At 61.8% G+C, this 184,299-nt stretch carries 202 protein-coding genes (1 of these 202 cut by a window edge); 77 read left to right on the plus strand and 125 right to left on the minus strand.

Going from position 1 to position 184,299, the window contains the following annotated elements:
* The 4 genes from V8192_RS05725 to V8192_RS05740 all read right to left on the minus strand — a co-directional run.
* Window positions 1–331 carry the 5' portion of a hypothetical protein gene (locus V8192_RS05725; protein ID WP_341632082.1) on the minus strand. It extends 101 nt beyond the left edge of the window, so 331 of the gene's 432 nt are visible here — the first part of the coding sequence; its start codon is at window positions 329–331; its stop codon lies off the left edge, out of view.
* Between the two features lie 139 nt (window positions 332–470).
* Window positions 471–698 carry a hypothetical protein gene (locus V8192_RS05730; RefSeq protein WP_341632083.1) on the minus strand — a complete coding sequence of 76 codons (228 nt, stop codon included), beginning with the start codon at window positions 696–698 and terminating at the stop codon, window positions 471–473.
* On the minus strand, window positions 688–1,593 hold the full coding sequence (locus tag V8192_RS05735) for a hypothetical protein (RefSeq protein WP_341632084.1): 906 nt from the start codon (window positions 1,591–1,593) through the stop codon (window positions 688–690). The genes V8192_RS05730 and V8192_RS05735 overlap by 11 nt, the downstream gene beginning before the upstream one ends.
* Window positions 1,594–1,626: 33 nt before the next feature.
* The gene (locus tag V8192_RS05740) at window positions 1,627–2,055 is read right to left on the minus strand and encodes a hypothetical protein (RefSeq protein ID WP_341632085.1); all 429 of its coding nucleotides are present in this window, start codon (window positions 2,053–2,055) and stop codon (window positions 1,627–1,629) included.
* A 159-nt stretch (window positions 2,056–2,214) separates the two neighbouring features.
* Between V8192_RS05740 and V8192_RS05745 the strand changes: the two genes are divergently transcribed.
* Window positions 2,215–2,571: a Rap1a/Tai family immunity protein gene (locus tag V8192_RS05745; RefSeq protein WP_341632086.1), complete on the plus strand. Its 357-nt coding sequence runs from the start codon at window positions 2,215–2,217 to the stop codon at window positions 2,569–2,571.
* Window positions 2,572–2,943: 372 nt separating this feature from the next.
* Here the strand turns inward: V8192_RS05745 and V8192_RS05750 are convergent, their stop codons facing one another.
* From V8192_RS05750 to V8192_RS05770, 5 genes are all read right to left on the minus strand, one after another.
* Complete coding sequence (locus V8192_RS05750) at window positions 2,944–4,137, minus strand: AAA family ATPase (protein ID WP_341632087.1); 1,194 nt, start codon at window positions 4,135–4,137, stop codon at window positions 2,944–2,946.
* On the minus strand, window positions 4,130–4,411 hold the full coding sequence (locus tag V8192_RS05755) for a hypothetical protein (protein WP_341632088.1): 282 nt from the start codon (window positions 4,409–4,411) through the stop codon (window positions 4,130–4,132). Before V8192_RS05755 ends, V8192_RS05750 begins: the two co-directional genes overlap by 8 nt.
* Window positions 4,408–4,602 carry a hypothetical protein gene (locus tag V8192_RS05760; protein ID WP_341632089.1) on the minus strand — a complete coding sequence of 65 codons (195 nt, stop codon included), beginning with the start codon at window positions 4,600–4,602 and terminating at the stop codon, window positions 4,408–4,410. The genes V8192_RS05755 and V8192_RS05760 overlap by 4 nt, the downstream gene beginning before the upstream one ends.
* Window positions 4,599–4,808, minus strand: coding sequence for a hypothetical protein (locus tag V8192_RS05765; protein ID WP_341632090.1), 210 nt, complete (start codon window positions 4,806–4,808; stop codon window positions 4,599–4,601). Before V8192_RS05765 ends, V8192_RS05760 begins: the two co-directional genes overlap by 4 nt.
* 414 nt (window positions 4,809–5,222) lie before the next feature.
* Window positions 5,223–5,411 carry a helix-turn-helix transcriptional regulator gene (locus tag V8192_RS05770; protein WP_341632091.1) on the minus strand — a complete coding sequence of 63 codons (189 nt, stop codon included), beginning with the start codon at window positions 5,409–5,411 and terminating at the stop codon, window positions 5,223–5,225.
* 79 nt (window positions 5,412–5,490) lie between these two features.
* Between V8192_RS05770 and V8192_RS05775 the strand changes: the two genes are divergently transcribed.
* Window positions 5,491–5,829 (plus strand): hypothetical protein, encoded by a 339-nt coding sequence (locus tag V8192_RS05775; protein ID WP_341632092.1) that lies wholly within the window; start codon window positions 5,491–5,493, stop codon window positions 5,827–5,829.
* On the opposite strand, the gene V8192_RS05780 is transcribed toward V8192_RS05775, so the two are convergent.
* The 14 genes from V8192_RS05780 to V8192_RS05845 form a co-directional block, all read right to left on the minus strand.
* Window positions 5,818–6,975, minus strand: a complete 1,158-nt coding sequence (locus V8192_RS05780; RefSeq protein WP_341632093.1) for a tyrosine-type recombinase/integrase — start codon at window positions 6,973–6,975, stop codon at window positions 5,818–5,820. The two genes, V8192_RS05775 and V8192_RS05780, sit on opposite strands and share 12 nt — an antisense overlap.
* Before the next feature lie 488 nt (window positions 6,976–7,463).
* Entirely contained in the window at window positions 7,464–8,246 is a 783-nt protein-coding gene (locus V8192_RS05785; protein WP_341632309.1) for a cytochrome c oxidase assembly protein, read from the minus strand.
* A gap of 89 nt (window positions 8,247–8,335) precedes the next feature.
* Window positions 8,336–8,596 (minus strand): hypothetical protein, encoded by a 261-nt coding sequence (locus V8192_RS05790; RefSeq protein WP_341632094.1) that lies wholly within the window; start codon window positions 8,594–8,596, stop codon window positions 8,336–8,338.
* A 170-nt stretch (window positions 8,597–8,766) separates the two neighbouring features.
* On the minus strand, window positions 8,767–9,366 hold the full coding sequence (locus V8192_RS05795; protein ID WP_341632095.1) for a cytochrome c oxidase subunit 3: 600 nt from the start codon (window positions 9,364–9,366) through the stop codon (window positions 8,767–8,769).
* Window positions 9,359–11,236, minus strand: coding sequence for a cytochrome c oxidase subunit I (gene ctaD, locus V8192_RS05800; RefSeq protein ID WP_341632096.1), 1,878 nt, complete (start codon window positions 11,234–11,236; stop codon window positions 9,359–9,361). Before ctaD ends, V8192_RS05795 begins: the two co-directional genes overlap by 8 nt.
* Before the next feature lie 113 nt (window positions 11,237–11,349).
* Window positions 11,350–12,339 (minus strand): cytochrome c oxidase subunit II, encoded by a 990-nt coding sequence (coxB, locus tag V8192_RS05805; protein WP_341632097.1) that lies wholly within the window; start codon window positions 12,337–12,339, stop codon window positions 11,350–11,352.
* Window positions 12,336–12,899 (minus strand): c-type cytochrome, encoded by a 564-nt coding sequence (locus V8192_RS05810; RefSeq protein WP_341632098.1) that lies wholly within the window; start codon window positions 12,897–12,899, stop codon window positions 12,336–12,338. The genes coxB and V8192_RS05810 overlap by 4 nt, the downstream gene beginning before the upstream one ends.
* Window positions 12,896–14,758: a PQQ-dependent dehydrogenase, methanol/ethanol family gene (locus V8192_RS05815; RefSeq protein WP_341632099.1), complete on the minus strand. Its 1,863-nt coding sequence runs from the start codon at window positions 14,756–14,758 to the stop codon at window positions 12,896–12,898. Before V8192_RS05815 ends, V8192_RS05810 begins: the two co-directional genes overlap by 4 nt.
* An 82-nt stretch (window positions 14,759–14,840) precedes the next feature.
* On the minus strand, window positions 14,841–15,581 hold the full coding sequence (locus V8192_RS05820) for a Crp/Fnr family transcriptional regulator (protein WP_341632100.1): 741 nt from the start codon (window positions 15,579–15,581) through the stop codon (window positions 14,841–14,843).
* A gap of 128 nt (window positions 15,582–15,709) precedes the next feature.
* Window positions 15,710–15,874, minus strand: a complete 165-nt coding sequence (locus V8192_RS05825) for a hypothetical protein (RefSeq protein ID WP_341632101.1) — start codon at window positions 15,872–15,874, stop codon at window positions 15,710–15,712.
* Entirely contained in the window at window positions 15,875–16,102 is a 228-nt protein-coding gene (locus V8192_RS05830) for a hypothetical protein (RefSeq protein WP_341632102.1), read from the minus strand.
* A gap of 22 nt (window positions 16,103–16,124) precedes the next feature.
* Window positions 16,125–17,147, minus strand: coding sequence for a sensor histidine kinase (locus V8192_RS05835; RefSeq protein WP_341632310.1), 1,023 nt, complete (start codon window positions 17,145–17,147; stop codon window positions 16,125–16,127).
* A 204-nt stretch (window positions 17,148–17,351) separates the two neighbouring features.
* Window positions 17,352–17,741 (minus strand): response regulator, encoded by a 390-nt coding sequence (locus V8192_RS05840; protein WP_341632103.1) that lies wholly within the window; start codon window positions 17,739–17,741, stop codon window positions 17,352–17,354.
* Window positions 17,742–18,044: 303 nt separating this feature from the next.
* Entirely contained in the window at window positions 18,045–18,560 is a 516-nt protein-coding gene (locus V8192_RS05845) for a hypothetical protein (protein ID WP_341632104.1), read from the minus strand.
* Window positions 18,561–18,733: 173 nt separating this feature from the next.
* Between V8192_RS05845 and V8192_RS05850 the strand changes: the two genes are divergently transcribed.
* From V8192_RS05850 to V8192_RS05865, 4 genes are all read left to right on the plus strand, one after another.
* Window positions 18,734–19,480 carry a hypothetical protein gene (locus V8192_RS05850; protein ID WP_341632105.1) on the plus strand — a complete coding sequence of 249 codons (747 nt, stop codon included), beginning with the start codon at window positions 18,734–18,736 and terminating at the stop codon, window positions 19,478–19,480.
* Between the two features lie 82 nt (window positions 19,481–19,562).
* On the plus strand, window positions 19,563–20,315 hold the full coding sequence (locus V8192_RS05855) for a hypothetical protein (RefSeq protein ID WP_341632106.1): 753 nt from the start codon (window positions 19,563–19,565) through the stop codon (window positions 20,313–20,315).
* Between the two features lie 130 nt (window positions 20,316–20,445).
* On the plus strand, window positions 20,446–21,093 hold the full coding sequence (locus V8192_RS05860; protein WP_341632107.1) for a hypothetical protein: 648 nt from the start codon (window positions 20,446–20,448) through the stop codon (window positions 21,091–21,093).
* Between the two features lie 63 nt (window positions 21,094–21,156).
* Complete coding sequence (locus V8192_RS05865) at window positions 21,157–21,837, plus strand: hypothetical protein (protein WP_341632108.1); 681 nt, start codon at window positions 21,157–21,159, stop codon at window positions 21,835–21,837.
* Window positions 21,838–22,147: 310 nt separating this feature from the next.
* Here the strand turns inward: V8192_RS05865 and V8192_RS05870 are convergent, their stop codons facing one another.
* Window positions 22,148–22,810 carry a hypothetical protein gene (locus tag V8192_RS05870; RefSeq protein WP_341632109.1) on the minus strand — a complete coding sequence of 221 codons (663 nt, stop codon included), beginning with the start codon at window positions 22,808–22,810 and terminating at the stop codon, window positions 22,148–22,150.
* A 136-nt stretch (window positions 22,811–22,946) separates the two neighbouring features.
* Complete coding sequence (locus V8192_RS05875) at window positions 22,947–23,336, minus strand: response regulator (RefSeq protein WP_341632110.1); 390 nt, start codon at window positions 23,334–23,336, stop codon at window positions 22,947–22,949.
* A gap of 331 nt (window positions 23,337–23,667) precedes the next feature.
* On the opposite strand from V8192_RS05875, the gene V8192_RS05880 reads away from it, so the two are divergent.
* The gene (locus V8192_RS05880; protein ID WP_373276316.1) at window positions 23,668–25,323 is read left to right on the plus strand and encodes a chloride channel protein; all 1,656 of its coding nucleotides are present in this window, start codon (window positions 23,668–23,670) and stop codon (window positions 25,321–25,323) included.
* A gap of 90 nt (window positions 25,324–25,413) precedes the next feature.
* On the opposite strand, the gene V8192_RS05885 is transcribed toward V8192_RS05880, so the two are convergent.
* The 6 genes from V8192_RS05885 to V8192_RS05910 all read right to left on the minus strand — a co-directional run bounded on the left by V8192_RS05885 (window position 25,414) and on the right by V8192_RS05910 (window position 27,739).
* Window positions 25,414–25,710 (minus strand): tyrosine-type recombinase/integrase, encoded by a 297-nt coding sequence (locus tag V8192_RS05885; RefSeq protein ID WP_341632112.1) that lies wholly within the window; start codon window positions 25,708–25,710, stop codon window positions 25,414–25,416.
* The gene (locus tag V8192_RS05890) at window positions 25,700–25,945 is read right to left on the minus strand and encodes a toxin-antitoxin system HicB family antitoxin (protein WP_341632113.1); all 246 of its coding nucleotides are present in this window, start codon (window positions 25,943–25,945) and stop codon (window positions 25,700–25,702) included. The genes V8192_RS05885 and V8192_RS05890 overlap by 11 nt, the downstream gene beginning before the upstream one ends.
* A gap of 409 nt (window positions 25,946–26,354) precedes the next feature.
* Window positions 26,355–26,741 (minus strand): type II toxin-antitoxin system VapC family toxin, encoded by a 387-nt coding sequence (locus V8192_RS05895; protein WP_341632114.1) that lies wholly within the window; start codon window positions 26,739–26,741, stop codon window positions 26,355–26,357.
* 5 nt (window positions 26,742–26,746) lie between these two features.
* Window positions 26,747–26,983, minus strand: a complete 237-nt coding sequence (locus V8192_RS05900) for a type II toxin-antitoxin system Phd/YefM family antitoxin (RefSeq protein ID WP_341632115.1) — start codon at window positions 26,981–26,983, stop codon at window positions 26,747–26,749.
* Window positions 26,984–27,047: 64 nt separating this feature from the next.
* The gene (locus V8192_RS05905) at window positions 27,048–27,512 is read right to left on the minus strand and encodes a PIN domain-containing protein (protein WP_373276317.1); all 465 of its coding nucleotides are present in this window, start codon (window positions 27,510–27,512) and stop codon (window positions 27,048–27,050) included.
* On the minus strand, window positions 27,509–27,739 hold the full coding sequence (locus V8192_RS05910) for a type II toxin-antitoxin system Phd/YefM family antitoxin (protein ID WP_341632117.1): 231 nt from the start codon (window positions 27,737–27,739) through the stop codon (window positions 27,509–27,511). Before V8192_RS05910 ends, V8192_RS05905 begins: the two co-directional genes overlap by 4 nt.
* 517 nt (window positions 27,740–28,256) lie before the next feature.
* On the opposite strand from V8192_RS05910, the gene V8192_RS05915 reads away from it, so the two are divergent.
* Both V8192_RS05915 and V8192_RS05920 read left to right on the plus strand, forming a co-directional pair.
* Window positions 28,257–30,914, plus strand: a complete 2,658-nt coding sequence (locus V8192_RS05915; RefSeq protein WP_341632118.1) for a TonB-dependent receptor — start codon at window positions 28,257–28,259, stop codon at window positions 30,912–30,914.
* A gap of 181 nt (window positions 30,915–31,095) precedes the next feature.
* A complete protein-coding gene (locus tag V8192_RS05920) occupies window positions 31,096–32,022 on the plus strand; it encodes an ROK family protein (RefSeq protein ID WP_341632119.1) in 927 nt (308 codons plus the stop codon).
* Here V8192_RS05920 and V8192_RS05925 read toward each other — a convergent pair.
* Window positions 32,019–33,287 (minus strand): ROK family transcriptional regulator, encoded by a 1,269-nt coding sequence (locus V8192_RS05925; RefSeq protein ID WP_341632120.1) that lies wholly within the window; start codon window positions 33,285–33,287, stop codon window positions 32,019–32,021. The two genes, V8192_RS05920 and V8192_RS05925, sit on opposite strands and share 4 nt — an antisense overlap.
* A 3-nt stretch (window positions 33,288–33,290) precedes the next feature.
* Entirely contained in the window at window positions 33,291–34,415 is a 1,125-nt protein-coding gene (locus V8192_RS05930; RefSeq protein WP_341632121.1) for a hypothetical protein, read from the minus strand.
* A gap of 198 nt (window positions 34,416–34,613) precedes the next feature.
* Between V8192_RS05930 and V8192_RS05935 the strand changes: the two genes are divergently transcribed.
* From V8192_RS05935 to V8192_RS05955, 5 genes are read left to right on the plus strand one after another with little or no spacing between them, the layout of a single operon-like run.
* Window positions 34,614–35,924 (plus strand): sugar porter family MFS transporter, encoded by a 1,311-nt coding sequence (locus V8192_RS05935; RefSeq protein WP_341632122.1) that lies wholly within the window; start codon window positions 34,614–34,616, stop codon window positions 35,922–35,924.
* Window positions 35,921–37,078: a glycoside hydrolase family 130 protein gene (locus V8192_RS05940; protein WP_341632123.1), complete on the plus strand. Its 1,158-nt coding sequence runs from the start codon at window positions 35,921–35,923 to the stop codon at window positions 37,076–37,078. The genes V8192_RS05935 and V8192_RS05940 overlap by 4 nt, the downstream gene beginning before the upstream one ends.
* A 19-nt stretch (window positions 37,079–37,097) precedes the next feature.
* Window positions 37,098–37,919 carry a type I phosphomannose isomerase catalytic subunit gene (locus V8192_RS05945; protein ID WP_341632124.1) on the plus strand — a complete coding sequence of 274 codons (822 nt, stop codon included), beginning with the start codon at window positions 37,098–37,100 and terminating at the stop codon, window positions 37,917–37,919.
* Window positions 37,920–37,957: 38 nt separating this feature from the next.
* Window positions 37,958–39,025: a glycoside hydrolase family 130 protein gene (locus V8192_RS05950; protein ID WP_341632125.1), complete on the plus strand. Its 1,068-nt coding sequence runs from the start codon at window positions 37,958–37,960 to the stop codon at window positions 39,023–39,025.
* Complete coding sequence (locus V8192_RS05955) at window positions 39,018–40,316, plus strand: MFS transporter (protein WP_341632126.1); 1,299 nt, start codon at window positions 39,018–39,020, stop codon at window positions 40,314–40,316. The genes V8192_RS05950 and V8192_RS05955 overlap by 8 nt, the downstream gene beginning before the upstream one ends.
* Here V8192_RS05955 and V8192_RS05960 read toward each other — a convergent pair whose 3' ends face one another.
* Window positions 40,317–41,447, minus strand: a complete 1,131-nt coding sequence (locus V8192_RS05960; RefSeq protein ID WP_341632127.1) for a Gfo/Idh/MocA family protein — start codon at window positions 41,445–41,447, stop codon at window positions 40,317–40,319. It abuts the gene before it with no gap.
* A 138-nt stretch (window positions 41,448–41,585) separates the two neighbouring features.
* On the opposite strand from V8192_RS05960, the gene V8192_RS05965 reads away from it, so the two are divergent.
* A complete protein-coding gene (locus V8192_RS05965; protein ID WP_341632128.1) occupies window positions 41,586–43,160 on the plus strand; it encodes a hypothetical protein in 1,575 nt (524 codons plus the stop codon).
* A 30-nt stretch (window positions 43,161–43,190) separates the two neighbouring features.
* Here the strand turns inward: V8192_RS05965 and V8192_RS05970 are convergent, their stop codons facing one another.
* Complete coding sequence (locus V8192_RS05970) at window positions 43,191–43,475, minus strand: SDR family oxidoreductase (protein ID WP_341632129.1); 285 nt, start codon at window positions 43,473–43,475, stop codon at window positions 43,191–43,193.
* Between the two features lie 148 nt (window positions 43,476–43,623).
* Here V8192_RS05970 and V8192_RS05975 point away from each other — a divergent pair, with 148 nt between their 5' ends.
* From V8192_RS05975 to V8192_RS05990, 4 genes are all read left to right on the plus strand, one after another.
* Window positions 43,624–43,848, plus strand: coding sequence for a hypothetical protein (locus V8192_RS05975; RefSeq protein ID WP_341632130.1), 225 nt, complete (start codon window positions 43,624–43,626; stop codon window positions 43,846–43,848).
* Window positions 43,845–44,270 carry a type II toxin-antitoxin system VapC family toxin gene (locus tag V8192_RS05980; RefSeq protein WP_341632131.1) on the plus strand — a complete coding sequence of 142 codons (426 nt, stop codon included), beginning with the start codon at window positions 43,845–43,847 and terminating at the stop codon, window positions 44,268–44,270. Before V8192_RS05975 ends, V8192_RS05980 begins: the two co-directional genes overlap by 4 nt.
* A gap of 195 nt (window positions 44,271–44,465) precedes the next feature.
* On the plus strand, window positions 44,466–44,858 hold the full coding sequence (locus tag V8192_RS05985; protein ID WP_341632132.1) for an MbcA/ParS/Xre antitoxin family protein: 393 nt from the start codon (window positions 44,466–44,468) through the stop codon (window positions 44,856–44,858).
* 1 nt (window position 44,859) lies between these two features.
* On the plus strand, window positions 44,860–45,561 hold the full coding sequence (locus tag V8192_RS05990; RefSeq protein ID WP_341632133.1) for an RES family NAD+ phosphorylase: 702 nt from the start codon (window positions 44,860–44,862) through the stop codon (window positions 45,559–45,561).
* A 769-nt stretch (window positions 45,562–46,330) separates the two neighbouring features.
* Here the strand turns inward: V8192_RS05990 and V8192_RS05995 are convergent.
* From V8192_RS05995 to V8192_RS06025, 7 genes are all read right to left on the minus strand, one after another.
* On the minus strand, window positions 46,331–48,040 hold the full coding sequence (locus tag V8192_RS05995) for a hypothetical protein (RefSeq protein WP_341632134.1): 1,710 nt from the start codon (window positions 48,038–48,040) through the stop codon (window positions 46,331–46,333).
* A gap of 71 nt (window positions 48,041–48,111) precedes the next feature.
* Complete coding sequence (locus V8192_RS06000; protein ID WP_341632135.1) at window positions 48,112–49,074, minus strand: patatin-like phospholipase family protein; 963 nt, start codon at window positions 49,072–49,074, stop codon at window positions 48,112–48,114.
* Window positions 49,075–49,103: 29 nt separating this feature from the next.
* Window positions 49,104–49,400, minus strand: coding sequence for a hypothetical protein (locus tag V8192_RS06005; protein ID WP_341632136.1), 297 nt, complete (start codon window positions 49,398–49,400; stop codon window positions 49,104–49,106).
* Window positions 49,401–49,414: 14 nt separating this feature from the next.
* Window positions 49,415–50,434 carry a hypothetical protein gene (locus V8192_RS06010; RefSeq protein WP_341632137.1) on the minus strand — a complete coding sequence of 340 codons (1,020 nt, stop codon included), beginning with the start codon at window positions 50,432–50,434 and terminating at the stop codon, window positions 49,415–49,417.
* A 209-nt stretch (window positions 50,435–50,643) separates the two neighbouring features.
* Window positions 50,644–51,318 carry an HD domain-containing protein gene (locus V8192_RS06015; protein ID WP_341632138.1) on the minus strand — a complete coding sequence of 225 codons (675 nt, stop codon included), beginning with the start codon at window positions 51,316–51,318 and terminating at the stop codon, window positions 50,644–50,646.
* Window positions 51,319–51,349: 31 nt separating this feature from the next.
* Window positions 51,350–52,153, minus strand: coding sequence for an SDR family oxidoreductase (locus V8192_RS06020; RefSeq protein WP_341632139.1), 804 nt, complete (start codon window positions 52,151–52,153; stop codon window positions 51,350–51,352).
* Between the two features lie 80 nt (window positions 52,154–52,233).
* Entirely contained in the window at window positions 52,234–53,124 is an 891-nt protein-coding gene (locus V8192_RS06025; protein WP_341632140.1) for an alpha/beta fold hydrolase, read from the minus strand.
* On the opposite strand from V8192_RS06025, the gene V8192_RS06030 reads away from it, so the two are divergent.
* Complete coding sequence (locus V8192_RS06030) at window positions 53,118–53,291, plus strand: hypothetical protein (RefSeq protein WP_341632141.1); 174 nt, start codon at window positions 53,118–53,120, stop codon at window positions 53,289–53,291. The genes V8192_RS06025 and V8192_RS06030 overlap by 7 nt on opposite strands.
* Before the next feature lie 95 nt (window positions 53,292–53,386).
* On the opposite strand, the gene V8192_RS06035 is transcribed toward V8192_RS06030, so the two are convergent.
* Both V8192_RS06035 and V8192_RS06040 read right to left on the minus strand, forming a co-directional pair.
* Window positions 53,387–53,869 (minus strand): hypothetical protein, encoded by a 483-nt coding sequence (locus V8192_RS06035; protein WP_341632142.1) that lies wholly within the window; start codon window positions 53,867–53,869, stop codon window positions 53,387–53,389.
* Between the two features lie 184 nt (window positions 53,870–54,053).
* A complete protein-coding gene (locus tag V8192_RS06040) occupies window positions 54,054–55,322 on the minus strand; it encodes a glycoside hydrolase family 1 protein (protein ID WP_341632143.1) in 1,269 nt (422 codons plus the stop codon).
* Window positions 55,323–55,457: 135 nt separating this feature from the next.
* Between V8192_RS06040 and V8192_RS06045 the strand changes: the two genes are divergently transcribed.
* Window positions 55,458–55,718 (plus strand): hypothetical protein, encoded by a 261-nt coding sequence (locus tag V8192_RS06045; protein WP_341632144.1) that lies wholly within the window; start codon window positions 55,458–55,460, stop codon window positions 55,716–55,718.
* A 139-nt stretch (window positions 55,719–55,857) separates the two neighbouring features.
* On the plus strand, window positions 55,858–56,133 hold the full coding sequence (locus V8192_RS06050) for a hypothetical protein (protein WP_341632145.1): 276 nt from the start codon (window positions 55,858–55,860) through the stop codon (window positions 56,131–56,133).
* An 86-nt stretch (window positions 56,134–56,219) separates the two neighbouring features.
* Here V8192_RS06050 and V8192_RS06055 read toward each other — a convergent pair whose 3' ends face one another.
* The 4 genes from V8192_RS06055 to V8192_RS06070 all read right to left on the minus strand — a co-directional run bounded on the left by V8192_RS06055 (window position 56,220) and on the right by V8192_RS06070 (window position 59,286).
* Window positions 56,220–56,783 carry a dihydrofolate reductase family protein gene (locus V8192_RS06055; RefSeq protein ID WP_341632146.1) on the minus strand — a complete coding sequence of 188 codons (564 nt, stop codon included), beginning with the start codon at window positions 56,781–56,783 and terminating at the stop codon, window positions 56,220–56,222.
* 185 nt (window positions 56,784–56,968) lie between these two features.
* Window positions 56,969–57,163, minus strand: a complete 195-nt coding sequence (locus V8192_RS06060) for a hypothetical protein (protein ID WP_341632147.1) — start codon at window positions 57,161–57,163, stop codon at window positions 56,969–56,971.
* Window positions 57,164–57,279: 116 nt separating this feature from the next.
* Window positions 57,280–57,867: a hypothetical protein gene (locus tag V8192_RS06065; protein ID WP_341632148.1), complete on the minus strand. Its 588-nt coding sequence runs from the start codon at window positions 57,865–57,867 to the stop codon at window positions 57,280–57,282.
* A gap of 81 nt (window positions 57,868–57,948) precedes the next feature.
* Window positions 57,949–59,286 carry a S8 family serine peptidase gene (locus V8192_RS06070; RefSeq protein WP_341632149.1) on the minus strand — a complete coding sequence of 446 codons (1,338 nt, stop codon included), beginning with the start codon at window positions 59,284–59,286 and terminating at the stop codon, window positions 57,949–57,951.
* Window positions 59,287–59,358: 72 nt separating this feature from the next.
* On the opposite strand from V8192_RS06070, the gene V8192_RS06075 reads away from it, so the two are divergent.
* Together V8192_RS06075 and V8192_RS06080 are read left to right on the plus strand one after the other, a co-directional pair.
* On the plus strand, window positions 59,359–59,853 hold the full coding sequence (locus tag V8192_RS06075; protein WP_341632150.1) for an RNA polymerase sigma factor: 495 nt from the start codon (window positions 59,359–59,361) through the stop codon (window positions 59,851–59,853).
* Between the two features lies 1 nt (window position 59,854).
* Entirely contained in the window at window positions 59,855–60,568 is a 714-nt protein-coding gene (locus tag V8192_RS06080; RefSeq protein ID WP_341632151.1) for an anti-sigma factor family protein, read from the plus strand.
* A 71-nt stretch (window positions 60,569–60,639) separates the two neighbouring features.
* Here the strand turns inward: V8192_RS06080 and nagA are convergent, their stop codons facing one another.
* Genes nagA through V8192_RS06095 form a run of 3 tightly spaced genes read right to left on the minus strand, consistent with a single transcriptional unit; the run spans window position 60,640 to window position 63,569 of the window.
* Entirely contained in the window at window positions 60,640–61,770 is a 1,131-nt protein-coding gene (gene nagA / locus V8192_RS06085; RefSeq protein ID WP_341632152.1) for an N-acetylglucosamine-6-phosphate deacetylase, read from the minus strand.
* Window positions 61,770–62,828 (minus strand): SIS domain-containing protein, encoded by a 1,059-nt coding sequence (locus V8192_RS06090; protein WP_341632153.1) that lies wholly within the window; start codon window positions 62,826–62,828, stop codon window positions 61,770–61,772. Before V8192_RS06090 ends, nagA begins: the two co-directional genes overlap by 1 nt.
* Before the next feature lie 6 nt (window positions 62,829–62,834).
* The gene (locus V8192_RS06095; protein WP_341632154.1) at window positions 62,835–63,569 is read right to left on the minus strand and encodes a GntR family transcriptional regulator; all 735 of its coding nucleotides are present in this window, start codon (window positions 63,567–63,569) and stop codon (window positions 62,835–62,837) included.
* Between the two features lie 227 nt (window positions 63,570–63,796).
* Here V8192_RS06095 and V8192_RS06100 point away from each other — a divergent pair, with 227 nt between their 5' ends.
* Genes V8192_RS06100 through nagE form a run of 4 tightly spaced genes read left to right on the plus strand, consistent with a single transcriptional unit; the run spans window position 63,797 to window position 73,014 of the window.
* Window positions 63,797–66,559 carry a TonB-dependent receptor gene (locus V8192_RS06100; RefSeq protein ID WP_341632155.1) on the plus strand — a complete coding sequence of 921 codons (2,763 nt, stop codon included), beginning with the start codon at window positions 63,797–63,799 and terminating at the stop codon, window positions 66,557–66,559.
* Between the two features lie 34 nt (window positions 66,560–66,593).
* On the plus strand, window positions 66,594–68,828 hold the full coding sequence (locus tag V8192_RS06105; RefSeq protein ID WP_341632156.1) for a beta-N-acetylhexosaminidase: 2,235 nt from the start codon (window positions 66,594–66,596) through the stop codon (window positions 68,826–68,828).
* Complete coding sequence (gene ptsP, locus V8192_RS06110; protein ID WP_341632157.1) at window positions 68,825–71,299, plus strand: phosphoenolpyruvate--protein phosphotransferase; 2,475 nt, start codon at window positions 68,825–68,827, stop codon at window positions 71,297–71,299. Before V8192_RS06105 ends, ptsP begins: the two co-directional genes overlap by 4 nt.
* Entirely contained in the window at window positions 71,296–73,014 is a 1,719-nt protein-coding gene (gene nagE / locus V8192_RS06115; RefSeq protein WP_341632158.1) for an N-acetylglucosamine-specific PTS transporter subunit IIBC, read from the plus strand. Before ptsP ends, nagE begins: the two co-directional genes overlap by 4 nt.
* Here nagE and V8192_RS06120 read toward each other — a convergent pair.
* Window positions 73,002–74,708: a tetratricopeptide repeat-containing sulfotransferase family protein gene (locus tag V8192_RS06120; RefSeq protein WP_341632159.1), complete on the minus strand. Its 1,707-nt coding sequence runs from the start codon at window positions 74,706–74,708 to the stop codon at window positions 73,002–73,004. The genes nagE and V8192_RS06120 overlap by 13 nt on opposite strands.
* Window positions 74,709–74,768: 60 nt before the next feature.
* Window positions 74,769–75,104 (minus strand): GFA family protein, encoded by a 336-nt coding sequence (locus tag V8192_RS06125; RefSeq protein WP_341632160.1) that lies wholly within the window; start codon window positions 75,102–75,104, stop codon window positions 74,769–74,771.
* A gap of 97 nt (window positions 75,105–75,201) precedes the next feature.
* Here V8192_RS06125 and V8192_RS06130 point away from each other — a divergent pair, with 97 nt between their 5' ends.
* On the plus strand, window positions 75,202–75,705 hold the full coding sequence (locus V8192_RS06130; RefSeq protein WP_341632161.1) for a methyltransferase domain-containing protein: 504 nt from the start codon (window positions 75,202–75,204) through the stop codon (window positions 75,703–75,705).
* Between the two features lie 406 nt (window positions 75,706–76,111).
* Window positions 76,112–76,273 carry a Flp family type IVb pilin gene (locus V8192_RS06135; RefSeq protein ID WP_373276318.1) on the plus strand — a complete coding sequence of 54 codons (162 nt, stop codon included), beginning with the start codon at window positions 76,112–76,114 and terminating at the stop codon, window positions 76,271–76,273.
* Window positions 76,274–76,657: 384 nt separating this feature from the next.
* Here the strand turns inward: V8192_RS06135 and V8192_RS06140 are convergent, their stop codons facing one another.
* The 4 genes from V8192_RS06140 to V8192_RS06155 form a co-directional block, all read right to left on the minus strand.
* Complete coding sequence (locus V8192_RS06140) at window positions 76,658–76,900, minus strand: hypothetical protein (protein WP_341632162.1); 243 nt, start codon at window positions 76,898–76,900, stop codon at window positions 76,658–76,660.
* Window positions 76,901–76,992: 92 nt separating this feature from the next.
* The gene (locus tag V8192_RS06145) at window positions 76,993–77,121 is read right to left on the minus strand and encodes a hypothetical protein (protein ID WP_341632163.1); all 129 of its coding nucleotides are present in this window, start codon (window positions 77,119–77,121) and stop codon (window positions 76,993–76,995) included.
* 391 nt (window positions 77,122–77,512) lie between these two features.
* The gene (locus V8192_RS06150) at window positions 77,513–77,809 is read right to left on the minus strand and encodes a hypothetical protein (protein WP_341632164.1); all 297 of its coding nucleotides are present in this window, start codon (window positions 77,807–77,809) and stop codon (window positions 77,513–77,515) included.
* 192 nt (window positions 77,810–78,001) lie between these two features.
* Window positions 78,002–78,169, minus strand: a complete 168-nt coding sequence (locus tag V8192_RS06155; RefSeq protein WP_341632165.1) for a hypothetical protein — start codon at window positions 78,167–78,169, stop codon at window positions 78,002–78,004.
* 452 nt (window positions 78,170–78,621) lie between these two features.
* Here V8192_RS06155 and V8192_RS06160 point away from each other — a divergent pair, with 452 nt between their 5' ends.
* From V8192_RS06160 to V8192_RS06175, 4 genes are all read left to right on the plus strand, one after another.
* On the plus strand, window positions 78,622–79,203 hold the full coding sequence (locus V8192_RS06160) for an RNA polymerase sigma factor (RefSeq protein ID WP_341632166.1): 582 nt from the start codon (window positions 78,622–78,624) through the stop codon (window positions 79,201–79,203).
* The gene (locus tag V8192_RS06165; RefSeq protein ID WP_341632167.1) at window positions 79,200–80,087 is read left to right on the plus strand and encodes a FecR family protein; all 888 of its coding nucleotides are present in this window, start codon (window positions 79,200–79,202) and stop codon (window positions 80,085–80,087) included. The genes V8192_RS06160 and V8192_RS06165 overlap by 4 nt, the downstream gene beginning before the upstream one ends.
* A gap of 84 nt (window positions 80,088–80,171) precedes the next feature.
* On the plus strand, window positions 80,172–82,748 hold the full coding sequence (locus V8192_RS06170; RefSeq protein WP_341632168.1) for a TonB-dependent receptor domain-containing protein: 2,577 nt from the start codon (window positions 80,172–80,174) through the stop codon (window positions 82,746–82,748).
* Between the two features lie 26 nt (window positions 82,749–82,774).
* Window positions 82,775–84,766 carry an Atxe2 family lasso peptide isopeptidase gene (locus V8192_RS06175; RefSeq protein ID WP_341632169.1) on the plus strand — a complete coding sequence of 664 codons (1,992 nt, stop codon included), beginning with the start codon at window positions 82,775–82,777 and terminating at the stop codon, window positions 84,764–84,766.
* 24 nt (window positions 84,767–84,790) lie between these two features.
* Here V8192_RS06175 and V8192_RS06180 read toward each other — a convergent pair whose 3' ends face one another.
* Window positions 84,791–85,546 carry a hypothetical protein gene (locus V8192_RS06180; RefSeq protein ID WP_341632170.1) on the minus strand — a complete coding sequence of 252 codons (756 nt, stop codon included), beginning with the start codon at window positions 85,544–85,546 and terminating at the stop codon, window positions 84,791–84,793.
* 119 nt (window positions 85,547–85,665) lie between these two features.
* On the opposite strand from V8192_RS06180, the gene V8192_RS06185 reads away from it, so the two are divergent.
* On the plus strand, window positions 85,666–86,613 hold the full coding sequence (locus V8192_RS06185; protein ID WP_341632171.1) for a cation diffusion facilitator family transporter: 948 nt from the start codon (window positions 85,666–85,668) through the stop codon (window positions 86,611–86,613).
* Between the two features lie 58 nt (window positions 86,614–86,671).
* Here the strand turns inward: V8192_RS06185 and V8192_RS06190 are convergent, their stop codons facing one another.
* The gene (locus tag V8192_RS06190) at window positions 86,672–87,934 is read right to left on the minus strand and encodes an aspartyl/asparaginyl beta-hydroxylase domain-containing protein (RefSeq protein WP_341632172.1); all 1,263 of its coding nucleotides are present in this window, start codon (window positions 87,932–87,934) and stop codon (window positions 86,672–86,674) included.
* 82 nt (window positions 87,935–88,016) lie between these two features.
* On the minus strand, window positions 88,017–89,969 hold the full coding sequence (locus V8192_RS06195) for a TIR domain-containing protein (RefSeq protein ID WP_341632173.1): 1,953 nt from the start codon (window positions 89,967–89,969) through the stop codon (window positions 88,017–88,019).
* 231 nt (window positions 89,970–90,200) lie between these two features.
* On the opposite strand from V8192_RS06195, the gene V8192_RS06200 reads away from it, so the two are divergent.
* The 6 genes from V8192_RS06200 to V8192_RS06225 all read left to right on the plus strand — a co-directional run bounded on the left by V8192_RS06200 (window position 90,201) and on the right by V8192_RS06225 (window position 94,567).
* Window positions 90,201–90,983: a hypothetical protein gene (locus V8192_RS06200; protein WP_341632174.1), complete on the plus strand. Its 783-nt coding sequence runs from the start codon at window positions 90,201–90,203 to the stop codon at window positions 90,981–90,983.
* 124 nt (window positions 90,984–91,107) lie between these two features.
* On the plus strand, window positions 91,108–91,359 hold the full coding sequence (locus V8192_RS06205; RefSeq protein WP_341632175.1) for a CsbD family protein: 252 nt from the start codon (window positions 91,108–91,110) through the stop codon (window positions 91,357–91,359).
* A gap of 297 nt (window positions 91,360–91,656) precedes the next feature.
* On the plus strand, window positions 91,657–91,782 hold the full coding sequence (locus tag V8192_RS06210; RefSeq protein ID WP_341632176.1) for a hypothetical protein: 126 nt from the start codon (window positions 91,657–91,659) through the stop codon (window positions 91,780–91,782).
* Between the two features lie 122 nt (window positions 91,783–91,904).
* The gene (locus V8192_RS06215) at window positions 91,905–92,612 is read left to right on the plus strand and encodes a hypothetical protein (RefSeq protein ID WP_341632177.1); all 708 of its coding nucleotides are present in this window, start codon (window positions 91,905–91,907) and stop codon (window positions 92,610–92,612) included.
* Window positions 92,613–92,782: 170 nt separating this feature from the next.
* Window positions 92,783–93,277 carry a YybH family protein gene (locus tag V8192_RS06220; protein ID WP_341632178.1) on the plus strand — a complete coding sequence of 165 codons (495 nt, stop codon included), beginning with the start codon at window positions 92,783–92,785 and terminating at the stop codon, window positions 93,275–93,277.
* Window positions 93,278–93,331: 54 nt separating this feature from the next.
* Window positions 93,332–94,567, plus strand: a complete 1,236-nt coding sequence (locus tag V8192_RS06225) for a carbohydrate porin (protein WP_341632179.1) — start codon at window positions 93,332–93,334, stop codon at window positions 94,565–94,567.
* A 132-nt stretch (window positions 94,568–94,699) separates the two neighbouring features.
* On the opposite strand, the gene V8192_RS06230 is transcribed toward V8192_RS06225, so the two are convergent.
* The 3 genes from V8192_RS06230 to V8192_RS06240 all read right to left on the minus strand — a co-directional run bounded on the left by V8192_RS06230 (window position 94,700) and on the right by V8192_RS06240 (window position 97,167).
* Window positions 94,700–96,013, minus strand: coding sequence for a PQQ-dependent sugar dehydrogenase (locus V8192_RS06230; protein WP_341632180.1), 1,314 nt, complete (start codon window positions 96,011–96,013; stop codon window positions 94,700–94,702).
* Window positions 96,010–96,459: a DUF2231 domain-containing protein gene (locus V8192_RS06235; protein WP_341632181.1), complete on the minus strand. Its 450-nt coding sequence runs from the start codon at window positions 96,457–96,459 to the stop codon at window positions 96,010–96,012. Before V8192_RS06235 ends, V8192_RS06230 begins: the two co-directional genes overlap by 4 nt.
* Before the next feature lie 150 nt (window positions 96,460–96,609).
* Window positions 96,610–97,167 (minus strand): nuclear transport factor 2 family protein, encoded by a 558-nt coding sequence (locus V8192_RS06240; RefSeq protein WP_341632182.1) that lies wholly within the window; start codon window positions 97,165–97,167, stop codon window positions 96,610–96,612.
* 65 nt (window positions 97,168–97,232) lie between these two features.
* Between V8192_RS06240 and V8192_RS06245 the strand changes: the two genes are divergently transcribed.
* Window positions 97,233–97,556 (plus strand): EthD family reductase, encoded by a 324-nt coding sequence (locus V8192_RS06245; RefSeq protein ID WP_341632183.1) that lies wholly within the window; start codon window positions 97,233–97,235, stop codon window positions 97,554–97,556.
* Window positions 97,557–97,647: 91 nt separating this feature from the next.
* Here the strand turns inward: V8192_RS06245 and V8192_RS06250 are convergent, their stop codons facing one another.
* Window positions 97,648–98,217: a VOC family protein gene (locus tag V8192_RS06250; RefSeq protein ID WP_341632184.1), complete on the minus strand. Its 570-nt coding sequence runs from the start codon at window positions 98,215–98,217 to the stop codon at window positions 97,648–97,650.
* Between the two features lie 262 nt (window positions 98,218–98,479).
* On the opposite strand from V8192_RS06250, the gene V8192_RS06255 reads away from it, so the two are divergent.
* Window positions 98,480–100,540: a M13 family metallopeptidase gene (locus tag V8192_RS06255; RefSeq protein WP_341632185.1), complete on the plus strand. Its 2,061-nt coding sequence runs from the start codon at window positions 98,480–98,482 to the stop codon at window positions 100,538–100,540.
* A gap of 122 nt (window positions 100,541–100,662) precedes the next feature.
* On the opposite strand, the gene V8192_RS06260 is transcribed toward V8192_RS06255, so the two are convergent.
* A complete protein-coding gene (locus V8192_RS06260; protein WP_341632186.1) occupies window positions 100,663–101,646 on the minus strand; it encodes a sensor histidine kinase in 984 nt (327 codons plus the stop codon).
* Window positions 101,647–101,949: 303 nt separating this feature from the next.
* Window positions 101,950–103,098: a formylglycine-generating enzyme family protein gene (locus V8192_RS14640; RefSeq protein WP_373276319.1), complete on the minus strand. Its 1,149-nt coding sequence runs from the start codon at window positions 103,096–103,098 to the stop codon at window positions 101,950–101,952.
* A 52-nt stretch (window positions 103,099–103,150) separates the two neighbouring features.
* Between V8192_RS14640 and V8192_RS06265 the strand changes: the two genes are divergently transcribed.
* Window positions 103,151–103,516 (plus strand): response regulator, encoded by a 366-nt coding sequence (locus V8192_RS06265; RefSeq protein ID WP_341632187.1) that lies wholly within the window; start codon window positions 103,151–103,153, stop codon window positions 103,514–103,516.
* Window positions 103,517–103,818: 302 nt separating this feature from the next.
* Here the strand turns inward: V8192_RS06265 and V8192_RS06270 are convergent, their stop codons facing one another.
* Window positions 103,819–103,971, minus strand: coding sequence for a hypothetical protein (locus V8192_RS06270; RefSeq protein WP_341632188.1), 153 nt, complete (start codon window positions 103,969–103,971; stop codon window positions 103,819–103,821).
* 246 nt (window positions 103,972–104,217) lie between these two features.
* Between V8192_RS06270 and V8192_RS06275 the strand changes: the two genes are divergently transcribed.
* The 9 genes from V8192_RS06275 (at window position 104,218) to V8192_RS06310 (ending at window position 113,279) form a co-directional block, all read left to right on the plus strand.
* Entirely contained in the window at window positions 104,218–104,664 is a 447-nt protein-coding gene (locus V8192_RS06275) for an EF-hand domain-containing protein (protein ID WP_341632189.1), read from the plus strand.
* Between the two features lie 1,044 nt (window positions 104,665–105,708).
* On the plus strand, window positions 105,709–106,122 hold the full coding sequence (locus tag V8192_RS06280; protein WP_341632190.1) for a DUF2147 domain-containing protein: 414 nt from the start codon (window positions 105,709–105,711) through the stop codon (window positions 106,120–106,122).
* Between the two features lie 92 nt (window positions 106,123–106,214).
* On the plus strand, window positions 106,215–106,772 hold the full coding sequence (locus tag V8192_RS06285) for a hypothetical protein (RefSeq protein WP_341632191.1): 558 nt from the start codon (window positions 106,215–106,217) through the stop codon (window positions 106,770–106,772).
* Window positions 106,773–106,888: 116 nt separating this feature from the next.
* Window positions 106,889–109,018 carry a S9 family peptidase gene (locus V8192_RS06290; RefSeq protein ID WP_341632192.1) on the plus strand — a complete coding sequence of 710 codons (2,130 nt, stop codon included), beginning with the start codon at window positions 106,889–106,891 and terminating at the stop codon, window positions 109,016–109,018.
* Window positions 109,019–109,279: 261 nt separating this feature from the next.
* Entirely contained in the window at window positions 109,280–109,897 is a 618-nt protein-coding gene (locus tag V8192_RS06295; protein ID WP_341632193.1) for an acyl-homoserine-lactone synthase, read from the plus strand.
* A 15-nt stretch (window positions 109,898–109,912) separates the two neighbouring features.
* The gene (locus V8192_RS06300) at window positions 109,913–110,818 is read left to right on the plus strand and encodes a phytanoyl-CoA dioxygenase family protein (protein WP_341632194.1); all 906 of its coding nucleotides are present in this window, start codon (window positions 109,913–109,915) and stop codon (window positions 110,816–110,818) included.
* Window positions 110,815–111,270 (plus strand): GntR family transcriptional regulator, encoded by a 456-nt coding sequence (locus tag V8192_RS14645; protein WP_373276320.1) that lies wholly within the window; start codon window positions 110,815–110,817, stop codon window positions 111,268–111,270. The genes V8192_RS06300 and V8192_RS14645 overlap by 4 nt, the downstream gene beginning before the upstream one ends.
* Window positions 111,200–111,547 (plus strand): lasso peptide biosynthesis B2 protein, encoded by a 348-nt coding sequence (locus V8192_RS06305; protein WP_373276330.1) that lies wholly within the window; start codon window positions 111,200–111,202, stop codon window positions 111,545–111,547. Before V8192_RS14645 ends, V8192_RS06305 begins: the two co-directional genes overlap by 71 nt.
* 1 nt (window position 111,548) lies before the next feature.
* Window positions 111,549–113,279, plus strand: coding sequence for an asparagine synthase-related protein (locus V8192_RS06310; RefSeq protein ID WP_341632196.1), 1,731 nt, complete (start codon window positions 111,549–111,551; stop codon window positions 113,277–113,279).
* Here V8192_RS06310 and V8192_RS06315 read toward each other — a convergent pair.
* Both V8192_RS06315 and V8192_RS06320 read right to left on the minus strand, forming a co-directional pair.
* Window positions 113,266–115,095, minus strand: a complete 1,830-nt coding sequence (locus tag V8192_RS06315) for a metallophosphoesterase (protein ID WP_341632197.1) — start codon at window positions 115,093–115,095, stop codon at window positions 113,266–113,268. The genes V8192_RS06310 and V8192_RS06315 overlap by 14 nt on opposite strands.
* A complete protein-coding gene (locus V8192_RS06320) occupies window positions 115,092–116,135 on the minus strand; it encodes a hypothetical protein (RefSeq protein ID WP_341632198.1) in 1,044 nt (347 codons plus the stop codon). Before V8192_RS06320 ends, V8192_RS06315 begins: the two co-directional genes overlap by 4 nt.
* A gap of 441 nt (window positions 116,136–116,576) precedes the next feature.
* Here V8192_RS06320 and V8192_RS06325 point away from each other — a divergent pair, with 441 nt between their 5' ends.
* Genes V8192_RS06325 through V8192_RS06335 form a run of 3 tightly spaced genes read left to right on the plus strand, consistent with a single transcriptional unit; the run spans window position 116,577 to window position 117,914 of the window.
* Window positions 116,577–116,807 carry a helix-turn-helix domain-containing protein gene (locus V8192_RS06325; RefSeq protein WP_341632199.1) on the plus strand — a complete coding sequence of 77 codons (231 nt, stop codon included), beginning with the start codon at window positions 116,577–116,579 and terminating at the stop codon, window positions 116,805–116,807.
* The gene (locus V8192_RS06330; RefSeq protein WP_341632200.1) at window positions 116,797–117,306 is read left to right on the plus strand and encodes a S26 family signal peptidase; all 510 of its coding nucleotides are present in this window, start codon (window positions 116,797–116,799) and stop codon (window positions 117,304–117,306) included. The genes V8192_RS06325 and V8192_RS06330 overlap by 11 nt, the downstream gene beginning before the upstream one ends.
* Window positions 117,294–117,914, plus strand: a complete 621-nt coding sequence (locus tag V8192_RS06335; protein ID WP_373276321.1) for a lytic transglycosylase domain-containing protein — start codon at window positions 117,294–117,296, stop codon at window positions 117,912–117,914. The genes V8192_RS06330 and V8192_RS06335 overlap by 13 nt, the downstream gene beginning before the upstream one ends.
* Window positions 117,915–118,411: 497 nt before the next feature.
* Here V8192_RS06335 and V8192_RS06340 read toward each other — a convergent pair whose 3' ends face one another.
* The 3 genes from V8192_RS06340 to V8192_RS06350 form a co-directional block, all read right to left on the minus strand.
* Window positions 118,412–119,212 carry a quinoprotein dehydrogenase-associated putative ABC transporter substrate-binding protein gene (locus tag V8192_RS06340; protein WP_341632201.1) on the minus strand — a complete coding sequence of 267 codons (801 nt, stop codon included), beginning with the start codon at window positions 119,210–119,212 and terminating at the stop codon, window positions 118,412–118,414.
* The gene (locus V8192_RS06345) at window positions 119,209–120,183 is read right to left on the minus strand and encodes a PQQ-dependent catabolism-associated beta-propeller protein (protein ID WP_341632202.1); all 975 of its coding nucleotides are present in this window, start codon (window positions 120,181–120,183) and stop codon (window positions 119,209–119,211) included. Before V8192_RS06345 ends, V8192_RS06340 begins: the two co-directional genes overlap by 4 nt.
* Before the next feature lie 64 nt (window positions 120,184–120,247).
* Window positions 120,248–121,252 (minus strand): L,D-transpeptidase family protein, encoded by a 1,005-nt coding sequence (locus V8192_RS06350; RefSeq protein ID WP_341632203.1) that lies wholly within the window; start codon window positions 121,250–121,252, stop codon window positions 120,248–120,250.
* Between the two features lie 188 nt (window positions 121,253–121,440).
* Here V8192_RS06350 and V8192_RS06355 point away from each other — a divergent pair, with 188 nt between their 5' ends.
* On the plus strand, window positions 121,441–121,959 hold the full coding sequence (locus V8192_RS06355) for a CPBP family intramembrane glutamic endopeptidase (protein WP_341632204.1): 519 nt from the start codon (window positions 121,441–121,443) through the stop codon (window positions 121,957–121,959).
* Between the two features lie 140 nt (window positions 121,960–122,099).
* Here V8192_RS06355 and pnp read toward each other — a convergent pair whose 3' ends face one another.
* The 7 genes from pnp to V8192_RS06390 form a co-directional block, all read right to left on the minus strand.
* Entirely contained in the window at window positions 122,100–124,439 is a 2,340-nt protein-coding gene (gene pnp, locus V8192_RS06360) for a polyribonucleotide nucleotidyltransferase (RefSeq protein ID WP_341632205.1), read from the minus strand.
* A gap of 161 nt (window positions 124,440–124,600) precedes the next feature.
* Window positions 124,601–124,870, minus strand: a complete 270-nt coding sequence (gene rpsO, locus V8192_RS06365; RefSeq protein ID WP_341632206.1) for a 30S ribosomal protein S15 — start codon at window positions 124,868–124,870, stop codon at window positions 124,601–124,603.
* A gap of 19 nt (window positions 124,871–124,889) precedes the next feature.
* Entirely contained in the window at window positions 124,890–125,774 is an 885-nt protein-coding gene (gene truB / locus V8192_RS06370) for a tRNA pseudouridine(55) synthase TruB (protein WP_341632207.1), read from the minus strand.
* A 1-nt stretch (window position 125,775) separates the two neighbouring features.
* The gene (locus V8192_RS06375) at window positions 125,776–126,459 is read right to left on the minus strand and encodes a site-2 protease family protein (RefSeq protein ID WP_341632208.1); all 684 of its coding nucleotides are present in this window, start codon (window positions 126,457–126,459) and stop codon (window positions 125,776–125,778) included.
* Window positions 126,460–126,505: 46 nt separating this feature from the next.
* Complete coding sequence (locus V8192_RS06380) at window positions 126,506–126,832, minus strand: hypothetical protein (protein WP_341632209.1); 327 nt, start codon at window positions 126,830–126,832, stop codon at window positions 126,506–126,508.
* Between the two features lie 62 nt (window positions 126,833–126,894).
* The gene (locus V8192_RS06385) at window positions 126,895–127,512 is read right to left on the minus strand and encodes a thymidine kinase (protein ID WP_341632210.1); all 618 of its coding nucleotides are present in this window, start codon (window positions 127,510–127,512) and stop codon (window positions 126,895–126,897) included.
* A 112-nt stretch (window positions 127,513–127,624) separates the two neighbouring features.
* A complete protein-coding gene (locus V8192_RS06390) occupies window positions 127,625–128,032 on the minus strand; it encodes a hypothetical protein (protein WP_341632211.1) in 408 nt (135 codons plus the stop codon).
* Window positions 128,033–128,280: 248 nt separating this feature from the next.
* Between V8192_RS06390 and V8192_RS06395 the strand changes: the two genes are divergently transcribed.
* Together V8192_RS06395 and V8192_RS06400 are read left to right on the plus strand one after the other, a co-directional pair.
* Complete coding sequence (locus V8192_RS06395; protein ID WP_341632212.1) at window positions 128,281–128,736, plus strand: DUF6130 family protein; 456 nt, start codon at window positions 128,281–128,283, stop codon at window positions 128,734–128,736.
* 243 nt (window positions 128,737–128,979) lie between these two features.
* Window positions 128,980–129,519, plus strand: a complete 540-nt coding sequence (locus V8192_RS06400; RefSeq protein ID WP_341632213.1) for a hypothetical protein — start codon at window positions 128,980–128,982, stop codon at window positions 129,517–129,519.
* Window positions 129,520–129,743: 224 nt separating this feature from the next.
* Here V8192_RS06400 and V8192_RS06405 read toward each other — a convergent pair whose 3' ends face one another.
* Together V8192_RS06405 and V8192_RS06410 are read right to left on the minus strand one after the other, a co-directional pair.
* Window positions 129,744–130,175 (minus strand): hypothetical protein, encoded by a 432-nt coding sequence (locus V8192_RS06405; RefSeq protein ID WP_341632214.1) that lies wholly within the window; start codon window positions 130,173–130,175, stop codon window positions 129,744–129,746.
* Between the two features lie 255 nt (window positions 130,176–130,430).
* The gene (locus tag V8192_RS06410; RefSeq protein WP_341632215.1) at window positions 130,431–130,877 is read right to left on the minus strand and encodes a cupin domain-containing protein; all 447 of its coding nucleotides are present in this window, start codon (window positions 130,875–130,877) and stop codon (window positions 130,431–130,433) included.
* 247 nt (window positions 130,878–131,124) lie between these two features.
* Here V8192_RS06410 and V8192_RS06415 point away from each other — a divergent pair, with 247 nt between their 5' ends.
* Window positions 131,125–132,447, plus strand: coding sequence for an APC family permease (locus V8192_RS06415; RefSeq protein ID WP_341632216.1), 1,323 nt, complete (start codon window positions 131,125–131,127; stop codon window positions 132,445–132,447).
* Between the two features lie 203 nt (window positions 132,448–132,650).
* Here V8192_RS06415 and V8192_RS06420 read toward each other — a convergent pair whose 3' ends face one another.
* Entirely contained in the window at window positions 132,651–133,091 is a 441-nt protein-coding gene (locus tag V8192_RS06420) for a hypothetical protein (protein WP_341632217.1), read from the minus strand.
* Window positions 133,092–133,430: 339 nt separating this feature from the next.
* Between V8192_RS06420 and V8192_RS14650 the strand changes: the two genes are divergently transcribed.
* Window positions 133,431–133,883: a PEPxxWA-CTERM sorting domain-containing protein gene (locus tag V8192_RS14650; RefSeq protein WP_373276322.1), complete on the plus strand. Its 453-nt coding sequence runs from the start codon at window positions 133,431–133,433 to the stop codon at window positions 133,881–133,883.
* 87 nt (window positions 133,884–133,970) lie between these two features.
* Here the strand turns inward: V8192_RS14650 and V8192_RS06425 are convergent, their stop codons facing one another.
* On the minus strand, window positions 133,971–134,429 hold the full coding sequence (locus V8192_RS06425) for a DsrE family protein (protein WP_341632218.1): 459 nt from the start codon (window positions 134,427–134,429) through the stop codon (window positions 133,971–133,973).
* A 207-nt stretch (window positions 134,430–134,636) separates the two neighbouring features.
* Here V8192_RS06425 and V8192_RS06430 point away from each other — a divergent pair, with 207 nt between their 5' ends.
* The 6 genes from V8192_RS06430 (at window position 134,637) to V8192_RS06455 (ending at window position 139,096) form a co-directional block, all read left to right on the plus strand.
* Window positions 134,637–135,212: a hypothetical protein gene (locus V8192_RS06430; RefSeq protein ID WP_341632219.1), complete on the plus strand. Its 576-nt coding sequence runs from the start codon at window positions 134,637–134,639 to the stop codon at window positions 135,210–135,212.
* Between the two features lie 173 nt (window positions 135,213–135,385).
* Window positions 135,386–135,778 carry a GNAT family N-acetyltransferase gene (locus V8192_RS06435; protein WP_341632313.1) on the plus strand — a complete coding sequence of 131 codons (393 nt, stop codon included), beginning with the start codon at window positions 135,386–135,388 and terminating at the stop codon, window positions 135,776–135,778.
* A 160-nt stretch (window positions 135,779–135,938) separates the two neighbouring features.
* Window positions 135,939–136,412 (plus strand): methyltransferase family protein, encoded by a 474-nt coding sequence (locus tag V8192_RS06440; protein ID WP_341632220.1) that lies wholly within the window; start codon window positions 135,939–135,941, stop codon window positions 136,410–136,412.
* Window positions 136,413–136,512: 100 nt separating this feature from the next.
* The gene (locus V8192_RS06445; protein ID WP_341632221.1) at window positions 136,513–136,842 is read left to right on the plus strand and encodes a hypothetical protein; all 330 of its coding nucleotides are present in this window, start codon (window positions 136,513–136,515) and stop codon (window positions 136,840–136,842) included.
* A gap of 146 nt (window positions 136,843–136,988) precedes the next feature.
* Complete coding sequence (locus tag V8192_RS06450; protein WP_341632222.1) at window positions 136,989–138,908, plus strand: DUF6345 domain-containing protein; 1,920 nt, start codon at window positions 136,989–136,991, stop codon at window positions 138,906–138,908.
* Window positions 138,909–138,973: 65 nt separating this feature from the next.
* Window positions 138,974–139,096 (plus strand): hypothetical protein, encoded by a 123-nt coding sequence (locus V8192_RS06455; RefSeq protein ID WP_341632223.1) that lies wholly within the window; start codon window positions 138,974–138,976, stop codon window positions 139,094–139,096.
* Here V8192_RS06455 and V8192_RS06460 read toward each other — a convergent pair.
* The 4 genes from V8192_RS06460 to V8192_RS06475 all read right to left on the minus strand — a co-directional run bounded on the left by V8192_RS06460 (window position 139,093) and on the right by V8192_RS06475 (window position 142,143).
* Window positions 139,093–139,440, minus strand: a complete 348-nt coding sequence (locus V8192_RS06460; protein WP_341632224.1) for a hypothetical protein — start codon at window positions 139,438–139,440, stop codon at window positions 139,093–139,095. The two genes, V8192_RS06455 and V8192_RS06460, sit on opposite strands and share 4 nt — an antisense overlap.
* 266 nt (window positions 139,441–139,706) lie before the next feature.
* A complete protein-coding gene (locus tag V8192_RS06465; protein ID WP_341632225.1) occupies window positions 139,707–140,429 on the minus strand; it encodes an alpha/beta hydrolase in 723 nt (240 codons plus the stop codon).
* A 344-nt stretch (window positions 140,430–140,773) separates the two neighbouring features.
* Entirely contained in the window at window positions 140,774–141,388 is a 615-nt protein-coding gene (locus V8192_RS06470; RefSeq protein WP_341632226.1) for a hypothetical protein, read from the minus strand.
* 146 nt (window positions 141,389–141,534) lie between these two features.
* Window positions 141,535–142,143 carry a hypothetical protein gene (locus tag V8192_RS06475; protein ID WP_341632227.1) on the minus strand — a complete coding sequence of 203 codons (609 nt, stop codon included), beginning with the start codon at window positions 142,141–142,143 and terminating at the stop codon, window positions 141,535–141,537.
* A gap of 395 nt (window positions 142,144–142,538) precedes the next feature.
* On the opposite strand from V8192_RS06475, the gene V8192_RS06480 reads away from it, so the two are divergent.
* Entirely contained in the window at window positions 142,539–143,093 is a 555-nt protein-coding gene (locus V8192_RS06480) for a hypothetical protein (RefSeq protein ID WP_341632228.1), read from the plus strand.
* 590 nt (window positions 143,094–143,683) lie between these two features.
* On the opposite strand, the gene V8192_RS06485 is transcribed toward V8192_RS06480, so the two are convergent.
* Together V8192_RS06485 and V8192_RS06490 are read right to left on the minus strand one after the other, a co-directional pair.
* On the minus strand, window positions 143,684–144,163 hold the full coding sequence (locus V8192_RS06485) for an SRPBCC family protein (protein ID WP_341632229.1): 480 nt from the start codon (window positions 144,161–144,163) through the stop codon (window positions 143,684–143,686).
* Window positions 144,163–144,495, minus strand: a complete 333-nt coding sequence (locus V8192_RS06490; RefSeq protein WP_341632230.1) for an ArsR/SmtB family transcription factor — start codon at window positions 144,493–144,495, stop codon at window positions 144,163–144,165. The genes V8192_RS06485 and V8192_RS06490 overlap by 1 nt, the downstream gene beginning before the upstream one ends.
* Before the next feature lie 71 nt (window positions 144,496–144,566).
* On the opposite strand from V8192_RS06490, the gene V8192_RS06495 reads away from it, so the two are divergent.
* Complete coding sequence (locus V8192_RS06495; protein ID WP_341632231.1) at window positions 144,567–145,283, plus strand: dihydrofolate reductase family protein; 717 nt, start codon at window positions 144,567–144,569, stop codon at window positions 145,281–145,283.
* A 235-nt stretch (window positions 145,284–145,518) separates the two neighbouring features.
* Here the strand turns inward: V8192_RS06495 and V8192_RS06500 are convergent, their stop codons facing one another.
* Together V8192_RS06500 and V8192_RS06505 are read right to left on the minus strand one after the other, a co-directional pair.
* On the minus strand, window positions 145,519–146,271 hold the full coding sequence (locus V8192_RS06500) for a hypothetical protein (protein WP_341632232.1): 753 nt from the start codon (window positions 146,269–146,271) through the stop codon (window positions 145,519–145,521).
* Window positions 146,272–146,423: 152 nt separating this feature from the next.
* The gene (locus V8192_RS06505) at window positions 146,424–147,647 is read right to left on the minus strand and encodes an MFS transporter (protein ID WP_341632233.1); all 1,224 of its coding nucleotides are present in this window, start codon (window positions 147,645–147,647) and stop codon (window positions 146,424–146,426) included.
* Between the two features lie 262 nt (window positions 147,648–147,909).
* Here V8192_RS06505 and V8192_RS06510 point away from each other — a divergent pair, with 262 nt between their 5' ends.
* From V8192_RS06510 to V8192_RS06520, 3 genes are all read left to right on the plus strand, one after another.
* Entirely contained in the window at window positions 147,910–149,538 is a 1,629-nt protein-coding gene (locus V8192_RS06510) for a TIR domain-containing protein (RefSeq protein WP_341632234.1), read from the plus strand.
* Between the two features lie 379 nt (window positions 149,539–149,917).
* Complete coding sequence (locus V8192_RS06515) at window positions 149,918–150,412, plus strand: hypothetical protein (protein WP_341632235.1); 495 nt, start codon at window positions 149,918–149,920, stop codon at window positions 150,410–150,412.
* 183 nt (window positions 150,413–150,595) lie between these two features.
* A complete protein-coding gene (locus V8192_RS06520) occupies window positions 150,596–151,168 on the plus strand; it encodes a hypothetical protein (RefSeq protein WP_341632236.1) in 573 nt (190 codons plus the stop codon).
* A gap of 46 nt (window positions 151,169–151,214) precedes the next feature.
* Here V8192_RS06520 and V8192_RS06525 read toward each other — a convergent pair whose 3' ends face one another.
* On the minus strand, window positions 151,215–151,745 hold the full coding sequence (locus V8192_RS06525) for a lipocalin family protein (protein WP_341632237.1): 531 nt from the start codon (window positions 151,743–151,745) through the stop codon (window positions 151,215–151,217).
* A 279-nt stretch (window positions 151,746–152,024) separates the two neighbouring features.
* Entirely contained in the window at window positions 152,025–153,095 is a 1,071-nt protein-coding gene (locus tag V8192_RS06530) for an outer membrane protein (protein ID WP_341632238.1), read from the minus strand.
* 255 nt (window positions 153,096–153,350) lie between these two features.
* Here V8192_RS06530 and V8192_RS06535 point away from each other — a divergent pair, with 255 nt between their 5' ends.
* Together V8192_RS06535 and V8192_RS06540 are read left to right on the plus strand one after the other, a co-directional pair.
* Window positions 153,351–154,073: a hypothetical protein gene (locus tag V8192_RS06535; RefSeq protein WP_341632239.1), complete on the plus strand. Its 723-nt coding sequence runs from the start codon at window positions 153,351–153,353 to the stop codon at window positions 154,071–154,073.
* A 203-nt stretch (window positions 154,074–154,276) separates the two neighbouring features.
* Complete coding sequence (locus tag V8192_RS06540) at window positions 154,277–155,200, plus strand: alpha/beta fold hydrolase (protein WP_341632240.1); 924 nt, start codon at window positions 154,277–154,279, stop codon at window positions 155,198–155,200.
* A gap of 127 nt (window positions 155,201–155,327) precedes the next feature.
* On the opposite strand, the gene V8192_RS06545 is transcribed toward V8192_RS06540, so the two are convergent.
* The 8 genes from V8192_RS06545 to rimP all read right to left on the minus strand — a co-directional run bounded on the left by V8192_RS06545 (window position 155,328) and on the right by rimP (window position 162,993).
* The gene (locus tag V8192_RS06545) at window positions 155,328–156,068 is read right to left on the minus strand and encodes a DUF6090 family protein (RefSeq protein WP_341632241.1); all 741 of its coding nucleotides are present in this window, start codon (window positions 156,066–156,068) and stop codon (window positions 155,328–155,330) included.
* Between the two features lie 115 nt (window positions 156,069–156,183).
* Window positions 156,184–156,507, minus strand: coding sequence for a hypothetical protein (locus V8192_RS06550; RefSeq protein WP_341632242.1), 324 nt, complete (start codon window positions 156,505–156,507; stop codon window positions 156,184–156,186).
* Between the two features lie 151 nt (window positions 156,508–156,658).
* On the minus strand, window positions 156,659–157,213 hold the full coding sequence (locus tag V8192_RS06555) for a GNAT family N-acetyltransferase (RefSeq protein WP_341632243.1): 555 nt from the start codon (window positions 157,211–157,213) through the stop codon (window positions 156,659–156,661).
* Window positions 157,210–157,602 (minus strand): 30S ribosome-binding factor RbfA, encoded by a 393-nt coding sequence (rbfA, locus tag V8192_RS06560; protein ID WP_341632244.1) that lies wholly within the window; start codon window positions 157,600–157,602, stop codon window positions 157,210–157,212. The genes V8192_RS06555 and rbfA overlap by 4 nt, the downstream gene beginning before the upstream one ends.
* Window positions 157,602–160,130: a translation initiation factor IF-2 gene (gene infB, locus V8192_RS06565; RefSeq protein ID WP_341632245.1), complete on the minus strand. Its 2,529-nt coding sequence runs from the start codon at window positions 160,128–160,130 to the stop codon at window positions 157,602–157,604. Before infB ends, rbfA begins: the two co-directional genes overlap by 1 nt.
* A gap of 13 nt (window positions 160,131–160,143) precedes the next feature.
* On the minus strand, window positions 160,144–160,842 hold the full coding sequence (locus V8192_RS06570) for a DUF448 domain-containing protein (RefSeq protein ID WP_341632246.1): 699 nt from the start codon (window positions 160,840–160,842) through the stop codon (window positions 160,144–160,146).
* Complete coding sequence (gene nusA, locus V8192_RS06575) at window positions 160,823–162,460, minus strand: transcription termination factor NusA (RefSeq protein ID WP_341632247.1); 1,638 nt, start codon at window positions 162,458–162,460, stop codon at window positions 160,823–160,825. The genes V8192_RS06570 and nusA overlap by 20 nt, the downstream gene beginning before the upstream one ends.
* Window positions 162,461–162,465: 5 nt before the next feature.
* Window positions 162,466–162,993 (minus strand): ribosome maturation protein RimP, encoded by a 528-nt coding sequence (rimP, locus tag V8192_RS06580; RefSeq protein ID WP_341632248.1) that lies wholly within the window; start codon window positions 162,991–162,993, stop codon window positions 162,466–162,468.
* A 105-nt stretch (window positions 162,994–163,098) separates the two neighbouring features.
* Between rimP and V8192_RS06585 the strand changes: the two genes are divergently transcribed.
* The gene (locus tag V8192_RS06585; protein ID WP_341632249.1) at window positions 163,099–163,509 is read left to right on the plus strand and encodes a hypothetical protein; all 411 of its coding nucleotides are present in this window, start codon (window positions 163,099–163,101) and stop codon (window positions 163,507–163,509) included.
* A gap of 57 nt (window positions 163,510–163,566) precedes the next feature.
* Here V8192_RS06585 and V8192_RS06590 read toward each other — a convergent pair whose 3' ends face one another.
* Window positions 163,567–164,064 carry an isoprenylcysteine carboxyl methyltransferase family protein gene (locus V8192_RS06590; protein ID WP_341632250.1) on the minus strand — a complete coding sequence of 166 codons (498 nt, stop codon included), beginning with the start codon at window positions 164,062–164,064 and terminating at the stop codon, window positions 163,567–163,569.
* Window positions 164,061–165,113 (minus strand): type III polyketide synthase, encoded by a 1,053-nt coding sequence (locus tag V8192_RS06595; protein WP_341632251.1) that lies wholly within the window; start codon window positions 165,111–165,113, stop codon window positions 164,061–164,063. Before V8192_RS06595 ends, V8192_RS06590 begins: the two co-directional genes overlap by 4 nt.
* A 65-nt stretch (window positions 165,114–165,178) precedes the next feature.
* Here V8192_RS06595 and V8192_RS06600 point away from each other — a divergent pair, with 65 nt between their 5' ends.
* A complete protein-coding gene (locus V8192_RS06600; protein WP_341632314.1) occupies window positions 165,179–166,426 on the plus strand; it encodes a PQQ-dependent sugar dehydrogenase in 1,248 nt (415 codons plus the stop codon).
* Here V8192_RS06600 and trmB read toward each other — a convergent pair.
* From trmB to lnt, 3 genes are all read right to left on the minus strand, one after another.
* Window positions 166,411–167,109, minus strand: coding sequence for a tRNA (guanine(46)-N(7))-methyltransferase TrmB (trmB, locus tag V8192_RS06605; RefSeq protein WP_341632252.1), 699 nt, complete (start codon window positions 167,107–167,109; stop codon window positions 166,411–166,413). The genes V8192_RS06600 and trmB overlap by 16 nt on opposite strands.
* Before the next feature lie 189 nt (window positions 167,110–167,298).
* Complete coding sequence (gene metK, locus V8192_RS06610; RefSeq protein ID WP_341632253.1) at window positions 167,299–168,513, minus strand: methionine adenosyltransferase; 1,215 nt, start codon at window positions 168,511–168,513, stop codon at window positions 167,299–167,301.
* Between the two features lie 54 nt (window positions 168,514–168,567).
* Window positions 168,568–170,082, minus strand: coding sequence for an apolipoprotein N-acyltransferase (gene lnt / locus V8192_RS06615; protein WP_341632254.1), 1,515 nt, complete (start codon window positions 170,080–170,082; stop codon window positions 168,568–168,570).
* Window positions 170,083–170,159: 77 nt separating this feature from the next.
* Between lnt and V8192_RS06620 the strand changes: the two genes are divergently transcribed.
* The gene (locus V8192_RS06620; RefSeq protein WP_341632255.1) at window positions 170,160–170,582 is read left to right on the plus strand and encodes a VOC family protein; all 423 of its coding nucleotides are present in this window, start codon (window positions 170,160–170,162) and stop codon (window positions 170,580–170,582) included.
* On the opposite strand, the gene V8192_RS06625 is transcribed toward V8192_RS06620, so the two are convergent.
* From V8192_RS06625 to V8192_RS06715, 19 genes are all read right to left on the minus strand, one after another.
* Entirely contained in the window at window positions 170,579–171,466 is an 888-nt protein-coding gene (locus V8192_RS06625; RefSeq protein ID WP_341632256.1) for a hemolysin family protein, read from the minus strand. The two genes, V8192_RS06620 and V8192_RS06625, sit on opposite strands and share 4 nt — an antisense overlap.
* Window positions 171,466–171,969: an rRNA maturation RNase YbeY gene (ybeY, locus tag V8192_RS06630; protein WP_373276331.1), complete on the minus strand. Its 504-nt coding sequence runs from the start codon at window positions 171,967–171,969 to the stop codon at window positions 171,466–171,468. The genes V8192_RS06625 and ybeY overlap by 1 nt, the downstream gene beginning before the upstream one ends.
* On the minus strand, window positions 171,969–172,979 hold the full coding sequence (locus tag V8192_RS06635; RefSeq protein ID WP_341632258.1) for a PhoH family protein: 1,011 nt from the start codon (window positions 172,977–172,979) through the stop codon (window positions 171,969–171,971). Before V8192_RS06635 ends, ybeY begins: the two co-directional genes overlap by 1 nt.
* The gene (gene miaB / locus V8192_RS06640; RefSeq protein ID WP_341632259.1) at window positions 172,979–174,286 is read right to left on the minus strand and encodes a tRNA (N6-isopentenyl adenosine(37)-C2)-methylthiotransferase MiaB; all 1,308 of its coding nucleotides are present in this window, start codon (window positions 174,284–174,286) and stop codon (window positions 172,979–172,981) included. The genes V8192_RS06635 and miaB overlap by 1 nt, the downstream gene beginning before the upstream one ends.
* Window positions 174,286–175,026 carry a lysophospholipid acyltransferase family protein gene (locus tag V8192_RS06645; protein ID WP_341632260.1) on the minus strand — a complete coding sequence of 247 codons (741 nt, stop codon included), beginning with the start codon at window positions 175,024–175,026 and terminating at the stop codon, window positions 174,286–174,288. The genes miaB and V8192_RS06645 overlap by 1 nt, the downstream gene beginning before the upstream one ends.
* A 16-nt stretch (window positions 175,027–175,042) precedes the next feature.
* A complete protein-coding gene (locus V8192_RS06650; protein ID WP_341632261.1) occupies window positions 175,043–175,465 on the minus strand; it encodes a Fur family transcriptional regulator in 423 nt (140 codons plus the stop codon).
* Window positions 175,466–175,508: 43 nt separating this feature from the next.
* Window positions 175,509–175,934, minus strand: coding sequence for a Ros/MucR family transcriptional regulator (locus V8192_RS06655; protein ID WP_341632262.1), 426 nt, complete (start codon window positions 175,932–175,934; stop codon window positions 175,509–175,511).
* 121 nt (window positions 175,935–176,055) lie between these two features.
* Window positions 176,056–176,535, minus strand: a complete 480-nt coding sequence (locus V8192_RS06660; protein ID WP_341632263.1) for a GNAT family N-acetyltransferase — start codon at window positions 176,533–176,535, stop codon at window positions 176,056–176,058.
* Window positions 176,535–177,146, minus strand: coding sequence for a tRNA (adenosine(37)-N6)-threonylcarbamoyltransferase complex dimerization subunit type 1 TsaB (tsaB, locus tag V8192_RS06665; protein WP_341632264.1), 612 nt, complete (start codon window positions 177,144–177,146; stop codon window positions 176,535–176,537). Before tsaB ends, V8192_RS06660 begins: the two co-directional genes overlap by 1 nt.
* Window positions 177,147–177,194: 48 nt before the next feature.
* Window positions 177,195–177,767 (minus strand): NifU family protein, encoded by a 573-nt coding sequence (locus V8192_RS06670; protein WP_341632265.1) that lies wholly within the window; start codon window positions 177,765–177,767, stop codon window positions 177,195–177,197.
* 51 nt (window positions 177,768–177,818) lie between these two features.
* Complete coding sequence (locus V8192_RS06675; protein WP_341632266.1) at window positions 177,819–178,391, minus strand: c-type cytochrome; 573 nt, start codon at window positions 178,389–178,391, stop codon at window positions 177,819–177,821.
* An 8-nt stretch (window positions 178,392–178,399) separates the two neighbouring features.
* A complete protein-coding gene (gene mmsB, locus V8192_RS06680; protein WP_341632267.1) occupies window positions 178,400–179,302 on the minus strand; it encodes a 3-hydroxyisobutyrate dehydrogenase in 903 nt (300 codons plus the stop codon).
* 2 nt (window positions 179,303–179,304) lie between these two features.
* On the minus strand, window positions 179,305–180,081 hold the full coding sequence (locus tag V8192_RS06685; RefSeq protein ID WP_341632268.1) for an enoyl-CoA hydratase: 777 nt from the start codon (window positions 180,079–180,081) through the stop codon (window positions 179,305–179,307).
* Complete coding sequence (locus V8192_RS06690; protein WP_341632269.1) at window positions 180,078–181,136, minus strand: enoyl-CoA hydratase/isomerase family protein; 1,059 nt, start codon at window positions 181,134–181,136, stop codon at window positions 180,078–180,080. The genes V8192_RS06685 and V8192_RS06690 overlap by 4 nt, the downstream gene beginning before the upstream one ends.
* Window positions 181,133–182,275 (minus strand): acyl-CoA dehydrogenase family protein, encoded by a 1,143-nt coding sequence (locus V8192_RS06695; protein ID WP_341632270.1) that lies wholly within the window; start codon window positions 182,273–182,275, stop codon window positions 181,133–181,135. Before V8192_RS06695 ends, V8192_RS06690 begins: the two co-directional genes overlap by 4 nt.
* A 12-nt stretch (window positions 182,276–182,287) precedes the next feature.
* Entirely contained in the window at window positions 182,288–182,908 is a 621-nt protein-coding gene (gene gstA / locus V8192_RS06700) for a glutathione transferase GstA (RefSeq protein ID WP_341632271.1), read from the minus strand.
* A gap of 7 nt (window positions 182,909–182,915) precedes the next feature.
* Window positions 182,916–183,140, minus strand: coding sequence for a hypothetical protein (locus V8192_RS06705; protein WP_341632272.1), 225 nt, complete (start codon window positions 183,138–183,140; stop codon window positions 182,916–182,918).
* 7 nt (window positions 183,141–183,147) lie between these two features.
* On the minus strand, window positions 183,148–183,627 hold the full coding sequence (locus tag V8192_RS06710; protein WP_341632273.1) for a hypothetical protein: 480 nt from the start codon (window positions 183,625–183,627) through the stop codon (window positions 183,148–183,150).
* Between the two features lie 88 nt (window positions 183,628–183,715).
* Window positions 183,716–184,159: a hypothetical protein gene (locus V8192_RS06715; protein WP_341632274.1), complete on the minus strand. Its 444-nt coding sequence runs from the start codon at window positions 184,157–184,159 to the stop codon at window positions 183,716–183,718.
* Window positions 184,160–184,299: the final 140 nt, after the last annotated feature.

Raw genomic sequence — 184,299 nt, forward strand, 5'->3', positions numbered from 1 at the left:
TATACGTGACCTCACGTCGATCGCTGAAGTCCTCTGCACCGAAGTTCTTGAGCATGAATTGAACCATGGCAGCTGCGCCAGGACCGCCATCGCCGTCGCCCACCGTCGCAGCGCGATCCTCCCAACAAGCCAAAGCGCACGCTTTGGCGATCTCGATCGCCTCCGCGAAATCCGCATGTTGCTCGGCCCAGTTGCGCAAAGTTCGACGCGCCACTCGAATGCTGGCGGCGAAGTAAGCCAACGACTTTCCTTCGGCGCAAAGCCCGATCATTTGCTCGCAGTAGGCGGGATCGTACTTGGATGGCCGTCCGCCGCCATCGCGGACTGCCATAGGCTCGACGGTCATCTGCGGGATCCGTGTGAGCAGATGCGCCGACGGCAGAGAATGCCACTTCGATGCCGCCGGCGCGCGGGGCGTTGCGTCCCCGCTCCCCTGCCTGCAGGCTTCAGGATACCTGCGGCAAAGCTCATCATTCTACGGCCTTAGCGGCGCCGTCTGTTAAAGGTCCACGTGCGCCCATTTGCTGGCACCACCAGTCGAACCAGTCAGCTTCGTTATCGACGATCATGGGTGCGGCCACATCGAACATGGCGTTCGCATCAAGGCGAGAAGAGCGCAGCTCTTCGACCGCGAGGATGATTTCTCGTGTCGCCATCACTGCCTCGATGCGTTCGAAAGGTTTGCGGTCATGCCGCATCTGCCTTGGCGGACGACGCCAGTGGAGATGGTTCGACCGTGAGGCCAAGCTCTTCCGCGGCCTTCCGGTGCCCGTTGTGCATCCAAAGGAAAATGGGATGCTGCGCCACGCCGGAGGTTCCTTCGCGGTGCTTGATTCCACTAATCATGTACCCCCGGTAAGGCTTCTGGCTCACCTCGTATCGCGTCCAGCGCGCCTCCTCCCGTCGTCGAGCCTCCTCAAGGGCTTCGGGCGAGCTCCGCTCTTTTGCCGCAATGATTCGCGCGTGCTGAAGGGCATTCATTTCGGCCACCATCGCCGCCTGATGATCGATCGGCCACGCGTCGCGCGGCTGGGTGAGTCCTGGGATCCGCATGGTGAAAAGCCTCTCGACCCAGCCTCCCAGGTTCGGCCAGGAGGCTCCCGTAACACCCCGTGCCTGGAACTCGGCGCAGACAATCCGGGCATGCTGGGGTTGCCCGCGGTTGTAAGCGTCGACCGCGTGCGAGTTTGCTTCCAAGTCGCCGAGGAGTTCGATCAATTCTCCGGTGAGTACCGGCCACCGGTCGGCGAGCTTGGCGGCGAGTGTGGCGGTTTCGTCGGCAAGGCGCTGCCGAGCTTCGTCCGCGGCGCGCTGCCGGTCGCACTCCTCGATCTGCTCTAGCCGCTCGTGCAGGCGTGGCTTGATCGCCTCAAGACGGTCGATTTCAAACGTTGTGTCGTCGGCGCTGGCTCGCGCAATGCGCGCCTCGTCTCCATTGACGTTGAGATCAAGCGACCGCTGGCGAAATTCGCTCGCCTTCGCGTTCAGCTCGGAGAGCAGGTTTTCCATATCCTCGAGCACAGCGCGCACGTCGGGCGCTCGAGAGCTGGGCTTCATTGCTGCCTGACAGCGCTCTTCGAAACTCTTGGCCATTTTGTTCGCCTCCAGTGAGGGGATGAAGGGTTGCTATCGACGGTAGGCGGTGCGCAGAGCTTCCTTCGACGCCTGATACGCAGCTTCGCACTTTGCCTTGAGCCCAGGCATGCTAGCTTCCGCGGCGACAATGCTCGCTCGATAGGCCGCCTTCTGCCGCGCTGCCGCATTCAGAGCAGTCGCGGCATCTTGATCGGTGAACGCGGGCGGTGATGCCATGTAAGCGTGGCTAAGGCGGTGGTTTTCCCGGGACCTTGCGACAATCATGTCCTGCTCGGCGTCAGTCAGCAGAAGGCGGGCAGCATCAGTTGCGTAAGCGGAAGCGCCGCCTTGTGCGAAAAGCGCGCTGTCCATGAGGGCTAATTCGAAGCCCATGTGGCCACCGTTACGCAGGCTCACCTTGCCGTCGATGATCTCGTATTGCCCGTTTGGGTCGGGCCGCCCGCGCACATCGCAATACATTGGCGCTCTCTCCTCTTCAGTCCCGGGCTGAGCCAGGACGGCTGTCAGTAGGGAGAGATTACGTCGAGCGATTCGTACGTTGTAGGTTCACTAGGATATGGCCTTCATCGCCACGCAAGGGCGCTTGCCGACGACTGGTGGCCCGTGCATTCTTGGCCGATGAAATCGAGAGATATGGCGGCTGCGACTCTCGCCGCGGTGCTTGGTGCTTCGTCGGCGGCGGCCCAAAGGCATGGCATGGTGTACAGCGGCACGACGGCCGGCACCCTGGCGAACGAGTGCAGCGCACATCAGTCGCTGAAGTTCGACCCGTGTGAGGCTTACATCATGGGGGTCTCCGACGAGATCGCGCTGATCGGCCACACATGCCGTCCGATGGACACCCAGTCCGGCAATCTCCAAGTCGAGGCCGTCGTCACCAAATACCTTCGAGAAAATCCAGAGCGCTGGGATCGCCCTGCGATGGCCGAGGTCGATCGCGCGCTAAAGCTCGCGTTCCCGTGCAACCGTAAGTGATCTGACCTCGTCTCGAGTGCCGAAAACCACCCCTCGTTTTCCGTATGCTTTCCGTATTTCTGACTTGCGCAGCTTTGTAGGCAGGCGAAAACCTCTGCAGTACGGATGCAGTGATACCGTCAATCTACAGCCATGCTGAATACCGAGCGCGGATAAAATCTATCACACTATAGAGACTGGCGTGAGTTTCGGAGGCGCCGCTTTCGACACGCGAAACACCGCCGTTTCCGCTCTTCGCGAGAGCCGCTGGCAATAACCTTTCGCCGCACCTTTGCCCGGTGCGGACAGTGGACGGGGTATTATATACCCCTGTCCTGTCCTGTCCGGTGTCCGGCCCCTGTCCGGATCGGTGTCCGATGGGTGTCCGGCGTCTCATGCGGCGAGCCATGCGAATTGATCGAAAACACCAATGAGGCCAATGGCTTGAAGCTTCGAACGTGCGCGATTGAACGTTTTCCTCGCGCTGTCCGGTTGAGTGTCCGCAGCTGTCCGAAGCGCCGAGATCGCCCTGTCTGAGAAGACGCTCAGATGGACGACTTTTCCAACAAACCGTCCGAGCAAGTCCGCGGGAATGCCCGCAGGAGGTGCTACGCCCGCCGCTTCGATGGCCTTGCCGAGCTGGTCGTACACAACGCGATAGTTCGGACTGAGCTTGCCGAGTTTACGGGCGACCGGGCTCTCTTCGACGAACCGATCCAGAGTTGGCGTAATGACGCAGGAACTGACTGCGTCGCCGTCATCATCACTGCCGAGTTCGATCGGCTGCAGGTTGAACAGAAGCAGCTCTCGCTCCTCGTCGTCTTTCTGCTTCGTGATGCGCGCCCGCTTGGGCTTTCCACCCTCGACTAAAATAACGGTGTCCATGCCGCCTTTGAGGCTGCCGTGTCCTCGCGGCTCCGTACTTTCAGCGTCCTTTGGCCTATGATGAACCGGAATGACGCAGCATTCGAAGGCGCTGGCCAGTGCGCCACAATTGGCGACGTACACGGCGAGATCGTCGGTGTTCTCCTTGCCCGCACCTATGGTCTTCGAGATTGTGTCGACGACAATGAGCGCCGGCGGTTCTTCATAGCGAGCAGCCGCTGCGCGGACCGCGTCGCACAACGCTGCCTGATCCGCGGCCGAATTATAAAGGTCGATCGGCGTTGGGATCAGCGCGAGTGGAATCGGGCCCGCGAGTCCGTAATGCCGTTTGAACGCGACGATGCGATTGCGCAGACCCTTCTGTCCCTCTGCAGCCACATAGACAACGACGCCGCGGCGGGTGCGCAGGCCGTTCCAGTTCCAACCAAGTGCGACGTGCATCGCAAAATCGATCGCGAGGAAGCTCTTGCCGCTGCCAGGATGGCCGTAGATGAGCGCCAGGCCTTGCTGAGGCAGCGTTTTCTTGATCAGCCAGAGGGAATTGAGATGTGGCTCGATTTCTTCGGCCCATTCAACCTGCAATACCCCAGTTGCCCGCGCGGATGGCGCCGCGTTCCGCAGCGCCCGCTCTCCGCTGGCCTTTTCCTCGATCGGACCGAATGGCTGCGGTCCGGCCGGTTCGTCATCGTCCAAGTCACGCATCGGAGGCGTCCAATCGCTCGGCCGCTCCGGCAGCGACGTTCAACGCGGTGAGTAGGACAATGACGTCCTCGAGCTGGGCCTCCGTTGCTGCCGCCCAGGTCCAGACCGAGGCAATTTGCGCCGCGCGGAGCATCAAGACGCCGGCGTCCCAGCTGCGGGTGCGTTCGGCCCTGCCGAGGCAGCGCTTGCCGGCATTCCCGACGCGCTGCCGAAGGGCGGGCACCTCGTCGGCTTCTGTCGCGCGCCGAAGATAGACCGGATCGACCGCGTTCATGCCATGCCGTCCCAACCGGGGGCGCTTACCCGGCGGTCAATTTCGAGCAGCCATTCGGACTGACCCCAGTTTGGTTGATGCCTGCGCAAGCTCATGGAGCGCACGAACTCCAGCTCGTCAGCGCTCAGTTCACGATGGTGCTGTTCGAGGATCCGGACCGCGACCGCGCGCCAATCTGGTTGCGCGCTCATCCGATCCTCCCGGGCTTCGGCGGTGGTTTGAGGGCATCGATCGTGCCGCCGGCTTCGACGAGCGCTGCGACTGCCTCCTGTTCGGTGCGGAAAGGAGCGAGGTAAGCGCCGAACCTTCGCTCGTGCACTTTGGGCTCATTGCATCGCGTGTCGGGCTCGATCGCAGCCCAAAGCCGCTCCTCGTTTGCGGTGATGAAGCGCGTCATGCTGCCAACCTCAGCTCTTCGGGCCTGAACCAGTGAAGAGCCAAGATGCGGGGTGGCGTTAGGTTCGCTTGAACGCTCGCGCAGTCGCCTGTATTTAAGAGCCGTTCGTTAGCTTGGTCGCAGATGAACGGGAGCGGCGCCTGGCAGGGCGCCGTTCGACTATGTGGCGAATCCATAATTTCCTCCATCTTGGGATCTCGACGCCGTCCGGCGTTGGCTTCGTGCTTGGGCTCGACGGAATCTTACGAAGGCGGCGCGGCGAGCGATGAGCTGCTCCTTTCCGGACTGCTCAAGCCAGAAAGTTACCGTCGTGCGTCGCGCTTGGTAGTGCGCCTCGCATTCCAGCCGGCCGAACTCCGTGAAAATCACCGGAAAGTCGGGTGGGCAGGGGCGCTTGAATGGCGCAGCCATGATTCAGGCCACTTCGCGCTCAGCAATTCTTTGCTCGAGCCACGCCCGAAGTTCGGTTTCGCGCCAAGCGACTGCACGCGCGCCAATTCGCACCGGCTTAGGGAAGGTTCCGGCTGCCATATCGGCATAGATCCGGGTGGTCGACCGGCAGGTGAGGTCGCGGACCTCCGGAAGTCTCAATAGCTTTTCCATCGTCATTCTCCGCATTGGCGGGGGCAGACGGCAATTTGCGCATTGTTACGGGAAGAGCGTAGGCTTAAACAATACACTTATGAGCAAGGGGCCCGGCCATGTCATGCGGACCATCATCGCAGCGATCGAATCTGAACCGGGCCGAGCGTTCGACGTCGATGACCTTTGTCATCGCGTGTATCCTGACCTTGCGCGCCCTGAGTTGAAGCATCGCCAGGCAGTCATTCGAGCCATGCGAAAGTTGGTGCTGGATCGTACAGACCTCGCGATCGCTGCAGACGGATGGAAAGCCGGTGCACCTGGCGTGGGTCGGATCATCCTCTATAGATTGAGCGACCAGCAGTCGGTTGCCGACTATGAACGAAGATCAGTCAGAAGCTGGTATGAAGCTCACCGCCTTAAATCGTCAGAGAGCTAGCCCAGCCAAGGCCTCCGTCGCGGCATCGCGCACTAAATGCCCGTAATGTCGCTCGATCATTTCGGCGCTCGTGCCGCTTATCTGAGCTATGGTCAGCAAGGGCAGGCCCGCCGTCACAAGATCAGTGATCGTAGAGTGCCGCAGAGTGTAGGCTGTTACGTTCGGTGGGAGTTTCGCGGCCGTCGCGGCTTTCCCGATCGCATCGTTCCAAGTCTCCTTGTCCCAGGCCTTGCCGTTCGCTCGTGTGAACAGAGTCGCCGCGGGGAGCTTGTTCTTGCCGGTGGCAATGAACAAACTTGCAGCAACTGTGGGAATGATGATGCGCCGACCGTCGCCGGCTTTGTCCTTTCCGATTGTTAGCTCGGACGTCCGCTTGTCGAAGTCGCCTGCAGTTAGCGCTGCAACAGCACCAGGCCGCAGCGGCAGCAGGCACAGTGCACGCACGAACGGCTCAGCCTCGCTATCGACCGCCCCCACCAGCTTCCGGCGCTGGTCGCGATTCAGATACAACGTGCGCCGCTTCACTGCATTCTTTACGGGCTTCAACGGTTCCTGCCAGGCAGACTCCGTGTTCGGCGCACCAAGCGGCAAAACCGCGCCGAGAGCGGTGCGCAAGACCGCCATGTCCCTATTGAGTGTAGCCGGAGATCGAGGGCGCGTGATCGGCTCACCCTTCTTGCGACGAGAGACGAGGGCAGGGGTCGCTTCAAGGCGAGCTCGCCAAGCCGCTACGTGCGAGCGACGCAGTTTGGCTAGCTTCACTTTAGCGATCGGGTCGGAATAGACATAGCGACTGAATCGCCCGGCGGCTTCATCGCGAGATTTCGCGAAGCGCCTGCAGGCATCTTCTACCGTCTCGACCTTTTCTTCCGATATGCTCCCGCGTTCGACCTCAGTCGCGAAGCTTTCAGCTTCTTTCTTCGCAGCAGCGAAGCGCTCGTTGGCCGGCTTCTCACCGAAACTGCCAAGCGCCTTGAGCCGATAGCAACGTTTTGTCTCATCATATGCGCGCGCGATCCAAGTGCCGGCGCCTCCACGCGTGGCCGCGCGGAACCCGACGAAGCAACCCGGGCGCAGTCGTTGCCAATAGGGCTCGCGCCGCGGCTTGAGTGTCTCTCGATCCTTAACCCTGCTGAGATCCGCCACGGCAAAGCCTCCCTCTCTGCAGTCACACTGCAGACGTCTTTATACGGAACGAAATACGGAAAAGCTAGCGGGAACTTCCGGGAAGTTTTGGTGGCTAAAATCTGCCATTTACGAGAGACATGGGGCTTCGCGGGAAGCAATTTCTCGGCAATCGCACTGCAGAGGTCAGGGGTTCGATTCCCCTCAGCTCCACCAGCCGCCGGCGTTGAAAACAAACGGTTTTTTCGATCCTGCCGTCCCCGGCAGGTCCCGCCGTGTATCGCAAGTGTATCGCAAAGCCTTTTTCGGGAATCCCATTGGTAGTGCCGCGCCGTCCGCCTTGCGCCCATCGCTGCCGTTCACTGATTGCTCGGGCGGAGCAGTAAGCGGACGTTCGTTCAGCTCCGAGGCTAAGGTTTGTTTTCACCTATCGAAAATATATTCGTTCGGCTGGCATTGCGATCGGCTTCCTTGCCGGTGCTTTTTCCATTCCACGTCGGCTGCCCTGGCTACGTGTCTCGTAAAGTTTTCCTGAAGCCCTCGGGGGCACGATTCGCTGTTGGCCCCGCCTGGACAAATCTGAAGATCGCGCGGACCGACGCCCCAAGGAAGATCAGCGATGCGGGCCCGAGCATCAGGAGGCCCCCAATTTGCTGGTCGTGCAAATCGTTCGCGGCATAAGCTGAATAAATTGGCGACGGCGCAAGAACCAACAACAGGGCCAGCAAGTTCGCCTGCAATCCGACTAGCACTGTCAAAAGGATGGCGCTGCCAAGATCTAGTCGTCGATCTCCCGCGTTCGAGACCATCCGCCAGAACACCGCGGATGTCACAAGAAACGTTAGGTGTTCAAACGTGTGGATCCCGGGGTTCGCGAGTGCCCCGTCGTACATTCGCGGCGCGTGCCATAGCCAAAGCCCGGCGGCGAAGATGACCGCGGCAATCAGCGGCGAAAAGCGGTGCGTTCCCGCCTGGCGCATACCGGGAGCGCCACTCACGTAGCGTCCGACCACTCGCCGCAGTGACAGCGGCAGGGCAAACAGCGAAACGAGATGGGTATTGGCCAGCGCGAGCAGCGGGGCTGCCAGGAGCATGAGCAGCAAATGCTGCGCCATGTGCCAGGCAAACTTCTCGTCCGCCAATGCGTCCAGTGGCGAAAAAAGCGCAAGGACCAATATGCCGACGGCTCCGCAGTAACAGGCCACTCGCCAGGCCGGCGCGACGGCCCGGCGCTGGACGTTGCTCATGCGGGATCGCCCGAGGGAATAGAGAATGATGGAAAGGCCCAGCATGGTGCCGGCAAGGGGCTCGAAGCTCCAACCGGCGTCGGGGTTGCTATCCGCGGCGTGCGCGAGAGCGCTCGACGCAATCGCCGCCGTGATCAAACCGAGGGCGCGAAGCCGACGCACGTGCCCAGCAGCGCTATGGCTGTCAGTTGGATGAGCGATACGCAAACGAACAAGATGCTCGTGCTCAGTCCGAACTGAACGAGGAAGGCGGTTCGTCCGTGGCCACGATCATGAAGGTCCTTCAAGTCCTCGCTGCTTTCATTTCCGACGACGCGCCGATTGGCGAGGGACAGGATCATGACCAGGATGAGCAATGCCAAAGCGGCCAGATTGAACACAACCAAAGCCGGCATTGGAGCCAACGACCGGGTGCATGCGCTGTCCGCCGTCGTGAAGCTTACAACTACCTGTGTGGCGAAAATGACTGGCGACAGGACCAGCGGCACGAAAACGCGCCATCGTCCGAGCTTTAATCTCCCCGGGGATGGGTGGCCGACCTTCTGCTCGAGAACTGCGGGTTCGCTCATACGAGCCTCGGCGATAGATAGACGGTGGCGAAAACAAACACCCAGACCACGTCGACAAAATGCCAGTAAAGCGTGACCAAAGTTCGATGCTGGTCATGGCCTCCGTGAACGCGTCCCATGAGCGACCAGATCAGTAGCACGAGCAGGGCGATGAGACCCGCAATGACGTGGGTAAGATGGGTCCCGGTCAGCAGGAAATAGATCGAACTGTAAGCCGAATCCTGAAACGCGAAGGGTTTCTTACTCCACTCGATGCCACTCAAGACCACGAAGCCGCTACCGAGCAGCAGCGTCAATCCGAGAGCGAGCCTCGACAGGCCCAGATTTCCGCGGCGGGCGATCCGCTTGGACCATTCTGCGGTCCCGCTCGAGGCCAGCAGCAAGATCGTTGCAGGAAGAGCGAGATCGAGGGAGGGCGGGCCTCCCGGGACGAACGGACCGCGGGACTGGCTGGCGAGATAGCCATACGAGAAGATGAGATAGACGAAGAGAATCCCCTCGGTGGCGATCAGGCACAGCATTCCCCACCAGGGTGTCCCAACGAGCCCCTGGCCATGGACAGGAAGCGCCGTCGAAGCGGTTGATGCCCTAGCCATAAACGCGGGCCCTCTCCTCAGATCGCGTCGCAATGTGGGGCCGGAACCACAGGATCAGGATGATGAGCACCGCGAACGCGCCGACGCCCGCAAGCCACGCGAGTTCAAGCAAGAGACCGCCGAACAAGGGCAAGAGTGCCACCGAGAGCGCCACGGGCAGGAGGCTGTCGCCCGGCATCTTGAGTATGACGTCGGGCTCTCCATCGAGCGGCGTCACTCCGAGAGTCTCCTTACCCTCGTCGAGGAGATAGCCTTCCGCCAGCCGACTGTGCGGTTCACCATGCTCCAGCAACCGATTCTCCCAGAGCGGGTGCCGGGACGCAATCAGCGGAATGATGGCGAAATTGTACGGCGGCGGTGGCGAGGAAATAGACCATTCAAGGCTCGGCCCGTCCCATGGATTCGGTCCCGCCGGGCGGCCAACAAGGCGCGCTACGAGCATGGAAACGAAGAATAGCCCAATTCCAACGGCGAACAGGAAGGCGCCGATCGTTACGATGAGATTGGTGGCTCCGAATCCCATGTCGGGGCCATACGTGTAGACCCGGCGCGGCATTCCGAGCAGGCCGAGCCAATGCATTGGCAGGAACGCCAGGTTGAAACCGCCGAACATCAGGACGAAGACCCAGCGACCGACACGCTCGCTCATCATCCTGCCCGTCATCTTTGGGAACCAGTGATAGATTGCACCAACCACCGCAAAGAGGTTGATCCCGATCAGCACGTAATGGAGGTGAGCAACGATGAAATAGGTGTCGGTCAGCTCCCAATCGAGCGCAAGGCTCGCGGTCATCACGCCCGACACGCCGCCGATGACGAACAGCAAAATCACTGACGCGAAGAACAGGAAAGGTACCGTGATCCGCACGCGCCCGGTCCAGATCGTCGCAATCCAGGAGAAGACCGAAATTGCAGACGGAATAGCAATCGCAAAGCTTGCGGCGGAGAAGAAGCTCAGTGCGAGCGCGGGCAACCCGGTGGCAAACATATGGTGAAGCCAGACCCCGAAGCCGATCACCATGGTCGTCACCGTAGCCATGGCCACGAGCGTGTAGCCGACGAGGGGTCTACGGCAGTGAACTGGCAGCGCGTCGCTCACGATGCCCATTGCCGGAAGGACGACAGCGTACACCCAGGGGTGGCCGAAACTCCAGAACAGATGCTGCCACAAAAGCGGCTGCCCGCCGCCACTGATCTCAAAGAAGTGGGTTCCCACGTTCCGGTCGAGCCACAGCATCAGGCAAGCCAGACTCACCGCCGGAATTGCGAGCAGATTGGCGACGGATGCGGTGAGCGTACCCCAGACGATGATCGGCAACCGGTTGAGCGACATGCCCGGAGCCCGCATCCGGAGCAACGTAACGACGAAATTCGCGGCTCCCACGACGGTTGAGATCCCGAGGAAGATCATGCCGAGGCAATAGACATCGATGTTCGGTCCGGGGTCGAACTCGGCCGACCCATTTGGCACATAATTGAACCAGCCGTCGTTGGGCGCCGCACCGAGTGGAAAGCTGACATAAAGGAAAAGGCCGGCGGCGACGTAGAGCCAGAAGCTGAGCGCGTTGAGCCTTGGGAAGGCCATGTCGCGGCTGCCGAGCATCAGCGGCCAGAGGTAGTTCGAAAAGCCTGAGAGAACCGGCATGGCGTAAAGGAAGATCATCGTCACGCCGTGCATCGAAAACAGCTGGTCATACTGTTCGGGTGACAGAAGATGGTTGTCGGCTTGAGCGAGCTGGACGCGCATCGCCAGCGCTTCGATGCCGCCGATCGCGAGGAAAATGAACGCCGTGATCAGGTAGCGGATTCCGATGCGCTTGTGGTCGACCGTGCCGAACCAGCCGCGCAATCCAGGCGAATCCTCCCACATTTCCTGCAACTTTCGGTCGAAAGCTGCGGGTACAGGGGACGCTGGAGGGGCTTCATCGACCGGGTCTTGAGTACTGCTAGGGGAAAGTGCCGCCGCGCGGTCGAAGGTCGTGCTCATTTGAGCGACTCCAGCCAGCTGACGAGTTGGGCACGCTCGACGGGGTCGAGCTTGGTTTGGGGCATCTCGGCGCCCGGCTTCACCCCTTGGGTGTCGCCCAACCAAAGAGCCAGATTATGGGGCGTATTTCGCATCATCGCGGCGGCAAGCGTGGTGCGGCTCCCGACGTGGGTCAGGTCCGGACCGAAGATACCAGCAGCGCCGGTGCCGCGAACCTCATGGCATGCGCCGCACTTGGCTTCGAAAATCTCTTGGGCCGGCCCGCCAGTGCTGACCGCTTGCCGCTGGTGGTTAAGCCAGCGCTCGAACTCGACCCGCGGAACAGCGTGCACCACGAAACTCATCCGACCATGCTCCGCTCCGCAGAATTCGGCACACTGGCCGCGGTAGGTTCCCGGCCGGTCGGCTTCGATCCATGTGTGGTTGGTACGCCCGGGAATCATGTCCATCTTTGGCCCGAGCTTCGGGACCCAGAAATCGTGGATCACGTCGGCGCTCTGGAGGTCGAGCCGAACGGGTACGCCCGTGGGGATGACCAGCTCGTTCGCCGTTCGCAATGTTCCGAATGGCTGAGCCGATTGATAGTCCAACTCCCACCACCAGCGGTGGCTGGTTATTGAGACTGCAAGGCCGGGCTGGCGCGGCGGCGTGGCGACCGCCTCGACCAGGACGAAGTTCCAGACTGCCATCGCGATGAGAACGGGGATCGACAGTCCTGCTCCCCAATAGATTGCGGAAACGCCCCCGCCTTCCCGTCCAACTTCGTCGGGGGCGCTGCGGGCTCCGCGGCCGCGCGCTCGCTGCGTGGCCGCAACAATGAGCGCAGCGATGATGAGTACAACGGCGACGGAGATTGCAAGAAATCCCCAGGCCAGCGACTGGAGTAAATCGCCAGAGCGGCTTCCGCTTCCTTGGAGATAACTGAGTGGGGTGGAGGCGCACCCGGCAAGCGCCGTCGTCGTGAAAAGGGCAATCCGGCGCTTCACTGGCCTTCAATGCCCGCGGCGCTCTTCTTGGGCTCGTTTCCGGCTGATCCCTGCGAATTGCTGCCTCGCGAAGGATCGACATTCGAGGCTTCCTTGCCTCCGCCCAGTGAGCTCACATAAGCCGTCAAGGCCCAGATCTCTTTCGGCGGAAGGGCAACCCCCCACGCGGGCATTCCTTTTGGGCGGCCCTCGTAAATGGATTTGTAAATCTCCACCGGCGAACCGCCGTACCGCCAGTAAGAATCGTTAAGTGGCGGGCCCATGCCGCCGGCGCCCGTATAGCCGTGGCAGCCCGCACAATTCATCGCGCCGAACAATCTTTTGCCGTGGGCGATCGCTGAAGGCGAATTACCGTAGGGATTGGCGAGCGCGATACCCGGCCAAGGCAGATTACCGGGGGGCGCTCCGACCGGGACGCCGGCCGGGCCGGTATAACCGATGTTGGTGGCCATCACTCCGGCCGGTGTCCGCGATTTTCCACTGCTGATCGCCCAGCCGGTCATGGCCGCACCGCCGACGGCTGATGCGAGCGCGATCGCAATGACGGATGCCGCTTTCACGACCCGCTGACCCGCCCGTCCTGGACGCCCTTTCCGTCCAGCGAGAAAATGTAGAGGGTCGATCCGCGCGCCGGATATCCATCTCTTGCTGCTTGGACCGACGCAGCTCCACCAACTCCCGATGGAATAGCGACATACTGACGGCCATCGGGACCCAAGTAGGTGATCGGCTGACCTATGATGCCGCTCGATAATTTCTGCTGGAACAGGACTTTGCCGTTCGTTGCGTCGACGGCTCGGAACCAGCCGTCACTGGTCCCGTAGAAGACAATGTCGCCGGCGGTTGCCACCGCGCCGGACATGACCATGAACTTTTCGGGAATTCGCCATGCAACGCGGCCACGAACCGGATCCCATGCAATGAAGGCGCCCCAGCCCCCGTTCGGCCCATCGACCGACATGCGCTTCATTTCCATGCCGTCATAGGGAGTTCCCGCGATGTAGCTGACCTTGTGATCAGTCAGGTCCATGCAGATGTTGAAGATGCCGACGTAGAGGAGACCGGTGCGCGGGCTGTATGACGGCGGCTCCCAGTCTTTCTGGCCAATATCCGGTGGGCAGACGCGCAGCTTTTGCTCGGGCCTTGGCTGCATCGCTGGATTCACGATTGGCCGACCCGTCTTATAATCGAACCCGAGACTCCACGTCTGGGGAGCGAATGTGTCGGCACGGAGGACTTGGCCGTTGGTCCGGTCCAGCACGTAAGCATAAGTATTGCGATCGAAGTGGACGAGTGTCTTGCGCATCTTCCCATCGATGGGGAGATCCAGAAGCATCATCTCGTTGACGCCGTCATAATCCCATTGGTCGTGCGGGGTGAATTGATAAGCCCACACCGCCTCACCAGTGTCTGCGTCGCGCGCGAAGACTGTGCTGGTCCAAAGATTGTCGCCCGGCCGCTGTGCCGGAACCCGCGGTCCGGGGTTCGAAGTGCCATAAAAGATGAGGTTGGTTTCGGGATCGTAGCTGATGAAGCCCCAGGCCGCGCCCGCTCCGTGTGGCGCCATGCCTGCCGGCCAGGAGGTGAGCCCAAGATCCTTACCCTTGTATTGAGGGTAGAAAGGCTTGAACCTCGATCCGATTTTGACGTCTTTGTCGGAACCCGTCGAATAGGCCTTCCACAGGACTTTTCCGGTGTTAAGGTCGAGCGCCGCAAGCCAGCCGCCAACTCCCATTTCGCCACCGGAATTTCCAACGAACACCTTGTTGCCGACGATGAACGCCGAGGACGTCATCGTGACGCCGTTTGCGACGTTTGCGAGCTCTGTGCGCCACAATTCCTTGCCCGTCTTGAGATCCAGCGCGATCGTGTGATCGTCGAGCAGGTTATAGACGAGCTTACCGCCCCCGATCGCCCAGCCACGCAAAACGGCGTCACAGCAAGCCTTGCCGAGTGCGGCGGGAAGCGGCTTGGGATCGTACATCCACTTCAATGCCGGGCCGGGCTTAGTCAGGTCGAGCGCAAACGCCCGGTCGGGAAACGGCGACACCGTGTACATCGTATCGCCAACCACAAGCGGCGCGCCTTCATGGCCGTACAGGGCGCCGTCAGAGAAAGTCCATGCAATCTTCAGTCGACCGACATTGGACCGGTTGATCTGATTCAAGGGACTGAATCGGCTATTCGCGTAATCGCGAGCCTGGCTGGTCCACTCGCCAGGCGACCCGCCCGGTGCCTGATTGAACGACCCACGGACCGAAGACGCCGAAGCGACTGACCGTCCCTGCACAGCTGAGGATTGGCGATTGTCGCATCCGGCGAGAATGCTCGAAACGCTGACGATCACTACGGCGGCGCGGGCGAGCGTCGTGACGACCTCCTGTTTCGGCCCCCGCCTCAGCCAGATGCGTTTCGCCACGCTGCAATGTCAATTGACTTAAATCAAAAATTAACCGCACTGCCCGCGAAGCCGCGGCCGGGATGCACGAAGTTCGCGAAGCTTAGTAAGCGTGCACCTTCAGTCCTCTTTCATCCTCGCCTGGATAAAGGACCGGTTCGCAGAACCTTGTTACCAGCGATCTGTCCCGCAGGATGATCTTTCGTCCCCGAAGTAGCAGTCCGATTGTCGCAATCGATTGAATGGCACGGGAAAGGGTCTCTGGGGTGGTGCCAATGCGCGCGGCCAAGGCGCCCTTCGAGAAAGGAAGCTCCGCTTCGTCTGGGTGCGAACTCTCGTCGACCAGTCGCAATAGGAACTTGGCAAGGCGTTGTGGGACGCTGCGGCATCGAAGGTCCAAGATATGGCGAACGGCCATTCTCCATTGGCCAGCCACGGCACGGCTTAACTCCATCGCAACAGCTGGGTTGTGCTGAGCTTCCGCCTTTACGGCCTCAATTTCGAGCGCGGCGGTTCGAACGGGCGTTATCGCGCGAGCCGAGGTTAGACATGGTTCGTTGAACAATCCGGCCGCGGGAAACAATAAGTCGCCTGCTGACAGCAGGAGCACGCTGCATTCCGCGGCGTCGTGGAGTTGGCAGAGCTCAACGATGCCTCGTTCCAAAATGTGCAGCTTGTCTATCCGGTCGCCAGACGAGCAGATCAGTTCACCCTGGGCAAACCTATGATTGGATAAGCAGCCAAGGCCTTTTCCACGCCCAGCAAATTCCCACAGCGCGGGCATTTCCGCGGCAACAGCCGCATCGTGACCTGTAATCAGCTCAAGAGATTCCGATTTTGCCACTCGTCAACAACTCCGTGTGGTCAATATGCACGAATTGCCCGAGGAGAAATGACCCTGCAGCAATTTGGTGTCCGCTTTAAGGGGAAAGCTGCCAGTCGCCCTTGCGGCTGTTTAGTCGCTGCTAATTCCTAAGATCCTGATCCAAGGCGCTTCTTCAGCTCCCGGCGAAGCGAATCTTTCAGATGCGCGTCGACGTTGGTGTAACCTTCCCTGGCGAGCTTGGAGCGAAGCTCCTCTAGCGTCTTGCACTGTGGCGCGAGTTGGAAGGCGCGCTCGACCGTACCGACGGTCATTTATGCGTCTAGCTCCCTCGCTTCCTCGGCGTCGATCTTACGCGTTTCCGCACCGATGGTGGAAGAAATCCACTGCGACAGGAGTTCAGCGACCTTGCCAGTCGGACCCAGGTTCCGGGCCCATGGGTCCTTGGAACTGGCACCGTGCATCCAAACGCAGCCGTGCTCGTCGGGGCCTTCGATGTAGAAGAGCGCCGCCTCTTGCTCGGGTTCGTGATGATCACTCACAGGGGGCCTCGCACTTAACCTTCTAAGGATGCTCGACCGACACTTTCGTGCCCGGTTCGTTGTCGCTGGTCGTCACGGTTGCGCCGAGTTGTTTGGCAAGCGCATCCACGATGCCAGTGCCAAGGCCCGGCGTTCCCGCGCCATCACCCACGCCGATGCCAACTCCGTCATCCTCAACGCTAAGCGTCCATCCTTGTCCCTTCGCAGCATAGTCGACCGTGACCGAGCCGTTCTGGCTCGGATCCGGGAAGGCATGCTTGAGCGCGTTGATGACCAGTTCCGTCACGATGAGCCCGAGACTGACCGACACGTTGGCAGTCGCCTTGCTTTCGTCGGCAGTCGAGGACAGCGAGATTCGCTCCGCGTCGTCGATCATCGAAGCCCCGATGCTGTCGCACAGCTCCCTAAGGTAGGGGCGAAGCTCAACATCGTCGTTGGACGTTATGGCCAGCTGCTTTTGCAGCGTGGCAATCGACATGACCCGATTGTGCGCGCTGTAGAGGTGGGTGCGGGTTTCTTCGGACTGAACCCGGCGGGCGCTCTGCATGAGCACGCTGGCAATAATCTGAAGACTATTGGCAACGCGATGCTGAAGTTCCCGGAGCAGTACCTGCTTCTCCTGAACCAGCTCGTCCTTCAATTTCGCCGCCAGCCGAGCCGACGTGATATCCGTGACCGTCATTGCAATCATGGGCTGTTGGCCGCCACCAAGGTCGAGGCGTTGCGCATTTATCGACACGCAGGCCGTCTCATGCCCGTCGCGAACCAGGTTCATTTCATAGGAGTCGACCGCGGCATTGCTCGCAAGGGTCGCCCGAAGCAGCGAATGGAGCTGGGGCACGCCCCACTCACCGTTACCGATGTTCGCCAGCGCGATGCCTTCGATGGTATTTGGATCAATCCCGAAGGCGCTACAGAATGATGCGCTGCCGCTAATGACCACGCACCGGTCGTCAAGCACCAGCAATGGCGCTTGGGATGATTCTATCAAGGCCAACGCGAGGCTGGCGGCGGCGTCGGGGCGCAGGGGCGTAATAAATTCCATGGCCAAGGCCTTCGGAGACCGAGATCGTCGCGGGACTGCGATTGGCTCGGCAGAAACGCCGGGCGTTGAGCCGGCCCGAAATGGCCGGTCAAAAACGCGGAGAGGGCACTATACGCTTTATTTCCAAGAACCTCGCATTAATTCGAAGGATCGAAGATTTGGCCGTTATGAATTTCGAGCCCCGCGCTAGGGGGAACGCCGCAGCTAGCTCGTACTGTTAGTGCCGGCCGCGGTTATCAGGGTAGAAATAGCGGTGAGCAGCTGCGCCCCTGCGTAAGGCTTCTGCACCACGACGCTGTTTGGGACTCCCTGAACGGGCCATTCTCCCGCGCTGTCGGCGGTAGTGTAGACGATCGGCAAGTCGGTTCGGAGTTCGCGCGCGTGGCGAGCAATTTCCCACCCATCAGGGCCACCGGGTAGGCGAATGTCGGTCACAAAGCCCGCTAACTCAGCGCATCTCGTGTCGAGTATCCTTATCGCTTCCGATGCGATTTGAACCGGGATGACCGTAAAGCCTCCAGCCTCCAGTGCGTCTTGAGCAACCAACAAAACGAGCGGCTCGTCCTCCACGAGCAGAATGGTCGGCTCTGGCATTTCTCATTTCCGGTAGCCAACCGCGGCAATCATCGCGGGGCCATTTGGCGTTAGCAACTCAGGTCATGCATCTCCAGCAGCAAATGTCGGCACACGACGAGACGAGGCCGTCTAATGTCGGATATGGGTCGAAAGCTACCAAATACAGCCGGGAGGCTAACCGCCAAAACTAGCCACGGGTAGGAGAGGGGCGGCTAAGCGCCCTTAGCCGCCGTTCGCCGTCACAGCCGCTGGTGCCAGAAGCGGTCGCTCGTTCGGACGGTCGTCAACGTCTGCTTTCGACCCAAAGTTGCCGTCCTCAGCCTAGCGCTCCAACAGAGTTGAAACCGGATCGATCAAGTTCAGAAAAAGAAGGAGCGCCAGGATAGCGATGATCGGCCTCCGCGCATTCACGAAGATGCCGGCCGCGCAACCAGCCAAGAACAGTGAAAGCTCAACCCAATCCGCCCAGCTGAAATAAGCGAAGCTTTGCCAGCCCATGAGGCCGTAACGTGATCCGTAGGCCAGAACGTTCGCCAGGAGCAAGCACCCGAGCACCTTCCCTTTTTCGGCGAAGAAATGCTCATCCAGGTCGCCACGCTGAGCTGTATCGCTGGGCAGGACCAGGACCGTCGCGAAGTAGAGCAGGCTGCAAATGATCAGAGACGCGAACAATGCCGCCGAATTGTCCGGGACAGCGTCGCGTGCGCGCCATGCGATCTCCCAGAAGATCGTCAGACTGGACATCATGACGAACGCCAGCAGCGCAGTTGGCCAGCCGAGGCGAACCTTCCCCCGCGCCTCTACAACCTTCGCAAGCCCGCTCAGGAGGCGCGCCAAGGCTAGCCCAAGAAGCAAGGAGTAGAGCGAGAATACATATTCGAAAACGCTCATCGATCCCCCAAACCAGATGAATGCGGCGCCTGACGTGCACGCACAAGTCTCAGCTTTCCTTCGGCGTTGCAGAGATAGCAGGGTCTGTTACGTCGGCGTAACTGCTCAGGAGCGGCCGCATGCATTTTCATTTACCGAAGCCGTTGCATGGCTGGCGCGAGTTCGCGGGCGAAGTGGGAATTATCGTCCTTGGCGTGTTGATCGCGCTCGGATTGGAGCAGGTCGTTTCGGCAGTGCACGATCGAGTGAGCGAGCGTCAGGCGCGAGAGGCCATCCATGCCGAAATCAAGTTAAACCTCTCGTACATGAAGGCTCGTATGATGACTCAAGCCTGCATCGAGCGCAGGCTAGACGAAATCGGGTCGGTCCTCAGCAAGGCAGGCGATGGCCCGATGTCGCCTCAACCCAAGTGGATCGGACAACCTGCCATCTGGTTCAGCTCGGACGAACGTTGGCAGGCCGCCACTGCAAGCGGCCGCGCGAGCCTATTCACCTCCGACGAGCAAAGTCGCCTCGGCGCCGTGTACGTTGCAACCAAGCAGTTTCTGAGCGCCGAGGAGCGAGAGCAGGACGCGTGGGCGCAGTTGAGGGGACTGGAGAGCTGGAGCGGACCGCTCGGTTCGGCGGGGCGGGTGCATTTCACGTCGGCCTTGCAAACCGGCCGACTGGAGCTGTGGGAAACGAGTGTCGGAGCGAAGATCGCGTTTCAGCGAGCAAAAGCGCTGGGCCTCGGAGACTTCACCCCCAAAGCAATGCTCGAGGGTTATGCCCTGCCGCACGCGGTGTGCCTGCCGATCGACACGCCGCGGGATCGCGCGCTGCAAATTCTCAACGGCAATAGTGGGATCGGTGGGCAGCCAAAGTAGGTCTGAGCGGCCAGCAACGGACGCCTCGACCCATTGCGGCCGCTGTTAGCGTTTTTCAGTCAATGCTGGGGGGACCGGCCGCATGCACGTCCATCTACCGAAGCCGCTGCACGGCTGGCGCGAGTTTGCCGGCGAAGTCGGAATTATCGTCCTTGGCGTCTTGATCGCGCTCGCCTTGGAGCAGGTCGTCGACGGGTGGCAGTGGCACGAGAAGGTCGAGGGCGCCGAGCGCGCTATGCGGATCGAACTCGCCGATGACGATGGCCCGCAAGCCTATGCGCGCGAACTGATCGGCGAGTGTCTCGACAAAGAGATCACGAGGATTCGCGACGGTTCGAATGCCGCGCCCCCCGATCAGCTCAGGAAATGGGCAGCTGCTTACGACCCTCCATTTCGCACTTGGGACAGCGAAGCCTGGAAGATCGTCGTGGCATCTGATGTCGGGAGCCACATGGGTGCGGATCGGCTCATTGCCTGGTCGGCCCCCTATCGATTCCTTCCCCAGCTGACGGAGGAGGATCAGCGCGAGGCGCGGCTGGTGACCCAGCTGCGCGCCGATCTTGCTGCGTCGGGAAGCGCGTCGCCGGCGGACCGGAAGTCGCTTCGCGTCGATGCCGCACAGCTGCGGCTTGCAAACCGGCGCTTCGTCAACACTTCGCAGCTGATGCTGACGCGAATGGAAGCGCTGCGTGCGCAGGTGCCCGAGTCGATCCAGCGCGAGCTGACGGCCGAAGCGCGCGCGATGTACGGAGACTGCGTGGTCGTCCCCGATCTTAAAGCGAAGGCGAGCGCCGGGCTTCTGAGCGCGAATCTTCGAAGCCCGTCAGTGCAATAGGAGAGGGGCATGAACGACCGGAGCACTTCCGTGGTCGATAGTTGTGCCGACCGGGTGAGCGGTCGCGTGGCCAACGTCCCTTCCTATTCACAAAGGCTCGGTCATGCTCGGCCGATCGCGGGGAGCCGCCATGGACAGCTTTAGTTACTTCATCACCTTCTACAGCCTCATCCTTGGGCTTGGTCTGACCGAACTGCTCGGCGGCTTCGCGCACATGGCCCGCGCCAAGGCACTCAGGAAGCTTGAGCCGCAAACGGCGCTCCTAGCTTTCTTCATCCTCGTCGACATCTGTTCGACGTGGGTCGACAGCTGGCTGTCGCTGAAGGACGTAACGGTGGATTTCGCCGGCCTGTGGGCACCGGTGCTGATCGCGATCTGCTTCTATCTCGCCGCTGCCACGGTCTTCCCGCACGACGAGGCCGATCATGAACGGCTCGCTGATTATTACCAGGAGCGGAAGCGCTTCATTGTGGGACTGCTGCTCGCCGGCGAAATGCTGATCCACGTCACTTATCTGCCCATCTTTGAGGAGAGGGTTGCGCACCAGCCGGAAGTGTTCTGGCTGTGGACCGTGCCCTACAATCTCGCCATTGAGGCGACGATGGTCGCGATCCTGATCCTTCGCTCGCGCCGTGCGAACATCGTCCTGCTCGTCCTTCTGCTGCTTCTGATCATGGTGCCCTATTGGGACCAGGGGTCGATGCAGAACGCCATCGCCCACCGCTACGGTTACGGATCATTCGCAGGACCATTTGCCGTTCCCGCTGACTTCCACTGACCCAACCGTTGCCGACAAGAAGGCTTCTGCTAGGCTTGCGCTCGTTGTTGAGGGGACGGCCGCATGCATTTCCACGTTCCCAAGCCACTGCACGGGTGGCGCGAATTCGCAGGCGAGGTTGGCATTATTGTGCTCGGCGTGCTCATCGCGCTTGGGGCGGAGCAGGCCGTCGAAATGCTGCACTGGCGAAGCGAAGTTGCCGACGCGCGTCGAGCGCTGAACCGCGAGGTCGCCTACAATCTCGGGGCCGTCGTCAAGCGGCAGCAGGAGGCACCATGTATCGATCGCCGTCTTCAGGAAATCCGCGCCTTGCTCGCCGCTCCCAACGCCCGCAATGGCTCCAAACCGCGGCCGCCGCTCGGCCAGCCGCAACTATGGCGGCCGCGCACGAACGCCTGGCAGACCGCAACGACAGGACAGGTCGCCGAGCATATGCCGCTAAACATCCGCGTCGGCTATGCGGAGCTGTACGACGAGTTCAATTGGTACGCCCAAAGGGCTGCCGATGAGACGGATGCCTGGAGCGTGCTCGGTGAGCTCGACGACCCCGGCGGCCTCGGCCCGGAGGATCTCGCCATGGTCAGGCAGGCGCGCTCACGCGCTCAGGTCGCCGCCGACAAGCTGGATGCGTACCTGCCGCAGATCGTGGCTGTGGGCGCGCAACTAGGGGTCAAGCCCTCCCTCGTGGTCGAAACCCCGCTCACCGCAAAGGCAGTCAAGGCGCTCTGCCGACCAACGAGCTAGCGCGACGTGGCGGCGTGCAATGTCCGCTTTCCACCCATTCCTCGCATTCGGGCGCGTCACTAGTGCGCGTGCGCTAAAGGGCGGTGATGGCAGCGGAAGCAGCGATAGGTCGGGCATTTGATCTGGCAAGATCGGGCGAGTGCCGCAGCGTGTCGGGAATTATCCGGCGTTTGCCGAGTGAGGATCGTGAAGCAGTCGAAGAATATCTGACGAAGCCCGACGCCAGGCGACAGCTTATCCTAGTTTGCAGCGAAGCCTGGCTCGCGGCCCGCTAGCGGCAGGTGGAAAGTTGCCATAACCGGCAAGTCGCTCACGGCTCCCCAAAGGGCAATTTACTTAGCCGATTTGCCGCATCCCGGGTCGTGTTCATCGGGTAGCAGACCGAGCGCGTAGCAGGGGACGAATTGGGAATTGCTGCGAGCTTCAGCTCCTTGGCTCCCGTCGAAATCTCACTGCTGATCAGGGCAACGCGCCAGGCTCGATAGCGGGCGTCCTGGACTGCTGAATTCAGTTCGGCGAGCGTGGGCTCATTCAACCGATGAAGACGTTCCAGCATCCGCAACTTCGCCCAGTCCGTTTGCTCCAACAGCATTTCGCTTTCGGTGTCGCGCATGAGTGCATAGATGAATCCATAGCGAGCCAGTTCAGCGCGATTGATGAGCGCTGCATGCCCAGCTTGTGACTCGGCGTCCCAACGGGAACTTTGCAATGTCCAATATTGTGGCCTGCCGATCCAGATAGGGTGCGGAAGGATGGGTTGACTGTCCGCCGCATCGAGCAGCCGTTCGATCTGCGAAATTCGCGCATCGACGCACGATCTGATTTGCGATCGAGATTGGAGGCGCCCGAGGTTAAAGGCCAGCTCACCGCGAATGATGTCATCCGCCTGCGCAGCTTCTTGCCTCTGATGAACCTGCCCGACGAGTTGCTCGGCTCCCAAGGCAATCAATACACCGAGCACGATGATGCCCACTTCTCCAACGAAGGCCCGCCAGCCGTGAAGCGGTTTCGGAAGATGAACATGCATTGGCGCGGTCCCGGAGCGATACGGAAACGTAACAGAAGGTCAGGCGCTCGGCTAATGGCAGGAATGGGTGGAAAGCGGTCGTTCAGGTAGTCCTGTTTGTGTCAGCGGCCGTCATCAACGTCGAGATTGCCGTGAGCAGCTGGGCTCCCGCATAAGGCTTCTGAACCACGACGCTGTTCGGAACGCCTTGAACTGGCCACTCGCCGGCGCTGTCCGCGGTCGTATAGACGACCGGCAGGTCTGCCCGCAGCTCGCGTGCATGGCGGGCGATATCCCAACCGTCAGGGCCGCCGGGCAGGCGTATGTCTGTCACGAGCCCCGATAATTCAGGGCTCCTCTTTTCGAGCAAGCTTATCGCTTCTGACGCAAGCTGAACGGGAATAACGGTGAAGCCTCCTGCTTCCAGGGCGTCTTGGGCAACTAACAAGACGAGCGGCTCGTCCTCCACGAGCAGAATGATCGGCTCTGGCATCTGTCTTTTCCGGGTAGTCCCAACGGCATCGTCGTCAGGGCCACTCACCGCTAGCAACTCACGGCATACTTCTCCAGCAGTAATGTCGGTTATGCGACGAAAGGGAGTAAGTGCCGCGCAAATGTCCGCTTTGGGTCGAAACCTGCCATTATCCGACGGTCCGCTAACGGCCACTTGAAGTCGTCGGCTGATCCTTAGCTTTCGTTAAGTTGATCCTTGCTTTCGTTCAGCCGATCGCGTGAAGCGCTCGGTCATGGCCACGATCCCATCACCCAGCCGCCCACGTCTCGCCGACTATAGTGCGGATCACAGAATGTTGATTTTGGCTGCAATGGCGACGGTTGCTGGGACCGGCGGGGCCATCGCCGCCTGGCTGCTGCTGAAGCTGATTGGGCTCGCCACCAACATCTTCTGGTTCGGCAGCTTCTCGTTCGCCCCGGCGGCGATCGTCACGCGGAATCCGCTGCTCCTGGTGATCATCCCTGTGGTCGGCGGGGTGATCATCGGCCTGATGGCCCGCTTCGGCTCCGACAAGATCCGCGGCCACGGCATTCCTGAAGCGATTGAAACGATCCTGTTCGGTGAGAGCCGACTGTCGTTGAAGGTTGCGCTGCTCAAACCTTTATCGTCCGCGGTTTCCATCGGCTGCGGCGGGCCGTTCGGGGCGGAGGGCCCCATCATCATGACCGGCGGCGCGATCGGATCACTGTTCGCGCAGCTGTTCCATCTGAGCGCAGCCGAACGGAAGACACTTCTCGTCGCCGGTGCGGTGGCGGGGATGACGGGAATCTTCGGAACCCCGTTTGCTTCGATCATGCTCGCCGTTGAACTTCTGCTGTTCGAGCTCAAGCCGCGCAGCTTCGTTCCGGTTGTGACCGCGGTGCTGGTGGCGCTCGCTTGGAGACCGCTGCTGATCGGCTCCGGCCCATTGTTCCCCTTCGCCGCGCCGACGCCAGCTGGGATGGAGCCGGTTGCGATCGCAGCCGGCATCGGCCTGCTGACGGGCTTTCTCGCTGCGACCTTATCGTTCCTGCTTTACCGGATCGAGGACGGGTTCCACGCCCTTCCCATCCACTGGATGTGGTGGCCCGCCATCGGCGCGGTCCTGGTTGGCGTGGGGGCGATTTTCGACGTCCGGGTGCTCGGCGCCGGCTACGGAAGCATCCAGGACCTTCTGAACGGCAGCCTGCTCGTCCAGGCGGTGGTGACGCTGCTCTTCGTCAAGGCTGCGGTGTGGCTGATTGCGCTCGGCTCCGGCACTTCGGGTGGCGTCGTCGCTCCGCTGCTAATCCTAGGTGGTTGTCTCGGCTTCCTGCTTGGCCAGTATCTGCCGGGTGATCCCGGCTTTTGGGCCATGATCGGGATGGCAGGCATCATGAGCGGCGTCATGCGGGCACCGATGACCGGCGCGTTATTTGCAGCCGAGCTCACCAATCACCTGCCAGCGCTTCCCGAAACGATCGCAGCCGCCGCATCAGCTTATGCCGTCAGCGTCCTGATCATGAAGCGGTCGATCCTGACCGAGAAGATTGCTCGGCGTGGCCGGCACATTCTGCGCGAATATTCGGTCGATGCCCTCGAGTTCCTGCAAGCAGGGCAGCTCATGACTTCGCCGCCCCAAACACTTGCGGGCGGAATGCCGCTCGATCAGGTGGTGCAGTTCTTCGCAGATGAAGCGGAGCACCGCTCTTATCCGGTCATCGACACGAAGGGGCACCTGCTCGGCCTCGTGTCGCGGAGCGATGCCCTGCAGTGGACGGTGGGCCGCTCCGGCGAAGGCAAACTCGCGGATGCCTTGTCGGACTTCTCCACCGCCTTCGCCTTTCCCGAGACGCCATGCGGCGAGATCGCGGACATGATGGTTAAAACCGGGGTCGGACGAGTGCCGATCGTGGATCACCGGGACCGGCGGGTCATCGGGATCATCTCTCGCCAGGACCTCCTTAAAGTGCGCGCTCGTCAGAAGAGTGGAGAGGCCCGGCCTTGAAAGGAAACGCTGCTCCGAGCCTGATGTCCCCGTTGGACAGTTAATTACCCGTAATCAGACGGTCCGCTTCCGGCCAAGGTCGGCCGTTCGCTATCGGGTCTGAGAGGGTCCTTTGCGGACGAGATCTGAATGTTTTGCCAGCTCGCGAAAGAAGGCGTCGATCTGTTTGACTGCGTCCTTGAGGTAGCTGGGCGACAGGTGTTCATAATTGCGCGCCGTTGTGCCCGTGCGCGCGTGGCCAGCCAGCATCTGCCGCTGCTCGTAGGGAACGCCTCGTTCGGCTAACCACGTCAACATCGTGTGTCTCAGCGTCTTGGGCGTCGCGCCGGCAACACTCGCTTCAGCGCAGACTCCACCAGCCGCTCCCACAAAAGCGCTAAATCTCATCTCCGATGGGAGGAGGTTCCTTCTTCGCCTTGTCGAGGAACTGCAGCATATCCTCGGGCCGCGACTTCCCCGCACGTCGCTTAAGAAAGTCGGAGGCAGTTTCAACGGCTCCGATCTTCTGTGCGATTGCAACGGCGATCCACTGATTCAAGGACACGCCATCTTCCTTGGCGAGCCGCGCCGCTGCTGCCTTGACCGATGCCGGTAGCTTAAGCGGATACGAAGCCTTGCTCATGATCTTAACTCCTTCAACAGCTCTCCAGGCCGCAAGACCCGTAATCCAACTCTCATGCGATATTTCAATTTGCCAGCCAGTCCGGATCGCAGTGTATCGCCAATTGGGCTCTCATTTTCCTGCGGGAAACGATCATTTTGACGCGCCAGACGCACAAAAGAAGCTTCTAATCTGCCCCAATCCGCGCAATCACTTTCAAACGCACCTTCATTATTTGCACCAAAAATGATGCACTAAAGCTGATTATGCGCCGTTTTTGGTGCAATCACACTGCAGAGGTTAGGGGTTCGTGATGTCCCGCTGTTCATTGTCGCACAGCTCATTGGAGCAGGTTTGGCCGCTCTCGTTGCACGGTTGCTTTTCGACCAGCCGTGAGTCTTGCGCCGGTTCTGCTCACAAGACGCCTAGTTCAGACTTTCCGGACGGGGCCGGGATAAGCGGCAACTTGCGCATCTGAAGTCAGGAGGATGAAGCCCTCGACCGTTGCCTGCGCGACGAGCATCCGGTCAAAGGGATCTTTGTGCAACGGCGGAAGTGCAAGCAGTGCCAAAGCATGCTCGACGTTGATTGGTAATTCGAGATACCCATTGTCGATAAGTCCCCGCCGAAGTAGGTGGGCATCCACGGCAAAATCGGTCCGTCCAAGTTGGGACTTGATCGCGATCTCCCAAATACTGGCAGCGCTGAAAAACAGGTCGTTATCGCTGTCGAGAAGTAGTGAGCGAACTTTCTTCGGGAGTTTTGATGGCTCGGCAGCCATCCATAAAAGCAGGTGCGTGTCGAGAAGCAACTTCACGCGCGTCAGCCGAACAAGCTTTCGATTTCTTCCTCGCCCATCCTGTCAAAATCGGCAGGAACTTTGAATACTCCCTGGAGGAAGCCGAGCCGCTTCGGCGTCGCCACCTCCGCCGCGCCAATCGGAACAAGCTTGACCATTGGGCGCCCGGCTTTGGCGATCACGAATATCTCCCCTCGTGCAGCCCGCTCTACCAGGCGAGACAGATGAGTTTTCGCCTCATGAATGTTGACCGTCGGCATGTGCTAAACTCCAGAACTTAGTCCACAAGCCTTAGTCTATATCGTTCATCCTATCAAGCCTCGTTCAATCCGTGCGCTGAAGAGCGGCCAACTTCGGATGGATAGGCTTGGAGAAAGGGTCAACGATCGTGACGCCGCGTGTGACGAATCCGCTCTGCATGTCTTCCGACAAGAGTAGAGTGCAGCCCGCATTTGCCGCGGCTGTCAGGATCAGCGAATCCCAAAATTGCAGCTTATGATCGACCACCAGATCCGCGGCCGCGAGAACGGAGCTCGTTTCGGAAGCCGAGGTCCCAAACGCTTCAGCGAATTCAATGAGGATCGCGCGGGCCTCGTCCGCGGGAGCGCCACTGCGGCGAAGGACCACGAACAATTCGCCCATGGCCTGAGCCGGTGCAACAAGGCTGACTTGTTCTGCGAGCCCTTCTATCAACGAGCGAGCCTCGCTTATTTTCGCGTCATCTTCGCCAGATCGACTGACCCCCGCTAGATATGCCAGGACATTGCTGTCGAGGGCGACCCGAATCATTCGTAAAGATCGTCGCGCGACCAATTGCCAGAATGACGTACGGGCAAATCCGCCAAGAATTTCAACAACCGTCGAACTGAACGGCGTTCTTCGTCGCGATCGACGGGCAGCACACGCGCTACAGGACGTCCGCGTGACGTTACAGTAAAGCTCTGTCCGTTGACGACATCGCGAAGCAGTTCGGAAAAGTGCTGGTTGGCCTCGCTTGCTGTTATCGCTCGTTCCATGGCCTTAAATTAGTGGATAACACTAACTTTTGCAAGCCAATCTCTTTTACCGCGAAGCTGCGCTATGTTGGAGGCAGGTTTTTTCCCCGTGTTGCCGAGCGCAGTTGAACTCCGGGGCTGGGTCGTTTGCACGCCCCCTGACCAACCGCACAAATTAGCGATTGACCCGCTATTTTCGCAATTATAGAAAAACAACATGCTAAACTAAAATTTGGGCTGTCGAGGGGATTCGGGCAGCTTGGATCGCGGTTTAGCTCTGGGGGAGAGCGGACCTTGATGCGCTCTCGACTGGAGGGGGAGGCTGCCGAAGCACGGCGATCAGAATGACAATTTGCTTTAATCGGCGAACCGGCAGTGCCTGCGCCTCCAGAGGAGCTCGGCCGGCATCTCGTTGAATTTTCGAGACCTGAAACGCGAACAAGCAATGACGAGAAGAATCGTTGCGACGTGCTCGGGGCTCTCAGAGGGAGAGGATTTTTAAATCATGAGGAAGCCGAGTACACTGTCATTCGCCGCGATGCTGGCGGCAACGTCGAGCCTGTCATTCGTCGCGACCGCGGCCCACGCTCAGGACGCAACCAACGCGCCTGGCGCTGCCACGGCGCCGGACCAATCGCAGAACATCGTCATCACCGGTCTTCGCGCCAGCTTGAAGAAGGCGCTCGATATCAAATTGACCGCCGATCACATTCAAGACACGCTCGTGGCCGAAGACATCGGCAAGCTGCCTGACCAGAATATCGCCGAAGCGATCGAGCGAATCCCGGGCATCGTCGTGTCCACCAACACCGTGAACGGCAGCGGACAGTCGGCCGGCGAGCCGACCGAGATCTCGGTGCGGGGCTTCTCTCCGGAATTCGCCTCGGCGCTCTACAACGGGAGAGTGCTCGCAACCGATTCCGGAGGCCGCGAATTCGATTTTGACGTTCTCCCGGCCGAGCTAATCGCGCGCGTCGACGTTTCAAAGTCAGCGACCGCCGATCAGCCCGAAGGCGGAATTGCCGCAACGGTCAATATGATGACTTTCCGGCCGTTGGATTTGAAGCGGAATACCTTCACGGCTTCAGTGCAGGGCAATTACGATCAGCAGCGCCGTAACGTCACACCGCAGGCATCCGCCCTGTTCAGTACAAAGACGGCGGACGGCCGCTTCGGCTTTCTGGCTGCGGCTTCCTACATCAACCGCAAGGTCGAAAATAAGCGCATTTTTTCGGCGTGCCTCAACAGTCCATCGAACGTGACCGTAGGTGGGCGAACCGTTTCCGGATTTGTTCCTTGCTACACCGAATGGGAAGTCAATCCGACAAGCCGTGAGCGCAAGTCTGCTGTTCTGGTTGCGCAGTTCAGACCCTCAGATCAGTTGCTGTTCACCATCGACGGGCTGTATTCGAAATTCAATATTAACGACAACACGCAGGGCTTCTTCACCGGAAACAACAATCCGTCGGGTACGGTCACGGTCGCTTCGGACAGCACTGTCACCAGCTATACGGGCGGGACCGGCTATTCGGGTATCGTCAACTATGTGCGCCCTGAATTGTCGGAAACAAAAGAGCTGGGGTTCAACGCCAGGTTTAATCCGACACCGCGCCTGTCGATGGTCTTCGACGCGTCCTGGTCCAAGGCGACCAATGATAACGGCGGCAACCAGTCATGGTCTGAGTCGGATTACGGCGCCCTGCCGAATGCCACGTTCAATCTTGGACCGAATAATCTGCCCGTAATGAGCAATCTTGGCAATTTGCAGCCATCGCCGTCGCTGCTTACTGGCTTTCATACTTACGAAGGTCAGGACTTCATCGACAAGATCTACCAGTTCGATGGCCGCCTGAGGTATGAAGTCGGTTCCGGCATTCTAAAGGATATCCAGGCCGGACTGAACTATTCGCACCGGTCGAAAACGCAGCTGACGGTCAAGACGCCGGTCATCAACGGGGTCGACCTCACCTCTGTGGGCGATGGAATAGTACTCCCCGCCAGCCTGTATACTCCTGTGAGGGGGATCAATAACCTTTTTGGCACCGGGATGTTCACGTCCGGGCTGCCTGGCTTTAGCGATGCGGCATTTGACGCTTATCTACTCTCGCCGGCGGTTGTCGCGACCTACACTCCCGCGCAACAAGCGGCGCTGGCAGCCAACGGCGGCGGTTTCGCAGCGCGACTAATTCCGAGCAGCAGCGGTGAAGTGAAGGAGAAAACAACGGGCGGCTTCATCGAAGCGGCCTTTGGCGGCGATCACGGCTGGTCAGGCAACATCGGACTGCGTGCGACGAAGACCAGCACGATATCAACCGGCTCGTTCGCACAGCCGATTTTGGTGCCGGGCAATGCCAACCAGCTGGCTTTTGGCCCGCCGTCTCCGATTGAGCAGCGGGGCCACTATTTCAGGTTGCTCCCCAACGCCAATCTCAAAGTCGACTTGACTCCCAATCTCATGGCGCAATTGGCGGTCGCAGAAACGCTGACGCGGCCAACCTTGTCGGCGCTGCTGATCGAGGCGAGCTACAGCATTCAACGCCCGCCGTTTTCGATCAGCCAGGGCAACCCCAATCTTAAGCCAATGTCGGCCTGGAACTACGATGCTGCGCTAACTTGGCATCGAGGTTCCGACTTCTTGAGCCTTGCGCTCTACAAGAAGTTCGTCACCAACCTCCTTGGCAACGGCATCTCCAGTATAACTTTTCTGGGACAGCCGTTTACGGTCTTTCAGCCGATTAACATCAATTCCGAACACTACACCGGATTTGAAGTTTCCGGCCAGTATACATTCGGCATGTTGCCCGCCCCCTTCGATGGGCTCGGGGTCCAGGCCAATTATTCTTATACTCACCCGTCGAGGGCTTTTAAGAACGCGATCACTTACAATTTGATCGGCTTCTACGAAAAGGGTCCCCTTCAGCTGAGGGCCGCCTACAATTGGCGGAATGCTCAGGTTCTGAGCGGCAACGTCGTAACGGTGAACGGCCAGTCGGTTCATAATGATGAATTCCAGGCGTCGTACGGCCAGCTGGATGCAAGTATTCAATATACGGTGACGAAAAACCTCGCTGTGTTCGCGCAGGCGCTCAACCTGACCGATCGAAAATCGATCAAATATTGGGGCGTGCCCGACCGCATCGAAGATTACGAAGGCTACGGTCGCCGTTTCGGCGTCGGCGCCCGGGTAAAGTTCTAGGGTCAGGAGAAGACAGGCCACCTGCAAAAATTGCCAGCAATGCGGGTGGCCTGATTTTCTCAAAAGGGCGCGCCGGAATGTAATCTGGGCGCCTCGCTCGCAAGGCCTCCTGTCTCCCTTCAAAAGGGGGCTTCGAGCTGTCCAATCAAGCTGGATCGCCTGGATAACGACATTGACCCTTATGGATTCACCGTTCCACCCCAGCCATTCGCTTCCCTCGGCGCGTTTTGCATCGATTGAGGCGGGCGGCACCAAGTTCAACGTTGGAATTGGCGGGTCAGACGGGGTCCTTCAAACGCAGGCCCAGTTCGCAACCCGCTCGCCGAGTGAAACCATTCGTGACTTGATCGAATGGCTTGATGCAGAGGTTGCGAAGGATGGTCCGGTCTCGGCTATCGGAATGGCGACATTCGGCCCGATCGATACCGACCCGGGGTCCGTCACCTGGGGTCGGCTGGGGCCGACACCAAAGCTTTCCTGGCAAGGCACGGATCTGATCACACCGTTTCGATCTTACGGTGTCCCGGTCGCGCTCGATACCGACGTCAACGGCGCCGCGTTGGCCGAATGGCGCTGGGGCGCCGGCCAAGGATGCGCGCGGCTCTGTTATCTGACGATCGGCACCGGCATTGGTGGCGGAGCAGTCCTGGATGGGAAGATGCTGTCCGGCCGAAGCCATCCGGAGATGGGCCACATGTTCATCCGCCGCCACCCCCAGGATGAATTCGAGGGTGCCTGCGCAGCTCATGGCGACTGTCTCGAGGGACTCGCAAGCGGAACGGCTATCCACGCCCGCTGGGATAGCTCGCTGTCGAAACTGGGTCCTGACCATCCGGGCCACGAAATCATCGCCAGCTATCTGGCGCAGGCCTGCGTCAATGTTCGTGCAACGCTTGCACCCGAGAAGATCGTCCTCGGCGGTGGGGTGATTGGAACCGAAGGACTGCTGGCGAGGGTGCACACTCAGTTCGACGTTCTGGCTCAAGACTATTTCTCGGGCTTTGCGGCCGACGACATCGTTCTCGCCAAATTGTACCCCGTTTCCGGATTGATGGGCGGCCTTGCGATTGCAGACCTCGCGCGTCAGCAAAAACGGAGCGGGGACTAGAACCGCTCGAGCATCTCCAGCGAAGGAAGCAGCAAGTTCTGAAACGGCAGGATAGCTGCCCCAATCGCCGGCGCGTCGGATGACAGCTTGGCGCGGCGGACGTCGATCCACTGGGCCGAGCGGGCGTCTTCTTGTCGCTGCTGGCACAGCGTCGCCAGGCGGTCGAGCAAATGTTCGGGCAGACGCCCGCCGAGCATGATCGCGTCGGGATCGATGAACTGCCTAATCTGCGCGAAGATGCTGGTCAGATACCCGCACGCTTCCTCAAGCCATTCATCGACTAGGATTGCGCCCGCCCCGTCGAGATGCGTCAGGTCATCGGGACGCGCGATCTTTATTCCATGGCTCTTCAGACGTTCCGACAAGGCACCAAGAGAAACCACATCCTGCAGCGAGCAAGTGACACCGGCCGGAGTTTTCACCTGCATGTATCCGATTTCGCCGCTGCGTCCGTTCTCCCCTCTGAAGTAGTTCCGGTTGATGACAATGCCGCCTCCAAGCAGGACGCTGATGAGAATGTAGACGAAGCTCGGGGCATCCAGTCCGTGACCGAACTGTGATTCGCCGATTGCCGCAGCGACGGCGTCATTCTCAACGAAGGTCGGACCCTGGTAGGTCGAACGAAACAGCCCGGCGACATCGACGTCCGCCCAGGCAGAATAAGCCGGCGGCTTCCCCGGAAAGGCGAGTGTTCCGAGGTCGTCCGGCAGTGCGATCCCGAGGCCCGCCACACGACTGACGGGAATTTTCGATCTTGTTGCCAACGTTTGCCACGCATCGGCAAAAAAACTCCGCGCTTCATCGGGCAGCGCAAAATTGATTTCAGCGGAAATGCGTCCCCGGAGCCGGCCGCTCAGGTCCAGTGCCACAAGCGTGAGATGGTCCCGGTCGATGTTTAGGCCGACCGAATAGGCGCCATCGGGATTGAGCTCGAGTACCCATGCTGGCTGGCCGCGGCCAATTGTCGCGCGCTCGGCCTCGACGATCAGGCCCGCCTGCAAAAGCTGCCGCGACACGTTGACGATGGTCGGCTTGGTGAGCCCGGTGATGGTCGCCAATTCGCTTCGCGTGACTCGCTTGTGCGTGCGGATTTCCTGGAAGACCACCCGTTGGTTGTGATTGGCGTCAATGTCGAGCTTCAGGTACGGTGGAGCCTTCCCTGAGCTCTCCTCATCCGTCGCTCCGCCGCGCTGGGAGCGGAACGGAAACATGTTGCGCGACGGGCTCACCTGGATGACCCGGCGAGGATCCGGACAGCGAACCAAGTGTCAGTTGCCATGGTCGTAGCCCTTCAACAACGCTTCGCCGATCGGCGACAGACGCGCGCGCATTGGAAGGCTCGCTGCACCGATCAGCGTGACGGCGGCGCCGAGGCGTGCGGCCTGAATTCCCGCATGGCTGGGAATTTGCGGTGCACTTTTGAGCAACAGAGCGTTGCAGCGTTCCGCCAGGCGTTTCAACCACTCTTGGGGGAACCGGCCGCCGAGCAGCAATCCGCCCGGGTTCAGCAGGCAGTTGATCGAAATCAGGAGCGGCAGGAGGTCATTGCACGCCGCCTTCAGCCAGGATTCGGAAACATCGGGCGGAGCCTGATGCGATAGCCGTGATTCACGCTCTACCGCCACCGCTTCGCGGCACCAGGCGACCTCGCCGTCGGGGAACAGAAATCGCTTCTGGCTGGGATGAGCCCCCCTGAACAAGGCCTGGTGCATGACCAGACCCCCGACCGGGTTTAGGTCCATCAGGATGAAGTAATAGGTTTGGAGCGTTGCGCCGATGCCGAACAGCAGTTCGCCAGCCGTTGCAGCGGCTAGATCGGAATCAATATAGATCGGCATGTCTCGCGCTATTTCGGAAAGTGCCATCAAATCGATGCCAACTGCCTCGCTCCCGGTCCCGCCATGGGAGCTTCGGCTCGATGTGATGCTGTCCGACGTCGCCACTCCCAGTCCAATAATCCGTTCCCGGCTGATCCCTTTGGTCAGGTCGACAAACTGGTGCTGAAAGAATTCGTTGACGCGGGTTCGTGACGAGGACGGCAAGCTCGTTGTTGATTGCCGGACGAAATGTCCCAGGGCGTCAATCACGATCAATGACAATTGGTCATCATCGACGTGCAGGCCTATGGAATAGCAGCCCTCAGGGTTGGCCTCGAGATGAACCGCGGGCTGTCCGCGCCCGCCGTAGATCCGTCCAGTCTCCGAAACGAGTTCGCTTCTCACCAGGCTCTTCACAATGCCCGCGATCGTGGGCTTGGCGAGACCGGTCAGTTCCGTCAGCGCGTTGCGGGTAATAGGTCCCTTGGTACGAATGGCCTGATAGACCAGCCGCTGATTATAATCGCCGGTGAGCTCGAGGTTCGTGCCTGACAGACTGGCCTTGATCCGTCGCACAACTTGCGGCTGACTATCTGTCATGTTGGAGCGGCTAGACCGATTTTCCCCCGCCGGATGGACCAATACACCTCGGCTTATACCAATATCACCGACTAATTCTTTTTCTCGCTTTGAGAAGCCCCAAAGCGATTGACAAAACCCAGCATAAATTAAAAAAACAAAAACCCATACTTATCGTCGGGGAGGGGGAGAGGTATGAGCCGGGTCAACATCTTCACGGTCGTGGTCGCCTCGCTCGCGGGGTTGCTGTTTGGTTTCGATACCGCCGTGATTTCCGGCGTCACGACGGCGCTTCGGACCGTTTTCCATCTCGGCGCGGCTGGCCTTGGTCTTACGGTTTCAATCGCCCTCATCGGGACCTGCGCGGGGGCGCTCGTCGCCGGATTCGTCGGAAACCGGCTGGGGGGCCGAGATACGCTGAAGCTCGTTGGCCTGCTGTTTGCCGTGGCCTCGGTTGGCTGCGCTTTCGCTCCCACCGTTTATGTTTTCGGCCTGTCCCGGTTGGCTCTGGGACTCGCCGTCGGCGGCGCGTCGGTTCTTGCGCCCGTTTATATATCAGAGATCGTCCCGGCGCGGCGGCGCGGCTTCATGGTCGGTCTCTTCCAGTTCAATATCGTGTTCGGCATTTTGCTCGCGTATCTCAGCAACTACGTTGTCGGCCAGCTTGCAGCGGGTGACACCGAGTGGCGTTGGAAAGTGGGCGTCGCGGCAGTCCCGTCGCTGTTTTTCCTGGTCATGCTGTTCTTCATTCCGCAGAGCGCCCGGTGGCTCGCGGCGAACGGCCGCGCCGCCGAAGCCGAGAAAAGTCTGAGACAGATCGGGTCGACCGAAACGCTTGCCGACATCACTGCGCCCGAAGAAGGACACGGGCACCTCAGCTGGCGCCTGCACAGGAAGCCGATCATCTTTGCAATGCTGCTTGCATTCTTCAACCAATTCACCGGCATCAACGCCATTCTTTACTATCTCAACGACATTTTCGCTGCGGCAGGCTTCGGGAAAGTATCGGGTGATCTGCAGGCGGTGGCAGTAGGCCTCGCCAATCTCGTAGCAACGATGGCCGGGATGACGTTCATCGATCGGCTGGGGCGCAAGAAGCTGCTGGTTTCGGGCGCTCTCGTCATGTCGGTCGCGCTCGCTGGCGTCGCCCTCATCATGGGCACTGGCCATGGGTCCAGCTATCTGCTGATCCTCCTCGTGCTCTTCATCCTCGCATTCGCCTTCTCTCAGGGGGCTGTCATCTGGGTCTATTTGTCCGAGATCTTCCCAACGTCGGTTCGCGCAACCGGCCAGAGCGTGGGCAGCGCTACCCACTGGATCATCAACTTCATCATCACGCTGCTGTTTCCCATCATCGCAACCCATTCGCGGGCCCTGCCATTCGTTGCCTTTGCGGTGGTGACGCTGGGGCAAGTTTTCATCGTCGGGCGCTTCTTCCCCGAAACGAAGGGCGAGACCCTTGAGCAGCTAGCGGGTTCACTGACACGTCACGAGGAGTTTGCGTGAAGAGATTCGGCGTTACGCGTGCAGAATTCATCGCAGGACTTGGCGCGAGCGCGGCGCTCGCACTGAGCAAGGGAGTCGCAGCCGCCGGGAAGCCGCCATTTCCGCGCCACCCGCTATCGTCCGACTGGCAGCTCGGCCCGTTTACCCGCACCGCGACCGGCCCCCTTATCAGGCCGGACCCGAACGCGGTGTTCGACTGCCCGATGCGCAAGCGTCCCGTCCACTGGATGGCTGCGCACACCTTCAACCCCGCTTCCGTCGTCAAAGACGGAAAGATGGTCGTCCTTTTTCGCGCCGAGGATAACCCCGACGAAAAGGTCATCGGCTTTCACACCTCGCGCCTCGGCTATGCCTCGTCCGGCGATGGCAAGCATTTCAAAGTCCGCGCGGCGCCGGTTCTCTACCCTGATGAAGACAGCCAGAAACAGGCGGAATGGGAGGGCGGCTGCGAGGATCCACGCCTCTGCGAGGGCCCGGACGGGACTTATTACGTCACCTATACACAATGGAACCGTCAGCGCGTGAGGCTCGGTCTCGCGTCGTCCCGCGATCTCATTCACTGGCACAAGCACGGCTCCGCATTCGCAGGTTCCCGGTACGAGCAACTGGCGACGAAATCGGCGGCGATCATTCAGAAGATCGACGGCGGCCGAATGAAAGCGGCCAGGATCAACGGCAAATACTGGATGGTATTCGGCGAGAACCAGATCCACATTGCCACGTCGACCAACCTCATCAACTGGTCGCCGGTTGAGCAATCCAACGGCGAACTGCTTGCGTTGATGTCGCGCCGGCCGTTCCACTTCGACAGCGACCTTCCCGAAGTCGGTCCCCCGCCGCTTGTGACGGGCAAAGGCATCGTCATGCTGTACAACGGCAAGAATTCGGAATCCGACGCCAGCCGCGACCCGACGATCGGCGCCGGAGCCTATTCCGGCGGCCAGGCGCTGCTCGACCTGAATGACCCGACGAAATTGCTCGAGCGAACCGACAAGCCATTCATTCGCCCTGAGCTGCCCTTTGAGAAGAGCGGACAATACAAGGCCGGAACCACGTTCCTCGAAGGCCTGAGCTATTTCGATCGCAAGCTTTTCCTCTACTACGGAACGGCCGACACCTATGTCGCCCTGGCCGTGGCCGACTGGCATGAATGACGGGCTGGCCTCGGCGCCAATGCCTCTGAAGCTGAAGTCGAGAGCAGTGGAAAAGCCATGGGGCCGGGAGGATTTGCCGGAGCTCTTCCCCAATCCCGAGCGCCGGAGGATCGGCGAAGTCTGGTTTGAAAAGGCCGAAGGCCGCGAACTGCCATTGCTTGTCAAATATCTCTTCACAAGCGAGCGGCTCTCGATTCAGGTTCATCCCAATGATGCCCAGGCCCGCGCTCATGGTCTCGCCGGCGGCAAGGAAGAGTGCTGGTACATCCTTGAGTGCGATGAAGGTGCCTCTCTTGGCATCGGGCTGACGCGCACGCTCTTGCTTCCAGAAGTTCGCGCGGCAATTGCCGACGGCAGCATCGAGGGGCTGATCCGTTGGAGACCGGTCAGCCGCGGCGACTTCTTTTTCATCCCCGCAGGAACAGTCCACGCCATCGGTGCTGGAATCACGCTCGTGGAAATCCAGCAGAATGCCGACGTCACCTACCGGCTTTATGATTATGGCCGCCCGCGCGCGCTCAACCTGGACGAGGGGCTCGAGGTCAGCCGCCTGTCTCCTTACCTACTTGACCCTTCCCATGCCGCGATGGGCGAGACCCGGATGCTGCTGGAACCGGGAATTGCCCCTTTTCACGTCGAGATGCTGTCGTGGCGCGGCGGAGTATCAGTCCGGCCCGGCGCGAGGGGGCGGTCCTGGTTCATTCCGCTAAAGGGCAGCGGGACAATTGCCGACCAGCCGTTTCAACCGGGCGAATGCTGGCTCGTCGACGGCGCGGACCCAATCATCGGCGTCGATGAGGGCAGCGCCCTCGTAGCTGCTTGCAGCGAGCCAAGTGCGTGAGCGTGAGAGCCCCAGTTGCGACTGAAGATCAAATCAAGGTGACGAGAGACATCGCCAGGCGCTTTCCGGCCAATCCGATCCTGTCGCCCGGTGACCTCAGGCCGAGCATGGACGGGTTGGAAATTGCCTGCCTTCTCAATCCCGGCGTGTTTCGCTTCGACGGAAAGATCTGGCTGCTGGTCCGGGTTGCCGAGCGGCCGAGGCAGAGCCAAGGGAAGGTATCCTTCCCAATCCTCGATAATGACGGGACGATCCGGATCATCGAGCTCGACCAGAATGATCCTGATCTTCGTACCGACGATCCACGCACCGTCACCTACAGGGGTGAGGATTATCTGACCACGCTGTCGCATCTGCGGCTGCTGTGCTCGGATGACGGCGTACGATTTGAGGAACCGGAGGGCTACTTGCCGCTCGCCGGCTTGGGACGCCTGGAGAGCTACGGGATCGAAGATTGCCGAGTGTCGCAGATCGGCGATGTCTATCATCTGACCTATACTGCAGTGTCGCCGAGCGGGGTCGGTGTTGGACTGCGCACCACGAAGGACTGGCGGCACTTCGATTGCCATGGGATGATTCTTCCGCCGCACAACAAGGACTGCGCGATCTTCGAGGAAAAGATCGATGGTCGCTTTTTCATGCTGCACCGCCCGTCCAGTCTGTTTGTCGGCGGCAATTACATTTGGCTCGCGTCATCGCCCGACGGATTGCACTGGGGTGACCACCGCTGTCTGTTGAGGACGCGTCCGGGACATTGGGATGGCGCAAGGGTCGGTGCGGGAGCCGCGCCGATCAAGACTGACCAGGGCTGGCTCGAAATCTATCACGGCGCAGACGAGAACGACCGCTATTCGCTGGGAGCCTGTCTCCTTGACCTGCAGGATCCGTCCAGAGTGCTGGCGGTGACGCACGAGCCCCTGATGCGGCCGCTTGAGCCCTATGAGCTCTCGGGTTTCTTCGGTCATGTCGTCTTCACGAACGGGCACGTGCTCGACGCCGATGGCGACACGCTAACTCTCTACTATGGCGCGGCAGACGAATTCGTGTGCGGCGCTCAATTTTCCGTAAGAGAGATACTCTCGCTGCTGAAGACGGTCGATGGTTAGCAAGCTCCGGACGGAGCTCTCATTCTTCCGGAAGCAGCCGCATAATTTCCGGACGCTGATCCTGACCAACATGGTCTATGCGCTCATCGGACCGGTAATCGATACCTTCGTTTCAGCCTATATCATGCGCTCGTCGAACGACCCGACCAAGGTCGTCATCTACCAGCTCACCATCTACACCGGCATTCCGCTTACGTTCCTTTTGAACGGGTTTCTCCTCAGGCACTTCAATATCCGCAAGCTGTTCTCGGCAGGAATGTTGCTGAGCGGTGTTTCAATGCTCGCAATGATGTCACTCAAAACGCTAAGCAATGCAGGCATTGGCGGAGCGGGACTGATCATGGGGATGTCATTCGGCTTCTACTGGGCAAACCGCGACACGCTGGTCCTGGATGTCACTGACGACAGCAACCGCAATTACTACTACGGGCTCGAAACCTTCATCTACACGATCATCGCGATCGTGATGCCGTTTGCAATTGGATGGTTCATCCATGCGCAGAAGAGTGAAGCGCACGTGCACAGGGCCTATCTCGCGATCGTCGGGATCGCATTTTGTATCACGATCGCGGCGTCGCTCATTTGTCTGCGCGGCCGCTTTGCCAACCCTGCAGCGAAAAGATTCATCTATCTAAGGTTCCACCCGCTGTGGATGAAGCTGCTGCTTCTCGCGCTGCTCAAGGGACTGGGTCAGGGCTTCCTCGTTACTGCGCCATCGATGCTGATCATGACGCTGCTGGGCGACGAGGGATCGCTTGGCTTTGCGCAGACGATCGGCGCGCTGTTTGCGGCAGTTGCCATGTATATTCTCGGCCGCATCACCAGACCCGACGACCGCCTCAGGATTTTTGCTGCGGGGCTGCTGCTGTTCCTGCTTGCGGCGCTTTCGAACGCGATCCTGTTCAATGCCGCCGGCGTCATCGTGTTCATGCTTTTCCTGCTGCTTGCAAAGCCGCTGCTCGATCTCGCCTACTTTCCGATCCAGTTCCGGGTGATCGATATCGTGAAGCGGATAGAACGACGCAGCGAGTTCAGCTACATTCTCAACCACGAGGCTGGTCTTTACGTCGGACGCTTCAGCGGCGCGCTCGCATTCCTGCTTCTGGCTTATGATTTCTCGACCACGATAGCGCTACGCTACGCGATCCTGCTCATCGCAACGATCCAGCTGCTCTCGCTTGTCGTTGCGAGAAACATCGTTCGAACGGGCAACAAACTCGCGCCTCGCGAAATCGACGACCATTCTGCCACGCTTCACGCCGAGGACGCGCTGGTGACGCGCGCGACCTGATCAGCACGCCGCGCCGGGCAGGCATTTCGCCAGCCGATCGGCGGCAACCGCGACAGCGAGCGATTGCGTTGCATTGCTCGCATCGATCTTTCGCTGGTGAGAACGATCGGCGAGCCAGCTCAGCTGATCCTCGAACATCGAACGAAGGAGGGTCTCGTAAACGGCGAGCTTTGGCTGAATGACGCCGGTATCGAGGCGTATCTTCCTGTCATACTCAATCGGCTTGAAGCGGCCGCGGGCATGCTGCGGTGCATCCCATCGCTCGAGGACGGTCATGGAAGCAGCCGGGAATAGCGCCTGCAGCCGTTCGCCTTCCGCTCGCGTGCAAACCGCATGAAGCACCAACCGGTTGGGCACCCATTCCTCAAGCGTGATGTCTCCGCGCTCGAACTGCAGGCGCATTTGTTGACGATCAAGGATTCTTGGCTGGTTGAAGCCGTGGAAGAAGTGCACCGGTGCATTGCCTTGGTAGATCACTTCGCATTGCGCGATGTCCCATATGCCGCGCTGGCCCTGGCGCTCGAGGCGCTGCGCCGCTGCTACCTCTCCTTTGCCCAGCCATCCTGCGAACAGATCGAAAAAGTGTACGCCATGCTCGATGAAGATACCGCCACTCTTGGCCTCGTCCCAGAACCAGTGGCCGAGTGGCAAGGGTTCATCACTCGCATAATTTTCAAAGAAGCCATGGATGAACGAGCCGAGCATTTGCGTGTCGATCAGCGTCGCGACGGCGTCGTAGAGCGGATTGTAGCGCTGCATGAGGTTGACGACGAACAGCAGGCCCTTGTGGTCCGCGCAGCGGCTGAGTTCTTGCGCGTGCGATAATTCGATCGCCGCCGGCTTCTCGCAGATGACGTGCTTGCCCGCGTTGAGGGCGGCAAGGCTCTGCTCATAGTGGAGGAATGGCGGTGACCCGATGTAGACGAGGTCGACTGCCGGGTCGGCTAGCAACCCCTCCATGCTTTGATGGACCTTGGCCGCGGGATGAGCAGCATTGAAGGAGGAAATCGATTCTTCGTTCGCGTCGTAGACGCCGACCAGTTTCGCGTTCGGATGCTGGGCGAACTGCGACACTGCGAACCGGGCAAAGCCGCCAGCCCCGATCACTGCGAACCTGACTTGCTCGTCCATTGAAAACCCTGCGCGCGCCCGTGACTTGCAAAATGTTTAGTATATTGTTTTTTTATAAACAATCGTCGCCATTGCCTTGGCATTTTGGCCATGGGCCTGCGCCGGCGATGGCTCCTTTGGCCAGTACGAGGAATGTTCATGGATCGAGACGGCAGCATAACCCGCCGCGCGCTGATACAGTCGGCGGTCTGCCTTGCAGGAACCGCGTCAGCCGCGCGCGGACGCGGAATCTCCGCGGCCAGAATCGACCCACATGCCCGGACCCTCGACGTGCTTCCCGCGAGGCCGCAAAGCATACCGCTTCGCTGGCGCGAGCGTGGGGATGTATTTGATCGCTTCGTCATGAGCCCCGCGAACAGGGTGCTTCGGAAGAGAGCGGACGGGTCACACTATTTCGCATCCGCGCTCGAGGGCGAGGGAGACGGAGGCCTGACGACCTTTGCTCCAATCCTGCTCGGAAAGATTCTGCGCGGCGAGGCGGTCGATTGGCTGGCGCCGTCGATGGCCGCTTACTTCAGCGACCGGCACGGTATTTTTCTCGACGGAAGGCGGGCTTCCTCGTGCGAATATTGGTACCTCATGAATGTCAACGCGCTGGCTGGTGGCGTCGTGCAGAGACATTTGGCTCACGACCCCGTTTGGACGGCCCGCGTGCAAAGCAGCGCTGACCGTCTGATTTCTCTTGCTCACCAGATCAATTACAATTTCAGCGACCAGGGCTATCGCTTTGATACCCGGGAGCCGTGGACGAAGCAGGGCATTTACCGTCAGCCGGACGCGATCGGCGGCTACGCCTATCTGCAGCTGCTGGCTTACGAGATGTTCGGCGCGGCAAAGTACCTGAGCGAAGCGAAAGAGGCGTTGCGGCGCTATCTCTCCTTCGCTCGAAACCCCTGGTATGAGGTCCCCAGCGGCGCCATGGCTTGCCTTGCGGCGGCGCGCCTTTCCGTATCTCAGCCGGGCATCAATGTCGGCAAGGCCCTTGGCTTCGTTCTCGATCCCGGCGGGCGGCCGCTGCACACGGGCAGATGGGGTGATGACGAGGTCGGCGGGCTGATGGCCGGGTTCTGCACGGAGCCGGCCGGCGAAGCCTATAGCATGGAGTCACTGATGACCGCCGGCTACCTTTTGCCCGTGCTCCGATATCGTCCGGAGTTTGCAAGCGTGATCGGCCGGTATTTGCTGAACGTCTCTGCGAACATGCGTCTCTTCTATTCGGACTGCATTCCCGCTGAAAACCAGAGCCGACCGGATCTGACCTCTGCTGTTCCCTATGAGCGGCTGACCCGCGCCTTCAACGGGAAGTCGCCCTACGCGTCCGGCGATTATGGGAGCCACCGGTCAATATACGGAGGTGCTTATGCGCTTTGGTGGGGAGAATTGATGAAGCCGACCGCCGATCCATTCATCCTCCAGATGAGCATCGCGTCGACTGACTTTCTCGAACGCAAGACCTATCCGAGTTATCTCTATTACAATCCGTTTGACCTCGCGAGATCTGTGCAAGTTCCAATCGCCCCCCAAGGCTCGCAGCTTTACGACCTGTCAGCTCACGAATTCCTGCACGTGCGCGAACAGGTGTCGCTGCCAATCCCGGCAAAGGGTGCGAGGGTGCTTGTGCTGATCCCGCCAGGAGCACATCGGCAGGTAAGGAACGGGACATTGTTCTGCGGGGATGTAGCGGTGGATTATGCCGCGCCAAGGAGTGCTTAAGATCGTTCGATCGGTTGCTTCCCCCCGTCCTCAAATCGACTGACGGCCGGACACCTCGATCCGTTGTGCGTTGATCCAGCGATTGTCGTCGCTGAGCAGTGAGGCAATCATCGGGCCGATGCCATCAGCAACCCTGGCGCGGCCAAGTGCCGTACTGCTTGCGATGAACTTGTTCATGTCCGGATTGTCGCGGAAGACGCCTCCGCTGAAATCGGTCTCGATTGCGCCGGGTGCGACGACATTGAGCGCGACTCCGCGCCGGCCGAGCTCTTTCGCCACATATTTGGTCATTACTTCGACCGCGCCCTTGCGCACGGCGGCATCTCTCTCTTCGAATATTGCTCATTCATCTATCATGAGATATATACATAGGGAGGAGATCGTAGTGACCAGTGCGGCCCAAAAGAGAGCTATTCTAAATCATCGCAAGAGATTGCGCGGCCGCGGACTTTCGCGCTTCGAAGTGCAAGGCCGAACTTCAGACAAGAAGCTTTTGCGCGATCTCGCGCGAAAGCTTGCTGAGGACAGCTCCGAGGCGGCGAACGTCCGCAAGTCCTTGGAGAGCGCCGTCATCAAGAGCGATGAAAACAAGGGCGGCATTTGGGAAGCTCTTCGGAGATCGCCTCTCGCTGGATCGGGCATCGAGTTCGAACGGCTGCGCGCAGAGCCGCGCAAACTTGATCTTTGACGCGATATCTTCTCGATACCAACATCATAAGCGATGCAGTCAAACCTGCTCCATCGCCCAAGCTCGCACAATGGATGCAGGCGCAAAAGGACGCGGACCTGCACATTGCGGCATTGAGCATCGCAGAAATCTGGCGAGGCATCCTGCTTCTGCCTGATGGCAGGAAGCGGACTGGGCTTGAGACTTGGTTTGTTGGGCCCGACGGTCCAGCGCGGCTCTTTGCAGGACGAATCTTGGCATTTGACGAACGAGCGGCGCTCGCCTGGGCCCGCATCATGGTTGACGGCAAAGCGCAAGGCCTGACGCTCGATGTGAGCGACATGATCATTGCGGCAACTGCCCAGGCCAATCAATGCATTGTCGTGACCGCAAACGAAAGCGACTTCAGGACTGTCCCTTTCTTCAACCCGATGGCCAACTGATTGCCGTGTCGCCAGCGGATCCCGAATTTCACTTTCTAAGCTCGATCGCGAGCAATTGGCGGGGATCGCACAATCTTGAAATTTCGTAGTGGCATCTGAGCCGCATCGACGCGCTACGGAACGGAGCGTCAAGGGTTATAATCTGGACATATTCACCATCTGTGTATATGTTCCGGACTATTCAGGATAGAGGCAATGGCAGTCGCAGAACTCGATCGGGAAACTAGAGTCGCCGATCTCGGCGGCCCGGCGCTGCGCACCTTCTTCAAGCTCGCAAAAGCCTGGGGGCTTAGCGAAAAGGAGCAGATGAAGCTGCTTGGCCTTAACAGCCGCTCGACGCTCCATGCCTGGAGAGCGGGGCGCGTCAGCAAGGTCAGCCGCGATACGCTCGAGCGCATTTCCTACCTCTTGGGGATCTTCAAGGCGATCAACATCCTGCTGCCGGACACGAAGCGTGCGGACGAATGGATGCGCTTGCCCAACAGGGCGCCCCTCTTCGGGGGCCGAAGCGCTCTGGATCGCATGACCACCGGCAATATCGGCGACCTCTACGTCGTTCGCCAATATCTCGACGCCCAGCGGGGCTGACTTGGACATCACCGATTATCAGCCGCCGCTCGCGGCCACGGGCTTTGGCGTCTACCGCATAGTATCCTCCCGCTTTCCGCCGGTCTCGCTGTTTGACAGGATCACCCAGCCCGACGACCTCGAAGCCGTGTTCGCTATCGAGGCGCTGACCAACGACCGGCTTCGACAGGAGGTCGGCGACATCAGCCTTGTGCCGATCGAGGATAGAGTGGCGGGGCCCGGGTCGACGCCGATCATGGCGGCCTTTACCCACCTCAACCCCGATGGCGGCCGTTTCACTGATTCGACCTATGGCGCCTTCTACGGCGGCCTGACGCTCGATACCGCCATTGCCGAGACCAAATACCATCGCGAAGAGTTTCTCGCGGCGACGGAAGGGGGCCGTCCTATCGAAATCGACATGCGGGTTTATCTCGCCCGCCTCGACGGCGAGTTGCACGACGTCCGCGAAGGCGCGCCCGCGGCAATCTATGATCGCAGTAGTTATAGCGTCAGCCAGGTCTTCGGCCGGCGCCTTCGGTCCGAAGATTCGAACGGGATCATTTTCAACAGCGTCCGCGACGAAGGCGGCACCTGCGTTGCCGTATTCCGGCCCCGCCTCTTGTCAGGCTGCCGGCAGGAGAGGCACCTTACCTACCGGTGGGACGGACAGCGCATTTCGCATGTCTTCGAGAAGCGTGAACTCGTCTCCGGCCGCTCATGAGCACTGACTCAAGACGGGGCGCAGGCGCAGGCGGGGGACGAGCTTCCCCGCCACCGTAGACCGGACCGATTCAGGAGCAGCCACCGGGGCGGTTGCCAGAGCGTCGCCCAGCCAGCGGTCTATCTTCGTTTTGCCCGGCAGTGTATGCGAGCGTGGCTACCAGTCGTAATCGACGGTCAAGGCGCGAAGCGCACCTTTTCCCATCCCTGACGCCTCATAGCGGTCAATAGGTTGGCCTTACTCGCGGCTCATCGCCGTCGGCGATGAAAGCCAGGCTTAATGAACGGAAAGGTATTCCCATGATCGAGCATACATTTGGCGGTAGGTGGCGCGCGATGGTCGTGCCGGTTGTCTGCACTGCTGCGGTGGTTGGCATCGCGCTGACGTTCGCAATGATGTCATGAGAGATCGCTGGCATCATCGCCAGCAAGAAACAGCGATACCGTTACCGGAAGCCGTTGGGAGAATGAAGGCGTCCACATGAGCGGCGCAGCACTCCCCGTCCGGCAGCCCGCGTTACCGTTTGGGACCGGCCTGCGCGACTGAAGTTTCGGAGTCTGGATTCTTTCTCGCTGTGAAGGAGCCGACCCCGGCGTGAGGCGGCCCGGCAGGCAACGTGTCGGGTCGTTCTCGGGCGCTGAAACGGGCTTTCCGCCTAACAAGCGAGATGCCTTTGTATGCCCGCATGCCGACGATCCGGCAATTCAGCAGGCAATGGCTGGAATACGACCACCTGCCAGGCGTTTCCAACCGTTCGTTACCGTCGGCGCTAGGCGTGCAGCCAAAAAGCAGATTCGGCAAACTGCTGGCCGTTCCACCAGTTGGGAGCGCCCGTGCCGTAGCGAAAATTCCGGCTTCCCGCCTGGCTTTGGAGCGGCGCAGTGACCTCGCCGGCAGAATTGCGTTTCGCACTTTGTGAGGGGCTCTCGGGAACGACCGCAACGATGTGGCCCGAGCGTCCGTCCTCGCGGCGGCGGGCAACAATGAGGCCGATCGCTCCCTGGTTGACCTCGGTCTGGAGCTTGGTGAGCGTCGACGTCCGGCGCCAGCCGAACCGCTCGCCAAAGTCGCGCAGCCAGCGGAAGAGATCGTTGGCGCGGACTTCGTCGATGGTCTTGCCGTAATTGGGCTCGACGGCTTCGCCCCTGGCGAGCTTTTCGAGTGCCGCCGCAGTCCAGAAGACCCTGGGGAGATAGACCCCGCTCAAGTAGCAATAATCATGTGCGTAGATGTTGCAGAAAGTGAGGCCGCCATGCGGTTGATACCGCTCGTGAGACGCGTCATCGACGCCGAGCCATTCGATGATTGCTGCTAGCGACGTGCGAAGTTCATCAGGAGAGTTTCCCTTGCGCTGCGGCTGGGCCGGTTCGTTGAGCGAGAGAGCGTTGGCGGGCTCGGTGCGCTTCGTGACGCTGTTCGCCGGGCGCGGGCAATAGACTGCGACGATGCCCCCGGTCGGCGGGCTCGGTGAAGGTGCAACTGGCTGCGGAACCTCGGCGCCCGCGGCCTTCTTCAGATAGGTTTGTGAGGCAAAGCCCTGGATCAGCGCGCCGTTGAGCGAGGTCTGGATCTCGAGGAAACCGTTGACGGGCTTTTCGGTCAGGGCCTTGACGAGCTGGCCGTCCGGAAGCTGTCCAACGACATTCTTGCGCGGGTTCGACTTGTCGATGTCGGGCGTGCTCCGGACGCGCAGGTGATCGACGAGCGTGTCGACTTCGAACGTTTCCCCCGCCGCAGCAACCGGGGAGGGAGGCGCGACGATCGCCTCGTTCTTGGCGGGCGGTCCGAAGAGAGCCGGTGCTCCCCCTCCCGTCGCAACGCTGTGTGCGAGGCGCAGGAAATCGAAGAAATTCTCGCCGTAATATTTCTTGCCGTCGAAATAGCCCTGCTTGAGGCCTTTCTCGGGGCGATAGTTTTTGCGGCCCATGTTGTAGACGATCGCGACGGCCGCGGTCTCGAGGTCGGTAAGGCTCGCGCGGCCCTGCCATCCCAGGGATTTGAGCGCATTGCCGAGCTCCTCCACGCATTTGCCGAGCGCCTGGTCGAAGCGGATGTAGCGCCGCTCGAGGAAGTATTCGGCATGTCCCTTGAAGAACTGGATATCGTACTGGAAAATTCCGTAGCCGTGACAGAACTTGTCGGGATTGCGGACAGCGGCGGCATAGCCTGGTATCTCGGAAGCCATGTCGACGAGCGCGGCGCGCGCGATATCGAACATCTTCTGCCCGTCTGGCGCTCCCACGAGCTCGCTCCTGCTCCTCGGGAAGACCGAGCGCTTGTCGATCGTGTCGCCGACGCAAAGCTCCAGGATCCGGGCGACAGCGCGGCCTTTGCGTCTCAACCGCGCCCAGACCTCGCCCGTCTCCTGGCAGGCGACCGCGGTCAGCATGTCGATGCTGAAGGGTGTTGCAGCGATCGCTGCAGTCATGTCGCCGGCGAAATTCGCCTTGAACCAGGCGACATCATCACGGTCGGGCATGGGCGATCACCTGGAGGAGCAGCCGTGCGGCGGCGGCTGCAAAGCGTGCGGCGGGGCAAGCCATGCGTTCATCACTGGATGATCGCCTGGATCGCGTCCCAGTGCTGCTCGACCGACGCCCTTCCGGCGGCGATTGCAGTCGCGATCTTGGCGGGATCGAATTCGAGCGTGTCGAGATAATTGTCGTCGGGCTCGATCACGTAATTATGGACGAAACGGTAGGTTGCGAGCTGCACATCGAGGGGCCGCAGCGCCGCTGCCACCTGCGCGCTCGGGAGCCCCAGCGCTTCGAGGGCGCGCAGCTGCGCACCGCGCGCTGCGATCATGTCGTTGATGAGTGTCGCGTTGGCGAGGTCGTTGACCGACACTTCCGACTGAAGGATGTCGACCGCCCGAAGCCCGATGTCGATGAGATTGCCGAATGTCTTGACGGCTCCGGGCTGCGGCTTTTTCGATGCGCGGACAACGATGATCCCGCGGGGGTTGAGCTCCATCGCGCTTCCGAGCGGCGTGACGTCGCGGACGCCCCCGTCAACCCATTGTTCTTCGGTGCCGTCCGCAGCGCGCGTCTTCAACGGCTCGAAAAAAAGCGGCATGGCGCAGCTCGCGTAAACCCAGTTGTCGATTCCGGGCACGCTCTCGTCGATGGTCCGGAACACGCCTGTCCCGAGGTTGACGACGCCCAGTCGAAGCTTCTTGCCGCTGGCCTTGAGCTTCGCTTCGTCGGCAGCGTTCGCGAGCAGCTTCTTGAGCCCGCGCGCATCATAGAGGGACTTTGCGCCGAAGATGGCGCCGGCGGGTCCAAGCGGCCGCTTTGAATAGATGTCGCCGTTGCCCTTGATGCCGCTCCAGATCTCGACCAGCCTTGGAATGTCGTCCTGCGCGATAGCGAGCGCCTGGATGGAGCCGGTCGAGGTGCCCACCGCGATGTCGACCTTCACGCCGCGGTTGACGATCAACTCGTCGAGGACTCCGACCTGGAAGGCGCCCTTGGCGCCGCCGCCGCTAAGCACGATGGCGAGTTCTCCAGGCATGAGCTTCTCCCTTGGTTGGTGGCGGGGGGTTAGAGTGCGATCATCATGTCCAGGGCTTCACCGGCCTTGGCTGCTGCAGCGGCAATCGGACCATCGCTGTTCGAGGCGGAGCTCACCGCGCTTGTTGCCGCGTCGAGCCTTGCAATGACGGGGTCGAATTTGCCGGACGAGGCCGGAAGGCCGGTGCGCCGGACTTCCATCACCGCCTGGACGTGGCGGAAGCGAAGGAGCTCGAACGAGCGGTCGCTGATATTGTCATCGAGGCGCTCGTAAAGCGCATCGCGGAGTGCCTTTGCCGAGTCCATCAGGCTGGTGAGGCTCGCCATGATCTCTCCAATCCTTAGAAAGCCGCTGCTGCAGCAGCGATTGCGTGAAGGGCGGCAAGGAGGCGCGCACGGTTGATCGCCGCAGCCTGCGCTCGCTCCTTGGCAGTCCAGTGCGGATGGGCCGACAGGCCGTCGACAAGGTCCTTTTGCGCCGCCGCGACGTCGTCGAGAGATTTCTTGATTGCCGCGGTAACCCCGGGGATGGCCGCAACTGCCCTGTGCGAGGCGATCGCCCGCTCGATCACGGCCCGCCTGGCATCATAGCCCTTGTACACGGGCGGCTGCTTGCCGAGCTGCCGTCCCATGTGGATGAAGTCGGCGTCGGTCATCTGAAGGTCGCTCGTGAGCGAGCCCGTCGCCCACGTATCAAGCGAGGCCTTGAGGGTGTCGATGATGGTAGAGACGTTTGCGTTCTGTGCCTGGACCAGCCTTGTGAGGTCGCGCACTTTCTGCTGCTCGGTCGAGAGCTGGACGACAAGATCGAGGAGACCCTTGATCGCGCCTTTCTGCGCGTCTGAGAGCTCTGGGATGAGCTTTGTCTTGCTTCCCGCCAGAACGGCAAGGTCGGCCTGGGCCTGGATTGCCTTGCCGTAGGCGTCGGCGAGGTCTGCTGAGACATCCGGGTCCTTGCGCGCGATGATCGTGTTCACGGCCTGGACGTAGGATGCGAGGGCGGCGATCGTATCGAGCGTCGGCTTCAGCTGCGCGTCCGGAATGGGTTCGAGCGAAATCTCGAGGTCGCCCAACCTTGGATCCGGCTGCGAGCCCACGGGCATGCAGATCGATTTGGCGGGCGGGCGTCCGTCACCGCGAAGGACGATGGTCTGGGCCCAGGAACATCCCTCATCGCTGGCGACGAGCGAGACATTCGCTTCGTTCCGGGCCGCGGCCACCTGTTGCATGAAGTCGCGCGCCTGGGTGACGGCGGCGGTGCCGGCCTCGCTGACATCCGATGCCCGCGCGAGACGGATACTGTTGAATCCGCACCCTGTCAGAGTTGAAGCAAGCGCGATTACAGTGAAGGCGCGGCGCATACACGCTCTCCCCGCGGAGCGTTAGCCGAGCGAGTTAAGTCTAAACACAACTCCAGCAAATATTCAATAAATTAATAGAAATGACCGTCGAGATGGTGGTCCTGCGACCAGTGGCGAACGGGCGAGAAACTTGGACCAACCAAGGATTTGTGAGGATAAATTGCTCACGACGGCTCGATTAATGTCGGTGCACGCGCAGGCGAGGTCTTCTATTCTTTGAACGGGGCGTTCAAAACCCAGTCGACCGCCGACGGTGCGTGGTATCCCGAAACGAAGCGTTCCCCGAAGTCTCGCACGAAATTGTCGTAGCTCGTTTCCGGATGCGTCGCCGCAAAGTGCGTGAAGCAACGGACGAAACGTTGTTTCATCGCAAGCCTTGGATACTCGGCAACGATGGCGGCTATCTCGCTAGAGGGCAGCTGATCGAACTCGAAACCGACGACGTCGAGGCCGATGCCGCTCGTGCACAAAGCCACTTCCGGCTGCTTGTAGAGACCAATGGAGGGCGTCGAGTTCAGCGCAACGCAGTCCCAGATCAACCCTGCACGTCGATCGTCCATGCCTGCTTCGGAAGCGAATGACCGCACAAGATCGGCAGCTTCAACCTCGAACCGGCGTGGTCCCGCGTAGGATTCGTTGAGTGTGACATCGTGAAGGAGCGTCCCGACGGCGAGGATTTCCGGGTCGTGGGGGATGCTCTTCAGCTGTCCGAGGCGAACCGCGAACAGCCAGGACCGCATGACGTGATTGAAAAGATAAGGTTCGCACTTCCGCCGTGCATACTCGATCGCGCTCCTGATTACGGGCGTATCCGGGACGGTGATACCGGCGAAGGCGTGTGCACCCATCTTCTGACGGGCGTCGAGCGGATAATCGAGTTCCATCGATTTATCTCCTTGATCGCTCCAGGCTCGCTCAGTTTGCCGAGTGGGCGGGCTCCGGAACTCGTGCTTCGTTACTACGCTTCGGGGGTGCGGGAACGTGCGTCAGCCACCAGTCGAGTGTCGTTGAGCCGAGCCGCGCGTTCGGGCCCGGAACGAGGGTCGCGTCTGCGATCTCGACGCCATAATAGCGTGCTGACCGATCGGCGATCACCGGGCGCGGATCTTGATCATATTTGAGTACCTTCGCGACGGCCTCGTCGAACCTTAAGGTCTCTGGCCCCGCAATTTCGATGAGGGCATTTGCAGGGTTCGCGACCGCAGCCCGTACGATCTCGCTCGCCACGTCCTCTGCCGCGACCGGCTGGAACTTGACGGGCGGGAGCCGCACCATTCCGTCGACGGTCGACACTTCGGCAATTGAACGAATGAATTCGAAGAACTGCGTCGCATGGATCAGCGTATAAGGAATGGCTGACGCCTCGATTACCTGCTCCTGGGCGAGCTTCGCGCGGAAATAACCGCTGCCCTGCAGGCGATCCGTCCCGACGACGGATAGGGCCACATGATGGCGAACAGCTGCATTTTGCTCGGCGTCGCGCAAGTTCCGCGCTGAAGTCTGAAAGAATTCCATCGCCGCCCGATCTTCAAACGAGGGTGAATTGGAGACATCCACGACGACATCGGCGCGGTCGAGAGCTTCGGCCAATCCTTTGCCGGTGATCGTATCAACTCCTGTATTCGGCGCAGCAGCAATCGCCTCATGACCTTGCTGCTTCAGTTTCGCCACGACTTTGGAACCGATCAGGCCGGTCCCTCCAATGACGACAATCCTCATGATATTTCTCCCAGCCAGGGGAAGCGGAAGCGGAAAAACGGCGATGCCGGGCCGCGATGCGCGGCCCGGCATCATGCCCCTTATTCAGTGAGGGCCGGCTCTGCCCTCGCCGTTGTCGTCGCACGATCCTCTCCGACCGGCTCGCCGCGGATGAATGCGAGCAGATCGGCATTGATGAGGTCAGGATGCGTCTGGCAGCAACCGTGCGGCAGGTCCTTGTAGGTCTTGAGCGTGCCGTTCTTCAGCAGCTTGGCCGTTAGCGGAGCCGAATCCGCGTAAGGCACGATCTGGTCATCCTCGCTGTGGATCACCAGCACCGATACGTCGATTGACTTCAGATCCTCGGTGAAGTCGGTCTCGGAGAATGCCTTGATGCATTCGTAGCCGGCCTGAACGCTTCCCATCATGCTCTGTCGCCACCAGTTGCGGATGAGGCCTTCAGACACCTTCGCACCCGGACGATTGAAGCCATAGAAAGGGCCCGTCGGAACATCGAGATAAAGCTGCGCCCGGTTGCTGGCGAGCGCCGCTCGATATCCGTCAAAGATTTCGATCGGCGTCCCGCCCGGATTTGACTCTTTTTTGACCATGACGGGCGGCACTGCATCTATCAAAACGGCCTTGGCGACCCGCCCCTTTCCGTGGCGTGCGACGTAGCGGGTAACTTCGCCGCCGCCCGTCGAATGGCCGACATGGATTGCATTCTTGAGATCAAGTTTGGAGACCAGTTCAGCAACGTCGGATGCATAGGTATCCATATCGTTGCCGCCCTCGGTCTGCTCGGACCGGCCGTGGCCGCGGCGGTCGTGAGCGATCACCCGGTAGCCCTTTGCCCGGAAGAACATCAGCTGGTTGTCCCAGTCATCTGCACTCAGGGGCCAGCCGTGGTGGAACACGATCGGCTGGCCATCCCTCGGCCCCCAGTCCTTGTAGAAGATCTGCGCGCCGTCTTTGGTTGTGATGAATGGCATGGGTTGCCTCGCTTGGCTGGAGGCCGGCCGGCGGGACCGGCGCCGGGCCGCGACCAACCGGAATGGCGGGCAATAACAGGTCCGTCGAACGCTTCGACTCGGTCGCGACGACGGAAGTCAGCCTTAACAGTCTCGCTCAAACGATAAACGACAATGCGACGAGCTGACCGACTGTTATCGCTCAGTCTGAGCTCTCGTCCACTTCCGAGGACGGTTTCCGAATCCCCGATCGATGGCTAGGCGCCGGAGAAGCCGAACGGGACTATTTTGCAAAAGGCCCGGAATGAACAACAACCGGCTTGCCAATTGTTTTTGACCAGCCGGCGACTTGGAAACCGTGCTCTTGAAGGCATCCCGTAAGCGCGGTCTTGATGGCCCGCTCCTTCTTGGCGCGCTTCGCACGGGACATGCCCCAGGCCCCACCGATCACCGCGAAAGGGAGCAAGACCACCGTCGCACTCGCGAGTGCAACTCCGCCCCATCCGCCGGCCACGGCGGCGGCCGTCCCGCCCACCGCGGCGGTTCCAGCACCAGCTCCGGCACCAGCACCCAACGATCCACTGCGCACGCTCGAGTCCAGCTTGCCCGCGACTAGTTGTTGGTGGCAGCTTGCATAGGCCGCTTCAAAATCCGCCTGGTTCGCGCTTGGCGATGCCAGTGTCGGCGTGAAATCGCGCGGACGGGACGAACATGCCTCCAAGGTCAAGCAGCTCACCAGAGCCCATGCGGTGATCTTGTTGTTCATTGGTTCCCCCTTGGATGCCCCAGCCATCCACGCAGTCGATGCCACGCTTTTGAAGCGGTTGCCATTTCTTAGCGCCGCGCCTCGTGGTCGTGGGCGTCTTGCACCTCGGTTACTTTTGACCGTGCCGGCCTATCAATACCAACGCCGCTGCGGACGCCCGCGAGCTACTCGCAAGCGGACGGGTTCAGGCGCGCACAGCTTCGGGTGAAGCTTGCCGCTCCCACGTTGCGGCATAGCGGCGCACGTCCTCCAGCTGTACCCGGCCCCAGTGGTGACCGTAGCCACCGGGCTCGACGTTTTCGGGTTGGTCGAGGCGCTGTTGCCAATCGCGGAGCTCGGCGATGTAGGGATCGCAGGGTACCCGCTCGAAGCTAACCTTGTCGGCAACGTCATAAATGCCGATCTTGGCCCAATTGTGGGTCCACCAGTCGGGCACGTCGACGAACGGATAGAGGCACACTCCGTGCAGATCGACGCCGTCGTTGATTGCCTTCAGCGACTCTTCCATCGTCATTCGGAGCCAGTCTGCGCGATTGTCCTGAAAGCCACTGGTCTCGCCGATGATGATCGGCCGTCCAAAACGCTCCCATGCGAACTTCAGCAGCTCGCTTAGCGGCTTGCGACGGGGGTCGCGCGGGCCGAGCGTTTCGCGCTTCTTGTCGCCGTCCAGCTGGACCTGGCTGTAGTTGTAGACATTCACGCCGACGATATCGAGGATCTCGGGAGAGCCGCCGAGCTCGGGCGCGAGGCGGCCACAAAGAATGTCCCATGCCTCATACGCTTTTTGATGCTCTTCCTCGCGAGCCTCTTCAGCGAGGTCCGGACGGTCGGGCGGCGGCACCGCGTGAACGATCGGATCGACGTGGACCATCCGGGCCTGCCGATCGACTTCCCGAATGGCTTTCACTCCCTCGATCGCCATGCGGCACAGCGCGCGTTTCAGCTCGCCTTCGCGCCCCTTGGCGAATGGGTACATCCATTCGAGGTCGCTCGCAGCTGCGGAAAAGAAAGTGATTTCGTTGATTGGCGTGAAGAAATACGGGCCTTGGGCGGTGCTCGTGACGAACCGGGCCGCGGCACGGCAATAGTCGACGAACCGATCGAGGCATTCCTGCGAGAATGGGTCGCAGCCGTCGGGTAGGCCATAGTGACACAGATCCCAGATGGGCGTGATCTTGCAACCGGTCGCGGCGTCCTGGACTGCCTTGACGCTCGACCAATCATAGCGCCCATTGCCGAGATCGACTTGCGGCCAACGGATGGCCTCGCGGACCACACCCACCCCCAGATCCATCGCAGCCGCGAAGTCCCTTTCGAGATGGCGGTCATGACCGGTTGCAGCGACGTAATCCTTGCGCTCGCGGTCTTTCCAGACGAACGTCGAACACTCAAAGCCGGTCATGAAGAAGGTCGGGAAGATCGAGCGGCCTGACGCAATTGCCTCTCGATCCATGGGATTGTCCTTCAATTGCCAAGCGGGTGACGAGCCAACTCCCAAGGACAACTGTTGTTCACGGGCGGCAGCTATGCAGGAGCGATGTTTGCTTCAGTCAATCGCCCGGCGGATGGTCCGGCCCAGGATGTCACGATGAATTTGGATGATCTCATTCGCCGCTATTTCGGCGTTGCAGGCCTCGAGGCGGTTCCCCCCGAAGCTCTCAGCGCGGGCATCGAACACATGCAAGTTGACCTCGGTCTAACAAAGGATCGCGGCGAGCGGTTCGCGCTCTGGGCCCTCCTGCATACGCTCGGATCGGCACCTGACCTCGACGTAGTCTTCGAAACCGAGGCAGATCGCGAGGCGGCGCGTAATTTCATGGACCTCATTGAGGGAGCAAGCGGCGCCTAGGCTCGGCGGCCAATCAGGAGGCGCGGGCCAAGCCCCATCGCGCAGCCGAGGCTTGTCCCGCTATCGTACAGGACGCCAAGCCTCGATTGACCTCGAGCAGCTTCGTTGAGACTGCAGGTGCAAGTCGAGGAGGTTGCCCTTGTCAAAATTCGGTAAGCGCATGGATGGCCCAAGAGGGCGCCGGTGGCTCAAGCGCCGGCCAGTCGGCATTCTGGGATCTGCGCTCTTCATCGGCGGGTCCAGTTCCGTGCTGATCCAGGATCTTTCCATAACCGGTGCCAGGCTTCTGGGCCGCGAGCTTCCCTCCGCTGGCACCGATGTCCTGTTGAAAGTCGGTGAGCGCTCGCTGCTCGGACAGATCGCCTGGAGGGCAGGCGACCATGGCGGCCTTTCATTCGATTTTGGTAGGCCCTAGCTTCGCTTTCGAACCGGCGCCCTTGCCCTGTCGTCCGGTTCCACTCGAGCTAGCGCGCGCTCGATCCCGTTCGATGGGCGCTCCACTCAGGCGGGAACGTAAGTCAATCTCACCACGTCCTCGCCGACCTGATCGCTGCCGGTGAGGCGCAGCCGCGGCGGTGAGCCCGTAAAGAAGCGCTTGCCGCCGCCGACAACGACGGGGTGGAGGTAGATCCGATACTCATCAATGAGGCCAAGGTCGGTCAGGCTTTGGGCAAGATCAGGCCCTCCCACTTCGATCTCGCCGGCGACCTCGGCCTTGAGCTGCCTCACCGTCCCCTCGAGGTCATCCGCAATTAGCGTCGCGTTGGGTCCGACCGATTTCAACGAGCGCGATACCACCCACTTAGGCTGGCGCCGCCAGGCGGCAGCGAAGTCGCGTTCCGCGGCATCCAGCTCAGGATGGTCTTCGTCCCAGTAACGCATGACCTCGTAGAGGTTGCGGCCATAGATGCTCCCGGCCTGTTCGCGCGCCTGTTCGATGAAATGCCGGAAGAGCACGGGGCCGGGCGCAAATGCCGTGTGATCGACAATGCCGTCGAGTGACTGGTTCATTCCAAAGACGAGCCTCGCCATGTCGTCACCAACCTTCCCAAGAGGCCCGGGCATAGCCTGCCTCGAAGACCAAAGCACTCAGGAGCATGGTGCGAGCGTCCGTTCGGCTCCCGGGCGCTTGCGCGCACGAAGGGATTGAGCCGCGACGATGCCTTTATGCTGGTCGGCGTCGCTTGGGACGTCGAGGAAAAACGAACTCGCCGAACTCACCAAGATTTGAGCGCGCCCAGGAACCAAACCTAGAGCCTGGAGGAAACGGGGGCTGGTGCGTCCCAGTCCCTCAGCTTGCGTGCTCCGGACCAGAGCTCCATCGCTCCTGGCCCGCGCCACTGGACGGCTTGCTGAAGCGCATAGAGATCGTTTGGAGCCTCGAACTCGCGGAAGTTCTCAATGCCGCCGCCAGCGTTGAGGAAGTAGAGACGATAGTAGCTCATTTCTTGAGAGGCCTTTGGAAAAAGCGGCTTGCCCGCCTGAAAGGCCCGCCCCCCTGGAGGAGTGTCAGGGGGCGGGCCAACTTGCGCCGCTGGTTCAGTTTGGCTTCGTCACTGGCCTAGCGGCGATCCTGCGATCCACGATGGCGATGCGCCTGCGCGCTCGCCGAGCCAGAGCCATTGGCCGAGCCATTTCCGCTGGCGCTGAGAGAACCGCCGTTTCCTAGGTTCCCAAGAGCGCCGTTACCTGCAGCAACCGCCTGTCCGGCGAGAGCTGCTGCCTGGTTGGTACCGACGCCCTGGACGCCAAAGCCGACATTCTTGTCGACCGATGCGTTACCCGAACCGTTACTGGCGGAATTGATGCCGGTGCCGGCCGCCGTGGCCGAAGTGACCGAGCTGACGGCGCCGGTAATCGTTCCTGCAAGGCCGACATTCCCGCTTGCAGAGCCGTTACGGGCATCCACCGAGTGGCTGCCGGAGGCGCCCGCGGAGCCATTTGCAATTCCGCTCACGCTATTCGAGAGATCACCCGTGAGATTGCCGACACCGCCGAGCGTATTGCCGACATTGGCACCGAGCGAGCCCCCGAGCGAGCCGTTCATTGCGCCGCTCACCGCGCCGGTCACGCCGCCGAGCAGCTGTGCTGCCGCCGGGGAAGCAGTGACCGCCAGCGCCGTGCCGGCAATGAGAATGAGCTTTTTCATCCTGATGTTCTCCTTTTCGAGTGGAGGCATTTTTGAGCCCCACTGAATGGAGAACGACACCGGCCGTCCCTTTCATCCCGTCTATCTGGCGCCGACGAGCCTCGGTTCGACGCGGCACTCGAAGCAGACGATACCCCTGCCGACCCGCCCTTTCCCGGGGCGCGCTTCCGAGGCCAGGCGATCGGGCGAGCCATCGAGGATGAGGCGCGCTGCAGCGAGCGGGGCGGCAAAGCTGGTGCCGCGGACCCGCGAATAGCCTCGGCCCGGCAGGGCGGCGGCCATGTCCGCGCCGGGCGCTGCAAAATCAAGGTGCACCGGCCTGCCGGCTTCGGGAAGTGCGCGGCCTTTGCCATCCACTGCAGTGACAGCGATGACGCCGGGGTAGGAAGCGGGATATTGCGGAGGTGCGGCCGGGCCGTCGTTGCCGACTGCCGCGACGACCCGAATGCCCCGACGCTGCACCGCATTGATCGCGCGGGAGACGATCATGTTCGGTGGACCGACCAGGCTGATGTTGATCACTTGTGCCCGCTTTGCGGCGAGCCACCCGAGCGCCCGCACGACAGCCGAGGCCGATCCTGCTGCACGGTTCCCGCCATAGACATCCGCGACATAGAGGTGTGCGCCCGGTGCTGCTCCGCGGAAGGGCCCGTCACTGCCCACTAGCAACGATGCGACAGCCGTTCCGTGGCCGGTGGGCTTGGGCGGTCCTGCAAATCCGTTCTGCTCGATCGCAGCGCCCGCCAATGAGGGATGAGACCCGACAGCCCCGTCGATCATGCCGATCGCACGGTCATTTCCTGCGCCGGCGACCGATGCGAGGCTCGCGTTCAGCGGAAGGAGCGAACCGCCGGCAGGCTCGAACAGGTGGTCGTAATCGGCCTCGAGCCCGGGCGCGAGCGAACGAAGGCGCTTGAGCGCCTCGCGGACATTGGTCCGCGGCGGGATCGCGAGCGTCACGGTACGCATCGCGAGCGCCGGCTCGACGTCCTGCCCGACAATTGCAAATCCGGCACGTGTTGCGAGCTGGAGTTCCGCTGGATCAGGATCGGCAAGGACAATGACGCCGCGGCGCACCGGCTGGTTTCGATCATCTGCCTCGAGCTCCTTGGGGTTATCCCTGATCAGCTCCTGGAGCCGCAATCTGCGCAGCTCCATAAGGCTCGAAGGCCCGGATTCCGCAACCGAGGCGGGCAAGCCTTCGACCGTGTCGAGGGTGGGGCGGACGACCTGCTGCTGCACTTGCGGACGGCCCAGCACATCCTGCAGCGCAGGCCCGGCAATCGGCAGATTTCCCGCCGGCGCAGGAAGTGCAACCGGTGGCAGCGACAATTGCCCCAGCAGCTGCGCTCCGGCGGCGCCCGCACCGGCGGTGATCATGATCGCCGTGCAAAGAAGATAACGCGCAAATCTGGACATTCGTGACCCTCTTTATCATCCGTCCCATGGATGAAACGTACAGGCTCCGCCGTTTCATCCCCATGGAGCTCAATGGATTCTGCTCTTTCGTTCGAGGATGGACTAACGGCGCTGCTTCCGCGGCTTCGGCGGTTTGCGCACGCGCTGTCGCGCAATTCGGCCGATGCCGACGATCTCACTCAGGCAACGATCGAGCGGGCGCTGCGCTCGCAATCGCAGTGGGTGCCGGACACGCGGCTGGACAGCTGGCTCTACAAGATCATGCGCAACCTGTGGATCGACACCGTCCGCGCCCGCGGGCGAAGGGAAGATCTGCATGCGCCCGTCGAGGAGGCGGAACGGATTGGCGAGGATCCACGCGGAGCAATCGAGGCGGGGATCGATCTTGCCAAGGCCATGGCGGCGATGCAGCGGCTGCCGCACGAGCAGCGCGAAATTGTGGCCCTCATCCTGGTCGAGGGCGTCGGCTACCGGGAATGCTCGGAAATTCTGGGGCTTCCGATAGGGACGGTCTCGAGCCGGGTTGTCCGAGGCCGCGCCGCGCTCCTCCAGCTGTTGGGCGAATGACATGGTAAGCGACGAGACTTTCTTTGCCTGGCTCGACGGTGAGCTCGATCCCGCGCAGGCGGCGATGGTCGAGGCCGAAGTTGCAGCGGATCCCGGGCTCTCCGCCAGGGCGGCGGAGCACCGTGCAATGCAGCAGAAGTTGAGGGGAGCATTTGACCCGCTCCTAAGCGAGCCGTTGCCCGACACGCTGGTCGCCGCGGCGAGAAGTCGCGCGCCGGCAACGGTGGTCGACTTCGGCAAGGCTAAACAGGCCCGCGAGGCGCGCCGCTTCCCGATCGCGATCCAATTGGGTGCAATGGCTGCCAGCCTTGCAGTCGGCATCCTCGTTGGCACGATGGCATCGCGGCCGGCGGATATGGCGCCCGTGAGCGTCGAGGACAGCAAGCTCTACGCCAATGCGGGCCTTCGCCATGCCCTCGATACGGAGCTTGCGAGCGCACCCCGCGGCGACGTCCGCATCGGCATGACCTTTCGCGAAGGAGGGGGCGCGATCTGCCGCACGTTCATCACCAGGGCCTCGACGGGGCTTGCCTGCAGGCAATCGGATAAATGGCGGGTCCGCGGCCTGTTCGGAGCGCCGGAAGGCCAGGCGGGCGATTATCGGATGGCCGGAGGCATGGAGCCCGGCCTTGCCGACATGGTCGAAACCACGATGAAGGGAGAGCCCTTCGACGCGGCGCAGGAACGGGCGGCGAGGCAGCGCCAGTGGCGGTGACAGAAGCGAGGGAGTGGCCGACCTCGCGGTGAGTGCCGAGCGTCGAGGTCGGTTCCTGGTCCAGGACCGGTCTAGCCGGGCGAGCCGGCGACCCAGGTCCTCACCACGCTGAAATCTTCCTTCATCGCGACGAGGTCTGCGCGAAAGCCGGTTTCGATTTTGCCGGTCTCGCCGCCAAGTCCCAGGAACCGCGCAGGCGTGCTCGTCGCCATCTTGACCGCGGAGCCAAGGTCAAGCCGTCCCTGCTGGAGGGCGTTTGAAATTGCTGCGGCCATGGTGAGCGTGGAGCCTGCAAGGACACCGTCGCTGCTGACGAGCCTGTCGCCCTCCCGGCGTATCGCCCGGCCCTGGAGCATGAAGTCGTCGTCCTCCGCTCCGGCCGTCGACATGGCATCGGTGACGAGCATCAGATGATCGGTGCCCTTTGCCTGGAGGCCCACGCGGAAGGTCGCCGGATGAAGATGGTGGCCGTCAACGATGATCCCGGCAAAGGTGCTCCGGTCCTCGAGCGCCGCGCCGACCATCCCCGGAGCCCGGTTGGTGAGCTGCGACATTGCATTGAAGAGGTGGGTGAAGCCCGTCATCCCGGCATCGATCGCGGCGCGGACCGTCTCGTAACTGGCGTCCGAATGACCGGCCGAGACGATCACTCCCGCCTCGACCAGCCGCGAGATCTGGGCTGGAGTGATGCATTCGGGAGCAAGCGTCAGGAGGGTTCGCCCGTTGCGCACCGAGGAAAGCATCTCGACGAAGCGGTCGTCGAACTGCTGCAGCATCGATGCGAGGTGAATGCCGCGCCTGGTGCGGCTGAGGAAGGGCCCCTCGATGTGGATCCCGAGGACGTTCTTCATTCCGCTCTCGATCGCCTGGTCGACTGCAGCGATCGCCAGCTCGATCACGGAGAAATCATCGCTGATGAGCGTCGGAAGCATTCCGGTGGTGCCGAACCGCCGGTGAGCTGCCGCCATGACGGCAATCGTCTCGGCCGAGGGGTCGTCGTTGAAGAGGCGTCCGCCTCCGCCGTTCACCTGGACGTCGATGAAGCCTGGAACAAGGAGTTCGCCGCCAAGGTCGAAGACTTCGGCATCCGCGGGAGGCTGCTCGCAGATCGCGCCGATGCGCTCGCCCTCGACCACGACGCAAAGCTCTTCGAGCCTTCCGTCGGGGAGCAGCACGCGGCCATTTGCAAGCGCCGTTTTCATCAGACCGTCTCGGTCACTTTGGCAAGATGGGGAGGGCGATCGGGATCGCGCCCTCGTGCGAGCGCCAGGCCGTTGGCGAGCCGGTAGAAGCTGAGGATTTCAAGCACCGGGGCAATCAACGGATCGACCTTGAGGGCGGGCAGCTGGATGCCCGGCGCTCCTTCGACCCCTGCACTCATGAGGCTTGCCCCCCGGTCCTGAAGCTCGCGTGCAAGTTCCAGAACGCCGGGCAGGCTCTTGTCGGCCTGTCCAAAGAGAAGCACTGGAAATCCCTTCCTGACGACCGCCATCGGCCCGTGGCGAAGCTCTGCAGCACTGAATGCCTCGGCGTGAATGCCGCAGGTCTCCTTGAATTTGAGCGCTGCTTCCTGGGCGATCCCGAGCCCGTGACCGCGCGCCGCGACGTACATGGCGCCCGCGTTCTCGAGCTTCCCGAGCGCCTCGCTCCAGTCGAGGGCCCAGGCCATTTCGAGCTTGTCGGCAAGGATCGACAAGGCAGCATCGACATCCTTTTCGCCCGTCCAGGCCGAAAGGAGATGAAGGATGGCCGAAAGGCTCGCAATGAACGACTTGGAGGCGGCGACGGATCGCTCGGGGCCGGCGTCGAGGGGAATGAAGTAGTCGGCGAGTTCCGCGAGCGGCGATCCCTCCTCGTTGACGAGCCCGACGAGAAGCGCGCCGCTCGCTTTTGCCTGCCGCGCTGCATTCACGAGGTCGGGGCTTCGTCCGGACTGCGAAATCGCAAGGACCACAGTCCCGGCCAAATCGGGCATGGCGCCGTAGATCGAACCGACCGAGGGCGACAGGGAACTTGCAAGGACGCCCGCGCGGGTTTCGACGAGGTAGCGGGCAAAGGTCGCCGCATGGTCCGAGCTTCCGCGCGCCAGCGTCACGATCGCACGCGGCGTTTGAGCGCGGAGGTGCGCTGCGAGCCGGGTGACCAGTTCTCCGCTGCTCGCCAGCTGGCGGCGCACGACCTCGGGGGCTTCCCGCGCCTCGGCGAACATCATCGTCTGTTCCGGCGCGGCGCTGCTCGGCAAGGATCGACCGGTGCTCATTGGTTCCTAGCCGCGCGCAACACTCAGTTCGGCAACAAAGTCGTAGGCGTCGCCGCGATAGTAGGACTTGGTGAACTCGACCGTGCGCCCGTCGGCAGCAAAGCCCCGCCGCTCGATCTCGAGGCCCGGATCCCCCGGTTCAATGCCCAGCAGTTCCGCCTGTTCGGGAGTGAAGAGAACCGCGCGAAGGCGCTGGAGCACTCGAACTGGCCGCGCGTCGCCAAGCGCGTCGTAGAGCGACTCGCCCACCGCCTCCACCGAGCTCAGCGAATCCTTGGGCACGGTTGCATGCTCGAGCGCCATCGACTGTCCGTCCGCATAGCGGATGCGCACGAGGCGGTAGACGGGTGAACCGGGGCCAAGGCCAAGCGCGAGCGATTCTTCGGGCATGACCGTCCCTTCGCCCTTCGAGATCCATTCGCTGTGAGGCTGCCGACCGCGCGAGAGCATGTCCTCGGTGAAGGAGGAGATGGTCGCGAAATTCTTTTCGACTCGGGCGGCAACGAAGGTTCCGGCGCCCTGGCGCCTCGTCAGCAGCCGTGCATGGACCAGTCCGTCAAGCGCCTTCCTCACCGTTACTCGGGAGACCTTGTAGGCGTCGGCTAGGTCGCGCTCGGGCGGCAGCGCTTCATCGGGTGCAAGGACGTTGCGCTCGATAGCCGAGCGGAGGACCCGCTGCAGCTGCAGGTAGAGCGGCGCACCGCTCGCGCTGTCGAGTTTTCCCACCCGTTCGACGAACATCGACCTTCCTTTTGCCCTTCTTACTTTGAAGCGTCGCTAAGTCCATTTCAATACCAAATTGCGACAAATTTGCATTGGTGTTATTTTTGGTATTGCAATTGGTCTGCGTTTGGCGGCTAAATGCAGATGTTCAGCCGACGGACGTTCGTCTGCGTCGTCCGTGGCTGCCGCATATTTGGTCGTACTTTGGTCCGGTCCAATTGAAGGTCTTCATGAGGGGGAAGGCGATGTCCGAAGTCAATTACAAGCTGCGCAAGGCGATTCTCGGCTGCACCGCAAGTGCTTTGGCGCTCTCGATGGCAAGCGCAGCAAGCGCGCAGGAGACGACGACCAGCAGCGACACCAAGCCCCAGCCCAAGGTCACTCCCGGCCAGATCGAGGGGCAGGTCGGACCAGCTCAGGTGCGTACGGGTACCACCGGCCAGCCGGACCAGATCATCATCACCGGCATCCGGGCATCGATCCAGGCGTCGCTCGACCGCAAGCGCCGTTCCGACATCGTCTCGGAGGTCGTCACCGCCCAGGACATCGGCAAGTTCCCTGATAAGAATGTGGCCGACTCGCTCGGGCGCCTCACCGGCGTCAATGTCGTCACGGGCTCGGCCAATGCCGGCGGCTTCGGCGAAAATCAGTCGGTCTCCATCCGGGGCACCGATCCCGCTCTCAATCTCACGCTCCTCGACGGTCACGGCATCGCGACCGGCGACTGGTTCGTCCTCGACCAGACGGCTGGCGGGCGCAGCTTCGACTATAGCCTGCTGCCGTCCGAAATTGTCGGGCGGCTGGAAGTCTACAAGGCGAGTGAGGCCGATCTTCCCGAAGGCGGCGTTGGAGGAACGGTCAATGTCATCAGCCGGATGCCGCTCGAGCTTCCCTCGGGCAGCATCAGCATCACCGCGCAGGGCAATTACAACGACCTTGCCAAGAAGTGGGCGCCGCAGGTTTCGGGCCTTGCAAGCTGGAAGAATGGCTCAGGGACGTTCGGCGTACTTGCGACCGGCTTCTACCAGGAGCGCTATTTCCGCCGCGATGGCCAGGAGTTCCTTGGCTATACGAACGTCGCCAACTTCAACAACACGGGCCAGACGGTAACCGCTCCGATCCTCATCGGCTCGGCCTATTTTACCCAGAAGCGCGTCCGCAAGGGCGGTACGCTCGCCGTCCAGTTCCGGCCGTCCAGCAATTTCGAGCTCGACCTTAACGGTCTCTATTCGAGGATGGACGCGAACAACGTCAACCGAAACTCGATGGCCTGGATCTCCAACGTCCTTGGCGCCAATTCGACGCCCGGAACGCCTGGCTATGCGCTCTCTTCGTTCACGATCACCAACGGCTATCTGACCGCGGCGAACTGGAACAACACGACTGCGAGCGGGGGGCCGCTCAACGGCAGGGTCCAGGACGACATCTTCCGCCAGGCCTATTCATCCACCTTCGACATCAATGCCGATGCGACCTGGAACGTCAGCGACCGGCTGAGGCTGAGCGGCCAGATCGGCTATACCAAGGGCAAGGGCGCAACGAGCGACACTTACGCCTGGGAGACCTACTGGCACACCGGCGTTGGCTACCAGTTCACCGGCAGGGGCGCGACGGTCACCTATCCAGGCCTTCCGACCGACTTCACCTCGCCCGCCTATCTCAACAATTTCTACAGCTGGTCGTGGGGCGGAAAGATCATTTCGCCGGACCGGGAGTTCTACGGGCGCGCCGATCTTGAGTACAAGTTCGACAACAGTTTCCTCAAGTCCATCATCGTTGGCGGGCGCTACACGGATCACAAGCGCTCGCTCGACTATACCGCTTATGCGTGGCCCGGAAACGGGCTCTTCTCGGGCACCCAGCTCGTCAATCTTGGGACCGTCTTTGGCGGCGGCGTCACCCCGTCGAACTATGGCAACGGGCTGATCGGCGTGCAGCCCTATTCATTCGCCGACCAGAACAAGGTCCTCCAGGAGCTCGCGACGAACGGCGGACGAACCTTCGCATTCTATCCGCAGGCGAGCTTTGCAGTGAAGGAGAAGACCGAGGCGCTCTACGCGATGGCGCGCTTCGACGATGACAGTCACTGGCGCGGAAACCTCGGCGTCAGGGCCGTCCACACCGATCTCGACACTCTTCAATATTCGCCCAACGCGACCACTGCGAACGCGGTCACGATCTTCTGCGCGACCTGCGGAACGGTAACGACGAAGAACCGCTACTGGGACATCCTCCCGAGCGCCAACGTCATCTATAGCGTCCAGCCGAACCTGCTCCTTCGGGCCGGTGCAGCGCGGGTCATGTCGCGGCCCGGCTATGCGCAGCTCGCAGGCGCCTTTACCGCGAGCGACCTTGCACTCACGGCCAACGCAGGCGGCAACCCGCGTCTCAAGCCCTTCCGTGCGTGGGACTACAACCTTGCGGCCGAGTGGTATTACGGAAAGCAGGCTCTGCTCTCCGTCAACCTCTTCTACCTCGACATCTCGTCCTACATCACGACTGCGCAAAGCACCGTCTTCCTCATCACCCAGCAGCATCCGCAAGGTGCCAATTTTGCGGTGACGGGCCCCGTCAACGGGCCGGGAGGCCACAACAAGGGCTTCGAGATCAACTGGCAGCAACCGATCGCCTACGGTTTCGGCGTGATCGCCAACTACACCTATGCCGATGCGAAGGCGAAGGGTGGCGGCGTCATCGATGGGAATTCGAAGAACACGTACAACGTGACGGCCTATTTCGAAAATGCACTCCTGAGCGCCCGTCTAGCCTATACCTTCCGCTCGAAGTTCCGCAGCGGCATCGATCGGTCGACGCCGATGTGGCAGGGCAATTTCGGAACGCTCGACGGCTCGCTCGTCGTCAACGTGACGAAGAATATCGCCCTCACCGCCGACGCCCAGAACCTCACCAATCGAAAGCTCTATTATTTCGTGGGCGATCCGACGATCCCGCGCGCCTATTACAACAATGGTCGAACCTTCTGGGTTGGCGCAAAAGTCACGTTCTGACAGAGTTCGTCCGAACCAGTCCCCGGGAGGATTGATGCGTCTTGTTGCCTTCGCCGCCGCCGTGTCGCTTGGCATGACGGCGGCGAATGCAACACCATTGCCGCTCCTTCCGATGCCAAGTTCGATCGTGCCTGCCAAAGGGAGCTTCGTCTCCGCCGGCGCGCTGCTCGTTGCCCGGGGCCCGGGGGAACGTGCCGCCGCCGAGCGTCTCAATGCGCTCCTTGGTGCAAGCGGAATGCATGAGCTGGGGTTCGCCAAGAGCGGGAGGATCCGCTTCCGGCGAAGTAAAAGCATCGCAGCCCCGGAAGGCTATCGCCTCACTGTTGCTCCTGACGGCGTCAACATCGAGGCCTCGAGCGATGCAGGTCTCTATTATGGCGCCGAGACGCTGTTCCAGCTGATGGTCTCGGGCGGCGTCCAACGAAGCATCCCGTCGGCCGTCATCGATGATCATCCCGCATTTTCCTGGCGCGGCGTCATGCTCGATTCCGCCCGGCACATGCAGCCTGTTTCCTATATAAAAAAACTCATCGACCGCATGAGCGCTGCAAAGCTCAACGTCCTCCACTGGCACCTCAGCGACGACCAGGGCTGGCGGATTGAGATCGACCGCTATCCGCGCCTCACGAGTATCGGTGCATGGCGCCAGGAAGCAGGCGCCGCCGGCATCGATCCAGAGACGGGCAAGCCGATCAGATACGGGGGCTTCTACACCAAGAAGGAAGTCCGCGAGCTCGTCCGGTTCGCCGCGGCCCACCACGTGACGATCGTTCCGGAGATCGACATGCCCGGGCACGCGACAGCCATCATTGCTGCCTATCCAGCGCTTGCCTCCACATCCGCGCCGCCGGTTTCGCCGAGCAGCGACTGGGGCATCCTTCCCAATCTTCTCAATCCTTCCGACGACACGTTCACCTTCGTCGAGAACGTGCTCGACGAGGTGATGGCGCTCTTTCCCGGGCCCTTCATCCATGTCGGGGGCGATGAAGCGGTGAAGGACGAGTGGCGGGCCAGTCCTGCCGTCCAGGCGAAGATCAAGGCGCTCGGCCTCAAGGACGAAGATGCGCTGCAGGCCTGGTTCACCGCGCGCGTCGGGACCTATCTTGCAAGCCGCGGTCGGCGGCTGGTGGGCTGGGACGAGATCCTCGGCGGCAAGGTCCCGGCAAATGCGGTCGTCATGTCATGGCACGGGGTCGATGGAGCAGTCACTGCTGCAAAGTCGGGCCATGACGCCGTCCTTGCAGCCTCGCCGATCCTCTATCTCGACCACATCCAGAGCCCCTCTGCCGATGAACCTCCCGGGCGCGGCGAAATCATCTCCTGGCGCGAGCTCTACGATTTTGATCCCCTGCCGCCAGGGATCGGCCCCAAGGAGCGCGGTCGTATCCTGGGGCTCCAGGCGAACCTCTGGACCGAACATGTCCGGACGCTCGATTATGCAGACCGCATGCTCTGGCCGCGGACTGCAATCCTTGGCGAGGTCGCATGGTCGAACCCCAAGAAGGACTGGCTCTCATTTGCTCCCCGCCTCCTTGCCGCCATGGACCGCTGGAAGCGGCTCGGCGAGCGATTTGACTCGACGCCTCTTGAACCGCTCGCGGTGTTCGGGGAGGGCGAGGGCGCGGTGACCGCGGCAATCAGCCAACCGGCGTCGATCGGGACGCTCCGCTACACCATCGATGGCTCCAGCCCGAACGCTGGTTCACCCCAGTATCGCAAGCCTCTGAAGCTCTCCCCCGGCACAGTCCTCAGCGCGCAGGCGTTCGAGGATCAGACGCCGCTTGGGGAGGCCAAACGCTGGGTGATCGGGCCTGGCCTTGCACGGACGCGCAGCGCAAGCGAGATGGAATTGTGCGGCAATGCCATTCCACTTCGCCTCGAGGACGACGGACCTCCAAAGGGCGAGCGCAAGGTGCACTGGGTCGACATCATGCATCCATGCTGGATCTGGCGGGGAGCGCCGCTTTCAGGAACGCGGCGCATCGTCGCCGAGGTCGGAAGGCTTCCGTTCAACTTCTCGATCGGCGAGGATATCAAGAAGATCGTCTTTCGCCCGCCTTCGACACCTGCCGGCGAACTCGAAGTGAGGCGGGGATGCGACGGACCGCTAGTCGCCTCGATCCCCCTTCAATCCGCGGCCGGCACATCCGGCGCTGCGCAGGTCGAGGGGCTTATCGCCGGGCCGAGCAGTGATGCGGACCTTTGCATGACCTTTACCCAGAAGGGGCCTGATCCTTTCTGGGTGCTCGACCGACTGACGCTCCAATGATCAAAATCGGGAGCCCGCTTTCAGGCTGGGCCATGTCTCTCGACAAGGTGCCTGATCCGGTCTTCAGCGAGCGGATGCTCGGGGAGGGGATGGCGATCGATCCCGTCGCCGGGCTTCTTCTTGCTCCAGCGGCCGGGACCGTTCGGTCCATCCACTCCTCGGGCCATGCCGTCACCCTCGAGCTCGACGAGGGGCCAGTGCTGCTCGTTCACGTGGGCATCGATACCGTTGCGCTCGGGGGCGTCGGTTTTCTTGCAGCGGTCAGCGAGGGTGACCGGGTCGAGGCGGGCGACAGGCTGATTGAGTTCGATCTCGACCTCGTTGCGCGCCGCGCCCCGAGCCTTGCAACTCCGGTCATCGTCACGAACGGCGATGCCTTTCGCATTGCATCGCTTGCCTGCGAAGGCCCGATCGCTCCAGGCGACATGCTTCTGACGCTCGAGCCCGTCGGCGGCGCGCAGGCAAGCCAGGAGACTTCTCCGGCAACGACGTCGCGCCCGCTTCGGCTGCTCCTTGCCCACGGTCTTCACGCGCGGCCCGCCGCACGCCTTTCAAAGCTCGCTGGAGAGTTTGACGCAAACGTCGAGATCGTGGCCGGAGACGGCCGCCGTGCCGCGGCTCGGTCGCCCGTCGCAATGCTCGGCCTTGGTCTTCGCCACGGGGCCGAGTTCGTCATCGAGGGAGGAGGCCCCGAGGCGGAAGAAGCGGTTGCTGCCCTTGCCGAGCTTCTCGAGGGCGGAATGGGCGAGCTCCAGGCTGTTGCCGCTCCCGTTCCTGACGTCCCGATGAAGACACCCGGCAAGTTCCTCGGCACCGCGGCAGTCCCGGGCCTTGCAATCGGACCCGCCTGGCGCTTCGAGGAACCGCGGATCGCATATTCCGAAAGCGCTGCCGATCCCGGTGAAGAGCGCAGCGCGCTCGCCGATGCACGGGCGCGCGTCGAAGAGGCGCTGAAGGTCGAGGCCCAAGGCAAGGGACCGGGCGCTGCAATTGCCTCGGCTCATCTGGCGATGGTCGCGGACCCTGAACTTGACGGCGCCGCGCAGCTGCTGATCGCGAGAGGAAAGAGTGCAGCGTTCGCCTGGGCCGAGGCGATGAGGATATTCGCCGAACCTCTCAAAAGGTCGAGCGATCCCAGGTTTGCCGAGCGCCTCGATGACTTAAGGGACCTTGAGCGCAGGATCCTTGCCGAGCTCGCCGGCGCACCGGTCGAGACGGGGCCAAGGCCGCCCGAAGGCTCGATCCTCCTTGCCGAGAACCTCTATCCCTCGCAGCTGAAGTCAGTCGCCGGCTACGCAATCGCGGGGATCGCGACGGCTGCGGGCGGCGCTACCTCCCATGCCGCGATCATTGCGGCGGGCCTTGGCCTTCCGATGATCGTCGGCCTTGGCGAGGAGGTCCTTGAGATAGACGAGGGGACAATGCTCATCCTTCGCGGCGCCCTCCTCGAACTTGCCGGCGATGATGAAGAGCTCGCCCGCGCGAGGGCCGAGGCCGATGATCGCCGGGCTTTTCGCGAGGCGGCGAGGGCCCGTTCAAGCGAACCTTCAAGGACTGCAGACGGGGCGCGCATCGAGGTCTTCGCCAATCTCGGTTCGGTCGCGGACGCAGCCCTTGCCGTCGATGAAGGCGCGGAAGGCTGCGGTCTCTTGAGGACCGAGTTCCTTTTCCTCGATCGCGACGCTCCGCCGGGTGAAGAGGAACAGCGCGATGCCTACCAGCGCATTGCCGACGTGCTCGGGGAACGCCCGCTTATCGTTCGGACGCTCGATATCGGTGCCGACAAGCCGGCACCCTGGCTGCCGCTCGCCCGCGAGGACAATCCCGCGCTCGGACTTCGCGGCATCCGCCTGCAGCTCGCCCGCCGCGACCTTCTCGAAACGCAGCTCCGTGCGCTCCTCGGAGTGCGCAGTTCGCTGCCCTTGCGGATCATGCTCCCGATGATCTCGAGCCTCGCGGAAATCCGCGAGACACGAGCAATTCTTGCATCTCTTGCACGGGACCTGGGTGCTGAAGAGCCCGCTCTTGGGATAATGATCGAAACTCCCGCTGCAGCACTTATGGCAGCGCTGCTTGCCGGGGAAGCGGACTTCTTCTCGGTCGGGACCAACGATCTTAGCCAATATGCGCTTGCCCGCGACCGGACCAACCCTGCCGTAGCCGGCCTCATGGACGGGCTTGAGCCCCCGGTTCTGCGGCTGATTGCCGACACCGCTGCGGGAGCGAGCAGCAAGGGCCGCGTTACTGGCGTGTGCGGCGGGCTTGCAGCGATGCCCGAGGCCATTCCGATACTCCTTGGGCTCGGGGTCACCGAGCTATCGGTACCATGCGCGGCAATTGCCGAGACCAAAGCGCTCGTCAGGAACCTGAGGCTGGAAGACTGCCGCAAGATCGCAGCCGAAGCGATCGCCGCGCCCGATGCCGAGGCGGTCAGGGCCGCTGTCCGGCCGCTACTGGAGGATTTGCAATGAAGCTCTCGATCCAGTCGCTTCAGCCGCTCGGGCGGGCACTTATGCTGCCGATCGCAGTTCTCCCGGTTGCGGGCCTGCTGCTGCGTCTCGGGCAACCCGACCTGTTGAACATCGACTTCGTCCAGGCCGCGGGAGCGGCGATTTTCGACAATCTTGGCCTCCTCTTCGCGATCGGCATCGCCGTCGGCCTTGCAAAGGACAATAATGGAGCAGCAGGTCTTGCGGGTGCAGTCTGCTTCCTCATTGCAACGAGGGGAGCGCAGACGCTCCTCACAGTCCCGCCCGACGTCGTCGCGGGGCTTTCGAAGGACTTGGCTCCGGTCGCATCGGACGCCTGGGGGGCCAAGGCCATCGGCAAGCTCTCGGTGCCGCTCGGCATCATTTCAGGGCTCGTCGCGGGCGGAGCCTATAATCGCTACGCGACGATCAAATTGCCGGACTATCTCGCCTTTTTCGGCGGGCGCCGCTTCGTTCCGATCCTTGCGGGCGTTGCAGGCCTCGGGATCGCCGCACTGGTGGGAAGCGCCTATGCGACGCTGACCGCCGGGATGGACGGTCTCTCGCGCCTCGTCATCGGCTCGGGCGATGCGGGACTCTTCGTCTACGGCGTTCTCAACCGCCTGTTGCTGGTGACCGGGCTCCACCACGTCCTCAACAACGTCGCCTGGTTCATCGTCGGGGATTATCACGGCGCGACCGGGGACCTGAACCGTTTCTTCGCTGGCGATCGGAGCGCCGGCGCATTCATGTCGGGCTTCTTCCCGGTGATGATGTTCGGCCTCCCGGCTGCCTGCTTTGCCATGTACCGCTCGGCAAGACCCGAACGGCGCAAGGCCGTCGCAGGCATGCTGATATCGATGGCGCTGACAGCCTTCCTGACCGGCGTCACCGAGCCGATCGAGTTCAGCTTCCTCTTTCTTGCACCCTTGCTCTTTGTCTTTCACGCGGTCCTCACCGGTGCGGCGATGGCGCTGATGCACGTCCTTGGCGTCAGGCTCGGGTTCGGTTTCTCGGCGGGCGTCTTCGATTATGTGCTCAATTTCTCGAAAGCGACCCGGCCGCTCCTTCTCTTTCCCGTCGGCGCGTTTTACGCACTTCTCTATTACGGGATTTTCCGGTTCGCGATCGTCCGCTTCGACCTCAAGACGCCGGGCCGCGAGGACGAACCGGTCGGAGAGGAAATCGGCGATGCGCCGGCGGTCGGCGGGCGGGGCGATCAGTTCCTTGCAGCGCTCGGGGGCGCCTCCAATCTCGGTTCGATCGATGCCTGCACGACGAGGCTTCGGCTCATCGTCAAGGACCAGTCAAAGGTGACGGAGGGTCGCCTGCGCGCGCTCGGCGCCCATGGTTTCGTGAGGCCGTCGGCGAACGGCCTGCAGGTCGTCCTTGGCCCGATTGCCGATGTCGTCGCCATGGAAATGCGCGAGGCGGCGGGCGCGCTGTCGTCACTCCCGGACGAGGAGGAAAGTCCAGCTCGTCTTGCACCCCAAGGGGATGTAGCGTCGTGGCACGAGGCGCTCGGGGGAAAGGACAATCTCATCGAATCGGGCGGGGCAACGAGCCGCTTGTGGCTTCACCTCAAGGATCCGGCACGCATCGACGAGAATAAGCTCAGCGATCTTGGCGTGCGGATGATTGCCCGGCCCGGCAACAAGAGCGTTCAGCTCCTGACGGACGATGCGCCGGCAATCGCCGCCCTCCTTCAATCGGCGTAACCGCCGGTGTTCATGGTGCCGCCAAGAAGCGGTCGAACGGGTTCAAGCTCCTCGGCAAAATGGCGCCAGCGGCCGATCGAGCGGTCGTTCAATGGCTTGCTCACCTGCGCGTAACTGGGCGTTGGAGAAACCTCCCGGCGATCGTGGAAGCGAAGCTGCGCCGGCTCCATCGCAAGACCGATCGCACTCATCAGGCGCCCCGTTTCTCCCGCCTGGTCAGCAACCAGCGTCTCGTACCTGGTCTCGTGGGTCGGCCCGAGGCCGCTTGCCCGGTAGGTGTCCATGAGCTCGTCGACGAGCGCCATGTGTCTTGCCGCGTTCTCGAGCCGGTAGGCGCAATTGAAGCCGTGGGTCATGTCGTGGGCCATGACGGATGTCAGGACATCGAGCGGGTGCCGGCGAACGAGCACGACCGGCGACTTTGGAAAGGCAAGCCGCAGCAGCGGGAGCCAGAAATCGTTTGAAGGCATCTTGTCGGTGAAGAACGCAGCGCCGGGTCCCAGAAGACCGTATCGTTCGGCTCTCGCGAGATAGAGGTCGCGAAGCCTAGCCGGCCAGCCTTGCTGGCTCGCAAGCCCCCGGGGAAAGGCCTCGATCCCGCCTGCAAGCGAGATCGCGAGCTCGTGCAGTTCGGCGCCGAAGGGTAATTCGCCGCCGGCCCGGATCGCACTGTGGCTCGCGAGGATCTGCTCGGTGAGCGTGGTCCCTGAGCGCGGAAAACCAAGGATGAAGACGGGCTGGGGGACCTCGTTCCGGGGCGCCGCTGGCGCGGTGACAGCAATTTGCGGACGCGTGAAGAAGGCCATGAGTTGCTGCGCCTCGGCCCGGACCTCATCGGCTGCATATTGCCGCGCCGAAGCGCTCGCGAGGAGGGCCTTGCCTTCCGTCCAGTCGTTCCAGGCTTCCTGGTAGCGCCCGACGAGCTCGCGCAGGCGCCCACGCTGGAGAAGCGCAGCGCCCGGAAGGCCCTCTCTCTGGTCGAGAAGCGCGAGTGCCTCGAGGGGCTTGCCCATGCGCGCGAGGAGCACGGAGCGCTGGAGATCGACGTCGGTCCCCGAAGCCTTGGCAATCGTCTCGGCACGGGCCAGCTGGGCGCTTGCTTCCTCGAAGCGTCCGAGCCGTTCCTCCAGCTCCGAGAGGTAAGCCAGTTGCTGAAGGCCGTAGGGATCGGCTCGAACGGCACCCTCGAGCGGTGCCCGCGCAGCCTCAAGGCGGCCGAGGCGAAGGAGCGCATGTCCAAGGCCGGTCAGGAGTTGGGGGTGCGCGCCCGCGAGCGCAATTGCGCGCTCCAGCTCCTCGGCCGCATCGAACCATCGCTCCGCCCGGGCCATGATGAAGCCCAGCATCGCGTGTGCGTCGGCGTTCTTCGCATCCGCCGCAAGTGCCTCCCGAGCCACCTCCTCGGCTTCTCTCTCCCGGCCAAGTTTGAGCAGCAGGCGGATCAGGTCCGAGTAAGGCCAGCGGCGCCCGCTCGCGGCGCTTATTGCCCTGCGCAACATGTCTTCGGCGGCGACATCGTCGCCTAGGCCGCCTGCAGCGAGCGCGCCGATCTCGAGGGCCTCGATATCGTCCGGATCATCGGCGAGGACTTGCCCGGCAAGACTTGCAGCAAGCTCGAAACGTCCGCCCTTCACGGCCTCGCGGGCGCTCAGGATCTGCGAATGACGCGCGGCTGGATCGATTGGCCTGTGCACCTGGCCGTTCTTAGCCCTGGCGGGCGGAACTCAGAAACGCCGATGGCAGCGCGCGAGCCACTATTTGTCGGCGTTGTCGAAAAACCTCGTCTCCACCTCGTCGGTGTTGAAGCCGTCGAGGAGGCGAGCGTTGATGCCCATCCTGCCAAAATCCTCGCCCAGAGTGGCCCAGTGGGTCAGACATCCACAGCGCGGGCAATGGTGAATTCCGATCATCTCATCGCCCCAGACATATGCCTGCGTCTTACCGGTCACTTTCACCTCTTCGGGCCGGTAATAAGCAACCAGCCAGTTGAGCTTGCGGCATAGCGAGCAGTTGCAGCTTCCGACCCAGTCCGGCTTCGAGGGAACTTCCAGGCGGACATCTCCGCAGTGACAGCTTCCACAAACGGTCATTTCTGAAGGTTGTACATCTGCAAGGTTGGTCGGCAACGGCAAAAAGTCTCAGCCTGCTGCCTTGTGGCATTGGCCTTCGCGTTGCTACGGAAGGGCAGTGCTGATCAGCGAGGCTTATCGGGCAGCCAACGCCCGGCTGCATGATGCGCTGCCCTATTACGGGTCCTATGGCGGCAGGCATGCCGAGCAGGTGAGGGCGCTGATGTCGCGAAGGGACTGCAAGACCCTTCTCGATTATGGCGCCGGGAAGGGCGGTCTTGCGCTCGCGATGCCGGATGTGCCGGTAACCAACTATGACCCCGTCACCTTTCCGAACGAACCTGAACCTGCCGACTTCGTCGCGTGCCTCGACGTCCTTGAGCATATCGAGCCCGAATGCTTCAAAGCCGTACTCTGGCACCTGCGTTCAAAGGTGCTGAAAGCCGGCTTCCTGACGATCGCGACGCGGCCCGCGAAGAAGGTGCTCGCCGATGGTCGCAATGCGCACCTGATCGTGAGACCTCCCGAGTGGTGGCTTCCGAAATTCCAGAAGCGCTTTTCGCTCGTCGAGGTTCTGTCGACCAGCTCGGATTCCGAGTTGTCGATCTATGTCGAGGCATGAGGAACTGCGGCTCTTTTTAGCATCGACGCACCATCGGCGACTGACGAAAAGCCCACTTCGCGCCTCGAGCGCGCCTGGCGAACTGCCAACGGGGCGGACCGAAAAGAGAAGGGGCGGCGCAGCGAATTCGCTGCACCGCCCCTTCGTGGCGTGGAACCAAGTGGACCCGCTTTTATGAGCAATCACCGTGCCAAACGAAGAAAATGGCTGAAATCAGCCATCTATCTGATCCTGATCCCAACGGGGCGCGGTAAGTTTGTAAGATTTGCCGACGTATTTTCGACGCCTGGGTGCCTTGGACCGGTTTGAGGCCTCAAGGCGGCTTAAGACAATCTCAATCAGTCGCGCGCGATATTGAGGACAGAGCGGGGCTCAGGCCCAGCTCTTCTTTCCTTGGGGGTCTATCATGATCAAGTTTCTTAAGCTGATCCGCGACAACGAAGGTGCGACCGCGATCGAGTATGGCCTTATTGCCGCTCTCATCGCCGTTGCGGCGATTGGCGCGATGCAGGGCATCGGCAACAAGCTGAACACGACGTTCAACAACGTGTCGAACCACCTCGGCTAAGACGCTCTAAGTCGGGTTCCGGGGAGCGGCAGCGCCAGTGCGCTGCCGCTCTTCGTCTTTTTGAGCGGCAAAACCCGATCCGCTGCCTCACGAGGCGGTGCGAGCCGCCTGCTCCATGATGCGGACCAGGTGTCTGCGCGTCTAACGGCCCGGCATGGGGGGCAACTCCAGAGGCCGGGCCGGAGACGCGCATTACACGTAGTCTCGGCGGGCGCCCTACCAGCCCATGACGGCCTTTTAGAAGGGCCGAGATTAGCATTCGCGACGAACGGCTTAGGCGCAATTTTCGTCCATTGCGGACCCAAGCGCTCAATGTCGACGAAGCGAGTTCCCGTGCCGAACCTTGCTGTCGCTAGCGCGCGACCTTTGGCAGCGCGACCATCATCACCGCGCGTAGAGTGATTTCCATTCGTACCGCGCTCCGGTTTCGCGCAGCGTGCCGATCGGATGGCCGGTGCCGCGTTCGTCCCTGACCCAGACGCATCCACACGAAGTGCACCTGATCGCGCCGCTGAGCGCGGGCTCATTGACGAGCTGCGCCTGGCTCTCGCGGACCAGTTCCTGGACTGGATTGTGCGCGCTGCAAAAGCGCGACGGACACAGGGACTGGGCTGAAAGCATGTTCAAAAACTCGTGAGCAGACTGGTCGAAAGGCTGCCCACCTCAGCCGTTCTGAAGCTGCCGGAATAAGCGGCAATAGTGTACAAGGACTTGACGTCCTAGCGCTCGTCTTCCCGGGGCGGATCCTTCGCGCTCACACGCAGCTTTGCGGCCCGACATTCATACCCCTCGGCCATCTTGATGAGCGCTGTCCGGCTGTCCTCCGTCAGGGCCCGAGCAGCGCTCATGCGGCATCGCCTGGCAAGTTCGACATATCTCGTGCCCGGTTGCTCCATGGTCGCCGCCAAGTCTTACTGCTGGTGACTGGTTCCAATGAGGATCGGACAAGCTCCAGGATGGGGCAATAACCGGGCGAGCTGTTTGGAAGATGTGATCGCGAGCGCCGCACCGCTTGGCGTTACCGGCGCTCCAAAATTCGGTCTTTCGCGGATTCTAATTCGTTCAACTTGGCGCCCGGCAGGCTTTTCCCAAAAACCTCAGTCCAGAATCAAGTCGAAGCTTGCAGCGTCTTGTTTGGGCCGGGCAAGCCGCTACCTTCACGTCTCGAGGCAAACCCTCACCCGAACAGCGGCCCGGCGCCCCCCGATTGTCGCCGGGCCGCTCTTTCGCCCAAATCGCCTAGCGTGGCTTCTTCTTCGACTTGCCTTTGACGGGCGCAGTCTGGAGATCCGACGCCGGTGCGGCCGCGGATTTCTCAGAGGCGACCGTTTCCGCCGATGCTGCCGCGGGCACCGCGGGTTCGGCGGGCGTCGCCTTGGCCGCAGGAGTGGCCGGAGTTCCGGCGGATGGATCCGCAGGACTTGCCGGGGCAGCTGGTGTTGCCGGAGTTGCTGGCTGGGTTTGTGCCTGGACGATGGCGGTGCCTGATCCGAGCACCATTGCTGCTCCGATCAGCAGCACTTTGGTTGATTTCATGGGCTATTTCCTTCGTTGAAGTTGTCAAAGGTGCCGGCGCCCTAGCGTTCGGAGCGGATACGGGGAGCGGTTATCGTTGGCCTGTGGTCGGCTTAAGCCGCTTACCAGTCGCGAGCGGCTGTTAAGCCCCATTATTCGTTTCGGGATCGAAGCGTTTGGATTTCTGTGTGCTAGGGCTCTGCGACCGAGCTCTCAGCGGCGCGGTTCGCTTGTTTCGAGGGCAGCGAGGAGATCGCTGAAGGCGCCGGACTCAGGGAGCGGGAATGCCCGCCGCAAGGCGTCGCCGACATGGCCTGCGGCCTGTGTCGGATCGATCGGCGCCCGCCGCGCGGCGCGATCGGCAGGAGTTGGTCTGTCCACTATCCCTCGGCCCGGCAATCGCTTTCAAAACCTTGGAAGCCTCAGCGAGGTTCCCAAATTCAGCATCCCGATCGGTGCCAAGTGGCTCAGGTTTAGCGCAATTTCCGGTCCAGGACAGAGGGTTTCGGAAGTGCTGCTCGAAGCACCCAAGGGCGTTTTTAAAGCAGCACACGAAACATTCGGCGCCGCCCGCTTGCGGGCTTGAAAAGATTGCGACACTCTGCACGCGCGCTGAAGCACGGCGCCGGAGCTTGAGAACTCTGCTTGGAACAGGCCGACCGGGTTCCGCCGGGTGGCCGGCGCGTATGTCCAGACCGCTTGCGGTTAAAGGCGCCGGCGCGAGTCCAAGCTTGCTCTCAACACCCGGCTTTCGGGCTTCCGCCTGGAGGAGCAAGAGCAGTGTCGCCGGCTCAATTGGGGCTCGAACAATTCGCCTGGCCGACGGTGCGGCCATGAAAGGCGATGGCTGGGCCCCGCGGCAGAGATCTCTCGGGGACGCTGATGCAGTCCCTCCGGGGGACTTCCGGGCAGCAGACGATTGGCGCTCGCACGTCGAAAGCCTCTACCGCGACCGTGCCGACCATCTCATCGGCCACTTTGGCTCGGGCAGTTTCGACCGGGAAACGGTCCGCGACATCGTTCATGAGGCCTTCGCCAAGTTCAGTGCCTTGAGCGTTGCAAGGCGCGTGATGGTCGCAAGGCCCGACGCCTATCTCTACAGGATCTGCGTCAATCTCATTCGTGACAGGACCCGTGCGCAGGAGACGCGCCGGAGTCACCGTGAGGAGAATGAGGGAGACTGGAGTCACAGTCCCTTTGCCGAACTTGAGCATCGCGACACGCTTCGCCGGCTGGAAGCAGTCATGGTACGTCTCAATCCCAAGACTCGCGAAATCTTTCTCGCCAAGCGCCTCGATGGCATGAGCTATGCCGAGATTGCCGCGCGCACGGGATTGAGCGTCAAGGGGGTTGAAAAGCATATGAGCAAGGCAATCGCCGCAGTGGACCGGGCAATCGGGCGCGATCGCGCGTGATCGCTCCTCCCTTCAAGGACCGCGAGCGCGAGCAGGCGCGGGCATGGGTGAAGCGGCTGGAGGACGCACATTCAAGCGCGGACCGGGAAGCCTTTGAACAATGGCTTGCCGAGGATCCAGCGCACGCTGAGGCCTACCAGTCGGTCTCGGCTGCCTACGCCGATTCGGGCGTGCTCAGAACGAGCAAGATCGGGCGCGGGCGCAACCTTGAGGCGGCCTTCTCCAGTCAGAGGTTTGGGCTTCGAACCGCCGTTGCGACTGCGGCCGCTGCGGTACTGCTGCTTGTTGGCGGCTATGAGCTGCGCCGGGCCTTCAGGCCCATCCATCTTGAAAGCGTGATGCTTTCGAGCGGCGCCCAGGCCCGCAAGGTCACGCTCGCCGACGGCTCTGATCTCGAGATGGCGCCGTCGAGCGAAGTCAGGATTGAGCTGGGTCCCTCGGGCCGGCTCGCCGAGGTCCGCCGCGGCCGGGTTCGCTTCACCATCAGACACGAAAGCCGGCCTTTCCGCATTGTCGCGGGCTCGAGCAGCGCCGAGGCGAACGGCGGCAGTGTCGAGGCGCGGGTCGTTGACGGGAAGGGAGTGGTCACCACTGGCGAAGCAGTAGGACCTGGCGGCCCCGGCGCGCTCCCCGGGGCGGCTACTAGCGAACGACCAAGCCGCGAGGTCATGGAATTCAGTGCCGAACCGCTCGGGGACGCGGTTGCACGGATCAACGCGGTCCGCGCGGGACCTCCGATCGAGATCGACCCGCGGCTCTCGAACCTTCGGGTCACCGGCGTCTTTCAACAGGGAAGCAGCGAGGAAATCGCAAGCTCGCTTGCAGAAGCGTTCGGGCTCGAGCTTACCAGGACGTCGGCGGGGACGCTGAGGCTCGCCCGCTAAAAAAAGCCGGGGGAAAACGAGAGGTCGTCCGTCTCCCTCTCGCACGCTTCGAATTCGAAGCGGCGGGAGAGGGGGGATTTGACCATGACCAACTGCCACTTTCGAAGATCGATCTTCGCTGCGCTTTCCATTGCCGTCGCCGTCCAGCCGGCCTGCGCGCGGGCCCAATCGGCGCCGCTCGAGCTTGCGATGCCCGCAATGCCGCTTGGCGAGGCGCTGCTGAGGATTGCGCGTCTCAGCGGCCGCAACCTCGTCGTCGACGATCAGCTCGTCGCCGGCCGGACAGCGCCCCCACTGGCGGGACATCTCAGCGCCGACGAGGCGCTCTTGCAAATTCTCGCCGGAACCGGGCTCTCGGGGCGCCTCATCGGCGACACGATCATCGTCTCGCGCGGGGCGCGCGAGGATGACCGCCCGGCGCGCAGTAGTACGGGCGAGGAGATCGTCGTCACCGGCTCGCACGTGCGCGGCGCAGCTTCGACCTCGCCCGTCATCACGCTCACCCGCAAGCAGATCGATCAGTCCGGCTCGAGTTCGGTCGAGGAATTCATGAGGCGGCTGCCGCAGAACCTCTCGGCCGGTGTCGACCAGGAGAATTTCGGCGTGCCCGGGAGCGGCCAGGACATCACCCAGAACGGTGCCGGCATCAATCTTCGCGGTCTTGGCCAGCGCGCGACCCTCGTCCTCATCAATGGCCGGCGGATTGCCCCGAGTGACACCGGCGCCTTCGTCGACGTGTCCTTGATCCCGATCACGGCCGTTGAGCGCGTCGAAGTCCTGACCGACGGTGCGTCCGCGATCTACGGGTCCGATGCCGTCGGCGGCGTCGTCAATTTCATCCTCCGCACCGATTTCGACGGGATCGAGCCGATGTTTCAGATCGGAAGCAGCACGCGGGGCGGTGGCCGGCAGCTTCTCGCGGGTCTCAGTGCGGGAAAGACCTGGGGCAGCGGGCGCGCGCTCATCGCCTACGAATATCGCGACCAGGAGCCGGTCAAGGCGAGGGACCGGAGTTTCACGATCAATCTTCCAGCGAACTGGTATCTCCTGCCGCGCGAAAAGAGACACAGTCTTTATGGCACGCTCCGCCAGGATCTCACGAGCAACCTCGCGGTCGATCTCTCCGGACTGTTTGCCGACCGGCAGACCAGCCGGACCTTCTTCACTGCAAGTCAAATTCCCGTTTCCGCAGAGGCCCAAGCACGCTCTTTGGGCGGGACCGCCGCTCTCCAGCTCAAGCCCGGCGGATCGTGGCTCGTCGAAGCGAGCGGGAGCTATTTCCGCTCGCGAACGCGCGAACGGGAAACGCAGGGCACCGCGTTATTCAACAGATCCAACACGCTCAACTCGTTCAGCGAAGCAGCGTTCAAGGCTGACGGCAGCCTGATCGATTTGCCCGCGGGCGCACTGAAGCTCGCGATTGGCGGCGCCGTCAGGCGCGAGCATTTCGAGAGCCTGTTCGCAACGAGCGTCAATCTTCCAACGGTCGTCGATGCCGCGCGTACCGTCAGCTCGGGCTACGGGGAGCTCAATCTCCCGCTGTTCAGCGCGTCCAACCGGCGGCCGGGGTTCGAGCAACTCGTCTTCACCGCGGCGGGGCGCTTCGAGCATTATGAGCGCATCGGATCGACCTTCAATCCGAAATTCGGGCTTCGCTGGTCGCCGCTGCCGGGAATTGCGTTGAGGAGCTCGTACGGAACCTCGTTCCGGGCGCCGCTCCTCTCCGAGAGCTTCGGCTATTACAACGTTTTCCTGTTCCCGGTCGCGATCCTTTACCAGAACCCGAGCGCTGCAACCCCGGGAGTTGGCGCTGCGCTCGTCGGCAACAATCCCAAGGTGAAGCCCGAACGCTCGAAGAGCTGGTCGCTGGGCCTCGACGTCGCGCCGACCTCGATCCCGCGGCTGCGCTTCAGCGCAAACTATTACCGCATCGAGTTCAGCAACCGGATTGCGCTCCCGAGCCCGAGTATCAACTTCATCGGCAATCCCGCCTTCTCACCGGTGGTGACGCTTAGTCCCGCCGCGACGTCGGTGGCCGACCTCTTTGCGGGCGCGAACCAGTTGCTGGATTTTTCCGGCCCGGGTTTCACGAATGGCCACGCACGCCCGAGCGATGTCGTGGCAGTGGTGGACGCGAGGGTTTCTAACACTGCGCAGACACGGACGAGCGGGCTCGACCTCATGCTCAACTACGATCTGCCGGTCGGCCCCAACGACAATCTTCACGCCGAGCTCAACGCGAACAAGATCTTCCGCTTCGACAACAAGCTGACGAGCGCCAGTCCCTGGATCCATGCTCTCGACACACCCTATAATCCATTGAGCTGGCGCGGGCGTGCGGGCATCTCCTGGACGCATGGGCCTCTGAGCGCGGTCGCCTTCCTCAATTATGCGGGCGCCTATCACGACAGGCGCACCCTGGTTGTCCGTCCCGTCCATTCCTTCACGACGCTTGATGTCGGCCTCGCCCTTGACGGGACCGCGACGCACGAGAGTGCACTGAAGGGCGTTCGGCTGGCACTCAATGTCCAGAACCTGATGGACACGAAGCCACCGCGCCTGGTGCCGGAAGCGGGCTCCAGCAAATCCGTCGGCTATGATCCCGTCAACGCAAATGGCCTCGGGCGGATGGTATCGCTCCAGCTGCGGGGATCCTGGTGAGTAATGCGGCACGCTTGCTGGGGGCGATGCTGTTCGCGCTTTGCGCTTCCGACACTTCGAGGGCGTCGGTGACGGTTCGGGACCTGGTTGAACTGACCGACATCGACAGCCTCAGCATGTCTCCCGACGGGCGGTTTGCAGCGTTTCGCACGGAGCGCGCCGACGTCGCGCTGAACACCTATGTTTTGAGATGGCATGTGGTCGACCTTCGCACCGGGACCGTGAGGGACATCGGCAGCGGAGGCGACCCCATCTATCTCGACCCCGGGTCCGTGCAGCCCGAAAGCGCCCTCTGGGCGAGCGACAATCACACGATCATCCTGCGCGCGCTGATCGACGGCCGGGTCGGCCTGTGGCGAGCGGACGCTGGAGGGGAGGGGCTTGCCCCCCTCGTCCTGGGCGATGCGAACGTGATTTCCTATTCGCTCAGCCCGGACCGCGCTTCGGTCCTTTATGAGGTCGGCGCGACGCGCGACGAAATCGCAAGGGCCGAGCGCCGGGAATATGATTCCGGGATTCTCGTCGATCCGACCGTCGACCTTGCCGAGAACCTCTATCGGGGCGCCTCGATCGACGGGCGCATGTCGAGCCAGCGCTTCGTTGGTTACTGGTTCGTCCGCGACGGACTGCTGTGGCAATCGCCAAGGCAGAAGCACAGGATCGAACTTGCAAGCGGCAAGGACGTCGCGACCGGTCCGGCCCAGGCGGTTCCGCTCTTCACCTTGCCCAGCTGGCCTCCGCCGCTCAGCGCCGCCAACGAACGGGGCGACGTGGCGCTGGCTTCCCGAAGCGGGGGAAAGGGAATGCTGAAGGTCACGCTTGCCGGCGGCAGGGTGCTTTCCTGCAACGAGCTCGTCTGCACCTCCTCGCGGATTTCCTCGCTCGCCTGGCGGCCGGGCTCGAATGACCTCCTGGTCACCTTCATCGACCCGGAAATGCGCCAGAGCCTCTTTCTCTGGAACACCGGCACAGGCCGCCTGCGGAAGCTTGCGGGAGCGCAGGGATTGCTTAGCGGCGGTCGCCGCAACCAGCTTCCCTGCGCCATCTCACATCTCGCGGCCGTTTGCGTTTCAGCGGCTCCCGCTTCACCGCCCGCCGTGGAGAAGGTGGATCTCGACACCGGCGCCCGAACCCTTCTCTACGATCCCAACCGGGAGCTGAGGTCAGCCTATCGTCCGCAGGTCGACTACCGAAGGTGGAACATCGGTGACGGCCGCGAGGCGGCGGCGGTCCTGATGCGGCCGGCGGGGCCGGCCACGGGAGCCCTGCCGCTCTATCTCAATTACTACACGTGCGAAGGCTTTCTTCGCGGCGGCGAGGGGAATGAATGGCCGATCCCGCAGCTTCTCGACGCAGGATTTGCCGTCGCATGCATCAACTCCGTCCCGTTCACGCCGCCCCAGGATGCGGTCCTCAATTACGAGGCCGGGCTCGCCGCGGTGCGTTCGCTTGTGAACCAGCTGTGGAGCGAGAAAAAGATCGACCGATCGAGGATCGGGATGGGCGGCCTCAGTTTTGGAAGCGAGGTCGCGTTCTGGGTGGCGTTTCACTCGGACCTCCTTGCCGCGCTCTCGGTCACCTCTCCCCAGCCCGAACCGGGAAGCTACTGGCTGAGCGCCATTCCCGGCAGCGACATCCCGGCCAGGATCCGCCAGGTCTGGGGCTACGGGACGCCGTTCGAGACGCCGGAGCGGTGGAAGCGCGTTTCGCCCGCGCTCAATGTTGAAAGGATCCGCATTCCGGTCCTGTTCCAGATGCCCGAGATGGAGGCGCGCCGTGTGCCGGAACTCTACGCCCGGCTCGCCGCGCAAGGCACGCCGACGGAGCTCTACGCCTTTCCCGACGAGGCGCACATCAAGGTCCAGCCGCGCCATCGCATGGCGGCCTACGAGCGCAATCTCGACTGGTTCAAGTATTGGCTGCAGGACTATCGCGACCCCGACCCAAAGAAAGCCGACCAGTACGGGCGCTGGGACATCCTCAGGAGCCGCTGGAAAGCGCGGCCGGTATTGCACTAGCCGCCGGCCGTCTTCCGCCGAACTTCAGCAGCCGGGTTTCCCGGCCTGCTCCCTGTACCCGTTCACGTCGTTGCAGAGCACGGGGTGCAGTTCGACCACCTTCCTCTTCCGGACCGGGCCGTCGTTCGGATGGGGAAGCCCGTGACCCGTCTGGCCATGGAGGAAGTCGAAGAAGAGCACCCCTGTGACGGTGATTGGGATGTTTCGGGTGCCGAGCTCCTTGTTCATAGGCAGGGATTTGACGGCAGCCTCGAAATCCGTCCGGGATTCCTGGAGCTGGGCAAGGAAATAGGAGGGGCCGAAACTGTGACTTGCGCCAGGGATGCAATTGGGATCAGGGACCTCGACCACCATCGAATGGCCTGAAGCAGGGCTTTGAAGCAGAGCGTAAGGCGTCGTCGCATCGTCGGCGATCACGACGTGATAATCCCCGTCGGCATCGTGCTTGAAGCGTCTCAGGACCCCCGTGATCCGGTAGATGACCTTCTCTTCCTGCATCCGGCCGTCGGCATCGAGCGGCTGCGGCAAGAGCTGGTTGAGGTCGGCGATCGTGATGCCATTGACCGGCACCGGGTGGACGTGGGGTGCTCCTGCATCGCTGCCGTCCTTGACGTCCCAGCGTTCGGTTCCGCCGCAGCTGATTGCCGCCGCGGCATGATGGCGAACTGGATGATGCGCTGTCCGATGCCGGTGGGTGGTGTGCCGGGTTTTGGCCTCCGCAATCCCGGAACCCGCTCCAAGAAGCGCAAGCGCTGCGCCAAGACAGACAATTGCTCGCATGGCCGTTTCCCCCTGCCACCTGCCGAGCATCTCTGATGATACGCCAAAACGCAGTCCCAAGGAACTGGCGCCGCCAAGTGCCGGGGCAACGATTGGGCTGGGCGGCGGTTCTGCGTCCCATGGCCGAGCATTCCACGCGAACTGCCATCATCGCAGCGCTCATAGGCAATCTTCTCATCGCTGCCGCCAAGGGAATTGCAGCGACGCTTTCGGGAAGTTCGGCGATGCTGAGCGAAACCGTTCACTCGATCGTCGACAGCGGCAACGAGATCCTGATTCTCTATGGCCAGCACCGCGCCGCGAGGCCGCCTGATCGCCTCCATCCATGGGGCTACGGGCGAGAGCTCTATTTCTGGTCGTTCGTAGTCGCGCTCCTCATCTTCATGCTCGGCGCATGTGTCACGATCTACGGAGGGATCCAGCACATCCTCTACCCCGAGCCGATCACCAACCATGCCATGAATTTCGCCGTCTACGGCGTGTCGGCGGTGTTTGAAGGGATAAGCTGGTGGTTCGGCTGGTCGGCATTCAAGCGCGTGCGCGGCAACCGGCCCGTCCTTGCCGCTGTCGAGGCGAGCAAGGACCCGCCCAATTTCATGGTGCTGCTCGAAGACAGTGCCGCCTTGACGGGGCTGGCGATCGCAGCGCTCGCAACCGCGCTCAGCACGCCCCTCGACGCACCGTGGCTCGACGGCGCTGCCTCCGTCGTCATCGGCCTCGTCCTTGCCCTCGTGGCATTCATCCTTGCGCGCGAGAGCAAGGACCTTCTCATCGGCGAGCGGGCCCGGCCGCAGATTGCGCAGTCCATCCGCGATGCGGCCCAACATGAGCCTGGAGTTGTGGGGGTCGAGGGCATTCTTACGAGCCAGCTCGCGCCCGACCAGGTGATTGCAAATGTCGGGCTCGAGTTCGAGGATGATCTAAGAACACCCGATATCGAGCGGTTGATCGGGAGCCTCGAGACGAAGCTGCGCAAGAAGCATCCCGAGATCTTCCGGATCTTCGTTCGGCCGCATCCCCACCAGTATCAGAGCGAGGTCGGTCTCCTCGACGTGGGACCCGATTGAGGTTTTTCCTGCGGCGGACAGATCAAAGGCCTCTACTTCGCGACTTTCGCCCGCCGGCTTAGCTGCGTTCCACGTCGGCGGCTCCGTAGAGCGTGCAGATCATGTCTCGCTCATGATCGCTGAGATACGGGTTCCAGACATCGATGATGAGGACCGCGCGGTCCTGTTCGCTGCGGTTCCACGCCTCATGCTCGATCGTGTCGTCGAAAGCGAACGCCTCGCCCTCGACCCAGCTGCGGGTCTCGCCGCCGACGCGAAATTCGCATTGCCCAGGGACGATCAGCGGCAAATGGACGACACTGCGCACGTTGGTCACTCCGGTGTGCGCCGGGATATGGCTGCCGGCCTTCAGGATCGAGAAGAACGCATTGGGTCCGCGTCCCTTGATGTGGCAGATCGGAAGCGATTCAACCAAGGCCGCCGTGCGCGGCGCGCGAGCACAGGCCTGGTCGAACCGCTCGCCCTCTTTCCAGAGGTGAAAGGCGCTCCAGTCGAGCGACTTGTTCAATCCGGACCATTTGTTTTCCGGCACTCCCGGCGGGAGGGAAATGTAGGGCGTCAGCTCCTCGCAGGCTTCGGCGAGGATCGCCTGGAGCTCTGCCTTGATGGTGGCCGTCGCGGCTTCGAGCTCATCGAGCCAGGGGAATTGATCGCGATCGAAAAATTCGTCGGCCGGCAGAAACGGATAATGAAGACCCTCGCAATGGTTCGCATAGATGGGGCGCCGCCCGAGCCACGCATCGGCAGCAGTGCGCATCCGTCGCCGCTCCCGTTCACTTGCGCTGATGAGGTCGTCGGCAAGCGCCCGATCGATGGCGGCGACGAGCTTCTGCTGCTTGTCTCTCACATACTGGCTGGCATGATCGAGAACGGCCGCGAATTCGGGGGTTGGGTTGCGAATGCCCGACGACAGAGCAAGGACGGCAGCCCAATGCTCTGCTGCCGCCGCCTCTTGTCCCTCCCGTTCCTGAAGTTCCGCGAGGCGGACTAGCGCCAGTAGATCGGTCCGATCGATATCGAGCGTCTTTTCGAGCGCGGCCCTTTCGCGCTCGGCATCGCCCATGATCCGATAGGCTGCGGCAAGATTGAGCCAGTGCGACCGTTCTCGGGGGTCGCGTTTGCAGGCGATTTCGAAATGCATCGCAGCAGCCGGCGCGTCCTGCCTTGCAAGAGCATCGGCTCCAAGCCAGTTCCGTGCTGTTGGCTCTTCATTATCGAGCGCGAGCACCGCTTCGAAATGACTTCGCGCCTGGTCGGGAGCGCCGGCCTGTCTGGCACGCTGCGCTTGGGCCAGGTGTCGCTGAATGTCGTCGAGCGACATGGCCGGGATTCACGCAGAGAAGGTTCAGTCCGTCAAGCATCCGCGGCCGCTTTGAAAGACAAAGGCGAGCTCGGCGATACTTTCAGTTCCGGTACCTGGCCGCTTCAGCCTTGCAATTATAGCGTAGCTGCTCGTTGGTGCAGAAGTCCGGCCAGTAACCCGTGTCTCGCCAATAGCGCACCAGCCCGAGACGCGCGGCAACATGCATGAATCGCGGATCTGCGCGAACTGCGGCGAAGGACGGCCTGAAGAGGGCGGCCGTCTCGACGTGCGGCTGGAACGACGGGTCTTCGAGCAGTTGGTAGACCTGGTCGACGCGACCGAAATTGCCCAGGGCCACAAGAAGGTCGTTGCGCGCCGATGGGTCATTCAACGATTGATGGGCGAAAGCGGCAATCGCATCATTCACCTTCGCTGGGGTGGGATCGAGGCGCGCTGCAATGAGCTTTCGGTAGGGGAGCATCGCGGCATCGCTTGCGCTCTCGATTCGAGGCAAGTCACCAAGGGCCGCCCGCGCATCACCGAAGAAAAGCTGAAGGGTGAAGTCGGCGTCGGCAATCGCAGGATCGTTCGGCCACTTCTTTCGAGCCTCGGCAATGTCCGCCTGAGCCTTCGAGAATTGTCCGGAATAGACGAGCGCCAGGATGTACTCCGACCTCGTGTATGGCGAGACCGGTTCGAGTTCGACGCCTCGTTGGGCTGCCTGGACGGAGTCGGCCAAGCGCCCGACCGAGAGGAGCTGATTGGAAAGGTGCATCTGTATGCGCCCGTCGCCGGGGTCGATCTTTGCGCCTTGATCGAGAAGCTGCAGTGCCCGGAAGGTATCCCTGGAGATGAGGTGATATTCGGCATCGTAGCTCATGGCACTGTCGGGGTTGAGCTTTCGGGCCTTCGTGATGGTCTCGCGCGCGCTTTGGAGTGCAGCTGCGTAGGCGGCGGGCGAACTATTGCGAAGTCCCGATGCGATCCATGAGCGGATGAGCGCGAGATAGTCCCAGCCGCGGGGAAAGTCGGGGGCGAGTTTCGTCACCCGCTCGAACATCGTCACATAGTCTTCGTTTGAAATCTTGGTGTCCCCAAGTCCGCTACAGCCGCTCAGATACAGGCCCAATGCCGGCTGCGAGAGTCGTTTACTGCCGCCCCTTGCCTCCGTGAGGCAGAGCGCCGCCTTTGAAGCGGACGCGGATACTTCCGCCTTGAGGTCCGCTGCGGCCGCGTCGGCGACGCTCCAGTTCTCCGACCATAAAGTCGTGCGTCCGTCTTCGTCCGACAGCGTCAATGTAGCGTTCGCCCCGGGGCCGTGGGGATCGGTCGAAATCCTCATCGCGTAGTCTGAAGCAACCCCGCTCGAGTTCGCCGGCGCAATGACAGTGGCCCGGTCAAAGCGCCTCGGAAGGAAGGCCGCCATGTCCGCCGCCGCGACGTTCGCGTAGTCAGCTGCCATCGCCCGGTCGGGCGACTGGGGCGAGGGCAGGACGGCGATGGCGATTTGGCGGCCGGTCGACCAGGGCTGCCACAGCAACAGTGCGGCGAGGGCCGCGGCAGCGATCCCGATTGCGCCGCCAGCGATGCGTAACCTTGAGGCCAGTGTTTCCGAGCGGGCGCGGCTTGCCGTTCGAGGCACCGTGCGCTGCTCCTGGGGGAGATTGGCGAGCCTTGCGATCGCCTGTCGGATGCGATCCCCGGTTGGAGGATCGTGATGTCTCTTCCATGAGGGGAGCGCGATCGCCTGGAATTGCCGGAAGCCCAATGGCGGCTCGGTTCCGTCGAGTGAAAGTGGGATCAGCTTTCCAGCATCCCGACCAAACCCTGCCTCGTCCCGCACCCAGGCCGATTGGACAGATTCCGCCGACCAGAGCACAAGGACTGCATCGCAGTCCTTAAGCGCCTTCTCGATCTCGGATGAGAAGCTGGCGCCGCCGCCGATGTCGTCTTCGTCGCGCCATACGTCGTGGCCTTCACCCGCGAGCCACTCGGCGAGGCGCCGCGCCCTTGCCTCGTCCTTCCGGGAATAGCTCAGAAACAGCTTCGGCATGCCGCGCCCCCGTCAGCACCTGAGGCTGCCCTTCAACACCGGGCGATGCAAGCGTGCCGGGGATAGCCCGCTGCCATGCCGCGATATCAGCGCCCTATGAGAAGTCACTCGGCGGGCATTTTTCCGCACGTATCGGCGAGTTTCCAGTCTCCGGGCCAATGTCCGCTCTACACCCATTGCAGAGCTTTGGGCTCCTGTTAGGCTACCGCTCGTTGCTGCGGGGCATGTTCCATGCACTTCCACCTACCCAAGCCATTGCACGGCTGGCGCGAGTTCGCCGGCGAGGTTGGCATCATCGTTCTTGGCGTTCTGATCGCGCTTGGAGCCGAACAAATCGTCGTGACCGTCCATGAGCGTTACCTTGCTCGTCTGGCGCTGGATCACATCCGTACCGAGCTTGCTTACGATTCGGCGTTTGCGGTGGAACGCGTGGCAATCGGGGACTGCATGCGCTCGAGCTTCAGCGATTTGCGGAAGCGTCTCACTGCTGCCGGAGACGATTGGCCCGGCCTCCAGGGGACGCCGGTCACGGGAGCAGCAGATGCGCAGGCCGGATTCCTGTTCGCGGCGCCACCGCCAATAAATTCCCCGCATCGTCTGTGGCCGGTGAGCGCGTGGACGTCGGCGACAACGAGCGGCGTCCTCAATGGCGCGAGGAACCGTTTTTTCCATTACGCGGCCCTCTATGCGATGGTCGAATGGCTCGGCCGTCTCCAGGATCACGAGATCGCCGATTATTCGAGCCTCGTGCTGCTGGATGTGCCGCAGAAGCTCGATCCTTCAGCAAGGCTGCAGATTTTGCGAGATCTCGGCAGCGTCGACGCCGACAATGCGGCGATTGAACGCCTGGCGGCGGAGTTCGTCACCGCAGCGCGAAGAAACGGCATTCCGCCGGATCGGGCCTGGGTCGGCCGTGAACTGCGAGGGGAAGTTCAGACCCGCGGCAAATGCGTGAAACAGGGCGCGGATCTCGACGCTGCATTGGCCCGCGAATTCAACGCCGTGTCGCATTGAATAAATGCGTGAGAGCTTGGGGTCCGCTTGCGCCACTTGCAGCCCTCCAACGTGCGGACACCAGATTAGCGAACGAAGCGGTTGCTGGCGCGTTATCCTCCGCACTTGGTGAATGGAGGCTAACATGAGTGACCATGACCGCAATGACGACGGTACCACCGCCGGGATCGACGATGACCGGACTGAAGGGAGCCTCAAGCAAACCGGCGGAAAGATGAAGGAAGGCGCCGGCAAGCTCTTTGGCGACGAGAAGATGAAGAACGAAGGCCGGGCCGATCAGGCGGAAGGCAAGCTCCAGAATGCCTGGGGCAGCATGAAGGACAAAGCCCGCGAGACGCTCGGCGCAGACCGGGACGAGAAAGACGGCGACGCCTAAAGACGATATTTCGATCGATACCTGGCCCAGCCTCCGCGGCTGGGCCTTTTTTCTAAGTGAGAATCCTTCTTGTTCGCTGGTCGTGGAACCACGGCCGGTCGGATCGATTTTGATGCACATAACAGCGTTGGAGGGAAGCTCGTATGCGTTCCATGTTGCTGTGGTTTATCGGCGTCCCGATCCCGATCATTTTGCTTCTGGCGCTATGCACGCACCACTTTTGAGCCGCGTCCTCGCGACCCTCGGGTTGCGAGGCGTGACCCAATAAGTTGCTTTCCGGACAGTAGGGAGAAGGACATGGACCAGTTGGACTGGGTGATCATCGGCGTCGGTGCCTTCATCGCTCTCGTAATTGCGGTCTCGGCCTACGAAGCCGAAAAGCGGCTTAATCAGATCATCAAGCTGCTCGAGCGGCGGCCCTGAGGCCGGGAAGAAGCGGGCGCCAGCTTTTCACTGCGGGCATTGGCCCCGCAAAACCCGGGACGGTAGGGAACCCGCTGAGGCGCGATGCCCCGAGCGCCGGCCTCAAACGTGCAAGGTCGCGAATGACGAGCTTTGTCCATTGGCAAGAGTATCGCGGCATCGAGATCCTTCGGCACCGATCCGGCGCATATTCCTACACGACCGATCATGTCGCACTGGACGCCGACGGTTCTTTGTTCGCTTATCATCCTGAAAACATCGGCCGGGATGACCTTCACTTCGCCAGCTGGCCCAAGGGCGAGGAGGACTGGCGGTGGATCCTCGTCGCGGACCCGTCCGATCCTGACCGGCCCTATGTGCAGCGCACCGGGCCGGCAAAGGGGTACTTCCTTTCGATGACGAGCTTGCGCTCTGCGCAGGGTAGTCCGACCGACCCTGGAACCTACGTCGATAGCGAAGCCGTCCCTTACCTGGTGTTTCCCGGTGACTTCCTGCGGCTCGAAGAGGTCGGGGGCTTTGGCGATCTTGCGATGGCGCGCAACCTTGCGAACGGGCGCGAGAGCTGGGCGATCGTTGCCGATCAAGCGCCGGCTTCTCATCCCCTCGGGGAAATCTCGATGCGGCTGGCTGAAAGCCTGGGCGGTGTGAACGTCAACCCGCGCAACGGCGAGGGAATTGCTTCAGGGTTCGTCCAGTATCTTGTCTTTCCTTGTTCCCGCCTGGATCCGCCATGGCCGCAAAGTCTCGAAGCGCTCGCGAAAAGAGCGAACGAACTCTTCGGCGCCATCGGCGGCTGGCCGGACGTTGTTCGATCAGCAACGGAAGCCTGAGCGCTCTTCTGGCTGACGCTTCCTCCTCGCCGCGCGGAAACCATCCAGAACAGGCATGATGATCAGTGGTCGACGCGGCAGGTGAATCCCGGACGGATGTAACTTGTCCTCAAGTCCGGGCTGAACCAAGTTGCCAATATGTAACGTGCGTACTCAAGCAGGGGGTCAACATGCTCATGCGCCTTGGCCCGGTGACCCTAGTCACCGCCCTTTCGTGCTCTACCGCCTATGCCTCGGCCCATGAGGTGCAATCCCGTCTGGCGATCGCTTCGCAGATAAAGGCCGATGTCGCGGAGATAGTCGCAGGCATCAACACCAAGGACATCGACAAGGCGACGAAATTCGATGCCCCCGATCTGGTCTCGATGGAGAGCATGCGTCCGCCTTCATTCGGTGCAAAGGCCGACCGGGAGGGCCTTTCGATGGCGTTCAAATATGCGCCGAACTGGCACCTCACACTGATCGACGAGACGGTCGACGTCGCCAAGGCCGGTGACATGGCGATCTATCGCTCCACGTACAGGGAAGACAGTATGCGGGACGGCGTGCCCTATACCCACAAGGGCAATTACCTTGCCGGGTTTGAGCTGGATCCCGACGGCAAATGGCGGGTTCACTGGTCAGTCGTCTGCTGGCAGTCGGCGTCTCAAAAGAAGGTCGCGTAATCGAGCGTTCCAGCCTTCGCCCCCTGGCGGCTTCGACATGACGATGTCTGCTCCATGACCGTCAGCGCTAAGGAGTGCGTTCTCCCGGTGCTTGCGCTGCTTGCTCTTGCATTCGATGCAGCCCCTGCCGTCGCGGATCCTGTCGAGCAGCTTCCGACGCTTGCAATCGCCGGGCGTGAGACGTTCGACGCGTTTGTAGCGCCCGCTGGAACGGACAAGGGAACGGCCTTCCTCAACAAGATCCAGGTCTCGGCAACCCTTCGCGGTGATTCGCTGGGTTTGCGCGGTTGGAGCATGCACGCGCAGATCTTCCGCTTCGATGGCCAATCCTTGTCCAAGCGCCTCGGCGATCTGCAGACCGCCGACAATATCGAGGCTGTGCCGGTCACGCGGTTGTTTGAGGCCTATCTTGCAAAGCTCTGGGGCAGCGAGGAACGTTCCGTCGCTCTTCGCCTCGGACTAATCGACCTCAACAATCAGTTCGATTCCATCGACCCCGCCAGCGTGATGCTTAGCAGCTCACACGGCATTGCTCCCGATCTCTCGCGTAGCGGTCTTAACGGTCCGTCGATCTACCCGGTGACTGCGCTCGGATCGACGGTCACCTGGGTTCATTCGCGAAGCTGGACTTTCCGGCTTGGAATTTTTGATGGGGTAGCGGGAAGCCCCGGCAGGCCGCGCGCATTTGTCGCCGAGCGATTGAAATCGAAAGACGGTCTGTTCCTTATCGGCCAGGCCGACTGGCAGCTGTCGAAGAATGAACGGCTGGAGGCAGGAGTGTGGGACTATACGGCGCCGCGCCTCGGGCCAAGTGGGCGCAAGGCCCGCGATCATGGAGCCTATGCTTCCTACGAAGCACCGCTTCCTGTCCTCCCGCATCTCAACTTTTGGCTGCGTGCAGGCGTTGCCAACGGCGATGCCCAGCTTGTTGCCGGATATGTTGGCGGCGGCCTCGTGCAGAAAGGCACGATCCCGGGCCGCCCCGACGACAGGCTGGGAATTGCAATCGCGCACGCGATCCTTGGCGGCCCCGCCGCGAAGATCCTTTCCCTGCACCACGCGGAAACGAGCTTTGAGCTAACCTACCAAGTCAAGATCAGCGGGCGCTTCGTCGTTCAGCCTGACGTTGACTACGTCCGTCATCCCGCGGGCCTCGCCCGTGTTCGGGACGGTCTGGGCCTGGGTGTTCGGTTCGTTTATGCGGGCGCTTATCCAACGCGGATGGAAGCAAGCGATCCAGGTGACCCGACCATCCCGCCCGATGGAGCGCCGTCCGCTTCCGGCGACTGACCTTGTCCGGTTTGCAGCCCAATTGTCGCCGCTGCCGCAAGTGCCTGCTTCTTCCATGCAAGTCCGCCCATTCGGCCCGAACGAGCGCCGCCGCAACGGATTTGTTTGCGCGGCCCGCGAGAGCCCAGCACGCTAGCGCGCTGAAGCTGCACTCACGCGCCAAACGGTGTTCCCCGTATCATCGGCAATGAGCAGCGCGCCGGTTCGATCGAGCGCAAGACCTACCGGTCGGCCCCGCACCGTGCCGGCCTTCGTGCCAAGGAAGCCGGTAACCACGGGGACCGGCTTGCCGCTTGGCATTCCGCCGGCAAACGGGACGAAAATTACCTGATAACCATTGAGCGGACTGCGATCCCAGCTGCCGTGCTCGCCGATGAAGGCACCGCTCGCGAATTGCGGCGAGAGCGTTTCTCCGGGGCTGAAGGCTATTCCCAGCGCTGCAACGTGGGAGCTGAGGCCATAGTCGGGTTTGATCGCCTTTGCGACCATCTCCGGCTTTTGAGGATGGACGCGGATGTCCACGTTGCGGCCCCAGTAGCTGTAAGGCCAGCCATAAAAGCCGCCCGGCTGAATATGCGTCAGATAATCCGGGACGAGGTCAGGCCCGATCTCGTCCCGTTCGTTGGCAATGGCGAAAAGGGTGCTCGTTCCGGGCTCGAAGGCGAGGCCGGTGGGATTGCGCACGCCCGAGGCATAGATGTGCTTCCCGCCGGTATGCGGATCGACCTCGTAGATCGCCGCCCGTCCTTGTTCGGCGTCCATGCCGTTTTCGGTGATATTGCTGTTCGAGCCAACGCCAACATACAGCTTCGATCCGTCAGGGCTCGCGGTCAGCGACTTCGTCCAGTGATGGTTGATCGGGCCGGCGGGGAGATCGGTGAGGTGCACGGGCGGCTCGCTGATACGCGTGGCACCGGGCGTGTAGTGGAAGGCGACGATAGAATCCGTATTTGCAACAAAGAGCGTGTCACCGACAAGCACGACGCCGAAGGGCGAGTGCAAGTGTTCGATGAAGGCTGTTCGAAGGTCAGGCAGCCCGTCGCCGTTCGTGTCCCGAAGAAGGGTGATACGGTTGGCGCCTTTGGCCGCCGAGCCCGCCCGAGCCTTAACCTTGCCCTGGATATAATCCTTCACTCGGAAGGCGTTCGTTCCAGGACCGTTGCTCTCGACGACCAGGATGTCGCCGTTCGGAAGCGTGTAAACCATCCTGGGGTGCATGAACCCGCTAGCCAGTGCCTGGATCTTGAGGCCCGCCGGGACCGTGGGCGTCTCGCCGGCTTTCCAGCCGACTTGTTTAGGAACGCTCATTGGCGGAAGGAGATATTGTCGCGGCGCAGGAAGGTCGGGATTTGGACCATATTGCCGCTGGGGATCTCCGCCGTCTTGCGCGCATGCTGCGAGTGCCAAGATCGAAATAAAGAGGGCGCCGAAGCGATGAGCTCTCATGCGCCCTCTCCTTCAGGGATGGCCCGGGTGCCAGTCACGCTCCAGCCGCGAATTCCGACGATCAGCAGCAGAAGCGCCGAAATGCCTGAAAGCCATATTCCCTGCGGAACGACCGACGTCCACGCATCGCGGCTGTGAACGAAGGCGTTCACAAGCGAGAGCAGCGCGGCGATCGCAAGCAGAATGAAGTCTGGCCATGAAATCGGCCCGCCCGTTCCCACCACAACTTCGATCAGCAGAACGATCGCTGAAATGAGTGCGAAAACCAGTCCAAGAGCGATCAGCCATTCGGATGCATTCGACCACTGCATCAACGAAGTCTGCGAATACATGATGTCGCTCGGGAACGCCGCCATTAGCAGTACCCCGCCCAGCGAGACGAAAAACGGGTGCAGCAGCCAGCGGCGCCGGATGCGCCCGCGCCTCTCCTCCACCGCCTCGTTCATGCTTGTCCTCCTACGCGCAATGAGCGTCTCCTCCGGGATGCTTGCTGACTAACGCCCGAAAGCCTGGCTTCTTTCCGGGCGCATGATCATCGCCCTAAGCATGGGGGCTATATTCGGCCCAAAGCCGACATCAGCCCCCAGCGCGCATGCTCATCGGTTAGGATCAATTACCGGAGGCGGACCGAAGAAGCCCGTGACGCGGCGGATGAGCCCGTCTGGTGCAAGCTCGTAGAAGTCCATCCCTTGCGTTACCAGCTTGCCGCGGGCTCCCAGCAAGACCCAGCTCACCCGCATCGCACTGTGGTGAGTTTGCGGGGCGCTGCACCGGAACCGGGCGCCTGGATGGTGGCGCTGAAAACTAGCGATCTCGTCGCTCAGTGCGGCACGGCCCGTCACAAAGGTCGGGGCAGGGTCGTTATAAACGCCGTCGCGGGCGAACACGTGTTCTAGGAGAAGATCACGTTTCGTGCGGTCAGTTGTGTTCCACGCCGCACAATGGCCCGCGACCGCCTCAGCTGGTTTCAACTGCGCCGTCACACCGGCATTCTTTGCAGCTGCAGGTATTGCGATTGCGGACAAGCTATGAGCAAGATCATGTGCATGCTGTCTCGGCGTTTCGACCTGCGCGGCCCTCCGGAAACTCAACCCGAATAAGTAGTAACGTTTGAAGACGCGGACACTGGCGTCAAGCCAATGTCGGCTTTCCACCCAAAGCAGACATTGGCGGATTTTACGCTAGACTGTGGATCGCCACCATTAGCAGGAGTGTTGCCATGGCCAGCCTGAGCGTAGTCTATCCGCGATCGCCGGGTGCTACTTTCGATTATGATTATTATCGGACCAAGCATATGCCGCTTGTCGGGCAACGATGGGGAGACGCAGGCCTGACCGGCGGCGAAGCATTGCTCGGCAAGTTCGGACCGGATGGCTCCCAGGCGCCGTACTTCGCCATCGGAATAATTCACTTCGACACGAGCGATAGCCTGCGGGCGGCACTGGACGGCGAACATGCGTCGGAGGTGATCGGAGACATTCGCAACTTCACCGACGTCCAACCGATCATCCAGATCAACGAACGGTTCGTGCCGGAGATTTGAGAATACTGTTTTCACCGCAATCAAAGAATTGCTGAACGTCTGCTTTCGACCCGAAGCTGACGTTAGCGCGTCAGTCCAACCCGAGCGCCTTTCAGCTCATTCCGTGCGCTGCCGGGATAGGCGATGGAGAACCGGCGGGCATTGCGAGCAATGCTTCCTCGGGTTCGCCAGCCTCAAAGCGCGCGAGCAGCGCGTCCGGGTCATACATCACCCCGACAGGATTTTTCGCGAAGTCCGGCGTTCGCATGAGTGCCGCCGCTTGCTCAACCGTTCCGCAGTCCACTTGAAACTCCATCCGATTGCCATCGGGGTCCGCGTAGTAGACCGACAGCGTAGTACCGTGATGGACTGGCCAGTAGGGGGTTATCCCGGCGTTCTTTAGTCGGGCATAGGTGTTCATGAGGTCTCCAACGTTCGCATATGTGTACGCGACGTGATTGACGCCGATCTCACCTCGATCGTCGCGGGACTTGCCGCCGGGCTTCAGTATGTCGAGGTTGGCGAACGCGAAACGATGGTGTTCGTCGTCATAAGTGAGAAATGCAAGTGCGGGATTTTCGTACACGACGTCCGCCTCGAAGACGTTGCGGTACCAGGAAATCATCTCATCGAAACGCCGCGTCTGGTAGACGACGTGTGCGAACTTCACCGGCTTTACCATTGCTGCACCCCCCTCAAAAGGTGACTTGGTACGCAACTGGAACAGCGCGCAAACTGCGAAGACTTGCTCGCCAGCGAGCTAGTAGCAGCTGGCTCTGGGAACGTCACGAAATCCGTTGTCGGCGAATGTTCGCTTTCCGCCCATTGCGGACACCATTGCATATGTTAGCCTCGTCGCCGGGGGCAGTAGCACGTCTTTGTAAGCGGAGTGCGTACCGGTTCCCGCGGAAGCGTGTGTGACGCTTCAGTAAGGGAGACCTCATGTGACCTTAAAGATCCTTTCGGGCGCCGGTTTGTTCGCGCTTGCCGTGGCGCTTTGCACATCATCGCCGGCCGCGGCTCAACCTGCAGACCTTGAGGCCCACAGCGCAGGTACCTGGGGTTTCGATCTCTCCGGCCGCAATACGTCCGTGAAGCCAGGTGACGACTTCTTCACCTATGCGAACGGTACGTATCTCGAGAAGACGCAGATCCCGCCTGATCGCACCTGGTACGGGACCGTTAACGTATTGCGAGACCTCTCCGAGGCGCGCGTTCATGCGATGCTGGATGCGGCGGCTGCGAGCGCTCCGGTCGAGCCGGCAGCGAACGACGAAAAAGGTAAGGTCGGTGCCTTCGACAAGGCTTATCTGAACGAGGCCGCCGTCGAGCCGCTCGACGCAAAACCGATGGCTGGCGACATGGATGCAATCCGCAGGGCCACTGACCGGGCCCAGTTGGCTGCGGTAATGGGAGAAGCGAACAAGGGTTTCCAGTGGTCGCTTTTTCAGCTGGTCATCTTCACTGACCTCAAGGATTCCGATCGCTACGCCGTCTATGTCGATCAGGCCGGCCTGGGGCTTCCCGACCGCGATTACTACCTCGACCCCCAGTTTGCGCCCAAGAAGCAGGCATACCAGGCTTATGTCGCCAAGATGCTCGGCGTGATCGCGTGGCCTGACGCCGAGGCGAACGCAAAGGCGATTGTCGATTTCGAGACCAAGGTCGCCGAGGCCAGCTGGACCAAGGCCGAAGAACGCGACGTTGTGAAGATCTACAATCCGATGAAGGCCGCCGCGCTTCCCGCAATGGCGCCCGGCTTCGCCTGGAAGGACTGGCTGACGGCCGCCGACCTCGGGTCGCGGGAGCAAGTGGTGGCGGTTGCAAACACGGCGCTGCCCAAGATTGCGGCCCTGTACAGCTCAACGCCGCTCGATGTTCTGAAGGCGTACATGGCCTTTCATCTCGCCGATAATGCAGCAGGGACACTGTCGTCTCGCTTCGTCAATGCGAGCTTCGAATTCCACGGTCGCACTTTGTCGGGACAAGAGGCGCTTCCCTCTCGCTGGAAGCGCGCTGTTCGAGCGACTTCCGATGTGATGGGGCAAGCCATCGGTAAGATCTATGTGGCGCAATATTTCCCGCCGGAATCCAAGACGAGCATGGATGAACTCGTCGCGAACTTGAAGGGCGCTTATCGAACGCGGATTCAGCAGCTTTCGTGGATGAGCCCTCAGACGAAGGCGAAGGCGCTGGAAAAGCTCGCTGCGATGGACGTTCAGATCGGCTATCCAAAAAAGTGGCGGGACTATTCATCGCTCAGGGTTCGAAGCGATGACCTCTACGGCAATGTTGAGCGCGGCACCGCGTGGCTGTGGGCGTATCGGCTCGCGCACCTGAACCTTCCGGTCGACCGCGACGACTGGGATTCAACTCCCCAAACCGTCAACGCCTTTAACGACGGTACTGCCAACCAGCTCATCTTCCCGGCCGCGATTCTGCAGCCGCCGGTATTCGACCCGAAGGCTGATCCAGCGGTCAATTATGGCGCGATCGGCGCCGTTATTGGTCACGAAATCAGCCACGGCTTCGATGACCAGGGGCGCAAGTTCGATAAGCGCGGCGGGCTGACCGACTGGTGGACCCCGGAAGACGCCCGGAAGTTCGTCGAGTCATCGAAGACGTACGGCGCGCAGTATGAGCGTTTCCCGATTCTGGAAGGCACGCACATCAAGGGCGACCTAACGATGGGCGAGAATATCGCCGATCTTGCGGGCGTACTCGCTGCGCTCGACGCCTATCACGCCAGCCTTCACGGCCAGCCCGCTCCGGTGATCGACGGGTTGACGGGCGATCAGCGCTTCTTCCTCGCTTACGCTCAATATTACCGGAACAAATGGCGGGAGGAGATGATGCGGCAAAACATCGCGTCGAATGAGCACTCGCCTGACAAGGCCCGTGTGGACGTTGTCCTTCCGAACGTCGACGCCTGGTACCGGGCATGGAGCATCAAGCCTGGCGACAAGCTTTACCTGCCTCCTGAGCAACGCGTGCGCATCTGGTGAATCTTGGGCCACAAGATGTCCGATCTCGGGCGCATCTCGTGTGGCTAGCGGAATGTCAGCTTTTAGACTGGCGCCAGACCAAGATGCGATGTCTGCAATGGGTGGAAAGCTGACATTACGCGCTAATGTGGTGAAGGATATGAGACGCTCACACAGTAACCTGGCGGTCCATCGACGCGAACTTGACCACCGAGATTCTGAGCAAGTCGGCTGATAAGCCGACGGCCCTGACCGGTCCCTTTAGTTACGCCTGCATCACCGGCACCATTGTCTCGGACGGTCAGTGTTCGCGTTCCAGAATGTTCATGCAACGCGATATGGATTTTGCCGCGACCCTCCGGAAACGCGTATTTGAGAGCGTTCGAAACAGCCTCGTTGGCAATCAATCCAACGAATACCGCTTCTTTACTCACCAACGCTCCACAATCGACCGAGCAATCCAAAGCGACTGACCCGCCAGGTGCGAGCGAGTTCTGAAAGTCACTCGTGAGTTCGGCCAGGTAAATCTCAGGATCAACCTTGGCGGACGTGGCCGTTAAGCGGAGCTTGTCGTACACACGTGCCAACACCAGCATACGGGCCCTGATTTGATCAATGCGTTCGTCTTGGTCGGCGGGCGCGAGCGCGATGATTGCCTGCAGATGGTTCTTCACGCGGTGATTGATTTCCTCAAGCAAGGTGTGCTGCTGCCTGCTGAGCAGCGTTACATTTTGCAGCTGTCGACTGAGCGCCTGACGAGCTGCCACCAGCCGCTCAATTATGTAGGTAACCGCACTGCCAATGACGATGAACTGCAGCGCAGCAGCGACATGCGTCGCATCATCGAACTGGAACTGTCCTGGGCCAGGAACGAAGTAGATGGAAACCACGATCGTCGTCGTTGCGAGATACAGGAGTGCTGGTCCTCGGCCCCAGAGCCACCCCACAAGCATCAAGGCCGGTATAAAGGGAAGAAACGGCGAGTATGGCGTTAAAGGCTGGATGAGCAGGCGCAGGCTGAAGCTGGCCATCCAGACCGCAAGTCCCGAAAGATACCTTAGCAAAGGCGGGGCGGCGTGCCTTGTATCGAAAATCCCGGCGAAGCCACGTTGACGCGCCTCAGCCATGCGTCGGCGAAGGCTTGATCCAAGAAATCCATGATCACGTCGAAGCTCACCTTCGCGGATACCAGGACGCTCGACCGGGAGGTCGTCCTCAGAACCAGTGACCGACTCATGCATCTCGCGAGATTTCCCCACTGGGCCGCACCGTCAGAAAGCATGCGATATTCGCAGCCGTGGCGGGACACACTCCGGAGAATCACCTAGCGCGCATACTTCTTGGCTTCGATGGGCATGCCCTCGCTTGCCCGCGCACGCGCTAATGGCAGCTTTGGGTCGAAAGCGGACATTAGCTCTCGACCGCGAGCGCTAGTCTCGGGCGACGCGGAATCCGACTCCGCCACTTCGATAACTGGCCAGGTTCGGGCCTGGACCAGGTGGAGGTGCGAAGCTTCTCGCAGCCGTGCGGATCCAACCGCTCTGGTCGCCCCAGTCGCCTCCGCGGACCACGCGGTAATCGCACGTGGAGGTTGCGGACAAATCCTTCAAATCACCGGTGGCAACGATCGGGCGTGCTGTCAGAAATGGAGCGCCATTTGCAGGCAGTCCTTCATAGTTTGGCGAGAAACAGTCCTCTACCCATTGCAGGACATTGCCGCTCATATCGTAAAGCCCGAAACCGTTCGGAGGAAATGCGCCTCCGGGAGAGGTGTAGATCCATTTGTCGCGCCCAGACGCCAAGCCGCCACAGCAGGTTTCTTTCCCGTGGTTGGCATGCTCGTGGGTCTGCCCGGACCTCCAGAAGTAGGGCGTCGTAGTGCCTGCTCGTGCGGCATATTCCCACTCTGCTTCGGAGAGCAGACGGTAGTGTTTGTGAGTCACGCGACTTAGCCACCGCGCATAATCTTCGGCATCCCCCCACGTGACACACACAACGGGGTCTTGATCAGCCTGCTCGAAGCCGAGGTCGTTCCACGCTGCAGACCTCTCTCCCTCCGGGCCAGCTTTGCCGGTCCACTGGCATCCTTTAACGGTAGCTCGACCAGTCTTCCGGACGAAATAGGCCCACTCCGCTCGCGTCACGTCGTATTTCCCTGCGAAGAAGGGCCTGACCGACACCGCATGCTGCGGGCTTTCCAGCGCATCGTGCATAGGATCGTCCGTTGCTGTGCCCATAAGAAAACGACCGCCCGGGACAGCCATCATCTCGGGACAATGCGGGCAATCACGTGTGACCGCCGCAGCGCTTGGCGGCCTCGCCAAAACTGTCGTGGAAGTCAGTGACAAACTCGTCGCCATCAAAGCCGCCGCAAGCCACGAGATGATTTGTATCGAAGGCGCAGACCGCCTCCTTTTTCCGTGAGTTCTCATGCCTGCGCTCTCCGACAATAGCCCCTGATCGCTTGGTAAGCGCCGTATCGCTAATGTTCGCAATGGGCTGGAAGCAGACATAGCGGTCAACGACTGCAGAGTTTCCCCGTTTCGGAACAAAACGCCGTCATTGACGTGAGACGCCATTGCGCCTTTGGGATTCTGCAGCAGGCGGAGTGGTCACGACACGGGCAGAGACATGCACGCGTATATTATCGAAGACGAATATCTGATCGCGAGATCGCTTCAGGATATGCTGGAGGACCTCGGTTTCACAAAGTTCAGCTTTGCGCGGTCTGAGGACGCGGCAATCGTCGGTGCACATGAGGCGAAAATCGATCTGATTACGGCCGACGTGCGCCTTTTGCCCGGCGACGGCGTGAAAGCGGTGGAGGCCATTTGGGCCGACAAGGACATTCCAGTGCTGTTCATCACGGCGTATCGGGAGGAACTTGAAGAGCGTAGGCCTGACGCAGTGGTGCTGCAAAAGCCCATTACGGCCAAGGAGCTTGAGGCTGGGGTTCGCAGGGTGATGGGCAAGGTTTTGCCCCCTGGGGGTCCATAAGCATGCGCGGCTACGCGTCTAAGGGAGCACAGCGAGCGCAAAAGACGGGTGAGGGTGGTCATGCGATGGGCTATGCTCACCCGCAGATGACGATCATTTAACTTTCGACTGTGAATGGTCGTAGCTAGTCGCTGCCCTGAGATCGTTAAGTGCGTATCTCCGGCCCGGCAGTGCGGTTGCCCCCGCGGCCGGGCCGTTAGATTTCCTTCGTCGACGAGCGTGTGCGAATGACGCTTTGTGCCAATGGCAGGAATTGGTCGAGCGGACATTTCACTAATGTTTGCAGTGGCTAGGATACGAGCCTAGCTGGTCCCGTTTGTGTCAGCCGTCATCAGGGTCGAGATGGCCGTGAGAAGCTGCGCTCCTGCGTAAGGCTTCTGCATCACGACGCTGTTCGGCACGCCTTGCACCTGCCATTCGGCAGCACTGTCGGCGGTCGTGTACACGATCGGCAAGTCTGTCCGCAGCTCGCGTGCATGGCGGGCAATTTCCCACGCACTAGAGCCTCCACATCGTTCAGTGATGGAATGCCAGGAGCTAGCGTTCGCATGGACCGAAAGCGGACAATGGGATCCGGCTTGCCGTCGCCCGCGGACGCCCGAGCTAGTGCAACATTACAAATCGAAACCGGTCGCCGCCACAGACGTTTCTGGCGTTGCAGGAACTTCAGGCTTGATACTGACAACTTGACGGAGAATCAGATGCCTAAGACGTGCTTGATGCTATTAGCGTCCGCGGCCTTCCTTGCCGGCTGCAACACCGTGCGCGGTGCGGCCGCTGATGTGGAATCGGTCGCCAACGCGTTCGATCCTAACATCCATTACACCGTGTGTGGCACCTACGGCATGCTCGATCGCAATGGTGACGGGCGTATCAGCCGCGATGAGTGGCTCGCCTATGGCCCCGCTGAGTTCGCGAGCTGGGATGCCAACCACAACGGCCGAATCGGCAAAGGTGAGTTCTCACGCTGCTGGTATGGCGGCGGGTTCTGGAACAGTTACAACCGCTCCAATTGGCAGCCGGCGTTCGCCGCGCTCGATCTCAACGGTGATGGAGTAATTACCCAGGACGAGTTTTTCAGCGGGGCTGCATGGGCGCGACTGGACCCCAGCAACACTGGTTTCATCACCGCTTGGCCCTGGTCGTAGCGCCGCCTTGAAATTGCGCCCACCTGCTGATGAACGGCGGCTGCCGCCCAAGTAACTACTCTGATGGCTGCTAACATTCGCGGATTGTGGCCGCGCAGCCTAATGTCTGCAATGGGTCGAAAGCAGACACTCGCTGGCTGAATGAAGGGCCGCTTCGCAGCTCTTCGTCGGACTATCTCTTGCGCGGAACTGGCTTGGGTCTCAGCGTGAGTTGGTTATGATACCTGGCCCGCAGTGGTGTTTCTGGTTTCATTCGCGAGGCGGACGCACGTGAGATGCCTGCAGCCCGGTTCCGCTTTCTACCCGCACCTGACGACGTTGCGAGTTACCTTGCCGCGAATGGGTCGTTGCTCAGGCCCGCGCACTGACGAGTAGCTTCGAAAGCCGCGAGGTCATAGTCGGTTGAATATCGCCGAAAGAGGACGGTTCCCTCGAAGATCGCGGAGAACGACATCGAATTGTGAAAAGCCTTGTCGACCTCCCAACCCGGCGCTGGAGCCGCCAGAAACATTTGACCGTTCAAAGAATATCCTAGGGGCTTCCCAGTCGTAAAAGGGGAGCTGTTCCCGAAATATTGGATGGGTTTTGAACTGCCCTCGGTCAGTGAGGTCCACGCGGCATCACCGACCGCTAGGACCACCATTTTCGGGCGAGAGCTGTCGACGGCGACGAGAAAAGCTGTCCCGCGCTGCGCGTCTCGCGTCCCCATCAGGCAGGAGGTCGGCGTCTGGCGATATATTCCCCAATCACCGACCACTTTGACAGGCGCGCCGACGATGCCGGCAGAGAGCAACAGTCCCAACATTCCTGGTATTTATCGCCGTCAGGGTTTCAGCGGTCTTAAAGGCCACCCTGAGGCCCGCCAAAATCCGCTGCCTGAGAGCCCGTGGTCGCCCGGAACGTAATCCATCGGCGGCACAGAAACGGGTGATGACCGACCCGCTTTGCCGGAACATTAGTTCTTTGGGCCAAGAGGCTCTTTTGGTTCGTCATTGTCATCAAGTAGCTAGGTCGTTGTAAGTTTGACCAAGCGAGAGTCGGCAAATGATGTTGGATGCTCAACTGTCGATTCTCCTGGCGATATCGGGGGCGCACCACTCGCCGCGTGCATCGGTTGAAGGTCTCTGGAAAAACCCAATCGGGAGCGCCATCATTGCTGTCGCGCCGTGCGGCGATGCGCTCTGCGGCAAGGTGGTCTGGGCCTCGCCACGCGGGCAGCGCGAAGTCGCGAAGACGACCTCGCGCGTCGTCGGAACAACCGTCCTCACCGACGTGAGGCCGACCGCGAAAGGCTGGTCCGGAAGGCTCTTCATTCCCGACGACAACATCCATGTTTCGGCAAGTCTGCAGCTTCTCGACGATCGCACGCTCAAGCTCACAGGCTGTGCCCTCTTTGGACTGATCTGCCGGTCGCAAATCTGGACTCGCACGGAAGAGACGGCCGACTTGCGCCGCTGAGGGTCGTCAGCGGCCGTCCATCGCAGGCGGCGGGCAGTGCTCCTTGCTTGCAGACATTAGATCGACCGTCCTAACCAGATCTGCGCTAAGCGGTGCTCAGTCGCTTGTTGGGGGGCGAGGCAATGTTCGAGGGTTGGGAAAACTTCTTCCTCATGGCCGGCGGAGCGGCAGCGGTTCTGATCGGCCTCATTTTCGTGGTGATAAGCCTGATGGGCGATCGCCCGCGTTCGACGGTGCTCTCAGGCTCGAGGCTCTACATGGGCCCGATCGTCCTTGAGGTCAGCTTCGTCCTGACGGTGAGCGCTGCTGCGCTCACTCCCGGGATTACGCCGCCCGTATTCGCCGTCATCCAGGCTGGCATTGCTGTCTGGGGGTTCGCCCGCGCCGTCATGTCGAGCGTGGGCATCGGCAACCTCAACAGGATCGGCGGCGAAAAGGTGCACTGGACGGACCTCTGGTTTTACGGCCTCATTCCTTCCGCTCTCTATCTTGTTGCAGGAAGCGTGGCGCTTGCGTTCTGGAAGGAATGGTCGTGGGCGCGCTACGGCCTTGCGATCGTCGTTACCGCGCAGCTGCTGCTTGCAATCCGCAACGAATGGGACCTCATCACCTGGATCACCCCGCGCGGGCGGGAACATGGCGGGGCCTAGCAAGGCCAACAGAAATCGAAATTGGCTGACCGCGAAGGCAGCGGCGCTGCCAACGTGAAGACAGGAGCAGGGATGTGACGATTGAACGGGGCGTGGAGACGTGCAGGACTATCGCGGTGGCGAAGCGGCGATGGTCTGGTGTGCTTTTCGCCTCTGCCGTTCTCTTCGCAGCTCCCGCGTCCGAGGCGCGGGCCAATAGCGGCACGTTCACGATGGAGCAGGTGCTTGCCTATCCCTTCGTACCGGAGCTCCAGGCTGCGAAGGGGGCCGACGCAATCGCCTTCGTGCGCGTCCTTAAGGGCGTGCGCAACGTCTGGCTCGCGAACGGGCCGGCTTTTCGGCCCCGGCAAGTGACGCGCTATTCGAGTGACGACGGACAAGAACTCACCCAGCTGACGTTCTCTCCCGACGGCAAGCATCTCGTTTATGTGCGCGGCGGAGATCATGACGCAAACTGGGAGGCTAAGCTCCCGCCCGATCCGGACTCGGCCACGACGGAACCCAAGGTCGCGATATGGTCTGCGCAGCTCTCGGGTGGCTCGCCCCTCAAAGTCGCCGAAGGCGATGCCCCCGCGATTTCTTCGCGGGGTCAACTTGCCTATCTTAAGGATAATCAGGTCTGGACGGCGCCGCTTGCTGGCAAAGGCAAGCCAAGGCGCCTGTTCTTTGACCGCGGCGATGACCGCGCGCTCGCGTGGTCGCCCGACGGGGCGAAGCTTGCTTTCGTCTCCGACCGAGACGGCGACCACAGCTTCATCGGCATTTATGATCTGAAATCCGGGACGCTGACCTATCTCGCTCCTTCCACCGATTTCGATGATTATCCGGTTTGGTCACCTGACGGATCGCGCATCGCCTTTGCGCGCCGGCCGGGCGCGGGCGGGGCGCCCAAGCCGCTTCTGAAACAGACGCCCGTTCCTTTTTCAATCTGGGTCGCGGACATCGCAAGCGGGCAGGCAAACCGCATCTGGCAAAGTCCCGACACGCTCCTCGGATCGTTCCCGGAAACCGCGGGAGAAGTGAACCTCAACTGGGCTTCCGGCGACCGCCTGGTGTTTCTTGCCGATCTCGACAATTGGCCGCATCTCTATTCGCTGCCGGCGAGCGGGGGCGAACCGCTGCTACTGACGCCGGGCAGCTTCATGGTCGAACATGTCGCCATGAGCCGTGACCGCAAGTCCGTGATCTATGACGCCAATACAGGAGCCTCGCAGGACGATCACGATCGCCGTCACCTGTTCCAAGTGCCGGTTGACGCGCCGCACCCGGTCGAACTTTCGCGCGGCACAGGGCTCGAATGGGCACCGGTTGCGGCGAGCGGGACGGACGTCGCCTTTGTCAGCGCCGGCGCTGCGGCGCCGCCCTCGGTATCGGTGATTGGCGTGGACGGGCAGGGCCTTCGCGATCTTCGTCCCGGCACGGTGCCACCCGAATTTCCCGAGACGGCGCTGATCGCCCCCCGTGCGGTGGATTTCAAGGCGCCGGACGGGTGGACCATTCATGGCCAACTGTTCGACAACGGCAGCGGTACAAGGAAGCCCGGAATCATCTTCGTGCATGGCGGACCGCCGCGGCAGATGCTGCTCGGCTGGCACTACATGGATTATTACAGCAACAGCTATGCCGTGAACCAGTATCTGGCCAATCACGGCTATGTAGTGCTCTCGGTGAATTACCGCCTCGGCATCGGCTACGGCCACGCCTTTCACCATCCGGATCACGCGGGCCCGGCGGGCGCAGCCGAATATCAGGACGTACTCGCGGGAGCGAAATATCTCCAGGCTCTGGGCGACGTCGATCCCGGAAAGATCGGCATCTGGGGGGGATCCTATGGCGGGTATCTGACCGCAATGGGCGTTGCTCGCAATTCCGAGATCTTCAAGGCAGGCGTCGATCTTCACGGAGTTCACGACTGGTCGAGCTTCATCGAAATGCGCTTGGAAAAGCGGCCGAAGCGCTATGAAGAGGGTGATATCAAGGAAGCCCTGAAAGTTGCCTTCGACTCTTCACCTATTGCAAGCATGGACGGCTGGCGTTCGCCCGTGCTGCTCATCCAGGGCGACGACGACCGCAACGTAAGTTTCTCGCAGACGATCGATCTTGCCCGGCGCATCGAGGACCGGAAAGTCCCGTTCGAGCAGTTTGTGATTCCCAACGAGATTCATGGCTTCCTCAGATGGCAGTCCTGGCTCGCGGCAGATACAAAAAGCGCGGGCTTTTTTGGCCGGACGCTGCCCGCGCAGTGACCTAAGGGCGCCGGCGCGGCAGGCACGCTGTCCCCCAGAATTGAGTAGCTTCTAGGAACCCGCGATCAGGCCCCCCGCGCCCCTGAAGCGCCTGCGCGAGCGTTGTCGGCTGCAGGAGAGCCCACTTGCTGTCATGACTTTTGATGGCGCGATCGGTTACCTCGACGTTTCTCGTCGCTGACCCCCCAGTTCTTGGTATTTCGCGCTCTCTACTCCTTCGCGATGCTCGCCGCCTCAATCCAAGGGAGCTTCGGGCGAGCCATGGTCATCGTCGAACGCGGATGTGCTTCACTACTTGATCATCGGGCGCTCCGCGCGATGTTCGAGGACCGCAAGAAGGTCTTCGTCGATCTCCTGAAGTGGAAGGTGCCGGTCCTCGAAAACAGGTTCGAAATCGACCAGTTCGACGATGAACACGCGACATACATCATCATTGCCGGCGAGAACGGAGATCACCTCGGTTCTGTGCGTCTCCTTCCGACAGTCCGGCCGCATATTCTTGGCACCCTTTTCCCGGAGCTCTGCGCTGATCCGCCGCCGCGCGGCCGCGACGTGTTTGAGATCACGCGCTTCTGCCTCTCGCGCCGGTACGGCGCGGCAGCAAGGCTCAAGACCCGTAACCTGCTCGTGAGCGCACTTGCCGCATATGCGCTCGAGGCGAAAATCAGGACCTATACCGGCGTTGCCCAAATGAGCTGGCTTCAGCAGATCCTCGCCTTTGGATGGGACTGCCGCCCGCTGGGCATCCCGGCGCGTCTCGAATGCGGAATGATGGGCGCACTTGCGATCGAGATCACGTCCCGGACGCCCGCCCTTCTCGCAGCGAACGGCATCTGGAGCGAGACGCCGCATCCGGCCCGGATGCCGGAAGCAGCTTGAAGGAGCGCTGCGACAATGAGATGCCAAGCCGGCCTTGGTCCGCAGATCAAGCAATGGTCGAGGCTGCTCCTCGAAGAGGGATGGTGCATCATCCCCTCGCTTCTTGCGTCCGAGACGATCGCGGCTCTCGATGGCGATCTTGAGACCGATTTTCTCGAGACACCCTTTTGCGAAGGCGGCTTCTACGGCGCGCGCACCAAGCGCTTTGGACGTCTGCTGCTGCGCTCGCCGATCGCGAGCAAGCTTGTCCAGCACCCTCTGGTGCTCGGCATTGCACGCGAGGTGCTGCGGCCCTGGTGCGACACGATCCAACTTAATTTGACGCAGGCGCTCGCGCTTCATCACGGGGCACCGCCGCAGCTTCCGCACCGAGACCAGGACATGTGGGGCGGCGCGATCGGCGAGCTCGAATATCTCGTCAACGTGATGTGGCCCTTCACGCCCTATCATGCGCGCAACGGTGGGACGGTCATCTATCCATCGAGCCACGGATCAAGGGCGCTCGATCCTGCAGTTCCTCCGGGTGAATTTGCAGTCGAGCTCGAGCCGGGATCGGCGCTGCTGTTCCTGGGATCGACGCTGCACGGCGCCGGGGGAAATCTCAGCAGCGAAGTGCGCCGAGGTGCAATCGTCAGCTACTGCCTGGGATGGCTGAAGCCTTACGAGAACCAGTGGCTTGCCTATCCGCCGCAGGTCGCGAGGCGCTTCAGCCCCGAGCTTGCAGCGCTGGTCGGTTACACCCAGCACCGTCCGAACCTTGGAAATTTCGAAGGCCAATGTCCCTCGGTACTGCTGCGGGACGAAGTCCCCCGGCGACTTGCAGCGACCGATGCCCTGCGGCCCGACCAGGAGGAGCTCGTCGCCGCGTTCGTTCGCGAACAGGATTGGCCGGGGAGCCTCATCGGCCATCCGGCGGCATGAACCGGCCGGGCACCTTCGAGCGCGTCTATGCGGCGATCAAGCAGCAGTTGCGCAGCGGAATGTGTCGCCCGGGCGACCGGCTCGAGCCATCGCTGCTTTCCTATGATCTTAACGCCAGCGTCACGCCGGTCAGGGACGCGCTTCACCGGCTGACCGGCGAGCGGCTGGTCGAAGCCCCCCGCCATGAGGGCTTCAGGGTTCCGGCATGGACTGAAGGAACACTGAGGCATCTTTGTTGGCGGCGCGGCATTCGCCGCGTGCCGAGCCGACGATCCGTTGCGCTCTGCGCTCGGGCTCACCGACGAGCCCGCCAGGATCGTTCTTCCGCACTACACTACCCCAAGGGCCTCTCTTCTCGAGAATCGGCACTCGCATGCCCGGCTGGGGGACGTCGTCAGCGTCGCATCACAGCTTTTCCGCATGCAGCGTTTGTTGCGGTCGCGGCCAATTGATTCGCTGCTGGCCCAAGGTCCTGCTCATCAGCCGATCAGGGATCGCCAGCTGATTGACCTCGCCTCGCGCTTTCTTGCCGCGCGAAAGCTAGTTCCCATCAAGCGAAACTGCCTGCTCGATTCCCTCTCGCTGGTGCGCTGGCTTGGCGGGGGTCGGATCCTGTTCGGGGTCAAACTCCATCCGTTCGCGGCGCATTGCTGGGTCCAGTCCGGGGCGCTCATTCTCAACGATCTCACCGAAAATGTGGCCGCGTTCACCGTGGTTCGCGTGGTCTGATGTGTTTGAACCCTATGCCATAGCTTTTGGCCGCGGCGCCCACCGCCACGCGCTTGATGCCGGGGCGGCAGAGCTTGACCTGCCGGTCCGGATCGAAGCTGCAGAAATGCTGCTCGTTGCGGGTGCGGGAACCTCCTTCCTCAAGGGCGATCACTCGCTCCTAGTCGGCCAGATCTTCGATACCGCGGAAAAACGTCTCGAAACGCTTCCAGTCGAATTTGAATCCTGGTCGACCCTCGCCGAGGCGCGCGCATTTCCGCCCGGCGTCTGGGGCAATTTCGCCTACTTCTCGAGGCCGGCGGGACTGGCGAGCGTCTACCGCGATCCATCGGGCTCGGTGCCCGTCTATCGCATCGGAGATCGCAGCGAGGCAGTGTTCGTTTCGAGCGCCGAATTTGCGCGCAAGCTCAAGCTCGTTGAGCAGGCCGAATTCGACGAGCGTTTCATCGTTCACTGGCTCCAATTTCCGTTTCTCCGGACCGACCGGACCGGCATCGAGGGTGTGACGGAATTGCTCCCGGGCATGGTGTTCAGGAGCTGCGGTCGGAGAAGTTGGCGCCAGTCGAACGGATGGCACCCTTCCACCTTTGTCCTGAAGCATATCCAGGACCCGGCCGAGGGAGCCCGAAGGCTTCGAGCAACTGCTCTTGGGATCGTTGGCATTCAACCGAGCGCATCGAAGATTGCCTTGAGATTGTCGGGCGGCCTTGATTCGTCGATCATCGCAGCCTGCCTTGCAGAGGCGAAGCGCGAATTTTGCTGCATCAACTTTGCGACGACCTCACGTGATGGCGACGAGCGCGGACATGCCCGCGAGGTCGCACGAACATTCGGAGCAAAGCTGGTCGAGGTCGGCGAGCCCGAGACAGGGCCGCTCGAAATCCCGGATCGGCTCTCGTTCCGGCCCCTCATGAATCCTCTTCTTTTGCCGTTTGAAAAGGCGATCGACGAGGCCGCACGAGACCTTGGCGCATCGCTGCTCGTCGATGGAGGAGGGGGCGACAATCTCTTCTGCTCACTATCGAGCGCTGCGCCCCTCATCGATGCACTGAGGAGCATGAGACCTTCCAACGTGAACGCTGCGCTTCGCGATATTGCATCACGTGCAAACTGCACGCTCTGGGAGGTGATTCTCGCAGCTGCGCGGCGGCTCGCTGGAGGTCGCCCGGCGTGGAAGGAGGACCGATCCTTCATGGTCTCAGAAGCGCTCCTTGCCCGGCCCAACCTGCACCCCTGGTTGCTCGAGCTTCCGGCACCGCCAGGAAAACGGGAGCATGTCGAGGCCATCGTCCATATCCAGCATTTCCTCGACCGCTCAGGCTCTTCCATCGAGCGCATTCATCCGCTGCTCGCGCAGCCGCTCTTGGAACTATGTCTCCAAATTCCCTCCTGGCTCTGGCTCGCGGGTGGCCGCGACCGCGCAGTTGCCCGCGAGGCGTTCAAGGGCCTCGTACCCGCCTCGGTCCTCGAGCGGCGCATCAAGGGCAGCCTCCAAGGCATGCTCTATCGTGGATTTTCAGCGCTTCGTGAGCCGATGCGCGAGCTTCTTGTCGAAGGTGAACTCGCGAAGCTGCGGATAGTCGATGCGGCTGCGATTGAGGATGCCTTGAATGGCGAGGTCTGGATGCGCGACGAGGTTCAGCTTCGCATCAGCGAGATGGCTGCCCTCGAACTCTGGATCCGATCATGGGGCTCGCGCGTCGCGAGGACCCATCACCTTAGCTCACGGTGAGCGGTCCCTCGACGAGGTGGGACTTGAGCGCCGGGTTTTTGGGCCTGTCTCCCCTGTCCCGGGGCGTCTTTTCAAGGCCGATGGGATAGATGGTGAGCGTTCCGTCGGCGCCGATTCTCAAGCGCAGGAAACATTTGAAGCCGCGGTGAGCGAACGATGAAAATCCCTCGTTCCAGTGCAATCCAAAGGCGCGCAGCATCACGAGCAGGTAGAAGCCGTAGACGGTTGCCGAGAGGATCGCCGATGCAATCGCGGCAATGAGGATATCCCGCGGGACCGTCGCTGCGCCCATCGGCGGCAGGTACCGCACCGCGAACCGCATAGCCGCACAGGTGGCCGAGGTGACCGCGAGAGCCTGGAAGAAGGCATGAGTTGCACCGGTTATGACCCTTAAGGGCCAGTTCCTCGCGTCGGCAGCATAGATGTAGGCTGCAAGCGCCGCGATGATGAGGAGCGCGGCCGAGGGGGACACGATGGCAAGCCTCCAATAAATGCGCATCGCGTCGGAAAACGATCCTGGGTGCAGCGCGTCCCGGAGTGATCCATGGCCACTCAGGCGGGCGTTGAAGTCGAGCAGCCAGATGAAGATGGCGTAGGCGACGACGAGGGTCGCGGTGAATCGATAATTGATGCCGGCAAAGGCGAGGTTCCAGAAGGCGAGGGCGTGGGACTTGGCGCGGCTGGGATAGACGGCGTCGGAACCCGTCGACGTCTGCGCGAGCTTGAAGGTGCGCACATTATTCTGCCCGGGGGTGAAGCGCGTGCCGGGTGGCGGATATCTCCAGTTGAAGCTGTTGTCGTGAAGATGATGCGTCGGGTGAAGGAAGGCGCCTCCTCCGCCCGCTGTCACATATTGCCGTTCTCCTTCCACAAAGCGCGAATAATGGTGACTGTCGCCGGTAAGGACGAGTTTCAGTTCGTGACCCATGGGTTTGCCTTGGTCGTCGACTTCGGCGGCCGCGAGACGCTCGAGGTAGGAGAAATTCTCGAACTCCTGGCCGGGCTTGTCTGGCCTCGCGTAGAACCAGCGCGGCCCGTCGACGCACAGGATGAGCTTTGAGCCCTTGTCCATCCAGTAGCGTGCGACATGCCGGAAATAGTCGACCTGCGGCTGGTCGATATAGCCTTCGAGCTGCGAATCGGTGCCCCAAATCCACCAGTTCTGCGGAAGCCTCGCTGCAAAATAGCTTCGCGTCTGGTTGGTGGCGCGGCCAGCAATTACCCGCCCGTCGCGGTCGAAGCCGATGGCTCCCGGCGGCTTGATGCGCCGTCTGCAGAAGAGGCCGAAAAAGGAGGAGAGCCCGTCATACCAATCGTGGTTTCCGGGAACCGCGAAGAGGTCGTGCTCGCCCTCCTTCCACTGCGGGATGCCGCCCGGTTTGTAGGCTTCCTCGTAAGGAGCAAGGAAGCGCTGGTCGTAGGCTTCGCGCGAGGCGAAGGGATAGACCTGGTCGCCGCCAAGGAGGATGAACCTGCCTCGCGGCAGCTCGGGGAGGCCTGGAAGGCTGATCGCTGGAGCCGACACGAGGCGTGCCATCGCGTAGGTCGAATTCCAGCCGTCCCCGGTGTCGGCCAGATAGTCGAACCAGAAATCGCCCTTGGCCCGCGAATAATCAAAGCGCTCGTCGAACGGCTGGGGAGCGATCGCGTTGGCCGAAGCAATCGCTTCGCGGCGGTCGGCAAAGGCCCCGAAGACGCTCGAGATGGCGACTCTTATCGCGGTCGCGACGAGGATCATCGGGCTGTACCAATTGGTCATTGGCACCTTCCTGAGGCGCTGGGGTGCCACCGCGGCCGCCGGCTTGCCGTTCGTCATTGGACGGGCGCCCTCGTCCCGCCCTTGCGGAAGAAGGCGTTAGCGCGGTCAGAGAGCCAGAACGCCACCCTGTCGGAGAACATGCCGGCAAGAATGCCGATGCCGCAGAAGGCCATGTAATTGGTGCCTGCGCCTGAAAGGCCGCTCGAGGCGCCCGTCACCGCGGTTCCGCCCAGAAGCACGATGTAGAGGCACAAGGCGATGAGGCCGCCCAGGAAGACGCGCGCCCAGGTTTCCTTGGAAGCGGTGATGTCGAACTGGCTCCTTGGATAGACGAGCAGGACCAACGTTACGAGGATCGCGCCGAACAGGCCGGAGAAGAAGGTCAGAAGGATCTGGAGCAGCGCAGGCGGAAAGAGAATGAGAAGTCCGCCCACGACCATCCAGTTGCTAAGAAGGACGTCCATCTCCGAAAAGCTGGTGCTGACCTTCTGCTGCGTGTCCGATAGCGCGGTAACCGCCTGCTGGGCGCGGGCGGTCTCGAGCTTGTCCTTGGTGGTCTGGAAGGCATCGAAGGCGCTTCGATATTGCACCTCGGCTGTCTCGAAGTTTTTCGCCGGCTCGTCGGAAGCCGCAAGGAGCGGCGACGGGGTCTGCCCGGCGCTCGCCCGGCACTGCTTGAGGTCGTTGAGGGCTGCGGCCCGGGCGCCCGGGCTCTTGTCCTTGGGCAACTCGATCTGGCACGCCTTGGCGAGCCGTTCGAGGAACGGCTGAAGCTCGTCCCAATCGTCCTCCCAGTGCCGCTGCGCACTGTTGAAGGCGACCTGGTCGGAGCGAAGCTGTCTCGTCAGCCCGCGTGCTTCGCCCCTGAGACCTCGAAGCTCGTCGTTGATGCCGCGGGCCTCGTTATTGACGGTGAGCGCTGCACTATAGCCGAGCGAGAGCTGCTGCTGCTTGATGCTGGCGAGCACCTCCTGCTGGGCCACCGCAGTCATGACGAGGAGCAGAAAGACGAGCGTCACGAAGAGGACGCCGCCGCCGTGAATGAGCCACAGGACGAGCCGATTCGATCCGTCCTCTGGGGACTGGCGATTTGTCATGGATTGCCTCCCTTGAAGGAGCCGCGATGCAATTGGGGAAAGGTGGGAAGCGTCGACATCGCGCGCAGGTCGCACCCAATGCCGCCCCCACGGACGCGCGTATCAGTCGTCGATGAAGAGAAGCTGTGCCGCACGCTTCCAGACTCCCCCCGCTCCGGAAATCCCCCGGGATCCCGGCAAGCGCGGTCGTCAGCTCGGCACGCTGATAGGCAATATATGCGCCGATCATCAGGTGAGATCAACGGTGAATGCCAAATAACCCAAGAATACTCTCGCAACACGTTGGCTGTTTGAGGCGGTGATTTTCATCAGCGGTAAAAGGGCTCGATTTCGGAAGACTTTAAATTCGAATCTCCACGCGTCCCCGAACTTGCGCGACTCATTGGGACGGGAGTCGCGGACCTGCCCGGACTCTCGAACATCTTTGAGGGAGCAGAAGCCGTGGACGATGACGTTACACGGGCGTCGCGCGCCAGGAAGGGAAGCCCGTTCCTCTCGACCGAGCAGGCGGCCTTTTATCTCGGGATCAGCCCGCGTCAGCTTCAGCAAATGCGGGGGAAGGGAACCGGTCCCTTCTTCAGGCGGCACACCCGCTACATCCGCTACCATATCGATGATCTCGACGCCTGGTCGAGGGGCATCCGCGCGGAAAACACTGCCCATGTCGCGTGACGGAGCAGCACGCATACTGAGCCTTGGAGCAGTCACGCTTGGCATGCTCGCGCTGTCGGGCACCGCGATCATACCGAAACTCCTTGCGTGGAACGCGTCCCCGAGCCTCCGCGAGGGCCTCTATCTCGTCGAACCCTGGGCGCGCCCCGTCACGGGCGAGCTCGCACTTGCCCGGGTCCCGTCGCGGGCCCGCCAGCTCGCCGCACGGCGCCGATATGTTCCGGCAGATGTGCCGCTCATCAAGCCCGTCGCTGCAGGCGAGGGCGACTTCGTGTGCGGCAATGGCCGAGCGATCACCATCAACGGGAGGCGTGCCGCCACGAGGTTCCGGAACGACCCTGGCGGCAGGCGAATGGTCTGGTGGAGCGGGTGCAGGAAGCTTGGCCGCGGCAGCCTCCTTCTCCTGGCTCAGGCGCAGCGCTCGTTCGACGGGCGCTATTTTGGAGTGAGCGGCAGTGACGAAATTCTGGGAAGGGCGCTACTGCTTTGGGGCCGCTGAACCAGGTTGGTCTTGCAGCAGTGCTCGCGCTCATCGCTGCCCCCCTTTCGGCCGCTCGGGCTGACGGCTTTGGAAGGGAGATTGCGCTCGCCTCGAAAAGGTTCGGCATTCCGGCGAGCTGGATCCGGGAAGTGATGGACGCTGAAAGCGCAGGGCGGAACGCGATCCTCGGCGTGCCGATCGTGAGCCCCGCAGGGGCGATGGGTCTCATGCAGCTGATGCCCGCTACCTGGTCGGAAATGCGCGACGCCCATGAGCTCGGGACCAATCCGTTCGATCCGCATGACAATATTCTCGCCGGCACCGCCTATCTTCGGGCGATGTACGATCGCTTTGGTTATCCCGGGCTCTTCGCTGCCTATAATGCGGGCCCCAGCCGCTATGAGCGTTTCCTTGCCGGCACCGAACTTCCCGCCGAGAGCATGCGCTATGCTGCGCGGATTACCGGCAGGATCGAGAAACGGGCTCGCCTCGCCGCAACCACGCACAAAAGAGCGGGAGCGCCGGGTCGCGAATCTCGTCTCTCGGGCATCTTCATCGTATTGCAGGAGCCCGCGACTGAGTTGCAGGGCGCGGAAAGTCGCCGGCTCGTCGCAATTGCGAACTGATTTCGTCGGTCTCGGGCACAGCGGTGCGGCGGGAAGCAGCCTTCCGGAACCCCCGCTCCGGTCTGGTATCAACGCGCGAAGCGGCTGCCTGTCCGAACGGCCGGATCACGGCGACACGCCAATGCGCGAGATTCGCCGATTGCACATGATCATGCGCGCTAGAGGCACTGCACCTGATCGGCATTCAAGACGATATTGCGCCAGAGACGAGGACGAGGTCCTCGGCGCACAAAAAGACTGAAGCCTGAGACATGAATCCCTTGGCGCCTGCAGGAGAGCCGGCGTCCGCCGCGGAGTTTTCGCTACCCCGTCGACAGCTCCGCGGCACCAATTAGAGGCGTCCTTAAAAAAAAGGCCCAGCCCGCGGATATCTGCAGGGCTGGGCCAGGGGACAACGCAACATTTGCGACCTTGGGGGGAAGGTGTCGCAGCAGCTTCAACGCCGCTTGGGCTGGAAAGGCGCAGGGCGATCATTCCCCGTCCGCCGCGGGACGGCTTCAGCCTCCTTCGACCACGGGCACATGGTAGGCAGCCAGCAGGCCGCGGATCTCGCTCGACCGCCGCACCAACACGCGGTCGATGTCCTTGAGCAGCTTCTGGTTGCCGTTCTGGACGCCTACCGAAATATCGAACTGCATTGGCCATTGCTGGTCGACGAACCAGGGTTTCACCGGTTCAAGGCGAAGCGGCACCGGCGATCGGGCGGCGAAATAGCCCGCGAGCGGACCCCAGACGAGCGCGACGTCCACGTCTCCGCGCTCGACCGCGCGAACGATCTCTGCCGGCGGGCTGGGCGCGCGATAGTCGCCATAAAGCATATAGCCGCGCACGTTCTGGATGACGCCCCGGGCCGCGAGCGCGTGTGCCGGCGGTGTATTGCTTGCATCGTTGCCGATCATCTGGACGCCGACCTTGAGCGACTTGAGCCGGGGATCATCGAGCGTCAGTCCTTTGAGGTTCGAGGACTGCCGGCTGACGAACATGTAGGTCGAGCGATAGTAGGGACGGGTGGTCGCCACCATTTCGACATTGCTTCCAATGCCCGGCCAGAAATCGCATTTGCGCTCGTTGAGCGTGTTGCGGACATAGCCTCGCCGCTGCGCCCACCAGATATATTGAAGCTGCGCGTTCAGGTCCGCGGCGATGATTTGCGCGAGTTTGTTCTCAAATCCCTGCCGCGCCTTGTTTGAGAAGGGGAGGTTATTGGGGTCGGCGCACGCAGTCAGCGTTCGGTGCGGCACGAGGCTGCAGGAACCTAGCAGCAGCATCGCTGCTGCAGGAAAGGCAGTCCTCCTCACCGAGCTGCCGCGACAGCGCCCCAGGGACGTCCACCGAGCTTCACCGTCTCCATCACCTTGCCGCGGGTGAGATCGATGATCGTAAGCGTGCCCGAGAGGCCGCTCGCCGCGTAGAGGCGGGACATGTCGGACGACAGCCCGATGCCCCAGGTCCTCTCGCCCGTCGGCCACCATCGCAATATCTTGCCGCTGGCAGCATCGAGTTCGGCAACGCGGTTTGCCCTTCCCATCGCGACATAGACGCGGCTCTCGTCGGGCGCTGAGCGCATTTCGACCGCCTGCACAGGCTGGTCGATGTCGAACGTCTCGGTAAGGTCGATGGTTTTTAGCACGCGGCGTGTCGCGGCATCGAAGACCGTGATCGTTCCGCGCTGTTCGGAGGAAACCCAAACCGTCCTGCTGCCGCGCAGAAAGAGCACGAAACGGGGACGGCTCCCGACCGGCAGACTGTCCAGGAGCTTGCCGGTGCCAGCGTCGATGAAATGGGCAAGATTGGCCGTCTCCGAGGTCGCCACGACGAGCTTGCCGTCGGGACTCACGCCGACGCCCTCGGGCTCGGGTCCGACCTTCACCTCGCGCGTGATCCGGCCGCTAGGAAGGTCGAGGAAGGAGATTGCGCTATGGTCTTCGTTGGCGATGTAGGCGGTGCGGCCGTCCGGGCTGATCGCGAACCGCTCAGGGTCGGTCCCCGCATCGTAGGTTCTGACAAGCTTGCGCGAACGTACGTCCCACGCCTCGATCCGGTTCGCCTGAGAGGCGGCGACATAAAAGGTCCGCCGGTCAGGCGAGAAAGCCATCCCCCGCGGCCGCGGCCCCGTCGCGAGCACGCCTTCGATCCTTCCCGAAGCGCCGTCGACCAGACTGACGTGTCCCGCTTCGTTGGAGACGAACACGACGTCGTTGGACGACATCTGATGGCCCTGGCAACAGGCGAGAGCGAAAAAGAGCGCGGGCAGGAACAGGCGCTTCATGCGCAACATTCCTAGCGGGCCCGGCTGAGATTTTAAGTGACATCTGGCAACGACGAGAGCGGGATCACTTCTTGGCGTCACTGCCGTCGAGCACGGTCGTCTCCACGCCCGTCGATGCGAGATCCACCTTGGCCTGGGTTATCAACACGGTGGTCCCTGGCGCGATTACCGAGCGCATGTTCTTCGCGAAAGCAGCGGGGAGATGCATTTGTTCGACGCGCTCGGTCGAAATGATTTCGGCGGGCCCGCCCGTGAGGTCGGAAACTCCGACCTGGATCCACTGCGGCGACTTGCCACCCGCATAGGTCATCACCTGGGGCTGGCTCGACTGCTGCGCCACGAGGGCATGAGCGCGTCCGATCTCCACTCCGTTGCGCAGGACAACGACTTGCTGGTCGCCAGTCGAGATGATGATCGAGACGGGACCGCTGAGGCTTGCTGCAGGATTCCAGGTGAACGTGCCTTCGGCGGTCAGCGGAGTTGCAGGCGCCGGCGTCACTCCTGCCATGGTGGGGGCAAGGACGCCCGCGGCCGGGCGCCTGACCGGGTCCTCGTGGCCGCCCGCGATCACGACCGTTCCCCCCATCGGCATCGCCTCGAACAGGATCTTCGAAAAGGCGAGTGGCAGGTGCACGCAGCCATGGCTTTCTGGATAGCCCGGAAGGCCTCCTGCGTGGAGCGCGACCCCGCCCCAGGTCAAGCGTTCCTGGTAGGGCATGGGCGCGTCATTGAACTTGCGGCTGATGTGCTCCTTGTTCTTCTCGAGGATCGTGAACACTCCGGTCGGGGTCTCGAACCCGGGCCGCCCGGACGAGATGGTCGAGACACCGATCCTGACGCCATTGCGGTAAACAGTTGCAAGCTGACGGCCGAGATCCACGTAGACGAGGATCGGCCCTGCGGGAGCGATCTGCGGCGCCCAGACCCACTGGCCGGGCTTCAGCATGTCCGCGTCCTTGGCGAGCTTGAGCTCGGCCGACGTCGGCGCCCCTTGCGCGAACAGCACGGCCGCCGGACCAAAAGCGAGATAGAAAGAGGCCGCGACAAGGATCCGGAACACGCGTTTCACTGGTCACACCCCGCGTTTCAGCAGTCCTGCAAATACTCCCAGGCAGCGACCGACTGAAGCGGATGCTTTTGCCTCTTGCCGCCGGAAACGGCCGCGGACCGCACAAAGGGGAACCGTGCCGCCAGCGCTTGACCAGATGTAACCCATAGGTTACTCATGTAACTCAAAGGTTACATAAGGAGATAGCGTTGGGTCCGATACAGTCAGCCGCGCTCAAGGTTGCTCTTGCTGCCGCGGCAATCATCCTCCTCCTCGTACGAACGAGAAAGGTAGGGCGGGAGGAACTGGGGATCCTCGCTCCGCCGCCATGGGCCTCCGTGCTGTTCGTCGCTGCCTATCTCGCCTGGATGTTCGGGTCTGACGCGCTGTTTGCGTGGCGGGGCCCGTGGGATTGGCAGCCGTGGGTCAAGGCACCTCTTGCTGCTTCGGCGATGCGCGTACTCGCGGTCGGCATTCTGGGCCCTGTCGCCGAGGAACTGATATTCCGGGGCTGGTTCTTCGGCATCCTTCAAAAGCGGGTGGGCGCCGGCCTTGCCATCATCGCGACGGCCGTTGGCTGGGCGCTCCTGCTTTATAACTACACCTGGACGGTGATCGGAGTGATCATCGTCGATGGCCTCATTCTGGGGCTTGCGCGCCTGCGCACGCGCTCGGTCTTCCCGCCGATCGTCATGCACGCGCTTTATAACCTCTACGCGATCTGGTGATCTGACCCCGCCGCGTTTCGGCCAAATCTCCCGGCGCGCGCGTCATTTTGACCGGTGAGCGCTGGCGCTGTTCTTGCAATAAGAAGGCCCCGCGAAAACTCGCGGGGCCTTCTTGTTCTTTCGACGATTTCTTCAGGAAATCAGTCGCCGTCCTCGCCGGTCAGAAAGGCCGGCGCGAACTCGGGCGCGGGCCCGCTGTCGTCGGCCTCGCGGCGGGGGCCGCGATCGCCGCGATCTCCGCGCGGTCCCCGGTCGTCACGGCCGCCACGGTCACGGCGCGGGCCGCGATCGCGGTCGCGTCCACTGCGATGGCGGTCGCCGCGGCCACCTTCGCGATCGCCGCGCGGTTCACGCGGCTCGCGGGGCGGACGGGTGTCGGGGAGTTCCTCGCCAGTCTCCTGATCGACGAGGCGCATCGACAGGCGAACCTTGCCGCGCGGGTCGACCTCGAGGAGTTTGACCTTGACCGCCTGGCCCTCCGAGAGAACGTCGCGGACGTTTTCGACGCGCTCGTTCTTGATCTCGGAGACGTGCACGAGGCCGTCCTTGCCCGGCATGAACGTCACGAACGCGCCGAAATCGACGATGCTCGCAACCTTGCCCGTGTAGATCGTCCCGACTTCGGGCTCGGCGACGATGGAACGGATCCAGTCTCGCGCAGCCTCGATCTGCTTGAGGTCGCTCGAGGCGATCTTGATTGTGCCGTCGTCGTCGATGTCGACCTTGGCACCGGTTTCCGCGACGATTTCGCGAATGACCTTGCCGCCGGTGCCGATCACTTCGCGGATCTTGTCCTTGGGGATCGACATGGTCTCGATGCGGGGCGCGTGGGCGCTGAGTTCATTCCGGCTCTCGCCGAGCGCCTTCGCCATCTCGCCGAGGATGTGAGCGCGGCCGTCCTTTGCCTGGGCAAGGGCGGTGCGCATGATCTCCTCGGTGATCCCTGCGACCTTGATGTCCATCTGGAGCGAGGTCACGCCCTCGGACGTTCCTGCAACCTTGAAATCCATGTCGCCGAGGTGGTCCTCGTCGCCAAGGATGTCGCTGATTACCGCAAAGTCCTTGCCTTCGAGGATGAGGCCCATTGCGATGCCCGCGACGGGGCGCTTCAGGGGAACGCCGGCGTCCATCAGCGAAAGGCTTCCGCCGCACACCGTCGCCATCGACGAAGAGCCGTTGGACTCGGTGATGTCGGACAGGACCCGGATTGTATAGGGGAACTCCTCGACGCTTGGCAGCATCGGGTGAATGGCGCGCCAGGCAAGCTTGCCGTGGCCCACTTCGCGGCGGCCCGGAGCACCGAAACGGCCGACTTCACCGACCGAATAGGGCGGGAAATTATAGTGAAGCATGAAGCGCTGGTAGGAGAGACCCTCCAGGCCGTCGATCATCTGCTCCGCTTCCTTGGTACCGAGCGTCGTCGTCACGATCGCCTGCGTCTCACCGCGGGTGAACAGCGCCGAGCCGTGGGTGCGCGGGAGGAAACCGGCAGTAATCTCGATCGGGCGCACCGTCTTGGTGTCGCGGCCGTCGATGCGGCGGCCTTCCTTGAGGATCGCACCGCGAACGACGTCGGCCTCGAGGCTCTTCACGAGCTTCATGGCGACGAGCTGGTCCTGCGGATCGGCCTCGGCGAACGCCGCCGCGGCCTTCTCGCGGGCGCTATTGATGGCAGCCGATCGGTCCGACTTGCTGGTCAGGCGATAGGCAGCCTCGATATCGGCGCCGATGAGGTCCTTGAGCTGCTTCTTGATTGCGGCCTTGTCGCCCTGCGAGGCAAGCACCCACGGCTCCTTGGCGGCCTGTTCGGCGAGCTTGATGATCGCTTCGATCACCGGCTGCATTGACTTGTGCGCGAACATGACGGCGCCGAGCATCTCCTCTTCGGAAAGCTCCTTCGCCTCGGATTCGACCATCATTACGGCTTCGCGCGTTCCCGCGACGACGAGCTCGAGACGGCCTTCGGCGGTCTGCGTCTGCGTCGGGTTGAGAATATACTCGCCCTCGTTGCTGAAGGCGACGCGAGCGGCGCCGACCGGGCCCATGAAAGGGACACCAGAGAGGGTGAGGGCCGCCGAGGCGGCGATCATCGCAAGGATGTCGGGCTCGTTCTCGCCGTCGTAGCTGAGGACCTGCGCGATCACGAGGATTTCGTTGTAGAAGCCGTCAGGGAACAGCGGCCGGATCGGGCGATCGATGAGGCGGCTGGTCAGCGTTTCCTTTTCGGTCGCGCCGCGCTCACGCTTGAAGAAGCCGCCCGGGATGCGGCCGGCAGCGGAGAATTTCTCCTGGTAGTGGACGGTGAGCGGGAAGAAATCCTGTCCCTGCTTCACCGACTTGGCGGCAGTGACAGCGCACAGCACCACGGTTTCGCCGAGCGTCGCGACAACCGCGCCGTCGGCCTGGCGGGCAACGCGGCCCGTCTCGAGCTTGAGGGTTTTTCCGCCCCACTCGATTTCGACTGTTTTCGTATTGAACATTTGCTTTCCTTTGACCCGCAGGCCGGATGCCGGCGGGGGCAGCTGATTGACGGACTTTCCGGTCCGTCAGCGGTTCGGGGCGCTTGCTTTGCCCCACTGCGCCCCGCCGAATTGCGGGACTATTTAGATAAGCGAAACGGCCCGCGCGGGGCCGTTTCCGGTTACTTGCGAAGCCCGAGCTTCGCGATGAGATCAGTGTAGCGCGTCTCGTTCTTGCGGCGGAGATAATCCAGCAGCGAACGGCGCTTGTTGACGAGCATCAGAAGCCCGCGACGCGAGTGATTGTCCTTCGCGTGGGTCTTGAAGTGCATCGTCAGGTTGTTGATGCGCTCGGTGAGGATCGCGACCTGTACTTCCGGAGACCCGGTGTCGCCCTTGCCCTGCGCATGTTCCTTGATGAGCGCTTCCTTGCGCTCCGCAGTAATCGACATCGTCTCAAACTCCTGTCGTCTAAAGGTTGAAGCCCCTGACGACCCGAAGGCCGTCGGCCGAGGCTTCGACGAGAGCGACCGGAGTTTCCTCCAGCATCGCCATGCAAAGCCCCGGCTGTGCGGGGATCCCGACAAGCTTCTGTCCGTGACGGAGCAGTTGCGCCTGGTCGGGGGTGACGGGGAGGGCCGGGATGTCGTCCAGCGCCGCATTGAGCGGCAGTACCGTCCTCGTCAGTGCGCGGGCCTTAGCGGCTTCCTCGAGAAAGTCCAGCGAAATGGCTTGTTCAAGGGAGAAGGGGCCCGCCCGCGTACGCCTTAGATAGGTGACATGGCCGAGCGTTCCAAGCGCCCGGGCGATGTCGCGCGCGAGGCTGCGGATGTAGGTGCCCTTGGATACGCTCGCGCTGAGCGTGGCACTGCCGGCGATGCTTTCGACCAGCTTCAGGTCAAAGACCGTCACCTCTCTGGCTTGAGGCTCGACCGTCTCGCCCGCCCGCGCCCGCGCGTAAGCCGGCCTTCCCTCAATCTTGAGGGCCGAATAAGCGGGGGGGACCTGCGAGATCGTGCCTCTGAACGCTGCGAGCACGGCTTTCACCTGGTCCGCGGTTGGTTGCACCTCACAAGTTGCGATGATCTTGCCCTCGCTATCGAGGGTATCCGTCTCCTCGCCGAAGCGGATGGTGAAATCATAGGCTTTGGTGGCATCCAGCATGCGCCCGCAGAGCTTCGTCGCTTCGCCAAGCGCGATTGGGAGCACGCCGGTCGCCAGCGGATCGAGAGTTCCTCCATGGCCGATCTTGGTCTTGGGTTCGCCAGATTGGCGCAGGATCCGCTTCACTGCGCTGACGGCGCCCGTCGACCCAAGCCCCGCCGGTTTGTCGAGAACGATCCAGCCGTGGAGCATTTCAGAGGCCGACCCCGAAAAGCCCGAGGAAGAGGACCGCGATCGCGCGCACGACCGGCGTCACGACCCGCGAAACCACATCCGCTCTCGGAGAAATTGAGGGAAGAACGAGCAGCAGCACAACGAATAAGAGCAGCGAATAACGGCCGATCTTGCGAAAGCGCCTTGCAAGGGGGCGTGGCAACAGGCCCTCGAGCACGTGTCCGCCATCGAAAGGCGGTACCGGAATGAGGTTGAAGACCGCCAGGAAGAGATTGATCAGCACGAAATTGAGCGCGTTTGCAGCGACAAAGGCCGGGATGCCCTCGCGCCCGCCAGCGGAGAGCGCGATCGTCGCTGCAAGGATGGCAGCTCCGGCGAGCGCCAGAAGGAAGTTCATGCCCGGCCCTGCAAGTGCGACCAGCACCATGTCGCGGCGCGGATTGCGGAGCCGCCGGTAGTTGACCGGCACGGGTTTGGCCCAGCCGAACACGGGCGCGTGGCTGATCGCAAGGATCATCGGGAGGATCACCGTCCCGAACGGGTCGACATGCCTGATGGGATTGAAGGTCAGCCGCCCTTTTCTCTCGGCAGTGGGGTCGCCAAGCTGGCGCGCGACGAGGCCGTGGGCGACCTCGTGGAACACGATCGCGACGATGAGGGGCACGAGCCAGACGGCGATTTGGTAGATGACGCTTGCGTCCATGTAACCGGCGTGATGGGAGGGCGCGCCCGGGTCAAGCGCCGCAGCTTCAGCAGCGGCCCCCGCTTGCTGGCTTGAAACTGCCGATCCTGATTGCCGAGGCCTTTTGCGGCCAGTTCTCGAGCGCCGGCTGATTGCCGGGTGGAAGCGTGCAGGTCCTGGCCGTCACGGCCTTGCCATCGGCGCCGACCAGCTCCGCCCTGAACGTATAGCCCTGTGCGCTGTTGTTGCTGATCGTCATCATTGTCCCGAAAAGGGCCCGCACCGAAACCTTGGCCTCGCCGCGTGCCGGCAACGCACCCGCCTCGGTTTTCCGGGCATGGACGGGGTCGCCCTTGCCGATCGTGAACAGCCATGTTTCGCCTGCACGAACCATAAGAGGTTCGGCGCTCGCGGGGACGCAGGTCGCGCAAAGGGCGAGGGCATAGAGCGCGATCCTCACGTTCGCGCCAATCCGAGGCTCAGTTGCCGCGCTTCGCTCTCCTTCAGCCGTTCGAAGAAGTGGCGGCGGCAGAGGGCAACGTAACGGTCGTTTCCCCCAATCTCCGTCTGCGCGCCCGCCGCAACCGCATGGCCTTCTGCATCGACTCTGAGGTTCATCGTGGCCTTGCGGCCGCACTCGCACACGGCCTTCAGTTCGACGAGGGCGTCGGCAAGCGCGAGGAGCGCTGCACTCCCTTCGAACAGATTGGCCTGGAAATCGGTCCGAAGCCCGTAGCAGAGCACTGGAATGTTCAGCTCGTCGGTCACTCGGCAGAGCTGGAGCACGTGGTCGCGCGTAAGAAACTGGGCTTCGTCCACAAGGACGCAATGCAGCTCGCGTTTCTTCAGTTCCTCGCCGATAGCCTCGAACAGATCGAGTTGAGGTGAATAGGTGTAAGCGGGTGCAGACAGCGCGATGCGCGACCCGATCGTGCCTGTTCCCGCGCGATCATCATGCGCCGCAGTCCATAACATCGTCTCCATGCCGCGTTCGCGATAGTTGAAGTCGGCCTGAAGAAGGGTCGTGGATTTCCCCGCATTCATCGCCGCATAGTAGAAATAGAGCTTCGCCATCCATGTCCTGTTAGCGTGGTCCAGGTCAGGCGGCCATCGGGTCAAATGCGGGCAGGGCCGAACCCTTTTATCGCTGCAAAACCACTGACCGCTTCCCGCCCGAAGCGGGGGGCTAGGGAGTAGCGGCTGCTTCGAACCGAGGGACTAGCGGGCGCGCTTTCTCGATGAGGTCGCCAAACTCCGCTCGGAACTGAGCGTCATGGGCCTGTGCCTTGCCGCACGCCACTCCGAGCGCATCCATCACCTTGCTATCCTTGACGTGGTCAACGGTGAATTGCTTGGCTTCCGAGAGAACTGGCGCCGGCGAGCCTCCTGCGGATTTGACCCTCTCCATCACGTAGAGGCCGCGCGCGAGATATTCGGTCACTTTCTCCGGTCGGTTGCCCACTTTGAACCAATAGGCATTGTAGTTGAACGCTGCGAGGCAGTGGGCCGGGTTGTTGCTATCAGCACTTTCAGCGCTTGCATTGCTGCAACCAGCCAGTCCGATCAGTGCTGCGACCAATATAAGATTACGCACGAAACCCCTCTGTTCGACTTCATTTGCAGCAGTCGAGTTAATGTCTGCTTTCCAGTCAGAACTGACATGCGCGTATGGCAGCTTCCGACCCATTTCCGCCGTTAACAAGCGGACGAAACTTGACCCGACTCGTTGGCCGGAGTCAGGGCCTGTCCCAGGCCGCCAGTCGGTAGCGCACCAGCTTTCTAAACGGTCGAGCACGCATTGCGTCCGCGTTCGATTCCCAACTTAGGCTGGGAGAAAAACCGATGCATTTCATCATCAAGACATATGCGATAGTGACAACGGCGACTGCTCTGACAACAGGCGCGTCGGCCCAAACCGCATGGCAGGGTGGCGCGACGCCTTACATCGAAATCAAGAATGAGCCCCCGCCGAAACTGATTGTCGATCCACCGCTTCCCGAAGGCTTACCTAAGGGTCTTGTCTGGATCCAATACCGAACGGAAAATGTTCGCATCAGTCCCGTGCTTAGCGAGGCTGCACTTAAGGTGTCACCACGCGTAGGACACTTGCACATAACGGTCGACGACTTGCCGTGGTTGTGGGCGGACACGAGCAATAGCAATACCATCGACATATATGGTTTGCAGCCTGGTCCGCATAAAGTGACGATCGACCTGGTTGACGCAAACCACAATCTCTTTCCCGGGCAGCGCAAGGTGGTGAGCTTCACCATGCCCAACTGGAACGGCCATCACTAACTTGGCTGCTCGCAATTAAGGGCGGTCCCCCTGTGTTCGTGAATGGCAGCTTTCCACTCAAAGCTGGCCATGGCGCGATGTCTGCTTTCGACCCAAAGCTGCCATTAGGCTTGGGTCGGAATTCGACAAATTGCGGATACTAATCGCGTTCGCGTTTGGTCGGATTGAAGTCGGCTGCTACTCTCGTCCAATTGAGGAGCCGGTTCATAGCCGGTTCGCATCGTCAGGGCGTCGCTTCCGACCATGAACAAGCGCGTGCAGCCTCCTCCAGAAAGCCCCTCATCGGTCGACGCTATCGAGGGCTCTTTCGTCAAAATCAGCAGCTTGATCTCATTGGCGGCAAATGTCGTGACGGTTGCAGGCTTGGTCATTGTCGTCCTGCAACTCTATGAGAGCCAAAGGATGACACGTGCTCAAACGCGTCATGAGCTTTCCTCCACCATCGTGACAATTCTCTCCGACACTGCGAACAACCCGCAACTGGCGAGCGTAATGTATCGGGCTTCGAGAGGGTTGCCGCTCACTTCGGTCGAGCAATTCCAGTTTGAAGTTCGGTCAAACGCGTTGCTCCGCTATTGGGAAGACGTGCATTATCAATTTCGCATGGGCCTCTACGACGAAGAAGAGTTCGACCGTCATCGGGGGGCATGGGCCGCGACGATCCGCCAAAGCACAGGCTTTGTCGAATATTGGTGCCGGGTCCGGCAGCTCTATTCACCGGCCTTCGCGAATGAAATGAATCGATTGTTGCCGCGTGGCGCGTGCTCGGCGAAGCCCGCCTAGCTTTATTTAGACTCTTCGGAATCCGCTGTCCCTAATGGCAGCTTCCGACCCATCCCTGCCACCCGCGAGTTGCTTTCCGGCGAGCTGGGAACGCGACCGTCATCACACCAAAGCCCGCTATCATCGTCGATGAAGGGCTTTTGCCACTAAGGTCGCGAAGTGGATGTGAACGTCGGACGTTAAGCGCTGCGCCCGACGCCTTGCCGGGCGCAGGCCTCTTGCGCTTACTGCTGCCCCGCCATCGCGAGATATTGCGCCGGAGTCACCGGGCCGATGGCGAACGTATCGGTGTGCACCGCGATATATTTGCGGAACTCGAGGTTGGAGGCAGGCCCACTTGGCATTCCCATCTTCCTCGCAGCAGCATCGAGCGCCGCATCCTGCGCCGGCGTCGTCGCCGGGTCGATCGCCAGATAGTCCCAGCTGTCGCCGTCGGTGTGCGCGTAGAGTTGGCCGACCGGCACTCCAGCCGCCGACGCGACGCGGTCCTGCCCGGCGAGCCACCTCAGCAAGGCGACCTGCTGTCCCGGCGCAGCACGATACAGCGCAACCCGGACCTTCGGCGGCTGCGGAGCGCCGCCCTGCGCGTAGACGATGGTGCCGGACGCAACGGCGCCCAACGCCGCGGCAGCGGCAAGTTTGATCAGATCGTTCATGAATAACCCCCGATTAGTTGGCCCTTCGACAATGCGCAGGGCAAGCGTGAACGCTCACTAGGGATCGGTCTGTGGCGCAATCCTTGCAAAGGGCCCCCTCGCGCCGGCTCCGGGGGGTGCGCCTCTACTGCTGTTAAGTCAATTAAACCTGCGAGCTGCCGAGCGCAGGTCAGCCAATCTTCGCCTAAGATTGTGTCAGCTTTCCACCCATTGCAGCCATTAGAGCGTGCTATGAGGACGCCACGAGCTGCCCCGCTAGCTTTGAGGCCGCATGAACTCGACCCCGTGCCTCCTGCCAATCTCCGGCATCTTTGCGAGGTCATCAGGTATCCTGCGGACCTGTTCGTTGATGTCGTGGAAGAACTCAGACCCATGCGCCGGCGATGCGAAAATCAGAACCCGAGCCGGGACCTCTGATGCGCCCTTGAAGCCGTGGATCGTGCCTCGCGGCAGATAGTTGAAATCGCCTTTGCACGACGTAACCGTGTCGCCGTCGATCGAGAAGTCGACCTCCCCATCGACAATGTAATAAGCTTCGTCCCAATCGTGCCGATGAGGGGGCGGCCCCATTCCAATCGGAACGTCCTCTTCGAAGAGTGACCAGTTACCGTTTGTTTCGCTCGCTTCGCACAACATTGTTAGCGGCATCCCCAATACATTCAGCGGCTTTCGTTGGCCCGCCTTGACGATGGTTGCAGCCATGTTCGCCTCCGTGAAGTGCCGAATGGATACACCTTCAGAGAAGGATTTTCGACGGTGGATCTACCGGCAGCTTTCCACCCATTCCTGCCATTAGCGGGCGAGTGTCAGCTTTCGACCCAAGGCGGACATTAGGCCGTTGCTCCTTTTGGCTTGACTCACCAGAGCAGCGGCCCACACCCAGCCTGTCCGGCGCGCGCCGTCCCGCTCGTCTCCCGTTGCGTCAATATAGGCCGTGGAGGGGAACGCCGTGGACGCTCAGCCGAGCATCGCCGACCGCAAAGGATCGATCGGCATATGGATGACCTCCGCCTTAGTAGTCGGCACGATGATCGGATCAGGGATCTTCATGCTGCCGGTGTCGCTCGCACCACTCGGAGCGAATGCCATCTTCGGGTGGATCATCAGCAGTGTCGGTGCACTTGCGATAGCATTCGCGCTCGCAACATTGTCCCGTCTGGGAGGAGACGGCATTCAGAGCAACATTGAACGGGAGCTGGGGCCACTGCCCGCCTTTCTTGTGGCTTGGTCCTTCTTGGTCTCGAACTTGGCGGCGGAGGCGGCGGTCGCAATCGCTGGCGCGTCTGCGCTGTCGTGGATCAGTCCGGCCTTTTCGGTCGGTAGCTCTGTCATTCTCGTCGCCGTGGCGAGCGTCGTCTTTTTCACCGGCGTCAACGCGTTCGGAGTCCGTGCATCCGGTGTGGCGTCGATTATTACCGTCGTCATTCGGCTCGTTCCCCTCGTCGGCGTGATCCTGATTTTTGCCCTCCGTGGGTTTGGTTCAACGACGTTCGAGCACCTGGCGCGGTCGCCCATGACTTTCGGCAACCTCGCAACGGCCACAACGCTCGCGTTCTTCGCATTGACCGGCTTTGAGAATGCTACAACGCCAGTTGGGAAGGTAAGGAATCCGTCGCGCACGATCCCGCGGGCCATCATGGCCGGCACGCTGTTTGTCGCGATTGTCTATCTATTAGCGAGTAGTGCGGTCCAGCTCGTGCTGCCCGCCGGTGTTGTCGCCAAATCTCCTGCACCATTCGCCGATGCGATCGCCGCGCAGTGGGGAGGCATGCTAGCGTCCGTTGCAGCGCTGGGGATCGCTGTTGCGGCCTTTGGTTGCCTCAATGCGCTAATTCTCGCGTCGGGTGAGCTCGGCTATGCCATGGGGCTTCGGCACGATCTTCCTTCGGCGATTGCACGAAGTTGGCGCGGCAATACGCCCGTCGTGTCGCAGGTTGCCGGATCGGCGCTAGCAATCTTGCTGATCCTTGCGAACAGCAGTCGCAGTAGCGCTGGCCTGTTCACGTTCGTAATCCTTCTTGGCACTTCCGCCGTGCTGGTGCTCTATCTGGCCGGTGCGCTGTCGGCTTGGCGGCTCGTAACCTCAGGACTCGGACGAGCAGTCGTCATTGTCGCTCTCCTGTTCATATTGTTTGCTTTCTACGGAGCCGGGTTCGAGCCGAACGCGTGGTGCCTTGTATTGCTGGCAATTGGCATTGCCGTGCGATCCGTGTTGCAGCGTCTGAGCAATCGAACCGGCCTGCGAGCGGCTCTGCTCACGTCCGCGGAATAGGTCTCTTTGATCTCATCTTGCCAATGTCAGCTTTCCACCCATTGGTGGCATTACGTGGGTCCCCCTTTGGACCCGCTCCTCCCGCCGCGGACGCTTGCCTTTCCGCGTTAGCGATAAGTGGTCGCGTTTGATCGCGGCCGCGATTTACGCTCTTGGAAAGTAGGAGCGCCGCCGCCGAATGCGAGAGACGCCCCAAGGCCCATTCAGTGTGCCAGGACCATCTGCTGGAGCAGCATGTCGCCCGTGATGTGGCGATAGGTAGCGCGGTGACCACTGCCCGCTATTTGCTTGCGATCATCGCTTTGAAGGTAGGCGTTCATTTCCTTGTTGCGAGCGATCTGCTCGGATGGAGTCGGCATTCGATCGCTCACCGTCACCAGGTAAAGATCAGGCTCGTCCTTGCGTGGATTGTTGTTGCTGAGAACATAGTAGGCTTTGATCCAGCCCTTGGACTTTGCATATTCATTTTGTTTGCGAGAATCGCTGACCAGGAAGTCCGCATAGTCGGCGAAGTGACCGTCATCGATCTTTACCGAAGTGACGTCCCAATAATCGCCGCCGACGAGCGGCAGGTCCTGAGCTGCAAGAGGCATTGACGTAAGCAGCGTGGCCGCGCCAAGCGCGGCGAAGACGATCTTGCGCATTTGATTGCTCCAGGGTTGCGATAGCATGAGCGCCCCGCAACTGGGGACAGCGTCGCCAGATCGGCCGAACCGCCGGTAAGTGTAATGCTGCCCTGCTCCGGTCTTAGGCGTGTTAACGGAGAACTCCTAACGATATTAACCGCGGCGTTAACAGCCTGGCGCCCGGAGCTAATGCCTGTTTTCCGCCCAAAGCTGCCATTGCGCGATGTCGCCTTTCGACCCCTTTCCGCCATTAGCCGCCTGAGCAAGCAAATGCGCTCACGGGGGAGTGGTTAAATTCCCAGGGTATAACGAAATATGAATCCGTGGTATATCCAGCGTTCCATATTGGGGGGTGCAATGCGGAAGATTCTAATTGTGCTGGCTGCAGCTTGCGCTTGGGCGACGCCTGCAAGTGCTTCGGTAACCTATTTGGTCACCAACTATAGCAGCGGAACCCTGTTTCAGTTTACCGTCGATAACTATCTATCGGGGACGGGAAGCATTCCTGGGTCACAACTCGATACCTGCAGTCTTAGTGGTTGCAGCGTAAACTGGAACGATCAGGGCACGGGGCCTGACGCTCTGGTCTGGAATTTTAATTTTGGTGCCGGGGTTTCCGCCTTCAGTTTTGCTGATGGCGCTTTTGGCGCGCCAGGTAACTATGACACCCCATCAGGCCGCGAAACGCTCCACGTAAGTGGAACTCCCGCAGTCCCTGAACCCTCAACTTGGGCCTTGATGCTTTCAGGCTTATTGGTGACTGGCGCCTTAGTGCGACGCAGGTCGCGCGATCCCTTACCCATCCGCTAGAGTCAGGTTTCCACCAAAAGCAGCCATCGGATGAGTGTCTGCTTTCGACCTATTCCTGCCGCTAGCGGTCGGGCGGATTACATAGTGCTACTCAGTGATCACTCTGTCCGCCCACTCCACCAGGGACACGAAAATAGGGGGGCTGCCAAACCTGGCTCCCCAATTGGCCAGATCAACCTCCGTAACGTTCCGCGCTTTCGAGCATGCCCCGCATGCGAAGATTGGAACATGAGCGTCAGCAAGTTTTTGCATGGTTTCGATCAAAGGAGGCCAACCTACCGGAACAACGGCCTGCGCTTCGGACTTGCGCATCAGGCCGACAGCTTCGCCAAGAAGGAAGATCTGCACGTGATGACCGGCACTCATCAGTGCATGACCATGTAGAAACGGAAATGCCGCCTTTGTCGGATCATCTGAACCCCACGCGCTCTTCATCATGATGTTGAGCGGCTTAGCGGTTTGTTTGTTTTGCCCATCGGCGGCTGGAGCAAAAGCCGCCAGCAACGGCACTCCGGCAGCGAACTTGAGGAAGTCACGACGAGCCATTGAGTATCCTCCGTCAGTAACGAAGTCTGCTTACGTCGTTTTTGGTCGCAAACAGAGTCCCTGTCCGCTTTCCACCCAAAGCTGCCATTAGCTTCGCAAACCCGTTGCCCCAACAACAACATCTGTTAGCCTGCGCGTGCCGGGGGGCCCCGTATCCATGCACTTCCACCTGCCGAAGGCGCTTCACGGCTGGCGCGGACAGACGCGATGAACCCGTTCGAATTCATCATTCTGTTTTTCTCGTTCATATACACGCTGGCGCTGACACATTTGCTGTTCGCGTGGACGCGAATGATCCGCCACCGCCGCCAGCTGGTATTTTCCTGGCCCCACCTGATGTGGATGCTGGTCGCGCTCGGCAATCTCTCAATCAATTGGATCAGTCTGTGGGATTTCCGCACCGAGGGCAGCCTTCCGCTCGGCACCATCGCCGCGGGCTTCCTGTTCGTGATCATCAACTACTTCGTGTGCGCGCTAGTCAGTCCCGATTTCGAGGGCGGCGAGACTTACAACCTGCAGCGGTTCCATGAGTGCGAGGGCCCGACCTACATCGGCGCGACGCTGGTGCTCATCCTCGCCTCTATCATGGCCAACTTCTTCGCCGGAGCGCTGCTAGGAGTCAGCAACTGGAGCAACGAGAACGATCTCGTGATCGCGTTCGTGGTACCGGTCGTTTTGCCGCTGCTGGTCAAACGCGCATGGGTGCAGGTGGCGTCGCCCGCAGCGTTGCTCGCGGGGGTCATCGCTTATGCCGTGATCTATTACCCGCAGCTGGCGCGCTAAGGTGCCGGAACGCGTCAGCTTTCCACCCATTGAAGGCGTTGGCGGCGTTCAAATAGGATGGCCGCATTAGCGACGAGCCAATCAAACCGCCGTTCCAAATCAGACCCGCAAGGGCCGACTGCGAGCTTGACGCGGTGCGACATCTTTTTGCCGCTTACGCAGCCTCGTTGCCGGTGGACCTGGACTATCAGGATTTCGGTTCAGAAATGGCCCAGCTGCCGGGGAAATACGCGCCGCCCGAAGGCGAGCTTCTGGTGGCATGGGATTCAGTCGACTTACCTATTGCGTGCATTGGGATGCGCCCTCTCGACGATGGCGAAACATGCGAAATGAAAAGGCTCTACGTCGTGCCGGCCGCCCGCTCATTCGGTCTGGGCAAGGCGCTGACGGAAACGGTCATTCATCTAGCAAAGGATCGGGGCTATTTCGTCCTCGGACTTGATACGCTTCCGACGATGACCGCCGCGGCGAGCCTCTACGAGCGGACGGGGTTTCATCGTATCGATGCCTATTACGGTCCGACGCCGCCCGGTACGATTTTCATGGAAATGGATCTCACGCGGTAGCCCGTTCTACTTGTTGTTCGATCGCAGTGTCATAAGGCTGGCTGGGTCCGACCAGCGCTCGTTTGATTGGTGCGGCCAGGAAAGGGCTCATATCTGCGGTCTCTGGCAGGCGCGGCGAATTTTCCTTGGCCGACCAAAGCGCTGACCGAAAGGACACTAAATGGCGAACGCAATGGATGGGGCGAACGTGCGCTTCCCGCCCCCACTGATCTATCTGGCTGGCTTGGCCATCGGCATTGGCGCCGAGCGCCTCCTCAATTTGCCGACCTTGGATTTGCCGATCATGACCCGCAGCATTGCCGGCGGCGCACTGGATGTGATCGGCTTCCTCGTCATGTTCGCGGGTGCAGGATTATTTCTGCGCAGGCGTACCGCAATTCTGCCCTTCAAACCGGCCAGCTCGCTGGTGACCTCCGGCATCCTTGGTTGGACCCGTAATCCGATGTATCTTGGGATGGCAATTTTCTACGTTGGGCTCGCAGTCGTTTTCAATAGCCTGGCCGCGCTGATCTTGCTTCCGCTGGTTCTTGCGATCGTCCAGAAGCTCGTCATTGCAAGGGAAGAGGCGTACCTCGAGCGGGCGTTCGGCCACGAGTATCTCGCGTACAAGAACCGCGTTGGACGCTGGCTTTAGCCGTTTCGCGAATGGCTGCTTTCCACCCAAAGCAGACTCTCTTTCCCGCTTTGCATATCAGCAGTATCTGCTTCTCCTCGACCAGGGCGGGGAGGCATAGATGAACACTCACGTCACGCCTGAGTTGCTGCGCTTCATAATCACTCTGTCCCAACTCGGACTAATCGGTTTCGGCATCCTCATCGCAGGCGCGGCTGTCGTTTACTCGATCCTGTTCTGGAAGGGGAATCTCAGTGGCGCGAGCATCGCCAGAATTCTGCAACAAACGGACATACCCAAGCTCGCGACCATCATTCTCATTGTGCTGGCGGCTTCCCTGCTTGGTCTGCTCGGCGTCATCGCAGGTGAAGCCGTAATCGCGCTTCTCAGCGGAATTGCGGGCTATGTGCTCGGTAACCGGACAACGTCCAAGCAGTCGGAAGCCGGCTAAGGCAAAGCGCGAACGTTCAAGAGCTCCGAGACGACTTGCGCGCAAACCCCGACGAGAAGATAATGTCGGCCCGCAGCGAGCCGAATCTGCGCTGATCGACCTGGCGCCGCGAAATTCTTCGCGCCGCAATCGGGGAGTTCAGTGCCATGGCTGACCAACTGCGCAACCATCTCCTATCGACGCTGAGAGCCAAGACCGTGTCGGGGATTTGCCGTTTTTTCTGCGCCATCGCCTTGGCGAACGCAGGGCAGAGTTCCTTAGCGCAGCCGGCGCCCGTACCTTCGCCTGGAATTTCGGCTGCGGCCGTCGCGCAGCAATCCACCACCGCGCCGGCGGAGCAAGTTGCAAAAAGGACGGATGCCGGCGGCGGCAATATTCGCATTACCGTCGATATCCCGCGAGCGCCTGACGGGATGCAATTATTCAAGCTCAGGTCGACGGCCGCGCCAGTCGAATTCCTCGACGAGAAACTCAAAGCCGCAGGACTGTCGGCCCTCAAGCCAGGCAAGCAAGGCTACATCGTGCAAACGGCGGTCGCGGGATCGCCGGACAAAACCCGGGAAGGGGCCTTGCTCACCCGTGCCTTTGTCGATCGCGAGAGCGGCGAGACCGAGTTCATTCCTTCCATAGCCGAGCTCATCAAGACGGCCCGGCGCACGCCAAAACTCGCTGCAGACGAGATTTTGAAGCGAGCCGCGGTGACGTTTCGAGATCCGCGCTTCATTCCCAAGGACGCGACCGAATGGCGTCTTGCCGAGCTCATCCCCGTGATGGGCGGCGCCGGCAGCAGGCCGGGCGCTGGAGGCGGGGCAACACGTGTCGAGCCACTGCTCGTCATGACGATGGCGCCGGTAATCCGGTACGCTGCAGGGCTCAAAGTCTACGGGCGGGGCTCGCATGCCGTCGCGAGCTTCGCGAGTGATGGAACACTCGCGGGTGCTGTGCGGCGCTGGCGGACGGCGGCCGAAGCCGGCCGCGTGAAGACGCTTGTCGGACCCGATCAGGTCAGGAACGAGATCCTGCGGCAATTGCGCGCCGTCGCGAACGAGAAGACGACGACAGCTGTCGTCGATCTCGTTGAACTTGCCTATTATGACAACGATCGCGACTTCCTGCAGCCAGTCTATCATTTCGAAGCGACCGTAAGTCCGCGAGATTCGAGGCTGTCACCGGTCCGGGTTTCGGGCTTTGTCCCGGTCAGCCAGCCGGTCGAACCGATCCCCGATCTTGCCGCGCCCCCGATTGGAGACCGCCCCAACATGCCGAAGGGGCCGGATCCAAGGCTGTCGCGCGGTGGGATCGGTTGGCCGCCCACGCCGGACGACATCACGCTCGGCGAATATGCGAATATCGATTGGCGCAACGACAGCGGTTATGTGAGCATGTCGAACACCTTCTACGGCGCGCTGACGTCCCGCACCTGGACGCCGCCGGTCACGCGCACCCAATGGTATGAGGCTCACTCATGGGAAGTCGTCGGGCCCGCGTCGCGTTACTATCTGAACGCGGTCAACGTCGCCTACACGGTCCCGCACGGCGACTGGCTGATCAATTCTGCCGATCGCAATTGCTGCGACATCTGGGACGTGCGCAATATCGGCACGGGCAGCAATCCCGGCTATGGATGGGCAGCTGGCAAGGGGGTGCTCGCTTCTTGGATCATCATGTCGTGCGAGGTCCTCCCATCCTTTTACGACCGACAGGTGCAAGCTGGCGGATCAGGGAACGGCTATGACGCTTTCAACCCCTGGTGGCCGGTGTTCAGGGGACTGCACAACGTCATCGCATTCCGGACGATCATGTTCTACCCCGATAATGATCTGCAATGGGCGTTCGGCCGAACGGCCGCGCTTGGCGGCGATCTCAATGCTGCCTGGTTCCAGTCTGTGGCAGCGCAGGAGGCTGGGGTTGGAACCTACGCCAGCGGGCACCTCGCCGGCAGCCGCCAGGTACACTATGATCGTGCGTCGAGCATGGTCGATGGGCGCAATCTTGGCCAGTCGATTTTCGCGGTCTATCCGCAGAGCGCGTCTTCGACGTTGTGGAACTTCTGGATGGGTGACTAGCGAGCCCATCAGATAGCCCTCGCGAAGTCGTTGCGCCTACCTAGGAAGGCGGCGACCTTACGGCAATGAAGACGAAGAATACCGGCATTTACGAAGCGATGATTCAATCGCAATCGACAACGCTCAACAGTGCGAAAGGCCGCCGGCTGAGCACCGGCGGCCTCGCTGTTCCAATTTACGTCACTTAGTGAGTCAGCGCGTCGATGATCCGCGTCACTGCATAGGTCTTCGGATCCACGACATAGACGTAGTGGTCGCGATAGACGTAGCGGTAATCCGGCGAGAGATTGTACTGCGTAACGACTGGTTGCGGGAGCTGAGCGACCGGTACATAGCTGTAGTTCGGTCCGAACACGTAGCCGACCTTGTAGGCTTCCTTGCGAGCCTGACTGCGGGTCAGGCGGTTCCAGCGAACGCATTTGCCGTGGCGATACTTCGTGCATTTCACGACGTTCGAATAGTGCCGCGCATCGGCCGGCGCCGCGGTCATCGCAACTGCGGCCGCGCCAAACACCAGAAGAAGCTTGGTCATGTAGTTTCTCCTTCCAAGTCGAAGGATCAACGGCTGTTGGCTGCGCCAGTTTCCGCATGACATCCATTTAATCTATTGATTTTGCACAGTTCATCGCGACCGCGAACAGCAGTTTGATTATGTCAATTTGCTCGGATTAGTCGCCACCTCGACGTGGCGGCAGGGTACCATACCGTCGATGCGGAGTACGACTTTTACTGCGAGGAAACCGCACTAGCGCCCGTTTAGGCCCGCTCTTTATGTCTGCTTTCCACCGATTGCGGACATCAGCGCTTAAGCGCTGTATTGATCGACTGGACCGCCACGGCCCAAGCGGCCGTCCCAGGAGCGATCAAATCAACATGGCCAGCGTTGCGCACCCAGCGGATTACCACCGGATCCCCCGCGGCGCGCATCATCCTTTGATAGTCGGTCGCCAGCTTGTCCGGAATAATTTTGTCCAACCGGCCATTTACAAGAGTTTGTGGGACCCCGAGTGGCGCTAGGCGCGGCACTGATGTTTCAGCGTAACTGCCACCAGCTAGCGTTGCGCTGACGGTCTTTCCGCATCCGTTGGGAACTTTCGTCTCCTCTTCGAGGTCGGGCAGACCCCCAAGGCTGACTACAGCTGCAATCCGTAGCGGGTGAGCGCTGCGCAATGAACTCGACTTTGGCAGCCGGCGACGTCCCGCTAGCCAAAGCGCCAGATGCCCGCCCGCTGAGTGGCCCACCGACACGATCCGCCGGACGTCGAGGTGGAAGCGTCGGGCATTCGCTGCGAGTGCATCCGCGGCCGCGGCGGTATCCCGAAAAGTGCCTGGATAGCCACCGCCTGGACGGTCGACTCCGCGATATTCAATGTTCCACACGGCGAACCCGCGGCGGCGCAGGTCTTCGGCTGCCCAGTCCATGATATGGCGATCGGCAATCGACGTCGTCCAGCAGCCGCCATGAACCATCAGCACAGTCGGAAAGGGTCCGCGTCCTGCAGGCAGCCACACGTCGACCACTTGCAATGCGTCGGTGCCATAGCGAACGGTGGCGCTCGGCAGAGGGCGCGGTCGGCTAAACAAGTCCGGCCAGGTCAGCGGCGCAGGAGCCGCCGGCGGAACGGAGGAAGCCGCGAGACCCAAGGCGGCCAGCACTGCGGGAACATTAGGAATGAGAGCCCCCCGGAACGATGGTCAATTGGCTGGAGAGTAAATGCGTCCGATCGTCAAGCAGAGTGGCCCACCCCGGAGAATTTAGGCGGGTCAGTTCTGACGTCCGCTTTCCACCCAGAGCGGTCATTAGCGTCTACGTCTGCTTTCGAGGCCTAAAGTTGCTGGAAGATAGGCCGGCCTATTTCGTCGTCTTACTGTCTGGCGACCGGAAGGATGATCACGGCGAATGGTGTGCCACCGAGCAGCACAAATGGCTTCGCAGTGTTGGGAGTTGCCTCACCGGAAGGCAGGCCCGAACCCGCCGCAAGCTTGGCACTCATGATCATCACATGCGGCGGCACAGCAACGTAGGTTTTTCCAGCCGGCTTGGTCGCCGCGGGGTCGGTATTGCTCCAAACGGATCCGCCCTTGAGCATATACGAATAGCCGACAATGTTCGGGTCCGGTTCCTTTCCTGCAAGCGCTGCCGAATACCATGCCAGCCCTCCTTGGTTCAGGCACAATGGCGAACGTGTGGGGGTTCCAACGTCATAGGGCACGCAGGTCCAACCGTTCGTTCCTTTGCGCAGCGTGCTCGGCTGTCCCTTCTCATCAAAAAGAATGACTGCCGCACCGTTCGCTACATCCGCGGGCGCCGCCGACTCCGCGCGCGCGATTAGTTGCGCCGTCGAGGATGGCGGAGCCGACTGTGCGGGCGAAGTAGCCAAGGCGCCGAAGGCCACCGAGAAAAGCAACGTCTTTACCATTGCAAAGTCCACTATTTCCGTTTGCAGGTCCGCGTAAAAATGTTGCGGGTTCCTCGCCACTGCAAGTGAATTCCAAATATCGGCTTCCCACCCAAAGCTGCTACCAGCGGAGTGTCACCTTTCGACCCAAAGCTGCCATTGGCGCCCGGGAGGTTCGTAGCTTGTTGGACCTGTGCAGCGGTACCTTCTCCCGCACGATCTACGAGTCAGTAGCGACGGTAGGTCGTGGTGTGGCGTTCGACATGCAGGCTCGTCACGAGACCGGCCGTATCGAGGTTGCAGCGGAACGCGAGGTCATTGTTGCTGGGATGGTGGGTGGCGTAGGGCTGGCCGCCTGCCCCGGCGCCCTGATAGGCTTGTCCGCCGTAGCCGCCGCGATAAACGACCCCGCTGTCGATCAAGCCCTTGACGCGCATCCCATCCGACCGCTGCTGCACGTCGGTGATTGCGCTGACCCTCATGGTCGTGGCAACTCCGGGAAAGCCCGGCACGCCCGTTGCACCCGGACGATAGGCGCCGGCATAGCCCGCATAGCCATTCGTCCCAGCAAAGCCGTTGATGCCGTACAGGATCGCCCCTTCGGCCAGAGCGGCCGTGGCGCAACGGGCAACGGCCTCCCTCTCACTTGTGGGATAGCGGGTACCAAGCTGCTGATCTACGATCTGGCGGATCGGAGGCGGCGCGATGAAGGGCGCGGGACCGGGTTGCAGAGTCACGGCCCGGGCGCCGCTCTCACGGGCGGTTGGCTGGGCGGTCGCGAGCGGGGCTGCAACGCCGATTGCCGCGCCGGCCGTGATCAGGGAAAGTATGTTCATAGGGCAATAACCTCGGCTCTCAGCCGGGAATGCCGGGGAGTTCACCAGGGCAACGCGCCAGAGGTGAGCCAGGGGCCGCCGACACTTAGGGAGGAAGACTATCCGATGGTCGGATGGGCAACTATTGAAGCTTTCCACTCAAAGCTGCCGTTGGAGAAACGACTGTTTTCGACCCATTCCTGCCATTGGGCTTGCGGTGGATCGCTTCCACGTGGCTTCTTTCGAAGCGCCGTGTCACACTGGCGGGCGGGGAGTTCCCTGCCATGACCCAGTCAATCCTACTCGTAGCAGTTACCGCACTATTCACTTGGGTCATCATGCGGTGGTCTAGATCGAGGCCCGATCGACCCAAATTGCTCTCTCCTCAGGAGAGGGAAGCTGAGCACGCAAAGGAAGTGGGTACTCGGCTTGACGGCGCCCGGGATCGAGCGAGCGCGGTCGAAGTTGAGCGCAACAGGCTCGCGCTCGCCAAGGCTGTCAAAGCAGCACTCTGGGTGACCGAAACTCGCCTGAACCTCGCCATTCCTGAGTTACTGAAGATGGCACAGCTGTGGATGGGTAAATCGGAGACACGAGGTGCAAAGTGGACTGCGCCAAAGGGGGTGACGGAAATTGACGGATTCGACGACCCCGAGACTCCCTGGGCCTCATGGACCTTCGATAGCCATCACTGGCGCATCGACGCTCAGTGGCGCCCTTCTGCTCTACCTGAGGAGATCGAGGGCGACGTGGGCACGTTCAAAGTGCTGTTAGATCGGCAGCTCGTGCTCGACATGACTATCAGCAGTAGGGACCCCGAGCTTCTGTGGGTTGATGCTTTGACCGTCGGACCGTGGGTCTCAGAGCTACTTGCCTTTGCTGGCGCACGAAGTTCCGATGCAAAGGCGCGGTCGAGCGCCCGATCGGCACGCAAGAACCAAGTCCGAGCGGACAATATTCACTGGTCTTAAACCACCCGCGCCTGTCCGCTTTCGACCCATTGCAGACATTCCGCAGACGTGGAACCATCGTCTTATGTTTCCACTTTTCGCCGCGTTTATGGCTGCAGCCCGACCGGCTCACGCTTCCAAGCCATTCGAGATTGGACGCACGGCCTGGGTCTTTTCAACAATCGCCCACTCGGAATGGTGTCCTGCCGGCAACGTCATGTCGGACCTGCGAACTGGCCGATACACTCTGACTGCACGAGCGCCACGCCCCGTCTGCAACGATATTGGCCTAGAGAGACCGTCAACCAGAGGCAGACTTACAGGGCAGAGCTTAGAGGCAGTCCGTGCGGTGTATCTCCGCGCAATGATACAGGGTTTGGAAAATCCCTATTGCCAGCCCGGCAAGCGGCTGAACAAGTTCGCGATCAGCAACGGAGGCACACCGGTGCTCGTGCTGACCAGCGGTCGAAGCACGCTTTCCGCGCCGGGCGAACTTTCTTGCCGACGCTTTGCACAACGAACTGGACCAAGCGTTTCCTTTGGCCCGACAGCGCCGATCTCTAGCGGCAGCTTTCCACCCAAAGCAGACGTGCGACGCGTCACGCTAGCGCTCACCCGCCCAGCCAGGTGGCGAGCCCAGCGAGTGTCTGAAGTCCATATTCAACTGCGCCGAAGCCGATGACGGCCTGACGTCGAGCACGAGTCGGATGGAGCTGGCGCAAGGTTAGGACGGTTTTCCCGTCGCCTTGTTCATCGAAGGTTACCATCATCCGAAAGCGGTCCGGATCATTGGGATCTGGCGTGCCATAATCCATAACGATCCGTTCTCTTGGTACGATCTCTAGAAAGCGCATAAGGTTGGGGAAGCGCCGCTCCTGGCCCTCGAACATGCCCACCATGTCGAAGCGCCAGAGGCCGCCTTCTCGAATATCGGCCTCGTGGGTTTCAATTCTCAGGCCCGTCGGTCCGTACCATGCGGCGAGCGCATTGGGGTCCATCCAGGCAGCGAATACTTTGGTGCGTGGATGATTGAGCAGCTTGACGAGGACGATCTCGCGATCGGGCGACCAGGTAGCGAACAGATTTTCCATCAGGCCGCTCCAGTGTTGTCCAGATAGGCTTCCAGCCGATCAACCCGTTCGGCCCAGTGCCGACGCTCGGCCTCCATCCAGTCCGCAGCCTCCTCGAAGCGTGGACGAACCAGCCTGCACCAGCGACTGCGACCACGCTTCTCGGTGATGATTAGGCCGCAGTCCTCCAGCACTTTCAGATGCTGAGCAAAGGACGGCAACGCCATATCGAAGGGCATGGCCAGCGTGCTCACCGGCGCCTCGCCCTCTGCGAGTCGCGAGACCACCGCGCGGCGTGTCGGGTCGCTGAGGGCATGGAAGGCCAGATCGAGGGGAGTCGTGTGATGAGGCATGCGTTTGAATAAGAGTCGCAGTGGCGCTGGTCAAGAAAGATAAGGCACTTGCCTTAGTGATGTAAATCGATATGAAGGCATCTACCTTACTATCATGGCTCAGGAGAACCCCCGTGGCTGTTCGTGTCGATTTGATCATTTCCCTCGACGGCTTCGCAACGACGACCGATCAGACGCCGGAGGCGCCAATGGGTGCGGATTGGGGGCGTCTCGTCGAAGCTTACGTGGCGACGAAGACAATGCAGGAGCGGGTGTTCAAGGACACGAGCGGCAAGGGCACGACCGGCGTGGATGACAAATACGCCAAAGCCTATTTCGAGAACGTCGGTGCGGAGATCATGGGGGCGGGCATGTTCGGACTGCACAGTTTCCCCCACGATCCAAATTGGCGGGGCTGGTGGGGCGAAGAGCCGCCGTTCCGGTGTCCCGTTTTCGTTTTGACCCACTCACCTCGGCCGTCGATCGAAATGGCTGGAGGCACCACGTTCCACTTCATCAGTGCCGAACCCGTCGAGGCTCTCAAGGCGGCTGCGGCCGTTGCCGGTGGGAAAGATGTTCGGATTGGCGGCGGCGCAGGTGTCGCGCGCGATTTTCTCAAAGCGGGGCTAGTCGACCGTTTTCACGTCGCGATTACCCCGATCCTTCTCGGTCGTGGCATTCGCCTCTGGGATGATTTGCGCGGGTTGGAGAGGGACTACGCCGTGTGCGCGGAAACGGCGGAAACCGGCGTTGTTCATCTCACCTTTGATCGGTCATCTGAGCGCGCGAGATGGCAGACCATCAGCTAAGCGCCCGTGCCCGCCTTCGCAGAGCCGTTCGGTAAACTCGCGCGAGCGACGTTCTCAGGCTGCGCCCAATGTCAGCTCAAAAGATCAGAGAGGCGACAACCGCGACGGCCGAGATTATCTGAGCAACAAGTGAAGCCTGTTCGAGGGTTATCGCGTTGCTCCCCTTGCACCTTGCTCCCTCGCTAGCACTTGCGGGGTCTACTGTCCGATTTCCACCCAAGGCTGTCATCACGCGTCAGTTCGGGATGGAGCGCATCGCTTGGTCAAGGGTTCGCATCGGCAGGTGATGTGCCTTGCAATAGCGAAATGTCCCGTACCGCTGAGTAAGGGCTCGCGCTTCGCCGATCGGTGGAATCATACGCACCTTTTGCATATGATCGAACAATTGTCCTGAGATCGTGTCGTGGTACTCGGCTAGGCCCCGAATATCCTGCAATTGGTGAATGATCGCATAGCGGGTGGAGGCATCGAGCGGCAAAGGATATCCGAGCTCGTTGACACCGGTTGTCTCGTAATAGTTCGTGCGTCCCATCGCGTTGAGCTCGTCGATCTGGGCGTAATAGGCAGTCAGTTCGTTTCTAAGCGACGGTTCCAATCTCGCCACGAAGCCTTCGTTCGTCGCAGCCTCCCAGCTGCTTTTCGGATATTCCTTGCTTGGGGTCCGAAGGACGAAATGAAAGTCGTCGGCCTCTGTCTGTATCGGTGTCGGAGCTAGGCGAGCACCGCTTTCGAGAACACGCGTCGTCAAGGCATCAATCTGGGCGACTATACAGGGCTCTACCACGCGCCATTCGATGGACGAACGATAGTGGTTCGCGATTTCGGCTCGTATGCCATTGAGCGCCTCCGTTGTCTTTGCGTCCGCGCTTCTCTCTTCGGCCCATTGCTGGAGAACGAGCGCAACCAAAACGCCGACCGTAACAATCGCCAAATCCCAGGCAACGGCGGGCCAACCGTGTGGCGGTCTGAGCGTCGATAGCTTGAACATCCACCCCCCTCGGCGACGACGCATCAGCGTAACGCGTCGGGGCGCAAACAGCTAGTTCAGCGCCCGGGCCTTATGTCTGCTTTCCACCCATTGCGGACATTGAGCGGCCGGCGTCGGCTTTCGACCCGCTGCAGAAGGTGGAGGACTTCAGATTAGCCGAGTTCGATTTGTTCGATGTCGGGGATTCCGAACGCCCACCACAGCCCTCCAAAGGCCGTTATTGTCGCGGTCAGCATGAACGCTCCGGCATAGCCGGCTCGGTCAATAAGGATGCCGCAGACCACCGGGCCAATTATTCCGGCAACATTGCCGATGGAGTTCTGGATGCCGACCCACGTTCCGGACGCTCTGGGGCCCGCAAACATTTGTGCGACGGCATAAAGATTAAGTGACCCGGCAGCGATGCAGATGCCGGCAATCGAGAGCAGAAGAGCGATGGCGAAAAGACTGTGCGCCATGAAAATGCCGACAATGCATGCTCCGAACACAAGTTGCCCCACAATCATCATCCAGCGTCGAATTGCCGCTTCCGATCGGCCGGACTGGGTCCAGCGATCTGACACGCTTCCGAGCGCAATCGCGGCCCCAGCCTGGACCGCATAACCAACGGTCGCCAGCATGGTCATTCCAATGATGGTAAGGCCGCGTTGCTGGACCAGGTAGAGCGGCAGCCACGCGAGCAGGAAATAGAAGCCGAAGTTGCAACAAAAATGGGCAACACCCATCGACCACAGCGACCGCCGCCCGGTAACCTTGCGCACGGCAAAGCTAGCTTCCGTTACATTGCGATCTGTTGGGAGCGCGCTGACTACGCGCTGCCATGGAACCAACCAAATTGCACTGGCGATTCCGAAGACAACAAACATAGTCCGCCAACCAAAAGCGGCAACGATCGATCCGCCGAGCAGCGTGCCGATGGCAGGCCCGAGCGCAAGAGCGGCCGCGACAACCGCATTTGCAAGTCCACGTCGCTCCGGAGGCACGTGACGGCAGATGAGTTTCGAGCTTCCGGGGAAGGCGATGCTCTCTCCAACTCCGAGCATCAGCCTCAATATGAATAGCGAAAGAAACCCGCCAACGAAGCCCATCGACAGGGTGCAGACTGACCAAAGGACGGTGCCGAATACAAAAAGGCGATAGACCGAAAGCCGATCGCACAGCCAACCGAGGATCAACTGAATCGGTGCGTAAATCCAAAAGAAACCTGAAACCGCCAATCCGAACGCCGTCGCTGAAAGCCGGAGGTCAGATTTCATCACGGGAGCCGCTACGCCAAGGGCACCCCGATCGATGTAGTTGAGGATCACGGATGCGCCGAGGAGAAGAACAAGAGCTACGGCGGGATTGAATGCGCGTCGTCGGACTAGCGTAGCCATCGCGAGCACCCCCTTGTCCAAGGTGTAGCACGTCCGGGAAACCATGTCCTTGGCCGTCAGGCTCGTCAAAATCTCTCGCCAACGCCCTTTGAAGAGCAGCGGGGGTCGCCTTCCACGCATCGCAGATATCAAAGGCCAATGCCTGCTTCCGAGCCTTGCCGGATTTTTGCATAGGCTCTTAAGGACTGCGGCCAGTGGATGCTCGGTGCTCGTCCATGGATTACCGGCGCCGGGGCACCTGTGATAAGCTGATCAGACCGCCATGTCGGACGTCTTTATCTCGTACGCCCGCTCAACCGAGAAACAGGCTGAGCGCATTGCGGTGGCGCTTCGGGCGCATGGGCATCAGGTATGGAGAGATACTCAACTTCGGGCTCATCAGGTTTTCAGAAGGACTATAGAAGAGGAGCTCTCTGCGGCGCGAGCGGTCCTCGTCCTGTGGTCGGCGGAGGCCGCCCAGTCAGACTGGGTATGCTCTGAAGCCAGTCGTGCCCGCGGTCTTGGCAAGCTCGTCCAGCTGACGCTCGATGGCTCGGCGGTGCCGATGCCTTTCGATGAAATCCAGTGTGCGGACCTGCGAGGATGGCGCGGAGAAACTGACGCGCAAGGATGGACGCAAATCCTTGACGCGATCGCGGCCGTATTAGGGAACGCTCCGGCCACACAAGCCACTCAAATGAAAACGCGGGCCGGCAGGCCCTCGATCGCCATCATGCCTTTCGCGAACATCGCGGGCGACCCCCAACAGGAATATTTCGTTGACGGCATGCTTGAGGAGATCGCGACCGCACTCTCCAGGATCCGTACAATCTTTGTGATTGCGGGTGGGTCGAGCCTGTCGCTTAAAGGGAAGGATTTGGACCCGCAGGAAGTCGGTCGAAGGCTGGGCGTCGCCTACTTGCTTGAGGGCAGCGTCCGAAGGGACGCAGGTCGGGTTCGCATTGCGGTCAAACTGATCGACGCGGCCGACGGCGCGCAATTGTGGGCCGAGCGGTTCGAGGACTCGCTCGAAGACGTTTTCGCTCTCCAGGACAGAGTGGCGCTCACGGTTGCCGGCCGGATCGAGCCCAGCGTGCAAGAGGCTGAAATCCGAAAGATGCCGCGGCGGCCGACGGAAAACATGAGCAGTTACGACCTATACCTTCGTGCATGGCCGCTGCATCGTGCTTACACAAAGCCAGCCACTCTGGATGCGCTTGAACTCATCGAGCGCGCTGTGGCACTCGACCCGAATTACGGTCCTGCACTGGCTCTGGGAGCCGTGTGCCACAATATCAGCCAACTCTTCGAGTGGTCGGAGCAGCCGGAGGAGGATCGCCGCAGGGGTATTGAGATGGCCCATCAAGCGCTGGCCGTCGCGAGTGACGACGCCGACGTCCTCGCGAATGCCGCATCAGTCGTCGCCGGTTTGGAACGCGACGTCGACGCTGCGATTACCCTCTGTGACAAGGCAATCGCCTTAAATCCCGGATCACCTATCGTTTGGTTCATGAGCGGGATCATTCATCTCCGCATTGGTCACAACGAACTGGCGATCGAGCATCTTGAGCGGGCAATGCACCTCGATCCAATTGGTCCGGACGTGCCGAACCAGGTCGGCTTGCTGTCATGGGCGCGCTTCCAGCAAGGACGTTTCGCAGACGCTGTCGCGCTCGGGAAGGAGTTCGTCAGGCAAAAACCGCATCCGCGCGGTTACGCCTTCCTGGCCGCAAGCTATGGTCAGCTCGGGCTGCGTGCGGAGGCTCAGGATGCTCTGAAGCGTTACGCGGATCTTGCAACCCGATCGATCGAAAGCTTCGCCGATTATATGATCGTCAATGCCTCGGGCCGCCGCCTCTTTTTGGACGGTATCGCCCTAGCGCGGACCAACTCACCTCCCGGCAACTCATAACAAACTTGTACCCTACGCTCAGGATTGACCCGAGCGCGTTAATGTCCGCTGTCGACGCGAGCGATTAGGGACCAACTCTCGCGGCGCGTGACGCTGCCAAGCTTGTTTGTCTGCCGCGTTCGACCTTTTCCTGCTTTGGGCAGCTGGGTTCACCATTACATGGTGCGGCGGTGTCCTGCCATTAAGCGCCGTTGGATTTTGGTTGTTTGCGGTTTCGGCGCTGATAGTGACCGCTTATTGCGTTCACAAATGGCTGGGGTCGAGGGGAAACGCCGCGGATCTAATGGCAGCTTTCCACCCATTGCAGACATTTCCGGAAGCGTTAGCAAGTTAGCTTTGCGGGAACCCCGGCAGGCGCCACCGAAACGGGGAGGACGAAATGCTTTTGCAGGAAGTCAGTACGCTGGTGCAGATCGGCGCGAATCTCGCGGTGGTGGCGTCAGTACTATTCCTAGCCGTGCAAGCCCGCCTTGGCATCCAGATGTTAAAGGATGCAGCTCAGCGCAATCATATGGACAAAGCGCAAAGCGTAAGCCGGATGATCGCGGAAGATCCGCAGTTGGCGGAGCTCTGGGCGCGTGGCAGCAAGGTTGGCATCGACAAATTGAATGACGCGGAGCGCGTGCAATTCGTAAACTTCATCACTTACGTCCTGCGTATCTGGGAGGAATTATTCCTCCAGCATAAGCGGGGTCTGATCGAGGACGAGATGTGGCAGGCCAATGCGCGCATCGTCCGCGACACCAAGCCCATGCCGGGCGCTCGCGACGCCTGGGCGGTACGGCGACACTTGTTCACAGAAGCATTCCAGCACTTCTTCGAAAGCCTGGACAATAATGAAGCCCGGCCGCTGTATGAAGTTGAGCGGTCGTAATGTGCGCCTTGGATGCCAGCTTTCCGCCCATTCAGGGCATTGGCAGCTAAGGTCCGCTTTCACCCAAGGCGGCCATCCACGCTTCGCGCTTCGGGGACTATTGCGAGCGTTGCTCGCATAGTCGGCCGTCCGTCGTGAACAACCAAGAGGTGTGATACGCTCGTTCTTCGAAAAGGGGGCGGTGTGAGCAACTTCGAATTCGTCTTCTCGCTGCTCGCAATCCTCCTCGGGCTTGCACTCGCCGAGATACTCGGTGGACTGGCGCGCGCCGTCAAACGTCGCCCTGTGCTGAGGGTGGGATGGGCAACCGGTCTACTTGCTACATGGGCGATCTTCGAGATCGTTCTCTTCTGGCGCGTTGCTTGGCGGGCGCGCGATTATTTGCCTGACACGTCGCCCGCCCTCCTCGTCGGCTTTGCCATAACGGCGCTTTATTACTTCGCCGGAGCCCTTCTGTTTCCGGATGACCTCGAGAGACGCCAAACCCTCGACGACTACTTCATGCAAGAGAAGTCGAAGGTGATAGGAGCGCTCTTCGCTGCTGCGGTCATCGCGTACGGCGCAAGGCCCGCAGTGATGGGCGCTGCTTCGTGGAGTTACATGACCTGGTTCGACTTCACCGCGCTCGGTTCGATGTGCATCGCTGCGGTTGCGGCGATCCTCACGAAACGCCGCCGCGCGGCGATTGCGTGCCTTGGCGTGCTGGTCTTGTTCGACGCTCTCGACCCGATCCAATCGATCTTCTGGCCGAACTAAAGGGGCAGCTTTCCACCCATTGCAGGCATTAGTCCTTTGGGCGCTCTCAGGGCTGTCTGGTGCGGAGAAGCATGGATGTATCGTAGCCAAGCTTCCTTGCGTGATCGATTAGCCTGAGGACTTCTGCCTCTGCTGGTGTCGCTTGGCGGTCCAGAATCCACAGATAACGCCCCGTCGGCTCCCCGACGATTGACCAGCTGTAGTCGTCGGCGTGATCCAGTACCCAATAATCGCCGTAGAAGGGGCCGAAAAAGCTGACTTTCAGTTTGGCGTTGGTGTCCCCATCAACCACTTTTGCACGGCCGTGCGCCTCGCTGAAATTACCGTCGGGCTTCCGGCACCGGTTGAGCACATCGATGCTATCATCTGTCCGGCGCGAATAATCTGCGGTGACGGCTTCGCACCCTCTCTGGAAGCTCTGTTCGTAACGGGCAATTTCGTACCAACGTCCAAGATACTTCTGCAGATCGACACTCTTACGGGGCTGCGGAACGGCCCGGTTTCCGACAGGGTGGCGAGAAATGAGGGTCGAGCGCGCTGCCAAGCCAATGGCCAGCGCGAAGCCACCCAGGACCAACAGTTTTGACGTCCGTCTCACCGCTAACCTAACGTTGCCCGAAATTCGTCGTTCCGCCGAGGCGTTCACAAGATCGGGATGCCTGTTTCCCGACCATTGCCGATAATGTGAGCCAAACCTGTCGCTACTCAAACGTCTGCTCGGCGCATTCCTGTCATCTGACCGGTTGCGGCGCTCAACCCAATGCAAACGTTTCTTTCGCAGTCGCCCAAGATGCCGCTCAAACGAAGAAGGCCGGAGCGGATGCCCCGGCCTTCATTCTTTCGCCCTTGAGAACGGTTATCCTCGTTCACCGCGCTGCGCCGGCGGTGGCGGCGGAGGCGGTGGTGGCGGCGGTGCGGGGCAGGTGCTCGTGGCCGGGATCACGCTGCCATCCGGGCAGGTTTGCGTTGCTGGAGCCGGCGGCGGCGGCGGCGGAGGAGGAGGCGGCGGCGGCGGCGCAGCCGGAGCCCCGAAGTTATACTCCAAGCTCAGCATCAGGCTGTGGGAAGCAAAATGATCATCGAATGCGCCCACAACGGCGGCCGTGCGGGTGAACGCCACGTTGGTCGAGCCGGATGCGGTACCGCCCACTGGGGCAACGTTGGGCACGGCGACCGTGCGCGTTGACCCTACGAACGTCGTTCCCGCAGGCGCGAAATCGTGACGTCCCGTCCGGAAGTACCGGTACTTCAGGCCGATATCGATGTTCGAGCTCACCGGAACGCGTGCTTCGGCAAGCAATTGCCAGGCAAAGCCGCTGTGGCTTCCGCCCAACTCCTTGACGTGGGCATAGCCAACACCCCCGCCAACAGAGAAGTTGATACTATCCGCATTACCCAGATCAAGCAGACCATTGAGCATCCCGGAATAGACACTCACGTGATTCCTGAGGTCGAATGCGCTCGCCGTGTTGAGCGGGAAGGTGAACGTGGTGCCCGTGGTACCGGCAGGGTTGAGTGCTGCCCCAACCGCGGCGCCGAACGCAGTATCCTGCGTGAAGTGTTTCAGCTTGGAGCGCTTGTACCCGAGCTCCCCTTCGAGCCGGAACATGCCGAAGTCATAGCCGGCAACGGCGTCGATGTCGTAGCCTTCCTTCCACTTGATCCGTGCACCGCCGCTGACAGCTGCCGGCGGCGTCGCGAGCGCGGCCGGGAGCGCCCCGACCAGGCCAGTGCCTGGCGCAGGCGCCGTGGTCCCGGCTGCCGGCGACTGTGCGCTCTGTGTAAAGGTTGAACTGAAAACCCCGCTTTGATGTTGCGGGATCAGAATACCAAGGTCGATCCCGATATAGCCGGAGTTGTCGCGGGCGGTCGCCGGAGTGGCGGCGACGGCGAACGCAGCCGTCGTTGCGAGCAAGAGTTTGCGCATCGTTAACCCCCTTTTTGCTGACATTGCTGTCAGCGGCGGGAACGTGCGCGCCGGGCGAATGTTGCGGAAAGCCGCCCCAGATCGGTAGAATTCCTGTTAATTGTGTCGCCGACGACACAACGTATTTTAATAATGCTGTATGCTAGTGGCGGGGCTTTGGTGCCCCTCGCTCGGCGCCGACGGTAATGGAGGTCTTCCACCCATTGCTGAGGTGACAGCTTCTGATAGTCTTTCGGTTGGTGTGGGGGGCCGACCATGCGCGTCCATTTGCCCAAGCCGTTGCACGGCTGGCGTCAGTTTGCTGGCGAGGTGGGCATTATCGTTTTGGGCGTGCTCATTGCGTTGGCCGCGGAGCAACTCGTGGCCAGCCTTCATGAGCGTAGCGAGGCGCGTCAGGCTGAGCGGGCGATACGAGGCGAGCTCGAGGTTAACATGGCCCGACTTCGTTCCCGCCACTCGGTTCGTACCTGCGTTCAACGCAGGATCGACGAGCTTCAGGCGCTCATCGATTCAGCAGGCAAGAGCGGCGGCTCAATTGCAACGCCCAAATGGGTTGGACGTCCGCAGTTCTGGACGATGCAGCTGTCGCGCTGGGAGGCAACATCGCAAGCCGGCCGCGCCGCGCTCATTCCAGCCGACGACCTCAACCTCTACGGCAGCATGTATTCCTTCATGGAGCGCATAAACGCCGAAGGGGCTGTGGAGCAGGATGCATGGGCGAAGCTGCGCGGCCTTGAGCATCTCCAGCGCCTGACCCCCGAGACGGCGTTTGAGGTTCAAAGCACCTTGCAGCAGGCCCGATATATCAACTGGCGCATGGAGGTTTGGTTTGCCCAGTTACAGGCAATTTTTGACCGACTACACCTGAATGTCGTGCGGAACGACGTTCCGGCGTCGCGCTCGGCCTGTGTTCCGATGTCGACCCCGCGAAGCCAGGCTATCAGCGAAAGCAACTCCTTCGTGCAGAACGAGCCTTGAACGCCGCCAGGTCGCGGCCTCAAATCAGCTTTCCGTCCAGAACTTCCGCTACGCGAACGTCTTCTTTGGACCCGAAGGTGCCATTAGGCGTAAGCGCTGCCTCTTCAGGAGGCCGAACGAACCAGCTAACGCCGTGACGCGAATGCGCGTTTGAGTCGCTCTGTGCTGTCGGCGCTCAGGTATTTCCAACATGGAGCCTATTCATGCGTCTCGCCTCGTCCCTTGCTATGGCAATTTGCCTATCCCTGGTCGCAATGCCGAGCTCGGGACAGGTCCCTCCCTATCCTTCAACGTTCCGGAACCAGGACCTGGGTGTGAATGGCACAACCATCCATGTCCGCGTCGGGGGGAGTGGCCCCGCCGTCGTGTTACTGCACGGCTATGGTGAAACCGGCGACATGTGGGCGCCGCTCGCTGCAGACCTAGCGCGCGATCACACCGTGGTTGTTCCCGACCTCCGGGGAATGGGCCTGTCGTCAAAGCCTCCGAGCGGCTTCACCAAGATGAACCAAGCCGCCGACGTCGCGGATGTGCTCGATACCTTGAAGATCGAGCGGGCGGACGTCGTTGCGCATGACATTGGCAACATGGTCGCCTTCGCCATGGCTGAAAGATATCCGGCTCGTGTGACGAGGTTGGTCGTTATCGATGCTCCCATTCCCGGTATCGGTCCGTGGGAACAGATTCTGAAGAACCCGCTTCTGTGGCACTTCCGTTTCGGCGGGCCGGATATGGAGCGCCTCGTTCAGGGTCGCGAGCGCATCTATCTCGATCGGTTCTGGAATGATTTCTCGGCTGATCCGAAGCACTTCACGGAAGCGTCGCGCGAACATTACGCAGCGCTTTACGCCCTACCGGGCGCGATGCATTCGGGCTTCGAGCAGTTTCACGCATTTGATCAGGATGCCATCGACAATCGCACCTGGGAGGGCGCGCATGGTAAGCTGACGATGCCAGTCTTGGCGCTGGGAGGTGAGAAAAGCTTCGGCAACCAGATGGCGGACGTGATGCGAGCCGGAGCGACTAATGTTACGGGCGGCGTCGTACCCGGCTCCGGCCATTGGATTATGGAAGAGAATCCCGCCGCTACGATTCAGCTGGTGACCGACTTCATCCGAAGGCGCTGAGCAAGCAACGTCAGTGTACGGTGCTCTGCTTTCCACCCCTTCGTGGCATCGGCGCACGGCGGCTTCCGACCCAGAGCAGACACGAAGGAAGCCGCTAGCCGACGGGAAGCAGATGACCGCCCGAAAACTAGCCGCTGTCCTTCAGATGCTGTTTGATATCGGCAATCAACTTTGCGGCGCGAGTGGCCTGAATCTCGCTATCCCTGCGGACGCGTTCTTGGTGGGCCGCCATACCGATCAACATGCTGGGTAAGCGCGGATGCGAGCGTGCGGCCTGCCAGATCACCCGATCCTCGCTAAGAGATATTGTCGGCTCGGTTCCGCGTACCGCTGCGCGCAGGAGGGGACGTGGCAAGATTCCGGCCGTTTCCGTCCAATAGGCGCTCTGCTGGTCACGAAGCACGCCATCCCACTGGCGGAACTCGTCGAAGGTCGAATAATAATTTGCGATCTCGGACTTGAGCCCGGGGTTACGCAGCAGGCCCAGGTTTCCGGTGCTGACGAGCTCATTATAGGTACCGCGTGACGCGTAGGGGATATAGATGAACCCGGCATAGTGAATGGCAACGGCCATCCGACCCGGAGGCGCTTGATGCTGAGCTTTGCCGTCGAGCCGATCAAGTACCAGCTGGGCCGCCTCATCGTGCACATCCGCCCGTTCTTCAGCCCGTGAGAACGCTTCCAAATCGCCCTGCAGATCGACCAGCAGCTGGCCATAATAGCGTCGCTCCTCCTGGCGGTTCTGCCGGGCCTGGTTCCAATTGGCGACCTCGAGTGCGACAAAGACGCCCATGACGACGATGACGAAGTCGAGCGCCGCCGCGAACCAGTTCTGGGTCTTCGCGTGCTCGACTACGCGTCTGAGCATATGCGTGCCCCTTCGTCTAGCGAAGCTCGATTACATGCTATCCTCTTGCGATTGAAGATGGCGGGAAGCCGTTTGTCCCGCCGCTGAGCCCGATGTCGGCTTTCCACCGCTGGCCTTACGGATCGGAGTGGGCTTCGCCGCGGTCTGACGTGGGGTCGGGGAGCAGGTCCGTACGAAGCGCGCCGACGTGCGCCGGCTGGATGGCATCGGTCACAATCTGTTCGATCTCGTTCAATCGCGCTTCGACGCGCTCCACTTGAGCGCGATACTGTGCGGCGCGTTCTGCCGTCTGCTCGGCAATCAGACGACCCATTTTCTCCTTGTGCTGAAGCCAGCGCCGGAATCCCGCCCAGATGATCGCGAGGAGCGCAATCCCGAAGACGGCCTCCATGAGGAGCGCTTCCTGGAAGGCGACGACGTCGACGATGCCGTGGTCCATATCAATCCCCTCACAGCACGATGCTTGGTGCTTTCATGGAGCATTCTGGAACAACAGACGGGATTAGTTTCGCACATACCTCTCGTGATGCAAAACGCTAATGCAGCGATCCGTATGTCTTCGCATGTGCGCTTTCCGGCAGGAAGCCGACCTATTGGCTGGCACCCGGCAGATATTCTTCCCTGAGGATTGCGAACAGAACGGTGTCGCGCACATGGCCCGTCCAGGTGATGCGATCCGCGCGAAGTACTCCCTCGCGTACGGCCCCCAGTTTCCGCATCGCCGCCTGGCTGCGGCCGTTGCGCCTGTCGACCCTGAACTCGACGCGGCGAATACCGGCATCGAAAGCGCAGCGCAGCATCATGTCCTTGACGCGGCGGTTGAACCCCGTGCCCCGGAACGGCGGGCGATAGTAGGTACCGCCGATCTCGAGCACCTGGCGGTTGGGGTCGATGCCGAGATAGGAGGACATGCCGACGATCGCGTCGCCCTCGAAGAGGACGAAGGTCCGGTTGTTGGGGTTGGAGACGTAGCGCGTGATGCTGTCGTCAAACCCGCCCTCGCCAAAGTTGTTGGCGTAGATTTCCCAGATCTCGCCATCCTCGGCGCACGCGGCCTTAAGCGCCTGGCGATAGTCTTCGGTGAAAGGTTCTGCGCGGCAATGATCACCGGTCATGGGCCCCGAAAGCCGCACCAGGTCGATCATTTACCCTCGAGGTCCTGCGCTACCTTGTCCGACTTTAGCAGGCGATCGATGTACGTGCCTTCATCGAAGCTCTCGTCGGGGATGAACTTCAGCTTGGCTGCATATTTCATCCGGATACTGCGGGCGACTTCGCGTTGCAGAAAAGCCGTGTTCTGACGGAGCGCCTTCAGCACGGCTTCCTCGTCCTGGCCCAGCAGCGGCTTCACGAATACCGTCGCATGGCGCAGGTCGGGGGACATGCGCACCTCGGTGATGCTGACGAGGTGCGACTGAAGCACCTCGTCGTGAACGTCGCCCCGCTGAAGGAGTTCGCTCAAGACGTGCCGCACCTGCTCCCCGACGCGGAGCAGGCGCACCGAACGGCCTTCGGGAGTTTCCTTGCGGCGCACTAGAGCGTCCGCGCGCGTTCCTCGACCTCGAAGACCTCCAGGCTGTCGCCCGGCTTGATGTCGTTCGTGTCGGCGAGGAGCACGCCGCACTCGAGGCCAGCGCGTACTTCGGCGACGTCATCCTTGAAGCGCCGAAGCGAGCTGATCGTCGTTTTGGAGACGATGACGTCCTCGCGCGTGAGACGTGCGTTGAGGCCCTTGCGAATGACGCCTTCGAGGACGAGCAGGCCAGCTGCCTTGTCCTTCTTGCCGGCCGGGAAAACTTCCTTGACCTCGGCACGGCCGACGACGGTTTCGATGATCTCCGGACCAAGTTCGCCCGCCATTGCCGACTTCACCCAGTCGGTCAGATGATAAATGACGTCGTAATAGCGGAACTCGACCTTGTTGCGCTCCGCAACCTCGCGGGCCTTGGCGTTCGGACGGACATTGAAGCCGATGATCGGAGCGCCGCTCGCCGAGGCGAGCGTGACGTCGCTCTCGGTGATTGCGCCGACGCCCGAGTGAAGGACGCGGACCCTGATCTCGTCGGTCGAGAGGCGGGCAAGCGCCTGGACGATCGCTTCGACCGAGCCCTGCACGTCCGCCTTGACGACCAGCGGAAGCTCCTTGGTGGTCGATGCATGCGAGGCGAACATGTTCTCGAGACTGACCGGAGCCGAGGTCGTGCGCTTCTTGTCGAGGACACTCTGGCGATAGGCAGCTACCTCTCGCGCCCGCGGCTCGTTCTCGACGACCGTGAACGGATCGCCGGCCGACGGGACCGCCGAAAGCCCTAGCACCTCGACCGGAACCGAGGGACCTGCTTCCTTCACCTGCCGGCCATGATCATCGATCATCGCGCGGACCTTGCCGCTCGAGGGGCCGGCGACGAACACGTCGCCGACGCGCAGCGTGCCGCGCTCGACGAGGACAGTTGCGAGTGGTCCGCGCCCCTTGTCGAGCTTGGCCTCGATCACCGTGCCCTCTGCCGGGCGGTCGGGATTGGCCTTCAGCTCCAGGATCTCGGCCTGGAGCTGGATTGCGTCGAGCAGCTTGTCGAGGTTCGTCTTCTTGGTCGCCGAGACTTCGACGTCCTGGACTTCGCCGCCCATGTCTTCGACGATGACCTCGTGCTGCAGCAGTTCCTCGCGGACCTTCTGCGGCTTCGCGTCCGGCTTATCGATCTTGTTGATCGCGACGATCATCGGGACGCCAGCCGCCTTGGTGTGGTTGATCGCCTCGATCGTCTGGGGACGAAGGCCGTCATCGGCGGCAACGACGAGGATGACGATGTCGGTGACGTTGGCACCCCGGGCGCGCATCTCGGTGAAGGCCTCGTGGCCCGGCGTGTCGAGGAAGGTGACCTTCGACTTGTCGGGGAGAGTGACCTGGTATGCGCCGATGTGCTGGGTGATCCCGCCGGCCTCGTGGCTGACGACGTCGGCGCCGCGAATTGCGTCGAGCAGCGATGTCTTGCCGTGGTCGACGTGGCCCATGATCGTGACGACCGGAGGCCGGGTCTTCAGCGTCTCTGCAGCATCGACGTCCGCTGAGGTATCGATGTCGATATCGCTCTCGCTGACGCGTTTGATGCGGTGCCCGAACTCGGTCACGAGCAATTCGGCCGTGTCCTGGTCGATCGTCTGGGTGAGCGTGACGGGCATGCCCATCTTGAAGAGCGCCTTGACGAGATCGGCGCCGCGCTCCGCCATTCGGTTGGCGAGGTCCTGGACGGTGATCGCCTCAGGAACGATGACGTCGCGGACCTGCTTTTGCGAGGGGCCCGCCTCCATATGGTGGCGTTTTTCCTTTTCGCGCGCGCGGCGGAGCGCCGCGAGCGAGCGAGCCCTGCTGTCGTCCTCGCCGCTGAGGGCGCGGGTGACGGTGAGCTTGCCGCGGTGGCGCTGCTCGTCGCCCCGGCCGCGGCTCGGACGCGCAGGCTCTGGGCGGCGCGGGGCAGGGGCATGGCCGCCTGGACGGCGAGCCGGGCGCTCCTCTTCCCGCTGCTGTTCGGGTTGCTGTTGGACCTGGGGAGCTGCAACTTCGGCCTCGGGCGGAGCTTCCGCTGCCCGCACTGCCTCTTCCTCGGCACGGCGAGCTTCCTCGACCGCGGCTTCCTCGGCCTTTCGATTTTCCTCGGCACGGCGACGCTCGTCCTCGCTCTGGGCGCTGCGTGCACGTTCATCGCGCCGTCGCGCTTCCTCGAGCGAGGCAAGGCGGGATTCCTCGGCTTCCCGAAGAAGGCGAGCCTGCGTCTCCCTGCGCGTCGCGATATCGTCCTGCGGCGAGGGCTTGCGCGGAGCCGGCGCCGGCGCCGCGGGCTTGGGTGCAGGCTTGGGGGTCTCGGCGACCGGTTCGGGCTTGGGCGCCTCGGCGGGCGGAGCTTCGCCGGGGCGGCCGAGAATCCGGCGCTTCTTGACCTCGACGACAACCGTGTTGGAGCGGCCGTGGCTGAAGCTCTGCTTGACCTTGCCGGTCTCGACCGTGCGCTTGAGGCCCAGCGGCGGCCGGGTGCCAAGCTTCGGTTTTTCGGTCTGGTCTGCCATTCTTTTCCTTCGTTCAGTCTTCTTCAGCCGAGCCGCTCCTCAAGGTGGGTTCTCCACCTTCCGGACCACGGATCGGGCCAGTGAAAGCTCGCCACCGAGCAAGCGCGTGTCGGACACGCGAAGCGGCGGCGGGATCGGTCAGCGCGACATGTACCACATTCTCGCGCCCAAGTGCCATCGACAAGATAGTACGCCCGTCGGGGAATATCACCCCCTGCGGACCGCCCCCTCCGACCCGCCACGCCTGGTCGAGCGAGCGGCGCCCGTCATCCCCTGCATCGGCTGCGTGGATGAGAAGGTGGACCTTCCCCGAACGGGCTGCATTTTCGATGCGCTCGAAGCCGTTGACGAGCTTGCCCGAACGGGCCTCCATGCCCAGCCGGTCGAGCGTCGCCTGGCGAAGCGCGGCCTCGGTCCGCTCGCCAAGATCGGAAGGGATCTTGACCTCGTTCGTCTTGAAGGCCCGCTGGAGCGCGCCCTTAAGCCTTCCCTTGGAATTTGCAGCATCGAGCTCGGCGCGAGTGACGCCGATCCACGCCCCGCGGCCCGGTGCACGGGCGCGGACGTCGGGGGCGACGCTGTCGTCGGGGCCGAGCGCGAGCCGGATCAGCTCGTCCCTTGTTCCCTTGCGCCGGGTGAGGACGCACGTCCGCTCGGGAACGTGCGGCTCACGCTCTGCTAGTGCGAGGCTCTCATTGGGCTTCGTCCGCAACTGCGTCCTCCTGCCCGGAAGCGCCCGCTGCTGCGCTATCCCCCTCTTCGAACCAATGGGCTCTTGCCGCCATGATGATTTCGTTGCCCTGCTCTTCGCTCAGACCATATTCGGCGAGGATTCCGCCCTTGTCCTCGGGCCGGTTGCTCGGCTCGCGCTGGCGGCGCTGCTCGGGACGCTTCTTCTGGACCAGCTCGTCAGTTGCAAGGTCGGCAAGGTCATCGAGGGTCCTGATACCTGCCTTGCCGAGGGTCACCAGCATCTGCTCGGTGAGATGCGGGATGGCAGCAAGATCGTCGCTGACGCCGAGCGCGCGGCGCTCCTCGCGCGATGCCGCCTCGCGGCGGTCGAGCGCCTCGGTCGCGCGGCTCTGGAGTTCGGTCGCGATGTCTTCGTCGAGCCCCTCGATCGAGGCGATTTCATCGACGGGCACGTAGGCGACTTCCTCGAGGCTGGTGAAGCCTTCGGCGACGAGCAGCTGCGACAGGGTCTCGTCGACGTCGAGCTCGTTCTGGAACAGGGACGAGCGCTCGACGAATTCACGCTGCCGCTTCTCGCTCGCATCGGCTTCGGTGAGAATGTCGATCTGCGAGATGGTGAGCTGGCTTGCGAGCCGCACGTTCTGCCCGCGCCGCCCGATCGCAAGGCTGAGCTGGTCGTCGGGGACCACAACCTCGATACGCCCCTCCTCCTCGTCGATGACGACCCGGCTGACGGTTGCCGGCTGGAGCGCATTGACGACGAAGGTCGCCGTGTCCTGGCTCCACGGGATGATGTCGATCTTCTCGCCCTGAAGTTCCTGGACCACGGCCTGGACCCTGCTCCCCTTCATGCCGACGCAGGCGCCGACCGGATCGATCGAGCTATCGTGGCTGATGACGCCGATCTTGGCGCGGCTGCCGGGATCGCGCGCCGCGGCCTTGATCTCGATGATCCCGTCGTAGATCTCGGGCACTTCCTGCGCGAACAGCTTTTTCATGAAATCGGGGTGCGCGCGTGAGAGGAAGATCTGCGGTCCGCGCGCCTCGCGGCGGACCGACATGATGAGCGAGCGGATGCGGTCGCCGACGCGGACCATTTCACGCGGGATCTGCTGGTCGCGGCGGATGACACCCTCGGCCCGGCCGAGGTCGACCACGACATGGCCGAATTCGACGCGCTTGACGACGCCGGTGATGACCTCGCTGACGCGGTCCTTGAACTCCTCGTACTGCCGCTCGCGCTCGGCATCGCGCACCTTCTGGAAGATGACCTGCTTTGCTGCCTGGGCGGCGATCCGGCCAAATTCGATCGGCGGCAGGGGATCAACGATGAAGTCGCCGATTGCCGCTCCCTTCTGGAGCTTCTGTGCACCTTTCTCGTCGATCTGCTTGAAATGATCCTCCGGCTCGGGGACCACCTCGAGGACCCGCCACAGGCGCAGGTCGCCGGTCGTCGGGTCGAGCTTGGCGCGGATGTCGTTCTCGGCGCCGTAGCGGGCCCGCGCAGCGCGCTGGATCGCATCCTCCATCGCCTCGATGACGATGCCCTTGTCGATCAGCTTCTCGCGGGCGACCGCGTCGGCGATCGCAATCAGCTCCGCCTTGTTGGCGCTGACGGCAGCGGGTGCGGTGGCCATGAAAATTATTCCTCTACAGTCTGAATTGTGTCGGCGCCCTCGGTGCTGAGCGGCGCGGTGGCGTTGATGAGCTTGTCGGTCAAGAGCAGCTTGGCCGACGAGATCTCCGAGAACGGCAGGACGTGGCCTGCACCGCTCTTGTCGGTGACTTTCACATTCTGTCCCTCGAGGCCCTGAAGCGTGCCCGAAAATTGCTTGCGGCCGTTTCGCGGTTCACGAAGGCCGATGCGCGCTTCATGGCCGGACCAGTCGGCGAAGTCCTTGAGCCGGGTGAGCGGACGATCGATGCCAGGAGAGCTGACCTCGAGCCGGTAGCTGCCCTCGATCGGGTCCTCGCGGTCGAGCCAGTCCGACAGGCGCCGCGAAAGAGATTCGCAGTCGGCAAGGTCGAGCTGCCTCGTATCGGGTCGCTCGGCCATCACCTGGAGGGTCGGGTCCGACGTCCCGCCGATCATCGCCACGCGCACGAGGTCGAAGCCGAGGCTCTTCACCTCGGGCTCGATCAATGTGGCGAGACCCGAAAGGTCGGTCACTTGCACTCCACTAAAGCTCAAACGTCTCTCGGACCGGAGCCGAGGGGCCCCAGCCTCAGGCATCTCACGATGTCGAGGAGAGAGCAGCGATATAGTCGGAGCGGCATGGACTCGCAAGGCGAAGATCAGTGGCCTAGGTTCGCCCTCGTGATTGCTGCGGCCATGATCCTTGCGGCGGCCGGCATCGACCCGCTCGCCGGCACCTTCGAGGGGACTTCAGTCTGCCAGGTGAAGGCCTCTCCATGCCGCGACGAACATGTGCTCTATCGCTTCACGCCAACAAAGAGTCGCAGGTACAGGATCGACGCCTTCAAGCTCGTTGCCGGCAAACAAATCTTCATGGGCCCCATCGACGCACGGTTCGATGCCGCAACGCGCCGGATTCATGGATTGCTGATGAGTGGCGGGCAATCACGGGGAACAGTGGATCTGAAGCTGACGGGAAACCATCTCACCGGCGACATCGAGCTCCCCGACGCAACGCTTTACCGGCTGATCGAGGCCGACAGGCACTAAGCGCAACCCCTCGGGCTAGCCCGCGGATCGATGTCGTTTTTGAACTTCCTGACCTTCTTATCCAAGGCGAGCACCGCCGAGCGCCCGGTTTTCCTCGCGGATGCGGACGGCAAGAAGGCCTGCGTTCAGCAGGCTGAAGACGAATGCGATTTGCCAGAGCCCGAAGACGAGGGGGAGGACGGCGATCTCCGCCACGACCACGGCATAATTTGGGTGGTCGATGAACCTGTAGGGTCCGCGCTGAACAAGGGGCGCGCCGGGCAATATGATGATGCGGGTGGTCCAGCGCCGCCCGAGCGAGGTCAGCACCCACACTCGCCCGACCTCAAGAAGTGCGAACACGGCAAGCCAGAAGCCGTCGACGGGGCGAGGCGGCGCGAGCCACCAGAGCGTTCCGAGCCAGGCCGCATGAAGCGCCACGATCAGCGGGTAATGCCCGCTTGCGTGCTCGCGCGCGCCCTGCGCGAGGAGCCGCTTAGTGTTGCTCTTGGCGAGCGCGAGCTCGGCCAGGCGCTCGGCCGTCACCAGCACGAGAATGACGAGATTGAGGATCACGGGGCTTGGAGGAGCAATCCGGCGCAGGTGAAGCCCGGGCCAAAGGCGGTCATCATCACCTTGTCTGGAAGTCCCTGCTGGAGGAGACGCTCGAGGACGAACATCACGGTCGGCGCGCTCATATTGCCATAGTCGCGCAGCACTTCGCGTTCGAGGTTGAGTTCACCTTGGTTGAGGTGAAGGGCTCCTTCGATGGCATCGATCACCTTGACGCCGCCAGGATGGCAACAGAAGCGGTCGATCTCGCCAACCGAGAGCCCAAGCTTGCCGCACATCTCGTCGACCGCGTCCGAAAGCTCGGCCTCGACGAACGGAGGGATTGCACGATCGAACACCACCGCAAGGCCGGGATCCTCGACGTCCCATCCCATGATGCGCAGCGTGTCCGGCCAGAGCTTCTCGGCGGAGCCCGTGATCCGCGCGAGGCTGTGAAGGCCGCTGGTCACGACCGCGGCCGCAGCACCGTCGCCGAACAGGGCGGTTGCGACCACGGCGGCGGGATCGTCGCTGTCGAGCCGGATCGAAATGGAGCAGGTCTCGACAGTGACGAACAGCCACAGGCTCCCCGGGTCGGCAAGTGCGAGCCTTGAAGCGAGCGACAAGCCGTTGACGCCGCCCGCGCACCCAAGGCCAAAAACCGGAACTCGGCGCACGTCCTCGCGGAAACCGACCCGGCGTGAACAGCGCGCCTCGAGGCTAGGCGTTGCAATGCCCGTGGTCGATACGGTGACCACGCCGTCGATGTCTCGGGGCGTGAGGCCCGCTTTTTCGATCGCCGCGGTGGCAGCATCGACGAACAGCTGCTCGGCAGCTTCCAGATAGACCGCGTTGCGGTCACGCCAGCCATGGGGCGACGTATACCAGTCGTGCGGAGCAACAATGTGGCGCCTTGCAATTCCGGCATTGTCGAACACGCCCGAAAGGCGATCGAACAAGGCCTTCTTACCGCCGAAGGCCTCGCGAGCCCTCGCCTTGGCATCGGACTGCTCGATGACATGGGGAGGAACTGCGGTCGCGAGCGATAGCAAGCTGGTGATTGGTGCCGTCATGGAGGGTTGGTGCGTTTGGGGCTTTTGAGGGTTCACCACCACACAACGGAGCAACCGGCGTGAAGATGCGTCCGGGCCGATACGGCCTTTGCCTCGTCCTTGCCGCTTGCGGTTCGTCCGCGAACCCGGCTGCCCAGTCGGGGAGTGCCAATCCTCAGGTAACGCCTTCTGGTCCGCGGTTCGCTGTCCAGGAGATCACGACGTTCAATTTTCCCTGGGCGATGGATTTCCTTCCCGGCTCGCGGCTTGCCATCGTCACCGAGAAGCCGGGAAGGATCTGGCTGGTCGACCTTGATACCGGCGCAAAGCAAAAGGTCCTGGGCGGACCGCGGGTGGTGGTCTCGGACCAGGGAGGCCTGCTCGGCGTGAAATTGGCGCCTTCCTTCGCCAGCGACGGCGGGGTCTATCTCACCTATTCGGAGCCCTCGCCCAACGGCGGCAGCGGCCTTGCGCTTGCCCGTGCAAGGCTCGTTCGCGACAGGGGCGGTCCCCGGCTCGATGGAATGAAGCTCATCTGGCACGATCCCGCTGGCGGTGATGGAGGCCAGTTCGGGGCAATCATTGTCTTCGCTCCCGACGGCAAGACGATGTTTTTGAGCAGCGGAGAGCGCCAGCGCTTCACTCCGGCGCAGGACCCGAGCCAGCCGTTGGGAAAAGTCCTTCGGCTGACGCTTGATGGCAAACCTGCCCCCGGGAACCCCATGGCGGGCCGCACCGGCGCTCCCGGCGTCACTATCACCGATCCTCCGCACGACACCCAGGCGGCAAGAAGCGCTCCTGGCCGGAACTTCCGCTGGCCCGGTCCCAATCTTACCCCCGCCGAGACATGGAGCACGGGGCATCGCAACCCTTACGGACTGGCTTTCGATGCGCAGCAGCGCCTCTGGGAGACCGAAATGGGACCGCGGGGCGGGGATGAGCTGAACCTCATTCTTCCGGGCAGAAACTATGGCTGGCCGCTCGTCTCCGAGGGGAAGAATTACGACGGCGTGCCGATCCCGCCGCACTCGAGCCGTCCGGAGATCGAGGCACCCAAGCTTTTCTGGGTGCCCTCGATCTCTCCGACCAGCCTCATGATCTACGATGGCAAGCTGTTTCCCGAATGGAAGGGCAATGGCTTCATCGGCGCCTTGTCCGGGAAGGCACTGATCCGGGTGACCTTGAACGGCGAACACGCGGAGAAGGCCGACCGCTGGGACATGGGGCATCGCATCCGCTGGGTCGGGGAGGGGCCTGACGGAGCGATCTACCTCCTCGAGGACGAGGACGGCGCGCGGCTACTTCGCCTGGCGCCCGCTCAGGCGCGCCGGTAACGCAGGTAATAGGGCCGCCGGCCCTCGCGGCGGGACTTGGCCCCGTAGCGGGTTTCGATCCAGCTGCCGGAGGGCTCGAGAAAATCCCTTGGTTTCTCGGCAAGCCACTCGAACACGTCCGAGTGGCGCTGCATGATCATCAGCGCCCATGCAAGATAGGTCGGATCGTCGGTGGCGAGGCGGAATTCGCCGCCGGTCCTGAGCTTGGAGGCGAACAGGCCGACGGGACCATCGTTCACCATCCTGCGCTTGGCGTGCCGTGCCTTGGGCCACGGATCGGGATGAAGGAGGTAGAGGAAGCTTAGGCTTCCGTCAGGGACCCGCTGAAGGACCTCGAGCGCATCGCCGCGCCATAAGCGGACGTTGGCGAGGTGCTTGTCGCGGATATGGCCGAGCGCAGTCGCTATCCCGTTGAGGAACGGCTCTGCGCCGATGAAGCCGTGGGCGGGCAGCAGGTCGGCACGGTCCGCGAGATGTTCGCCTGAGCCAAAGCCGATTTCGAAATGCAAGGGACGGTCATCGCCGAAAAGCTTCCTGGCGCTGATCTCGCCTTCTGCAGGAATTTCCAGCGCAGGAAGCAGCCTCTCGACCAGTTCCTGCTGTCCCTTGCGCAATTTGTGACCGCTGGAGCGGCCGTAGAGGCGGTTGAGCGTCAGCGGATCGCCCGACTTGAAGGCCGTCATGCCAGATCGCCTAGTCGCTTGGAGGCGGCGTCTTCAAGAGAAGCTCGCGCCTGGTGAAACGGTAGCGCGCAAATCGCGCGCCGGCCATCATCCTGTCCAGGCTTCGACGTCCTCATCCTGCTCTGAACCGGCTGGGAGGGCTTCGTACTTTGTCACTGCACCGGCGTTCAGGACGAGGCCTGCACGAGATCAGGCGGCAAGAGCTGCCTTCAGGTCCTCCACCAGGTCGACGCGTTCCCAGGGAAAGAACTCGCCTTCCGCCTTGCGGCCGAAGTGGCCGTAAGCGGAGGTTGCCTGATAAATCGGCTTGTTGAGCCCCAGATGTGTGCGGATCCCGCGAGGGGTCAGCCGGCCAAGCTTGCCGATGCGTCCGATGGCCGCCTCGATGGCATCGTCGCCGACGATGCCGGTCCCGTGCGTGTCGACGTATAGCGACAGCGGCTCGGAGACTCCGATCGCGTAAGCGAGCTGGATCGTGCAGCGCTTCGCAAGGCCGGCTGCGACGATGTTCTTGGCAAGGTAGCGCGCAGCATAAGCGGCCGAACGGTCGACCTTGGTCGGGTCCTTGCCCGAGAATGCTCCGCCGCCGTGCGGAGCGGCGCCGCCATAGGTATCGACGATGATCTTTCGGCCCGTGACCCCGGCGTCGCCGTCGGGACCACCGATCTCGAAGCTGCCGGTCGGGTTGATGTGGTAGACGGTCTCGTTGCCGAGCAGCTGCTGCGGCATGACGCGGGCGACCACCTTCTTCACATAAGCGTGGAGCTCGGCCTGCTTTTCGCCCTTGTCGTAGCCGGGCTTGTGCTGGGTCGAGACGACGATCGCGGTTGCCTTGGCGGGCTTGCCGTCCTCGAAGCGAAGCGTGACCTGGCTCTTGGCGTCAGGCTCGAGGAAGGGGGCTGCACCCGAGTGACGGTCCTTTGCCATCTCCATCAGGATCTTGTGGCTGTAATCGAGCGTCGCCGGCATGAGGTCCGGGGTCTCGTCGCAGGCAAAGCCGAACATGATGCCCTGGTCGCCGGCGCCCTCGTCCTTGTTCTCGCCGGCATCGACGCCCTGCGCGATGTGCGCCGACTGCGGGTGGAGGTGGTTTGCAAAGTCGAACCGGTCCCAGTGGAATCCCTGCTGCTCATAGCCGATTCGCTGGACGACGCCGCGCACCGCCTGCTCGATCTCCTCGCGGATGCCAGGCGCCCAATTGCCGTCCTGGTCCATGATGCCCTGGCCGCGGATTTCGCCGGCGAGGACGACGCGGTTGGTCGTCGTCATGGTTTCGCAAGCGACGCGCGCTTCCGGATCCTTCGACAGGAAGAGGTCGACGATCGCATCGGAAATCTGGTCCGCGACCTTGTCGGGATGGCCTTCGGATACGGATTCGGAAGTGAACAGGTAGGAGCTGCGCATGAGATAAGGAGGTCCCCGGATCTAATGATATAAGGAAAGCTTTATATGTGCTTCCTAGCGGCGGCGACGCCCCAGCACAATGGCGCCGATGATGAGGAGGAATCCCAGGACCAGCGGGATGACGTTGCCCAGGCGAGCGAACAGCGGCGGGGAGTTGGCGGCGGGTGGAAGCACGGCGTCGATGATGCCCGCCTGGCGCCAGGGAAGCGATTTGACGATGTTGCCGCGCCCGTCGATCACGGCGCTGATGCCGGTCGGAGTGGCCCGGAGAACCGGCAGGCCCTCCTCGGCAGCGCGCAGGCGCGCCTGGGCGAGGTGCTGCGGAGGTCCCCACCGCCCGAACCATGCATCGTTCGAAGGGTTGAAAATGAACGAGGGCCGGTGCTTCTCGTCGACGACCGCCCCCGAGAAGATGATCTCGTAGCAGAGGGTGAACCCGACTTTCCCCCAGTCACCCCCAAGATCGATGGTGCGGGGCCCTGGTCCCGGAGTGAAATCGAGATCGCCTGGAGCAAGGCGCGAGAGGCCGATCGCCGACAGGACCGGCCGCATGGGCAGATATTCGCCGTAGGGAACGAGGTGGGCCTTGTCGTAGCGTCCCAACACCCTGCCGCCCCTCGCGAGCACAAAGACGCTGTTGGCAGCGCCGTCGACATGGACGCCGTCCTTTGAAGTGACTGCGATGCCGCCGGTCAGGAGGCGGTCTTCGGGGCCGAGCAATGAGGCAGCCCGCGTCCGCTCGAACACTGCAAAGGCCTGGTGTTCGTCCCTTCTTGCGTCATCGAGCGGATCGGTGACGGCGGCTTCCGGCCAGAGCAGGAGGCGGGGTTCGTTCGTGGGCGGACCCGACAGCTGCGCGAGGCGCCTTGCCGCTTCTTCGTCAAAGCCGGGCCGCCACTTGTCCTCCTGGCCGATATTCGGCTGGACGATGCGAAGGTTGAGCACCGCGAGTGGATCCGGCGGAACGCTCGAGGAAGGCAGCACCCAAAGGAGTGCAGTCGCGCCAACGATGACCACCAGCGGCAGCCACTTGCGGTAATATTCGAGCCAGACCGCGCCGCCCAAAAGTACGACGAGGCCCGACAGACCGTAGGTGCCGATGAGCGGGGTGACCTTGATGAGCGGCGTCGAGGCGAGCGCAGCAGCGGCCGGGTTCCATGGGAAACCCGTGAACATCGTTCCCCGAAGCCACTCGCAGATCGCCCAGGAGCCTCCGAGGACCATGACCAGGACGACCCGGTCTTCCCTGCCGAAACGCCAGGCGAGGCCGCTTGCAAGCGCAGGGTAGAGAGCAAGGTAGAGCGACAATAAGAGGACGGCGATCCATCCGAGCCACGCGGGCATATTCGACTGGAAGGTGAAGGCGGTTGCGATCCAGTTGAGGCCAATCACGAACTGGCCAAGGCCGAAGCCCCAGCCGGTGAGCATTCCCCGCCACAGGCTTCTTGAACGGCAGATAAGCTCGCACAGCAGTGCGAATGCCACGGGCAGCAGCGGCCACAGGCCCGTCGGCTCGAACGCGAATGCCGAGGCGGCGCCGATCAGGAACGCGTAGAGGAAATAGAGCATCGGCTGCGAGGGCTAGCCGGTACGCGCGGTTAACGAAAGCCTCGACAGAAGCACGCATCCCGAGCAGGTTCAGCGCGATGAACCTGTCGCCATTCCATCTTGCATTTCCGGTCGATGATCTCGCCGCGGCACGGCGCTTCTACGGCGATCTTCTGGGATGTCCGGAAGGCCGCAGTGCCGCCAAATGGGTCGACTTCGACCTGTTCGGCCATCAGATCGTTGCCCATCTTGCGCCAAGCGAGGTCCGGCGCCGGTCGACCAACGAGGTCGACGGCGAGAACGTGCCGGTGCCGCACTTCGGCGTGGTACTCGAGATGAACGATTGGAGGAGGCTTGCACGGCGGCTAGAAAGCGCGGGGATCGACTTCGTCATTGCGCCCACCGTCCGGTTCGAGGGTCAGCCAGGGGAACAGGCGACCATGTTTTTCCTCGACCCCGCCGGCAATGCGCTGGAATTCAAGGCGATGGCGGACGCTGCCAGCCTCTTTGCCAAGAACTAGCCGCGGGAGGAGGGTTGCTCCGGAGCGTGAAGGCGAACCCGGATAATCCGGCGCGGATCTGAATCCATCGCCTCGAGCTTCCAGCCGGAGGGATGGGTCACGCACTCACCCTTTTGCGGGATGTGGCCCGCGAGGAGGAAGACGAGCCCGCCAAGCGTATCGACTTCGTCTTCCTTGGATGACAATCGGGGATCGACGGCCTGGGCGAGTTCCTCGAGCTCGAGCCTTGCGTCGGCTTCCCACAGGCCATCGTCGAGCATGGTCAGCATGCCGGCCTCGGCCTCGTCGTGCTCGTCTTCGATCTCGCCCACGATTTCCTCGACCACGTCCTCGATGGTGACGAGGCCTTCGGTGCCGCCGAATTCGTCAACGACGATTGCAAGGTGAATTCGCTGGCTTCGCATCCGCGCGAGCAGTTCGATGACGCCCATCGATTCGGGCACGAACAGCGGCTCGCGCATGAGCGAGCTTAGCGAACGGTCCAGCGAGGGGTTCACGCTCGCCATGAAGATGTCCTTGACGTGGACCATTCCGATCACTGAATCGAGGCTGTCGCCATAGACGGGGAGGCGGCTGTGGCCCGCATCGGCGAAGGCCCGAATGAGGTCATCGAAGCTGATATCCGAGGGAACGGCCATGATGTCGCCGCGGGTCACGCAGATGTCGCCTGCCGTCTGCTCCCCGAAATGAAGAAGGTTCCGGAGCATCTGCCGCTCGGCAGGCGAGAGGTCGCCGGCGATCGGCTTTGAACCCTGGCTTTCCTCCGCTTCGTCGATTGCGTCTTCGATCTCTTCGCGCAGGGTCGGTTCGGAATCCTCGCCGAAGATGAGGTGGCGCATTCCGCGCCACAGCCGCGAGCCGCCTTCGTCTTGCCGCGTTGCCATCAGGCCGTGACCTCGTAGGGATTGGCAATCCCCAACCGCTCGAGCGCCCGGATCTCCAGCGCCTCCATTTCCAGGGCCTGGCGGTCGTCCTGATGATCATAGCCAAGGAGGTGCAGCGTGCCGTGGACGAGGAGATGCATTGCATGGTCTTCGACGGTCAGTTTCTTGTCGGCAGCCTCGAGCGCGCAGACGCCGCGGGCGAGCACGATGTCGCCGAGCAACATTTCCGGTCCTGCAACTGTTGCATCCGCCAAATCATCGGGATCCATCATCGGAAAGGAAAGAACGTTGGTCGGCCTGTCCTTTTCGCGCCATTGAGAATTGAGCCGGCGCACCTGGTCATCGCCGGTGAGGAGCACCGAGACCTCTACCGGGCGCTGCCATTTCGCGATCTGTGGGAAAGCACTTTCGGCAACCGCCGCCTCGATGGCATTGCGGACGAGCGGCTCCCACGAGCGGCTACTGTCCCATTCCTCGTCGGCCTCAAGAGCGATCTCAAGCATCATGCCCCAATGCCCCTCATGGCATCGGGTCCTTCATAGGCATCGACGATCCGCCCGACGAGCGGGTGGCGAACGACGTCCGCGGCGGTGAAGCGGACCACGGCGATGCCCTTGACGCGCTCGAGGCGCCCAACGGCGTCGGCAAGCCCGGACTTGGTTGGGTCGGGAAGGTCGACCTGGTGTGGATCTCCGCAAATCACCATCCGGCTGCGCATGCCGAAGCGGGTGAGGAACATCTTCATCTGGAGCGGCGTGGTATTCTGAGCTTCGTCGAGGATGATGAAGGCGTCGTTGAGGGTCCGGCCGCGCATGAAGGCGAGGGGCGCGATCTCGATCTCGCCCGAGGCGATCCGGCGCTCGACCTGCTCGGTCGGAAGCATGTCGTAGAGCGCGTCATAGAGCGGGCGGAGATAGGGATCGACCTTCTCCTTCATGTCGCCCGGAAGAAAACCGAGGCGCTCGCCGGCTTCGACGGCGGGACGTGAAAGAATGAGCCGGTCGACGCTTCCAGTGATCAGCTGCGAGACCGCCTGCGCCACTGCAAGATAGGTCTTGCCCGTTCCCGCGGGCCCAAGCGCGAAGATCATGTCATCGCGCGCGAGTGCCTCCATATAGGCCGTCTGCACCGTCGAACGCGGAACTATCGTCTTCTTGCGGGTCCGGATCATCACCCGCGGGGGACTTGCGACCTCCTCGGAGATGATCCCGTCGAGGTTCGGCTGCGCGGCCATCCCGAGGACGGCCTCGACGGCCTCGGCATCAACGTCGTGTCCCTGGTCGAGCCGGTTATAGAGCCCCACGAGCACTTCCCGGGCGCGGGCTGCAGCGTCGGCCTCTCCCTCGATCTGCACCCGGTTGCCGCGCGCCGCGATGTGGACTCCGAGCCTGTTCTCAATGGTGATGAGGTGGCGGTCATAGTCGCCAAACAGCGGTCCCAGCAGATAGGGCTGCTCGAATTCCAGCTCGAGCCGGGCTCGGTCCGGAACGGCGGCAAGGTCGCGGCGGGACATCAGGCTGCGGCCTTGCGGCGCTCGGCACCCGTCATGCTGTTGGGCCCGGCGCCCACGAGCGTGACCTCAAGCAGTTCCCCGGCCTGCGCCTCCGTCTCGACATGGACCGACTGGAGCCAGGGCGAGCGCCCGATCATCTGGCTAGGGAGCCTGCCGTTTCGCTCGATCAGCACGGCCGTATCACAGCCGATCTTCGAACGATTGAATGCCAGCTGGTGCTGGGTGATCCTCGCCTGAAGGCGCTGAAGCCTGTCGTCCATGATGTCGCGCGGGATCTGATCCTCCATCTGTGCGGCGGGAGTACCCGGCCGGGAGCTGTATTTGAAAGAATAGGCCGAGGCGTAACGCACGGCATCGACGATCTGAAGCGTCGCTTCAAAATCCTCTTCGGTCTCGCCGGGGAAGCCGACGATGAAATCGCCTGAAAGGGCGATATCGGGCCGGGCCGCGCGCATCTTCTCGATAATGGCGAGATAGGTTTCGGCCGTATGGCTGCGGTTCATCGCCTTGAGGATCCGGCTGCTGCCCGACTGCACCGGGAGGTGGAGATACGGCATTAACTTGGAGACCTCGCCATGAACGGCGATGAGATCGTCGGTCATGTCGGCAGGGTGGCTGGTGGTGTAGCGGATGCGCTCCAAACCATCGATCCCAGCGAGCCTGCGGATGAGTTGGGCAAGCCCTCGTCCGTCATGGTTCCAGGCATTGACGTTCTGGCCGAGCAAGGTGATTTCGCGCGCTCCCGCCTCGACCAGCGCATAAGCTTCGCTGACGACGTCGTCCCATGGCCGGGAGATCTCCGCGCCCCTCGTATAAGGGACGACGCAATAGGTGCAGAACTTGTCGCACCCTTCCTGGACGGTGAGGAAGGCGGCAGGTGCTGCGCGCCGGCGTGGCGGCAAGGCGTCGAACTTGCTCGCAAGCGGCATGTCGACGTCGACCGGGCGTCCGCCCCGCGAAGCTTCTGCAATCATTTCCGGGAGGCGATGATAGGCCTGCGGCCCGACCACGATATCGATCAGCCGCGAGCGCTGCTTTGCTTCCGCCCCTTCCGCCTGCGCGACGCAGCCTGCAAGGGCGACAAGGGGCTTTGAGCCATCCTCGCGCCGCAGGCGTCCGACATCGGAATAGGCCTTTTCCGCAGCTTTCTCGCGAATGTGGCACGTGTTGAGGACGACGAGGTCCGCATCGGCCCCGTCGGCCACCGGCGACATTCCCTGCTCGCCGAGCAATTCAGCCATCCGCTCGCCGTCATAGGCATTCATCTGGCAGCCGAAGCTTTTGATTCTGAAAGTCTTGGGAGTCATTACTCATCGCCTATAGGCGAGTGGTGGTGCGAGGTTAAGCCAAGCCTTTGCGCAATGACCTCCCGGGCCTCGAGCGCGAGCTTCTTGCGACCGCCGGCTGCGTCGAGCGGGCGAAGGACGTTGACGCTTACCGGCAGTGTCCCGGCACGTCCGAGGAGGCGCAGGACATTGTCCCTGCCGCTTTCTTTCCACCAGCCAATCTCGCCCGCCGCCTTCCCGTAATCGATCGCGATGGGCCTCACCCTGATCTTGCCTGGAGCGGTATTGGCAGCTTCCAGCAGCGTGGAGCGAAAGGGGAGGAGATGGTCTCCGGGCCCGGTGGTCCCCTCGGGGAACAGAGCCACCGGTTTTCCAGTGTCGAGCGCCTCGGAGATTGCTGCTGCCTGGTCCTTGGCACCTTTCCTGTGGGCGCGTTTCACGTAGACGGTGGCGTTCTGGTCGGCGAGCCAGTGGATAAGCGGGTGTCCGAGCTCGTCCTTGGATACGAATGCGCAGCCGGTCGAGCCGCCAAGGACGAGGATATCGAGCCAGGTGACGTGGTTGGAGATGAGAAGCGTGTGCTTTCCGATGCGCGCGCCGGTGACCTTCACTCGGGCACCGACGATCCAGGCGGCCGCCGCGAGGAAGCGGCGGGGAAAGTCCGAACGGCCAAGAAGCGCCCTCGTGAGGACGTGGACGGGACCCAATATTGCAAGGAGGAAGACGAGGCCGAAGATGCGCAGCAGCGCACGACCGTTCATCCGAACGGGGCGATGATCAGCGATCGCGGTCGAGGGAGACGCCGTAAAGCTCCATCCGGTGATCGACGAGACGGAAGCCGAGCTTTTGCGCGATTCTCTTCTGGAGGGCCTCGAGCTCCTCGTCGACGAATTCGATCACGTTTCCGGTTTCGACGTCGATCAGGTGATCGTGATGGGATTCCGAGGCTGCCTCGTAGCGCGAGCGGCCATCGCCGAACTCGTGGCGCTCGAGGATCCCGGCCTCCTCGAACAGCCGGACGGTACGGTAGACGGTCGCAATCGAGATGTTGGGGTCGATTGCGGCTGCCCGCGAGTGGAGGGTCTCGACGTCGGGGTGGTCTTCGCTGTCACCGAGCACGCGGGCGATGACCTTGCGCTGCTCGGTGATGCGGAGCCCCTTGTCGGCGCACAGGGCCTCGATGTCGATCGTCCGCGTCATGCGGCCAAGTTAGGTATGCCAGCCGCCAACGTCCAGCGAACGATTACTTGCCGCCTCTCGTCCGCCGGCGCTTGGTCCCAAGTCCAATAGACTTGGCAAGCGTACGGCGCTGCTCCGCGTAATTGGGCGCCACCATCGGATAGTCGGCGGAAAGTCCCCACTTCTGCCGATACTGGTCGGGAGTCATGTTGTAGTGGGTCATGAGATGCCGCTTGAGCATCTTGAGCTTTTTCCCGTCCTCGAGGCAGACGATATAATCGGGCTTCACCGACGAGCGGATCGAGACTTTGGGCTCCGGCTTGGGTTCCGGGGCCGTGGCACTCCCGGAAATTCCGGACAGCGCTGCGTGCACGTTCTGAATTAGGTTCGGCAAGTCATTCACGGCGACGCTGTTATTGCTTACGTGCGCGGCAACGATGTCGGCTGTCAAGGTAAGCAGCGTATCTTCCGAGTTTGGTATTTCGGCCATTTGTACTTCCTAATAATCGAGCAGAGGCCGTGCAGCGACTACTGCACAACATCGATGACTACGCCTGCTTCTGGGGAGGTGCAACTGCGCAACAAGTTTTGCGAAGGTTAAAAAAACTTAACTAAAATTGATGAGCAAGCGTAATCGCGTCAAAGCGCTTGCCGTTTGGCGCATGGTAATAGTTGCGACGGCGGCCAACGGGCGAAAACCCTGCACTATGATACATTCCAACCGCAGGATTGCCGTCGCGGACTTCGAGGTGGACCCGCGCTATTCCATCGTTTCGCGCCCGTTTAAGGAATTCATCAAGTAGGCGCCCGCCAACTCCGCGACGATGATGGGTCGGCAGAACGGCGAGCAGAAGGAGCTCGGCTTCGTCCGCCACCGCGCGAACCAGCGAGAAACCGACGGGCGTGTCGGTGTGGGGCTCTCGCGCAAGCATTAGCGAGACGCCTGCCATCGGCAGGATCCCGGCGAGCTGCGAGCGTGTCCAGGCCTCCCCGAAGCGGCGACCGAACGCCGAATCCATGATCTCCATGACTGCATCGAGGTCCTCGAACGTCCCCGAGCCGATACGCACCTGCTGCTCCACCGTCGCCACTAGGCGGCCTCCTGAACGCGGGCGTCGGGCGCCCGGGCGTAGACCGGCTTTGGCGGCAGGTTCCGCATGGATATTGGAAGACGAAGCGCGTTGGCCGCCGAGGGAAAGACTTCTCTCGCTTCGCCCGACCCTCTTGCCTCGATGATCATTCTTGCTCCCGAGCCGACCACGAGGCCTGCCCGGGTCGTGCGGGCGGCCTCGGCGGGAACCTGGCAGCGAAGCTCTGACGTGGACAGAAAGGTCGCAGCGTCGAACTCCTGGACGAAGAGTTCGCCGTGACCGCCGATCACTGCAGCGGCGATCTCGCCCTCGGATTGCGCGCCGGCTGCGAGCAGGGCGAGCGAGGACATGCCCCGGAGCTGCGCGCCCCAGCCGATCGCGAGCCCATGAGCAGCAGCGATGGCGACCCGAATGCCGGTGAAGCTTCCAGGACCAACGCCAACCAGGATCTCCTGGCAGCGACGCCCATCGAGCAGGCCGGCGATCATCGGGACCAGCCGCTCCGCGTGGCCCCGGCCGATAAGCTCGTTGGCCTGCCCGACGCATGCGCCGGACTCATCGAAGAGGGCGGCGGTGCAGGCGGCGCTCGACGTGTCGAAAGCCAGGAGCATGGGACGGATAGTGGTCATATGCGGCCCAACGCCGCAAGTCCCGGAAAGTTAGACCGCTTCGACGGCTTCAACTTCAGGGACGTAGTGCCGGATGAGGCTCTCGATTCCACGCTTCAGCGTGACCGTCGACGACGGGCAGCCTGAGCAGGCTCCGTGCATCGAGAGATAGAGGTGGCCGTCGCGGTAGCCCTTGTAGACGATATCCCCGCCGTCCTGGGCGACTGCAGGGCGCACGCGCGTTTCGATCAGCTCCTTGATCTGGTCAATGATGTCGGCGTCGGCAGGATCCTCCTCGAAGTCACTCTCCGAGACGACGTGGATGCCTGCTGCAGTCCCCGGAACGAAAAGGCCCGTGCCGCTGACGAAATGGTCGAGCAGCGTCTCCAGCACCAGGGGCTCGAGGTCGGTCCACGATACGCCGGGCGCCGCCGTCACCGAGACGAAATCGCGGCCGTAGAACACGCCCTCGACCATTCCGCTGTCGAACAGGGCCTTTGCCAGCGGCGAGATTTCCGCGCTTTTCGGATCGACGAAATCGCGGGTGCCCGACTCCATGACGACCTGCCCCGGGAGGAACTTGCGAGTGACAGGATTGGGCGTTTGCTCGGTACGGATCAGCATCGCTTCGATGTGGCCATCGGACCGGCTTCAATCAAGGAAGAAAGCGTCCGCCTAATGCTCCATCTTCGAGCGGTATTTGTCGTGGCAGGCCTTGCAGGCTTGGCCAAGCGGACCAAGCTTGGCCTTGATAGCGGCGATGTCATTGCCGTTTGCAGCTTCCTGAAATGCCTTTGCCGCCGCCTGGAAGTTCGCAAGTTTGGCGCTGAAGTCCTGCGGGTTCTGCCAGATCTCGGGCCTTGCCCCGGTCTTGCCGACATCGGGTCCGGTGCCCGAGTGAAACCAGCCGGACGCCTTTTGAGACAGATCGGTGATCCTTGCGGCACTGGAACGGACAAGTCCAAGGTCGGGCGAACCGCTCTGGAGCTGGTCGTGGATGGCCTTGCTCGCTTTCCCGATGGATTCCATGCCCTCGTGCCGCTCATGCATCAGGGCCTTTGCCTGCTCACCCGCGACCGGCGACATCGGAACGGAGCCGGTCCCGGTGACCGCGCTCGCAGCTGCCGTCTCCTTGGGGCGCGCATCATTGCTGATGTTGGCCTGAACGTTATTGGCCTGGCTCGACTGCGGACCTCCACAGGCCGCGAGCGACAGGCCCGCAGCGGCACTTAGAAGCATGAGACGCATGAATTCTCCTATTGCTGATCCGGAACCTTCCAGCTGTCGTCGATCATCTTGATGATCCCCGAAAAGTCCTTGTTCCCGCCGCCCCGGTCGACGAAGCGCTGGTAGAGTTCCTCGGCCTCGGCGCCCATCGGCGTATAAGCGCCGACGCTTCGCGCCGCGTCGGCCGCAAGCTTGAGGTCCTTCAGCATGAGCGCTGCTGCAAAGCCGCCTTCATAATCATGGTCGGCGGGCGTGTCAGGACCGACGCCGGCCACTGGCGCGTAGCTTGTCATCGACCAGCTCTGCCCGGACGCCTTGGAGGAGATGTCGAAGAAGGTCTGCTGGTCGAGCCCGAGCTTTCCTGCAAGCACGAAGGCCTCGCAGGTCGCGGCCATCGTCGCGCCGAGGATCATGTTGTTGCAAATCTTCGCTGCCTGGCCGGCGCCGAGGTCGCCCGCGTGAATGACCGCTTTGCCCATCGCCTCGAGGAAAGGTCTTGCCCGTTCGAACTGGGAATCGGTGCCGCCGACCATGAAGGTCAGCGTTCCTCCGGCGGCCGCCGCGATGCCGCCTGAAACGGGGGCATCGAGAAAGTCGAATCCGGCCGTCTTCATCGCTGCACCGACTTCGCGCGCGCTTGCGACGTCGATCGTCGAGCAATCGATGAGGAGGGTTCCGCTCCTGGCGTTCGGAGCGATGTCGTTCTCAAAGACGGCCCGCACGTGCTTTGCGGCCGGGAGCATGGTGATGACGACGTCCGCGTCCCTTACCGCCTCCGAAGCAGAGCTTGCCGGCGTGCAGCCAGCTTCGGCGGCGTGGCGGACCGCCTCGGAAACGAGATCGAACGCATGCACTTCATGCCCCGCCTTGACGAGGTTCGGCGCCATTCCGCCGCCCATATGTCCCAAGCCGATGAATGCGATGCGCGCCATGATCAGCGTCCCTTCCAGTTCCCAGGCCGTTTCTCGACAAAGGCGGCCATGCCCTCCTTCTGGTCCTCGGTGCCGAAGAGCCCGTGAAACAGGCGCCGCTCGAACCTGATGCCTTGTCCAAGCGGGATCTCGAAGGCTGCGCCGACCATCTCCTTGACCGCGATCGCTGCAAGGGGGGCCATGCCGGCGATCGCCCGGGCAGCTTCCAGCGCTTCGTCCAAGAGCCCGGCGGCAGGGACTACCTTGGCGACAAGACCCGATCGCTCCGCCTCCTCAGCGCCCATCATCCGCCCGGTGAGACACATTTCCATTGCCTTGGCCTTGCCCACCGCAAGGGTGAGCCGCTGCGAGCCGCCCATGCCTGGAGTGACGCCGAGTTTGATTTCGGGCTGGCCGAACTTCGCGCTGTCCGCGGCGATGATGAAGTCGGCCATCATCGCGAGCTCGCAGCCGCCGCCAAGGGCATAGCCGGCTACCGCCGCGATCCACGGCTTGCGCGTCGCGGTGACGCTTTCCCATCCGCCGAAGAAGTCCGACGAATACATGTCTGCAAAAGCCTGGCCCGACATCTCCTTGATGTCGGCACCTGCCGCGAACGCCTTGTCCGAACCCGTCAGCACGAGGCAGCGCTGGGTCTCGTCCGCGTCATAGGCCTTGAACGCGGAAATGAGCTCTTTCAGAACCTCGCTGTTGAGGGCGTTGAGAGCCTGCGGGCGGTTCAGCGTGACGAGCGTGACCGCGCCCTTCATTTCGGTCAGGATCGTATTGAACTTGTTCATTCTTTGGTCTCCGGAAACGGCGTCCAGGCCTCGGTCTCGGGCAGGGGAGCAAAGAGGACGTCGAGCATTTCTTGGGTGACCTCGCTTGGGTCGACCGGATCCCACTTGGGATCGCCCGTCTTGTCGATGAGGAGCGCACGCACCCCCTCGCGAAAATCGTGTGTCCGGACCACTCGGCCCGCAAGCGCAAATTCCGTGCGCATCTCGTCGGCAAAGCTCGACCGCGTTGCTCCTTCGGCCATCAGGCGGAGCGTCACCTTGCACGAGAGCGGGCTCTTTGAACGCAGGGTAGCAAGTTCGGCCTGCGCCCAGTCGCTGTCGTCTGCCTGGAGCGCTGCAAGGATCTCCTCGAGGACGTCGGAGGAAAAGAGCCTGCTGATCTGCGGAAGGCTTTGCTCGATCCGGGCTTCCGGCGGCTTGGTCGCGAACGTGCCGATGGGCCCCTGGACCCGCTGGGGCGTGGTCGCGATCCGATCGATCATGTCGGGAAGCGAGGCCTGTTCAAGATAATGCGTCGAAAGGCCAAGATACTGGCATTCGGCGCCATCCAGCCTTGCGCCGGTGAGGGCCATGAACTCGCCGACACGGCCGGGCAGCCTTGGCAGGTACCATCCGCCGCCGACGTCCGGGAACAGCCCGATACCCGTCTCGGGCATTGCAAAGCGCGTGTTCTCGGTCGCTATGCGGAACGTGCACGGGAGCGAGATCCCGACGCCGCCTCCCATCGTGATCCCGTCCATGATCGCGACCGTGGGCTTGGGATAGGTAAACAGCAGGTGGTTGAGCCGGTATTCGGCGAAGAAGAAGCGCCTCGCCTCGGCGCCGTCCTCGTTGCCGCTGCGGGCAATCATCACGACGTCGCCCCCCGCGCAGAAGCCGCGCCCTTCGGCATGATCGATGATCACCGCCTCGACCGCGTCGTCATTGCGCCACTTGAGCAAGGCCTCGCTCATCGCCTCGCACATCTGCGTGTTCAGCGCGTGGATCGCCTTGGGGCGGTTGAGACGGATGCGGCCGACCCGGTCCTGGGTCGATATCAGGACGTCGTCGGTCACTGGCGGAGCATATCGCGGCTCACGATCACACGCATGATCTGGTTGGTGCCTTCAAGAATGGAATGGACCCGAAGGTCGCGCCAGAAGCGCTCGACGGGATAGTCCATGAGATAGCCGTAGCCGCCGTGGAGCTGCAGCGCTCGATCGACGACCGACGAACCGGTGTCGGTCGCAAGCCGCTTTGCCATCGCTGCAAAGCGGGTCTTGTCGGGAGCGTTCGCAGTGACCTTGGCAGCAGCGACATAGAGGAGATAGCGCGCGGCCTGCAGCTCGGTTTCCATGTCCGCGAGTGTGAACTGCGTCGCCTGGAAGTCCGCGATGGGCGTTCCGAACTGCTTGCGCTCCCTGGTGTAGTTGACTGCCTCGTCGAGACATCGCTGGCCTCCGCCGAGCGAACAGGCACCGATGTTGAGGCGGCCGCCGTCGAGGCCCATCATTGCGATCCGGAAACCCTCGCCCTCGCCGCCGACCCGGTTTTCGACGGGTACTCTCACCTCGTCGAAATTGACCTGGGCGGTCGGCTGGGAATGCCAGCCGAGCTTTCGCTCCTGGGCACCGAAGCTGACGCCGGCCATGTCCTTTTCGATCACCAGGCAGGAAATGCCCTTGGGACCGTCCTCGCCGGTGCGCACCATGGTGACGTAGATCTCGTTCTCGCCGCCCCCCGAAATGAAGGCCTTGGAGCCTGAAACGACATAATGATCGCCGTCACGAACGGCCCTCGTCTTGAGCGCTGCCGCGTCCGATCCCGATGACGGCTCGGTGAGGCAGTAACTGCCGATCCGCTCCATGGTAATCATCGAGGGCAGGTATTTCTGCTTTACTTCGGCCGAGCCGAAGCGGTCGATCATCCACGCGGCCATGTTGTGAATCGAGATGAAGGCGCTGGTCGAAGGACAGCCGTAGGCCATGGCTTCCATGATCAGCGCGGCTTCGAGCCTGCCAAGGCCGATGCCCCCGCTCTCCTCGGACACGTAGATTGAGCCGAAGCCGAGTTCGGCGGCCTCCCGGATCGTGTCTCTCGGGAAGATCTTCTTCTCGTCCCATTCGGCAGCGAACGGCGTGATCGCGTCAGCCGTGAACTTGCGTGCCATCTCCTGGATCTGGAGCTGGTCGTCGGTCAGATCGAACTGGGTCATTGCGCGGGCGCTCTAGCCCGCGGGTTCCTCCTGAAGCAATCCTTCGAGCCGAAGGACGTGCTGGACCGACGGGCGCTTCAGCATGCGTCCGCGGAAGGCGGCAAGGTTCGGCCAGCGCTCCAGGCCGAGGAAATTCTCGGTCCATCCGCTCATGACGAACAGGTAGGCGTCCGGAAGCGTCAGCTGATCTCCGAACAGGAACGGTCCCTCGCCGAGCCGCCCATCGATATAGTCGAGCTTCTTCTCGAGGTCGGAGATGATGAGCGTCTTGAGCTCATCTGATGCGGCGCGATTGAACAGGAAACTGAAGCGCTTGTGCAGTTCCGTCGTGATGAAATTGACGAGTTCCAGGACCCGGTAGCGGCGGAAGTCACCGAGGGGCGGCAGGACTTCCGGCCAGCTTGCACGGTCACCCAGATATTGGAGAATGATGGCGTTCTCCGTCAGCACTTCCCCGCTGTCGAGCTGGAGGGCGGGAACTGCGCCCTTGGGGTTGATCTTCAGATAGTCGCTGCCGTCCTCGAGCTTCTTGGTCTTCAGATCGACGCGTTCTGCGTCATGCTCGAAACCGATTTCGTGGAGCAGGATGTGAGGAGCCTGGCTGCAGGCTCCGGGCGAATAATAGAGCTTCATCGCGTCCTCAATTGCCGTTGCCGATGTCGTTGACGTCGGGGTTGTCCTGGCCTCTCGAGAGTTCTCCGTTCGAGGCCTCGCTGCTTTCGTCGGGCGGGAGGGTCTCGATTTCGGCGTTTGCGGGTAACTGGCCCGTGGTCAGGTTGTCGTCGATCGAGAGGTCCTGGTTCGCCGCCTGGCTCGCCGGCTTGCTGTGGCAAGCGCCAAGAGCAAGGGCGCCAAGTCCCAGCATCAGGATCCTAGCTGCATTTCGCATAGCTGAAGCTCGCCACTGGATGTGTTTCCGTCCGGGTTAGTTTCTGCTGCTCGACTTTCAGGGCCTCATATTTCGTCCAGCGCTGCCCCTCGCCAGTGAAGGCGAAATCGCCGCCGACCGAATCCTCGTCCGCTTGGACGTCGGCTGCCGGAACTGCCCGAGACTCGTAGAATTGCAAGTCGCCCGGCGTGATGACGAGAAGACCCTTGGCATCCCCTCGCGCCGAGGTGCAGTCGCGCGGCGCGAGCGCCCAGCGTCCCTGGAGCGCCGCCGGGATTTTTGCTGCCGGTGCCGGATCGGCCGCAGCAGCCCTCATCGTCGGACCATGAGGTTCGCCCGTTGCGCTCGGCGCTGGAACGTTGATGTCGGGCGGACCTGCACTGCCCGCCGCCCGGTCGTCGACCGGGTCGCGCGAACTGCACGCCGCAATTGAAATGACGGTGAGACAACTGATGAAGGGCACTCGAAACATGGCCCTTTAACCACTTGGGCTGCAAACTTGTTGCAGCGCGTCTCACAGATGGACGCTGCATGTGGCGGCGAAGCCAGCCTCAGTAGCTGTAGGCCGCAAGACAGCGGACCCGGTCTTCCGCCGACTTCGAGAAGTTCGCCTTGGCAAAGAGCCAGCCATCGCTCTTGAAGCCGCGAAAGGCGGCGCTGGTGAGCCGCAGTCCAAAGTCGGTATCGTCGGAGACCGTGTAGGAAACCTCGTGGCCCTCGTTCTGCTGCGTGACGACCGAGCCGCCATAGCGGACCACGAGGCGTCCGGGTGCGTGCGATGCCCCCGACCAGACGTTGACCTCGCGCCCGGCAAGAACGAGCCGTGCACCCTGGACACCAGCAGTCTGGGATTGCGGCAGGATGAGCGCGCGGTCGCCCTTGGCAAGGCGGACCGCATAGCCGCCACCGCAGAAATATCCCGGCCCTGTATATTGTTCGGTGCGCGGGCCGGTCCATTGCGCCGCTGCTGCAGCTGCAAGAGTTAGCAGGATCATCTCTTACCCCCATCGCCGGAACGACGGGGGTGCATTTACCTTGGATGGACGCCGCTTGCCAGCGCTCAGCCGAAGGTTGGGATGTGGAAGGCGCCCTTGTTGTCGGCATCGACGAACCCGTCGGGCCAGCGCTGGGTGAC

The sequence above is a fragment of the Sphingomonas agri genome (assembly GCF_038148795.1).
Taxonomy (GTDB): domain Bacteria; phylum Pseudomonadota; class Alphaproteobacteria; order Sphingomonadales; family Sphingomonadaceae; genus Sphingomicrobium; species Sphingomicrobium agri.

Bases quoted from the DNA above. Each gene is read 5' to 3' on its own strand.
- V8192_RS05995 (WP_341632134.1), bottom strand. From the start codon at position 48,040: ATGCCCGACCGTGATGATGTCGCCTGGTTCAAGGCGAATTTCGCCGGC.
- V8192_RS06230 (WP_341632180.1), bottom strand. From the start codon at position 96,013: ATGAGAGCTCATCGCTTCGGCGCCCTCTTTATTTCGATCTTGGCACTC.
- V8192_RS06620 (WP_341632255.1), top strand. From the start codon at position 170,160: ATGAACCTGTCGCCATTCCATCTTGCATTTCCGGTCGATGATCTCGCC.
- V8192_RS06650 (WP_341632261.1), bottom strand. From the start codon at position 175,465: ATGACGCGGACGATCGACATCGAGGCCCTGTGCGCCGACAAGGGGCTC.
- V8192_RS06635 (WP_341632258.1), bottom strand. From the start codon at position 172,979: ATGTCCCGCCGCGACCTTGCCGCCGTTCCGGACCGAGCCCGGCTCGAG.
- V8192_RS06345 (WP_341632202.1), bottom strand. From the start codon at position 120,183: ATGAAGCGCCTGTTCCTGCCCGCGCTCTTTTTCGCTCTCGCCTGTTGC.
- V8192_RS06645 (WP_341632260.1), bottom strand. From the start codon at position 175,026: ATGAACGGTCGTGCGCTGCTGCGCATCTTCGGCCTCGTCTTCCTCCTT.
- V8192_RS06515 (WP_341632235.1), top strand. From the start codon at position 149,918: ATGCTTTTGCAGGAAGTCAGTACGCTGGTGCAGATCGGCGCGAATCTC.
- V8192_RS06395 (WP_341632212.1), top strand. From the start codon at position 128,281: ATGCATTTCATCATCAAGACATATGCGATAGTGACAACGGCGACTGCT.
- V8192_RS06055 (WP_341632146.1), bottom strand. From the start codon at position 56,783: ATGCCCGGGCCTCTTGGGAAGGTTGGTGACGACATGGCGAGGCTCGTC.
- V8192_RS06330 (WP_341632200.1), top strand. From the start codon at position 116,797: ATGTCGCGTGACGGAGCAGCACGCATACTGAGCCTTGGAGCAGTCACG.
- V8192_RS06280 (WP_341632190.1), top strand. From the start codon at position 105,709: ATGATGTTGGATGCTCAACTGTCGATTCTCCTGGCGATATCGGGGGCG.
- V8192_RS05760 (WP_341632089.1), bottom strand. From the start codon at position 4,602: ATGAGCGCGCAACCAGATTGGCGCGCGGTCGCGGTCCGGATCCTCGAA.
- V8192_RS06005 (WP_341632136.1), bottom strand. From the start codon at position 49,400: ATGGCGAGCCTCACCAGCCTGATGGACTCGGCAAAGGCACTCCGCGAT.
- tsaB (WP_341632264.1), bottom strand. From the start codon at position 177,146: ATGCTCCTGGCTTTCGACACGTCGAGCGCCGCCTGCACCGCCGCCCTC.
- V8192_RS06170 (WP_341632168.1), top strand. From the start codon at position 80,172: ATGACCAACTGCCACTTTCGAAGATCGATCTTCGCTGCGCTTTCCATT.
- V8192_RS06135 (WP_373276318.1), top strand. From the start codon at position 76,112: ATGATCAAGTTTCTTAAGCTGATCCGCGACAACGAAGGTGCGACCGCG.
- V8192_RS06000 (WP_341632135.1), bottom strand. From the start codon at position 49,074: ATGCCTGGAGAACTCGCCATCGTGCTTAGCGGCGGCGGCGCCAAGGGC.
- V8192_RS06160 (WP_341632166.1), top strand. From the start codon at position 78,622: ATGAAAGGCGATGGCTGGGCCCCGCGGCAGAGATCTCTCGGGGACGCT.
- V8192_RS06430 (WP_341632219.1), top strand. From the start codon at position 134,637: ATGAACCCGTTCGAATTCATCATTCTGTTTTTCTCGTTCATATACACG.
- V8192_RS06485 (WP_341632229.1), bottom strand. From the start codon at position 144,163: ATGGAAAATCTGTTCGCTACCTGGTCGCCCGATCGCGAGATCGTCCTC.
- V8192_RS06105 (WP_341632156.1), top strand. From the start codon at position 66,594: ATGCGTCTTGTTGCCTTCGCCGCCGCCGTGTCGCTTGGCATGACGGCG.
- V8192_RS06145 (WP_341632163.1), bottom strand. From the start codon at position 77,121: ATGAGCGCTGCTCGGGCCCTGACGGAGGACAGCCGGACAGCGCTCATC.
- V8192_RS06020 (WP_341632139.1), bottom strand. From the start codon at position 52,153: ATGAGGATTGTCGTCATTGGAGGGACCGGCCTGATCGGTTCCAAAGTC.
- lnt (WP_341632254.1), bottom strand. From the start codon at position 170,082: ATGCTCTATTTCCTCTACGCGTTCCTGATCGGCGCCGCCTCGGCATTC.
- V8192_RS06100 (WP_341632155.1), top strand. From the start codon at position 63,797: ATGTCCGAAGTCAATTACAAGCTGCGCAAGGCGATTCTCGGCTGCACC.
- V8192_RS06260 (WP_341632186.1), bottom strand. From the start codon at position 101,646: ATGGCTGAGGCGCGTCAACGTGGCTTCGCCGGGATTTTCGATACAAGG.
- V8192_RS06500 (WP_341632232.1), bottom strand. From the start codon at position 146,271: ATGTTCAAGCTATCGACGCTCAGACCGCCACACGGTTGGCCCGCCGTT.
- V8192_RS06215 (WP_341632177.1), top strand. From the start codon at position 91,905: ATGACGAGCTTTGTCCATTGGCAAGAGTATCGCGGCATCGAGATCCTT.
- V8192_RS05935 (WP_341632122.1), top strand. From the start codon at position 34,614: ATGAGCCGGGTCAACATCTTCACGGTCGTGGTCGCCTCGCTCGCGGGG.
- rpsO (WP_341632206.1), bottom strand. From the start codon at position 124,870: ATGTCGATTACTGCGGAGCGCAAGGAAGCGCTCATCAAGGAACATGCG.
- V8192_RS06075 (WP_341632150.1), top strand. From the start codon at position 59,359: ATGGATTCTGCTCTTTCGTTCGAGGATGGACTAACGGCGCTGCTTCCG.
- ctaD (WP_341632096.1), bottom strand. From the start codon at position 11,236: ATGTGGGAGGATTCGCCTGGATTGCGCGGCTGGTTCGGCACGGTCGAC.
- V8192_RS06195 (WP_341632173.1), bottom strand. From the start codon at position 89,969: ATGCCGAAGCTGTTTCTGAGCTATTCCCGGAAGGACGAGGCAAGGGCG.
- V8192_RS06595 (WP_341632251.1), bottom strand. From the start codon at position 165,113: ATGACGGCACCAATCACCAGCTTGCTATCGCTCGCGACCGCAGTTCCT.
- V8192_RS05765 (WP_341632090.1), bottom strand. From the start codon at position 4,808: ATGACGCGCTTCATCACCGCAAACGAGGAGCGGCTTTGGGCTGCGATC.
- V8192_RS05855 (WP_341632106.1), top strand. From the start codon at position 19,563: ATGCACGTCCATCTACCGAAGCCGCTGCACGGCTGGCGCGAGTTTGCC.
- V8192_RS06150 (WP_341632164.1), bottom strand. From the start codon at position 77,809: ATGAAATCAACCAAAGTGCTGCTGATCGGAGCAGCAATGGTGCTCGGA.
- V8192_RS05840 (WP_341632103.1), bottom strand. From the start codon at position 17,741: ATGCCAGAGCCGACCATTCTGCTCGTGGAGGACGAGCCGCTCGTTTTG.
- trmB (WP_341632252.1), bottom strand. From the start codon at position 167,109: ATGACGGCCTTCAAGTCGGGCGATCCGCTGACGCTCAACCGCCTCTAC.
- V8192_RS05915 (WP_341632118.1), top strand. From the start codon at position 28,257: ATGCTGGCGGCAACGTCGAGCCTGTCATTCGTCGCGACCGCGGCCCAC.
- V8192_RS05945 (WP_341632124.1), top strand. From the start codon at position 37,098: ATGCCTCTGAAGCTGAAGTCGAGAGCAGTGGAAAAGCCATGGGGCCGG.
- V8192_RS14645 (WP_373276320.1), top strand. From the start codon at position 110,815: ATGAACCGGCCGGGCACCTTCGAGCGCGTCTATGCGGCGATCAAGCAG.
- V8192_RS06495 (WP_341632231.1), top strand. From the start codon at position 144,567: ATGAAGGCATCTACCTTACTATCATGGCTCAGGAGAACCCCCGTGGCT.
- V8192_RS06585 (WP_341632249.1), top strand. From the start codon at position 163,099: ATGGACTCGCAAGGCGAAGATCAGTGGCCTAGGTTCGCCCTCGTGATT.
- V8192_RS06410 (WP_341632215.1), bottom strand. From the start codon at position 130,877: ATGGCTGCAACCATCGTCAAGGCGGGCCAACGAAAGCCGCTGAATGTA.
- V8192_RS06530 (WP_341632238.1), bottom strand. From the start codon at position 153,095: ATGCGCAAACTCTTGCTCGCAACGACGGCTGCGTTCGCCGTCGCCGCC.
- V8192_RS05740 (WP_341632085.1), bottom strand. From the start codon at position 2,055: ATGTATTGCGATGTGCGCGGGCGGCCCGACCCAAACGGGCAATACGAG.
- V8192_RS06675 (WP_341632266.1), bottom strand. From the start codon at position 178,391: ATGCGTCTCATGCTTCTAAGTGCCGCTGCGGGCCTGTCGCTCGCGGCC.
- infB (WP_341632245.1), bottom strand. From the start codon at position 160,130: ATGGCAGACCAGACCGAAAAACCGAAGCTTGGCACCCGGCCGCCGCTG.
- V8192_RS06070 (WP_341632149.1), bottom strand. From the start codon at position 59,286: ATGTCCAGATTTGCGCGTTATCTTCTTTGCACGGCGATCATGATCACC.
- V8192_RS05775 (WP_341632092.1), top strand. From the start codon at position 5,491: ATGAGCAAGGGGCCCGGCCATGTCATGCGGACCATCATCGCAGCGATC.
- V8192_RS06450 (WP_341632222.1), top strand. From the start codon at position 136,989: ATGGCTGACCAACTGCGCAACCATCTCCTATCGACGCTGAGAGCCAAG.
- V8192_RS05795 (WP_341632095.1), bottom strand. From the start codon at position 9,366: ATGGCTAGGGCATCAACCGCTTCGACGGCGCTTCCTGTCCATGGCCAG.
- V8192_RS05960 (WP_341632127.1), bottom strand. From the start codon at position 41,447: ATGGACGAGCAAGTCAGGTTCGCAGTGATCGGGGCTGGCGGCTTTGCC.
- V8192_RS06670 (WP_341632265.1), bottom strand. From the start codon at position 177,767: ATGCTGATCCGTACCGAGCAAACGCCCAATCCTGTCACTCGCAAGTTC.
- V8192_RS06045 (WP_341632144.1), top strand. From the start codon at position 55,458: ATGAATTTGGATGATCTCATTCGCCGCTATTTCGGCGTTGCAGGCCTC.
- V8192_RS05885 (WP_341632112.1), bottom strand. From the start codon at position 25,710: ATGAGATTTAGCGCTTTTGTGGGAGCGGCTGGTGGAGTCTGCGCTGAA.
- V8192_RS06180 (WP_341632170.1), bottom strand. From the start codon at position 85,546: ATGCGAGCAATTGTCTGTCTTGGCGCAGCGCTTGCGCTTCTTGGAGCG.
- V8192_RS06475 (WP_341632227.1), bottom strand. From the start codon at position 142,143: ATGAACATACTTTCCCTGATCACGGCCGGCGCGGCAATCGGCGTTGCA.
- V8192_RS06550 (WP_341632242.1), bottom strand. From the start codon at position 156,507: ATGGACCACGGCATCGTCGACGTCGTCGCCTTCCAGGAAGCGCTCCTC.
- V8192_RS06185 (WP_341632171.1), top strand. From the start codon at position 85,666: ATGGCCGAGCATTCCACGCGAACTGCCATCATCGCAGCGCTCATAGGC.
- V8192_RS06265 (WP_341632187.1), top strand. From the start codon at position 103,151: ATGCACGCGTATATTATCGAAGACGAATATCTGATCGCGAGATCGCTT.
- V8192_RS06440 (WP_341632220.1), top strand. From the start codon at position 135,939: ATGGCGAACGCAATGGATGGGGCGAACGTGCGCTTCCCGCCCCCACTG.
- V8192_RS05985 (WP_341632132.1), top strand. From the start codon at position 44,466: ATGGCAGTCGCAGAACTCGATCGGGAAACTAGAGTCGCCGATCTCGGC.
- V8192_RS06210 (WP_341632176.1), top strand. From the start codon at position 91,657: ATGGACCAGTTGGACTGGGTGATCATCGGCGTCGGTGCCTTCATCGCT.
- V8192_RS05875 (WP_341632110.1), bottom strand. From the start codon at position 23,336: ATGCCAGAGCCGATCATTCTGCTCGTGGAGGACGAGCCGCTCGTCTTG.
- V8192_RS06200 (WP_341632174.1), top strand. From the start codon at position 90,201: ATGCACTTCCACCTACCCAAGCCATTGCACGGCTGGCGCGAGTTCGCC.
- metK (WP_341632253.1), bottom strand. From the start codon at position 168,513: ATGCGCAGCTCCTACCTGTTCACTTCCGAATCCGTATCCGAAGGCCAT.
- V8192_RS06400 (WP_341632213.1), top strand. From the start codon at position 128,980: ATGAACAAGCGCGTGCAGCCTCCTCCAGAAAGCCCCTCATCGGTCGAC.
- V8192_RS06245 (WP_341632183.1), top strand. From the start codon at position 97,233: ATGGCCAGCCTGAGCGTAGTCTATCCGCGATCGCCGGGTGCTACTTTC.
- V8192_RS06535 (WP_341632239.1), top strand. From the start codon at position 153,351: ATGCGCGTCCATTTGCCCAAGCCGTTGCACGGCTGGCGTCAGTTTGCT.
- V8192_RS05835 (WP_341632310.1), bottom strand. From the start codon at position 17,147: ATGGAATTTATTACGCCCCTGCGCCCCGACGCCGCCGCCAGCCTCGCG.
- V8192_RS14650 (WP_373276322.1), top strand. From the start codon at position 133,431: ATGCGGAAGATTCTAATTGTGCTGGCTGCAGCTTGCGCTTGGGCGACG.
- V8192_RS06425 (WP_341632218.1), bottom strand. From the start codon at position 134,429: ATGGCTCGTCGTGACTTCCTCAAGTTCGCTGCCGGAGTGCCGTTGCTG.
- V8192_RS06015 (WP_341632138.1), bottom strand. From the start codon at position 51,318: ATGGAACTCGATTATCCGCTCGACGCCCGTCAGAAGATGGGTGCACAC.
- V8192_RS05865 (WP_341632108.1), top strand. From the start codon at position 21,157: ATGCATTTCCACGTTCCCAAGCCACTGCACGGGTGGCGCGAATTCGCA.
- V8192_RS06250 (WP_341632184.1), bottom strand. From the start codon at position 98,217: ATGGTAAAGCCGGTGAAGTTCGCACACGTCGTCTACCAGACGCGGCGT.
- V8192_RS06035 (WP_341632142.1), bottom strand. From the start codon at position 53,869: ATGAACAACAAGATCACCGCATGGGCTCTGGTGAGCTGCTTGACCTTG.
- V8192_RS06295 (WP_341632193.1), top strand. From the start codon at position 109,280: ATGGTCATCGTCGAACGCGGATGTGCTTCACTACTTGATCATCGGGCG.
- pnp (WP_341632205.1), bottom strand. From the start codon at position 124,439: ATGTTCAATACGAAAACAGTCGAAATCGAGTGGGGCGGAAAAACCCTC.
- V8192_RS06205 (WP_341632175.1), top strand. From the start codon at position 91,108: ATGAGTGACCATGACCGCAATGACGACGGTACCACCGCCGGGATCGAC.
- V8192_RS06030 (WP_341632141.1), top strand. From the start codon at position 53,118: ATGGCATGGGTTGCCTCGCTTGGCTGGAGGCCGGCCGGCGGGACCGGC.
- V8192_RS06010 (WP_341632137.1), bottom strand. From the start codon at position 50,434: ATGCGCCGCGCCTTCACTGTAATCGCGCTTGCTTCAACTCTGACAGGG.
- V8192_RS05735 (WP_341632084.1), bottom strand. From the start codon at position 1,593: ATGGCCAAGAGTTTCGAAGAGCGCTGTCAGGCAGCAATGAAGCCCAGC.
- V8192_RS05770 (WP_341632091.1), bottom strand. From the start codon at position 5,411: ATGGAAAAGCTATTGAGACTTCCGGAGGTCCGCGACCTCACCTGCCGG.
- V8192_RS06460 (WP_341632224.1), bottom strand. From the start codon at position 139,440: ATGACCAAGCTTCTTCTGGTGTTTGGCGCGGCCGCAGTTGCGATGACC.
- V8192_RS06705 (WP_341632272.1), bottom strand. From the start codon at position 183,140: ATGCTGGGACTTGGCGCCCTTGCTCTTGGCGCTTGCCACAGCAAGCCG.
- V8192_RS05900 (WP_341632115.1), bottom strand. From the start codon at position 26,983: ATGCCGACGGTCAACATTCATGAGGCGAAAACTCATCTGTCTCGCCTG.
- V8192_RS06220 (WP_341632178.1), top strand. From the start codon at position 92,783: ATGCTCATGCGCCTTGGCCCGGTGACCCTAGTCACCGCCCTTTCGTGC.
- V8192_RS05745 (WP_341632086.1), top strand. From the start codon at position 2,215: ATGAAATCGAGAGATATGGCGGCTGCGACTCTCGCCGCGGTGCTTGGT.
- V8192_RS06505 (WP_341632233.1), bottom strand. From the start codon at position 147,647: ATGGCTACGCTAGTCCGACGACGCGCATTCAATCCCGCCGTAGCTCTT.
- V8192_RS06125 (WP_341632160.1), bottom strand. From the start codon at position 75,104: ATGACCGTTTGTGGAAGCTGTCACTGCGGAGATGTCCGCCTGGAAGTT.
- V8192_RS05750 (WP_341632087.1), bottom strand. From the start codon at position 4,137: ATGCGTGACTTGGACGATGACGAACCGGCCGGACCGCAGCCATTCGGT.
- V8192_RS05850 (WP_341632105.1), top strand. From the start codon at position 18,734: ATGCATTTTCATTTACCGAAGCCGTTGCATGGCTGGCGCGAGTTCGCG.
- V8192_RS05965 (WP_341632128.1), top strand. From the start codon at position 41,586: ATGGATCGAGACGGCAGCATAACCCGCCGCGCGCTGATACAGTCGGCG.
- V8192_RS06025 (WP_341632140.1), bottom strand. From the start codon at position 53,124: ATGCCATTCATCACAACCAAAGACGGCGCGCAGATCTTCTACAAGGAC.
- V8192_RS06375 (WP_341632208.1), bottom strand. From the start codon at position 126,459: ATGGACGCAAGCGTCATCTACCAAATCGCCGTCTGGCTCGTGCCCCTC.
- nusA (WP_341632247.1), bottom strand. From the start codon at position 162,460: ATGGCCACCGCACCCGCTGCCGTCAGCGCCAACAAGGCGGAGCTGATT.
- V8192_RS06455 (WP_341632223.1), top strand. From the start codon at position 138,974: ATGAAGACGAAGAATACCGGCATTTACGAAGCGATGATTCAATCGCAA.
- truB (WP_341632207.1), bottom strand. From the start codon at position 125,774: ATGCTCCACGGCTGGATCGTTCTCGACAAACCGGCGGGGCTTGGGTCG.
- V8192_RS06555 (WP_341632243.1), bottom strand. From the start codon at position 157,213: ATGATCGACCTGGTGCGGCTTTCGGGGCCCATGACCGGTGATCATTGC.
- nagE (WP_341632158.1), top strand. From the start codon at position 71,296: ATGAAGCTCTCGATCCAGTCGCTTCAGCCGCTCGGGCGGGCACTTATG.
- V8192_RS06715 (WP_341632274.1), bottom strand. From the start codon at position 184,159: ATGATCCTGCTAACTCTTGCAGCTGCAGCAGCGGCGCAATGGACCGGC.
- V8192_RS05955 (WP_341632126.1), top strand. From the start codon at position 39,018: ATGGTTAGCAAGCTCCGGACGGAGCTCTCATTCTTCCGGAAGCAGCCG.
- ybeY (WP_373276331.1), bottom strand. From the start codon at position 171,969: ATGCTTGAGATCGCTCTTGAGGCCGACGAGGAATGGGACAGTAGCCGC.
- V8192_RS06420 (WP_341632217.1), bottom strand. From the start codon at position 133,091: ATGCGCAAGATCGTCTTCGCCGCGCTTGGCGCGGCCACGCTGCTTACG.
- gstA (WP_341632271.1), bottom strand. From the start codon at position 182,908: ATGAAGCTCTATTATTCGCCCGGAGCCTGCAGCCAGGCTCCTCACATC.
- V8192_RS06315 (WP_341632197.1), bottom strand. From the start codon at position 115,095: ATGACGAACGGCAAGCCGGCGGCCGCGGTGGCACCCCAGCGCCTCAGG.
- V8192_RS05890 (WP_341632113.1), bottom strand. From the start codon at position 25,945: ATGAGCAAGGCTTCGTATCCGCTTAAGCTACCGGCATCGGTCAAGGCA.
- V8192_RS06040 (WP_341632143.1), bottom strand. From the start codon at position 55,322: ATGGATCGAGAGGCAATTGCGTCAGGCCGCTCGATCTTCCCGACCTTC.
- mmsB (WP_341632267.1), bottom strand. From the start codon at position 179,302: ATGGCGCGCATCGCATTCATCGGCTTGGGACATATGGGCGGCGGAATG.
- V8192_RS06380 (WP_341632209.1), bottom strand. From the start codon at position 126,832: ATGGTTCGTGCAGGCGAAACATGGCTGTTCACGATCGGCAAGGGCGAC.
- ptsP (WP_341632157.1), top strand. From the start codon at position 68,825: ATGATCAAAATCGGGAGCCCGCTTTCAGGCTGGGCCATGTCTCTCGAC.
- V8192_RS05880 (WP_373276316.1), top strand. From the start codon at position 23,668: ATGGCGACGGTTGCTGGGACCGGCGGGGCCATCGCCGCCTGGCTGCTG.
- V8192_RS06445 (WP_341632221.1), top strand. From the start codon at position 136,513: ATGAACACTCACGTCACGCCTGAGTTGCTGCGCTTCATAATCACTCTG.
- V8192_RS06545 (WP_341632241.1), bottom strand. From the start codon at position 156,068: ATGCTCAGACGCGTAGTCGAGCACGCGAAGACCCAGAACTGGTTCGCG.
- V8192_RS06540 (WP_341632240.1), top strand. From the start codon at position 154,277: ATGCGTCTCGCCTCGTCCCTTGCTATGGCAATTTGCCTATCCCTGGTC.
- V8192_RS05920 (WP_341632119.1), top strand. From the start codon at position 31,096: ATGGATTCACCGTTCCACCCCAGCCATTCGCTTCCCTCGGCGCGTTTT.
- V8192_RS06490 (WP_341632230.1), bottom strand. From the start codon at position 144,495: ATGCCTCATCACACGACTCCCCTCGATCTGGCCTTCCATGCCCTCAGC.
- V8192_RS06175 (WP_341632169.1), top strand. From the start codon at position 82,775: ATGCTGTTCGCGCTTTGCGCTTCCGACACTTCGAGGGCGTCGGTGACG.
- V8192_RS05785 (WP_341632309.1), bottom strand. From the start codon at position 8,246: ATGCTGGGCCTTTCCATCATTCTCTATTCCCTCGGGCGATCCCGCATG.
- V8192_RS05790 (WP_341632094.1), bottom strand. From the start codon at position 8,596: ATGCCGGCTTTGGTTGTGTTCAATCTGGCCGCTTTGGCATTGCTCATC.
- V8192_RS06275 (WP_341632189.1), top strand. From the start codon at position 104,218: ATGCCTAAGACGTGCTTGATGCTATTAGCGTCCGCGGCCTTCCTTGCC.
- V8192_RS06090 (WP_341632153.1), bottom strand. From the start codon at position 62,828: ATGAGCACCGGTCGATCCTTGCCGAGCAGCGCCGCGCCGGAACAGACG.
- V8192_RS06190 (WP_341632172.1), bottom strand. From the start codon at position 87,934: ATGTCGCTCGACGACATTCAGCGACACCTGGCCCAAGCGCAGCGTGCC.
- V8192_RS14640 (WP_373276319.1), bottom strand. From the start codon at position 103,098: ATGGCGTCTCACGTCAATGACGGCGTTTTGTTCCGAAACGGGGAAACT.
- nagA (WP_341632152.1), bottom strand. From the start codon at position 61,770: ATGAAAACGGCGCTTGCAAATGGCCGCGTGCTGCTCCCCGACGGAAGG.
- V8192_RS06405 (WP_341632214.1), bottom strand. From the start codon at position 130,175: ATGAACGATCTGATCAAACTTGCCGCTGCCGCGGCGTTGGGCGCCGTT.
- V8192_RS05755 (WP_341632088.1), bottom strand. From the start codon at position 4,411: ATGAACGCGGTCGATCCGGTCTATCTTCGGCGCGCGACAGAAGCCGAC.
- V8192_RS06065 (WP_341632148.1), bottom strand. From the start codon at position 57,867: ATGAAAAAGCTCATTCTCATTGCCGGCACGGCGCTGGCGGTCACTGCT.
- V8192_RS06510 (WP_341632234.1), top strand. From the start codon at position 147,910: ATGTCGGACGTCTTTATCTCGTACGCCCGCTCAACCGAGAAACAGGCT.
- V8192_RS06095 (WP_341632154.1), bottom strand. From the start codon at position 63,569: ATGTTCGTCGAACGGGTGGGAAAACTCGACAGCGCGAGCGGTGCGCCG.
- V8192_RS05825 (WP_341632101.1), bottom strand. From the start codon at position 15,874: ATGACCGTCGGTACGGTCGAGCGCGCCTTCCAACTCGCGCCACAGTGC.
- V8192_RS05730 (WP_341632083.1), bottom strand. From the start codon at position 698: ATGCGGCATGACCGCAAACCTTTCGAACGCATCGAGGCAGTGATGGCG.
- V8192_RS06695 (WP_341632270.1), bottom strand. From the start codon at position 182,275: ATGACCCAGTTCGATCTGACCGACGACCAGCTCCAGATCCAGGAGATG.
- V8192_RS05905 (WP_373276317.1), bottom strand. From the start codon at position 27,512: ATGATTCGGGTCGCCCTCGACAGCAATGTCCTGGCATATCTAGCGGGG.
- V8192_RS06300 (WP_341632194.1), top strand. From the start codon at position 109,913: ATGAGATGCCAAGCCGGCCTTGGTCCGCAGATCAAGCAATGGTCGAGG.
- V8192_RS06080 (WP_341632151.1), top strand. From the start codon at position 59,855: ATGGTAAGCGACGAGACTTTCTTTGCCTGGCTCGACGGTGAGCTCGAT.
- V8192_RS05910 (WP_341632117.1), bottom strand. From the start codon at position 27,739: ATGGAACGAGCGATAACAGCAAGCGAGGCCAACCAGCACTTTTCCGAA.
- V8192_RS06235 (WP_341632181.1), bottom strand. From the start codon at position 96,459: ATGAACGAGGCGGTGGAGGAGAGGCGCGGGCGCATCCGGCGCCGCTGG.
- V8192_RS06600 (WP_341632314.1), top strand. From the start codon at position 165,179: ATGCGTCCGGGCCGATACGGCCTTTGCCTCGTCCTTGCCGCTTGCGGT.
- miaB (WP_341632259.1), bottom strand. From the start codon at position 174,286: ATGACTCCCAAGACTTTCAGAATCAAAAGCTTCGGCTGCCAGATGAAT.
- V8192_RS06385 (WP_341632210.1), bottom strand. From the start codon at position 127,512: ATGGCGAAGCTCTATTTCTACTATGCGGCGATGAATGCGGGGAAATCC.
- V8192_RS06625 (WP_341632256.1), bottom strand. From the start codon at position 171,466: ATGGCAACGCGGCAAGACGAAGGCGGCTCGCGGCTGTGGCGCGGAATG.
- V8192_RS06225 (WP_341632179.1), top strand. From the start codon at position 93,332: ATGACCGTCAGCGCTAAGGAGTGCGTTCTCCCGGTGCTTGCGCTGCTT.
- V8192_RS06685 (WP_341632268.1), bottom strand. From the start codon at position 180,081: ATGAACAAGTTCAATACGATCCTGACCGAAATGAAGGGCGCGGTCACG.
- V8192_RS06320 (WP_341632198.1), bottom strand. From the start codon at position 116,135: ATGACAAATCGCCAGTCCCCAGAGGACGGATCGAATCGGCTCGTCCTG.
- V8192_RS06655 (WP_341632262.1), bottom strand. From the start codon at position 175,934: ATGGCCGAAATACCAAACTCGGAAGATACGCTGCTTACCTTGACAGCC.
- V8192_RS06060 (WP_341632147.1), bottom strand. From the start codon at position 57,163: ATGAGCTACTATCGTCTCTACTTCCTCAACGCTGGCGGCGGCATTGAG.
- V8192_RS05860 (WP_341632107.1), top strand. From the start codon at position 20,446: ATGGACAGCTTTAGTTACTTCATCACCTTCTACAGCCTCATCCTTGGG.